The 230,686-nt window shown below is 40.3% G+C and carries 205 protein-coding genes, 3 tRNA genes, 3 pseudogenes and 1 riboswitch (2 of these 212 only partly in view); of the genes and pseudogenes, 99 read left to right on the forward strand and 112 right to left on the reverse strand.

What is annotated here, in order from left to right; genetic code table 11:
• Positions 1-771: the 3' portion of a 4-(cytidine 5'-diphospho)-2-C-methyl-D-erythritol kinase gene (gene ispE / locus CKV69_RS05025; protein WP_014326206.1), read on the forward strand. The gene continues 117 nt to the left of window position 1, outside the view; only the last 771 of its 888 coding nucleotides appear in the window; its start codon lies beyond the left edge, outside the window; the stop codon is at positions 769-771.
• A 69-nt stretch (positions 772-840) separates the two neighbouring features.
• On the forward strand, positions 841-1,788 hold the full coding sequence (locus tag CKV69_RS05030) for a ribose-phosphate pyrophosphokinase (RefSeq protein ID WP_005724296.1): 948 nt from the start codon (positions 841-843) through the stop codon (positions 1,786-1,788).
• 75 nt (positions 1,789-1,863) lie between these two features.
• Here CKV69_RS05030 and mepM read toward each other — a convergent pair whose 3' ends face one another.
• Complete coding sequence (gene mepM, locus CKV69_RS05035) at positions 1,864-3,459, reverse strand: murein DD-endopeptidase MepM (RefSeq protein ID WP_459560974.1); 1,596 nt, start codon at positions 3,457-3,459, stop codon at positions 1,864-1,866.
• 192 nt (positions 3,460-3,651) lie between these two features.
• On the opposite strand from mepM, the gene znuC reads away from it, so the two are divergent.
• Positions 3,652-4,443 (forward strand): zinc ABC transporter ATP-binding protein ZnuC, encoded by a 792-nt coding sequence (gene znuC, locus CKV69_RS05040; protein WP_010906540.1) that lies wholly within the window; start codon positions 3,652-3,654, stop codon positions 4,441-4,443.
• 8 nt (positions 4,444-4,451) lie between these two features.
• Positions 4,452-5,237, forward strand: a complete 786-nt coding sequence (gene znuB, locus CKV69_RS05045; RefSeq protein ID WP_005724066.1) for a zinc ABC transporter permease subunit ZnuB — start codon at positions 4,452-4,454, stop codon at positions 5,235-5,237.
• Positions 5,238-5,313: 76 nt separating this feature from the next.
• On the opposite strand, the gene CKV69_RS05050 is transcribed toward znuB, so the two are convergent.
• From CKV69_RS05050 to metF, 6 genes are all read right to left on the reverse strand, one after another.
• Positions 5,314-6,294: a peptide ABC transporter ATP-binding protein gene (locus tag CKV69_RS05050; RefSeq protein ID WP_005724065.1), complete on the reverse strand. Its 981-nt coding sequence runs from the start codon at positions 6,292-6,294 to the stop codon at positions 5,314-5,316.
• 16 nt (positions 6,295-6,310) lie between these two features.
• Positions 6,311-7,309, reverse strand: coding sequence for a dipeptide ABC transporter ATP-binding protein (dppD, locus tag CKV69_RS05055; protein ID WP_014326208.1), 999 nt, complete (start codon positions 7,307-7,309; stop codon positions 6,311-6,313).
• Positions 7,310-7,319: 10 nt separating this feature from the next.
• Positions 7,320-8,213 carry an ABC transporter permease subunit gene (locus CKV69_RS05060; RefSeq protein ID WP_005721070.1) on the reverse strand — a complete coding sequence of 298 codons (894 nt, stop codon included), beginning with the start codon at positions 8,211-8,213 and terminating at the stop codon, positions 7,320-7,322.
• Positions 8,214-8,235: 22 nt separating this feature from the next.
• Positions 8,236-9,240, reverse strand: coding sequence for an ABC transporter permease subunit (locus tag CKV69_RS05065; RefSeq protein WP_005721069.1), 1,005 nt, complete (start codon positions 9,238-9,240; stop codon positions 8,236-8,238).
• 187 nt (positions 9,241-9,427) lie between these two features.
• Complete coding sequence (locus CKV69_RS05070) at positions 9,428-11,026, reverse strand: ABC transporter substrate-binding protein (protein ID WP_010906537.1); 1,599 nt, start codon at positions 11,024-11,026, stop codon at positions 9,428-9,430.
• Positions 11,027-11,368: 342 nt separating this feature from the next.
• A complete protein-coding gene (metF, locus tag CKV69_RS05075) occupies positions 11,369-12,256 on the reverse strand; it encodes a methylenetetrahydrofolate reductase (protein ID WP_014326209.1) in 888 nt (295 codons plus the stop codon).
• A 202-nt stretch (positions 12,257-12,458) separates the two neighbouring features.
• Here metF and CKV69_RS05080 point away from each other — a divergent pair, with 202 nt between their 5' ends.
• Positions 12,459-14,585: a hypothetical protein gene (locus CKV69_RS05080; RefSeq protein WP_014326210.1), complete on the forward strand. Its 2,127-nt coding sequence runs from the start codon at positions 12,459-12,461 to the stop codon at positions 14,583-14,585.
• A gap of 160 nt (positions 14,586-14,745) precedes the next feature.
• Complete coding sequence (trhP, locus tag CKV69_RS05085; RefSeq protein WP_014326211.1) at positions 14,746-16,116, forward strand: prephenate-dependent tRNA uridine(34) hydroxylase TrhP; 1,371 nt, start codon at positions 14,746-14,748, stop codon at positions 16,114-16,116.
• A 268-nt stretch (positions 16,117-16,384) separates the two neighbouring features.
• Here trhP and CKV69_RS10705 read toward each other — a convergent pair whose 3' ends face one another.
• From CKV69_RS10705 to CKV69_RS05095, 3 genes are all read right to left on the reverse strand, one after another.
• The gene (locus tag CKV69_RS10705; protein WP_014326212.1) at positions 16,385-16,522 is read right to left on the reverse strand and encodes a hypothetical protein; all 138 of its coding nucleotides are present in this window, start codon (positions 16,520-16,522) and stop codon (positions 16,385-16,387) included.
• 26 nt (positions 16,523-16,548) lie between these two features.
• Positions 16,549-17,001: a hypothetical protein gene (locus CKV69_RS05090; RefSeq protein ID WP_014326213.1), complete on the reverse strand. Its 453-nt coding sequence runs from the start codon at positions 16,999-17,001 to the stop codon at positions 16,549-16,551.
• 149 nt (positions 17,002-17,150) lie between these two features.
• Complete coding sequence (locus tag CKV69_RS05095; protein WP_014326214.1) at positions 17,151-17,612, reverse strand: hypothetical protein; 462 nt, start codon at positions 17,610-17,612, stop codon at positions 17,151-17,153.
• A gap of 490 nt (positions 17,613-18,102) precedes the next feature.
• Here CKV69_RS05095 and queA point away from each other — a divergent pair, with 490 nt between their 5' ends.
• The 7 genes from queA to secF all read left to right on the forward strand — a co-directional run bounded on the left by queA (position 18,103) and on the right by secF (position 26,160).
• Entirely contained in the window at positions 18,103-19,194 is a 1,092-nt protein-coding gene (gene queA, locus CKV69_RS05100; RefSeq protein WP_014326215.1) for a tRNA preQ1(34) S-adenosylmethionine ribosyltransferase-isomerase QueA, read from the forward strand.
• The gene (locus CKV69_RS05105) at positions 19,194-19,949 is read left to right on the forward strand and encodes an HAD-IIB family hydrolase (RefSeq protein ID WP_005751174.1); all 756 of its coding nucleotides are present in this window, start codon (positions 19,194-19,196) and stop codon (positions 19,947-19,949) included. Before queA ends, CKV69_RS05105 begins: the two co-directional genes overlap by 1 nt.
• A 38-nt stretch (positions 19,950-19,987) precedes the next feature.
• Positions 19,988-21,337: an anaerobic C4-dicarboxylate transporter DcuC gene (gene dcuC, locus CKV69_RS05110; protein WP_014326216.1), complete on the forward strand. Its 1,350-nt coding sequence runs from the start codon at positions 19,988-19,990 to the stop codon at positions 21,335-21,337.
• Positions 21,338-21,551: 214 nt separating this feature from the next.
• The gene (tgt, locus tag CKV69_RS05115; protein WP_005721055.1) at positions 21,552-22,709 is read left to right on the forward strand and encodes a tRNA guanosine(34) transglycosylase Tgt; all 1,158 of its coding nucleotides are present in this window, start codon (positions 21,552-21,554) and stop codon (positions 22,707-22,709) included.
• Positions 22,710-23,005: 296 nt separating this feature from the next.
• Positions 23,006-23,302: a preprotein translocase subunit YajC gene (yajC, locus tag CKV69_RS05120; protein WP_005721053.1), complete on the forward strand. Its 297-nt coding sequence runs from the start codon at positions 23,006-23,008 to the stop codon at positions 23,300-23,302.
• A gap of 25 nt (positions 23,303-23,327) precedes the next feature.
• Complete coding sequence (gene secD / locus CKV69_RS05125) at positions 23,328-25,178, forward strand: protein translocase subunit SecD (RefSeq protein WP_005723622.1); 1,851 nt, start codon at positions 23,328-23,330, stop codon at positions 25,176-25,178.
• Positions 25,179-25,188: 10 nt separating this feature from the next.
• Positions 25,189-26,160, forward strand: a complete 972-nt coding sequence (secF, locus tag CKV69_RS05130; RefSeq protein ID WP_005721047.1) for a protein translocase subunit SecF — start codon at positions 25,189-25,191, stop codon at positions 26,158-26,160.
• Positions 26,161-26,299: 139 nt separating this feature from the next.
• Here secF and glyA read toward each other — a convergent pair whose 3' ends face one another.
• The 5 genes from glyA to CKV69_RS05155 all read right to left on the reverse strand — a co-directional run bounded on the left by glyA (position 26,300) and on the right by CKV69_RS05155 (position 34,111).
• Positions 26,300-27,562: a serine hydroxymethyltransferase gene (gene glyA / locus CKV69_RS05135; protein ID WP_014326217.1), complete on the reverse strand. Its 1,263-nt coding sequence runs from the start codon at positions 27,560-27,562 to the stop codon at positions 26,300-26,302.
• Between the two features lie 127 nt (positions 27,563-27,689).
• Positions 27,690-28,979 carry a phosphoribosylamine--glycine ligase gene (gene purD, locus CKV69_RS05140; RefSeq protein WP_014326218.1) on the reverse strand — a complete coding sequence of 430 codons (1,290 nt, stop codon included), beginning with the start codon at positions 28,977-28,979 and terminating at the stop codon, positions 27,690-27,692.
• Between the two features lie 2 nt (positions 28,980-28,981).
• Positions 28,982-30,568 carry a phosphoethanolamine transferase gene (locus tag CKV69_RS05145; protein WP_025248493.1) on the reverse strand — a complete coding sequence of 529 codons (1,587 nt, stop codon included), beginning with the start codon at positions 30,566-30,568 and terminating at the stop codon, positions 28,982-28,984.
• A 38-nt stretch (positions 30,569-30,606) separates the two neighbouring features.
• A complete protein-coding gene (gene purH / locus CKV69_RS05150) occupies positions 30,607-32,208 on the reverse strand; it encodes a bifunctional phosphoribosylaminoimidazolecarboxamide formyltransferase/IMP cyclohydrolase (protein ID WP_014326220.1) in 1,602 nt (533 codons plus the stop codon).
• Positions 32,209-32,380: 172 nt separating this feature from the next.
• Complete coding sequence (locus tag CKV69_RS05155; protein WP_014326221.1) at positions 32,381-34,111, reverse strand: protein-disulfide reductase DsbD; 1,731 nt, start codon at positions 34,109-34,111, stop codon at positions 32,381-32,383.
• A gap of 208 nt (positions 34,112-34,319) precedes the next feature.
• Between CKV69_RS05155 and CKV69_RS05160 the strand changes: the two genes are divergently transcribed.
• From CKV69_RS05160 to arcA, 3 genes are all read left to right on the forward strand, one after another.
• Positions 34,320-34,586, forward strand: coding sequence for a type B 50S ribosomal protein L31 (locus tag CKV69_RS05160; protein WP_005720999.1), 267 nt, complete (start codon positions 34,320-34,322; stop codon positions 34,584-34,586).
• Positions 34,587-34,596: 10 nt separating this feature from the next.
• Positions 34,597-34,737 carry a type B 50S ribosomal protein L36 gene (gene ykgO, locus CKV69_RS05165; RefSeq protein WP_005720998.1) on the forward strand — a complete coding sequence of 47 codons (141 nt, stop codon included), beginning with the start codon at positions 34,597-34,599 and terminating at the stop codon, positions 34,735-34,737.
• A 237-nt stretch (positions 34,738-34,974) separates the two neighbouring features.
• Positions 34,975-35,685, forward strand: a complete 711-nt coding sequence (gene arcA / locus CKV69_RS05170) for a two-component system response regulator ArcA (protein WP_005723609.1) — start codon at positions 34,975-34,977, stop codon at positions 35,683-35,685.
• Positions 35,686-35,733: 48 nt separating this feature from the next.
• On the opposite strand, the gene ubiD is transcribed toward arcA, so the two are convergent.
• Positions 35,734-37,212 (reverse strand): 4-hydroxy-3-polyprenylbenzoate decarboxylase, encoded by a 1,479-nt coding sequence (gene ubiD, locus CKV69_RS05175; RefSeq protein WP_014326223.1) that lies wholly within the window; start codon positions 37,210-37,212, stop codon positions 35,734-35,736.
• Positions 37,213-37,371: 159 nt separating this feature from the next.
• Between ubiD and smpB the strand changes: the two genes are divergently transcribed.
• Positions 37,372-37,854: an SsrA-binding protein SmpB gene (gene smpB, locus CKV69_RS05180; protein ID WP_014326224.1), complete on the forward strand. Its 483-nt coding sequence runs from the start codon at positions 37,372-37,374 to the stop codon at positions 37,852-37,854.
• A gap of 48 nt (positions 37,855-37,902) precedes the next feature.
• On the opposite strand, the gene CKV69_RS05185 is transcribed toward smpB, so the two are convergent.
• The 3 genes from CKV69_RS05185 to CKV69_RS05195 all read right to left on the reverse strand — a co-directional run bounded on the left by CKV69_RS05185 (position 37,903) and on the right by CKV69_RS05195 (position 40,231).
• The gene (locus tag CKV69_RS05185; RefSeq protein WP_005723602.1) at positions 37,903-38,112 is read right to left on the reverse strand and encodes a TOBE domain-containing protein; all 210 of its coding nucleotides are present in this window, start codon (positions 38,110-38,112) and stop codon (positions 37,903-37,905) included.
• Positions 38,113-38,199: 87 nt separating this feature from the next.
• Positions 38,200-39,573 (reverse strand): quorum sensing histidine kinase QseC, encoded by a 1,374-nt coding sequence (qseC, locus tag CKV69_RS05190; RefSeq protein WP_014326225.1) that lies wholly within the window; start codon positions 39,571-39,573, stop codon positions 38,200-38,202.
• On the reverse strand, positions 39,560-40,231 hold the full coding sequence (locus CKV69_RS05195; RefSeq protein ID WP_005723597.1) for a response regulator: 672 nt from the start codon (positions 40,229-40,231) through the stop codon (positions 39,560-39,562). Before CKV69_RS05195 ends, qseC begins: the two co-directional genes overlap by 14 nt.
• Before the next feature lie 476 nt (positions 40,232-40,707).
• Here CKV69_RS05195 and CKV69_RS05200 point away from each other — a divergent pair, with 476 nt between their 5' ends.
• From CKV69_RS05200 to CKV69_RS05215, 4 genes are all read left to right on the forward strand, one after another.
• Entirely contained in the window at positions 40,708-41,157 is a 450-nt protein-coding gene (locus CKV69_RS05200; RefSeq protein WP_005720797.1) for an HvfX family Cu-binding RiPP maturation protein, read from the forward strand.
• Between the two features lie 42 nt (positions 41,158-41,199).
• Positions 41,200-41,490: an oxazolone/thioamide-modified RiPP metallophore HvfA gene (gene hvfA, locus CKV69_RS05205; RefSeq protein ID WP_014326227.1), complete on the forward strand. Its 291-nt coding sequence runs from the start codon at positions 41,200-41,202 to the stop codon at positions 41,488-41,490.
• Positions 41,491-41,551: 61 nt separating this feature from the next.
• A complete protein-coding gene (locus tag CKV69_RS05210; protein WP_014326228.1) occupies positions 41,552-42,475 on the forward strand; it encodes an HvfB family MNIO-type RiPP peptide maturase in 924 nt (307 codons plus the stop codon).
• Complete coding sequence (locus CKV69_RS05215; protein ID WP_014326229.1) at positions 42,465-43,184, forward strand: HvfC family RiPP maturation protein; 720 nt, start codon at positions 42,465-42,467, stop codon at positions 43,182-43,184. The genes CKV69_RS05210 and CKV69_RS05215 overlap by 11 nt, the downstream gene beginning before the upstream one ends.
• A 66-nt stretch (positions 43,185-43,250) precedes the next feature.
• Here the strand turns inward: CKV69_RS05215 and CKV69_RS10760 are convergent, their stop codons facing one another.
• The 7 genes from CKV69_RS10760 to CKV69_RS05250 all read right to left on the reverse strand — a co-directional run bounded on the left by CKV69_RS10760 (position 43,251) and on the right by CKV69_RS05250 (position 47,882).
• Positions 43,251-43,451 (reverse strand): anti-sigma factor family protein, encoded by a 201-nt coding sequence (locus CKV69_RS10760; protein WP_005720712.1) that lies wholly within the window; start codon positions 43,449-43,451, stop codon positions 43,251-43,253.
• Entirely contained in the window at positions 43,452-44,003 is a 552-nt protein-coding gene (locus CKV69_RS05225) for a sigma-70 family RNA polymerase sigma factor (RefSeq protein ID WP_005720711.1), read from the reverse strand. It abuts the gene before it with no gap.
• Between the two features lie 121 nt (positions 44,004-44,124).
• Positions 44,125-44,210 (reverse strand) — tRNA-Leu (locus tag CKV69_RS05230).
• A gap of 13 nt (positions 44,211-44,223) precedes the next feature.
• Positions 44,224-44,571, reverse strand: a complete 348-nt coding sequence (gene secG / locus CKV69_RS05235; protein WP_010906527.1) for a preprotein translocase subunit SecG — start codon at positions 44,569-44,571, stop codon at positions 44,224-44,226.
• 217 nt (positions 44,572-44,788) lie between these two features.
• Positions 44,789-46,741 (reverse strand): DNA topoisomerase III, encoded by a 1,953-nt coding sequence (locus CKV69_RS05240; RefSeq protein ID WP_014326230.1) that lies wholly within the window; start codon positions 46,739-46,741, stop codon positions 44,789-44,791.
• Between the two features lie 9 nt (positions 46,742-46,750).
• A complete protein-coding gene (gene recR, locus CKV69_RS05245; protein WP_005720705.1) occupies positions 46,751-47,353 on the reverse strand; it encodes a recombination mediator RecR in 603 nt (200 codons plus the stop codon).
• 199 nt (positions 47,354-47,552) lie between these two features.
• Positions 47,553-47,882 carry a YbaB/EbfC family nucleoid-associated protein gene (locus CKV69_RS05250; RefSeq protein ID WP_005723457.1) on the reverse strand — a complete coding sequence of 110 codons (330 nt, stop codon included), beginning with the start codon at positions 47,880-47,882 and terminating at the stop codon, positions 47,553-47,555.
• Positions 47,883-48,110: 228 nt separating this feature from the next.
• On the opposite strand from CKV69_RS05250, the gene acnB reads away from it, so the two are divergent.
• Together acnB and CKV69_RS05260 are read left to right on the forward strand one after the other, a co-directional pair.
• The gene (acnB, locus tag CKV69_RS05255; RefSeq protein WP_005723455.1) at positions 48,111-50,717 is read left to right on the forward strand and encodes a bifunctional aconitate hydratase 2/2-methylisocitrate dehydratase; all 2,607 of its coding nucleotides are present in this window, start codon (positions 48,111-48,113) and stop codon (positions 50,715-50,717) included.
• Positions 50,718-50,818: 101 nt separating this feature from the next.
• On the forward strand, positions 50,819-51,847 hold the full coding sequence (locus CKV69_RS05260; protein WP_014326232.1) for an ABC transporter substrate-binding protein: 1,029 nt from the start codon (positions 50,819-50,821) through the stop codon (positions 51,845-51,847).
• 50 nt (positions 51,848-51,897) lie between these two features.
• On the opposite strand, the gene epmA is transcribed toward CKV69_RS05260, so the two are convergent.
• Entirely contained in the window at positions 51,898-52,869 is a 972-nt protein-coding gene (gene epmA, locus CKV69_RS05265; protein WP_005723452.1) for an elongation factor P--(R)-beta-lysine ligase, read from the reverse strand.
• 352 nt (positions 52,870-53,221) lie between these two features.
• Here epmA and frdA point away from each other — a divergent pair, with 352 nt between their 5' ends.
• Genes frdA through frdD form a run of 4 tightly spaced genes read left to right on the forward strand, consistent with a single transcriptional unit; the run spans position 53,222 to position 56,558 of the window.
• Positions 53,222-55,021, forward strand: coding sequence for a fumarate reductase (quinol) flavoprotein subunit (gene frdA, locus CKV69_RS05270; RefSeq protein ID WP_005723450.1), 1,800 nt, complete (start codon positions 53,222-53,224; stop codon positions 55,019-55,021).
• Positions 55,014-55,784, forward strand: coding sequence for a succinate dehydrogenase/fumarate reductase iron-sulfur subunit (locus tag CKV69_RS05275; protein WP_005723448.1), 771 nt, complete (start codon positions 55,014-55,016; stop codon positions 55,782-55,784). The genes frdA and CKV69_RS05275 overlap by 8 nt, the downstream gene beginning before the upstream one ends.
• A gap of 10 nt (positions 55,785-55,794) precedes the next feature.
• Entirely contained in the window at positions 55,795-56,193 is a 399-nt protein-coding gene (gene frdC / locus CKV69_RS05280; RefSeq protein WP_005720692.1) for a fumarate reductase subunit FrdC, read from the forward strand.
• A 14-nt stretch (positions 56,194-56,207) separates the two neighbouring features.
• The gene (gene frdD / locus CKV69_RS05285) at positions 56,208-56,558 is read left to right on the forward strand and encodes a fumarate reductase subunit FrdD (protein WP_005720690.1); all 351 of its coding nucleotides are present in this window, start codon (positions 56,208-56,210) and stop codon (positions 56,556-56,558) included.
• Positions 56,559-56,844: 286 nt separating this feature from the next.
• Here the strand turns inward: frdD and lptG are convergent, their stop codons facing one another.
• Positions 56,845-57,915, reverse strand: coding sequence for an LPS export ABC transporter permease LptG (gene lptG / locus CKV69_RS05290; RefSeq protein ID WP_005720688.1), 1,071 nt, complete (start codon positions 57,913-57,915; stop codon positions 56,845-56,847).
• Between the two features lie 6 nt (positions 57,916-57,921).
• Complete coding sequence (gene lptF / locus CKV69_RS05295) at positions 57,922-59,028, reverse strand: LPS export ABC transporter permease LptF (RefSeq protein WP_014326233.1); 1,107 nt, start codon at positions 59,026-59,028, stop codon at positions 57,922-57,924.
• A gap of 118 nt (positions 59,029-59,146) precedes the next feature.
• Between lptF and CKV69_RS05300 the strand changes: the two genes are divergently transcribed.
• Positions 59,147-60,631 carry a leucyl aminopeptidase gene (locus CKV69_RS05300; protein ID WP_014326234.1) on the forward strand — a complete coding sequence of 495 codons (1,485 nt, stop codon included), beginning with the start codon at positions 59,147-59,149 and terminating at the stop codon, positions 60,629-60,631.
• Between the two features lie 91 nt (positions 60,632-60,722).
• On the opposite strand, the gene mtnN is transcribed toward CKV69_RS05300, so the two are convergent.
• The 4 genes from mtnN to dsbC all read right to left on the reverse strand — a co-directional run bounded on the left by mtnN (position 60,723) and on the right by dsbC (position 64,555).
• Positions 60,723-61,412: a 5'-methylthioadenosine/S-adenosylhomocysteine nucleosidase gene (gene mtnN / locus CKV69_RS05305; protein ID WP_010906521.1), complete on the reverse strand. Its 690-nt coding sequence runs from the start codon at positions 61,410-61,412 to the stop codon at positions 60,723-60,725.
• Positions 61,412-62,080, reverse strand: a complete 669-nt coding sequence (locus CKV69_RS05310; RefSeq protein WP_014326235.1) for a thiol:disulfide interchange protein DsbA/DsbL — start codon at positions 62,078-62,080, stop codon at positions 61,412-61,414. The genes mtnN and CKV69_RS05310 overlap by 1 nt, the downstream gene beginning before the upstream one ends.
• A gap of 7 nt (positions 62,081-62,087) precedes the next feature.
• Entirely contained in the window at positions 62,088-63,809 is a 1,722-nt protein-coding gene (recJ, locus tag CKV69_RS05315; protein WP_016504274.1) for a single-stranded-DNA-specific exonuclease RecJ, read from the reverse strand.
• 62 nt (positions 63,810-63,871) lie between these two features.
• A complete protein-coding gene (gene dsbC, locus CKV69_RS05320; protein ID WP_005756009.1) occupies positions 63,872-64,555 on the reverse strand; it encodes a bifunctional protein-disulfide isomerase/oxidoreductase DsbC in 684 nt (227 codons plus the stop codon).
• 164 nt (positions 64,556-64,719) lie between these two features.
• Between dsbC and prfB the strand changes: the two genes are divergently transcribed.
• The 10 genes from prfB to rnb all read left to right on the forward strand — a co-directional run bounded on the left by prfB (position 64,720) and on the right by rnb (position 75,146).
• A protein-coding gene (gene prfB, locus CKV69_RS05325; RefSeq protein ID WP_099771008.1) for a peptide chain release factor 2 occupies positions 64,720-65,818 on the forward strand; the annotation gives its coding sequence in 2 pieces (ribosomal slippage) (positions 64,720-64,794 and positions 64,796-65,818; 1,098 coding nt in all).
• 51 nt (positions 65,819-65,869) lie between these two features.
• Positions 65,870-67,375: a lysine--tRNA ligase gene (gene lysS, locus CKV69_RS05330; protein WP_014326237.1), complete on the forward strand. Its 1,506-nt coding sequence runs from the start codon at positions 65,870-65,872 to the stop codon at positions 67,373-67,375.
• Positions 67,376-67,430: 55 nt separating this feature from the next.
• The gene (locus CKV69_RS05335) at positions 67,431-68,669 is read left to right on the forward strand and encodes a multifunctional sialyltransferase (protein ID WP_014326238.1); all 1,239 of its coding nucleotides are present in this window, start codon (positions 67,431-67,433) and stop codon (positions 68,667-68,669) included.
• A 19-nt stretch (positions 68,670-68,688) separates the two neighbouring features.
• The gene (locus tag CKV69_RS05340; RefSeq protein ID WP_014326239.1) at positions 68,689-69,360 is read left to right on the forward strand and encodes an acylneuraminate cytidylyltransferase family protein; all 672 of its coding nucleotides are present in this window, start codon (positions 68,689-68,691) and stop codon (positions 69,358-69,360) included.
• 146 nt (positions 69,361-69,506) lie between these two features.
• Entirely contained in the window at positions 69,507-70,193 is a 687-nt protein-coding gene (queC, locus tag CKV69_RS05345; protein ID WP_014326240.1) for a 7-cyano-7-deazaguanine synthase QueC, read from the forward strand.
• On the forward strand, positions 70,186-70,611 hold the full coding sequence (gene queD, locus CKV69_RS05350) for a 6-carboxytetrahydropterin synthase QueD (RefSeq protein WP_005723429.1): 426 nt from the start codon (positions 70,186-70,188) through the stop codon (positions 70,609-70,611). Before queC ends, queD begins: the two co-directional genes overlap by 8 nt.
• Positions 70,612-70,616: 5 nt before the next feature.
• Entirely contained in the window at positions 70,617-71,246 is a 630-nt protein-coding gene (locus CKV69_RS05355; RefSeq protein ID WP_005720566.1) for a 7-carboxy-7-deazaguanine synthase QueE, read from the forward strand.
• Between the two features lie 237 nt (positions 71,247-71,483).
• Positions 71,484-72,239, forward strand: a complete 756-nt coding sequence (locus CKV69_RS05360) for a Nif3-like dinuclear metal center hexameric protein (RefSeq protein ID WP_005720561.1) — start codon at positions 71,484-71,486, stop codon at positions 72,237-72,239.
• An 87-nt stretch (positions 72,240-72,326) separates the two neighbouring features.
• A complete protein-coding gene (gene fabI, locus CKV69_RS05365; RefSeq protein ID WP_005753491.1) occupies positions 72,327-73,109 on the forward strand; it encodes an enoyl-ACP reductase FabI in 783 nt (260 codons plus the stop codon).
• A 60-nt stretch (positions 73,110-73,169) separates the two neighbouring features.
• Positions 73,170-75,146: an exoribonuclease II gene (gene rnb / locus CKV69_RS05370; RefSeq protein ID WP_014326241.1), complete on the forward strand. Its 1,977-nt coding sequence runs from the start codon at positions 73,170-73,172 to the stop codon at positions 75,144-75,146.
• Positions 75,147-75,199: 53 nt separating this feature from the next.
• Here rnb and murA read toward each other — a convergent pair whose 3' ends face one another.
• From murA to mlaF, 7 genes are read right to left on the reverse strand one after another with little or no spacing between them, the layout of a single operon-like run.
• On the reverse strand, positions 75,200-76,477 hold the full coding sequence (murA, locus tag CKV69_RS05375) for a UDP-N-acetylglucosamine 1-carboxyvinyltransferase (RefSeq protein WP_005723419.1): 1,278 nt from the start codon (positions 76,475-76,477) through the stop codon (positions 75,200-75,202).
• A gap of 20 nt (positions 76,478-76,497) precedes the next feature.
• A complete protein-coding gene (locus CKV69_RS05380; protein ID WP_005723418.1) occupies positions 76,498-76,755 on the reverse strand; it encodes a BolA family protein in 258 nt (85 codons plus the stop codon).
• On the reverse strand, positions 76,737-77,114 hold the full coding sequence (locus CKV69_RS05385; RefSeq protein ID WP_014326243.1) for an STAS domain-containing protein: 378 nt from the start codon (positions 77,112-77,114) through the stop codon (positions 76,737-76,739). Before CKV69_RS05385 ends, CKV69_RS05380 begins: the two co-directional genes overlap by 19 nt.
• Before the next feature lie 4 nt (positions 77,115-77,118).
• Entirely contained in the window at positions 77,119-77,757 is a 639-nt protein-coding gene (gene mlaC / locus CKV69_RS05390) for a phospholipid-binding protein MlaC (RefSeq protein WP_005720552.1), read from the reverse strand.
• A gap of 44 nt (positions 77,758-77,801) precedes the next feature.
• On the reverse strand, positions 77,802-78,308 hold the full coding sequence (gene mlaD / locus CKV69_RS05395; protein WP_005720550.1) for an outer membrane lipid asymmetry maintenance protein MlaD: 507 nt from the start codon (positions 78,306-78,308) through the stop codon (positions 77,802-77,804).
• A gap of 37 nt (positions 78,309-78,345) precedes the next feature.
• On the reverse strand, positions 78,346-79,131 hold the full coding sequence (gene mlaE, locus CKV69_RS05400; RefSeq protein ID WP_005753485.1) for a lipid asymmetry maintenance ABC transporter permease subunit MlaE: 786 nt from the start codon (positions 79,129-79,131) through the stop codon (positions 78,346-78,348).
• Positions 79,128-79,922 carry a phospholipid ABC transporter ATP-binding protein MlaF gene (gene mlaF / locus CKV69_RS05405; protein WP_014326245.1) on the reverse strand — a complete coding sequence of 265 codons (795 nt, stop codon included), beginning with the start codon at positions 79,920-79,922 and terminating at the stop codon, positions 79,128-79,130. Before mlaF ends, mlaE begins: the two co-directional genes overlap by 4 nt.
• A gap of 230 nt (positions 79,923-80,152) precedes the next feature.
• Here mlaF and lptC point away from each other — a divergent pair, with 230 nt between their 5' ends.
• Genes lptC through rapZ form a run of 5 tightly spaced genes read left to right on the forward strand, consistent with a single transcriptional unit; the run spans position 80,153 to position 83,378 of the window.
• Entirely contained in the window at positions 80,153-80,731 is a 579-nt protein-coding gene (gene lptC, locus CKV69_RS05410; protein WP_005720545.1) for an LPS export ABC transporter periplasmic protein LptC, read from the forward strand.
• On the forward strand, positions 80,715-81,227 hold the full coding sequence (lptA, locus tag CKV69_RS05415) for a lipopolysaccharide transport periplasmic protein LptA (RefSeq protein WP_005720543.1): 513 nt from the start codon (positions 80,715-80,717) through the stop codon (positions 81,225-81,227). Before lptC ends, lptA begins: the two co-directional genes overlap by 17 nt.
• Before the next feature lie 8 nt (positions 81,228-81,235).
• Positions 81,236-81,961 (forward strand): LPS export ABC transporter ATP-binding protein, encoded by a 726-nt coding sequence (gene lptB, locus CKV69_RS05420; protein ID WP_005720541.1) that lies wholly within the window; start codon positions 81,236-81,238, stop codon positions 81,959-81,961.
• Between the two features lie 2 nt (positions 81,962-81,963).
• Positions 81,964-82,482 (forward strand): PTS IIA-like nitrogen regulatory protein PtsN, encoded by a 519-nt coding sequence (ptsN, locus tag CKV69_RS05425; protein WP_005751136.1) that lies wholly within the window; start codon positions 81,964-81,966, stop codon positions 82,480-82,482.
• Between the two features lie 29 nt (positions 82,483-82,511).
• Positions 82,512-83,378 (forward strand): RNase adapter RapZ, encoded by an 867-nt coding sequence (rapZ, locus tag CKV69_RS05430; protein ID WP_005753478.1) that lies wholly within the window; start codon positions 82,512-82,514, stop codon positions 83,376-83,378.
• 1 nt (position 83,379) lies between these two features.
• Here rapZ and xseA read toward each other — a convergent pair whose 3' ends face one another.
• The 4 genes from xseA to CKV69_RS05450 all read right to left on the reverse strand — a co-directional run bounded on the left by xseA (position 83,380) and on the right by CKV69_RS05450 (position 86,771).
• Complete coding sequence (xseA, locus tag CKV69_RS05435) at positions 83,380-84,717, reverse strand: exodeoxyribonuclease VII large subunit (RefSeq protein WP_016532961.1); 1,338 nt, start codon at positions 84,715-84,717, stop codon at positions 83,380-83,382.
• A gap of 80 nt (positions 84,718-84,797) precedes the next feature.
• Positions 84,798-85,991, reverse strand: coding sequence for a ribosomal protein uL16 3-hydroxylase (locus CKV69_RS05440; RefSeq protein WP_016504272.1), 1,194 nt, complete (start codon positions 85,989-85,991; stop codon positions 84,798-84,800).
• Positions 85,992-86,044: 53 nt separating this feature from the next.
• Positions 86,045-86,344, reverse strand: coding sequence for an RnfH family protein (locus CKV69_RS05445; RefSeq protein WP_005720534.1), 300 nt, complete (start codon positions 86,342-86,344; stop codon positions 86,045-86,047).
• On the reverse strand, positions 86,331-86,771 hold the full coding sequence (locus tag CKV69_RS05450) for a type II toxin-antitoxin system RatA family toxin (protein WP_005723398.1): 441 nt from the start codon (positions 86,769-86,771) through the stop codon (positions 86,331-86,333). The genes CKV69_RS05445 and CKV69_RS05450 overlap by 14 nt, the downstream gene beginning before the upstream one ends.
• A 155-nt stretch (positions 86,772-86,926) precedes the next feature.
• Here CKV69_RS05450 and pth point away from each other — a divergent pair, with 155 nt between their 5' ends.
• From pth to CKV69_RS05470, 4 genes are all read left to right on the forward strand, one after another.
• On the forward strand, positions 86,927-87,511 hold the full coding sequence (gene pth / locus CKV69_RS05455) for an aminoacyl-tRNA hydrolase (protein WP_014326248.1): 585 nt from the start codon (positions 86,927-86,929) through the stop codon (positions 87,509-87,511).
• 33 nt (positions 87,512-87,544) lie between these two features.
• Entirely contained in the window at positions 87,545-88,636 is a 1,092-nt protein-coding gene (gene ychF, locus CKV69_RS05460) for a redox-regulated ATPase YchF (RefSeq protein ID WP_005720428.1), read from the forward strand.
• A gap of 85 nt (positions 88,637-88,721) precedes the next feature.
• Positions 88,722-90,134 carry a basic amino acid/polyamine antiporter gene (locus CKV69_RS05465; RefSeq protein WP_014326249.1) on the forward strand — a complete coding sequence of 471 codons (1,413 nt, stop codon included), beginning with the start codon at positions 88,722-88,724 and terminating at the stop codon, positions 90,132-90,134.
• A 167-nt stretch (positions 90,135-90,301) separates the two neighbouring features.
• A complete protein-coding gene (locus tag CKV69_RS05470) occupies positions 90,302-91,030 on the forward strand; it encodes a nitroreductase family protein (protein WP_005723391.1) in 729 nt (242 codons plus the stop codon).
• Between the two features lie 148 nt (positions 91,031-91,178).
• On the opposite strand, the gene CKV69_RS05475 is transcribed toward CKV69_RS05470, so the two are convergent.
• Positions 91,179-92,417: a Zn-dependent hydrolase gene (locus tag CKV69_RS05475; protein WP_014326250.1), complete on the reverse strand. Its 1,239-nt coding sequence runs from the start codon at positions 92,415-92,417 to the stop codon at positions 91,179-91,181.
• A gap of 192 nt (positions 92,418-92,609) precedes the next feature.
• The gene (locus tag CKV69_RS05480; protein WP_005755968.1) at positions 92,610-93,164 is read right to left on the reverse strand and encodes a YtfJ family protein; all 555 of its coding nucleotides are present in this window, start codon (positions 93,162-93,164) and stop codon (positions 92,610-92,612) included.
• Between the two features lie 142 nt (positions 93,165-93,306).
• On the opposite strand from CKV69_RS05480, the gene CKV69_RS05485 reads away from it, so the two are divergent.
• The gene (locus CKV69_RS05485) at positions 93,307-93,639 is read left to right on the forward strand and encodes a zinc ribbon domain-containing protein YjdM (protein ID WP_005720249.1); all 333 of its coding nucleotides are present in this window, start codon (positions 93,307-93,309) and stop codon (positions 93,637-93,639) included.
• Positions 93,640-93,683: 44 nt separating this feature from the next.
• On the opposite strand, the gene CKV69_RS05490 is transcribed toward CKV69_RS05485, so the two are convergent.
• Positions 93,684-93,896, reverse strand: coding sequence for an excalibur calcium-binding domain-containing protein (locus CKV69_RS05490; protein ID WP_005720247.1), 213 nt, complete (start codon positions 93,894-93,896; stop codon positions 93,684-93,686).
• 193 nt (positions 93,897-94,089) lie between these two features.
• Between CKV69_RS05490 and rbsD the strand changes: the two genes are divergently transcribed.
• The 6 genes from rbsD to CKV69_RS05520 all read left to right on the forward strand — a co-directional run bounded on the left by rbsD (position 94,090) and on the right by CKV69_RS05520 (position 100,018).
• Positions 94,090-94,509 carry a D-ribose pyranase gene (gene rbsD / locus CKV69_RS05495; protein ID WP_014326252.1) on the forward strand — a complete coding sequence of 140 codons (420 nt, stop codon included), beginning with the start codon at positions 94,090-94,092 and terminating at the stop codon, positions 94,507-94,509.
• A gap of 11 nt (positions 94,510-94,520) precedes the next feature.
• On the forward strand, positions 94,521-96,017 hold the full coding sequence (rbsA, locus tag CKV69_RS05500; protein ID WP_005751127.1) for a ribose ABC transporter ATP-binding protein RbsA: 1,497 nt from the start codon (positions 94,521-94,523) through the stop codon (positions 96,015-96,017).
• A 16-nt stretch (positions 96,018-96,033) separates the two neighbouring features.
• A complete protein-coding gene (gene rbsC, locus CKV69_RS05505; protein WP_010906507.1) occupies positions 96,034-97,002 on the forward strand; it encodes a ribose ABC transporter permease in 969 nt (322 codons plus the stop codon).
• Between the two features lie 27 nt (positions 97,003-97,029).
• Positions 97,030-97,917 carry a ribose ABC transporter substrate-binding protein RbsB gene (gene rbsB / locus CKV69_RS05510; RefSeq protein WP_005723060.1) on the forward strand — a complete coding sequence of 296 codons (888 nt, stop codon included), beginning with the start codon at positions 97,030-97,032 and terminating at the stop codon, positions 97,915-97,917.
• 83 nt (positions 97,918-98,000) lie between these two features.
• Entirely contained in the window at positions 98,001-98,921 is a 921-nt protein-coding gene (rbsK, locus tag CKV69_RS05515; RefSeq protein ID WP_014326253.1) for a ribokinase, read from the forward strand.
• 83 nt (positions 98,922-99,004) lie between these two features.
• Positions 99,005-100,018, forward strand: coding sequence for a substrate-binding domain-containing protein (locus CKV69_RS05520; protein ID WP_005720235.1), 1,014 nt, complete (start codon positions 99,005-99,007; stop codon positions 100,016-100,018).
• A 14-nt stretch (positions 100,019-100,032) separates the two neighbouring features.
• Here the strand turns inward: CKV69_RS05520 and pheA are convergent, their stop codons facing one another.
• The 19 genes from pheA to CKV69_RS05615 form a co-directional block, all read right to left on the reverse strand.
• The gene (pheA, locus tag CKV69_RS05525) at positions 100,033-101,196 is read right to left on the reverse strand and encodes a prephenate dehydratase (RefSeq protein WP_010906505.1); all 1,164 of its coding nucleotides are present in this window, start codon (positions 101,194-101,196) and stop codon (positions 100,033-100,035) included.
• 54 nt (positions 101,197-101,250) lie between these two features.
• On the reverse strand, positions 101,251-102,402 hold the full coding sequence (locus CKV69_RS05530) for an iron-containing alcohol dehydrogenase (RefSeq protein ID WP_014326254.1): 1,152 nt from the start codon (positions 102,400-102,402) through the stop codon (positions 101,251-101,253).
• A gap of 152 nt (positions 102,403-102,554) precedes the next feature.
• The gene (gene lpxC / locus CKV69_RS05535) at positions 102,555-103,472 is read right to left on the reverse strand and encodes a UDP-3-O-acyl-N-acetylglucosamine deacetylase (protein WP_014326255.1); all 918 of its coding nucleotides are present in this window, start codon (positions 103,470-103,472) and stop codon (positions 102,555-102,557) included.
• Between the two features lie 45 nt (positions 103,473-103,517).
• On the reverse strand, positions 103,518-104,822 hold the full coding sequence (gene ftsZ, locus CKV69_RS05540; protein ID WP_005723050.1) for a cell division protein FtsZ: 1,305 nt from the start codon (positions 104,820-104,822) through the stop codon (positions 103,518-103,520).
• Between the two features lie 84 nt (positions 104,823-104,906).
• Positions 104,907-106,187, reverse strand: coding sequence for a cell division protein FtsA (gene ftsA, locus CKV69_RS05545; RefSeq protein ID WP_005723049.1), 1,281 nt, complete (start codon positions 106,185-106,187; stop codon positions 104,907-104,909).
• Between the two features lie 25 nt (positions 106,188-106,212).
• Positions 106,213-106,989, reverse strand: a complete 777-nt coding sequence (locus tag CKV69_RS05550; RefSeq protein ID WP_014326257.1) for a cell division protein FtsQ/DivIB — start codon at positions 106,987-106,989, stop codon at positions 106,213-106,215.
• Positions 106,986-107,915, reverse strand: a complete 930-nt coding sequence (locus CKV69_RS05555) for a D-alanine--D-alanine ligase (RefSeq protein ID WP_005723044.1) — start codon at positions 107,913-107,915, stop codon at positions 106,986-106,988. The genes CKV69_RS05550 and CKV69_RS05555 overlap by 4 nt, the downstream gene beginning before the upstream one ends.
• Positions 107,916-107,923: 8 nt before the next feature.
• Positions 107,924-109,372, reverse strand: coding sequence for a UDP-N-acetylmuramate--L-alanine ligase (gene murC / locus CKV69_RS05560; protein ID WP_016504220.1), 1,449 nt, complete (start codon positions 109,370-109,372; stop codon positions 107,924-107,926).
• Positions 109,373-109,382: 10 nt separating this feature from the next.
• Positions 109,383-110,447, reverse strand: coding sequence for an undecaprenyldiphospho-muramoylpentapeptide beta-N-acetylglucosaminyltransferase (gene murG, locus CKV69_RS05565; RefSeq protein ID WP_014326260.1), 1,065 nt, complete (start codon positions 110,445-110,447; stop codon positions 109,383-109,385).
• A gap of 77 nt (positions 110,448-110,524) precedes the next feature.
• Positions 110,525-111,715 carry a putative lipid II flippase FtsW gene (gene ftsW, locus CKV69_RS05570; RefSeq protein ID WP_016504219.1) on the reverse strand — a complete coding sequence of 397 codons (1,191 nt, stop codon included), beginning with the start codon at positions 111,713-111,715 and terminating at the stop codon, positions 110,525-110,527.
• 11 nt (positions 111,716-111,726) lie between these two features.
• Positions 111,727-113,031 (reverse strand): UDP-N-acetylmuramoyl-L-alanine--D-glutamate ligase, encoded by a 1,305-nt coding sequence (gene murD, locus CKV69_RS05575; RefSeq protein ID WP_010906502.1) that lies wholly within the window; start codon positions 113,029-113,031, stop codon positions 111,727-111,729.
• Between the two features lie 18 nt (positions 113,032-113,049).
• The gene (gene mraY / locus CKV69_RS05580) at positions 113,050-114,132 is read right to left on the reverse strand and encodes a phospho-N-acetylmuramoyl-pentapeptide-transferase (protein WP_005723035.1); all 1,083 of its coding nucleotides are present in this window, start codon (positions 114,130-114,132) and stop codon (positions 113,050-113,052) included.
• Complete coding sequence (gene murF, locus CKV69_RS05585; protein WP_014326263.1) at positions 114,126-115,508, reverse strand: UDP-N-acetylmuramoyl-tripeptide--D-alanyl-D-alanine ligase; 1,383 nt, start codon at positions 115,506-115,508, stop codon at positions 114,126-114,128. Before murF ends, mraY begins: the two co-directional genes overlap by 7 nt.
• A complete protein-coding gene (murE, locus tag CKV69_RS05590) occupies positions 115,501-116,985 on the reverse strand; it encodes a UDP-N-acetylmuramoyl-L-alanyl-D-glutamate--2,6-diaminopimelate ligase (protein WP_014326264.1) in 1,485 nt (494 codons plus the stop codon). Before murE ends, murF begins: the two co-directional genes overlap by 8 nt.
• A gap of 9 nt (positions 116,986-116,994) precedes the next feature.
• On the reverse strand, positions 116,995-118,800 hold the full coding sequence (gene ftsI, locus CKV69_RS05595; protein WP_005751112.1) for a peptidoglycan glycosyltransferase FtsI: 1,806 nt from the start codon (positions 118,798-118,800) through the stop codon (positions 116,995-116,997).
• 17 nt (positions 118,801-118,817) lie between these two features.
• On the reverse strand, positions 118,818-119,135 hold the full coding sequence (gene ftsL, locus CKV69_RS05600; protein WP_005720207.1) for a cell division protein FtsL: 318 nt from the start codon (positions 119,133-119,135) through the stop codon (positions 118,818-118,820).
• Positions 119,135-120,100, reverse strand: coding sequence for a 16S rRNA (cytosine(1402)-N(4))-methyltransferase RsmH (rsmH, locus tag CKV69_RS05605; protein ID WP_005755939.1), 966 nt, complete (start codon positions 120,098-120,100; stop codon positions 119,135-119,137). Before rsmH ends, ftsL begins: the two co-directional genes overlap by 1 nt.
• Before the next feature lie 121 nt (positions 120,101-120,221).
• A complete protein-coding gene (gene mraZ / locus CKV69_RS05610) occupies positions 120,222-120,680 on the reverse strand; it encodes a division/cell wall cluster transcriptional repressor MraZ (RefSeq protein WP_005720203.1) in 459 nt (152 codons plus the stop codon).
• A gap of 283 nt (positions 120,681-120,963) precedes the next feature.
• Positions 120,964-122,508 (reverse strand): carbon starvation CstA family protein, encoded by a 1,545-nt coding sequence (locus CKV69_RS05615; RefSeq protein ID WP_005720201.1) that lies wholly within the window; start codon positions 122,506-122,508, stop codon positions 120,964-120,966.
• Positions 122,509-122,810: 302 nt separating this feature from the next.
• On the opposite strand from CKV69_RS05615, the gene CKV69_RS05620 reads away from it, so the two are divergent.
• The 5 genes from CKV69_RS05620 (at position 122,811) to CKV69_RS05640 (ending at position 126,776) form a co-directional block, all read left to right on the forward strand.
• Positions 122,811-123,707 (forward strand): Fe(3+) dicitrate ABC transporter substrate-binding protein FecB, encoded by an 897-nt coding sequence (locus CKV69_RS05620; RefSeq protein ID WP_005720199.1) that lies wholly within the window; start codon positions 122,811-122,813, stop codon positions 123,705-123,707.
• A complete protein-coding gene (fecC, locus tag CKV69_RS05625; protein WP_014326266.1) occupies positions 123,707-124,690 on the forward strand; it encodes an iron-dicitrate ABC transporter permease FecC in 984 nt (327 codons plus the stop codon). Before CKV69_RS05620 ends, fecC begins: the two co-directional genes overlap by 1 nt.
• Positions 124,690-125,682, forward strand: coding sequence for a Fe(3+) dicitrate ABC transporter permease subunit FecD (gene fecD / locus CKV69_RS05630; protein ID WP_014326267.1), 993 nt, complete (start codon positions 124,690-124,692; stop codon positions 125,680-125,682). Before fecC ends, fecD begins: the two co-directional genes overlap by 1 nt.
• The gene (fecE, locus tag CKV69_RS05635) at positions 125,682-126,455 is read left to right on the forward strand and encodes a Fe(3+) dicitrate ABC transporter ATP-binding protein FecE (protein ID WP_014326268.1); all 774 of its coding nucleotides are present in this window, start codon (positions 125,682-125,684) and stop codon (positions 126,453-126,455) included. The genes fecD and fecE overlap by 1 nt, the downstream gene beginning before the upstream one ends.
• Before the next feature lie 90 nt (positions 126,456-126,545).
• Positions 126,546-126,776, forward strand: a complete 231-nt coding sequence (locus CKV69_RS05640; RefSeq protein ID WP_005720191.1) for a zinc ribbon domain-containing protein — start codon at positions 126,546-126,548, stop codon at positions 126,774-126,776.
• 58 nt (positions 126,777-126,834) lie between these two features.
• Here the strand turns inward: CKV69_RS05640 and artM are convergent, their stop codons facing one another.
• The 7 genes from artM to pmbA all read right to left on the reverse strand — a co-directional run bounded on the left by artM (position 126,835) and on the right by pmbA (position 132,588).
• A complete protein-coding gene (gene artM, locus CKV69_RS05645) occupies positions 126,835-127,518 on the reverse strand; it encodes an arginine ABC transporter permease ArtM (RefSeq protein WP_005722723.1) in 684 nt (227 codons plus the stop codon).
• Entirely contained in the window at positions 127,518-128,189 is a 672-nt protein-coding gene (gene artQ / locus CKV69_RS05650) for an arginine ABC transporter permease ArtQ (RefSeq protein ID WP_014326269.1), read from the reverse strand. Before artQ ends, artM begins: the two co-directional genes overlap by 1 nt.
• Before the next feature lie 6 nt (positions 128,190-128,195).
• The gene (locus CKV69_RS05655; RefSeq protein ID WP_005722718.1) at positions 128,196-128,918 is read right to left on the reverse strand and encodes a lysine/arginine/ornithine ABC transporter substrate-binding protein; all 723 of its coding nucleotides are present in this window, start codon (positions 128,916-128,918) and stop codon (positions 128,196-128,198) included.
• A 16-nt stretch (positions 128,919-128,934) separates the two neighbouring features.
• Positions 128,935-129,666, reverse strand: coding sequence for an arginine ABC transporter ATP-binding protein ArtP (gene artP, locus CKV69_RS05660; protein WP_005755926.1), 732 nt, complete (start codon positions 129,664-129,666; stop codon positions 128,935-128,937).
• 175 nt (positions 129,667-129,841) lie between these two features.
• Positions 129,842-130,426, reverse strand: a complete 585-nt coding sequence (lpcA, locus tag CKV69_RS05665) for a D-sedoheptulose 7-phosphate isomerase (RefSeq protein WP_005720180.1) — start codon at positions 130,424-130,426, stop codon at positions 129,842-129,844.
• Positions 130,427-130,458: 32 nt separating this feature from the next.
• Complete coding sequence (gene hpt / locus CKV69_RS05670; RefSeq protein ID WP_005722716.1) at positions 130,459-130,998, reverse strand: hypoxanthine phosphoribosyltransferase; 540 nt, start codon at positions 130,996-130,998, stop codon at positions 130,459-130,461.
• A gap of 234 nt (positions 130,999-131,232) precedes the next feature.
• A complete protein-coding gene (gene pmbA, locus CKV69_RS05675; RefSeq protein WP_014326271.1) occupies positions 131,233-132,588 on the reverse strand; it encodes a metalloprotease PmbA in 1,356 nt (451 codons plus the stop codon).
• 94 nt (positions 132,589-132,682) lie between these two features.
• On the opposite strand from pmbA, the gene yjgA reads away from it, so the two are divergent.
• Positions 132,683-133,225, forward strand: coding sequence for a ribosome biogenesis factor YjgA (gene yjgA, locus CKV69_RS05680; RefSeq protein ID WP_014326272.1), 543 nt, complete (start codon positions 132,683-132,685; stop codon positions 133,223-133,225).
• A 57-nt stretch (positions 133,226-133,282) separates the two neighbouring features.
• On the opposite strand, the gene hflC is transcribed toward yjgA, so the two are convergent.
• From hflC to thrL, 7 genes are all read right to left on the reverse strand, one after another.
• The gene (hflC, locus tag CKV69_RS05685) at positions 133,283-134,170 is read right to left on the reverse strand and encodes a protease modulator HflC (protein ID WP_005720174.1); all 888 of its coding nucleotides are present in this window, start codon (positions 134,168-134,170) and stop codon (positions 133,283-133,285) included.
• Positions 134,170-135,417 (reverse strand): FtsH protease activity modulator HflK, encoded by a 1,248-nt coding sequence (gene hflK, locus CKV69_RS05690; RefSeq protein ID WP_014326273.1) that lies wholly within the window; start codon positions 135,415-135,417, stop codon positions 134,170-134,172. Before hflK ends, hflC begins: the two co-directional genes overlap by 1 nt.
• A gap of 196 nt (positions 135,418-135,613) precedes the next feature.
• Positions 135,614-136,336 carry a 4'-phosphopantetheinyl transferase family protein gene (locus tag CKV69_RS05695; RefSeq protein ID WP_014326274.1) on the reverse strand — a complete coding sequence of 241 codons (723 nt, stop codon included), beginning with the start codon at positions 136,334-136,336 and terminating at the stop codon, positions 135,614-135,616.
• A gap of 112 nt (positions 136,337-136,448) precedes the next feature.
• On the reverse strand, positions 136,449-137,723 hold the full coding sequence (gene thrC, locus CKV69_RS05700) for a threonine synthase (protein ID WP_014326275.1): 1,275 nt from the start codon (positions 137,721-137,723) through the stop codon (positions 136,449-136,451).
• Between the two features lie 19 nt (positions 137,724-137,742).
• Positions 137,743-138,687, reverse strand: coding sequence for a homoserine kinase (gene thrB / locus CKV69_RS05705; protein WP_005720165.1), 945 nt, complete (start codon positions 138,685-138,687; stop codon positions 137,743-137,745).
• 23 nt (positions 138,688-138,710) lie between these two features.
• Positions 138,711-141,158 (reverse strand): bifunctional aspartate kinase/homoserine dehydrogenase I, encoded by a 2,448-nt coding sequence (gene thrA / locus CKV69_RS05710; RefSeq protein ID WP_014326276.1) that lies wholly within the window; start codon positions 141,156-141,158, stop codon positions 138,711-138,713.
• 106 nt (positions 141,159-141,264) lie between these two features.
• Positions 141,265-141,339, reverse strand: a complete 75-nt coding sequence (thrL, locus tag CKV69_RS10845) for a thr operon leader peptide (protein ID WP_080667568.1) — start codon at positions 141,337-141,339, stop codon at positions 141,265-141,267.
• Positions 141,340-141,513: 174 nt separating this feature from the next.
• Here thrL and CKV69_RS05720 point away from each other — a divergent pair, with 174 nt between their 5' ends.
• The 8 genes from CKV69_RS05720 to CKV69_RS05755 all read left to right on the forward strand — a co-directional run bounded on the left by CKV69_RS05720 (position 141,514) and on the right by CKV69_RS05755 (position 150,795).
• Positions 141,514-142,215, forward strand: a complete 702-nt coding sequence (locus CKV69_RS05720; RefSeq protein ID WP_038641895.1) for a YggS family pyridoxal phosphate-dependent enzyme — start codon at positions 141,514-141,516, stop codon at positions 142,213-142,215.
• 303 nt (positions 142,216-142,518) lie between these two features.
• Positions 142,519-143,616: a hypothetical protein gene (locus tag CKV69_RS05725; protein WP_014326278.1), complete on the forward strand. Its 1,098-nt coding sequence runs from the start codon at positions 142,519-142,521 to the stop codon at positions 143,614-143,616.
• The gene (locus CKV69_RS05730) at positions 143,613-144,041 is read left to right on the forward strand and encodes a three component ABC system middle component (RefSeq protein WP_014326279.1); all 429 of its coding nucleotides are present in this window, start codon (positions 143,613-143,615) and stop codon (positions 144,039-144,041) included. The genes CKV69_RS05725 and CKV69_RS05730 overlap by 4 nt, the downstream gene beginning before the upstream one ends.
• Positions 144,038-146,047, forward strand: coding sequence for a DUF3732 domain-containing protein (locus CKV69_RS05735; RefSeq protein WP_223251341.1), 2,010 nt, complete (start codon positions 144,038-144,040; stop codon positions 146,045-146,047). The genes CKV69_RS05730 and CKV69_RS05735 overlap by 4 nt, the downstream gene beginning before the upstream one ends.
• A 68-nt stretch (positions 146,048-146,115) precedes the next feature.
• The gene (locus tag CKV69_RS05740; RefSeq protein WP_014326281.1) at positions 146,116-146,676 is read left to right on the forward strand and encodes a DUF6630 family protein; all 561 of its coding nucleotides are present in this window, start codon (positions 146,116-146,118) and stop codon (positions 146,674-146,676) included.
• A gap of 143 nt (positions 146,677-146,819) precedes the next feature.
• The gene (locus tag CKV69_RS05745) at positions 146,820-148,091 is read left to right on the forward strand and encodes an SIR2 family protein (RefSeq protein WP_014326282.1); all 1,272 of its coding nucleotides are present in this window, start codon (positions 146,820-146,822) and stop codon (positions 148,089-148,091) included.
• A complete protein-coding gene (locus tag CKV69_RS05750) occupies positions 148,088-149,830 on the forward strand; it encodes an ATP-binding protein (RefSeq protein WP_014326283.1) in 1,743 nt (580 codons plus the stop codon). The genes CKV69_RS05745 and CKV69_RS05750 overlap by 4 nt, the downstream gene beginning before the upstream one ends.
• 125 nt (positions 149,831-149,955) lie before the next feature.
• Positions 149,956-150,795 (forward strand): DUF72 domain-containing protein, encoded by an 840-nt coding sequence (locus CKV69_RS05755; RefSeq protein WP_014326284.1) that lies wholly within the window; start codon positions 149,956-149,958, stop codon positions 150,793-150,795.
• Positions 150,796-150,858: 63 nt separating this feature from the next.
• Here CKV69_RS05755 and rnhA read toward each other — a convergent pair whose 3' ends face one another.
• Positions 150,859-151,323, reverse strand: a complete 465-nt coding sequence (gene rnhA / locus CKV69_RS05760; RefSeq protein ID WP_014326285.1) for a ribonuclease HI — start codon at positions 151,321-151,323, stop codon at positions 150,859-150,861.
• 68 nt (positions 151,324-151,391) lie between these two features.
• On the opposite strand from rnhA, the gene dnaQ reads away from it, so the two are divergent.
• The 5 genes from dnaQ to CKV69_RS05785 all read left to right on the forward strand — a co-directional run bounded on the left by dnaQ (position 151,392) and on the right by CKV69_RS05785 (position 154,586).
• Positions 151,392-152,153, forward strand: a complete 762-nt coding sequence (gene dnaQ / locus CKV69_RS05765; RefSeq protein ID WP_014326286.1) for a DNA polymerase III subunit epsilon — start codon at positions 151,392-151,394, stop codon at positions 152,151-152,153.
• A 93-nt stretch (positions 152,154-152,246) separates the two neighbouring features.
• Positions 152,247-152,323: transfer RNA gene (locus CKV69_RS05770), tRNA-Asp, on the forward strand.
• 15 nt (positions 152,324-152,338) lie between these two features.
• A tRNA-Asp gene (locus CKV69_RS05775) sits at positions 152,339-152,415 on the forward strand.
• Positions 152,416-152,600: 185 nt separating this feature from the next.
• Positions 152,601-154,133, forward strand: a complete 1,533-nt coding sequence (der, locus tag CKV69_RS05780) for a ribosome biogenesis GTPase Der (RefSeq protein WP_014326287.1) — start codon at positions 152,601-152,603, stop codon at positions 154,131-154,133.
• 63 nt (positions 154,134-154,196) lie between these two features.
• Positions 154,197-154,586: a hypothetical protein gene (locus CKV69_RS05785; RefSeq protein WP_014326288.1), complete on the forward strand. Its 390-nt coding sequence runs from the start codon at positions 154,197-154,199 to the stop codon at positions 154,584-154,586.
• A gap of 61 nt (positions 154,587-154,647) precedes the next feature.
• Here the strand turns inward: CKV69_RS05785 and CKV69_RS05790 are convergent, their stop codons facing one another.
• Positions 154,648-156,054 carry a multicopper oxidase domain-containing protein gene (locus tag CKV69_RS05790; protein ID WP_014326289.1) on the reverse strand — a complete coding sequence of 469 codons (1,407 nt, stop codon included), beginning with the start codon at positions 156,052-156,054 and terminating at the stop codon, positions 154,648-154,650.
• Between the two features lie 3 nt (positions 156,055-156,057).
• Positions 156,058-156,783, reverse strand: coding sequence for a 1-acylglycerol-3-phosphate O-acyltransferase (locus tag CKV69_RS05795; RefSeq protein ID WP_005722594.1), 726 nt, complete (start codon positions 156,781-156,783; stop codon positions 156,058-156,060).
• 110 nt (positions 156,784-156,893) lie between these two features.
• On the opposite strand from CKV69_RS05795, the gene lpxH reads away from it, so the two are divergent.
• A complete protein-coding gene (gene lpxH / locus CKV69_RS05800) occupies positions 156,894-157,613 on the forward strand; it encodes a UDP-2,3-diacylglucosamine diphosphatase (protein WP_014326290.1) in 720 nt (239 codons plus the stop codon).
• Positions 157,614-157,616: 3 nt separating this feature from the next.
• Complete coding sequence (locus tag CKV69_RS05805) at positions 157,617-158,123, forward strand: DUF2301 domain-containing membrane protein (protein ID WP_005753379.1); 507 nt, start codon at positions 157,617-157,619, stop codon at positions 158,121-158,123.
• Positions 158,124-158,171: 48 nt separating this feature from the next.
• On the opposite strand, the gene efp is transcribed toward CKV69_RS05805, so the two are convergent.
• Complete coding sequence (efp, locus tag CKV69_RS05810; protein ID WP_005719907.1) at positions 158,172-158,738, reverse strand: elongation factor P; 567 nt, start codon at positions 158,736-158,738, stop codon at positions 158,172-158,174.
• A 35-nt stretch (positions 158,739-158,773) separates the two neighbouring features.
• On the opposite strand from efp, the gene epmB reads away from it, so the two are divergent.
• Together epmB and oapA are read left to right on the forward strand one after the other, a co-directional pair.
• On the forward strand, positions 158,774-159,787 hold the full coding sequence (gene epmB, locus CKV69_RS05815; protein ID WP_025248501.1) for an EF-P beta-lysylation protein EpmB: 1,014 nt from the start codon (positions 158,774-158,776) through the stop codon (positions 159,785-159,787).
• Positions 159,788-159,880: 93 nt separating this feature from the next.
• The gene (gene oapA, locus CKV69_RS05820; RefSeq protein WP_014326292.1) at positions 159,881-161,047 is read left to right on the forward strand and encodes an opacity-associated protein OapA; all 1,167 of its coding nucleotides are present in this window, start codon (positions 159,881-159,883) and stop codon (positions 161,045-161,047) included.
• A gap of 65 nt (positions 161,048-161,112) precedes the next feature.
• Here the strand turns inward: oapA and CKV69_RS05825 are convergent, their stop codons facing one another.
• Positions 161,113-161,856: a cyclase family protein gene (locus CKV69_RS05825; protein WP_016504397.1), complete on the reverse strand. Its 744-nt coding sequence runs from the start codon at positions 161,854-161,856 to the stop codon at positions 161,113-161,115.
• Positions 161,857-162,008: 152 nt separating this feature from the next.
• Positions 162,009-162,917 (reverse strand): recombination-associated protein RdgC, encoded by a 909-nt coding sequence (gene rdgC, locus CKV69_RS05830; RefSeq protein ID WP_014326294.1) that lies wholly within the window; start codon positions 162,915-162,917, stop codon positions 162,009-162,011.
• A 93-nt stretch (positions 162,918-163,010) separates the two neighbouring features.
• Between rdgC and proC the strand changes: the two genes are divergently transcribed.
• Genes proC through xerD form a run of 3 tightly spaced genes read left to right on the forward strand, consistent with a single transcriptional unit; the run spans position 163,011 to position 165,891 of the window.
• The gene (gene proC / locus CKV69_RS05835; RefSeq protein WP_014326295.1) at positions 163,011-163,838 is read left to right on the forward strand and encodes a pyrroline-5-carboxylate reductase; all 828 of its coding nucleotides are present in this window, start codon (positions 163,011-163,013) and stop codon (positions 163,836-163,838) included.
• Positions 163,838-164,995: a 3-phenylpropionate MFS transporter gene (locus tag CKV69_RS05840; protein ID WP_014326296.1), complete on the forward strand. Its 1,158-nt coding sequence runs from the start codon at positions 163,838-163,840 to the stop codon at positions 164,993-164,995. Before proC ends, CKV69_RS05840 begins: the two co-directional genes overlap by 1 nt.
• Before the next feature lie 2 nt (positions 164,996-164,997).
• On the forward strand, positions 164,998-165,891 hold the full coding sequence (gene xerD, locus CKV69_RS05845) for a site-specific tyrosine recombinase XerD (protein WP_010906477.1): 894 nt from the start codon (positions 164,998-165,000) through the stop codon (positions 165,889-165,891).
• Between the two features lie 58 nt (positions 165,892-165,949).
• Here the strand turns inward: xerD and raiA are convergent, their stop codons facing one another.
• From raiA to ppdD, 9 genes are all read right to left on the reverse strand, one after another.
• Positions 165,950-166,267, reverse strand: a complete 318-nt coding sequence (raiA, locus tag CKV69_RS05850) for a ribosome-associated translation inhibitor RaiA (protein WP_005722573.1) — start codon at positions 166,265-166,267, stop codon at positions 165,950-165,952.
• Between the two features lie 244 nt (positions 166,268-166,511).
• The gene (locus tag CKV69_RS05855; RefSeq protein WP_014326297.1) at positions 166,512-167,885 is read right to left on the reverse strand and encodes an alanine/glycine:cation symporter family protein; all 1,374 of its coding nucleotides are present in this window, start codon (positions 167,883-167,885) and stop codon (positions 166,512-166,514) included.
• Between the two features lie 115 nt (positions 167,886-168,000).
• Positions 168,001-168,122: riboswitch (glycine riboswitch) on the reverse strand.
• Between the two features lie 211 nt (positions 168,123-168,333).
• Positions 168,334-168,603: a GNAT family N-acetyltransferase gene (locus tag CKV69_RS05860; protein WP_005722568.1), complete on the reverse strand. Its 270-nt coding sequence runs from the start codon at positions 168,601-168,603 to the stop codon at positions 168,334-168,336.
• A complete protein-coding gene (yacG, locus tag CKV69_RS05865) occupies positions 168,603-168,806 on the reverse strand; it encodes a DNA gyrase inhibitor YacG (RefSeq protein ID WP_005719879.1) in 204 nt (67 codons plus the stop codon). Before yacG ends, CKV69_RS05860 begins: the two co-directional genes overlap by 1 nt.
• 10 nt (positions 168,807-168,816) lie before the next feature.
• Complete coding sequence (gene coaE, locus CKV69_RS05870) at positions 168,817-169,437, reverse strand: dephospho-CoA kinase (RefSeq protein ID WP_014326298.1); 621 nt, start codon at positions 169,435-169,437, stop codon at positions 168,817-168,819.
• Between the two features lie 14 nt (positions 169,438-169,451).
• On the reverse strand, positions 169,452-170,174 hold the full coding sequence (locus CKV69_RS05875) for a prepilin peptidase (RefSeq protein WP_014326299.1): 723 nt from the start codon (positions 170,172-170,174) through the stop codon (positions 169,452-169,454).
• The gene (locus CKV69_RS05880) at positions 170,174-171,385 is read right to left on the reverse strand and encodes a type II secretion system F family protein (protein WP_014326300.1); all 1,212 of its coding nucleotides are present in this window, start codon (positions 171,383-171,385) and stop codon (positions 170,174-170,176) included. Before CKV69_RS05880 ends, CKV69_RS05875 begins: the two co-directional genes overlap by 1 nt.
• Entirely contained in the window at positions 171,385-172,770 is a 1,386-nt protein-coding gene (locus CKV69_RS05885; protein ID WP_016504529.1) for a GspE/PulE family protein, read from the reverse strand. Before CKV69_RS05885 ends, CKV69_RS05880 begins: the two co-directional genes overlap by 1 nt.
• On the reverse strand, positions 172,770-173,204 hold the full coding sequence (gene ppdD, locus CKV69_RS05890) for a prepilin peptidase-dependent pilin (protein ID WP_005741096.1): 435 nt from the start codon (positions 173,202-173,204) through the stop codon (positions 172,770-172,772). Before ppdD ends, CKV69_RS05885 begins: the two co-directional genes overlap by 1 nt.
• A 158-nt stretch (positions 173,205-173,362) precedes the next feature.
• Between ppdD and ampD the strand changes: the two genes are divergently transcribed.
• The 6 genes from ampD (at position 173,363) to tadA (ending at position 178,093) form a co-directional block, all read left to right on the forward strand.
• Entirely contained in the window at positions 173,363-173,929 is a 567-nt protein-coding gene (gene ampD / locus CKV69_RS05895) for a 1,6-anhydro-N-acetylmuramyl-L-alanine amidase AmpD (RefSeq protein WP_014326302.1), read from the forward strand.
• A 585-nt stretch (positions 173,930-174,514) separates the two neighbouring features.
• Entirely contained in the window at positions 174,515-175,111 is a 597-nt protein-coding gene (rppH, locus tag CKV69_RS05900; protein WP_005722417.1) for an RNA pyrophosphohydrolase, read from the forward strand.
• Positions 175,112-175,113: 2 nt separating this feature from the next.
• Entirely contained in the window at positions 175,114-175,908 is a 795-nt protein-coding gene (locus CKV69_RS05905; RefSeq protein WP_005722415.1) for a sulfite exporter TauE/SafE family protein, read from the forward strand.
• 9 nt (positions 175,909-175,917) lie between these two features.
• The gene (gene lgt, locus CKV69_RS05910; RefSeq protein WP_005751073.1) at positions 175,918-176,721 is read left to right on the forward strand and encodes a prolipoprotein diacylglyceryl transferase; all 804 of its coding nucleotides are present in this window, start codon (positions 175,918-175,920) and stop codon (positions 176,719-176,721) included.
• A 5-nt stretch (positions 176,722-176,726) separates the two neighbouring features.
• A complete protein-coding gene (locus CKV69_RS05915) occupies positions 176,727-177,578 on the forward strand; it encodes a thymidylate synthase (protein ID WP_005751072.1) in 852 nt (283 codons plus the stop codon).
• 14 nt (positions 177,579-177,592) lie between these two features.
• Positions 177,593-178,093 carry a tRNA adenosine(34) deaminase TadA gene (gene tadA, locus CKV69_RS05920; RefSeq protein WP_016504277.1) on the forward strand — a complete coding sequence of 167 codons (501 nt, stop codon included), beginning with the start codon at positions 177,593-177,595 and terminating at the stop codon, positions 178,091-178,093.
• A gap of 216 nt (positions 178,094-178,309) precedes the next feature.
• Here tadA and pflA read toward each other — a convergent pair whose 3' ends face one another.
• From pflA to focA, 4 genes are all read right to left on the reverse strand, one after another.
• Positions 178,310-179,050, reverse strand: coding sequence for a pyruvate formate lyase 1-activating protein (gene pflA / locus CKV69_RS05925; RefSeq protein ID WP_005751070.1), 741 nt, complete (start codon positions 179,048-179,050; stop codon positions 178,310-178,312).
• 163 nt (positions 179,051-179,213) lie between these two features.
• Positions 179,214-181,253, reverse strand: coding sequence for an autotransporter domain-containing protein (locus tag CKV69_RS05930; protein WP_014326306.1), 2,040 nt, complete (start codon positions 181,251-181,253; stop codon positions 179,214-179,216).
• A gap of 173 nt (positions 181,254-181,426) precedes the next feature.
• Positions 181,427-183,751 carry a formate C-acetyltransferase gene (gene pflB, locus CKV69_RS05935; RefSeq protein ID WP_005722327.1) on the reverse strand — a complete coding sequence of 775 codons (2,325 nt, stop codon included), beginning with the start codon at positions 183,749-183,751 and terminating at the stop codon, positions 181,427-181,429.
• An 85-nt stretch (positions 183,752-183,836) separates the two neighbouring features.
• Complete coding sequence (focA, locus tag CKV69_RS05940; protein ID WP_005755854.1) at positions 183,837-184,688, reverse strand: formate transporter FocA; 852 nt, start codon at positions 184,686-184,688, stop codon at positions 183,837-183,839.
• A 387-nt stretch (positions 184,689-185,075) separates the two neighbouring features.
• Here focA and hinT point away from each other — a divergent pair, with 387 nt between their 5' ends.
• Genes hinT through rlmC form a run of 4 tightly spaced genes read left to right on the forward strand, consistent with a single transcriptional unit; the run spans position 185,076 to position 188,037 of the window.
• The gene (gene hinT, locus CKV69_RS05945) at positions 185,076-185,426 is read left to right on the forward strand and encodes a purine nucleoside phosphoramidase (RefSeq protein WP_005727186.1); all 351 of its coding nucleotides are present in this window, start codon (positions 185,076-185,078) and stop codon (positions 185,424-185,426) included.
• Positions 185,426-185,776: a YcfL family protein gene (locus tag CKV69_RS05950; protein WP_005751066.1), complete on the forward strand. Its 351-nt coding sequence runs from the start codon at positions 185,426-185,428 to the stop codon at positions 185,774-185,776. Before hinT ends, CKV69_RS05950 begins: the two co-directional genes overlap by 1 nt.
• An 8-nt stretch (positions 185,777-185,784) precedes the next feature.
• The gene (gene nagZ, locus CKV69_RS05955; RefSeq protein ID WP_005722321.1) at positions 185,785-186,840 is read left to right on the forward strand and encodes a beta-N-acetylhexosaminidase; all 1,056 of its coding nucleotides are present in this window, start codon (positions 185,785-185,787) and stop codon (positions 186,838-186,840) included.
• A 6-nt stretch (positions 186,841-186,846) separates the two neighbouring features.
• A complete protein-coding gene (gene rlmC, locus CKV69_RS05960) occupies positions 186,847-188,037 on the forward strand; it encodes a 23S rRNA (uracil(747)-C(5))-methyltransferase RlmC (RefSeq protein ID WP_014326308.1) in 1,191 nt (396 codons plus the stop codon).
• A gap of 92 nt (positions 188,038-188,129) precedes the next feature.
• Here rlmC and pfkA read toward each other — a convergent pair whose 3' ends face one another.
• From pfkA to ung, 5 genes are all read right to left on the reverse strand, one after another.
• Positions 188,130-189,095: a 6-phosphofructokinase gene (pfkA, locus tag CKV69_RS05965; RefSeq protein WP_005751062.1), complete on the reverse strand. Its 966-nt coding sequence runs from the start codon at positions 189,093-189,095 to the stop codon at positions 188,130-188,132.
• Positions 189,096-189,189: 94 nt separating this feature from the next.
• Positions 189,190-190,104, reverse strand: coding sequence for a cation diffusion facilitator family transporter (locus CKV69_RS05970; RefSeq protein WP_005753332.1), 915 nt, complete (start codon positions 190,102-190,104; stop codon positions 189,190-189,192).
• The gene (locus CKV69_RS05975; RefSeq protein ID WP_005722317.1) at positions 190,105-190,671 is read right to left on the reverse strand and encodes a 6-phosphofructokinase; all 567 of its coding nucleotides are present in this window, start codon (positions 190,669-190,671) and stop codon (positions 190,105-190,107) included. It lies immediately after the preceding gene.
• A 1-nt stretch (position 190,672) separates the two neighbouring features.
• On the reverse strand, positions 190,673-191,449 hold the full coding sequence (gene yaaA, locus CKV69_RS05980; protein WP_014326309.1) for a peroxide stress protein YaaA: 777 nt from the start codon (positions 191,447-191,449) through the stop codon (positions 190,673-190,675).
• 27 nt (positions 191,450-191,476) lie between these two features.
• Positions 191,477-192,157: a uracil-DNA glycosylase gene (gene ung, locus CKV69_RS05985; protein ID WP_223848002.1), complete on the reverse strand. Its 681-nt coding sequence runs from the start codon at positions 192,155-192,157 to the stop codon at positions 191,477-191,479.
• Between the two features lie 263 nt (positions 192,158-192,420).
• Between ung and grcA the strand changes: the two genes are divergently transcribed.
• The 5 genes from grcA (at position 192,421) to era (ending at position 197,474) form a co-directional block, all read left to right on the forward strand.
• Complete coding sequence (gene grcA, locus CKV69_RS05990; RefSeq protein ID WP_005718923.1) at positions 192,421-192,804, forward strand: autonomous glycyl radical cofactor GrcA; 384 nt, start codon at positions 192,421-192,423, stop codon at positions 192,802-192,804.
• A gap of 231 nt (positions 192,805-193,035) precedes the next feature.
• Complete coding sequence (gene lepA / locus CKV69_RS05995) at positions 193,036-194,832, forward strand: translation elongation factor 4 (RefSeq protein ID WP_005722312.1); 1,797 nt, start codon at positions 193,036-193,038, stop codon at positions 194,830-194,832.
• Between the two features lie 18 nt (positions 194,833-194,850).
• Complete coding sequence (lepB, locus tag CKV69_RS06000; RefSeq protein WP_014326311.1) at positions 194,851-195,873, forward strand: signal peptidase I; 1,023 nt, start codon at positions 194,851-194,853, stop codon at positions 195,871-195,873.
• 6 nt (positions 195,874-195,879) lie between these two features.
• Positions 195,880-196,557 carry a ribonuclease III gene (gene rnc / locus CKV69_RS06005; protein ID WP_010906462.1) on the forward strand — a complete coding sequence of 226 codons (678 nt, stop codon included), beginning with the start codon at positions 195,880-195,882 and terminating at the stop codon, positions 196,555-196,557.
• Positions 196,554-197,474: a GTPase Era gene (era, locus tag CKV69_RS06010; protein WP_010906461.1), complete on the forward strand. Its 921-nt coding sequence runs from the start codon at positions 196,554-196,556 to the stop codon at positions 197,472-197,474. Before rnc ends, era begins: the two co-directional genes overlap by 4 nt.
• A 458-nt stretch (positions 197,475-197,932) precedes the next feature.
• Here era and CKV69_RS10850 read toward each other — a convergent pair.
• Positions 197,933-210,216, reverse strand: a pseudogene (locus CKV69_RS10850) (YopT-type cysteine protease domain-containing protein).
• A gap of 29 nt (positions 210,217-210,245) precedes the next feature.
• The gene (locus CKV69_RS06020) at positions 210,246-211,967 is read right to left on the reverse strand and encodes a ShlB/FhaC/HecB family hemolysin secretion/activation protein (protein WP_014326313.1); all 1,722 of its coding nucleotides are present in this window, start codon (positions 211,965-211,967) and stop codon (positions 210,246-210,248) included.
• Positions 211,968-212,695: 728 nt separating this feature from the next.
• Between CKV69_RS06020 and CKV69_RS06025 the strand changes: the two are divergent.
• Positions 212,696-212,806, forward strand: a pseudogene (locus tag CKV69_RS06025) (GTPase Era); the annotation flags it as partial.
• A gap of 168 nt (positions 212,807-212,974) precedes the next feature.
• Here CKV69_RS06025 and CKV69_RS06030 read toward each other — a convergent pair.
• The 6 genes and pseudogenes from CKV69_RS06030 to CKV69_RS06050 form a co-directional block, all read right to left on the reverse strand.
• The gene (locus CKV69_RS06030; RefSeq protein WP_223251343.1) at positions 212,975-218,146 is read right to left on the reverse strand and encodes a YopT-type cysteine protease domain-containing protein; all 5,172 of its coding nucleotides are present in this window, start codon (positions 218,144-218,146) and stop codon (positions 212,975-212,977) included.
• Complete coding sequence (locus CKV69_RS10780) at positions 218,112-220,817, reverse strand: two-partner secretion domain-containing protein (protein WP_016570058.1); 2,706 nt, start codon at positions 220,815-220,817, stop codon at positions 218,112-218,114. Before CKV69_RS10780 ends, CKV69_RS06030 begins: the two co-directional genes overlap by 35 nt.
• A gap of 29 nt (positions 220,818-220,846) precedes the next feature.
• Positions 220,847-222,577, reverse strand: a pseudogene (locus tag CKV69_RS06035) (ShlB/FhaC/HecB family hemolysin secretion/activation protein).
• 322 nt (positions 222,578-222,899) lie between these two features.
• A complete protein-coding gene (gene menH, locus CKV69_RS06040; protein WP_016504323.1) occupies positions 222,900-223,643 on the reverse strand; it encodes a 2-succinyl-6-hydroxy-2,4-cyclohexadiene-1-carboxylate synthase in 744 nt (247 codons plus the stop codon).
• 41 nt (positions 223,644-223,684) lie between these two features.
• Positions 223,685-225,391: a 2-succinyl-5-enolpyruvyl-6-hydroxy-3-cyclohexene-1-carboxylic-acid synthase gene (gene menD / locus CKV69_RS06045; protein WP_016504324.1), complete on the reverse strand. Its 1,707-nt coding sequence runs from the start codon at positions 225,389-225,391 to the stop codon at positions 223,685-223,687.
• Positions 225,392-225,403: 12 nt separating this feature from the next.
• Complete coding sequence (locus CKV69_RS06050) at positions 225,404-226,699, reverse strand: isochorismate synthase (protein ID WP_014326318.1); 1,296 nt, start codon at positions 226,697-226,699, stop codon at positions 225,404-225,406.
• 169 nt (positions 226,700-226,868) lie between these two features.
• Here CKV69_RS06050 and CKV69_RS06055 point away from each other — a divergent pair, with 169 nt between their 5' ends.
• The 3 genes from CKV69_RS06055 to CKV69_RS06065 form a co-directional block, all read left to right on the forward strand.
• Positions 226,869-228,083 (forward strand): pyridoxal phosphate-dependent aminotransferase, encoded by a 1,215-nt coding sequence (locus CKV69_RS06055; RefSeq protein WP_014326319.1) that lies wholly within the window; start codon positions 226,869-226,871, stop codon positions 228,081-228,083.
• 184 nt (positions 228,084-228,267) lie between these two features.
• Positions 228,268-229,281 (forward strand): Fe(3+) ABC transporter substrate-binding protein, encoded by a 1,014-nt coding sequence (locus tag CKV69_RS06060; RefSeq protein ID WP_014326320.1) that lies wholly within the window; start codon positions 228,268-228,270, stop codon positions 229,279-229,281.
• A gap of 78 nt (positions 229,282-229,359) precedes the next feature.
• Positions 229,360-230,686 carry the 5' portion of an ABC transporter permease gene (locus CKV69_RS06065; RefSeq protein ID WP_014326321.1) on the forward strand. Its footprint extends 332 nt past the window's final position, so the window shows 1,327 of its 1,659 coding nt (coding positions 1-1,327); it begins with the start codon at positions 229,360-229,362; the stop codon falls past the right edge of the window.

Here is a 230,686-nt window from a genome sequence, read left to right on the forward strand (position 1 = left end):
TATCACGAACTACAAACCCTTTTTCAATTTGTTGATTTTGGTGATTGGTTAGATATTGAGGTTCGCGAAGATAACGAAATCTGCCTAACGCCAGAACTCCCCTCACTAAAAAATGAAGATAATTTAGTCTATCGCGCAGCAAAATTACTGCAACAAAAAACCAATTGTGCTTTAGGCGCCAATCTGACACTTGATAAGATTCTACCGATGGGAAGTGGGCTCGGGGGAGGCTCGTCTAATGCGGCAACAGCATTAGTCGCATTAAATTACCTGTGGAATACGCAACTCAGCACAAAACAACTTGCTAAACTAGGATTAATGCTCGGTGCAGACGTACCAATTTTTGTCCATGGTCACGCGGCATTTGCTGAAGGAGTAGGTGAAAAAATTACTTATTGTGAGCCAAAAGAGAAATGGTATGTGGTTTTAAAGCCAAATGTGTCTATATCAACCGCGACCGTCTTTTCTGATCCAGATTTAATTCGTAATACCCCTAAGCAATCTCTGGAGCAACTCCTCAATCAAAAATATACAAACGATTGTGAAAAAGTTGTGTTAAATCATTATCCAGAGGTTGAAGAAATACTCCACAGATTGTTACAATATGCGCCATCAAGATTAACAGGCACCGGCGCTTGTGTATTTGCCGAATTTAATGACGAAGAAAGTGCACAACTCGCATTTCAAACAATACCCAAAAACTATTTTGGTTTTGTCGCACAAGGATTAAATAAATCACCTTTACATAATATGCTAGCGAAAATCAGCTAGCTCGATAATAACGAATTTACTCAACCATTTTTATTTCTTTACAATCTAAACCTCGAGGTTCAATTAACAATGCCTGATATAAAACTCTTTACTGGTAATGCAACACCAGAACTAGCAAAACGAATTTCTGAACGTTTATATCTCTCATTAGGTGATGCGACTGTTGGTCGTTTCAGTGATGGAGAAATTCAAGTTCAGATCAACGAAAACGTACGTGGTAGTGATGTGTTCATTATTCAATCTACTTGTGCCCCAACAAACGATAACCTAATGGAGTTGATTGTCATGGTTGATGCGTTACGTCGAGCATCTGCTGGTCGTATTACCGCGGTAATTCCTTATTTTGGTTATGCACGCCAAGATCGTCGTGTCCGCTCTGCTCGTGTACCGATTACAGCAAAAGTCGTGGCAGACTTCCTTTCTAGTGTAGGTGTCGATCGCGTGTTAACTTGTGATTTACACGCGGAACAAATCCAAGGTTTTTTTGATGTGCCTGTTGATAACGTCTTTGGTTCACCTGTATTAGTGCATGATATGTTAAAGAAAATCGACATGCAAAATCCGATTGTCGTTTCACCAGATATTGGAGGCGTCGTACGTGCCCGCGCTATCGCAAAATTACTGAATGATACCGATATGGCAATTATTGATAAACGTCGTCCACGTGCCAATGTAGCACAAGTCATGCATATTATCGGGGATGTTGCAGGTCGTGATTGTATTCTTGTGGATGATATGATTGATACTGGTGGGACATTATGTAAAGCGGCTGAAGCCTTAAAAGAACGCGGGGCTAAACGTGTTTTTGCCTATGCGACTCACGCAGTATTCTCTGGCTCGGCTGCGAAAAATCTTGCCAGTGATGCATTAGATGAGGTGGTAGTAACAGACACGATCCCCCTTTCACCAGAAATTAAAGCATTAAACAAAGTCCGCGTATTAACCCTTTCAGGTATGTTGGCTGAAGCTATTCGTCGTATCAGTAACGAAGAATCAATTTCTGCAATGTTCACCTAGTCAAATGACAAAAAAAGTGCGGTTAAAAATATTGAATTTTTAACCGCACTTTTTTATCTCGATAAGCGTCGTCTTTTATAGTCTGAGCTGCCGCTCAATTTCTTTCGCTTTCACTAAGAATTGTTTACGCTCAGCAGTTCCCATACCACTACTTGTTCCCGGTAATTTCACAGTCAATGGATTAACCGCGCGACCATTAATATGAAATTCATAATGTAAATGCGGTCCTGTCGAACGCCCTGTATTTCCCGAAAGAGCAATACGTTGACCACGTTTAACATTTTGCCCTGCTTTGACTAGAGCACGGCTTAAGTGCATATAAACGGTTTGATATTCACGCCCATGTCGTACCACAATATAACGTCCTGCGCCATTTGCTTGATACGCGACTTTTTCCACAATACCATCCGCCGGTGCAATGACCGGTGTACCAACGGGCATAGCAAAATCCACGCCTTTATGTGGTGCAATACGCCCAGTCACAGGGTGGCGTCGATAGGGATTAAAATGAGAAGAAACGCGAGCCTGACGTTGTAAAGGATAACGAGCAAAACCTTTGCCTAGCGTTTCGCCTTGGCGATTATAATAACGCCCATTACTCGCTTGAATCGCATAATAACTTTTGCCAGCTGAAATAATATGGATTCCATCCACATTACCTTGTCCCGTCAGCTTCCCTTCAATATATTCACGTGTCACTAATACCGCAAATTTATCGCCTTTTTTTAGCCGTTTTAAATTAATTTGCCATTGTAATGCATTCGCAAGTTGATTAATTTGGCGGATATCTAAACCTAATGTTCTTAATGCGGTATTAAAAAAACCGTCAATTCTGCCTTTTAACACCTCTTTTTTCCAAACACTTTGTTTCTTTAAAATTTCACGCTGATATTGACCATCTGCTGTTTTTTCGTAGATTTTTTCTTCTCTCTCTGAAACCAACCAATTAAGGTATTCGAGTTCGCCTTGGTTATCTAAGATCCAATAAAATTGCTGACCCGGCTTTAAGTTTTTAAATTCAGGATAGGCTTTAATTAAGCGCTCGCTTACACTGGCATCTAAGCCAGACAACTCTAAAACATCTTTTAAGGAATCCCCTTTTACCACCGTGTGGCTGAACTGATTTTTAATCCGCATTGCCTGATCCATAACATCAAACAAATCACTCAGCGCATGACGAACAGGTTCAGGAAAGGCTGCCAATTCATCTAGCATATCGGGTTTGATTTCATCAACCTCATCATCTTTTGCTTCTAAATCATCATAAAAAGACGTTGCATCTAGTGTATTTTCTGCGGGTTTTGCTGTCGTTTCTTGTGACGATGCATCTACTTGAGTGTCACTGTTTTTTTCATCCATACTGACAGCGGAAGACTCAGTATGATGTTCTGTTATCGCTTGCTTTTCTACTGATTCCGCGGATGAGGGAGGAGAAAGGGTGCTATCCGCTTGTACCGAAGAAGGCGATTCTACCGTGGCTGTAGATAAGGCAGGTTGCTTTTCAATTTGAGTTTCTGTTTGTGTTTGGCTATCTGCACTTGAATCTTGCCCTTCTTCTTTTTTTCCCAACGATACAACGAGAACGATGAATAAAATAATGCTAAAAAAAATTGCGATCTTAATCTGCAATTTTCTTCTTCGTCTATCTCTTGCTAATTTAACGTGCCGCACGCTTCTATTCCTTTGTTTCTCAATTCGTTTAATTATGACCAAGCAAACAATAAAAAATTCAACGGAATGTTAAAAAAGGCATATGAATGCCCAAATTGTATTCATCGTACTTATTTTCATTGGATAAACTTGTTAAACGAATCAAAATAAGCTATTTTTACTGCAACTTTAAGCCGTCAAGTCTAGCAAATAATGCACATTCATTCTATAAAATTACCCTTAGTTGAATTAAAAAACATCAATGTTGTTTTTGAACAGAAAAAAGCATTACAAAATATCAATTTAACCCTTTATCCCAATTCGATCATTACGATTGTCGGTCCTAATGGTGGCGGAAAATCAACCTTATTAAAGGTATTACTCAAATTGCTTCCCCCTACTTCGGGACAAGTTATTTACCATAAAAACTTACGTATTGGTTACGTGCCGCAAAAAATTCACTTAGATCATAGTCTGCCGATTACTGTTGAACGCTTTTTATCACTCAAAAAAGGGATTTCTCGCCAAGCTATCCAAGACGCTTTGTCATTATTGTCAATTAGTCACTTACATAAAAATAGCCTACAAAAATTATCTGGTGGAGAGATGCAACGGGTACTCTTAGCCCGCGCTATCTTGAATAAACCAAATTTATTGGTATTAGATGAACCAACGCAAGGCGTCGATATCAATGGGCAAGCAGAACTTTATCAGTTAATTCAACAAACACAGCAACAATTAAATTGTGCCATTCTCATGGTTTCTCACGATCTCAATATTGTGATGGCAGATACCAATGAAGTGCTCTGTATTAATCAACATATTTGCTGTGCGGGAACACCAGAAACGGTTTCAAATGATCCCACGTTTATTCATTTCTTTGGTGACCAATTTGCCAAAAATGTCGCACTATATACCCATAAACACAACCATAAACATGACATACATGGCGATATTTGCTGTACGTCAGATTTCCAATCTCAACAATGTACTCATAAAGAATAGGATAAATCATGTTTGAAATTCTTTTTCCCGCTTGGCTGACCGGTATGTTGCTTTCCCTGATTACAGCACCACTCGGTGCTTTTGTGGTCTGGCGAAAAATGGCTTACTTTGGTGATACACTTGCTCATTCCGCATTACTTGGAGTGGCATTGGGAATTTTCCTAGATATCAACCCTTACCTTTCGATTGTGCTGCTGACGTTAATCCTCGCCATCCTCATGGTATGGCTAGAAGGGAAAACACAATTTTCGGTGGATACATTACTTGGCATCATTGCGCACAGTTGTTTATCGCTGGGTGTGGTCACCGTTGGCTTATTGCAAAATGTCCGCGTGGATTTAATGGCTTATCTTTTTGGCGATCTATTAGCCATGAACTATGAGGATTTAGTGGTGATTGGTATAGGTGTTGTATTTGTGCTGGTGACATTATTGTATTTCTGGCATCCGCTCCTTTCGACCACAGTCAGTCCAGAACTTGCACAAGTTGAAGGGGTAAATGTGCAGAAAATGCGTTTTATTTTAATGATCTTAACCGCACTGACGATTGCACTTAGTATGAAATTTGTTGGTGCCTTAATTATCACCTCACTCCTGATTATTCCTTCCGCCACGGCAAGGCGGTTTGCCAAAACCCCAGAGAGTATGGTGTTCATTGCAATTCTTATAAGTATGCTTTCAATTAGTTTGGGCTTATTACTTTCCGCTTACTACGATACCGCAGCAGGTCCTTCTGTGGTCATCTGCGCTAGTTTGTTATTCTTGTTGTCATTAATGAAAAAAGAACATAATTAAACCGCTAAAGAGCGGTCCCATTTACACTTTTTTCACGAACATGAAAAAGCGAACCAAAGTTCGCTTTTTATTTGCATTAATCTAGCATAAAACAGGCAATCTTGCTGCCATCCTCATACTGTTTTAAAGCTGGTTTCTCGAGGGCACATTTTTCCATAGCAAAACGACAACGAGCATGGAAAGCACAGCCTTTAGGTGGACTTAATGGACTCGGCAACTCACCTGTCAGTTTAATTCTTTCGCGACGATGTTCAGCTTCCAAACGCGGTGTAGCTGAAAGTAAGGCTTGCGTGTAAGGATGACGAGGATGGTTAAAAATTGCCTTCGTTTCACCTTGTTCAACACAACGCCCTAAATACATAACCATCACTTCATCGGCAATGTGTTCCACCACCGAAAGATCGTGGGAAATAAACACATAAGATAATCCCATTTCTTCTTGCAGATCCATCATCAAGTTTAATACTTGGGCACGGACAGACACATCAAGCGCAGAAACCGGTTCATCCGCCACCACAATATCAGGACGCAACATTAACCCACGCGCAATCGCGATACGTTGACGTTGTCCCCCTGAGAACATGTGTGGATAGCGATCGTAAAACTCTGGTTTTAAGCCCACTTTTTCCATCATTTCCAACACTTGCTGCTTACGTTCTTTGGCATTCAAATCCGTATTGATCAACAACGGCTCTTCTAAAATCGTGCCAATTTTTTTGCGTGGATTTAAAGAAGCATAAGGATTTTGAAACACAATTTGAATTTTCTTACGACGCAATTTTTGTGTGGCCGTGTCATTTTCCAAAAAGTTTTGTCCTTTATAGAAAAGTTCACCTTCTGTTGGGGCTTCAATCATGGTTAGCATGCGACCAAGTGTAGATTTACCACAACCTGACTCCCCCACGATCGCCAATGTTTTACCGCGCTCTAAGGTAAATGAAACCCCATCTACCGCTTTCACTAACTTCGGCTTACTCAATATCCCTTTTTTAACGGGATAGTATTTTTTCAAATTCACTGCATCCAACAAAGGTGCTTGTCTCTCAAGTTCTTGCATATTGTTCTCTTTCTTATTATGACACTGCAAATTCTGTATAACTTGGCATACCTTGCGCATTCAACGGCGTATGACATTTGACGCGATGTCCATTCACCAAACGGGTTTCTGGTTCTTGCTCACGACAACGATCTGTGGCGTATGGGCAACGTGGATTTAATAAACAGCCTGTTGGGCGATCATATTTCCCCGGCACAACCCCCGGTAAAGATTGTAAACGTGATTTTCCTTCTGCAAATTCTGGTAACGCACGTAATAGCGCTTGAGTATATGGATGGCGTGGACATTTAAAAATTTCCTCCGCTCGTCCTTCTTCAACCACTTGCCCTGCATACATCACAATAATGCGGTGGGCTGCTTCCGCGACTAAGGCAAGATCATGGGTGATCAGGATTAACGCCATATTTTCTTTACGCTGTAATTCCAGCAATAAATCAATAATCTGTGCTTGAATCGTCACGTCTAACGCAGTTGTCGGTTCATCTGCAATTAATAATTTCGGATTACAGGCAATCGCCATCGCAATCATCACACGTTGACTCATACCCCCCGATAATTGATGCGGATACACATCTAAACGCGAACGCGGATCAGGAATGCCCACTAAGGTTAATAATTCGATAGCACGTTCTTTACGCCATGCTTTAGCCCCACCTTGATGAACTTTGAGTGCTTCCATAATTTGATAACCCACCGTATAACTTGGGTTTAAACTGGTCATCGCATCTTGGAAAATCATGGACACATCGGCTCCCACAATTTTCTGCTTTTGTTTTTCAGTCAAGGCAAGTAAATCACTTTGATTAAACAGCAATTGTTCCGCTTGTACACGCCCTGGATAATCAATTAGGCCCATAATCGCGAGTGAGCTCACCGATTTTCCTGAACCTGATTCGCCAACAATACCTAATACTTCACCTTCATTGACCGTGTAACTGAGGCGATCCACCGCTTTAAAAGGGGCATTTTCATCACCAAAATGCACCGAAAGATTTTCTACATTTAATAACGCCATGCTGCCCACCTTATTGTTTTAATTTTGGATCAAGTGCATCACGTAAACCATCACCCATCAAGTTAAACGCCAAGACAAGAGAAAGAATGGCTAAACCGGGAATGGTCACTAACCAGTGCGCCGTTTGCATAAAGCCTCGTGATTCCGCTAACATCGTACCCAATTCTGGTGTAGGTGGCTGCGCACCAATCCCCAAGAAACCTAACGCCGCCAGTTCAAGAATCGCGTTAGAAATCCCCATGGTCATTTGTACAATTAAAGGGGCTAAACAGTTCGGTAAAATGACAATAAACATCAAACGAAAAACACCGGCACCCGCCACGCGAGAAGCAATTACATAATCACGATTTTTCTCACTTAACACCGACGCACGGGTTAAACGCACATAACTTGGAATCGACACCACAGCAATCGCAATCGCGGCATTGGTTAATGAGGGACCTAAAATGGTGACAACCCCAATGGTTAATAATAAGCTTGGAATTGCCAACATAATATCCACAAATCGCATGATGATAATATCGACTGTTCCACCATAATAGCCGGCGAGTAAGCCTAAAATAACACCGAAAAAGCAGGACAATAACACAATGGTTAAGCCAATAAAGACCGACAGACGCGCGCCATAAATAATACGCGATAAAATATCCCTACCGATATCATCTGTACCTAATAAATAGCGACTATCGCCACCATCAAGCCAAGCTGGAGGTAACAATAAGGCACTCCGATCTTGTGCAATCGGATCAAAAGGGGCAATCACCCCAGCGAAAACACAAACCAAGAAAACAATTGCAATAAAAGTAAGTCCAATGACCGCACCATGATTTTGTTTAAAATAAAACCAGAATTCTTGTAACGGGGTTTTTGGGGCGGGTGAACTAACCGTAGTCGTACTTGACATTTTTCACTCCAATCAAATCAAATTAAGTATGGCGAATACGTGGATTGACGATGCCATAAAATACATCAACTGTTAAATTGACAATAATAATTAAGGTGGCAATAATCAGCACCGAACCTTGTAAAACAGGATAATCACGCGAGTTAATCGCATCAATAATCCACTTACCGATCCCTGGCCATGAGAAAATATTCTCCGTTAATACCGCTCCGGATAACAGTTGTCCAATAATCAAGCCAACCACGGTCACTACGGGAATCAACGCATTACGTAATGCGTGTACCACCACGATACGCGTGGTATTTAGCCCTTTCGCTTTTGCCGTCCGAATATAATCTTCGCCTAACACTTCTAACATCGAGGAACGCGTCATACGTGTAATCACCGCGAGAGGAATCGTGCCAAGCACAATAGAGGGCAAAATGAGTGATTTAATCGCAGCTAAGAAGGCCCCTGGTTCATCAGAATTCCAAGTATCAATCAGCATAAAACCGGTATCCGCTTCAATCCAATATTCAGCGGGTAAGCGTCCTGAAGCGGGTAAACCGAGCGGAGTGGAAAAATAAAGAATTAAAATCAATCCCCACCAGAAAATCGGCATCGAATACCCCGTCAGCGACAAAGATGTCACCGTGTGTGAAATCCAAGACTCTTTTTTGACTGCCGCAATAACACCTAAAAATATCCCTAAAATTAAAGACCACAATAACGCAAAAAAAGCTAACTCAACGGTTGCAGGGAAAAGAGTAAAAAACTCTTTTAAAACAGGTTCATTATTACGAAATGAGGTGCCTAAATCCCCCTGTAAGACCCCTTTAACATAGCTAAAGTATTGTTCCGGCAAAGGACGATCCAAGCCTAATTTTTGCATCATTTCGGCATGCACTTCTGGTGTTAAACCGCGTTCCCCCATACGAATTTCAATCGGATCACCGGGGATCATATGCACTAAAGCAAAAGTAATTAAGGTTATTGCAATAAACGTTGGAATAACCATGAAAAGACGTTTAAGAATAAATTGAAACATTGAAGACTCGCTGTATTTATAATTGTGAATCTATAGCTTTGAATCCCTTATTCCTCTTCACAAAGGAAAAGCATAAGCGGTCAAAAAGATAGCAAATAAGATCTAAAGTAGGATAGCACAAGCCTTTCTGCTCGTCCTATCCTATTCTTAAGAAATGCGAAAAAACTTGACCGCACTTAAGGCGACATTACTTCTCTAACTCAACCGCATAGAAGTTATGTAAACCAAATGGATCGATGACATAGCCTTTAACTTCTTTACGCACTGGGAAATAGGTTGTGGAGTGTGCAATCGTAATCCAAGGTGCTTGTTCTTTGAAGACCAACTGAGCTTGTTGATAAAGTGCAGTACGCTCTGCTGGATCAGTGACTTGGGCAGCTTTTGTCACTAAATCGTTAAATTCTTTGTGACAGAAATTCGCATAGTTAGACCCTGACTCAACAGCCGCACAACTTAATAAGGTATTCAAGAAGTTATCTGGATCACCATTGTCACCCGTCCACCCCATCATACCAGTTTGGTGATCGCCGGCACGCATACGTTTGAGGTATTCTCCCCATTCATAGCTCACAATTTTTGCTTTCACACCGACTTTTTCCCAGTCAGCTTGCACCAATTCCGCCATACGACGGGCATTTGGGTTATAGGGACGTGAAACAGGCATTGCCCATAAATCCGTTTCAAAGCCATTTTCAAACCCGGCTTCTTTTAATAAGGCTTTAGCTTTTTCTGGATCATAGGCGTAATCTTTCACTTCATCATTATATGACCACATTGTTGGTGGAATTGGGTTTTTCGCTACTTGACCCGCACCTTGATACACTGATTCAATGATCGCGTCTTTGTTGACTGCATAGTTCAATGCTTGGCGCACTTTCACATTATCAAACGGGGCTTTTTGTACATTAAAGTTTAAATAACCCACATTTAATCCCGGTTTAGTTAACAAAGTGATATTGCTATCTGCTTTTAATTTAGCAATATCCGCTGGATTTGGATAAGGCGCTGCATGGCATTCACCCTTTTGTAATTTGGCATAACGCACTGAAGCATCTGGCGTGATCGAAAACACTAAGCGATCAATTTTTGCTTTGCCTTGCCAATAGTTTTCAAAGGCTTTATAGCGTACAGCAGAGTCTTTTTGGTAAGAAACAAATTCAAATGGTCCCGTACCAATTGGTGCACTATCCAATTTTTCTGGTGTTTTGGCTTTTGCCATGGCATCGGCATACTGTGCTGAATAAATCGAAGCAAAATCCATCGCTAAGTTCGCTAAAAATGGCGCATTTGGCACTTTTAAGCTGATTTTGACGGTATAGTCATCGACTTTTTCAACCTTATCAATGATATTTTGCATATCCATACCGATAAAATATTCATAGCTACCACCTGACACTTTGTGATAAGGATGATTTGGGTCTAATTGACGATTGAAAGAGAACACCACATCATCGGCATTAAAATCACGTGTTGGTTTAAAATCTTTATTGCTATGGAATTTCACGCCTTTACGTAAATGGAAGACATAGGTTTTCCCATCTTCAGATACATCCCATTTTTCAGCTAAGGCAGGAATGACATTCGTGGTACCACGTTCAAACGTAGTTAGCCCATTAAACATTGCTTGACCTGAGGCATCAATAGTTGCCCCATCGGTGCCTAACACAGGGCTTAAATAAGACGGGGAGGCTTCCGAACAATACACAAAGGTTTTCGGTGCAGCCGCAAACGCAGCTGTGGACGTCATCGCTAAAACGGCAAGAGAGAGTTTTGTTAATTTTTTCATTTTTCACTCCGGGATGTTGTTAGTTGAGTGCAAAACATGCACCTTTTGTTTGCATAAGCACCTATGAATATGTCAAGTTTTAAATAAAATAGCAATCCTTTATGTGAATAAAATGTAAAATAAATCACCAAATTGTTAAATTATTCTAAAAAAATAGCCATATTTTTGGATAAAACTGCGTATTTATCACTAAATATGGCACATAACTTCGCGATGATTTTCTACTCTCTGCTTTGAGTACAGGATGATTCTCTCTTTTTCGCAAATTTCACAGCATACTATACGAAATCATCCGTTTTTTTGTGTTGTATCTGCTTTTTTACTATTGACGAGTTCAGTTGGCTATTCACTACTTGGACGAATACCTAAAGTATGGCAAATGGCATAAGTCAACTCACTCCGATTTAAAGTATAAAAATGGAAGTCATTAACACCTTCGCGAGAAAGAACTCTGACCATATCCATCGCCACACTCGCCGCCACTAAATTACGAGTGGTAGGATCATCATCTAATCCCTCATAATTCTTCGCTAACCAAGCGGGAATTTTAACATTGGTAATTGCTGCCATTTTGACCAATTGCTTAAAATTCGTCACGGGTAAAATGCCCGGCACAATTTCTGCGTCAATCCCAATCGAAGCACAGCGATCACGGAAACGCAGATAACTGTCAATATCAAAAAAGAATTGGGTAATTACATGGTTAGCACCTGCATCAATTTTACGCTTTAAATTGATCAAATCCGCTTGTGCTGATTTGGCTTCGGGATGGACTTCTGGATAAGCCGCCACAGAGATATCAAAATCCGCCACTGAGCGTAACAGCGCAACAAGATCTGAGGCGTAAAAGGGCTTTTTCGCATAGCCTTTTGGCTCATCACCACGTAATGCCACAATACGACGAATCCCACTGTTCCAATAATCTTTCGCAATTTCAATGAGTTCTTCCGGTGTGGCATCAATCCCCGTTAAATGTGGTGCGGCTTCTAACCCCGTTTGCTGTTTAATATTTTTTACTACGGAATGAGTGCGATCGCGCTCACCAGAATTTGCGCCATATGTCACGGAGACAAACTTGGGTTTCAGCACTTTTAAACGATGAATCGAATCCCATAAAATACTTTCCATTTTTTCATTTTTCGGCGGGAAAAATTCAAAGGACACATTTATCTTACCGTTCAAATCTGCAATATGTTGATTGAGTGTATCAATCTCTTTTGCGTAACTCATGACTTACCTCATATACAAAACTGATTTAGATGTCTATATGGCTAAAGTAATGAGAAACGGTATATGTGTCAATTTCAAAAATTTCATTACAAAAATGAATTCAATTCATAATCAAAATAACCATGCGATTTGTAGTTAGCCTATGAATTCGCTATACTGCCGAGTTATGATCGCCAAGTTCACTGACTCACATGGGAAGAATATGAAGAGAAAAGCTAAAATCACACTGATTTTATCCAGTATTACACTTATCTTAGCGAGCGCTGCACAATTTTATACCAATCATAAAATTGACCGCAGTTTACAAAGTTTCCCCTATCATCTAAAAGATCAGCTTACTTTACATGTAACTGAAAAAAGTCGCAGTTTCTTTCAGCGCGAATTACTCTTTACTCTTGAAGACGCCCAACAACAAAAAAACGATATTATTTCCACTCAGTTGACCGCACTTCCTTTTACGATTATTGCAGAATCCCAACTCCCCGATCCGTTGATTCGTGAGCTCAATAAAAAACTGAATATCACTATCGATAAAAATAGCATTAATAGTAAATTTTCTGTGGTCGGAGATTATTTACAATCGGATATTTCCACCCAATTTAGGGATCTCGCCAATAAGCCACAAGATTTACAAATCAATATTAATTTTGCGACCAAGAGCAAATTCATGGAAATCCAAAGCCAGCTGTCTGGCTTTAACTACGATGCCAAAACTAAAATCGAAGGATTACGTAGCCAATCCGTGCTGATTCCAGTTGGTGATCACCATTACGATTTAGCCGAATTAGATCTAGAAATTAAACATGCCGATATTTATTTATTAAATGGCGAAAACACACATATCAAATTAGAGAAAGCGCGCTATAACTTAAATAAGGCGATTGATGAATCGTTTTATGACTTAGCCACACGTTTTAAAAGTGAAGTCATAAAAATTTCGAATAAAAACAAAACGACAGAAAAAGATGCGCTAGACATACTAGGCTTAGACATAAGTAACAAGCAAAGCAAAGTACCTAATCAAGTAAGTTTCTATAAAACCTTTGAAAATTTAGTCGAAGAAAATAAAGCTTTACCAGATGCGTTGTATTTACTCACGGAGCTCTTCTTTAGTAATGAGGCGAACGAAACTAAAATCAACATCAAAGCTTTATCTTTCCCCAATAATGCCAGTCTGAACCAATTTTTTAACGCTAATGATATCAACCTGGCTTTCGCTTCTGACAACAAAGACAAACAAAATATCAACACACAATTTGAAGTTAACATTGGACAAATCGCGCTCGACGGTGCACCTAAAGACCAGTTTAGTATGAAAGGGCTCGCCTTATCACAAAAAACCAGTCAAATGAATTTGACAGAACAGCTCAATTTACTGCATTTTTATACGGATCTCTTAAACGATCTCTCAACCCGTGTTCCTTTCCCAGAAAAAGATCAGCCCGACTTCGTGGCTAAACTTAAGCAAAGAGCACAACCCTTTAAGGAACAACGTGAATTTCGTTTACAAGTTGAGGCACTGAATTACGCGAATCCAACATTTAATGTCGATGTAGCATTAGAACATCTGGATCTCAATCATCAGGAAAATCAACAGGCAAATTATGGTTACCATTCAGCACTCACCATCAAAAAACTGATCCATAAACCGCTTGCTTTACAAATTAATGACTTTACCTACCAGATTCCATTGCATTTAAATAAACGGGTCAACCCTTCTCCATTTGACATATGCTATAACCAAACTTACCGACTCTTGTGTCCAATGTATCTTTCTAAAAAAACCTACCAAACATGGCAGGAAAGTTTTGCGAAAGAAACTAATCCAAGTATCACTGATGCGGAATTCCGTTTTGCTTTAGATACCTTCCCTAGCACACAAGCTTATCCGGTTAGTGTCAAACTAGCATTTGACTTCAATCCGGAGAAAACTAAAGCGTTTTCTTTCGACACCTTAGAAACTATCATGCATTGGGAAAACATGAATATTGATCTCCAATTAGCGTTAGCGAAAGGTCTAGTGAATAATGAAAAACACGCCTCTTTACCACAAAAACAAGAAGTTTGGCAGACACTATCGCAATGGGTTAAACCACAAGATCAATTAGCCCCTTACTTTCTTGAAAATGAAGAAAACTATCTACTTCATTATGTGCAAAAAAATGGAAAAAGAACCATTAATGCTCAGCCTTTTGAAGAGGTCATGGCAAAATTAGATCAACAACATGAGGTGCAAGCTGACGAAAGTCAATCTCAGGGAGAACAACCTGAAATTCCAGCCTTGAATGATTCTCCCCCTGATGCACGAGATGAGGCGAAAGCCCCATAATACAGCGCAAAGTGCGGTCGAGAAAATGTAAAAAAACGACCGCACTTTTTACTTCAGCCCCTTTTTCCTTTACAAAATCACAAATCCCCCTACAATATTCCCCTTTGAATTGCTCACCTTAAGTGAGTAACTGACTTGTAATCAGACTAACGGATAATTTATGACAACTTTCACTCCAGAACTGCTCTCTCCAGCCGGTTCACTCAAAAACATGCGCTATGCCTTTGCTTATGGTGCTGATGCGGTGTATGCCGGACAACCACGTTATAGCTTGCGTGTACGCAACAATGAATTTAATCATGCTAATTTAAAAATCGGGATTGATGAAGCCCACGCCTTAGGCAAAAAATTCTATGTCGTGGTCAATATTGCGCCACATAACTCCAAGCTGAAAACCTTTATTCGCGATTTAGAGCCAGTCATTGCCATGGGGCCAGATGCGTTAATTATGTCCGATCCAGGCTTAATTATGTTAGTGCGTGAACATTTCCCAGATATGGCGATTCACCTTTCGGTACAAGCCAATGCGGTCAACTGGGCTTCGGTAAAATTCTGGAAACAAATGGGCTTAACCCGCGTGATCTTATCCCGTGAGCTTTCGCTTGATGAAATTGCCGAAATTCGTCAGCAAGTGCCAGAAATGGAAATTGAAGTGTTCGTGCATGGGGCATTATGCATGGCGTATTCTGGACGTTGTTTATTATCAGGCTATATTAATAAACGTGATCCAAATCAAGGCACCTGTACCAATGCGTGCCGTTGGGAATACAGTGTAACCGAAGCCAAAGAAGATGAGATCGGCAACATTGTGAATGTGGGTGAAGAAATTCCAGTGAAAAATGTAGCACCGACACTTGGCGAAGGCGACACCACCAGTAAAGTATTTTTATTAGCAGAAAGTCAACGCCCTGAAGAACAAATGTCTGCCTTTGAAGATGAGCATGGTACTTACATCATGAACTCGAAAGATCTACGAGCGGTACAACATGTGGAAAAACTCACCGCTCTTGGCGTACATTCGTTAAAAATCGAAGGGCGTACCAAATCCTTCTATTATTGTGCGAGAACCGCACAAGTTTACCGTAAAGCAATTGATGATGCGGTAGCAGGCAAACCGTTTGATGAAAGTTTGATGGATACCTTAGAATCTCTTGCACACCGTGGTTATACCGAAGGGTTCTTACGTCGTCATACTCACGATGAATACCAAAACTACGATTACGGCTACTCTATTTCTGAACGTCAACAATTTGTCGGTGAATTCACGGGTAAACGTAATGAGCAAGGCATGGCAGAAGTGGCAGTCAAAAATAAATTCTTACTCGGTGATGAAGTGGAAATGATGACCCCGAAAGGGAACATTGTGTTCAAGATTGAACGGATGCTCAACCGTAAAAATGAAAATGTGGAAGCCGGTTTAGGCGATGGACATTTTGTATTTTTAGACGTGCCAGAAGATGTCCAATTAGACTACGCGCTACTAATGCGTAATTTGGTGAATACTAACACACGTCAACCACACAAAGTTTAGTCTTTTCTACATAGTCTCAAACAGGATCTGTATCCCAGCGAATTTAGAGCGTAGCATATTGCCGGAATACAGATCCCTGTTGAGAACGTAATCAAAGCAACAGTATATTTATTATACGACATATTATTCTCCTTAATATTATTTTGTGGTTTTTAATGGGCTAAATAAGTAATCTAATACACTGCGTTTACCTGTTTTAATTTCCGCAGAAACTGCCATACCTGCCATTAATTCCACTGTTTTTCCTTCAATCAATAGAGTACTTTGATCAATTAAAATTTACTTCGAAATGTTCATCTCCTTTTTCAAGAATTTGTATTGAATCTACTCTTTCCTCCGCTTTAGGAGTTAATTTATTTTTATATAAATATGCATTTGTGATTTCTGTTGCTGTTGGTAATGCCATTTCTTCACCTCACTATTATTTATTTTTTAAAAAGAAACCTCTTCCCTTAATTCTCCACAAGGCGTATATTCGAGATAAAGCACTCTATGATCAGGTTTAAAATTCCCAACATAATGTCTTAAATATTCAATTCTTATATAACCATATCCATCATCATCTGGATAGCCATCTATTCCTTCATTAATAAATCTTGTTAATTTACAACAATCAGGGTTCATCTGTTTAAACTCCTCAACACTAGCATAACGTTTTATTTCGGTTGTTGTGCCATCTGGTTCAAAAACACCTGACGGCATGGTGGATACCACATATTCAACCCCTCTATCGATCAACTCTTGCTCGGTATAAAGGTTATGGATATATTCCCATTTGTCAAAACAATAACCTCGTCTTTCTTGTATGGTAATAAATAAATAGATTGAAAGGATAAACAATATGAACCATAAAAAATATCTCTTTCCTTTATTTTCTTCTGCCATCTTCCACCTCAGTACCCATGATCCATATTACTGCATGCTTGAAATAGGGAATCTACGCATTCCATCCCTTTCAGAGTGAATTGATTTTTAGATAAAGATAAATTCCTCATTATTGTTGCTGTTGGTAATGCCATTTCTTCACCTCACTCTTAATTTTTTGAAAAAGCCGCCTCTTCCCTTAACTCTCCACAGGGCGTATATTCAAGATAAATCACTCTATGATAAGGTTTTAGATTCTCAACATAATGTCTTAAATATTCAATTCTGACATAACCATATCCATCATCATCTGGATAGCCATCGCCTCCTTCATCAATAAAGGTGGTTAATGTACAACAAGCTGGGTTCATCTGTTTAAACTCCTCGACACTCGTGTAACGCTTTACTTCTTTTATTGTGCCATCTGGTTTAATAACACCTGACGGCATGGTGGATACCACATATTCAATCCCCCGATCAATTAACTCTTGCTCAGTATAAAGCTCATGAATATATGCACGTTTGTCAAAACAATAACCTCGTCTTTCTTGTATGGTAATAAATAAATAGATTGAAAGGATAAACAATATGAACCATAAAAAATATCTCTTTCCTTTATTTTCTTCTGTCATCTTCCACCTCTTGGTTATTTAACGGGTTTAAACTTTAGCATATGATTCATCATATACTTAAAAACTACTACTTGGTATTTCACAAACTTTGTTTAATTTGTGATCCTATTCAAAACTTTTCTAAAACCCACCGCACTTTTATTACCGCTCTCGCAAACTCTCATCTCATGTGTTTTTTTAATAGGCTAAATAAATCATCCTTTAGAATGCGTTCATTTTTACGCTCGTTCTCACACAATACGCTTACATATGATTGTTAAAAAAATGTTGCATTTGTTATTTTTGTGTGTATAATCCGACACATACCCTAAAAAGTATGACTCCAAATATATTTTCGCCCTTTCGTCTTTCTTGAAAGGGCTTTTTTTTTGTCCAAAATCATCTCAATTCGATACTAAACAACAAAATCTGGATTTTTCCTTGTGCAAGAGCGGAATTCACACTAGACTTACGCCCACGATTTTTTAGATAACTTTTTATAACCCTATTTATGCGTGTTTCTGACTTTTATTTTGATTTACCCGATGAGCTGATTGCTCGTTACCCAAAACCGGATCGCACCGCTAGTCGCTTATTACAACTTAACGGCGAAAATGGTGAGATTACCCACCGCACTTTTGCTGATATCCTTGATCAAATTCATGAAGGCGACTTATTAATTTTTAATAACACGCGCGTGATTCCTGCAAGGATGTTTGGACGTAAAGCCAGTGGCGGTAAGGTGGAAGTGTTGGTCGAGCGGATTTTATCCGACACACGCTTTTTAGCCCATGTGCGCTCCTCAAAAGCACCGAAAGAAGGGGCAGAACTGTGGTTAGGCGAAGATAAGTTAGGTGAACATCATGGTGTCAAAATGATCATGGTTGCGCGCCATGATACCTTATTTGAATTAGAAATCGCGCAAAAACAGACCGCACTTTTAGACGTGTTACAGCAAATTGGGCATATGCCATTGCCCCCTTATATTGATCGCCCTGACGAAGAAGCGGATAAAGAACGTTATCAAACCGTTTATAACAAAGTCCCTGGCGCGGTTGCGGCACCAACTGCCGGCTTGCATTTTGACGATGCTTTATTAGCACAACTCAAAGCCAAAGGGGTTAACTTTGCTTTTGTGACTTTACATGTTGGCGCAGGCACATTTCAACCGGTGCGCGTCGAGCAGATTGAAGATCACAAAATGCACGCAGAATATGTGGAAGTACCACAAGAAGTGTGTGACGCGATTATTGCCACGAAACAAGCAGGCAAACGTGTGATTGCTGTGGGCACCACTTCAGTTCGTTCCGTCGAGAGTGCAGCATTAGCGACGGAAGAAAAAGGCGAACATGCCTTAATTACGCCTTATTTTTCCGATACGTCAATTTTTATTTATCCAAGCAAAAGCTTCCGCGTGGTGGATTGTTTAATTACGAACTTCCACTTACCAGAAAGTACACTGATTATGCTGGTTTCCGCTTTTGCTGGCTATCGCCATACTATGCATGCGTACCAAAGTGCGGTCGAAAATCGCTATCGTTTTTTTAGTTATGGCGACGCGATGTTTATCAGCAAAAATCCTCACGTTAATGGGCTTGACTGATGATCTTTGTGTTTGATTTAGACGGCACGATTTGCTTTGACGGCAAACAGATTCCACTCGACATTCAACACGCTCTTGAACAGCTGATGCAAAAAGATCATCAGCTGATTTTTGCCTCGGCACGCCCTATTCGCGATCTTCTCCCCTTACTTAACCCCAAACTCCAACAGGCTATGTTGATTGGGGGGAATGGTGCGATTACCCAAGTCAATAAACAAATTACCGCCCAACAACCAATTTCTAGTGCTGTTTTTACACAAATCAAGCAATGGATTGAGGAATTTGATTTAGATTATTTGGCTGATGACCTCTGGGATTACAGTAAACGTCTTCGCCAACCGCATAGTATCGAACATAAAATAGATCCTGCGAAATTGGCTCAAAATCGACCGCTCTCGGCAATACAACATCCGATCAAAACCATTTTACTTAACCTGACTCAGACACAATTTCTTTTCCTCAAACAACAGTTGACACACTTAGAGGTCAATCTCATTGAGCATAGCGAAGAAAATGGGCGATTTAATCTGGATATTACTGCTAAACACATCAATAAATACTATACCCTCACCACTTATATCGGGCAGGCTAAATACGTTGCTTTTGGCAACGATATGAATGACATCGAATTATTACAACATGCTGATTATTCAGTCTGTGTCGGTGACTTCGCGCCCTTACGCAAACTTGCAAACACACATCTTTTTGCTAACCCCGCTGACATTGCGCAAAAAATTAAACAATTAATCGGATAGCGCAATATTCGACTTATCTTATTAAATGGAGATTAATTATGGATTTAATTATTGGCTTAATTGCCGTTATTCTCGTTGGTTATTACATTGTCAAAGGCTATTCTGCCACTGGCGTGTTAATGACCGTCGGTTTATTGTTATTGCTTTGTAGTGTGTTATTAGACAAAGCCATTCTGCCGAACAGTGTCAAATCAACGGGTAGTCTCTACCTCGATGTGTTTGAATATGTCAAATACCTTTTAATGAATCGTGGGGGCAACCTTGGTATGCTGATTATGGTGTTGTGTGGTTTTGCGGCTTACATGACTCATATAGGGGCAAACGACATGGTAGTAAAACTCGCCTCCCAACCGCTCAAATACATCAAATCCCCTTATCTCTTAATGATTGTTGCTTATTTTCTTGCCTGTTTAATGTCATTAGCCGTTCCTTCTGCAACGGGATTAGGGGTCTTATTAATGGCAACACTGTTTCCTATCATGGTCAATGTGGGTATTTCACGCGGTGCCGCCGCCTCTATTTGTGCCTCCCCTGCCGCCATTATTCTGTCGCCCACTTCTGGTGATGTCGTACTTGCGGCAGAAGTATCAAAAATGCCATTGTTAGATTTTGCTTTTCATCTCACCTTACCAATTTCCATTCTGACAATTATCTCTATCGCGATTGCCCATTTCTTTTGGCAGCGTTACCTCGATCGTAAAGAGGGACATCGTGCAGAAATGTTAGCAGTGAGTGAAATCCAAACTTCAGCACCGCGTTTTTATGCGATTTTACCCTTCACCCCCATTGTTGGCGTACTGGTCTTTGATGGTAAAATAGCACCAGAACTTCATATCATTACGATTATTGTCATTTGTTTACTCTTGGTCGCCCTGATCGATTTTTTAAGAACCTTTAGTGCGAAAAAAGTCTATGAAAACTTAAATGTTGCTTATCAAGGTATGGCGGATGCTTTCTCTGGCGTGGTGATTTTGCTTGTAGCCGCGGGGATTTTTGCACAAGGATTGAGTACTATAGGCTTTATCCATGCCTTAATTGATTCCGTCCAATCAGTCAGTAGTGGTGGTTTTCTCATGATGCTCGCGCTAGCACTTATCACTGCACTAGCCGCAATTACCACTGGTTCAGGCAATGCCCCTTTCTATGCGTTTGTTGAATTAATTCCCAAATTAGCCGCCCATATGGGAATTAACCCGGCTTACTTAACCATTCCAATGTTACAAGCCTCCAATATTGGTCGCAGCCTCTCACCAGTATCTGGTGTGGTTGTGGCAGTATCGGGCATGGCAAAAATCTCCCCATTTGAAGTGGTAAAACGGATTTCAGTACCGATGTTAGTCGGACTCATTGTCGTGATTGTTGCGACAGAAATTATGGTGGTTGCCTAATACTGTCGTTTGACTTATGTCAGTTGTACACATACAATAAAACGTATTTGGTACGCTTTAAACAGCCAATCGGCACAACTGAACAGATTGTTAGCCGTACCATTTCTGTTCGATAAAGAATATTGAACAACCTTATCTCAAAAGCCTGTTTCTTGATACAGGCTTTTTTATTCACCACATGCTTCGAACTGTTTATTCGTTGAAAGGAAAGGAAATGAAATACGAACTTGATAAAACCGATGGCAACGCACGACGTGGTCGTCTTGTGTTTGAACGTCCACAAGGTACCTTTACGGTAGAAACCCCTGCTTTTATGCCGGTAGGTACCTACGGTACGGTAAAAGGCATGACGCCGGAAGAAGTCCGTGCTACGGGGGCAGACATTCTATTAGGTAACACGTTCCATTTATGGTTACGTCCCGGACAAGAGGTAATGCGTAAGCACGGTGATTTACATGACTTTATGCAATGGCATCGTCCAATTCTCACAGACTCGGGCGGTTTCCAAGTGTTCAGCTTAGGCAAATTGCGTAAAATTACGGAAGAAGGGGTAAAATTCCAAAACCCAATTAATGGGGAACGTATTTTCTTGTCACCAGAAAAATCAATGGAAATTCAATATGATCTAGGGTCAGATATCGTGATGATTTTCGACGAATGTACCCCATACCCTGCCACCTTTGATTATGCGAAGAAATCCATGGAAATGTCGTTGCGTTGGGCAAAACGTAGCCGTGATCGTTTTGATGAGCTTGGTAATAAAAATGCATTATTTGGTATCATTCAAGGTGGCGTTTACGAAGAATTACGTAAAGTGTCGGTTGAAGGATTAGTCAACATTGGCTTTGATGGTTATGCGGTCGGCGGTTTAGCCGTCGGTGAACCGAAAGAAGATATGCACCGTATTTTAGAATACGTCTGTCCACAAATTCCCGCTGATAAACCACGTTATTTAATGGGTGTGGGTAAACCAGAAGATTTAGTCGAAGGGGTGCGCCGTGGTATCGATATGTTCGATTGTGTGATGCCAACCCGTAATGCACGTAATGGGCATTTATTTGTCAGCGATGGTATTGTAAAAATCCGTAATGCCAAATACCGTGAGGATACTAGCCCATTAGATCCAGAATGTGACTGTTATACCTGTAAACATTACACTAAGGCGTACTTGTATCACTTAGATAAATGCGGTGAAATTTTAGGCGCAAGATTAAACACAATTCATAACTTACGCTATTATCAGCGCTTAATGGCGCAAATTCGCCAAGCTATTGAAGAAGATCGCTTTGAGGCATTTGTACAGGAATTCTATGCCAAAATGGGCAAACCTGTCCCACCTATGCAGTCTGAAATAAAATCAGATGAAGGCTAAGCCTGAATCCAATCGGATTAAAACATGGGGTAATGAGATAAATTTACCCTATTTTTATACTTGGTTGGCTTTCTTTTGTTCCTTCCCACGTTGATTTTCCAGATTACGCCACATTGTCTAAAAGATAAAAAAGCAAGGATTATCTTTAATTAAATCACCGCCTCATAACTACATTGACATAGATACCAAAAATATCCCCAATTCCTTTCACTTACTTGGATTTTATGGTATTTTTAGCAAGCGATTTTTTCGTCAAATTTATGTTTTAATTTTACTTTTAAGAAGGGAAATAACAAATGGAAGCTCAACAAGGTAGTCCAATGTCAATGTTATTTATTTTCGTGATCTTCGGATTGATTTTCTATTTCATGATCTATCGTCCGCAAGCGAAACGTAATAAAGAACACAAAAAATTAATGTCTGAATTAGCAAAAGGCACGGAAGTCTTAATCGCAGGTGGTTTAATTGGTCGTATTACGAAAGTATCACCAGATAGTGACAGCATTATCATCGCATTAAATGAGACAACCGAAGTCACCATCAACCGTAACTACGTTGTGGCTGTGTTACCAAAAGGCTCATTAAAATCTTAATTTTTCATTCCTAAAAGGGAAAACTATGTTAAATCGTTACCCTCTTTGGAAGAACCTAATGGTGATCCTCGTGATCGCCATTGGCGTTTTATACTCTCTTCCAAATCTTTATGGTGAAGATCCCGCAGTGCAAATTTCTGGCACCCGAGGACAAGAAGCCAATGCTCAAATATTTAGTGAAGTCCAAACTTTATTAAATCAAAACAACTTAGAAACTAAATCGATTATTCTAGAAAATGGCTCTATTCTTGCTCGTTTTCATAATACCGATGATCAATTACTTGCCAAAGATAAACTGTCTGAAAAATTAGGTAATGGCTATTCTGTTGCCTTAAACCTTGCGCCGGCAACACCGAAGTGGCTCACTTCAGTTGGCGCTTATCCGATGAAATGGGGATTAGACTTACGTGGTGGTGTCCGCTTCTTAATGGAAGTGGATATGAAATCGGCTTTACATAAACGTCAAGAACAATTACAAGACAACCTGCGTACCCAATTACGTAAAGAAAAATATCAGTATACGGGGATTAAATCTGCTGAAAATTTCAGTACGCTCGTCACCTTATTAAAACCAGAACAACTGGATGAGGTACAACGTTTTTTACGTAAACAGCATCATAATTTAGAGATTAAAAGCGTTTCAGACAATACCTTAGCGTTAACCCTTTCTGAAGCCGCACTCAATGAATCTCGTGAAAGTGCTATTGAGCAAAACTTGACGATTTTACGTAAACGTGTGTCTGAATTGGGTGTGTCTGAAGCAGTGATTCAACGTCAAGGCGCTGAACGTATTGTGGTTGAGTTACCTGGTGTACAAGATACCGCGCGTGCGAAAGAAATCCTAGGCGCAACCGCGACGTTGGAATTCCGTTTAGTCAATGAAAATGTCAATCTTGATTCGGCAACACGCGGCTTTGTACCAAATGATTCAGAAGTAAAATTGGATCGCAATGGTCGCCCAGTTGTCCTGTATAAACGTGCCGTACTCGGTGGTGAACATATTACTAACGCCAGTTCAGGGCTAGATCAACAAACTTCCCGTCCGCAAGTCAGCGTGACCTTAGACAGTGAAGGTGGCGAGATCATGTCACAAGCTACCCGTTTGAATCTGAAAAAACCGATGGCGACGTTATATGTTGAATATAAAGACAGCGGTAAGAAAGATGAAAATGGCAAAGCGATCTTAGAAAAACACGAGGAAGTCATTAACGTCGCGACGATTCAAGGCCGTTTTGGTAGCCAATTCCAAATTACCGGCATTGATAGCCCTGCAGAAGCGTTAAATCTTGCAGTGTTACTCCGTTCTGGTGCCTTAATTGCCCCCATTCAAATTGTCGAAGAACGCACGATTGGACCCTCACTGGGGGCTGAAAACGTACGCCAAGGTTTAGAGGCCAGTTTCTGGGGCTTACTCGCCGTCATTATTTTCATGACACTTTACTATCGTAAATTTGGTTTGATCGCTAATATTGCGTTGATTGCGAATATTGTTTTAGTGGTTGGTTTAATGTCATTACTGCCGGGCGCCACCTTGTCAATGCCAGGAATTGCTGGGATCGTACTATCCGTTGGGATGTCCATTGATGCTAACGTACTGATCTTTGAACGTATTAAAGAAGAAATCCGTAATGGTAGACCTATTCAGCAAGCCATTCACGAAGGCTATTCTGGCGCATTCACCAGTATTTTTGATGCAAACTTAACCACTATTCTCACCTCCGTGATTCTTTATGCCGTGGGTGCAGGTCCGGTGAAAGGCTTTGCAATTACACTTGCCCTTGGGGTAGGGATTTCCATGTTTACCGCCATTGTCGGCACACGTGCAATCGTCAACTTCTTGTACGGCGGTAAACGTATAAACAAATTGTCAATTTAGCGAGGATATTGTGAGTTTATTTACAGATAAAAAAGATGCGCCTGAATTGAGCAATATTAAACTACCCTATCGCTTAATTCACTTTATGGCTCACCGTAAATGGGGCTATCTACTTTCGATTTTAGTCATTGTTGCGTCACTCTTTTTCATCGTGACCAAAGGCTTTAACTGGGGGCTCGACTTTACCGGTGGAACAGTCATTGACATGAGCTTTTCTCAGCCTGCCGAATTAGATAAAGTTCGCCTCACTCTTGAGCAAAAAGGTATTCAAGGGGCGATTGTACAAAACTCAGGTAGTGTGCGCGATATTATTATTCGTTTACCTGCCGCGATCAGTGATGCCAATATTGGTAACAATATTAAAGAACTGTTTGCTGCGACGGTAGATAAAAATGTCACTGTACACAGTATTGAGTTTGTGGGACCAAACGTAGGTGAAGAATTAACCCAATCTGCGATTTATGCGACCTTAGCGACCTTATTGATGTTATTAGTTTATATCGGTATGCGCTTTGAATGGCGTCTAGCATTAGGGGCGGTTGCTTCATTAGCGCATGATGTGTTGGTAACGCTTGGACTCTTTTCTTTACTGCAAATTGAAATGAACCTCACCTTTGTGGCAGCGATTCTCACTGTGGTAGGTTATTCACTCAATGACAGTATTGTCGTCTTTGACCGTGTACGAGAAAACATCCGTAAAATTAGACGAACAGATGTTTTAGATATTATCAATATATCGCTGTCGCAAACGTTATCAAGAACTTTAATGACCTCCGCGACAACCATTATCGTCGTGGTTTCCTTGTTATTATTCGGTGGACCGAGTATTCACAGTTTTTCCGTTGCGTTATTAATTGGGATTGGTTTTGGTACCTACTCCTCTATTTTCGTGGCAATTGCGCTTGCTTATGACTTAGGCTTGAAACGCGAACACATGTTGCCACCGAAAGTGGATAACGATGCTCTTGATGAACTCCCTTAAGCGAACTTAACTAAGTGCGGTCTGAAATTGAAAAATTTCAGACCGTTTTTTTATTTTGTCTATTTACGGCTATCAAAAGATTAAGGCAAAAAATAAGCGGTGATAAACACCGCTTATGTCGTTCTCAAGTAAAAGTCAATTAAGCATAAACAGGAAGACGTTTACAAATTGCTAAGACTTTCTCTTTTGTCTGTGCAACCACTTGTGCTTCGTTGTCTTTACCCATCGCATCCAACACATCACACATCCAACCGGCTAATTCTGCCGATTCAGCTTCTTTAAAGCCACGACGGGTGATAGATGGTGTGCCGACACGGATACCTGAGGTCACAAATGGTTTTTGTGGATCGTTTGGTACCGCATTTTTGTTGACGGTAATGTTTGCACTGCCTAACGCAGCATCTGCTGCTTTACCGGTTAAACCGTGGCTAACTAAATCTACTAAGAATAAATGGTTTTCTGTGCCATTGGATACCACGTTATAACCACGTTGTTTAAACACGTCCACCATGGCTTTCGCATTTTTCACCACTTGTTGTTGATACACTTTGTATTCAGGCTCAAGCGCTTCTTTAAAACAGACCGCTTTTGCGGCGATCACATGCACTAACGGACCACCTTGGTTGGCAGGGAAAACAGAACTTTGTAATTTTTTATAAAGATCTTCATCTTTCGCAGCCGATAGAATTAAACCACCACGAGGTCCCCCTAAGGTTTTGTGTGTGGTAGTAGTCACAACATGTGCATGTGGTAACGGACTTGGGTAAACACCTGCTGCAATCAGCCCTGCCACGTGCGCCATATCCACGAAAAGATACGCCCCCACTTCATCAGCGATTTCACGCATTTTCGCCCAATCCACTACTTGCGAATAGGCAGAGAAACCCGCCACGATCATTTTTGGCTTGCACTCTAAGGCTTTTTGACGCACATCTTCATAATCAATTAAACCTTCGGCAGTAATTCCATATTGTACTGCATTATAGATTTTACCCGAAAAGCTCACTGATGCACCGTGCGTTAAGTGTCCCCCGTGTGCAAGGCTCATACCAAGAATAGTGTCATGTGGCTGTAATAAGGCACCATACACTGCCGCGTTAGCTTGCGAACCCGAGTGGGGTTGTACGTTCACATAATCCGCATGAAATAACTCTTTTGCACGATCAATCGCTAATTGCTCAACGATATCTGCATATTCACAACCACCATAATAACGTTTACCCGGGTAACCTTCCGCATATTTATTGGTAAATTGAGAACCCTGTGCTTCCATCACGCGTGGGCTGGCATAGTTTTCTGATGCAATTAATTCAATGTGTTCTTCTTGACGGCGATTTTCGTCTTGAATTGCCTGCCATAAAACCGGATCGTAATCAGCGATGTTCATACTTCTTTTTAACATTATGATGTCCTCTTTTAAGTAAAGATGATGGTGAATTTGTTTAGTGTACTCGTTTACACGCTATTTTTTAATGAAAATGTTGTGGGAATTTTTTCATTTTTATAATGAAAAAAATTCATCATGCCAATTAAGCGTTATTTTTCTCTCTTGCCACCGCACGATAACCAATATCACGGCGATAAAAACGTCCTGTCCATTTCACTTGTTCAGCCAGTGCCAGTGCTTGTTGTTGCGCATCGTAAACGGTGTCGCCTAATGCCGTCACGCACACAACACGTCCCCCATTGGTGACTAATTTGCCGTCTTTATTTTCCACGCCGGCTAAAAAAACTTTTTGATTTTCGACCGCACTTTCAATGCCCGTGATTTCATCACCTTTGCGATAATCGCCTGGGTAACTTTCCGCTGCAAGCACGATACCCAGTGACGCTTGCTCACACCATTGCGATTTTTTCTGATCTAATTTACCGTCACATGCCGCAAGACAAAGTTCCACTAAATCAGATTCTAAACGTAGCATAATTGGTTGAGTTTCAGGATCACCAAAACGGCAGTTAAATTCGATAACCTTTGGTTGACCATTTGGCATAATCATCAAGCCAGCATAAAGGAATCCGGTATAAATATTCCCTTCGGCTGCCATACCATTTACCGTTGGATAAATCACTTGCTGCATAATACGCTCATGAATCTCTGGCGTCACAACTGGTGCAGGCGAATACGCGCCCATGCCACCTGTATTTAAACCCGTGTCATTCTCGCCAACACGTTTATGGTCTTGACTGGTTGCCATCGGCTCCACATTTTTACCGTCCACCATCACGATGAAACTGGCTTCTTCGCCGTCTAAAAATTCTTCAATGACTACTCGGCTACCCGCCTCACCAAAGGCATTGCCTGAAAGCATCTCTTTCACTGCGGCTTCTGCTTCGTCTAAGGTCATTGCCACAATCACCCCTTTCCCTGCAGCAAGTCCATCGGCTTTCACCACAATTGGTGCACCTTTTTCACGTAAATAGGCAAGCGCAGGTTCCACTTCTGTAAAGTTTTGGTATTCCGCCGTTGGAATGTGATGACGAGCTAAGAAATCTTTCGTAAAAGCTTTTGAACCTTCTAATTGTGCGGCTGCTTTGGTTGGTCCGAAAATTTTCAACCCTGCCGCACGGAATGCATCAACTACACCAATGACCAATGGGGCTTCCGGTCCAACAATGGTTAAGCCAATATGGTTTGCTTGTGCAAATGCCACTAATTTTTCCACATCGGTAGCGGAAATCGCAACATTTTCCACTTTCTCTTCTAATGCAGTTCCTGCATTGCCCGGTGCAACAAACACTTTCTCTGCCATTGGTGACTGCGCGACTTTCCAAGCCAAAGCATGTTCACGACCGCCATTTCCAATAATCAAAATATTCATATTTATTCCTTTTTGAAACGATTTTTAGGTATAAAAAATGCAGGTGGCTGATTGGCTTGTACTTCTAAATAACCTGAATCACCCGTTAAAATCAATGAATTAATTACCCCATGTTGACAATCTGAAATCGGCATATCATATCCCAACATCTTGATAATGAATGTCGATAATTGTTGATGAAACAGTCTGTCGCAGGCTAAAAACGGTCGTTGTAGCTGCTGCAACGCTGTATTTTCGGTATAAGTCATTATCGGCACTAAGTAATTTGCTTCTTTTGCTGTACCTTGGTTATACACTTGGTTTGACACAAACTGCCCATGATCCGATGTGTAAATTAATACCCAGTCATCATGATGTTGTTTGAGCTGCTTAAAAACTTTTTCAATAAACTGATCCGTATTGTAAAGCGTGCTGTCATAATTATCTAATGGCGTGTTTTCTTTAAATGCTTTTTCTTCTTCCGATAAATAATATGCATAGGGTGCGTGAGACCCTCTTTGATGTAACACGATAAAATGATTCCCTTCACTCAAATCTATTTGTTCAAATAAAGGGAGAAGGGCATGATCATGCATTCCCTCTGAACGTTTATAGCCGATATCACTCGGGAAAAGTAAATGATCAACCCAGGTTTTCCCCATGATACTCATGATCATCATTTGGTTTTCAGGCTGCGCTGAATAAAAATAGGTCTGATAGCCTCGTTCTTTCGCTAAACGGAACAAGTTTGTTCTGCCACTAACAATTTGTTCTAGACCATTTGGACGAGGAATCGCATTAAAAAAAGCAGGCAATGAAATAGCCGTACCTAACCCAGCAGAATAGGCTGGTTTCAATAGCGTTTCTGCCGGTGCATTTTTGACTAACTGATCCAAAAATGGCATGGTTTGCCTTTCGTAGCCAAACGTCCCTACATTGCTCGCACTCAAACTTTCCCCCATAATTAGGACAATATTTTTTGCCATGGTAGGCTGTGTCATATTAGGTTTATCTCGATAATACACAGACACATTACTCAAATTAAAGAGATCATAAGGCAGTGTTTTACCAATAAAGTAACCAAAGGCGAAAAAGTTGGCTTTAATTCTCGAATATCCAGGATTAGAGGTGATCCCTAACTCTTGATTGGTATAAAAAGAACGCACAAAGATATAGCCCATCACCAAGATAAACGAAATATCAGCCACCCAATGCGTTTTTTGCCTAAAACGCGATATGGAAATAAAAATCAGGATATCTAGCGCCCCCCAAATAATGCCACCGGCAAGTTTGTCTAACATATGTAAACCGGCATGGGTGACTTCCCAATATTCTTTAAACATTAGTAGATAATTCGTGCCATTAATCCAGTTTTGATAAACCTCATAATGCACGTTATTAATCAACGTACTACAAGAAAAGAATAAAGCGATAAAAAAGCGTGATACCCTATATTTAGAAAAATAAAATAATGAAAGGACAACAAAGATAATCAGAAAACTTTCACTAATACGGTATAAGCTATTAATCTTGAAAAAATAACGATAAAGTATTTCGCTCAATAGCAAAACGGCGGAATAGCCCAATAAAATAAAAAGACTTTTTTTCATCCTGATTTACCTTAATGTCAAAAATGACATTGCACATCCTAGTGTCTAAAGTGACGCATTCCGGTCAATACCATCACCATATTATGTTCATCGGCGGCGTCGATCACTTCTTGATCACGCATTGAACCACCTGGATGAATCACGCATTGAATCCCTACTTTGGCAGCAGCATCAATTCCATCACGGAATGGGAAGAACGCATCAGACGCCATCACACAACCTGCCACATCCAGTCCTTCATCTTGCGCTTTAATGCCCGCAATTTTAGCCGAATAGACACGGCTCATTTGCCCCGCACCAATACCAATAGTTTGGTTATCTTTGGCATATACGATGGCATTCGATTTAACAAATTTCGCCACTTTCCAGCAGAATAACAAATCTTTTAATTCTTGCTCTGTCGGCTGACGTTTGCTCACCACTTTTAAGTCAGCTAAATCGACCATGCCTAAATCAGCTTCTTGAACCAATAAACCGCCATTGACACGCTTTACATCTAGGCGTTGTTGCGTACCTGACCACTCACCACATTCTAACACTCGCACATTTTTCTTTGCTTTCAATAAAGCTTTTGCCTCTTCAGCAACCATTGGTGCAATAATCACTTCCACGAATTGACGATCAATAATCGTTTGCGCAGTGGTGGCATCTAACTCACGGTTAAAGGCAATAATGCCACCGAAAGCGGAAGTCGGGTCAGTCTGATAAGCCCGGTTATAAGCCGCCAAAATGTCTGCGCCTAATGCCACACCACAAGGATTGGCGTGTTTCACAATGACACAAGCCGGCTCATCAAAGCTTTTCACACATTCAAGCGCAGCATCGGTATCAGCGATATTGTTATAAGAAAGGGCTTTACCTTGTAATTGTTTTGCGGTGGATACAGAAGCTTCTTTTACGTCTTGCTCCACATAAAAAGCGGCTTTTTGATGCCCATTCTCACCATAACGCATGGTTTGTTTACGGATAAAGTTTAAATTTAAAGTACGTGGAAACTGACCGCACTTCGCCTCGGCATCTTCTTCCTCTGCAACAAAATAAGGTTTGACTAATTGACCAAAATAGTTCGCAATCATGGCATCATATTGTGCCGTATGTTCAAACGCTTTAATCGCAAGATCAAAGCGAGTTTCCAACGTTAGGCTATTTTGGTGTTGATCCATTTCAGCCAGAATCGCGTTGAAATCGCTATTATTAACGACAATTGCAACATCTTGATGATTTTTCGCGGCTGAGCGCACCATTGTTGGTCCGCCAATATCAATATTTTCCACGGCATCTTCTAAACTGCAATTTGGTTTCGCAACCGTTGCAGCAAAAGGGTATAAATTCACCACCACCATATCGATACCTTCGATACCCTGTTGGCTCATCACCTCATCATCTGTACCACGACGCCCTAAAATACCACCATGTACTTTGGGATGTAATGTCTTCACGCGTCCATCCATCATTTCTGGAAAGCCTGTGTAATCTGAGACTTCTGTTACCGCTAAGCCGTGGTCAGCTAATAATTTGGCAGTACCACCTGTTGAAAGTAATTTCACACCACGTTGAACAAGAGCTTGAGCGAACTCAACAATACCTGTTTTATCAGAAACACTCAGTAATGCTTGGCGAATAGGACGATTAGGTTGCATGGAAAATCCTTAAAATTAAGCGTTGAAAATAAGTCATAAAAGAAAGGTCGCATTATAACGCAAACGTTTGCGCTTGTGTAACGATTTTCAATAAAAAAACAGCTTATTTCTCTCATCATAAAAATAAGCTGTATTGTTTTAGCGCTCACAAAGATAAGAAGAAGCCTCTTCCTTATTGGCTAATTGGCTGAATAGACTTCATTTTTTGTAACCAATCCACAAAAGGGCTGGCTTGCATAAAACCTGTTATTCTTGAGCCTTCAATTTCCTGACCTTGTTGATTAAAGAAAATCAAGGTAGGCAAACCAATGACGTGAAGCTTTTGCATAAGTTCCCGATTCGCCTCACTGTTCTTCGTCATATCAACTTGTAAAAGTAAAACATCGGCAAATGCTTTCTGTACAGCAACATCGCTAAAGGTATGCGTTTCAAACTCTTTACAGGCAACACACCAATCCGCATATAAATCTAACATCGCCAGAGAGTTAGGATTCTTGCTTAACACTTGTTGTAATTGGGCATAACTGGTAATGCGTTCAAATTGAGACAGAGAAGTCGTTTGATGTGCTGGCGTATATCGGTTCATTGCATAGCTATAATATAAATACCCCATTACACCAAGGATAAAAGTGAATACCCATACCCCTTTATTATTTCTGAATTGATACAACAACCATAGCGAGAACGCAAACGCTAAACTGAACCATAATGGCATTTCGATTTCAGGAAACACACGCGAAATTAAAAAGATCGGCAAGGCTAACAACACAAAACCAAACGCATTTTTCACTTGAATCATCCAATTACCTGATTTTGGCAAGATATTATTACCAAAGACAGTAATAAAAATGAGTGGTAAGCCCATCCCTAAGGCTAATAAATATAAGGTGATCGCACCGGTGAATAAATCACCACTTTGCGCCACATAAAGTAATGCGCCGGATAATGGTGCAGAAGTGCAAGGTGACGCGACTAAGCCTGCAATCATTCCCATCACAAACACCCCACCAAATACCCCTGATTTCTGCTGCTGGCTATATTGGGTTAATTTGGTTTGCAAGCTAACAGGTAATTGCAAAGTGAATAGCCCAAACATAGATAAAGCGAGCAACACAAAAATCGCGGATAACGTTAATAAGACATAAGGGCTTTGTAATGCCACTTGAAAAGGTAAACCAATCGCTGCCACAATTAAACCAAGCAAAGTATAAGTCAACGCCATCCCTTGTACATACACAACGCTTAATCCGAACGCTTTGGCTGTACTCGGACGCTGTTCACGACCAATGACAATAGCTGATAATAAAGGCAGCATCGGCAAAACACAGGGAGTAAAAGCGAGTCCCAGACCAAACAAGAAAAACCAAAAGACCGCATATTTACTCTCGATCAACTTTGCAGCTAAACGATCTTGCTCTGCTAATGGTAGTTCAGAAAGTACACTCTCTTCTTTCAATACCGCGCTTGAAATTTGCCCAGATTCCCTCTCTAACGAGGTTAACGCAATCACTCGGGTTTCAGGTGGATAGCAAAAACCTTCTGTGCAGCCTTGATAAGTAATTTCAACTTGTTTCGTCGCAGATAACTGAGTAAAAGGCAAAGAAAAGGTCAATTGATGACGATAAATCTCAACGTCACCAAAAAAATCATCTTGATGTATTTCCGCTAACGGCAGTTGAGGGATAAACAGTTGCCCATTCTCTCCTTTTATTTCAAGACTTTTTTTATACAGATAATAACCAGAAGCAATATCCCAATTTAAAGATAGCCTGTCATTCTGCTGCCTTTCTGTGAAGACAAATGCTTGCTCCGCTTTCAAAAAGGCGTTTTTTTTATCAAACACGCCCGCATTGACGGATAAACTTGTCCAAATTAAAAAGAAAATAAAAAATATTTTTTTCATAAGCAAAACCATGTCATTCCACGACAACATAAAATAATAAAAACGACTTATTTTTCATATTATTACAAACATTACAATCCGTTTATCTCTGTGACGGATTCTGAGATCACTTATTTTCCCATAAAAAATAAGTTTTGATAATTATTTCTATTTCATGTAGGATAGCCCCATTCGTTATTTTTCAGAAAAAAATAAGAGGCACGCCAATATGAAAAAAGGTATTCATCCAGAAAATTACCGTACTGTACTATTTTATGACTCAAATGCAAAGCAAGGTTTTTTAATTCGCTCTTGCGCCAGAACCACAACGACCATGAAATGGGAAGATGGTCATGAATATCCTGTCTTTATGTGTGATACCTCCTCAGCATCACACCCGTACTATACAGGTAAAACACGTCAAATTGCGAATGAAGGTCGTGCAAGCGACTTTGTCAATCGCTACGGCAAATTTGGCACATTAAAATCAAAATAAGGACACGCCCATGCAAGTATTAAGTTCATTAAAGAGTGCGAAAACACGCCATCCCGGCTGTAAGATTGTACGCCGCCATGGGGTTGTGTATGTTATTTGCAAAGAAAATCCGCGTTTTAAAGCACGCCAAGGCGGTAAAAAGAAGCGCTAGAAGGCTCTCGTTTTTGTATGTAAGTAAAATGAGCTATTGCTCAACTTTTCCCCCAATAACCTCACTCTATTGGGGGATTTTTTTATGATCTATATCATGAAATCACCATCTAATTTAACAAAACGCCTTTTTCTTATTGTTACAATTATGTTGCAACTATAGAATGGGCAAGTTAATTTTATCCTTAATATTCTTAACAGAATGATTAACATTGAAAACTTGTAATAGGATGTATAAATGGGAACGCCACAAATTTTAATTGTTGAAGACGAAGCAATCACCAGAAATACCTTAAAAAGTATTTTTGAGGCGGAAGGTTATGAAGTATTTGAGGCGGCAGACGGCGCACAGATGCACCGTATTCTGTCTAATAAAGTGATTAATCTTGTCATTATGGATATCAACTTACCCGGTAAGAATGGACTCATGCTCGCCCGCGAACTACGAGAAACGACCAATACCGCATTAATGTTTTTAACTGGTCGCGATAATGAAGTGGATAAAATTCTTGGTCTAGAAATCGGTGCGGATGATTACATCACAAAACCATTCAATCCAAGAGAATTAACCATTCGTGCACGAAATTTATTACAACGCACGATGCAAGAAAATAGTAAAGATAGCCATCATCCTATTGAGCAATATCGCTTTAATGGCTGGACACTAGACTTAAATAGCCGCACGTTAATTAATCCAGAAGGGGAAGAATATAAACTTCCACGCAGTGAATTCCGTGCGATGTTACATTTCTGTGAAAACCCAGGCAAAATTCAAACCCGTGAAGAATTATTGAAGAAAATGACGGGACGTGAATTAAAGCCACAAGATCGGACAGTAGATGTCACTATTCGTCGTATTCGCAAACATTTTGAAGATCATCCAGAAACCCCAGAAATTATCGCCACGATCCATGGTGAAGGTTATCGTTTCTGTGGTGAATTAGAATAAACTGAATAATTCAAAAAGCCTGTAATACATATTACAGGCTTTTTTATGCTATGGCTCATTTTCAAAGATAGCTAAACTGTCCCAAATCTCATCCACTCTTTTCACAACATCGGGATCTTTTTTAATCGGTACCCCCCATTCACGTTGAGTTTCTCCCGGCCATTTATTGGTTGCATCAATTCCCATTTTGGAGCCTAAACCGGCAACAGGTGAAGCAAAATCAAGGTAATCAATCGGTGTATTTTCCACTAAAGTTAAATCACGAGCCGGATCACATCTTGTGGTCATCGCCCAGATCACATCTTTCCAATCTCGTGCATTGACATCATCATCACAAACAATCACAAACTTTGTGTACATAAACTGACGTAAGAAAGACCAAACGCCCATCATCACGCGTTTAGCATGACCAGCATACTGTTTCTTAATCGTAACCACCGCTAAACGATAAGAACAGCCTTCAGGTGGTAAATAAAAATCCACAATTTCGGGAAACTGCTTTTGCAGAATCGGAATAAACACTTCATTTAGTGCTTCACCCAAAACAGCAGGCTCATCGGGCGGACGCCCCGTGTAAGTAGAATGATAAATCGGATCTTTACGCATAGTAATATGGGTAACCGTAAACACAGGGAAATATTCTTGTTCATTATAATACCCCGTATGATCACCATATGGACCTTCCAAGGCGGTTTCATTCGGATCAATATAGCCTTCTAGCACAATTTCTGCACTGCCAGGTACTTCCAGATCATTGCTGACGGATTTCACCACAGACGTCTTGGTCCCACGTAATAATCCCGCAAAGGCATACTCTGACAAGGTATCTGGTACCGGCGTAACGGCGCCTAAAATCGTCGCAGGATCGGCACCCAGTGCCACAGAAACAGGAAATGGCTCGCTAGGGTGTGTTTCTTTCCACTCTTGGAAATCTAATGCGCCACCACGGTGAGATAGCCAACGCATAATCAATTTATTTTTAGCCACTAATTGTTGGCGATAAATGCCTAAATTTTGCCGTTTTTTCAATGGTCCTTTTGTGATCGTCAAGCCCCATGTCACTAAGGGCGCGACATCTTCTTTCCAGCATTGCATAATAGGCAGCTTATACAGATCAACATCCTCGTCCTTTAAAACGACTTGTTGGCAATCAGCTTTACCCAATACTTTAGTGGGCATATTCAACACCTGCTTAAATTGCGGAATACTCGAAAGAAAATCTTTAAACCCTTTCGGTGGCTCAGGCTCTTTTAAAAAAGCCAATAATTTCCCGACGTCACGTAACGCGGAGACCTGCTCTTGCCCCATCCCCATTGCTACTCTTTTCGGTGTCCCAAATAAATTACACAGTACGGGGATATCAAATCCTTTCGGATTTTCAAACAACAACGCAGGACCGCCCGCACGCAATGTGCGGTCTGCAATTTCGGTCATTTCTAAATGTGGATCAATTTCTTGCTTGATCCGCTTTAGCTCACCACGCTGTTCCAATAAAGTAAGAAAATCACGCAAATCTTTATATTTCATAGTCAGTACCATTTGAATGTTATTTTCGATGCCAATTTCTACTCGCACCTTAGACAGTAAAATATGTTATAGACAACAAGCTTGATTGCAAGCAATTTTGCTATCTCAAGCAACTTTCTGTAAAATCAAGCAAATTAAAATTTGATGACGCGGATTATTATGACAAAGAAAAAAGTAAAAGTTGGCACAAATACGATAGCCTTAAATAAACGTGCACGACACGATTATTTTATTGAAGACGAAATGGAAGCGGGTCTGGAATTGCAAGGCTGGGAAGTGAAGTCGATGCGTGCTGGAAAAGCCAACATTAGTGACAGTTATATTATCTTTAAACAAGGCGAAGCTTATTTATTTGGTGCAACAATTCAGCCACTTAATGTCGTTTCAACGCATATTGTGTGTGATCCCACACGGACACGCAAGCTGTTACTCAAGCAAAAAGAACTGGCATCATTATTTGGGAAAGCCAATCGTGATGGCTATACTATCGTTGCTCTCTCACTCTATTGGAAAGGCGCTTGGGCTAAACTGAAAATTGGTCTTGCCAAAGGGAAAAAACAGCACGACAAACGTGAAGATATCAAAGAACGCGAGTGGAAAGTCACGAAAGATCGTATTATGAAAAATGCACGCCTTGGCTAAAAAAAAGCCTTGTGAGCATCATCACAAGGCTTTTTTAAACTAGCGAGATTATTCTACACCGACCATCACAGAAGTCGCTTTAATAATAGCGTAAGCGTCTTTACCAACTTCCAATTTCAATTCTTCTACTGCAGCCATTGAAATGGTTGACGTAATCACATTCCCGGCGCCAATATCAATACTTACTACGGCATTGACAGCACCTTTTTCTAAAGCGACCACTTTCCCTTTAAATTGATTTCTTGCACTAATTTTCATGTTTTTTCCTCTTAATAAAATGGATAAAATTCACTACGAATTCGTCGCAATTATATCCAAGATGCAAAATAAAACAAGTTAAAAAAATTAAATTTTATTTAATAAAATCAATGATCTAAATCCTTTTATATAACCCTTATCATCTTTCACATTTTCTAACCGGAATTGATAATGATGTAGGGTGGCAATGCGCTGAACAATCGATAAACCCAATCCACTTCCCTTTTCATTTTGCCCTGCAGGACGATAAAAACGCTGTCCTAACTTCGCTAAATCGGCATCATTCACCCCATTACCATTATCTTCAATCACAATACGATCGGCATAAAGCTTAATCGTTATGGTACTTCCTTCTGGGCAATAGCGAAGCGCATTATCAATCAAATTACGTAACATTAATGATAATAAAAGGGGTTGCCCTTGTTGCACTGGTGGCGCGGCAATTAATTCAAATTGGAGATCCATTTGCCGTTTTTGCGCAGAAAAATAAAGTTCACTCACTAAAGACGCAATTAACGGCTCCCAATGAATCGCTTCCATTTCATCTAACTCAGCTAAATTATCCAAACGAGAGAGCGTGAGTAAACGTTCAATTAATTGACTAGCACGATCAATCCCTAACGTTAAGTTTTGCAAGGCTTGCTCGCGCATCAAAGCATCATCTCCTGCCATTTGTGCAACTTCAGTTTGAATGCGCAATGCCGCCAATGGACTACGTAATTCATGTGCGGCATCTGAAGTAAAACGTCTCTCACGCAATAACATCGTGGCAGTTCGCTCAAAGAAATGATTTAAATTGTGGATTAACGGTAAAATTTCTGTCGGTAAATTTTCGCTCGGTAAAAGTGAAGTATCATCTGGACGGCGTTGCATTAACTGCGCATTCACTTGTTTTAGCGGTCGCAGCTCACGGCTAATCACCCAAACCAAAATCCCTAATAAAAAAGGTAAACTCGCGAACCAAATCCACATTTGCCCAAACACCATTTGGTTAATCAGATCTTCGCGATAGTCCATTTCTTGCCCTACGGCAATAATCCATTTTCCTTGATTGACTGGCAACCAAAAAATCCGCCAACGATCGTCATCTTCACGGATAGCACTGACTGAAAAACCACTGTGCGGTGCAAAAATGAAATTTTCCCCATTATTCCCATCGCTTAAAAGAAGATCACCGCGATGATTAAAAATTGCAAAAGCAAGAGCATCGTCATCATAGTGCCGAACTTTCTTGAGCTGTTTATTCACATTATGAGGGGCACGAGCAATCAGCATATTATGTAAATTCGCTGAGGCCAAACGCTGAGCTAATAGAATCTGTTGCGCATCAAAAACATCATTCACTTCTTTTCTTACTTGAAACCACGCCACCGCGGTTGAAGCTAACCAAATCACTAATGCGGTCAACGATAACGTGAAAATTAAACGAACTCGTAAACTTGTTTGCTTAAGCCATTTCATCATTTTTTCCTAGCGCATACCCTACACCATGCACAGTACGAATAAATTGTTTCCCTAATTTTTGGCGTAAATTATAAATATGGACCTCCAAGGCATTACTACTGACTTCATCGTCCCAGTTATAAAGTTTCTCTTCAATCATACGGCGAGAAAGCACGCGATCTTTATTCAACATAAATAACTCTAATAATTTATATTCTCTCGTCGTTAACGCCACCTCTTCCTGTCTTAAAAACACTTTGCGCTGATTCGGGTCAAAACAGACCAAGCTATGTTCAATCACTGGGCTAGCTTGCCCATAACGACGACGAATGAGTGCCTGCAAACGTGCAATCACTTCGACTAATGCAAAAGGTTTACATAAATAATCATCAGCTCCTTTTTGCAATCCCATCACTCGTTCATCTAGCGTATCGCGCGCGGTTAGAATTAATACGGGTACATCGTATTTTTCTTTACGCCAACGCTGCAGGATGTCTAATCCATCCATTTTAGGTAAGGTTAAATCTAACACAACCGCATCATAAGGCGCACTTTTTACCGCCTCTAATCCTGTTTTGCCATCCTGAAACCAATCAACTAAAAAACCCGATTTAGTTAGCCCAATCTGTAAGCCATTGCCAATTAAGGCATCATCTTCTATTAATAAAATTCGCATTTTTTTGACCGCACTTTTTTCAAAACTTGTTCTTATTTTACACAAAAATAAAGAAAATCCCCATTCTCCATGACCTTAATCTAGCAGACAAAGATTAAGGAAGTCTTAATCTCAACCTACTTTTCAAAAAACTGACGGCACTTTTATCAGTCAATCACAAAAAAAGTAAAAAAATCTTGTAAGAAATGGATTTCCTGTTTCGACTAATCCCAGCATAACGCCATGATTAAGGAAAACCAGTGCGCTATATGTCGAATGATCATAGGGATAGGGACTGGCTTCTGTGTGAGAGAGGAGGTTCCACATTAAGTAGCCAAAATGATGTTCTCTTCGGCGCATTTAAGCAGAGAAAAGAAAGGAGAGCCATTCCTGCTTAAAAGGGAATTTTTCCCGACACCATTGAAAACTGGCATATGGAAAATGTCATCAATGGGCTTACAAGGTATGGATAACTTGTAATAACAATGAGGTAAATAATGTATAAGACAAATTCCAATATCCAATGGATTGGCACTGGCATCGGCCTACTTGGTTTACGTCTTTTTCTCGCTTGGGAATTTTTTGAATCGGGTAAAGAAAAATGGAAGGGCGAAAACTGGTTTATGGAAATACAAGAAAGTTTTCCTTTCCCATTCAATGTCATCCCAAGCGATCTTAATTGGACATTGGCAATGGGGGCAGAACTCTTATTACCGTTCTTCCTCATTCTCGGCTTTTTCACTCGTTGTAGTGCATTAAGCCTGACCATCTTAACCGCTGTTGCTTGGTACAGCGTACATGCAGGGGCGGGTTATAACGTGTGTAATAATGGTTACAAAATGGCCTTAATTTATATCGTCACCTTGTTACCATTAATCACTCAAGGGGCAGGAATATTCTCTGTAGATCACTTACTACAGCGAAAATCCCCGACCTTAAATCAATAAAAAAATGCGAAAGTATTTCATACATCATAGAGGAGATTAAAGATGAAAAAATTGGCAACTTTAGCCGCATTAGCCGGTGCATTAACCATGGCAGCAACAGCGCCTGCACAAGCAGAAATGAAATCAGCAGGGAAGGCTGAGCAATGTGTCGAAGGTAAATGCCTAAAAACCAAAGCGGCTGAAGGTAAATGTGGTGAAGGTAAATGTGGTGCACATGACCACAAAGCAAAAGCGGCAGAAGGTAAATGCGGTGAAGGCAAATGTGGTACACATGATCACAAAGCAAAAGCCGCTGAAGGTAAATGTGGCGAAGGAAAATGCGGTTCTAAATAAAGCACAACGATTGCTGGTGTAATGTTTACACCAGCGCTTTAATTAAAATAATGGAGTCAATATGATGTTACAAGGTGCAGGCTTAGGGTATCGTCGTGATCTCGCTGAAGATTTTTTATTACTGCCCGACAACAGCGTTGTCAACTTTATGGAAGTGGCACCAGAAAATTGGATCAAAATGAGAGGGGCGGCGCGCTATAAATTTGATCAAGCGGCAGAACGATTTCCACTCGCCGTCCATGGCCTTTCACTCTCTTTAGGTGGACAGGCGCCTTTAGATAAAGCCTTATTACAGGGCATTAAAGCATTAATGACACAATATCAAGCTGTCTTTTTTTCTGAGCATTTAAGCTATTGTGAATGTGACGGACATCTTTATGATTTGCTCCCGATGCCATTTACAGAAGAAGCCGTAAAACATGTGGCACAGCGTATTCGTGAAGTACAAGATTTTCTGGGTATGCAAATTTCCTTAGAAAATACGTCCTATTATTTGCATTCACCAACCAGTACCATGAACGAAGTCGAATTTCTAAACGCCATAGCCCAAGAGGCTAACTGTGGTATTCACTTAGATGTCAATAATATTTATGTGAATGGTGTGAACCATGGCTTGCTCAATCCTTATGTTTTTTTAGATCATGTTGATGTTAGCCGTGTAAACTATATTCATATTGCAGGACACGATGAGGAACATGGCGCCGCAAATCCGATTTCCCCTTCTGATGAAGCCTTTAATAAAATAAAAGGAGAATATCGTCATCTCCCCCAATTATTAGTGGACACACATGGTGAGGCGGTAAAAGGTAATGTCTGGGATTTATTAGAATATGCTTATCAACGTTTACCGCATATTCCACCAACATTACTTGAACGTGATTTTAATTTCCCTCCGTTTGCCGAGCTTTATGCTGAAGTCGAACATATTGCGCAACTGCAACAAAAACACGCTAAACTGACAGTGGAAAATCGCCATGCAGCCTAAATCATCGAATCTTAAAGCAACCCAAGCTGCTCTAGCTAAAGCCGTACGTCTAGGGCATGCTGACCCTTTAAATGGTTATGCACCACAGCGTTTAGCCGTTTATGCTCGCTTAGTACGTAATAACACATTTGGGTTTATTGATCGCTGTTTTGTTGAAGCCCCAAATCATCTTTCAGCAACAAGGTGGGCAGAAACGAAAGAACGTTTTATCCAAGAAGGGAAAGCAACATCCCCCTATTTCCAAGATATCGCGGGAGAATTTCTTACCTTTTGTCAGACACAAACTGATTTCTCGGCAGACATTTTAGCTTTAATGGATTTTGAATATACTCAACTGCTTGCCGAGGTAGAAAAAACGAATCTTACTGATCCGATAGCGTGGGATGAGAGAACAGAGATGCAATTATCTCCTGCTGCTTTCCTCAAAAGTTATGATGTGGACTTTTTATCAAGTCACTTTAGTCAGCTTGAAAAAGCTGCATCGCATATCATTGTTTGGCGTAACCGACATTTTCAGGTAAAACAGCAAAAACTGTCCGAATTAGATTTTTGGTTACTGACTTACCTTACTGAGCAACCGACATCACTCTTACATCTCTCACAGGCATTAGCGGATCTCATCGCTGATCACGCTAGCTTACAGCCGATTTTGGCACAAGCGTGGACAAATTGGTTTGAAGCAGATGTCATCTGTCCAGTTACAGACTAAAAAACCGCAATCCATTTGTCTTAATACAAAAACGGTGAAAATGTTTTGCATTTTCACCGCACTTTTTTATTCAGGCTTACTCTCGTCTTTATCATGCTGCTGTGCAAATTGTTTCATCATTTGACTTAAACTTTCACAGTTTTTACCGAAATTATCACATCTTAGGCACATTAAACGATGTAACCTAACCCCCACGCTTTCGACTAAGGATAATGGTCTTTCATGAGATTCTGAGATGAGTTTCGTCACTTTAAAACAATATTTCATTTATCTCTCCCCCATTTTTGTCGTCAAACAATGCTGTAGCTGTAAACGAGCGCGGTAAAGTAATACATGCAAATTCGAGGTCGTTATTTGTTCTGTTGAACAAATATCCTCTGATGTCAGCTCTAAATACTCACGCATCATAAAGACTTTCGCTTGCAATGCCGGTAAGCGCGTCAAACACACTTCAAACAGAACCCAAAATTGCTCAGAATACACCGTATTTTCATTCTCTTGTAAACGAGAAGGTGCATATTCTTTACGCCAACGTCCACCATCAAAAAAGCTATTTTCATCCTCATCAGTGATAAGTTCGCTTTCTACCACAAAACGATGATTAACGCGCAAGTAGTCAATAATTTTGTTCTTTAAAATCGCAAAGATCCATGTTTTTAATGCGGATTGTCGTTTAAAACTCTCTATATTTTTTAATGCGCTAACAAAGGCTTCTTGTACCACATCCTCTGCCAAAATAGGATCTTTAAGTTGCAACGTTGCAAATTTCAACATTTGCCCACGAATTGTTTCTAATTCTTCTGATGAAATATTGTGCATAACCTATTTTAATCCATTAAATATTCAAAATTTGAAAACCTAAAGGCTGTAAATAATCTAGCAATCACATTGACAAAAAAGGCTAGAATTTTAATTTCTAGCCTTTTTGCTCTCTTTTAAATGGTGCTCTGGGCGAGACTTGAACTCGCACGTCCGATGGACACTACCCCCTCAAGATAGCGTGTCTACCAATTCCACCACCAGAGCTTAATCTTTTTAATTATTGAGGAATATCGCTATTTTTTGTCTCAACCGCTGGCGCATCTATTTTTTGCTGTTGTTGAATTTGCTCAGCTGTTGCAGATAAATCATCAAATTTGCCTTGCTTGACGTTATTACGGTGAGAGTTAACATTGCCAATCACAATACTCATCACAAAAAACGCTGTCGCTAAAAGCGCTGTCATTTTAGATAAAAAGTTACCTGACCCAACAGAACCAAAAATTGTACCAGAGGCACCACCGCCAAAAGACGCACCAGCATCCGCACCTTTACCTTGTTGAATCAAGATCAGAAAGACGATGACAATTGCAATGATTGCATAACCCAATAATAGTGTTTGATACATTATACTCTTCTCTAAAGTGCAAATTTGCATTTAAATTAACGTGCGGATATTATCGAATATCGTCATGAAGCGCAAGTAATTTTCTTCATTCCCATGTCACTTGTTGGTATTTTATTCAACAGTACTTAATTCCTCACTCATTCAGCCTCAATTAGCCCCCGCTTACCTGAGCAAAGTCCAAAAGATGTAACTTTTATCTAACTGGCATTTTACCTTGCTAAGTAGGACGCTTTTTAGACTTCGCGCTCGTCTTTTTCGAAAAAGACGGAGGTTTCTCCACTTGACTTAATTGGCGTAACGCGGCGAAGTTCACATAACGCATCAACTCAGGTAAAAAGTTCGTCAACGTTGACATAAATTGCTGATAACTCATTTCTTTCTGACTAATACTGGTCAATTGTGATTCCCAATGCGCAGTCATATCAGGCTGTGTTGCCACATCGGGTAAGGCTTGAATTAAAATACGCCCAGTTTCAGTACTGTGAATATTGCGTCCTTTTTTATATAAAAAACCCCGCTTAAATAAGAGTTCAATAATGCCAGCCCTTGTTGCTTCTGTCCCTAACCCATCTGTTTCCCGCAGAATTTTTTTCAATTCTTTGTCTTGTACAAAACGCGCAATTCCGGTCATTGCAGAAAGCAATGTCGCATCAGTAAAGGGTTTAGGGGGTTGTGTTTTTTTACTAACAATTTCCCCTTTCTCGCAAAATAAAATCTGCCCTTTTTTCACGACAGGTAATAAAGGTTCTTGCTGCTCATCACTGTCTTCTTTCCCCAAAAGTTGTTTCCAGCCCGCAACTTGTAAATTCCGCGCTTGCGCAATAAAGGAGCCCCCCGCAATATTTAAGGTTATTTTACTTTTCCGATATTCTGCATCCGGACAAAATTGCATTAAATACTGCCGTGCGATTAAATGATAAATTTGCCATTCACGCTGATTCAGGTTAACGGGGGTATTTTTCGCTGTTGGAATAATGGCGTGGTGTGCCTCTACTTTTTTATCATTCCAGCAACGATTTTTTTGCTCTGGATTTAAAATATCAGGCAAAGGCTGATAGTCTGAAATATGGCGAGAAATCGCCTGAAAGACTTTTGTGCGTTCCGCGAAATGCTCTTCTGGTAAATAACGGCAATCCGAACGCGGATATGTAATCAAACGGTGCGTTTCATACAAACGTTGACAAATATCCAATACTTCTTGTGCCGATAAGCCATAACGTTTCGCCGCATCAATTTGTAACGCGGACAAAGAATAAGGCAACGGCGCACTTTCATGTTCGCGTTTATCCACATACTCCACCACCTCTGCAGGTTGTTGCGCAATCCGTTTGACTACATTTTCCACTAACCCTAACGAAAGCACACGTCCTTCTTCGTCCTGATAATCTTCGCACGCCTTACTTGGCAGCCATAAGGCTTTAAATTGTGGAATGTCCGCTTTCTCTTGCGCAGAAAGTGCGGTGATTTTTTCTGGTGTTTCCGCTTGAATATGGGCAAGTACTTCAAAAAAATCCTTTGGTTTGAAGTTTTCGATCTCTAAATCTCGACGCACAATCAAGCCCAACACAGGGGTTTGTACACGTCCCACTGACAACACACCTTGATAACCAGCTTGCCGACCTCGCAAGGTATAAGCGCGTGTCATGTTAATACCATACAGCCAATCTGCCCTAGCTCGTGCTAAAGCGGAAGTAGCAAGAGGGATAAAATTGCGATTTGATTGTAGTTTGTTCACGGCTTTTTCAACCGCACTTGGATTCAGATCACTAATTAAACAACGCTGAATCTGATTCAGTTTATCGACACTTAAATTAGCATAGCTAAACACTTCATCCACCAATAACTGCCCTTCACGATCGGGGTCGCCTGCGTTAATCAAAATATCCGCTTGATGAATCAATTTTTCAACGATAGTTAATTGTTTGTGTACATCTTTACGGGGAATGAGTTGCCATTTTTCAGGAATGATCGGCAGATGTTCTAAGCGCCATTGCTTAAATTTGGGATCATAGGCATCGGGTTCGGCTTGTTCGAGTAAATGCCCTATGCACCATGTCACATAATCATCGGCACCACACTTAATAAAGCCGTCACCTCGCTGGTGAGGTTTAGGTAACACATCCGCAATGGCTCTTGCAAGGCTGGGTTTCTCCGCTATAAATAATCGCATTATCGAATTTTACCCGAGTTGGCGACGTCCTAAAAAGGAATGAGTCAAGGTTGTACCATCCACCATTTCTAATTCCCCCCCCACTGGAATCCCATGCGCAATACGGGTGACTTTGATATTTTGTTGCATACAAAGCTCTGCGATGTAATTCGCTGTGGCATCACCTTCGACGGTTGGGTTAGTAGCCAAAATCACTTCATGAAAGCTTTCTTCTTGCAAGCGTTTTTGTAATAAATGCAAACCAATTTCTTTAGGACCAATTCCATCTAATGGTGATAAATGCCCCATTAACACAAAATAACGCCCTGAAAACTGTCCTGTTTGTTCAATGGCTTGAATATCAGACGGCTGCTCAACCACACAAAGTAGACCTGAATGCTGACGGCGAGGGTTGTTACAAATCGTGCACACCTCTTCTTCCGTAAAAGTACGACAATGGCTGCAATGTCCGATTTTTGACATCGCTTCCGTTAAAGCGCGGGCAAGTTCCATGCCTCCATTACGATTACGTTGTAATAAGTGATATGCCATACGTTGAGCAGATTTTGGTCCAACACCGGGTAAACAACGTAAACTTTCGATCAAATGTTCGAGTAATGGGCTGGTCTGCATGATGTATTTCTCTTTTGTCCTAAATGTGTATGAGTGAAAAATGACCGTTTTTTCTTTTTCTATGCAAAATAAATTTCATAAAAAACAGACCGCACTTTGAGCTATTTTTCAAAAGTGCGGTCATTTTAAAAAGTTTTATTGTCTCACTTAATCAAGATGCTTTTGTTTACGTTCTTTGACAACACAAAGAAAACAAAGATTAAAACGGCATTTTAAAGCCTGGTGGTAACGCCATACCGGCAGTAACTGACGCCATTTTCTCTTTTTGTAATTCTTCCGCACGACGTACTGCATCATTAAATGCTGCGGCAATTAAGTCCTCAAGCATATCTTTATCGTCTTCCATTAAACTAGGATCGATTTCTACGCGACGACAATTATGCGCACCATTGATAGTAATTTTAACCAAGCCCGCACCAGATTCCCCAGTAACTTCTAGCTGCGCAATCTCTTCTTGCATTTTTTGCATACGATCTTGCATCTGTTGCGCTTGTTTCATTAAATTGCCTAAACCGCCTTTTCCAAACATAATTTTTTCCATCTGTTAATTTAAAAATTGGTTGGCATTTTAGCGAAAAATTTCAAAGTTGGAAATAAAGAAACGTGATCTAGTCTAAAAATTCGGCTTTTTCCTGTTGAGAGGATAAATTTTCCGTATTATAGTATGTTTTAACAATTTCGTAACGAAACCTTACCGCACTTGATACGAATGCGGTTTTCCCTAACAGAAATAAAAGCAAACCCCATGAGGTAACCTATGTCTGACTTTCTACAATCTTATCAACAACATGTTGATGAACGTGCGGCATTAGGCATTGTGCCGAAACCTTTAGATGCAGAACAAACCGCCCAATTAATTGAACTCCTAAAAAACCCACCTGCTGATAAAGCTGACTTTCTTTTAAATTTATTCGAAACGCGTATCCCTGCTGGTGTTGATGAAGCCGCCTATGTGAAAGCCTCGTTTCTCGCCGCCGTCGCAAAACGTGATGTACAGTCTCCGCTCATTTCCGCAGAAAAAGCCGTGCAACTATTAGGAACGATGCAAGGTGGCTATAATATTGAGCCACTTCTTCATGCGCTTGATGATGAAACACTCGCCCCAATTGCGGTTGAAGCACTTTCTACCACACTTTTAATGTTTGATAACTTCCACGATGTAGCTGAGCGAGCGAAGAAAGGCAATCTATTTGCCAAACAAGTTTTGACTTCGTGGGCAAATGCAGATTGGTTTTTATCTCGTCCGAAATTAGCGGAAAAACTCACTGTTACCGTATTTAAAGTAACAGGGGAAACCAATACTGACGATCTGTCACCTGCCCAAGATGCCTGGTCACGTCCAGATATTCCATTACATGCATTGGCGATGTTAAAAAATACCCGTGATGGCATTGAGCCTGACGATGCTGGCAATGTCGGACCAATTAAACAATTAGAACAATTAAAACAAAAAGGTTTTCCATTGGCTTATGTCGGCGATGTTGTCGGGACAGGCTCTTCACGTAAATCCGCCACCAACTCTGTGCTTTGGTTTATGGGGGAAGATATTCCTTATATTCCAAATAAACGTGCTGGCGGTGTGGTACTGGGTGGCAAAATTGCGCCGATTTTCTTCAACACAATGGAAGATGCCGGTTCATTACCAATTGAAGTGGATGTCAGTGAACTCAACATGGGGGATGTGATTGATATTTATCCATACCAAGGCAAAATTTGTCGTCATGATACTGACGAGGTTTTAGCTGAATTTAGTTTAAAAACCAATGTGCTGTTAGATGAAGTGCGTGCAGGTGGTCGTATTCCATTAATCATTGGACGTGGTCTAACCCATAAAGCACGTTGTGAATTAGGTCTGCCTGAAAGTGATATTTTTGCCAAACCACAATGCAGTACAGAAAGCCAAAAAGGTTTTACTCTTGCCCAAAAAATGGTGGGGCGCGCTTGTGGTGTAGACGGTATTCGTCCAGGACAATACTGTGAACCACGCATGACCTCTGTCGGTTCACAAGATACCACTGGACCAATGACTCGTGATGAGTTAAAAGACCTTGCTTGTTTGGGTTTCTCCGCTGATTTAGTGATGCAATCTTTCTGTCATACGGCGGCTTATCCAAAACCGGTTGACGTAGTCACACATCACACACTCCCTGATTTCATTATGAATCGTGGCGGGGTTTCATTACGTCCTGGTGATGGTGTCATTCACTCTTGGCTAAACCGTATGTTATTACCTGATACAGTTGGTACAGGTGGTGACTCGCATACGCGTTTCCCGATTGGAATTTCCTTCCCTGCGGGTTCTGGCTTAGTGGCATTTGCAGCAGCCACAGGTGTCATGCCATTAGATATGCCGGAGTCAGTATTAGTGCGCTTTAAAGGCGAAATGCAACCGGGAATTACCTTGCGCGATTTGGTGCATGCGATCCCTTATTATGCGATTAAACAAGGTTTGCTCACCGTAGAGAAAAAAGGCAAGAAAAACATTTTCTCTGGACGTATTTTAGAAATTGAAGGCTTAGAGAACTTAAAAGTCGAACAGGCGTTTGAGCTTTCTGATGCATCAGCAGAACGTTCTGCCGCAGCTTGTACAATTAAACTGGCGAAAGAACCCATTATTGAATATTTAAATTCAAATATCGTGTTATTGAAATATATGATTGCCGAAGGCTATGGCGATGCGCGCACACTTGAGCGCCGGATTAAAGGCATGGAGCAATGGCTGGCTGATCCACAACTAATGGAAGCCGATCCTGATGCTGAATATGCGGCAGTGATTGAAATTGACCTCGCTGAAATCAAAGAACCGATTTTATGTGCACCAAATGATCCCGATGACGCGCGTTTATTGTCCGAAGTCCAAGGCGATAAAATTGATGAAGTCTTTATCGGATCTTGCATGACAAATATAGGTCACTTCCGTGCAGCAGGAAAATTATTAGCCAAGTTCAAAGGCATGATTCCAACTCGCCTCTGGATTGCCCCACCAACTAAAATGGATGCGGCATTATTAAGTGAAGAAGGTTATTACAGTATTTATGGTAAAAGTGGCGCACGGATTGAGATTCCAGGTTGTTCATTATGCATGGGTAACCAAGCGCGTGTTGCTGATAATGCCACGGTGGTTTCTACTTCAACGCGTAACTTCCCGAACCGTTTAGGACAAGGCGCAAATGTTTATCTTGCATCTGCCGAGCTAGCCGCGGTTTCGGCGATTTTAGGTAAATTACCAACGCCAGAAGAATACCTCACCTTTGCAGCAGACTTACAACAAGACAAGGACGACACTTATCGTTATATGAACTTTGACCAAATCAACAGCTATACTAAAAAAGCAGATAACGTGATTTTTCAAAGTGCGGTATAATTTTCAAGAATTTTAACACCACAAACGGGGAACATCAGTTCCCCGTTCGCTATGAATGATCACCGTTTTCTCTGACGAGAAAATAAAAGGAATTAAACATCATGAAATTAAAGTCAACCGTCTCTCAACTGTGCTTAGCGTTACCTTTTGTGTTGACAGGACAAGCCTTGGCTGAAGGAAAACTTACTGTCTATTGCAGTGTACAAAATACTACCTGCGAAAAAATGGTACAAACCTTCAGTAAAAAATACGACATTGAAACAAAGTTTATTCGTAATAGCACCGGCGCAACACTGGCAAAATTAATTGCAGAGAAAAATAATCCACAAGCCGATGTATGGTATGGCGGGACGATTGAACACCATTTTCAAGCTGGTGACTTAGCCTTACTGGAACCTTACCGCTCACCTTATCAAGCTGACATTATGCCACAATTTAGAGCTCTCACTGAAAAGCGCGGTGATTTGACCTCTATCGTTTATATGTTGGTACTGGGATTTGGTATTAATACCGAGAAATTCAAACAACTAGGAATCGATACCTATCCAAAATGTTGGTCAGATTTACTCGATCCGCGTTTACAAGGCTATGTACAAATGCCTGATCCGCAAATCTCCGGCACCACCTATACCGCTATCGCTACGCTAATTGAATTATGGGGTGAAGAAAAAGCATTTGATTATCTTAAAAAACTCAATGCCAATGTTTCAGAGTATGTGAAAAGTGCGTTGGTTACCACCAACTTATCACGTGGCGAATCTGCTGTTGCGGTTGGTTTTGTCCACAGTTATGCCACAGAAAAAGAAAATGGCGCACCAGTTGAAAGCATCCAACCTTGTGAGGGCGATGGCTATTCTTTAGGAGGCATGAGTATTGTCAAAAATGCCCGTAATCTTGAGAATGCCAAACGCTTTGTTGACTGGGCATTAACCAAAGAAGCGCAAGAATTGGTTTGGCGAGAAACCAAAGTCTATCAAATTCCAACTAATATCCATGCGGAAGCCTCGCCACAATCTGTCGATCCGAAGCAATTAAAACTGATCAATTATGATTTTGACCGTTTTGGTTCAAGTGCAGAAGGCAAACGTCTCACAGACAAATGGGTCAAAGAAGTGAAAATGGCAAAATAAGCTAAAAAAATAGGCAGATACTGTTCTGCCTATTTTTATTCTCGTCGTGCTTAAGCGTTTTCGATACCAAATGCCATGACTTCATGAATTGCATTTGCGCCTAAGGCAATCATCAATAAGCGATCCACACCTAATGCAATACCAGAACAATTCGGCACTCCCGCTTGTAATGCCCCTAATAAGCGTTTATCAATTTGACGTTGTGGCAAACCCATTTTTTGTCGTTGTACATTATCTTGCTCAAAGCGATGCAATTGTTCATTCACATCTGTTAACTCATGGAAACCATTCGCCAATTCAAGCCCCTTGTAATAAAACTCAAAACGTTCTGCAACACGATGATCTTCAGAGCTGATTTGTGCAAGTGCGGCTTGTGTTGCTGGGAAATGATAAACTGCGACCGGATTTTCTTTACCAATATTCGGCTCAACAACAGTGCTAAATAAAAATTGCAATAAAGTATCACGATCTTCTTGCTCAGCCTGCTGTAAATGATATTGCTTTGCCTTTGCCACTAATTCCGCTTTTTCCGCAGAAAGTGGATCTAAGCCCACATATTCTTGGAAAACAAATTGATAACTTAAACTTTCTGTTGGTTTACAATCCAAAATTTGCTGCAATAGATCATCCACTTCATTAATTAAACGATACATATCAAAATGAGGACGATACCATTCCAACATCGTAAATTCAGGATTGTGACGTTGCCCAGCTTCTTCGTTACGAAACACGTGACATAACTGAAAAATAGGACCACTACCAGCAGCAAGTAAACGCTTCATATGATATTCAGGGCTAGTTGATAACCACAATGCTTTCGATTTTTCAGCTGTAGGTGAAATAAATGTAGTGTTAAACGTCGATAAATGCACATCCGTGACCCCAAATTCACTGAGTACAGGGGTTTCTACTTCTAATAAACCACGATCAGTAAAAAAGCGACGAATTTCAGCAATAATCTTGGCTCGTGCTAGCAAATTCTCAATAGAGGCTGAAGGCTGCCAATTTTCTTGTTCAAACATAAACTTGTCCGTTTTATAAATAAGATGGCGCTATTCTAACTATCCCCTTAGGTTATTTCAAATTCTGCCTCACACTTGTACAGAAAATAATCTACGCATTCTATTTAAGTCGGCGAAATCCCCGTTTAAAAATCTGATTTATCCCTAGAGAAAAAAAGGGTTTCAGCAAAAAAAGCGATCTAGGATAAACGTTCTAAAAAAAACCCGTTTTAACTTTTTTGAGGTAGATCACGAAACTGGTTTTTTCTTGTAAAAAAAGGTTATTAATATCCCAAAATAGTGGCAAAATGAAACTACCCTAATGAACCAATTCCGGTTCCTTTTTACTTTATATTCTGATTGGAGGAATATCGTGCAAACTGTTAATGTCGATATTGCAATTGTAGGTGCTGGTGGCGGTGGTTTACGCGCAGCGATTGCAGCAGCGGAAGCAAACCCTAACTTAAAAATTGCATTAGTATCAAAAGTTTACCCTATGCGCAGTCATACCGTGGCCGCAGAAGGCGGTGCAGCTGCCGTTATCAAAGAGGAAGACTCTTATGATAAACACTTCCATGATACTGTGGCGGGTGGCGACTGGTTATGTGAACAAGATGTGGTTGAATATTTTGTGCAACATTCACCGGTGGAAATGACTCAACTTGAACGCTGGGGCTGTCCTTGGAGCCGTAAACAAGATGGTGATGTCAACGTTCGCCGTTTCGGTGGAATGAAAATTGAGCGTACTTGGTTCGCGGCAGATAAAACCGGTTTCCACTTATTACACACGTTATTCCAAACGTCCATTCAATATCCGCAAATCGTTCGTTTTGATGAGCACTTCGTCTTAGATATTCTCGTTGATGATGGTCATGCGCGTGGTATGGTTGCCATGAACATGATGGAAGGGACCTTAGTACAAATTAATGCCAATGCGGTGGTGATTGCAACGGGTGGTGGTTGCCGTGCATTCCGTTTCAATACCAATGGCGGTATCGTAACAGGGGATGGTCTTTCAATGGCTTACCGTCACGGTGTACCGTTACGTGATATGGAATTCGTTCAATATCACCCAACAGGTTTACCAAATACCGGTATTTTAATGACTGAAGGTTGCCGTGGTGAAGGTGGTATTTTGGTCAACAAAGACGGTTACCGTTATCTCCAAGACTATGGTCTAGGACCTGAAACACCAATCGGCAAACCTGAAAATAAATATATGGAATTGGGTCCTCGTGATAAAGTTTCACAAGCCTTCTGGCAAGAATTACAAAAAGGCAACACCTTAAAAACCGCTAAAGGGGTAGATGTTGTACACCTCGATTTACGTCACTTAGGTGAAAAATACTTACATGAACGCTTACCATTTATTTGTGAATTAGCACAAGCATACGAAGGCGTTGATCCTGCTAAAGCACCAATCCCAGTACGTCCAGTTGTACACTACACGATGGGCGGGATTGAAGTGGACTTCAACAGTGAAACCCGTATCAAAGGCTTATTCGCTGTTGGTGAATGTGCTTCTTCAGGTTTACATGGAGCAAACCGTTTAGGCTCTAACTCTTTGGCTGAATTAGTGGTTCTTGGTCGCGTAGCTGGTGAATACGCCGCACAACGTGCTGTTGAAGCGCCTGCTGTTAACCAAACAGCAGTAGATGCACAAGCGCGTGATATTGTTCAACGTTTAGAAGACTTATATCACCAAGAAGGTAATGAGTCTTGGTCTGAAATCCGCGATGAAATGGGTGATGCCATGGAAGAAGGTTGTGGTATTTACCGTACTCAAGAAAGTATGCAAAAAGCCGTGGATAAAATTGCAGAACTGAAAGAACGTTACAAACGTATTCGCATCACCGACCGTTCTAGCGTGTTTAACACCAATGTCTTATATACGGTTGAATTAGGTTACATCTTAGATGTTGCACAATCTATTGCTAACTCAGCGATTGAGCGTAAGGAATCTCGTGGTGCACACCAACGTTTAGACTACACTGAACGTGACGATGTGAATTACTTGAAACATACCCTTGCTTTCTACAATGGAGATGACGCACCGCGTATTGAATATAGCGATGTAAAAATCACGAAATCTCAACCTGCCAAACGTGTTTATGGTGCAGAAGCCGAAGCACAAGAAGCGGCAAAAGCCAATAAGGAGAACGCAAATGGTTAATCAAGCAATCATGAATATCGAAGTATTGCGTTACAATCCTGAACAGGACAAAGAACCATACTTACGGACTTATCAAGTGCCTTACGATAATCAAACGTCATTGCTTGATGCGTTAGGCTATATTAAAGACAAATTAGAGCCTGAACTTTCTTATCGTTGGTCTTGTCGTATGGCGATCTGTGGTTCATGCGGGATGATGGTTAACAACAAGCCAAAATTAGCCTGTAAAACGTTCTTACGTGACTATAGTGGTCATATGCGTATTGAGCCATTGGCGAATTTCCCAATTGAGCGTGATTTGGTCGTTGATTTAAGCCACTTTATTGAAAGCTTAGAAGCCATTAAGCCTTATATTATCGGCAACCAAGCACCTGCATTAGACGGTAAACCGCATCCATCTTCAGAGTTAGCCAAAAGCCGTACGAAACAAACACCAGCACAACTTGAGAAGTATCGTACTTTCTCAATGTGTATCAACTGTGGTTTATGCTATGCCGCTTGCCCACAATTTGGTTTAAATCCTGAGTTTGTTGGACCTGCTGCATTAACGCTTGCACATCGTTACAACCTTGATAATCGTGACCACGGTAAAGAAGAACGAATGAAGATTATTAATGGTAAAAATGGGGTGTGGAGCTGTACATTTGTTGGCTATTGTTCGGAAGTCTGTCCAAAACACGTCGATCCAGCTTCCGCGGTAAACCAAGGTAAAGTCGAAAGTGCAAAAGACTTTGTAATTGCAATGCTTAAACCGCAAAAGTAAGGAGTGTAAAATGACAGCAACAACCAGTAAACGCAAAAAATACGTGCGTGAAATGAAACCAACTTGGTGGAAAAAGTTAGATTTTTACAAACTTTATATTGCGCGTGAAGCCACTGCAATTCCAACACTTTGGTTCTGTTTAGTCTTACTTTATGGAGTGATTAGCCTAGGTAGTTTAGACAGTTTTGGCAATTTCATTTCATTCTTGAAAAACCCGATTGTGATTATTTTAAATATCATCACACTCGGTGCAATGTTATTAAATACGGTGACTTACTATGTAATGACACCTAAAGTATTAAATATCATTGTTAAGAATGAACGAATTAATCCTAACATCATTACGATGGCATTGTGGGCGGTAACAGCCTTTATCAGCCTCGTCATTTTAGTCTTTATGTATGTATAAGCGAGGAGAGAAAGATGAAAGATACACCAAAACGTTCTAATGAACCTGTTGTATGGTTATTATTTGGCGCAGGAACAACTGTCAGTGCCATGTTCTATCCTGTGTTAGTATTAATTCTTGGCTTCTTGCTACCATTTGGTTTAATTGATCCTAAAAATATCATTGAACTTATAGGCTTCTTACACAGTCCATTAGGTAAATTACTGTTACTTGTGTTATTAATTTTCCCAATGTGGGGAGCAATGCACCGTATCCATCATGGTATGCATGACTTCAAAATCCACATTCCGGCAAGTGGTGTCATTTTCTATGGTTTATCTGTGCTTTATACGGTATTAGTTTGCTTCGCTGTATTTAGCTTATAATTCATCCCTAAATCACAAAAGGCGGATATGTTATCCGCCTTTCTTATATTATATTCCCTCTCTCCTTTCCTCATTCTTAGCAAGCAAGTTTTCTTCCTTCTATTTTCAAAAGGGCGTGCCTTATGATCATATTGAATCAATACGGGACGATTTCCCCAATGGATTTTGCTGAAATCTGTCGTGTATCGTGAACGAAATAGGCGATGTGTATGACAAGCATTGAATGAAAGTGCAAACAGAACAAAAATCTAACCGCAAAGTGCGGTCAGATTTCAGCATTTTTTGATTAGGTACGTTTACGGCTTAACAACCACCAAGTAATTAATAAAAATAAGACACTTGGCATTAAGGCGCCGGCTAATGGCGTTACATTGTACACTAAACTAAGAGGTCCAAAAATTTCATTGACCACATAGAACAGGAAGCCAAAACAAATTCCTGTCACAATGCGCGCTCCCGCGGTTACACTGCGCAAAGGACCAAAAATAAAGGATAGCGCTAACATCATCATCACGCCAACAGAGAGAGGCTGAAATAATTTACGCCAATAAGTTAATTCAAATTTCTTTGATTCCTGTCCTGTTTCACGTAAAAACGTAATATAGTTAGATAAGCCAGAAATGGATAAGGAGGTTGGTCTTAGTGAGGCAATACCAAGTTTATCCGGCGTTAAATTGGTTTGCCATTCAGCATTTACACGATTTACTGTCGTAATTTCATTTTCCGAAATTGCGGATTCTGTGAGGCGATGTAAAATCCATTTCCCTTCTTGATAAGTCGCTGTGTTAGCATGCTTAACTTGTTGTAATTGGCGATTTTCAGCAAAACGATAAATATACACATCACTTAACGCAATATCATCGGTAATCCGCTTAATATAAATAAATTCATTGCCATCTTTTGCCCAAATCCCATTTTTCACTGAGAGTAACGAGCCACCAGAAATGGCTTTGGAACGCATATCACGAGCAAATTGTTCGGTTTGAGGAATCCCCCATTCACCGATTAACATCGTAAGAATGACGAGGGGTAACGCAGTTTTCATCACAGCAAAACCGATCTTTAAACGCGAAAAACCAGATGCCTGCATCACAACCAATTCACTACGGCTGGCTAAGTTGCCTAACGCAATTAACGCGCCCAATAAAGCAGCCATCGGGAAAAAGGTTTCAATGTCTTTTGGGATCGTCAACACCGTATAAAGAATCGCTTGCCAAATATCGTAGGTACCTTTACCGACACTACGAAACTGCTCAACAAACTTAATAATGCCGGAAAGCCCTACTAGCATAATTAAGGTAGCAAAAATTGCGCCTAAAATACTTTTACCTAAATAACGGTCTAAGGTGCTCATCATTTTTGCTTATCCTTTTATCGCCAGATTCTTATTCAACCAATACCGCACTTTATACATCGAAGCGCTTCCCCAGCTATTCAACAAAAGCCCCAATAGGAAAAAGAGTATATTCACTAACGGCATTAATACGCTTCCATCCAATTTACCCGCAGCCCAAGCAGACTTCAGTGAACTTTGTAGCAGAAAATAAATTAAATACAGTAACAACGCGGGTAATACTTTTGCGAAACGACCTTGGCGAGGGTTCACTCGGCTTAATGGCACCGCTATCAGCGCCATTAAAGGCACCGCCAAGATCAGACTTAAACGCCAATTCAATTCTGCTTTAGCTGCCGGGGTATGAGTTTTCATCAAATCCCAAAAACCTAACTCTTCCGTTTCCTGTTCATCATTGTTTTTATCTTGATAACCTAAATAAGCTTGATACTCTTCAAAATGCGTAATACGGAAATCAGGAAAAGCACTGCTGCCTTCTACACGTTGGCTATTTTCAAGTTTGAGAATTTGATCCCCATTAGGCAGGGCTTTTAGCTCACCTTTCTCCGCTACCAGTACTGACGGTTTTAAATTGCCTCTCTCACGCGTTTGAAAAACATAAACATCATGAATGGTATTGTCTTTAATGCTGTCAATAAATAAGACAAATTCATTATTATTGGTGTTAATAAACTGCCCCGAAGCAAGCGCTCCCATTGTAGGATTGGCTTTTGCACCTTCCAAAATTTCACTTTGTTTTTGAATCGCCCAAGGTGTCAACCAAAACACATTATACGCGGCAATTGATGCGGTAAATAAAGAAAGAATAAGTACAACACGTACTAAGATTTTCTGTCCCACACCACAAGCACGCATCACCGTGATTTCACTCTCAGCATATAAACGACCAAAAGTTAATAAAATCGCAATAAATAAACATAGTGGCAACATCAATTGCGCCATGGTAGGCATACCAAGCCCTAATAAGGACATCACCAAATCTGCTGGTACTTTACCACTGGCTGCCGAGCCTAATACACGCACTAATTGCTGGCAGAAGAAAATAAGAAGTAAAATGAATAAGATCGCCAACTGGCTCTTCAACACTTCCTTTGTTAAATATCGAGTTAAAATCACATTATTGCCTATATTTTTCTTGCAATTTATATAGAATAGTTTAGTTTCAAGACTGCTTAATTTTCGTATGATAACGTATTTTTAAGGTGAAAACAGTAAAAATCTTTGTGAGGACAACATGGAATATCGCGTAAAATCAACCGCACTTTTAGACATAAAAAGTAATATTATTATTGGCTTATATGAGAATGGTGAACTATCACCATCCGCACAAAAAATCGATGAAATTTCTCAAGGCTATTTAAGCAAATTGATTCAATCTGGCGAAATCAAAGGTAAACTTGGACAAGTTTTGGTGTTACGTCATGTTCCTAACTACAGCGCAGAACGTGTTTTCGTGGTAGGCGCTGGTAAAAAAGGTGAGATTAACGAGAAACAATTTAAACAACTTATTCAAGACACTATCAACGCCGTTAAGGCCACCAGTGCAAAAGAGGTTATCAGCTACTTGTCTGATATCAAGATTAAAGATCGTGATCTCTACTGGAATATCCGTTTTAGCGTTGAAACCCTCGAAACCAGCGTCTATCAGTTCGAACAATTTAAAAGTAAAAAAAGCGAACAAGATGTGGCATTAACAGATGTCATTTTTAGCGTGGAAGGCGATGTTGCACAACAAGCTGTTAATCATGCCAAAGCAATTGCTTTAGGTGTACGCGCCGCCAAAGATGTAGCGAACTGTCCACCTAATGTTTGCAATCCTGTTTATTTAGCCGAACAAGCAAACGCGTTAGCCACACGATCTGACCTGATTAAAACCACTGTACTCGGTGAAAAAGACATGGCTGACTTAGGCATGAACGCTTACTTAGCGGTTTCACAAGGTTCTGTCAATGAAGCACAACTCTCCCTTATCGAATATCGTAATCATCCTAATCCAGATGCCAAGCCCATTGTGTTAGTCGGCAAAGGACTGACTTTTGATGCCGGTGGTATCTCGTTAAAGCCAGCTGAAAGCATGGATGAAATGAAATATGATATGGGCGGTGCCGCTTCTGTCTATGGGGTCATGAATGCCATTGCTGAATTAAAACTGCCATTAAACGTGATTGGCGTGTTAGCAGGTTGTGAAAACTTACCAGACGGTAATGCCTATCGACCGGGTGATATTTTAACCACAATGAAAGGCTTAACGGTTGAAGTGCTCAATACCGACGCGGAAGGGCGCTTAGTGTTATGTGATACGCTCACTTATGTAGAACGCTTTGAACCTGAACTGGTGATTGATGTGGCGACCTTAACTGGCGCTTGCGTAGTAGCACTGGGTGCACATAACAGCGGTTTAATCTCTACTGATGATAAATTAGCCAAAGATCTCGAACTCGCCGCGGCTCAAAGTACCGATAAAGCTTGGCGTTTGCCACTTGGTGAAGAATATCAAGAACAGCTGAAATCTAACTTTGCCGATTTAGCGAATATTGGTGGTCGTTGGGGCGGTGCCATTACTGCTGGCGCATTTTTATCCAACTTCACCGATAAATATCGCTGGGCGCATTTAGATATCGCAGGTACTGCTTGGTTACAAGGCGCAAACAAAGGAGCTACGGGTCGCCCTGTTCCTTTACTGGTACAATTCTTAATTAACCAAGCGACAGGTGAATAATCCCCCTAGCCACGACTAAAATCAAAAAGTGCGGTCAAAAATATCTCTATTTTTACCGCACTTTTACGATGATGTTTGATTCATCACTGCACTATAAATTATCAATCATCTCCAAAACCATTGCTGAAGATTGTTTCGCCGCCAGTGGCAAAAATTCCTCAAAAGACATACTCGCCTCACCGTCACCACTGTCTGAAATTGCCCTGACAACCACAAAAGGCACATTGAAGGCATGACATACTTGAGCAATTGCTGTCGCTTCCATTTCTACGGCCATAACCGTAGGGAAATCTGCTTTAATCTGCGCTAACGGTGTCCCACCTTGAATAAAACTGTCCCCAGAACAAATCAAACCACGTTTAACTTGTTGCTGTTGTTGAACAGCGATCTTTTCTGCCAGTTGTACTAACTTCTCGTCAGATTGGAATCGTGCTGGGCAAGCGGGCAACTGTCCTTTAGCATAACCAAATGCCGTCACATCAGCATCGTGGTAAACCGTTTCATCAGAAATCACAATATCCCCGACGTTAAGCCCTGTCGCCACACCGCCTGCCGAACCGGTATTAATGACCAAATCAGGTTTGCACATCTCTAACAATAAAGTGGCACCGATTGCAGCGGCGACTTTGCCAATGCCAGATTGTAATAAGGCAACTGCTTTACCATGAATCATGCCTTCATAAATTGTGCAACTGGCGACTTGGGTAACGCGTTTATCTTGCATTAAATCTGCCAACATTTGAACTTCTTGTGCCATCGCACCCACAATACCAATTTTCATTATTTTTGTTTTTCCTTCATTAATTTACTTACTAAAAAATCTAACACCGCAAAGCTGTAATCATCACTATATAAGGTGCTAGCAGTTAAGACATAACGTCCATCAATCACCACATAAGGAAAAGTAAATACCCCATATTCTTCGGTCAATTTTTCTGCCTGTTCAACGGCTTTTGCGACCTTAACCGAATACAGCGCTTTGGTAAAATCATCCGTATTGACCCCTTGCCCATCTAGCCATAAGCGCAAATCATGAAAACGCGAAAGCTGTCCATAACGGTGTTTATCTGCGGTTTCAAATAACAACAACGCTGAAATATCCTCTGCTTGAATTTCTTTTAAGGCATAAAAAATCAGCGCAGAATAATGCGCTTTTTCTGCAGCAATCGGTAATTCTTTTAACACTACTTTATCAAAATTAATTTGCGAATACAGTTCTAAGATATCAAGTGCCGAAGAACATACACGACAGTCATAATCAAAAAAAAACTGAATTAAAATGGGGTCGGAGGGGTTCGCCTGATAAACCGGTTCTTGATAAGAAAAGTAATCACGCCCTTCAAGAAAAAGTGGGGATTTATCGGAATGCAACGAAACCGAGATCGGCGTTGCCAGCGCACACTGTGCAACACTCCATACGAAAAGAAAGAGAAAACCGATCCGCCACATAGTCAAGTTAAGTCCCTATCGGTACAATATAATCCACTAATAACTGAAGATGACGATTGCCCCGAAACTCATTAATGTCTAATTTATATGCCAATTTTGCTAATTTTATCGACAAGTCAGGATAATAACGAGTATCGACGTTAAAGGCAATGGCGTCGAGCAATGGTCCACCCTGTTTTGGTTCGACCATCATTTTAAGATGTTTTTCGCCAACTAAACGTTGCTGTAAAATTTTAAACTCGCCGTCAAATACGGGTTCTGGAAACGCTTGCCCCCAAGGTCCCGCCTCTTTCAAGCATTCCGCGGTTGTTAAACTTAATTGAACACTATCAAGCTCACCATCCGTCCACACAATACCTTGTCGCTGACCTTCATCAAGCCAATCACCAACAATTTGATTAAATGCCTGCTGAAAATCAGCAAAACGGCTTTCTTGAATGGTTAAGCCTGCCGCCATCGCATGCCCACCAAACTTTAAAATCATGTCAGGATACAAACAATGAATGCGCTCTAACGCATCACGTAAATGTAATCCCTCAACGGAACGGGCTGAGCCTTTTAGAATACCGGCTTGCTCTTGCGCAAATGCAACCACAGGACGATGAAAATGATCTTTAATACGTGAAGCCACAATCCCTAACACCCCTTGGTGCCAGTCCGCTTGATACAGCGCAATGCCGAACGGAAGGGTTTGTTGAAGTGCGGTCAATTGACGGCAAATTTCTAATGCCTCAAGTTTCATGCCTTGCTCAATTTCTTTACGCGTTTGATTCAAACCATCTAATTCAAGTGCCAATGCTCGCGCGCTTGCCATATCTTCAGCCAATAAAAGCTCAACACCGACTGACATATTATCTAAACGCCCTGCCGCATTTAAACGTGGTGCAAGAGAAAAACCTAAATCCGAAGTAGATAACTGACGCATATCTCGATTAGCCACTTCTGCTAACGCACGAATACCGCAACGACAACGTTCTGCGCGAATACGTGCTAAACCTTGATAGGCTAAAATACGATTATTTTGATCTAAGGGCACCACATCGGCAATAGTACCTAAGGCGACGAGATCCAATAAGTCGGTGAAATTCGGTTGCGTTTGCTGATTAAATATCCCCAACTCACGAAATTTCGCGCGCAATGCTAACATTAAATAGAAAGTAACTCCGACACCGGCTAAGGCTTTTGACGGAAAAGCACAGCTTGATAAATTAGGATTGACAATGGCATCCGCGTCGGGCAATTGTGTAGGTGGCAAATGATGATCAGTAATTAAGACCTTGACCCCTTGCGCTTTTAAAAAACCCACCCCCTCGACTGAGGATACCCCGTTATCGACGGTCATTAATAGCTGTACATCTTTTTCTAAAGCTTGCTCTGCTACCGCGATGCTCAAACCATAACCTTGTTCAAAACGATTAGGAATTAAAAACGCCACTTGTGTAAAGCCTAATTGACGTAATGCGAGTACAGCTAAGGCGGTGCTAGTGGCACCATCTGCATCAAAATCGCCCACAATTACAATCTTTTCTTGTTGCTTATAGGCTTGTACGAAGAGAGTGACCGCCGCTTCAATTCCATCCAGTTGTTGCGGATGTAAAAGGGCAGCTAAAGTGCGGTCTAATTGTTGAGGATGTTGAATCTGCCGTGCACGATAGAGGCGATCAAGTAAGGGATCAGAAGACACCGCCTCACCTAAAGGAACAGCACGACGTTGGATTAATTTATTCACTAAAGACATTCCTAAGACAAGAATAAATGAGGACGCAGAAAGCGTCCTTATTTAATAGCCGATTACTGGGCTAACTCCGACAATAAATCAGCGGGTTTTAAATACCCTCCAATCAATTCGCCTTTCTCGGTCACAATACTTGGGGTACCATTCACACCAAATTGTAAGCCTAACTGGTAATGTTTTTTGGTGATATTAGCGTCTTTCAACGTTTTTGGTGGATTACCATTAATCGCTTCAGTTAATGCAAACTGAGGATCTTGTGCAGTAAAGATCGCTTCCATTTCACGTGCTGTTTTCGATTGCACGCCACCACGCGGGAAAGCAAGGTAACGTACTGTAATGCCGAGATCATTATATTCTTTAATTTGTTTATGTAACACTTTGCAGTAATGGCACGAAGTATCCATGAACACGGTAATCACATGTTTTTCATCTTTTGCGGGATAAACGACCATTTCATTTTTATAAGCCGTTAATTTATCTAGTAATAAGCTTGATGACACATCGCGTAATCCTTTCTCTGACAGTGCATATAACTTACCATCAAGAATATATTTCGCGTCCTCTGTGATGTAAAAAATACCATTGTCCGTCACTGCGGTTTTGATGCCTTTCACAGGCGAATCGCTCACTTCTACACCAGATAAGCCCATTTTTTGCAACTGTTCTACCACTTGCTGTGAATTGGCAAACGTCAAACTCGACATCCCCAACATCAAAAGTGTGCTCAAGATCTTTTTCATTTTGGTCCCATTGTTAACAATAAAAATACAAATAGCGAATTGAGCAATTATAAAGAGATCCAATATTTGTGCAAGTAGCGCCTAAAAAATTGCCTACCATAAGCCACTAAAATAGCTTATAATTGCTATTTGTTTTCTCTTTAAAATCTGAACGTATTTGAATTATGTTTGAAATCAATCCTATCAGAAATAAAATCTCAGACCTCACCGAACGCACGCAAGTGTTGAGGGGGTATCTTTGACTTCGATGCGAAAGTTGAACGTTTAGAAGAAGTCAATGCCGAACTCGAACAACCTGATGTGTGGAACGAACCAGAAAAAGCACAAGCATTAGGTAAAGAACGGGTTGCCTTAGAAGGGGTCGTCAATACAATCCATACACTTGATCAAGGCTTAGAAGATGTCGAAGGGCTACTCGAACTGGCAATTGAAGCCGAAGATGAAGCGACTTTCCATGAAGCCGTCGCAGAGCTCGAAGAATTAGAACAACAGTTGGCAAAATTAGAATTTCGCCGTATGTTTAGTGGTCAACATGATGCAGCAGACTGCTATGTTGACTTACAAGCGGGCTCTGGTGGTACCGAAGCACAAGATTGGACTGAAATGTTACTGCGTATGTATTTACGCTGGGCTGAAAGTAAAGGCTTTAAAACCGAATTAATGGAAGTGTCCGATGGGGATGTTGCCGGAATTAAATCCGCCACAATTAAAGTTTCTGGTGAATATGCTTTTGGTTGGCTACGCACAGAAACCGGCATTCACCGTTTAGTACGCAAAAGTCCATTTGACTCCAACAATCGTCGTCATACCTCATTTAGTGCGGCATTCGTTTATCCTGAAATTGATGACGATATTGATATCGACATTAATCCTGCAGATCTGCGTATTGATGTTTATCGTGCTTCAGGTGCCGGTGGTCAGCACGTCAATAAAACCGAAAGTGCGGTGCGTATTACCCATATTCCAAGTGGCATTGTGGTGCAATGCCAAAATGATCGCTCTCAACATAAAAACAAAGATCAATGTATGAAACAGTTGAAAGCGAAACTGTATGAAATGGAATTGCAAAAGAAGAATGCCGATAAACAAGCCATGGAAGACAACAAATCCGATATTGGTTGGGGCAGTCAAATCCGTTCCTATGTGTTAGACGATTCACGCATTAAAGATTTACGCACGGGTGTGGAAAATCGCAATACTCAAGCAGTGCTCGATGGCGACTTAGATCGCTTTATTGAGGCCAGTTTAAAAGCCGGATTATAAATCCTCTGGGGGCTTCCCCCGACTAAAAATACTAAAAATTAGGTAACCAAAATGTCAGAACAAACTCAAGAACTTGATCTTAATGGCGAGATGTTAGTCCGCCGTGAAAAATTAGCCGCGTTGCGCGCTAAAGGTAACCCATTTCCAAATACATTTCGTCGTGATGCGCTTGCACAAGATTTACACGCAAACTACGATGCACTTGAAGGCGAAGCATTAAAAGCACAAGAAGTCGAAGTAAAAGTCGCTGGACGTATTATGACGCGTCGTGCAATGGGTAAGGCGACTTTTATCACCTTGCAAGATATGTCTGGTCGTATTCAACTCTATATCGCACGTGATAATTTGCCAGAAGGTGTTTATGCTGACGATGTGGGACAGTGGGATTTAGGCGATATCATTGGCGTAAAAGGCACCTTATTTAAAACCAAAACCAATGAATTAACCGTACGTTGTACTGAAGTGCAGTTATTAACCAAAGCATTACGCCCATTACCAGATAAATTCCATGGTCTAAGCGATCAAGAAACACGCTATCGTCAACGTTATTTAGATTTAATTGCAAACGAAGACTCACGTCGTACTTTCATTATTCGTTCTAAAGTGATTGCGGGTATTCGTGAATATTTTCTGTCAAAAGGCTTTATGGAAGTAGAAACCCCGATGTTACAAATTATTCCGGGTGGGGCTTCTGCACGTCCATTTGTAACACATCATAATGCATTAGATGTGGATATGTATTTACGTATTGCGCCTGAGCTTTATTTAAAACGCTTAGTGGTTGGTGGCTTTGAACGTGTCTTTGAATTAAACCGCAACTTCCGTAACGAAGGGGTGTCTGTTCGCCATAACCCAGAATTTACCATGCTCGAATACTACCAAGCCTATGCGGATTACCATGATTTAATGGATAATACTGAAGAATTGTTACGTAAACTGGCAATGGACATTTTAGGCACGACGATTGTCCCTTATGGTGAGCTTGAATTTGATTTTGGCAAACCATTTGAACGTATCACGATGCATGATGCCATTTTGAAATACGGCGCAGAAAAAGGTATCGTCAAAGAGGATTTATATGACTTTGATCGTGCTGTTGCCGTTGCGAAAAAATTAGGTATTGAAGTACAAAAATCGTGGGGTTTAGGCAGTCTAGTCAATGTAATTTTTGAAGAGGTGGCGGAGCATCACTTAATTCAGCCAACGTTCTTAATGGCACACCCTGCCGAAATTTCGCCATTAGCGCGTCGTAATGATGAAAATCCAGAGGTCACTGACCGTTTTGAATTATTCATCGGTGGACGTGAAATTGGTAACGGTTTCTCTGAGTTAAACGATGCCGAAGATCAAAACGAACGCTTTGACGCACAAGTTGCGGCGAAAGAAGCAGGGGATGATGAAGCGATGTTTAAAGACGAAGATTTCGTGACCGCTCTTGAACATGGCTTACCACCAACAGCAGGCGAAGGGTTAGGTATCGACCGCTTAGCGATGCTATTCGCGAATGCGGCCTCCATTCGAGATGTGATACTCTTCCCAGCAATGAAGCAGAAATAATTCTCTCTATCCCCAGCATCCTGCTGGGGATAACCTCTCTCACAGGATCTTTAATATGAAAAATCGTCGACTCAATTTCAAACTGTTTTTCCTCATCATTTTTTCATTATTCAGCACACTGAGTTGGTCAAAAACAATCACGCTGTATTTAGATCCTGCCTCCTTACCGGCATTAAATCAGCTGATGGACTTTACGCAAAATAATGAAGATAAAACACATCCACGTATTTTTGGTCTTTCTCGCTTTAAAATCCCTGACAACATTATTACACAGTATCAAAATATCCATTTCGTCGAACTCAAAGATAATCGTCCTACTGAAGCACTTTTTACGATTTTAGATCAATACCCTGGTAACATTGAGTTAGATATACACTTAAATATTGCTCATTCCGTTCAATTAATTCGTCCGATTTTGGCATATCGTTTTAAACATTTAGATCGTGTATCAATTCAGCGATTAAATCTTTATGACGATGGCTCAATGGAATATGTTGATTTAGAAAAAGAAGAAAATAAAGATATTTCCGCAGAAATTAAGCAAGCAGAAAAACAACTTTCTCACTATTTGCTTACCGGTAAAATAAAATTTGATAACCCAACTATTGCTCGTTATGTCTGGCAATCTGCGTTCCCAGTAAAATATCATTTTTTAAGTACAGACTATTTTGAAAAAGCCGAATTTTTACAACCACTAAAAGAATATTTAGCGGAAAATTATCAAAAAATGGACTGGACCGCTTACCAACAGCTGACTCCAGAACAGCAAGCATTCTACTTAACATTGGTAGGCTTCAATGACGAAGTCAAGCAGTCGTTAGAAGTGCAACAAGCCAAATTTATCTTTACCGGCACGACAACTTGGGAAGGAAATACCGATGTGCGAGAATACTACGCACAGCAACAACTTAATTTACTTAATCACTTTACCCAAGCTGAGGGCGATTTATTTATTGGTGATCATTATAAAATCTACTTTAAAGGGCATCCTAGAGGTGGTGAAATTAATGACTACATTCTGAACAATGCTAAAAATATCACCAATATCCCTGCCAATATTTCCTTTGAAGTATTGATGATGACAGGCTTATTACCTGATAAAGTGGGTGGTGTTGCAAGTTCACTGTATTTCTCCTTACCAAAAGAAAAAATTAGCCATATTATTTTCACATCGAATAAACAAGTGAAAAGCAAAGAAGATGCGCTAAATAATCCGTATGTTAAGGTCATGCGTCGTTTAGGTATAATTGACGAATCACAAGTCATCTTTTGGGACAGTTTAAAACAGTTGTAATCCAAGATAGGAGCTTATTATGACAAATATTGCGATCATTCCTGCACGAGCCGGCTCAAAAGGGATTCCAGATAAAAACCTGCAGCCCGTGGGTGGGCATTCTCTGATTGGACGTGCTATTTTAGCGGCAAAAAATGCTGACGTTTTCGATATGATTGTCGTAACCTCTGATGGTGATAATATCTTACGTGAAGCAGAAAAATATGGGGCATTAGCGCTGAAAAGACCCGCTGAGTTGGCCCAAGACAATTCAAGAACCATTGATGCTATTTTACATGCACTAGAGAGCTTAAATATTCGCGAAGGCACTTGTACCCTATTACAACCGACTAGCCCATTACGTGATCATTTAGATATCAAAAATGCGATGGATATGTATGCCAATGGCGGAGTACACTCTGTGGTGTCGGCGTGCGAGTGTGAACATCATCCCTATAAAGCTTTTGCGTTAAGCAAAGATCATGAAGTTTTGCCTGTACGTGAAATTGCTGATTTTGAAGCCGCACGCCAAACTTTACCGAAAATGTATCGTGCAAATGGTGCCATTTATATTAATGACATTGCACAATTGCTAAAAGAAAAATATTTCTTCATTCCGCCTCTCAAATTCTACTTAATGCCAACTTATCGTTCTGTGGATATTGATGTGAAGCAGGATTTAGAACTCGCGGAAATTTTATCCAATAAATGACCGCACTTTTGTCGTCAGTAGGTCTTGGTTAAGCCAGTTAGCAGTAAAACGACGTTTAAACAAGCCTACTGTTTCTTTTCATAGTGGTTCGTAACCCTCCCACTTGAACAACCAACAATTGTTCGAAACAAAACTAGGAAAATAGTATGCAGTTAACCAACCCAAACCGCGATCGTAAAGCGGTCGTTATCTTTTCGGGTGGACAAGATTCCACCACTTGTCTCTTTCAAGCAATACAAGATTATGGCATAGAAAATGTGGAAGTTGTAACGTTCCAATACGGTCAACGCCACGCGATTGAATTAGAGAAAGCTAAATGGATTGCCCAAGATCTTGGCGTCAAACAAACGTTAATTGACACTTCCGTCATTAAAGCGATTACGCAAAATGCCTTAATGGACGAACAGGCAAGAATTGAGCAACATGGCAGTACACCGAATACTTTCGTTGACGGTCGCAATGCCCTGTTTTTACTTTATACCGCCATCTATGCCAAAGGTCAGGATATTCAAGACATTATCACAGGCGTCTGTGAAACGGATTTTAGTGGCTATCCAGATTGTCGTGATGTGTTTATTAAATCCATGAATGTCACGCTTAATCTGGCAATGGATTACCAATTCCATCTTAAAACCCCTTTAATGTATCTCACAAAAGCACAAACTTGGCAATTAGCGGACGAACTCGGTGTGTTAGATTATATTCGTCAACATACCCATACTTGTTATATGGGAGTGGAACAAGGTTGCGGTGAATGCCCGAGTTGTGTATTACGCGAGAAAGGATTGCGTGAATATTTATCTAGTAAAAGTGAGGGGGAAATTGATGTTTAAAATTGCAAAAGAATTTAGTTTTGATATGGCACATATGCTCGATGGGCATGATGGCAAATGCAAAAATTTACATGGGCATACTTACAAATTACAAGTAGAGCTCTGTGGTGAATTACATCAAACCGGTCCGAAAAAAGGCATGGTGATTGATTTTTCCGATTTAAAAGATATCGTTAAACAGCACATTTTAGATCCCATGGATCATGCGTTTATTTATGATTGCAGCAGTGAAAAAGAATCGAAAGTGGCTCATTTATTGCAATCACTGGATTCAAAAACGTTTGCACTACCCACGCGTACTACCGCCGAAGAAATGGCGCGCTTTATGTTTAATTGTTTGAAATATGAGGCACATTTACCGGTATCGGCGATCCGCTTATGGGAAACCCCCACTTCATTTTGTGAATATAAGGAATAAGTGCGGTGCAAATTCAAGAAATTTTCGAGCCTGAATACGCTATTGTGGAGATCTTTGAAAGCTTACAAGGGGAAGGCTTTAATACAGGGATGCCAAGCATTTTTGTGCGTTTTGGTAAATGTAATTTAGCCTGTCCTTGGTGCGATACGCCTTACAATCAATATACGACTTGGACACTCAGCAAAATTGTACAAAAAGTGCGGTCGTTTTCAGCAAAAAATATTATTATCACTGGCGGTGAACCTACTATCGTGCCCAAAATTGGCGTGTTACTTGATGCGCTAAAAGCCGAAGGCTACTTTTTAGCAATCGAAACCAATGGGTTAAAAAGTATTCCAAACCAAATTGATTACATTGCTACCAGTCCAAAACGTTTGTATCAACATAAATATCAACAGAAATGTATTCCTTTTGCCCATGAGGTACGCATTGTGGCAGATGAAAATGTCATCGCATTTTGTGAGCAAATTGAACAACAGATCCGAGCAGATCATTATTACCTCTCGCCTTGTGAAGTAAATGGTGAAATGAATTTGCTTGAAACAATCACACAAATAGGGCGCTTAAATCAGCGTGTTAACAAGCCTAAATGGCAGCTTAGCATTCAAACCCATAAACTCATTGGGATTGAATAATTGTCAATTTATTTACTTTATTTGCATTTACCTCTTTTTAGTAGTTGACCATTATATAATAAAGTATACAATGGGCTTGTTTTTAATTTGAAGTAGTAAATACGCTTGGCTAATGCGATTCTTCCCCCACAATCTTGAAAAAGATGTTCGCATTAGCCATTTTTTTCTTCTTATTCTCGCCTAAATCCTTTACCATGATCCGCATTCAATTTCCCTTATTCATCATGAGAAAGACCTATGAACGCCCTTGAACTTGAACAGATTTTAAATCACAAACTCAACTCCCAAGCCATCTCTGATTACGCCCCAAATGGTCTACAAGTGGAAGGAAAAAAGGACATCAAAAAAATCATTACAGGGGTTACCGCAAGTCAAGCTTTAATTGAGTATGCCGTTAGTCAAAACGCCGATGCGATTTTGGTTCATCATGGCTATTTTTGGAAAAGTGAAAACCCTTGTATTCGTGGTATGAAAGGGAAACGTATCAAAACACTCTTAGTCAATGACATCAATTTATATGGTTATCACTTACCATTAGATGTTCACCCTGAATTAGGTAACAACGCTCGTCTTGCTGCCCTACTAGAGATTGAGGATTTACAGCCCTTAGAACAAGGTACGGTAAGTATTCCCGTTTATGGTACCTTAAAAACACCGTTAACCAGCGATGCCTTTGCTGCCCGAATTGAGCAAGTGCTAAAACGTAAACCTCTAGTATGCAGCGACAATGCGCCGCACCTTATTCGTACAGTGGGTATTTGTACGGGAGGAGGACAGAGTTATATTGATTTAGCAGCCAACCAAGGTGTTGATGCCTTCATTAGTGGTGAAGTGTCGGAGCAAACTATCCACTCTGCCCGTGAACAAGGTATTCATTTTTTTGCAGCAGGTCACCATGCCACAGAACGCTATGGCATAAAAGCCTTAGGCGAATGGCTCAGTCAGCACTATGATCTTGAGGTGGAATTTAAAGATATTGATAATCCTGCTTAAGAAAATAGGATATAAGGTCCGCTTTGTATTTATTCACATTTTCCCTTATACTAGCCAGAATTTTTAACATACGAAAAGGTATTGATTATGGGTTTCTTAACAAACAAACGTATTTTAATTGCCGGTGTGGCAAGTAATCGTTCTATTGCTTACGGTATCGCACAAGCAATGAAACGTGAAGGGGCAGAACTCGCTTTCACGTATCAAAATGATAAATTAAAAGGGCGTGTAGAAGAATTTGCTAAAGAATTAGGTTCTGATATTGTGATTCCTTGTGATGTGGGCACGGATGAAAGTATCGAACAATGCTTTGCTGAATTAGCTAAACACTGGGAAAAATTTGATGGTTTTGTTCATTCTATCGCTTTTGCGCCGGGCGACCAATTAGACGGTGATTATGTGGATGCAGTAAACCGCGAAGGTTTCCGTATTGCACACGATGTGAGTTCATATAGCTTTGTTGCGATGGCAAAAGCCGCGCGTGGCATGTTGAATCCGAACTCAGCCCTTTTAACACTTTCCTACTTAGGGGCAGAACGTGCAATTCCTAACTATAACGTGATGGGCCTAGCCAAAGCCTCATTAGAAGCTAATACGCGTTTTATGGCAGCAGCATTAGGTAAAGACGGTATCCGCGTAAATGCAATCTCTGCAGGACCAATTCGTACACTTGCCGCCTCTGGTATTAAAAACTTCAAGAAAATGCTCGCAAACTTCGAACAAACCGCACCATTACGCCGTACTGTGACGATTGAAGATGTCGGTAACTCTGCAGCTTTCTTATGCTCAGATTTAAGTGCCGGTATCACAGGTGAAGTGGTCCATGTTGATGCCGGTTTCAGCATCGTAGCTATGGGTGAACTCGAATAAGTTTTACATGTTATATAAGAGCGGACATCAGTCCGCTTTCATTTTTTATGGATAGCCTCAATGTTCCAAAATAATCCCCTCCTTTCACAATTAAAACAACAAATCCGAGACAGCAAACAACAGGTCGAAGGTATCGTAAAAGGTTCAGATAAAGCCTTTGGTTTTCTTGAGTGTGATAAAAAAAGTTACTTTATTCCCCCTGCTGCAATGAAGAAAGTCATGCATGGTGACAAAATCAAAGCCCTAATTGAAGTCGTTGGTGAAAAAGAACAAGCCGAACCCGATGCCTTAATTGAGCCAATGCTCACACGCTTTATCGCGCGTGTGCGTTTCAATAAAGATAAAAAATTACAAGTGCTCGTCGATCATCCACAAATCAATCAAGCCATTGGTGCCGCCCAAGATAAATCAATAACAGAAACGTTACAAGAAGGGGATTGGGTCGTTGCTACTTTAAAAACACACCCATTACGTGATGACAGATTCTTTTTCGCTCAAATTCAGCAATTTATTTGCCGTGCAGAAGATGAACTCGCGCCTTGGTGGGTCACGCTAGCACGTCATGGACAATCGCGTTATCCTGTGCAAGGTTGTGCAGATTATCCAATGATAGATCAACATACACGTGAAGATTTGACCGCATTGCATTTTATCACCATTGATGCGGAAACGACGTTGGACATGGATGATGCGCTTTACCTTGAGCCTATTCATCAAGCGGAGGAACAGATTGGTTGGCGTTTAGTGGTCGCCGTTGCCGATCCAACTGCTTATATCCCGCTTGATTCACAAATTGAACAAGAAGCCAGACAACGGTGTTTTACCAATTATCTACCGGGCTTCAACATTCCAATGTTACCACCGGAATTGTCTGATGAACGTTGTTCTTTAATGCAAGACGAAATTCGTCCGGCGTTGGTCTGCTATATCGAAACCGATTTAACCGGTAATATCACTGAAAAACCGCGCTTTGTTTCCGCTTATGTACAATCCAAAGCGAAATTAGCCTATGATCACGTCTCTGATTATTTAGAAAATTGTCTTGATGCATGGCAGCCTGAAAATCCACAAATCGCACAACAAATCCAATGGCTTCATCAATTTAGTCAAGCACGCATCGAGTGGCGTAAACAACATGCTTTGTTATTTAAAGAAAAGCCAGACTATTCGTTTATCTTAGCGGAGAATGGCAGCGTACAAGCCATTCAAGCACAATATCGTCGCATTGCGAATCAAATGGTAGAGGAATGTATGATCCTCGCCAACATTTGTGCTGCACACTATCTCGATGAACATGCTAAGTGTGGTATTTTTAATACGCATTCTGGTTTTGATAAAAAATACCTAGAGAGTGCACATCAATTTTTATTAAATCAGTTAAGTGATGAAACAAACCAAGCCGTCTTAGCAACACGTTATTCTGTAGCGAATTTAACAACATTAGCGGGCTATTGCCAAATGCGCCATGATATTGAGTTATTAAATAGTGACTATCTCGAATTGCGTTTACGTCGTTTCTTAACATTTGCTGAATTTAAATCTGAAATCGCACCGCACTTTGGTTTAGGCTTATCGGGTTATGCGACCTGGACATCCCCGATTCGTAAATATTCCGATATAGTCAATCATCGCTTAATTAAAGCTGTGTTAACCCAACAAACTTGTGAGAAACCGCAAGATGACCTGTTCGTACGTTTGCAAGAAGCGCGTCGTCAAAACCGTTTAGTAGAGCGTGATATTGCAGATTGGCTTTATTGTCGTTATCTGGCAACACAAGTGGAACAAAAACCAACATTCCAAGCGGAAATTCAAGATGTGATGCGAGGGGGATTACGTGTGCAACTGCTTGCTAATGGTGCACCGATGTTTATCCCTGCCTCCTTAATTCACGACAATAAGGAAGCGATTCAAGTCAATACGGATACGCTTACTCTGTCTATTCAAGGTGAAGTGAAATATAAATTAGGAGATATCATTCAGGTGCAACTCTTGGACGTGAAAGAAGAAACGCGTAGTATTGTCGGCACTCTTTGTTAAATGTAAAAAGGGAAATCACTGATTTCCCTTTCTTTTTCTTATTAAGCCATGGCTTAACTTTCTTCACTTTGTGCTGAAAAACGTTCGATACGTGCGCCTAAGCCACGCAGTTTTTCTTCGATTCGCTCGTAGCCACGATCAATGTGATAAATACGATCGACAATGGTTTCACCGGTAGCAATACATCCAGCCAGAACTAAACTGATAGAAGCCCGTAAATCCGTTGCCATCACTTCAGCGCCACTTAAATGATCAACACCATGGCAAATCGCTGTATTGCCTTCAATTTCAGCTTTGCCCCCCATACGAATAAGCTCTGGGATATGCATAAAGCGATTTTCAAAAATGGTTTCAGTAATGATACTGGTACCACATGCCACCATGTTTAATAAAGTAAATTGTGCTTGCATATCCGTTGGAAAACCGGGATAAGGTGCAGTACGAATATTGACAGCTCGTGGTCGATTACCCAGCATATCCAAAGTAATGCTGTTTTCTGTCACATCCACTTGGGCTCCTGCCTCACGTAATTTATCAATTACCGCATCCAAAGTATCTGCTTTGGTATTTTTACATTCAATGCGTCCACCTGAAATGGCGGCAGCCACTAAGAAAGTCCCTGTTTCAATGCGATCAGGCACAATGCTATGCTCACAACCACCTAAACGCTCAACGCCTTCCACGGTAATAGTATCAGTACCAGCCCCTACAATTTTAGCCCCCATTTTATTCAAAAACAGTGCTGTATCCGTAATTTCCGGTTCACGTGCAGCATTCTCAATGATGGTTTTCCCTTTGGCCAGTGTTGCCGCCATCATAATAGATAACGTTGCGCCCACACTCACTTTTTCCATCACAATACGAGTACCGACTAAACAGTGATCAACATAGGCTTTTACATAGCCATCTTCTAAAATGATGCTTGCCCCTAAACGTTCTAAACCACTGATATGTAGATCCACTGGACGAGCACCAATAGAACAGCCTCCCGGTAAAGACACTTGACCACGATGAAAACGCGCCACTAACGGGGCTAATGCCCAAATTGACGCACGCATGGTTTTAACCAGTTCATAAGGTGCAACGAAGTGATCAATTTTTGACGCATCTAAGTGCACCGCCCCTTCAGCATCACGTTCAACAACGACACCGAGTTTGCGCAGAATTTTTAAGGTGGTTTCAATATCTTTTAATTCTGGTACATTGGTCAATTTAACTGGCTCTTGCGCTAAAATCGCTGCAAATAAAATAGGCAACGCGGCATTCTTTGCCCCTGAAATATTCACAGAACCTCTTAAACGTGACTGACCGTACACACGAAATTTTTGCATAAAATATCCTATCTTTTATTTCAAGACGGCTGATTGAGTAAGCGTTCACGCTTCCATTTTTCAACTGTATAGGTTTTAATTGTTAATGCATGAATTGCATTACTTGAAATATGTGCCATTAATGGGGCATAAATTAATTGTTGTTGCTTTACTCTCGATAAACCCGCAAATTCATCGCTCACAGCAATTACACCATAGTGTGCATTTTCGCCTTGTACATACACTTCATCTAGCTTTAAGGCGTCTTTTAAAATTCGTTCTATTTCTTGCGTTTCCATTTATCATTTCCGTCGGATTGAACAAATGTTGCTATCCAGTCAGATAGCCCAAATAAATCCGCCAATGTCAATAATTGGCGCGGTGCATTATGTAAAATAATACTTGTCTCTTGCTTCATCACTTTCTGGCAATGCCTAATAAAATCACACAATAAAGCAAATCCTGCCGAATCGACTCTCGCGACATCTGTCAAATCCCAGTATAAGGTTTGTACCTGGCTCTTTTCTTCAGGCAAAAAAGAAGCACGCTGCGACCATAGCGGTAGCAACGTGTCACGAGATAACTCTCCGGCTAATCGGAGCGTTATCTTATCATTATTTTGTTCGCTTGCCCAAGTTAAACTTTTATCCATTTTCATGCGATTACTTATTTAAGCTGACTGGTGTTTTAGCCGCTTTTTCCACTTGTTCTGTCAGTGCATCAAGACCACTTTTTACAATCGTTGGCGACCATTCTTTTTCTTTGGTTTCTACCATACTCACGCCTTCTGCACTCATATCAAAGACTTGCCATTTGCCTGTTTTACTGTTTTTGTACCAGTAGAACGTTAAATTTACTGGCGGCTGATTACCTGTTTGAATCACTTTCACACGAATACTGGCGGTTTTCTCTGTTGCATCCGTTTTCGGTTTTTCAATTTCTAATTTTTGATCAGAATACAGGGTAAGGACTTGAGCATAAGTTTGCTCGATATATTGCTCAAACGCCGTAAAGAATTTTTCTCTTTGTTCTGGTGTAGTGGTTTTAAAATTTTTCCCTAACACTTTTGAACCGGCATATTTCACATGTACATAAGGCATCAGTTCTGCACGTACAATCGTTTTTAAATAATTCGGATCTTGCTTAATTTTCGCTTGATTGCTAGTGATATTTTTAAATAATTTATCCGACACTTCGACCGTTAAATCATAGGGGGTATCCGCAGCAAAGGCATGCATAGAAACAAGTGCGGTCGCTATCACGACCATTTTTGCTAGCATTTTTTTCAACATGGTTAACATAACATTCTCCTACTCAATTACATTCCTAAATTTCTTATCATACGCTACTGCGCTTTTGGTTCACCCTCTTCTTGGCGATCGTTTTTATTACGATCACCATATAAGAATTGACCGACTAAATCCTCAAGCACTAAGGCTGATTTTGTGTCAACAACCTTGTCACCCTCTTTCCACATCGCGACTTCACCATCGTCAAAACCGATACTTAAGGCAATATATTGTTCACCTAATAAACCTGAGGTTTTAATTGATAATGAACTTGTTTCTGGAATTTCATTATAACGTTCATCAATCGCGACCGTCACAATGGGTAAATAACTTTTTGCATCCAGAGTAATATCTGCCACGCGTCCAATGACAACACCACCGACTTTTAAAGGTGCACGGACTTTTAGTCCACCAATATTGTCAAAAGTTGCATGAATTTTATAAGATTTTGTTTCGCTAAAGCCCTGTATATTTGCCACCTTCAAACCTAAAAAGACTAAAGCTGCCATGCCCAATAATAAAAACAAACCTACCCAAAATTCATAAATTCTTGTTTGTCGCATAAAATTTCCTTTACATCCAACGCATTCAAGCGCTCACCTATACACTCGCACCAAACATCAGTGCCGTTAATACAAAATCTAATCCCAACACAACCAATGAGGCATGGACCACCGTTCTTGTGGTCGCTTTACTAATCCCTTCCGAAGTCGGAATACAGTCATAACCGTTAAATAACGCAATCCATACTACAGCGATAGCGAAACACAGGCTCTTGATAAAGCCATTAAGCAAATCTTTTTCCCATGTCACCGCATTTTGCATCACCGACCAAAAACTCCCCGCGTCAACACCTTTCCAGTCAACCCCGACTAATGAACCACCCCAAATGCCAATAGCGGTAAAAATAATCGCTAAAATCGGCATCGCGATCACGCCCGCCCAAAAGCGCGGAGCAATAACACGACGGAGGGGATCCACCGCCATCATCTCTAAACTGGATAATTGTTCTGTCGCTTTCATTAAGCCAATTTCTGCCGTCAGTGCAGAACCGGCACGCCCCGCAAAAAGAAGAGCCGTGACTACTGGTCCTAATTCACGTAGTAAGGATAACGCGACGAGTTGACCTAAACTGGTTTCCGCGGAAAAATCCACTAACACAACATATCCTTGTAATCCCAATACCATGCCAATGAAAAGCCCTGACAACATGATAATCAATAATGATTGCACGCCGAGCACATGCAGTTGCTTAATTAATAACGGAGTATGCTTGCGCCATTGCGGTTTACCAATTAAAGCCCCAAATAACATAAAGCCCGCACGCCCAATGGCACGACATGAACTGATCGCGTGATGACCTAACTCTGAAATAAACTGGATCATTTAAAAAGCGCCTCCACATAATCTTCCGCGGGGAAATGAAAACGTACCGGCCCATCGGCTTCGCCGTCTAAGAATTGACGTACTTGCGGATCTTGACTTTGTAACAATTGAGAGGATATCCCTTCTGCAATCACGCGTTTATCCGCAATAATATAAGCATAATCAGCAATACTTAATACTTCCTGAACATCATGGGAAACCACAATAGAGGTCAAATTGAGTGCTTCATTCAAGCGTTTAATTAAACTTAAAATCACCCCCATGCTAATTGGATCTTGCCCAGCAAACGGTTCATCAAACATGATTAACTCAGGATCCAGTGCAATAGCACGTGCTAACGCCGCACGTCTTGCCATCCCACCAGATAATTCAGAAGGCATTAACTCAGCCGCGCCGCGCAAGCCGACAGATTCAAGTTTCATAAGTACGATTTTACGGATAAGGCTTTCAGGTAAACGGGTATGTTCACGAATGGGGAATGCGACATTATCAAATGTGGAGATATCAGTAAAAAGGGCGCCTGATTGAAAGAGCATGCCCATTTTCTGACGCACTTGATAAAGTTCAGCATTCGATAATTGACAAATATCTTTTCCATCAAACCAAATTTCACCTTTTTCAGGTTGTAGCTGTCCCCCAATTAGCTTTAACAAGGTTGTTTTGCCAATCCCGGAGGGGCCCATAATGGCCGTAATTTTCCCTTTTTCAACCCGCAAATTCAGGTTGTCATAAATCGTTCGCTCGCCTCGTTTAAAAGTGAGATGCTTCACTTCAATTAAGGGATTATTCATAAGATATTTTCCTAAAAGTAGGCTCTCAAAAACAAAGTGGGATATTCTATCAATTCTATCTGAATGTCAAATGTTGCCGAGAGAAAAGTTATCTATCTGTGACTCTAACATAAAAGCAATCTCCCTTAAGGAAAAATTTTCTGAAATCCTACCGCACTTTTATTGGTTTTATTAAAATTATGCTATGATTGCCATTTAATAACTCACTTTAATGACTTGAAATAGGTTTTATGAATATTCGTTGGAATATAATTTTAGCAGGGCTTGCATTGGCTTTACTGGCTTGGTTTTATTCACTTAATCAAGGTGAACCGAGTCTAAATACCTTAATCAAAAAGCCTGATAGTCCCGAATATGTCGGACAAAAAATGAAAACCACGGTATTCTCACCAACAGGGAAAAAGCACTATGTTGCGATGTCGGATTCCGTTGAACATTTTGCCCTTTCAGGTCAAACGCACTTTCAAAAGCCAGAAGTGTATTTATTTGAATTAGAAACAGAAAATCAACTTTCCAATAAAGAAAATTGGAAAGCCAGTGCGAACAAAGCCATATTAACGAAAGAAAATATGCTGTATTTAGAAGGGAATGTTGTTGTGGAAAGCCTGTTAAGCCCTTCTCGTTTACAGCGCGTTGAAACAGAAAGTGCGGTCATCAATTTATCTACGCAAGATATTAGCTCGGAACACGCCGTGAAAATTTATGGTCAACATTTTCATTCTACGGGTTTAAAACTCACCGGTAACTTACAACAACAAATCGCGACTTTAAAAGAGCAGGTAAATACATACTATGAAATCAATAAATAACATTGTCATTTTCACGACATTATTCGCCACCGCATTACCTGCTTTCGCTTTGAAAAGCGATACAAAGCAACCGATTAATGTGGTTTCCGATAACCAATCTTTAGACATGGACAACAGCGTGGTAACCTTCACGGATAATGTGGTTATTACACAAGGCTCTATCCTCATTAAAGCCAGTAAAGTGATCATCACTCGCCCCCCTGAAAATTCTGGTAAAAAAGACACCATCGAAGCCTTTGGTAAGCCGGTGACGTTTTACCAAAAACTTGATGATGGGAAACCTGTAGAAGGGCATGCCAATCAGGTCCATTATGATCTCACTCAGGAATTTTTAACCTTAACCGGTAATGCAGAACTCAAGCAATTAGACAGTAAAATCAACAGTGACGTGATTACTTATGATGTCAATAAACAACAATTAAACGCTAACAGCACGCAGGGTTCTCGAGTCAGAACGGTTTTAATTCCTACTCAATTAAACGAGAAAAAGAAATAAGGTTTTCTATGTCAATTCTTTATGCTGAACATTTAGCAAAAAGCTACAAAAGTCGCCAAGTCGTTTCTGATGTGAGTCTCACCGTTAACTCCAATGAAATCGTGGGCTTACTCGGTCCGAACGGCGCGGGAAAAACAACGACATTCTATATGGTGGTCGGTTTAGTCCAGCACGATCAAGGTAAAATTCGCATTGATGATGAAGATATTAGTCTATTACCTATGCATAATCGGGCACAACGTGGTATCGGTTATTTACCTCAAGAAGCCTCCATTTTTCGTCGTTTAAGTGTCTATGATAATTTAATGGCGGTGTTAGAAATACGTAAAGATTTGACGCCAGAACAACGTCGAGAAAGAGCGGATGAACTGATTAATGAATTTAACATTGATCATATTCGCCATAACTTAGGTCAATCCCTCTCCGGCGGAGAACGTCGCCGTGTTGAGATTGCACGTGCTCTAGCCGCCAATCCCAAATTTATCCTACTTGATGAACCTTTTGCTGGTGTTGATCCGATTTCCGTGATCGATATTAAAAAGATCATCATGGATTTACGCGATCGTGGCTTAGGCGTTTTAATTACCGATCACAATGTCAGAGAAACCTTAGATGTTTGTGAACGTGCTTATATCGTGAGCGCGGGAAAAATGATTGCCACTGGCACACCTGAGCAAATTCTAAATAATGAACAAGTGAAACGTGTTTACTTAGGTGAAGAATTTAAACTCTAGTTATGATTAAATTTACAGAATTACTCAAACCTGAAAATATTCGTCAAGGGCTGATTTGCTCAAGTAAAAAACGTTTATTTGAAATCATCACACAAGTGATCGCAGATCAAATTCAATTAGAAAACGCAGAACAACTTTGTTTTGAGTGTTTATTAAGCCGTGAAAAGATGGGGAACTCAGGCTTAGGCAACGGGATTGCCATGCCTAAAGCGAGAATCCCAGAAGGCAATCAACCACTGGCGGTGTTTATTCATTTAGATTCACCCGTGGACTACGAGTCTGCCGATCATCGTGATGTGGATTTAATCTTGGCGATTTTAGTACCCGAACAACTGTGTGAACGCTATATCAGCGCATTACCAGAAATTGCCGAAAAGTTTTCAGATAAAACCTTGTGTAAACAATTACGTAATGCACAAAATGTGGATGAAATCTGGCAAATTTTTGAAAATGTGGATCAATTGAATACACAGGAAAACGTAACAAAAGCCTCAGCAGAAACAACAAAAGAAACAGAATAATCTGTTTCCGCTTAAAGGGGGAAAAGCGTATGGAAATTATCATTATTAGTGGGCACTCTGGTGCGGGCAAGTCCGTTGCTCTCCGTTGTTTAGAGGACATTGGCTATTATTGTGTTGATAATTTGCCCTTAGACTTACTCCCCCAATTAGCCTCGATTCTTTCGACGAATCAGCAATCCGTTGCGATTAGTCTAGATATTCGTAATTTACCTCACTCCTCAAAAACGTTAGAAAATCTCCTTACCGAAGTACAACAGCAACACCAAATCAAATTGATTTTTTTGGATGCTGACAGAGGCACGCTTATTCGTCGCTACAGTGACTCGCGGCGTTTACATCCGTTGTCCACTCAAGATCTTTCCTTGGAAGCTGCGATTGATGCAGAAAGAAAATATTTAGACCCGCTCACACAACATGCGGATTTAATTATTGACACCACTCGTCTTTCCACCCATGAATTAGCCGAGCGATTACGTGATTTTTTATGTGAAAAATCAGATAAAGCCTTAAAAATTATTTTTCAATCTTTCGGCTTTAAATATGGTTTACCCTTAGATGCCGATTATGTCTTCGATGTACGTTTTTTGCCTAATCCACATTGGATTCCCGAATTACGCCCACTCACTGGCTTAGATGCGCCTGTTGCCGAGTTCTTAAATAAACAAAATGAAGTCAATCACTTTATTTATTTAACACGCAATTATATTGAAACCTGGTTACCTATGTTAGAACAAAATAACCGTAGCTATCTGACAATTGCGATTGGCTGTACAGGAGGGAAACACCGTTCTGTCTATATCACCGAACAGTTAGGGGAATATTTCCAAGCTAAGGGGAAAAACGTGCAAATTCAGCATAAATCCTTAGCAAAACATAAAAAAGCGAATACACAATAAGCTAACTTCGCGGTCTTAAATCCGTTACTTGGCTAACAATTTCGCCGTCCGTCAAGCGCGTGATCACAGGTTCCCCCACACTAACCTGCTTAAGTTGTGTAATTGCCATACCTTGCGCATTTTGTGCAATCGAATAGCCTCTTGCGAAGACTTTGAGTGGGCTTATGCTATCTAATTTCGTACATAAAGCGGCGAATTGATGGTGTTTGAAGGTGAGCTCTCGTTTCCAAGCTACATCTAAACGGACTTTAAGTTGTGCCAAATCCTGTTTTTGTTTCTGCAACGTAAATGGTAAGGGATTTTTCTCAACCCTTGCCCACAATACACGAAGTTGCGCCTGTTTTTGTTGTAATACTGCATGCATTGACCAATCTAAACGATGTGTCAGTTGTTGCATTAACTGTTTCTGAGCCGAAAGTTGTCTTTGTGGATGCTGGTTATGCAAGCGCAAGCGTAAACGCTGTAATCTATCGTCTTTTTGTTTAAATAAACGATCTAACGCCATCTCTAGACGTTGACGTTGATAAACAAGTTGCTGTAATAAGGCCTGCTGATCTCGGCTAACGAGTTCGGCTGCCGCTGACGGCGTAGGGGCACGTAAATCAGCCACAAAATCCGCAATCGTCACATCGGTTTCATGCCCTACCGCACTAATAATCGGGAGTTGAGAATGGAAAATTGCCCTGGCCACCATTTCTTCATTAAAACACCACAAATCTTCTAATGAGCCACCACCACGCCCCACAATCAAGACATCTACTTCCTGACGACGATTTGCCAGTTCAATCATTTGTACAATTTCCGCACTCGCCTCTTTACCTTGTACAGCTGTAGGATAAATCACGACCTGTAAGCTCGGATCACGACGACGCAAAATCTGCAAAATATCCTGTAATGCGGCCCCGGTTTGTGATGTCACAATACCGACACTTTTACAAAATGGTGGTAAGCTTTTTTTCAAATGTTGAGCAAATAAACCTTCTGCTGCTAGCTGCATTTTCAATGCTTCAAATTGCTGCTGCAATAAGCCTTCACCTGCTGGGTGCATGCTTTCGATAATCAACTGATAATCGCCACGAGGTTCATATAAACTGACACTGGCGCGCACCAGCACTTGCATGCCATTTTGTGGACGGAAACTCACGCGCATATTTTTCATACGAAACATCGCGCAACGCACCTGTGCATTTTCATCTTTTAAGGTTAAGTACCAATGCCCCGAAACAGGTTGTGTGAAATTAGAAATTTCACCCGTCAACCAAACTTGTCCTAGCTGATTTTCTAGCATAACCCGTACAGTTTGATTTAATTGTGAAACTGAGTAAATGTGTTCAGACATGGTGATAGCCTTTGTAATGATTTGTGATCGGTTATCTTGCCCAACCGCGAACAAGATCCCCTAAAATGAAAAATACGCGGTTATTCCAGCAATACCCAGCCATCATCCAGCCAGTTACATAAGGAATCAAGCAATAAATCCAAAGTGCTATCGGGATCGTCAGCTTGCGCACATAACTGAGTTAAAAAAGCAAAATCGAGTTGTTGACCGTCTGCTAGTGCTTTTAACACCTGTGCTTCAATCTCATTCAGTTCATCAAGCCATTCACCGTTCGCATAAACGCGCAATGGATTTTCAAGATAAAGTAATTTGCAGTTATTATCCTGCACAATTGTGCCATTTTCTGCTAAAATCGACCGCACTTCATCTAAATCACAATAGCCTTCTGTTTCAAGTAACTCATAACGTCTGCTGCTCACAGTGGTAGCAACGGCGTGTTGGAATAAACGATCAAATTGTGCAGAATTTGCTAATTTGGCGAAAAACTGCTGTTTCATATTTTCCACCATCACAGGATCCAGCTTACCTGTCGCTTGCGTTGCTGGACTTAAACGCAGTGGAATATTCAATTCCGTCAAATCAATCTCTGGCAACGCTTGGCACATGCCTTTATTGATGTTGTCGAATAAATCGGCAACATTCGGATAACGCAAACCAAAAGAAAAGGTTAAACAATCATCTTGTGCGACACCATAATGAGATAAGCGAGAAGGGACATACAAAATATCGCCTGGTGCCATCACTTCATCTAAAATGAGCTCACCCATATCATCAAAAATACGAATTGGCTGATTGGTTTTAAATTCGGTGCTTGGATCGCACCATTTACCTAATTGCCAACGGCGATGTCCATAGCCTTGCACCAAAAACACATCATATTCATCATAATGTCGACCGACTGAACCGCCTGCTGGTGCATAAGACACCATAATGTCATCCCGTTGCCATTGAGGAATAAAACCAAAGGCGTGCCATAATTGCCCTAATTCTGGCGACCATTGTTCTAAATTTTGTACTAATACAGACCATTGTGCTGGCAAATTTTTAAAATCTTTTGCTGTTAATGGACTGCGTGCTAATTGCCAATTGTCTTCGGAAAATTGTTTAATTAAACGAGAGGTCACGTCTTCTTGTTGAGCGAGCTCAATAATATCATCCGGTTCAAACATCCCGACAATTTCAGGTAAGCCATTGCGAATCAATAACGGTTGTTTTTGCCAATAATCACGTAAAAAAATCTCGGGGGTAATGTGTTCAGGTAAACAAAATTTCATCATGCTCTCTTTCTGTTCGGTATGATCTTTGCGGTAAAACCCAAAGGATCGGTTTATTTTTTCTTGGCTTGTGCCGCTTGCTGCTCTGCACGTTTACGGCGAATTTCTTTTGGATCAGCTAACAACGGGCGGTAAATCTCGATACGATCGCCATCTTTGAGTTGATCGGTTAATTTTGCTGGGCGACTAAAAATACCCACCTTGTTTTCCCGCAAATCAATTTCGGTAAATTGTTGCAAAATGCCCGATTGCAAAATCGCGGTTTGAATCATCGTCCCTTCTTCTACCGTGAGTTTTTTTAAATAGTAACGTTCAGGATAAGCATACGCGATTTCAATCTTAATTTGCGCCATGATATACCTCTCTTGCGCGTTGCTTGAATGCGTCAATCATCTTGCTGGTTAAATGGGTAAAGATCTGCCCAAATGCCATCGCGATCAAGGGATTAGAAAACTCAAATTCTAATTTCAAGGCAATCTTACAGCAACACTCGTCTAATTCATCAAATTGCCATTCCCCTTGCAAAAAACGAAAGGGACCTTCCACCAATTGCATTTTGATCGAACGGTTCTCAACCATTTGATTGCGAGTCGTAAATTGCTGGCGAATGCCCGCTTTTGAAATCACCAGTTCCGCCGTTAATTCATGACCATTTTGGGTCAAGGTACGCCCATTCACACAGCCCGGTACAAATTCAGGATAACGTTCATAATTATTCACTAATTGATACATTTGTGCAGCACTATAAGGCACTAATGCACTTTGATTAATTGTTGGCATGAGGTTTTATTCTTGATTGAAAAAAATTCTACATATTATAGCGGAAAAGTGCGGTCAAAATAAGGCAAGAATGGAGAAAATCTGTGTTTCAAAATTGAGAGTTGCGCTATTTTCCGCTACAATAGCGCACTATTTTGACTGTTGGAAGAAGATCAATGTCTGAAATAAAGTTAATTGTTGGTTTGGGTAATCCGGGCGATAAATATGCCGATACCCGCCACAATGCGGGAGAATGGTTAATCAATCGTTTAGCGCGCCAATTTCATTTTAGTTTAACGCCCGAGAGCAAATTTTCAGGCAAAACGGCACGCACCATCATCAACGGCAATGAAATCCGCTTTCTCGTACCAACGACCTTTATGAATTTGAGTGGTAAAGCCATCAGTAGCTTGGCAAATTTCTATCGCATCAAACCAGAAGAGATTTTAGTCATTCATGATGAATTAGATTTACCACCGGGTGTAGCAAAAATTAAACAAGGTGGCGGACATGGTGGACACAACGGTTTGCGTGATACTATCGCGCAATTAGGCAACAATAAAAACTTCTATCGCTTAAGAGTTGGCATTGGACATCCTGGTGATAAAAATTTGGTTTCAGCGTATGTGTTAAATAAACCGTCACCTACCGATTGGCAACTGATTGACAAAGCTTTAGATGAAGCCACAAGTTGTGTAGATATTCTGATTAAAGATGGCATTACTAAAGCCACCAACCGTTTAAATGCGTTTAAAGCATAAAAAAGATTAATAGTTAAAAAGTAAGGAAAAACTATGGGATTTAAATGTGGCATCGTGGGTTTACCTAACGTCGGTAAATCAACCCTATTTAATGCATTAACCAAAGCGGGGATTGAAGCCGCCAACTACCCGTTTTGTACCATTGAACCTAACACGGGGGTTGTACCAATGCCCGATCCACGTTTGGACGCCTTAGCGGAAATCGTCAAACCTGAGCGAGTGTTACCGACTACGATGGAATTTGTGGATATTGCCGGATTAGTCGCAGGCGCCAGCAAAGGCGAAGGCTTAGGCAATAAATTCTTAGCCAACATCCGTGAAACTGACGCGATTGGGCATGTGGTTCGTTGTTTTGAAAATGATGACATCGTTCATGTCGCAGGACAAATTAATCCTGCAGAAGATATCGACACGATCAATACCGAATTGGCATTAGCAGATTTAGACAGTTGCGAACGTGCCATTCAACGTTTACAAAAACGGGCCAAAGGCGGCGATAAAGACGCCAAATTTGAATTGTCTATTATGGAAAAAATCCTGCCTGTGCTGGAAAACGCCGGCATGATTCGTTCCATCGATTTAGACAAAGACGAACTACAAGCGATCAAAGGTTATAACTTCTTAACCTTAAAACCGACAATGTACATCGCCAACGTCAATGAAGACGGCTTTGAAAATAATCCATATCTTGATCGTGTCCGTGAAATTGCGGAAAAAGAAGGTGCGGTAGTGGTGCCAGTGTGTGCAGCGATTGAATCGGAAATTGCCGAATTAGACGATGACGAAAAAATCGAGTTTTTACAAGATTTAGGTATTGAAGAGCCGGGCTTAAACCGCGTGATTCGTGCGGGTTATAAATTACTTAACCTACAAACTTACTTTACAGCGGGTGTCAAAGAAGTGCGTGCGTGGACAATTCCAATTGGTGCAACTGCGCCCAAATCAGCGGCTGTGATTCACACTGATTTTGAAAAAGGCTTTATTCGCGCTGAAGTGATCGCCTATGATGACTTTATCCAATACAAAGGCGAAGCGGGTGCAAAAGAAGCCGGTAAATGGCGCTTAGAGGGCAAAGATTACATCGTACAAGATGGCGATGTAATGCATTTCCGCTTTAACGTCTAAAATTTTATAAAAAAGCACCGCACTTTATCGCAATAAGTGCGGTGTTTTTTTGTTTAGTTTCATAATAAAAATAAGAGAAGACAGTATGTCGAATAAAAAAATCGGTTTATTATCCCTCACCGCCTTAGTGTTAAGCTCGATGATTGGCTCGGGGATTTTTAGTTTGCCACAAAACATGGCGGAAGTGGCAGGTGCACAAGCACTCGTTATTGGTTGGATCATTACTGGTATTGGGATCATCTTTTTAGGTCTTTCCTTTTTCTTTATTTCCCGTTTACGTCCTGAGTTAGACGGCGGCATCTACACTTATGCTCGAGAAGGTTTTGGCGATTTAGTCGGTTTTCTCTCTGCTTGGGGTTATTGGTTGTGTGCTACCATTGGTAGCGTTGGCTATTTAGTGGTCGCCTTTGAGGGAATCGGTTTATTTACCGATAATCCTAATCGTATCATTTTCGCTCAAGGCAATACGATTTTCGCCTTTCTAGGCTCTTCTTTAGTGGTTTGGTTAGTGCATTGGCTGATTACACGAGGAGTCAAAGAAGCAGCATTTCTAAATCTCTTAGCGACTTTTGTCAAAGCTTTTCCGTTAGTGTTGTTTATTGTATTAGCCGCTTGGTTTTTCTCACCAGAAACCTTTAACCATGATATTCAAGCCACAAATTTAAATCATTCCATTACTGATCAAGTGAAAAACACCATGTTGATCACGCTCTGGGTATTCGTTGGGGTTGAAGGGGCAGCAGTGTTATCCGCTCACGCCAAAAAACGCAGTGATGTGGGGTTAGCCACGGTGTTGGGGATTGTGATTGCCTTAATTTTATATGTGGCGATTACCGTATTATCTCTGGGGATCTTACCACGTGAAATGATCGCCAATATGCCCAATCCGTCGATGGCTGGTCTGCTAGAACATATGATTGGCAGTAGCGGTAAAATCATTATCACCGCCTGTTTAATTGTCTCTGTGTTAGCGTCTTACATTAGTTGGACTATGTATTCTGCCGAAGTCCCTTATCGTGGCGCGCAAAACGGGGCGTTCCCGAAAATCTTAAATAAGATCAACGAAAACGACACGCCAATTAACTCTCTGTGGTTCACTAACCTCGTGGTGCAATTCTGTCTCGTGTTGGTATTAATGACAGGTAAAAGCTATAACGCACTGTTGTTAATTTCCACCTCTATGATCTTAGTGCCGTATTTCCTGATTGGTGCCTACTTATTGAAATTGTCTATTCAACAAAACAGTGCTTGGTATATCAAGCTTACTGGGTTACTTGCCTCGATTTACGGAGTCTGGATTTTATATGCCGCCGGACTAGATCATTTATTGTTATCGATCTTGCTGTATGTCCCGGGGATTGGAATCTACTTATATTCTCGCTATCAGCACCAAGGCAAACTTCATTTTAATCAAAAAGAGAAAGCACTATTGCTCTTTATTGCTATCGCGTTTATGTTAGCTATTTACAATAGTGCTGTTAATGTCAATTGGAATTAACTCGTTAATCTTCAATCAAACAGAAAAGTGCGGTCAGTTTTTAACAATTTTTTGAAAAACTGACCGCACTTTTTCTCTCCCAGTCCTACCTCTGCCTCGCCCTTGTGGTCAGAGCAAAACTTTGCGACAATCGGACAGAACGTTTGTTTTTTGTTAGGAATCGCCCTATGACATTATCTGAGCTACTTCATCACCGCCGCGCCGTACGTTATTTTGATCCCGACAAACCGCTTGATAGTGAAAAAGTGACACAATGCTTGCAGTTGGCAACTTTGGCACCAAGCAGTTCTAATATGCAACTGTATGAGTTCTACCACATCACTGATAAAGCCCTTCTTGCACAATTAGCCACTGCCTGTTTAGGACAACAAACAGCAACCACAGCACAACAAATGGTGGTGTTTGTGACTCGCCAAGATTTGTATAAACAACGCGCTCAAGCAGTTTTAGCCTTTGAGAGCGAAAACATTAAGCGCCATAGTCCACCTGACCGTTGGGAAAATCGCCTAAAGGGCAAAACGCTCTATTATGCAAAACTGATGCCCTTTATTTATGCACGCTGTTTTGGTTTATTAGGTTTGTTTCGCAAGGGATTAGCTTATGCTATCCGTTTATTTCGTCCTGTCAGCACTGAAGTATCGGAAGCGGATGTGCGTGTGGTGGTGCATAAAAGTTGTGGGTTGGCGGCACAAACCTTTATGCTGTTAATGGCGGAACAAGGCTATGATACATGCCCAATTGAGGGATTAGATGGTGGTAAAGTGAAAAAGCTTCTTTCGCTCCCACAGGGTGCTGAAATCAATATGATTGTGTCATGTGGGGTACGTAAAGCTGGACGAGGCATTTGGGGTGATCGCTTTCGTGTGCCTTTTGATGAAGTGTATCATAGAAAATAAATCAAAGAGATAAGGAAAAAGGACACGAAAAAGTAGTTAAAAATGTACCGCACTTTTAACCACTTCGCTCAAATCTAAGGTCGTAGTCTGTCGCCTTGCCAAAAGTTGTAATACATACCGCACGTTATTGTGCGGTATGCGTATTGACTTAACCCACCACCTCTGCCTGTGTTAATACGACCTTTTGCAAGACTTTAATCCCTGCGTCAATATCTTGCCATTCGGTAAACTCCAACGGATTATGACTAATACCCAGATGTGAAGGTACAAAAATCATTCCCGTTGGGCAAAGTGTTGCCATATGCATCGCATCGTGCCCCGCCCCACTTGGCATCACTTCGTAACTATAACCGAGAGTTTCAGCGCTTTGCCTAATTTGCTCAACCATCTCTTGCGGCAATAATACAGGGTTATCTTTCGAAATCAGCTGTAATTCAATCTGCAAGCCTCGTTTTTGTGCGACTTGTTCAATCTGCTGTTGTAACGCCGTAAAGACTGACTCTCTGGCTTCCACATGAATACCACGAATATCAACTAACAGTTCGCAATAGCCCGGTACCACATTCATTACACCGGGTTTTGCCGTCAAATTCCCCACGGTTGCTACCGTAGCATGCCCCGCATCAATCGCAGCTTGCTCAACAGCGAGCGCCAGTTCTGCACCACCCAATAACGCATCATGACGATAATGCATCGCCGTGGCACCAGAATGATCCGCTTGACCTTGAATTTTCACCACGCAACGAATTGGTGCGGCAATACCGGTCACCACACCAATGGTTTTGTTTTCATTTTCTAAACGAGGACCTTGCTCAATGTGCAATTCTACAAAACATTTAAATTCTTCACTGGTACGTTTTGCATGGTGAATTGTCGAGAAATCCAACCCAATATCGGCTAACGCTTGCGCAAACGCCGTGCCTTGTTTATCACGCAAGTGGCTTAAGCCCGCCTGCTCCACCACACCACACATCACTTTACTGCCTAAGGTAGCGTAGTTAAAACGACTTGATTCTTCACAGGTAAAAATAATCAGTTCTAAGGGATAACGGGTTTTAATGCCTTGCTCACAAAGTTGAAATAAAATTTCCAACCCTGCTACCGATCCCAATGGACCATCCAATTTCCCCGCATTGACCACGGTATCAATATGCGAGCCAAAGGCGACGACTGGCAGATGATCTTCAATACCTGCTTTACGAATAAAAAGATTGCCGATTTCGTCACGGCGAATCGCAAGATCATAAGTTTGACATAAATCGACGATATATTTATGCGCTTTTTCATCTTCTCGGCTAAATGCCAAACGGGTTAATTCGCCTTCGACAGAAGACATTGAGGCGAGCGTGTCAATAATAGATTGCACGCGAGCTAAATTGATCGACATAAAGACTCCTTAGTTGATAACAAAAAAGCAGTGCTCAACACACTGCTTTTGCAGGATAACGCCACTTATCCTTGTACAACATTCATACTGGCTTGACAACCCATTACAGCACAGATACTTGAATTAGATCATATAATCTTTTATAAATCGATGATTTTAACGTGCAATGCTTTTTTAAAAAGTTTTCCTGTTCTATTTCACTAATTCACCAATTAATCCAATCACTTCTTGCACTTGCGCAGTCGATAGCGCTCCTTCATGGACAAATTTGACTTTGCCCGCTTTATCTAACACGACAACCAAGCTTTCTTTTTCCTTTAATTGCCAAGCTGCTTTTACCGCACCGCGTTGATCTAACACCACTTGGCTATGCGCATTGGCTTTTTTGCCTTTTTCTGCACCACTTTTTACAAAACTGCCCGTGCCGAAGGTTGCGTCATCAGCATTAATAATCGTGGTTGTCTGATATTTGGCACGATCAAATTGTGCCCCTTTAATCGCCTCAATTAATGCTTGATTACGTTCTTTCACATCACGTCGTCCTGCAATGTGGTTCACGACACGTACTTTTCCCACTAATTGTGCCGAATGCCAAGCATGATACTGCACTGCCTCACCTTTTACACTCAATTCTCCATCTTCAGCAACATTAACAGATGCTAAAGGTTGATTTAACTGGATATTATGGGCATGCGCTGAAAATGCGCAAAATGTGGCTAACCCTAAAACAAATGTCATTTTTTTCATTTTCTTTACCTTGTTAACTCAAAGAGGATGCATTCTACCGAAAAACAAAAAATAAACAAATCAGAGCTGTTATTCACATAATTTTGGCAAAATTGCGCTTTTTTGCTATAATTTCGCGTCATTTTTATTGAGAGGAAAATTTATGGAACAAATGCCAACTTGTCCAAAATGTCAAAGTGAATACGTTTATCATGATTCAATCCATTTTGTTTGCCCTGATTGCAGCTATGAATGGTCAGGTCAAGAACCTGTAGAAAGTGATGAGAAAGTGGTGAAAGACAGCAACGGTAATCTTCTACAAGATGGTGATTCGGTTATCTTAATTAAAGATCTCAAAGTAAAAGGCTCGTCTATCGTGTTAAAGAAAGGCACCAAAGCCAAAAACATTCGTTTAGTCGATGCCGATCATGATGTTGATTGCAAAATTGATGGGCAAAGTTTTTCATTAAAATCAGCGTTTCTGAAAAAAGCCTAATCTCACGACGTACTGTTTTTTTACGTGATAAACAGTACGTTGACTTATCGCCGACAGCGTGCCAAACCATGACTACTGCCACCGGGTAAACACTCACAGGCTTCTCCATCATGATCACCATCTAAATGATAAGCCTTATATTTTTCCATGTACGCTTGTGCTTCAGCTTGCGTAGCGAAATGCTTACAAGTTACTCGCTTAGCGTGCGCTGAACAGGCTGTTATAGCAATCATTAAACTTACCCATATTCTCTTCATCACGTCTTTCCCTGCTTTGTTGTTCTCTTATAGTTCTCATTTTAACCAACTATTCTCGCTATCAGAAACGAAATTATTTGATCCAGTTCACAGATCAGACAAAAGCTTTTTGCACTTTTTCAATTTCCTCTTAGACTAATCACTAAGCCATCGAAACGTTTCGATGAGAAAGAAAAATCTATTGAGGTACGTCATGAAAAAAACTGCCCTATTAAACGCCCCGTTATCCCAAGTAATCGCGACATTAGGTCATACCGATAGCCTCACGATTTGTGATGCGGGACTGCCGATCCCTAAGCAGGTAGAACGTGTTGATTTGGCTTTAAGTGCAGGGGTGCCAAGTTTTCTTCAAACTTTTCATGCTGTAGTCACAGAAATGTTTGTAGAAAGAGCCATCATTGCCGAAGAAATCAAAGAAAAAAATCCGAAAATACTGATCGCACTTTTAAACAGTTTGGCTCAACTTGAGCAACAACAAGGCAACCAAATTGAGGTGCAATATGTCAGTCATGACATGTTCAAAACGTACACGCATGCAAGCAAAGCAATTGTACGTAGTGGCGAATGTAGTCCTTATGCCAATATTATTTTGTATTCTGGCGTTCCATTTTAAAGGCGGCGAATATGCAACACGAAACCTTACTCCACATCCAAGGAATTGATAAGTCTTTTCCCGGTGTCAAAGCGCTCAGTAATGCTTGCTTATCCGTTTATGCAGGACGTGCCATGGCATTAATGGGGGAAAATGGTGCGGGTAAATCGACCTTAATGAAAGTACTCACTGGCATTTACAGCAAAGACGCAGGCACAATTGAATATTTAGGTAAACAAGTCACCTTCAAAGGACCAAAAGAGTCGCAAGAAGCCGGCATCAGCATCATTCACCAAGAATTGAATTTAGTTGGCAACCTAACAATCGCAGAAAATATTTTCTTAGGTCGTGAATTTGTGACGCCTTGGGGAAGTATTGATTGGAAAAAAATGCACCAAGAAGCGGACAAATTACTTAAACGTTTAGGTGTTAGCCATAGTAGCCATCAATTGTGTTCCGAATTATCAATTGGTGAACAACAAATGGTTGAAATTGCCAAAGCACTCAGCTTTGAATCTAAAGTCATTATTATGGATGAACCCACCGATGCACTAACCGATACGGAAACAGCCGCTTTATTTAAGGTGATTCGGGAACTCAAAGCTGAAAAACGTGGCATTGTCTATATCTCGCATCGTATCAAAGAGATTTTTGAAATTTGCGATGATGTGACGGTATTACGTGATGGTGAGTTTATTGGTGAAAAAGCTGTCAATGTATTAGATGAAGATCAGCTGATTGAAATGATGGTTGGACGCCGTTTAGATGAACAATATCCACATTTAGATAAACCTCGTGGCGAATTATTGCTTGAAGTCGAAAATCTCAGTGGCAGTGGTGTACATGATGTCAGTTTCACATTACATCGAGGAGAAATTCTAGGGGTTTCTGGTCTGATGGGAGCGGGACGAACAGAGCTTATGAAAGTGTTATATGGCGCGCTACCCCGTTCAAGTGGCAAAGTGCGGTTAGCTCAGCAAGAAATTCACAATACTTGCCCACAAGATGGCTTAAATCATGGCATTGTGTACATTTCCGAAGATCGCAAAGGTGATGGCTTAATTTTAGGCATGTCAGTGAAAGAAAATATGTCACTCACCGCTTTAGCCTATTTTTCTAAATCTATTCAAATTGATCACAAAGCAGAACAATTGGCAGTGGGTGACTTCATCACCATGTTTAATATCAAAACACCAAGCCAAGAACAGCAAATTGGGCTCTTATCTGGCGGCAATCAGCAAAAAGTGGCGATTGCTAAAGGCTTAATGACACGTCCCAACGTGTTGATTTTAGATGAGCCAACACGTGGCGTGGATGTGGGGGCGAAAAAAGAAATTTATCAACTCATTAATGAATTCAAAAAAGAGGGCTTAAGTATCATTTTAGTGTCCTCTGAAATGCCAGAAGTGCTTGGCATGAGTGATCGTATTTTGGTCATGCATGAAGGGCGAATTAGTGCAGAATTCCAACGTGGTGAAGCCACGCAAGAAAAATTATTAGCCGCAGCCATTGGCAAAAGTGCGCTCTAAACCTGAAGGATTTATTATGACAACTCAAGCAAAACCATTCCAATTCGGTAAATTCTTAATTGAACAACGTTCCATCATTGCCTTACTGGTGCTGATTGCGATCGTATCCATGATCAATCCTGACTTTTTCAGTGTGGATAATATTCTCAATATTTTACGCCAAACTTCAGTCAACGCAATTATTGCCGTCGGGATGACATTTGTGATCTTGATTGCCGGGATCGATCTTTCGGTCGGTTCGGTACTTGCATTAACGGGGGCTATTGCCGCCTCGATGGTCAGTACCGAGTTACCAATACTGCTCGTCATTCCAGTCACACTCTTGATTGGTACATTACTGGGCGGGATCAGCGGTGTTATTGTCGCGAAAGGGAAAGTACAAGCCTTCATTGCTACTCTCGTAACCATGACCTTATTACGTGGTGTGACCATGGTTTATACCGATGGACGCCCAATTAGTACAGGCTTTTCGGAAGGTGCGGATACGTTTTCGCTGTTAGGCACGGGTTATGTATTCGGTATCCCTGTCCCAATTTGGATTATGGCATTTGTCTTTGCTGCCTCTTGGTATGTATTAAAACATACACGTATTGGGCGTTATATTTATGCACTTGGGGGGAATGAAGCCGCTACCCAATTATCTGGCATTAACGTCAATAAAATTAAAATCTTTGTTTTTGCCGTCAGTGGCTTCTTATCTGCCCTTGCCGGTCTGATTGTCACTTCACGTTTATCCTCTGCTCAACCGACTGCCGGTGTGTCATATGAGCTTGATGCGATTGCCGCGGTTGTGGTCGGCGGAACGAGCTTAATGGGCGGAAAAGGACGCGTCATGGGCACTTTAATTGGCGCATTGATTATTGGTTTCTTAAATAACGCGCTGAATTTACTGGATATTTCCTCTTACTATCAAATGATTGCAAAAGCATTAGTTATCTTAGTCGCGGTTTTAGCGGATAACTATTTAGGCACCAAAAAAGTTTAACCCACTCACTCTGTAAGGAGAATGCAAATGAAAAAACTTCAAAAACTCACAACGTTAGCCTCAGCATTGATGTTAAGTTTGGCAGTCAGTGGTACTGCACTGGCTAAAGAAACCATTGCTTTGGCTGTTTCAACGCTCGATAACCCTTTCTTTGTGACACTCAAAGACGGTGCACAGAAAAAAGCCGATGAACTGGGCTATAAATTGGTTGTTTTAGATTCACAAAACGATCCAGCAAAAGAATTAGCGAACGTAGAAGATTTAACGGTTCGTGGAGTGAAAGTCCTTTTAATCAACCCAACTGATTCTGAAGCCGTGGTCAATGCCGTAAAAATGGCAAATCGCAATAAAATTCCGGTCATCACTTTAGACCGTGGTGCAGTTGCGGGAGACGTCGTCAGCCATATTGCGTCTGATAACGTCGCTGGAGGAAAAATGGCGGGCGATTTTATCGCTGAAAAACTTGGCGCAGGGGCAAAAGTCATTCAACTTGAAGGCATCGCGGGAACCTCAGCAGCACGTGAACGCGGAGAAGGCTTTAAACAAGCGATTGACGCGCATAAATTTGATGTGCTTGCAAGCCAACCCGCCGACTTTGACCGTACCAAAGGGCTTAACGTAATGGAAAACTTGTTAGCCAGCAAAGGGGATGTTAAAGCCGTCTTTGCTCAAAATGACGAGATGGCATTAGGGGCATTACGTGCTATCAACGCAGCCAATAAAAAGGTGTTAGTCGTTGGCTTTGACGGTACCGATGATGGTGTAAAAGCAGTACAAACAGGTAAAATGGCCGCGACCATTGCTCAACAACCTGATTTAATTGGTGCATTAGGCGTGGTAACCGCAGATAAAGTCTTGAAAGGTGAAAAAGTGGAAGCCAAAATTCCTGTTGATTTAAAAGTGATCCATAAATAAGATCATCATCAAGCTTCGATGGGGGCAAGCTTAGGGCTTGCCCTATATCACCTCAACATGAAACACAAAATAGCGAAGAACATATGAAAAAATTAACGGTACTTGGCAGTGTAAATGCCGATCATGTCATTTCTGTCCCACACTTTGCTAAACCCGGTGAAACCCTCACAGGCAATCATTACCATATTGCGTATGGAGGAAAAGGTGCAAACCAAGCTGTTGCGGCTGCTCGCTTAGGTGCCAATATTGATTTTATTGCTTGTATTGGTGATGATGCGATTGGACAAGCAATGAAAAAGGCTTTCCAACAAGATGGCATTAATACACAAGCCGTTGTAGAAATTGCCGATCAAATGACAGGAATCGCCATGATTCAAGTCAACGCACACGGGGAAAACAGTATTGTCATTGCCGCCGGAGCAAATGCTTATTTAACGGAAACTGTCGTTGAACAATTCGCGAATAAAATTACGCAAGCGGATACTTTATTAATGCAACTTGAAACCCCTTTAAGTGCGGTCATTTTCGCGGCAAAATTGGCTAAATCAGCCAATACTAAAGTGGTATTAAATCCGGCACCGGCCCAGCCACTTCCCGATGAGTTACTCATGCAATTGGACATGATTACCCCTAATGAAACAGAAACTGAAATCTTGACTGGGGTGAAGGTTGTTGACGAACATTCTGCTTCGCAAGCGGCGGCTCTCTTTCATCAAAAAGGCATTGAAACGGTGCTCATCACTTTAGGCTCAAAAGGGGTTTATGCAAGTCAGAAAGGTACGCCGGGCAAAATGGTCGCAGGCTTTCGTGTCGATGCGAAAGACACAACTGCCGCAGGTGATACGTTTAATGGCGCTTTAATGACTGCATTGTTGGAAGATAAACCGCTTGCTGATGCCATCCGTTTTGCCCATGCTGCCGCAGCAATTAGCGTCACCAGAGCGGGCGCACAACCCTCAATTCCGACTAGACAAGAAACCCTCAACTTTTTACAATCACATTAAAACCATGTAGGGGAAACTTACCCCTACTTTTTTCACGTTTTCAATGACCTAGCAACATTCGCTACACGATAAGAGAAACCACAATGGCAACTATGAAAGACATCGCAAGGATAGCGAAAGTATCCACGTCAACCGTTTCCCATGTCATTAATAACTCTCGATTTGTTAGCGATGAAATTCGCGATAAAGTGATGCATGTTGTTAAGGAACTGAATTACACACCTTCCGCCCTCGCACGCAGTCTAAAAGTCAAAGAAACCAAAACAATCGGCTTATTAGTCACCGCCACTAATAACCCTTTCTTTACTGAAGTCGTCAGTGGCGTAGAACAATATTGTCACCAGCATCACTATAATTTAATTCTCTCGAACACAGAGGGCGATACGGAGCGCCTGCGCCATAATTTACAAACCCTCATTCAAAAGCAAGTAGATGGTTTGTTACTGATGTGTTCCGATGCCCGTATTCAAATTGGTAAAGATTTGAATGTCAATTTACCCTTTGTGGTAATGGACTGGTGGCCTACAGAAGAAAAAGCGGACAAAATTTACGAAAACTCCGAGTATGGTGGTTACTTAGCCACTAAGCAGCTGATTGAAAAAGGGCACCAACACATTGCGATTATTACCGGTAATTTAAAAAAGTCACTTGCACAGAATCGACTAGATGGTTACAAAAAAGCCCTAAAAGAAGCCAATATTCCCTTACGCGAAGACTGTATCATTGAAAGCCATTTTGATTTTGAAGGCGGCAAACGCGGTATGGAGAAAGTGCTCGCGTTACAGCCACGTCCAACTGCCGTCTTTGCTTGTAGTGATAGTATTGCCTTTGGTGCGTATCAAACGGTTTGGCATCAAGGTCTCCATATTCCACAAGACATTTCTATCATCGGCTACGATAATATTACTTTAGCCGAATATATGTCGCCCCCCCTAACCACGATCAATCAACCTAAAGCGGAATTAGGTAAATTAGCCGTAGAAACCTTACTCCAGCGGATCAAAAATCCAACAGCAAAACACCGTACATTATTACTTGAACCTCAATTAGTTTGGCGAGAATCTGTTAGACAGCTGTATCAAGAAAAACGTGGGTAAATCCCACGTTTTATTTAAGGTGTGAGCTCAACAGGCTTAATAATTTCACTTGGATAACAGCCCAATACTTTTAAATAATGACTATATTGTTTCAGCTCGTCTAAAGCTTGCTGTGTCTCCGGATTATGAATATTCGCCTCAATTTCAAGATAAAACATTTCTTCCCATGGCTTACCATAAATTGGACGCGATTCCAGTTTGGTCATATTAATTTGATGCTTTTTAAACACGAATAAAGCATCAACTAATGCCCCCGCTTGTTGCGATGTGGTCATCAACAATAGCGTTTTCGTGTGAATCTGTGGTGACACTTGCAATGGTTTCTTCGCTACCACAATGAAACGAGTAATATTGTTAGGTTGGTTGGCTATATCTGATTTCAATACCGTTAAACCGTATAACGCTCCGCCATCCGCATTTCCTAACGCCGCAATATTCGGCTTATTTAAGCTTGCCACTAACTGCATCGCATGAGAGCTGCTTTCACAATATTCAATGTGAACACGTTCTAAGCCTTTAATAAATTGGCTACATTGTTGGATAACTTGTGGATGACTATATAATGTTTCAATTTGATTCAAATCATCCTGTCCATTCACTAAGACACAATGCCGAATCGGATACGCCAACTCACCTACTAAAGAAAGATCGGTATGTTGCAATAAATCATACACTTCATTAATAGCACCCGACGTGGTATTTTCCAGTGGTAACACACCGTAATCTGCTTCGCCTGCGCTGACTTTCTCAAAAATCTCATCAAATGAGCGACAGCTCAGTTCCACAAAGGTTTCTTGATAACGCGTTGCATAACTTCTCGCCGCCAAATGTGAATAAGAGCCACGTTTGCCTAAAAACGCAATATGGATATTCTGTTCACGTTGCGCATTCAGTTTTTTTTGCAAATAAACTTGTTGTGTGGCAACGGAATCTTCAATAATACGCTGAAAAATATCGGTAATATATTGTGCTTCTAATTGGTAGTTTTGATTTTCAGCAAATTGAATGAGTTCTTGCAACAATTGTTGTTCACGCTCAAGATCACGAAGGGGTTTCTGCGTGATTTCTTTACTGCGCGCCACATCAAAGGCTAAGCGATGACGCTCTGACAATAATTTCAATAAATTTCGATCAAGTTGTGTGATCTGTTGACGAATCTCACTTAAATCCAAAGACATATCCTTTCCTGTAGGCTGAAAATTTAGCAAAAACGGACCGCACTTTACTGCCTCTTAAAGTGCGGCATATAGAATTTCGTTAACGGCTTGGCGATCTAAATGTTGATGTTCACCTAAGTTATACGCCTGATGTTCGGCTAATTTGTCTAAAATAACAGAAAATTGGCTATCATCAATAGCATAATCAGAAAAACGTGTTTTTACCCCCATTTGTTCAAAAAATTGGCGTGTTTTTTCAATCGAAACCTGTATAGCCTGTTCTTCATCACCTTGATAATTCCAAACACGTTGCGCAAATTGAATCAGTTTTTCTCGTTTATTGGCTTTTTGATGCTGTATCAAGGCTGGCACAATAATCGCGAGCGTTTGAGCATGATCCAAACCATAAAGAGCAGTAAGTTCGTGTCCAATCGCGTGTGATGCCCAATCTTGTACCACACCCACGCCTAAAATCTCATTCAATGCCATGGTCGCTGCCCACATGATATTCGCTCTTGCATCATAATCTGTTGGATTAGCTAACACTTTCGGTCCTTCCTCAATTAAGGTCTGAAAAACACCTTCAGCGAAGCGATCTTGAATTTTTGCTTGCTGAGGATAGGTCATATACTGCTCAAACGTATGCACAAAGGCATCGACCACCCCATTGGCAGTTTGTTTTTCGGGTAGAGAATAGGTCGTTGTCGGATCTAATACCGCAAAGACAGGTCGGACTAAAGGGGAAGCAAAGGACAATTTATCCCCAGTTTGTTGACGACTTATCACCGCATAACCATTCATTTCCGATCCTGTTGCAGGCAATGTCATAATGCATCCAAGGGGTAACGCATATTGTACGGGGTGGTGTTTGGCTAAAATATCCCAAGGTTCGCCTACGAACTTCACCGCACTGGCAATAAATTTACTGCCATCGAGCACCGAACCACCGCCTACGGCTAAAATAAAATCTAAGTTTTCTTGTTTCACAACCTCAACGGCTTTCATTAACGTTTCATAACGCGGGTTAGGTTCGATCCCCGAAAACTCGCGCCAATAGAACCCCGCCAAAGCATTTTCCACTTGGGCAAACACGCCATTTTTCTTTACACTGCCACCGCCTGTCGTGACTAAAATCCGCGCATCTTGAGGAATATGCTCACGAATCGCCTGAATTTGTCCTTCACCAAAAAGTGCTAAGGTAGGTAATTGAAATGTAAAGTTAAGCATAATTGTTCTCCTCTGTTCTTTCATTGCGTTCTCGCTTAAACACACAATGAGATAAAATAACACGGATATTGGGAAATCAATCTCCACAATATCAAAAAGAAAAAAGCTATACTTCGTGAGAAATATAGCTTTTTCATGCAAAATGAATAACGTTAAATCAGCACTTGTGTTGGCGCTTCATAACCATGTGGAATGGCTTGTTTGTCATCAAATGTCACAAACTCCCACGCTTCTTGATTAGCTAAAACCGCACGCAATAATTTGTTATTTAGCCCATGACCGGATTTATAGGCTTTAAAGTCACCGATAATGTTATAACCCGCCATGTATAAATCACCAATGGCATCTAACATTTTATGACGCACAAGTTCATCTTTAAAACGTAAGCCGTCTTCGTTCAAAATACGATAATCGTCTAACACAATCGCATTATCTAAACTGCCACCTAGCGCTAAACCTTGCGATTGAAGATATTCAATATCTTTCATAAAGCCAAAAGTTCTTGCACGGCTAATTTGTTGAACAAAGGCTTGTGCGGAGAAATCCATCACATAATTACGCACATCTTTACCAATCGCAGGGTGCTCAAAGTCAATGGTAAAGTCTAAGCGGAATCCATTATATGGCGTGAACTCTGCCCATTTATCGCCATCCTCAACACGAACTTTTTGTTTGATGCGAATAAATTTTTTCGCTGCGTTTTGCTCTTCAATACCCGCATCAAGTAAAAGGTAAATAAACGGACTGGCGCTACCATCCATAATTGGAATTTCCGGCGCATCCACTTCAATAATCACGTTATCAATACCTAATCCAGCTAACGCGGCATTCAAATGTTCAACCGTTGAAATACGCACGCCTTCTTCATTCACTAAACAAGTACACAGCATTGTATCACGTACAGCATTGGCATTTGCCGGGAACGTCACTGGCGGATTTAAATCCGTACGACAGTAGATGACACCCGTATTTGCCATAGCGGGACGTAACGTCAAGGTTACTTTATTACCACTATGTAAGCCTACGCCGGTGACTTTAATGCTCTGTTTTAATGTTCTTTGCTTAATCATATCTTTCTCTTAACTTATTGTGATAACAACAAGGTTAATTTCAATTTATTTATCTGTATTGCGGATGAAATTTTGCACATTAAACAAATTTTCATCTTTTTGCAAGTTATTTGAGGTACGCGCTGTGATTGGCGTATCCAAAATACTGGTTTTGGTTAAATCTGTTGGTCGTGGTGGCACATGCCCTTGCTGAGCACCATAACCAGAACTTGGGGTCGGATGACCACTCAAATTCGCAGGTTGTAACGGTCTTGACTCACCGACCGTGTGTTGAATAGGCTGTTGTTGACGATGTGGCATCGGCATCTCTGGCGCTTCAATATCGCCAATACCTGTTGCAACAATGGTCACACGAATTTCATCAACCATTTCAGGCACTAGCGTGGTACCAATTACAACAGTGGCTTCTTCTGAGGCAAACTCAGCGACAGTCTTACCAACTACATTAAATTCATCAAGCCCGAGATCCATACCCGATGTGATATTAACTAATACCCCTTTAGCGCCGGATAAATCAACACGTTCTAATAAATCACTTTTCACTGCAATGCGTGTCGCTTCTTCAGCACGACCTTCGCCAGCCGTACCTTTACAAGAACCAAAGCCAATCATCGCTTGTCCCATTTCTGACATCACCGTACGCACGTCAGCAAAGTCCACGTTGATTAACCCTGGAGAGGTAATCATATCCGAAATCCCAGTCACAGAATTACGTAACACATCATTAGCCGCAGAGAAAGCTTGAAGCAACGTCGCATTTTTAGGTAACGCTTTAGCCAGTTGCTCATTTGGAATAATAATCAGAGAATCGACGTGTTTAGAAAGTTCTTTAATCCCCATTTCAGCAAATAACATCCGTTTTTTGCCTTCAAAAGAGAACGGTTTTGTGACGACAGCAACAGTTAAAATACCCAGTTCTTTAGCAATTTGTGCAACGATTGGCGCGGCACCTGTTCCTGTACCACCGCCCATGCCCGCTGCGATAAAGACCATATCTGCCCCTTCAAGCATCGCCCGAATAGCTTCTTGGTCATCTTCTGCCGCTTTACGTCCAACATTCGGATTGGCACCTGCACCTAAACCTTTTGTTGTTGAACCACCAATTTGGACGGTTTGCTGAACTTGGCTTTTACGTAAAGCTTGTGCATCCGTGTTCACAGCATAAAAAATAATTTTGCCATGTTCATCTGAATTCATGACTGCTTCATCTAAAAGTGTTCCACCAATATCATTTTTAATCATATTGGCTACCATGTGGTTAACAGCGTTACCGCCACCACCACCGACGCCCACAACTTTAATGAGAGCTCCGTCCATTTCACCAAGATCATAATCTACTGGTTCAAACATATTCATTCTCCGTCAATGCTAATTCTCTGCTAGCACATTATTAAAACCTAAATATTTCTTATTGTAGATGAAAAATAGGAATTCTCAAAACTCTGAACCTACTTTCTTTGCAATTTTTTTCATTCCAGACCAAAGGGAACCAAAAAAACCACTTTCATTACTATAAGCATCATTAATTGGGCTTTCATCATTGCTACTATATTCATACTGTAATAAGCCAAGTACTGTAGAATATTGCGGTTTTTTCTCTACGAGATGAGTAACCCCAGTAATATTGAGTGGATTACCAATACGTACATGCAAACCAAATACATCCGTTGCACATTCTTTCAAGTCTTTAATTTGCGCGCCACCGCCGGTGATAACAATACCCGCGATTAACTCAAATTTCATTTGTTTACTTTCTAAATCATATTTAAGCTGAATGAGTTCTTCTTTGACTAATTCAAGAATCTCACGATAACGCCCCGCGGTAACATTAGATAAACGTGTTTTTGAACAACGCTCAATCACACTGCCATCAATACTCATGACATCAAATTGTTCTTCTGGGTTTTGTCTTGGTGGTGTCACCGCACTACCGTATTTGACTTTAATATTCTCAGCTTCAACACGAGAGGTTGTTAAATCATATGCAATATCATCAGTCACACGATTGCCAGCATAAGGGATGACTTTACTAAAACGTAATGCGCCATTGGTATACACCATCACTTCCATAGTACCTGCACCAAAATCAATCAAGCACACCCCTAAATCTTTCTCATCTTCAGTTAACACCGAATGGCTTGTTGCAATTCCAGAGAAAATCACTTTGTCAATTTTCAGTTTACAGCGTTCAACCGCTTGACGTAAGTTATTTAGCCAATCCTGGTGGCAAGCAATTAAATGCACATTAGAAGTTAAACGACCACCTTGAAAACCCAGTGGATTTTTAATATTTTTTTGCTGATCAACGGCATATTCTTGTGGCAAACGATGCAACACCACTAATCCTTCTGGCATTTTGATTGAACTCGCTGTATGCAAGGCCGCATCAATATCTTCTTGTGTCACTTCTGTATCTGCAATCGGCGCAGCACCACTGTCATTCCAACTTTGGATATGTTGACCAGTTATCGCTAACGTAACACTAATAATTTCACAATCTGCCACCGACTCTGCTAATTCAATCGCTCTTTGTACTGAAGTCACAACCGCATTTAAATCGGTAATATTGCCCTTATCAATGCCTTTAGCAGGACAACTGCCTACTCCTAGAATATTCACTACGCCATCAGGTAAAAGTTCACCGACTAAAGCCACGACTTTAGATGTCCCCACCTCTAATCCAACAATAATTTTTGATTCCACAATTTTTGCCATTTTTATCACTTTACATCGTCTAAAACTAATTTATGTCAGCCTCTGAAAATCCTACTGCTGCCCCAACACTATATCGCAAATCGACATAAGATAATTTTTTATTTTCAGGTATCTCAATTTGTGGGTAAATGGTCACAAAACGATCTAATTTTGCTTTCCATTCCCCTCTGCCTAATTTTAATACAAGATTATTATCAAGTACAATTTGCCATGCGCCGCGATCATCAATGGCGATTGCCTTTAGCGCTAACCCTTTCTCTTTTAAATTGAGATACACTTGATTCCACGCTTGTAATACTTTCGCACTTTGATAATCGGGTCCTGACAAGTGCGGTAAATTTTTTTCTTTTAATTTATCAAAAGGTAATTGGAAAATCGCCCCATCGCTTGAGAGAAATTCAGCGTCATTCCAAATCGCAATTGGCGTATGTTCCGCTAAAGCAATACTGAGTTTATCTGGCCATATTTTGCGTACCACCGCCCCTTTTATCCAAGGCATGGTTTCAATTTGTTCGCGTACGGCATCAATGTCTTGACCAAAAAAACCTTTTAAATCGCCCATTTTCAATACTACATCACGAATATCATCGTAAGTGGTAAACGTCGGTGTTCCCGTTAAAATAAAGGCACTAATGGGTTTACTATCAAGTTTATCCATAAGCTGCTGCCAGTTTGCATAAGCATAAAAAAACACGGCAATACAACATAGCAAAAAGGTCAATTTAAGGTTCTTTATCATCCCTATCTTGGTCTCATTGCTTTTTTTCACGCCCTGTGTTGTTTTACGTTTTAAGCCTTTCATTCAGCACTCAACTCCAAAATCTTCACAACCAGTTGCTCAAATGAATAGCCGACTGTTGCGGCGGATTTAGGAAATAAACTATGACTTGTCATGCCCGGGTTCGTATTCACTTCCACTAAACGGAACGCATCATTGCCATCTAACATCACATCAATACGGCTCCAACCACGACATCCCACCACATCATAAGCTTGTTTCACCAATTGTTTTAATTCATCTTCACGTTCAGCACTTAAGCCAGATGGACAAAAATATTGGGTATTATCTGAAATGTACTTCGCCTCATAATCATAAAATTCACCTTCTGGCACAATACGAATAGAAGGTAGCACTTCATTATCTAATACAGGAACCGTAAATTCGGCACCGGATAACCACTCTTCAATTAAGACCGTATCATCGTATTTTAAGGCAAAATCGACCGCACTTTTCAGATCTTCCACCCGTTTTACTTTGGTTAACCCTACACTAGAGCCTTCTAATGAAGGTTTCACCATTACAGGTAAGCCTAACTTTTCGACAACAGCACTAGGATTAAGTTCTCCCACATTGGCTTTTGTCACAATTTCCATCTCTGCAACGGGTAAACCAAAGGCTTTCCACAGCATTTTTGTTCGCATCTTATCCATTGTCAGTGCTGAGGTCATGACGCCACACCCCGTATAGGGAATACCAATCTGTTCTAATAATCCCTGCATGGTGCCATCTTCACCGCCACGACCATGTAAAATATTAAAAACACGATCAAAACCCTGTTCTTTTAAAGTCGCTACAGGAAAAGTTTTCGGATCGATAGGGTGAGCATCAAAGCCAGCACTCAGTAACGCATTGAGCACCGCCTGACCTGAATCCAAAGAAACCTCACGCTCTGCTGAAGTGCCCCCTAATAACACGGCAATTTTTTCTTGTTTTAATGTTTTTTTCATTGTACCACCTATTCTTTGGTCCAAGTTTCTGCTAATTGACGCGCAATTTTACTCACATTACCCGCACCCTGTGCCAAAATTAAATCCCCATCTTGTAAAACTTGATCTAGAATCTCTCCTAACTGACGATGATCAGAGACAAAAATAGGATCGACCTTACCTAAGTTACGAATAGAACGACACAAAGAACGGCTATCTGCGCCGGCAATCGGTGTTTCACCAGCCGCATACACATCTAACATAATTAAGACATCCACTTGCGAAAGCACTTGGACAAAATCATCAAATAAGTCACGTGTTCTTGAATAACGATGCGGTTGAAAAATCATCGCAATACGCTTATTTTCCCAACCTTGGCGTGCGGCTTGAATGGTCACGCCCACTTCCGTTGGATGATGACCATAATCATCAACTAACATCACTTTGCCATTTGGACGAATAAATTGACCAAGTTGATCAAATCGACGTCCTGCTCCTTGGAAATCGGCTAAGGCAGCAAGAATCGCTTCATTACCAATACCTTCTTCTTTCGCTACCACTAGCGCCGCCGTGGCATTCAATGCATTATGGCGACCCGGTACATTCAACAACACATCAATGCGCTCACCACTTGGTGTGATGACAGTGTAATGCCCTTGGAATCCTGTTTGCTGATAATCTTCAATGCGATAATCCGCTTTTTCACTGAAGCCATAGGTAATCACTTGGCGTCCAACTTTGGGTGTCAGTTCAGTTAATACATCATCATCCGCGCACAACACCGCCAGTCCATAAAATGGCAAATTATGTAAGAAATTCACATAGGTGTGTTTCATCTCTTCAAAACTGCCCTGATACGTTTCCATATGATCGGGTTCAATGTTAGTCACGACAGACACCATCGGCTGCAAATGTAAAAATGAAGCATCACTTTCATCCGCTTCGGCAATTAAGTAGCGACTACAACCTAAATGGGCATTAGTTCCCGCAGACTTCACTAATCCACCATTTACGAAAGTCGGATCCAAGCCCGCTTCAGCATAAATCATTGAAATCATTGCTGTAGTCGTCGTCTTACCATGTGTACCCGCCACCGCAATACCATGACGGAAACGCATAATTTCAGCCAACATTTGTGCACGCTGAATAACCGGAATACGTCTTTCTTGTGCCGCGACGACTTCAACATTATCTGCTCTTATCGCACTTGACACCACAACCACACTTGCCCCATCGATATTCTCTGCCGCATGCGAGAAAGCAATCTTGGCACCTAAGGACGTTAAGCGTGCCGTGACCGCACTTTCCATAATATCCGAGCCAGTGACAAAATAACCTTCATTTAATAACACTTCTGCAATCCCGCCCATACCAGCGCCGCCAATACCAACAAAATGGATCTGACGAACACGGCGCATTTCCGGGATCATATCTCTTACCCGTTGCTGAAAAGCTTTACCACATTTTGAATTCATCATTTACACGTTCCTAATTTTGATTCGCTTCTTCGATAATCACTTCCGCGACACGTTGTGCGGCGAGTGGGGTTGCCATGGCTTTTGCTTTAATTGCCATTTGTTGCAAGGTTTCACGATCGAATTGCGTTAATACACTCACTAATTTCTCCGCAGTCAATTCTGCTTGTGGAATAATGGTTGCCGCACCGGCATCCGCTAAATATTTCGCATTTAAATACTGTTGTTGATCTTTATGCTGAAATGGCACAAAAATCGCTGCTGCGCCTACTGCAGCAAGTTCACTTACGGTTAAAGCACCTGAACGACAAATGACGATATCTGCCCAAGCATAGGCGTCTGCCATATTATCAATAAATTCCGTGATGGTGACTGAAGCATGTTCTGGATACAATGTCGTGACTTGCTCAACGGCACCTTGCCCAACTTGATGACGAACTTCAAGTTTGTCGGATAATTGTGCAATAACATTGGGCAACGTTTGATTAAGGACTCTTGCGCCCTGACTACCGCCTACCACGAGTACACGTAATTTCCCTTCTCGCCCTGCAAAACGTTGTTCTGGCGTAGGTTGAGAAAACAATGTTTGTCGTACGGGATTACCAACTACTTCCGCATTGGGAAACGCAGTTGGAAAGGCTTGTAAAACTCGTCTGGCAATTTTTGCTAACCAACTATTGGTTAAGCCTGCTACCGCATTTTGCTCATGTAAAATCACAGGGATGCCACATAATTTTGCCGCAATGCCACCCGGACCAGACACATAGCCCCCCATGCCTAATACAGCATGTGGTTGATAGGCTTTAATAATTTTACGTGCCTGTAATATTGCTCTAAAAATACTAAAAGGCGCACTCAGTAAAGCTTTTATCCCTTTACCGCGTAAGCCTGAAATTTGGATAAATTGAATAGGGATATGATGTTTTGGCACTAATTGCGCTTCCATACGATCCGCCGTCCCTAACCAACAAATATCCCACCCTTGTTGTTGTAAATATTGTGCCACCGCAATTGCAGGGAAGACATGCCCCCCGGTCCCGCCTGCCATGACTAATAATCTTTTCTTTTGTTCGCTCACATCCCGTCCCTTTGCTTTATGCACCCACAAAAACCACGTGATTTTTGCCTTCAAAGTGCGGTCGTTTTTTGTAAATTTTAATCATCCCGTAAACGTGCTTGCCCAATTCGCATTAATCGATTTTCATGATCAATTCGCAGTAACAAGCCAATGGTCATAGACATAATAATTAAACTGGAGCCACCATAACTGATGAGCGGAAAGGTTAAACCTTTGGTAGGTAACAAGCCGAGAGACATCCCTAAATTGACAAAACCTTGGAAGAAAATCCAAAAGCTGATACCAAAGGCAAAGAAACCTTTAAAGCGTTGTTCTAATAATAAGGATTCCCGCCCAATTTTCATGGCACGGAAAATTAACAGCCCGAGTAATATCACAATCACTAAAATGCCTAAAAAACCGAACTCCTCGCCCACTACTGCCATCACGAAGTCAGTATGCGCTTCAGGTAAATATTCTAATTTTTGAATGGAATTCCCGAGTCCTTCTCCTATCCATTCACCGCGCCCAAATGCCATTAAAGAGTTAGAGAGTTGGAAACCGGTACCGTAGGGATCTTTAAAAGGATCAAGAAAACCTGTGAAACGTTTTAAACGATAAGCGGAAGATAAAACTAACCACACAAACAAAAGTCCGCCAAACGCCATTAAGCCAACAAACTGCCAAAAGTTAGCCCCAACAATAAATAATAGTCCGAAAGTAATCACAAAAAGAACGACGGTACTGCCGAGATCAGGCTGTGATAATAAAAAGAGTCCCATCAATCCCATCAACGCAAAGGGCTTAAATGCACTGAGTTTACGACTTCTCACCTCATCATATTTACGCGTAAAATAGCTGGCTAAAAAACACGTCAGCGCCAATTTCGCAAATTCTGCTGGCTGGAAGTTAAATAACACCATCGGAATCCAACGACGCGCCCCATTTACGGATAAGCCAATGCCAGGAATAAGTACTAGAATCAACAGAAAAATAGCAAACGCAAATAAGCGGACATGCCATTGTTCCCATTTCTCCATTGGCACTTGCACACACAGATAACAGGTCACACAGGAAAGAAATACATAAATCGCATCACGCTTGGCGAAGTAAAACGGATCTTTAAATAAGCGGGTTCCCACTGGAATAGACGCAGAAGAAACGGCCAATAAGCCAATTAAAAGTAAAACAAAAAAGAGCAACAGCAAGGCACGATCGTATAACAAATTACTCGGTGTAATACGCGTCCAATCCTCATATTGCTGCTTTACTTTATCTAAAAATGGCATACTGCTTTCACCTAACTTAATTTTGCTAAACGTGTAAATTCATCACCACGTTGTTCGAAACTGCTAAACTGATCTAAACTGGCACAAGCAGGAGAAAGTAAAACCATATCACCTGCTGACAAGGTTGGGCGTAAGGCGTTGATCGCTTCTTCCATTGTGCTAAAACGTTGACTTCTTGGCGAGAGTGCTGCAAGTTGTTCGCCATCTTGACCAAAACAATAGCAAATAATATTCGGTTGATTAATTAAACTGGCTAATTCCGAAAAGTCCGCACCTTTACCATCACCACCGAGTAACAAATGCAATGTCCCGTTTAACTGTAAGCCAGTTAATGCGGCAACAGTACTGCCCACATTGGTGGCTTTTGAATCATTCACCCAGCGTACACCATGGGCAAAATGAGCTAATTGGAAACGGTGATCTAGCCCGTTAAACTCACGCAATGCACGACGAATACTCTCTAATGGAATACCGGCAGCCTGTGCTAATGCGATGGCCGCCAGTGCATTCATATAGTTATGACGTCCAACTAATTTCATCTCATCACAAGCCAACACCCGTTCGTCTTTCGCCATCAAATATGACCGCCCTTTTTCGGTTTTTAACCAATAATCAGCATTGTCTTCGCCAAAGCTTACTCCATTTTTTAATCCGTCCATTGCGGTTAGTGCATCTTCCGCATTAATCACCGCAGTTTGGGCATGATGATAGATTTTTAATTTTGCTTGGCGATAGTCTTCTAAGTCCACATAGCGATTCATGTGATCTTCACTAATATTTAACACCGTTGCAGAAGTGGCTTTTAAGCTGTATGTCGTTTCTAGTTGGAAACTGGATAATTCCAATACATACATATCATGTGCTTGTTCTAATAACGACAGTGCAGGAATACCAATATTACCGCCCATGCCAACCTTCAAGCCCGCCGCATTTACCATGTGCGCAACAAGTGATGTCACAGTGCTTTTGCCATTTGAGCCCGTAATCGCAATAATCGGCTTTTTCGCTTCACGGCAGAACAGCTCAATATCGCCAATCACCTCAATACCTGCTGCAAGTGCGGTCTGAATTTCTGGTGTTTTAACCGCTAATCCTGGACTAATAATAATCAGATCACTCTCGAGTAACCATTGTTGGTTTAAACTGCCAGTATGCAACGGTACATTTTTTGCCAATTGTTCCGCCCCTGCCGGCTGCGTTCTCGTATCAATCACACGCACATCCGCTTGTTTTGCCAGTAGGAAATCAACACAAGATAGCCCTGTTTTCCCCAAACCAATCACGGTAACTTTTTTATTTTTATAAGACGTTTGCATAAGATATCGTTTTGTGTTTTAGCGAAGTTTTAAAGTAACGAGCCCAACAAGGACCAGCATTAAGGAAATAATCCAAAAGCGGACGATCACGCGTGGTTCTGGCCAGCCTTTTAACTCAAAATGATGATGAATGGGTGCCATACGAAAAATACGCTGTTTACGTAATTTATAAGACCCCACCTGTAAGATAACGGAGAGTGTCTCGACCACAAATACCCCGCCCATAATGACTAATAAGAATTCTTGGCGGACTAACACCGCAACCACTCCCAAGGCGCCTCCTAAGGCTAATGAGCCAACATCGCCCATGAAAACTTGCGCCGGATAAGTATTAAACCAGAGAAAACCAAGCCCTGCGCCCACAATCGCCGTACAGAACACCACTAATTCAGCACTAAATTTGATATAAGGAATGTGTAAATATTCTGCAAAATTCACGTTACCGGTTGCCCACGCAATCAACGCAAATGCTCCCGCGACTAAGACCGTCGGCATAATTGCTAATCCATCTAAACCGTCAGTGAGGTTGACGGCGTTGCTGGTTCCCACAATCACAAAGTAAGTCAGAATAATATAGAATAAACCTAATTGTGGCATGATTTCTTTAAAGAAAGGCACGACTAAACGGGTTGCATCCGTATCTTTCCCAATCGCATACATACCAAAGGCGGCAACAAGCGCAATCACAGATAACCAGAAATATTTCCAGCGTGCAATTAAGCCATCGGTATTTTTACGGGTAATCTTACGGTAATCATCCACGAACCCAATTGCCCCATAACCTAATAACACAAACAAGCTAAACCAGACGTAAGGATTCGCCAAATTCGCCCATAATAAAGTACTTACAGTAATCGCAAATAAAATCATGACACCGCCCATAGTTGGTGTGCCACGTTTACTAAAATGACTTTCCGGTCCATCATGACGAACTTCTTGACCAAATTTGAGTAGCTGTAAACGACGAATGACTTTCGGACCAATCCACAACGAGACCAAAAGTGCGGTTAATAACGCTAAAATGGCACGTACTGTGATATAAGAGATCACATTAAATCCGCTGTAATATTGTTGTAAAAACTCACCGAGCCAAACTAACATACAAAGTTTTCCCTTAAAGTATTAATCACATCCTCCATTTGCATTCGACGTGATCCTTTTGCTAATAAAACGATTTTTTGATTTTCTTTTAATTTTTCACTCAACAGTTGCGTTAGTTCACGGCACAACAACGCTTTATCCGTAAAATGTTTACCTAAACATGCTTGAGAAATCACCGCACTTTCGCTGCCAAACGAGTACACCCTCTCTAATTGCGCCGCTTTCGCACATTCCGCCACCTGTTGATGACAAATTTGGCTATTTTCGCCTAATTCTGCCATATCTCCAACAACTAAAATTCGAAATGCGTCATATTTTTGTAGAACACGAATCGCTGATTGTAATGAATCCACATTGGCATTATAAGTATCATCGAGTAATAAGAGATTGTCACAAGGTTGTACTGGATATAACCGCCCTTTCACTTGTGTGCGAACTTCTAAACCTTGTTTGATTTGCGCTAATGTCGCCCCCACATTCATGGTTAACGCAGAGGCAGCTAAAGCATTTTTGACATTATGTTCCCCCAAATAAGGGAGATGAATCGTGGTTTTCCCTTGTGGTGTACATAAATCAAAAGTCGATCCCGCTTCATGAAATATAACATTATCGGCATAAAAATCGGCTGTGTTATCTTGATAAGCGAAATATTGTACCGTGTGAACAGCAATATCCTGCGCCCACTTACTGCGATAATCATGCTCTTTATTGATAATCGCCACACCATCCGGCTGTAAACCACGATAAATTTCACCTTTGGCTGTTGCCACACCTTCAAGACTGCCAAAGCCTTCTAGATGAGCAGCAGCCACATTATTCACTAATGCCACATTCGGTTGTACTAACCCCGTGGTATAAGCGATTTCACCTTGATGATTTGCGCCTAATTCAATCACCGCAAATTGATGTTGCTCGGTTAAACGCAATAAGGTTAAAGGCACACCAATATCATTATTAAAATTACCTTGTGTAAATAAAACCTGCTCAACACCGACCGCACTTTGTAGAATGCTAGCGGTCATTTCTTTTACTGTGGTTTTGCCGGATGATCCTGTCATCGCTAGCGTGCGTGGATTCACTTGCTGTTTCACCCATTTAGCAAGTTCTCCAAGTGCAATGCGTGTATCCTTAACGATCAACTGCGGTACTGAAATTTGCGTATCCGCACGCTCAACCACAAGGGCGTTTGCCCCTTGTGCGACGGCTTTATCTAAATAATTATGCGCATCAAAATGTTCACCTTTTAAGGCAAAAAAGAGTGAACTGGCAACACGCTGACGCGTATCTGTACTGATATTCTCTACAACAACATTTGCCTCGCCCACCAATTCGGCTTGTAAAATCGTTGCCAGTTGTTTTGTTGTTAATTTAAGCATGGTGATGATTTACCTTAAAATACTGTTGTACGGTTTCTTGATCAGAGAAATGCTGTTTCTGTGTGCCGATAATTTGATAGTCTTCATGCCCTTTTCCCGCAATCAGCACGACATCATCACTATCTGCTTTTTGTAATGCCTGAATAATCGCTTGATCTCGAGCGTGGCAGACCTCAACGTGTTGCGGATGTTCAAATCCAGCCAGAATATCTTGCACAATTTGCGCCGCGGATTCAGTTCGCGGATTATCATCTGTCACAATCACGTGATCAGCAAATTGCTCCGCAATTTTCGCCATGAGAGGACGTTTACCACGATCACGATCACCACCACAACCAAACACACACCACAATTTCCCCTGACAATGTAATCGCGCTGCTTGCAAAGCTTTCTCTAACGCATCTGGCGTATGTGCATAATCCACAATCGCGGTAGGTTGGTTTGATGCACTTAATCTTTCCATCCGACCACACACCCCCGTTAATTGAGGCACCGTCTTCATGAGTGTTTCGATGTCATAGCCCAATGAAAGTAAAGTAGCAAACACCAACAGCAAATTACTAACATTAAACTGCCCTATCAACGCACTATGTAATTCGCCTTTTCCCCAACTTGATTCAAATTGAATTCGTGCACCTTTCTGACTAAACTGAATCGCAGTTGCTTTCAACCAATGAGCTTGATGAGGTTGGAAATCTGTCTGACAGCTGACGGCTACTGCATTGGGTTGTTCCTGTAACCAAATTTGTCCGACGCTATCGTCTGCATTAATAATTTGGTGTCGGGAATTCAATTCAGTAAATAAGCGTTTTTTGGCCAACGCATAATTTTCCATACTTTGATGATAATCCAAATGATCACGGCTGAGATTAGTAAAAATAGCAATATCAAAGGCTAACGCTTCAACGCGGTGCTGCACTAGTCCATGTGATGAAACCTCAATCGCGGCGAAATCTGCACCTCGCGTAACAAAATCCGCTAAAGAAGCTTGAACTTCCACCGCAGATCCAGTGGTATTGGTTGCTTCTTTCACCTGCCCCAACAACCCATTACCAATTGTTCCCATCACAGCACTGCGATGCCCCAGTAATGTTGTCCATTGCGCTAACAATTGCGAAATAGTAGTTTTGCCATTCGTGCCCGTCACCCCAACCAAGGTCAATTTGTGCGACGGATTATCATAAAAAAGCCCCGCTAACGCAGAAAGGTGAGAGCCTAATTGATAAAACGAAATGATCGGCACCCCTTGTTCTATTTTCGTACTCAAATGTTGCTGTGCATCCTCTGTTTCAGCCAACACCGCACTTGCCCCCTTAGCGATGGCTTGCGGAATATACTGACGTCCATCAACTTGGTGCCCCTGTAATGCAACAAAAAGACAGCCTTGCTTTACAGCCCGACTGTCTAGAATCATTTCCGTCAATTCAATATTTGGGGCAAGTTCAACTTGCCCCAAAAGTGCGGTTAATCTTCGCATAATTTCTTCTTAGTTTGTCGTTGTTCCATTATCACTATTCAAACGCACAACGCGTCTTGCCATTTTATCTTGTGGCATCGCATCTGGTGGAATATTATTCACACGTAACGCATAGCCCATAATACTGGAGAACACCGGTGCTGAAATAGCGCCCCCATAATATTGTCCCGCTTTTGGATCATTAATTAAGACAATTAACGCATAACGTGGATCAGAAATAGGTGCGACGCCGGCAGTATAAGCGATATATTTATCCACATAACGCCCATTTTCTAATTTTTTCGCCGTCCCCGTTTTAATGCCGACACGGTAACCTTCCACCATGGCTTTCTTATTTTTAATCGCCACTTTTTCCATCATATTGACCACTTCACGGGTAATCTTTTCTGGATACACGCGTTGACCAATTACGGGAGGATCCACTTTGGTAATCGAAAGTGGACGATAAATACCAAAACTACCAAGTGTCACATAAGCTCGTGCAATTTGTAATGGTGTCGCATTAATCCCGTAACCATAAGCCACGTTAGCACGTTCAATATCAGACCAACGTTTACGGTTCGCATTAAGTAAGCCAGATTGTTCACCAATTAACCCAAGATCCGTTGGTTTACCAAGTCCCGCATGCATGTAAGTTTCCATTAACGCGCTGGGTGGCATACGTAATGCTAAACGGCTCACCCCTCGGTTACTGGAATGCTCTAAAATACCATCTAATGTTAATTGATCACGAGGTGCCACATCGCGAATTTCATGTCCATTCAACACTAAAGGTCCAGTATTAATCACTTCATTACGTTTGGCTGCACCACGTTGAAGGGCGGCAAGCACCACAAACGGTTTGACAGTAGATCCTGGTTCAAAAGTATCTGTAATCGCTCGGTTACGCATGAAATCAGCTTTGACTCCGACACGATTATTTGGGTTATAAGACGGGGCATTCGCCATCGCTAATACCTCACCTGTTCTTACATCTACTAATACTGCCGTACCTGATTCGGCTTTATTTTCCGCCACTGCTTTTTTAATTTCGCGATAAACCATGGATTGTAATTTTTCATCAATACTTAACGTCACATCCTGTGCATCGTATTTTTTCACATCCGCGATATTTTCAACGATATTACCAAATTTATCTTTACGATACGTACGCGAACCCGATTTACCGATCAACATTGAATTAAAGCTTTTTTCAATGCCTTCAATCCCATCCCCATCAATATTGGTATACCCAATTAAATGTGCGACTTCTTCGACACGAGGATAAAAACGGCGTGCTTCATTTTTAAGCACCACACCTTTTAATTTTAACTCTCTGACATAATCAGCCACAGTTGGAGAAACTTGACGTGATAAATAAACGAAACGTGATTTCGGATTTTTTTCAATCCGTTTAATCATGTCATGATATGAAATGCCGAGCACCTCAGCCAAGGCTTTCCAACGCTCTTTATCAAGGAAAGAATTTTTGTCAAAAATATCTTTAGGATCCGCAACGATGGAATACATTGGTACACTCACAGAGAGTAATTGACCATGCCGATCGAGAATCGAACCACGAACTGATTGAATTTCTTGAATACGTAAGGAACGCTTATCCGCCTCATCAGTTAAAGTATCTGAATTGATGATTTGCACGCTGGCAGCCTTTCCAATTAATACCACCAAGCAACCAATAATGATGAGCAATGACGAAAAATAACGCCATTTTAAAAAGCTATTTTCATAAACCATTTTGGGTTTATTGAGCTTAATTGCGTCATTTTTAGCGAATCTGACTTTTTTGATTTTCTTCGTCGTATTAAATTTAACCATCTTGTTATCCCCAAATGCTACTCTAGGATCAACACTTCTTGTTCTGGCTCAACGCGCTTCATCCCTAATTGGCGCGCAATGGCTTCAATGCGGGTATTATCACTTTGCGTGGCTTCTTCTAATTTCAAATTTAAATATTCATTCTCAAGCGCTTGATGCTCAAGCACGAGCTGACCATTTTCTGCCACTAAAATTCGGGTCTGATGCGTAATCCAAATAGTGCCCAATGCAGTCATAACAATCAAAAACAATAAAGCAATGAGGGTTTTATTAGCACTAAACAAATCATCTAAAATAATATTTTGTAATGGATAACGATCTTGACTCTCTAACATCACAACTTCTCCGCTACACGTAATACTGCACTTCTAGAACGCGGATTTTGTTGTTGTTCTTGCTCTGTTGGCATAATCGCTTTACCAATCACTTTTAAAGTTTGTGTCCGCTGAATCTGATCGTCACGTAAAGGCAAACCTTTAGGAATATCTTCTCCCTTACTTTGCTTACGCATAAAGTGTTTCACCATGCGATCTTCTAACGAATGAAAGCTGATAATTGCTAATCGCCCTTGTGGCGCGAGCACTTGTACAGCTGATTTCAACACGCTCTCGAGTTCATCTAATTCTGCATTAATAAAAATCCGAATCGCCTGAAAACTTCGTGTCGCAGGATGCTTATGTTTATCTTTAAAAGGCACCGCATTGGCAATCAGCTCTGCTAATTGCAAGGTTCTACTCAATGGTTCCGTGCCATGTTGTAACGCCTGTTTGTTATAATTCACAATCGCTTGTGCAATGCGTTTGGCAAACCGTTCTTCCCCAAAGGTTTTTAACACCCAAGCTAAATCTTGTTCTGATACCTGTTGCAGCCACTCACTTGCCGATAAACCTTGTGTGGTATCCATACGCATATCAAGCGGACCATCTTTCATAAAGCTAAAGCCGCGTTCTGCTTCATCTAACTGGGGAGAAGAAACACCTAAATCCAATAAAATCCCGTCGACTTTACCGACAAGATTTAATCGTTCACAAATGCGAGGAATGTCAGAAAAACTGCGATGTTCAATATGAAAACGGGGATCTTGAATCGTCTTGGCTTCAGCAATAGCACGTGGATCGCGATCAATCGCAATCAAACGCCCATTATCGGCTAAACGGGAAAGGATTAAACGAGAATGTCCACCTCGTCCAAATGTACCATCGATATAGATACCTTTTTCTTTCAAGGCTAAACCCGCTACTGCCTCATTGAGTAAGACAGTAATATGCGCAGGTGATGAAAAATGATCTTTATCGTTCATAACTATTTACCAACGGTACAAATAAAAGGAAATTAAAATAATTAAGAGAAGATAAGGCGGTGCCTAGCACCGCTTACCTTTTGCTAGTGCTGCTGTTCTATTGTGTGAAAGTTGACTTTCTTTATAATGACAGCATTTTTAATTCTTCAGATAGTGCAAACTGACCACTTGCACCCAACGCCATATCTTGTTCAATTTGAGCATGCCATTCCGCATCGCTCCAAATTTCAAATTTATTGAGTTGCCCAACAAGCATCAGGCTTTTTTCTAATTTAGCGTGAAGGCGTAAAGGTCCGCTAATTAATATCCGTCCGGCACTATCCAGTTCACATTCAGTGGCATACCCAAGCATAACGCGCTGAAGGCTACGGTGTGTGAGATCAAAATTTGCTAGTGCTGAAAGTTTTTGTTCAACCAATTCCCATTCTTTTAACGGATAAAGTAGCAAACAAGGTTGGCGAATATCGACTGTGCAGACCATTTGCCCTGCATTTTGTTCAATAATTTCAGCACGATAACGAGTCGGGATCGCAATACGTCCCTTTGAATCCAAGTTAATTGCTGATGCGCCACGAAACATAAGTTGTTTCCCTTTTTATGATTGCGACAAATGAATTTTGGGAATTTTTCCAACTTTTTTACCACAAAACTCCACTTATTACCACTTTTATTCAAGTTTATTATTAGTTCGCTTAACTTGCAAGCAATTTAACGCGTTCTAATGCAAAGTTTTGTCTATTTTTTTATAGCATTAAAAAGAAAAACTGAGTTTCATCATAAAAAACGAAAAGACTAAACAGCAGAAACAAAAATGCCCTATCAATCAACGATCAACAGGGCATCGGATGAGATAAAAAACGAGATTATTGTTTGACTAAATCGTCAACCAAGGCATCAGGATCACCTTTAGCAATTGGTTTTAATAACGTAAAGAACAAGACAGTACAGAACACGGTTAAACCAATACCAATATAAACAGAAAGTTGATAGTCTAAATTGAAACCGATCTTGTTATACGCTAAGTAAGTGAAACAAACGGTACTGATGAACATTGCTGGAAGCGTACAAACCCAGTGGAATTTACCGTAACGGAATAAATACGCTGCGGCAGTCCATAACATCACCATTGCTGTCGTTTGGTTTGCCCAGCTGAAATAACGCCACAATACGCTGAAGTCAATTTTCGATACAATGAACCCTAACACAAACAATGGAACAGCAATCACTAAACGTTTCACCAATGTTTTTTGCTCAAATTTAAAGAACTCAGCAATGATTAAACGTGCTGCACGGAATGCGGTATCGCCAGAGGTAATTGGTAATACCACCACACCAAGAATTGCAAATACACCACCCACAGCACCGAGGAAGTAGATTGAAGAATCATATACAACTTTTGACGGTGAACCGGCTGCAATCGCAGCTTGTAATTCTGTTGGGTCTTGATAGAAACTTAATCCTACTGCACACCAAACTAAGGCAATCACCCCTTCAGCAATCATCGCACCATAGAAAATGAAACGACCTTCTTTTTCATTTTGTGCACAACGTGCCATTAATGGCGATTGCGTCGCATGGAAACCAGATAATGCACCACAAGAGATAGTTAAGAATAATAATGGCCAAATTGGTAAATCACCTTTTGGTTGTAAATTCTCAAAGAATTTCCCCACTTCTAATCCACCTACTGTACGGAAAAACTCGATTGGCTCATTACTATTTAAATGACTGCTGACTAAGCCAAACATCATACCGAATGTCATGAACAGTAATAAAGCACCGAATAGCGGATAGATACGACCGATAATTTTATCAATCGGTAATAAAGTTGCGATGATGTAGTAAACAAAAATAATGGTTGTCCAAATCACTAAGACGGTAGCAGCATCATAACCAAATACGGTTGCAGCCGCCCCTGCGCTCTCTACGACACCCAAATTATCCATAGTAATAGTGCTTAATAATTTTGCTGGACTAGCAACGAAAACCACACCAACGAGAAGTAATAACACTACCGCAAGCATATTAATAAAGGCTTTCACTGGTGCGCCTAAATAACGACCTGCTAATGTTGGCATTGACGCGCCCCCATTACGCACACTTAACATACCACAGAAGTAATCATGCACTGCACCGGCAAAAATACAACCGATCACAATCCATAACATTGCGACTGGTCCATATAAAGCACCGAGAATTGGTCCAAAGATTGGTCCTGTTCCTGCAATGTTTAATAATTGAATCAACCAAATCTTTTTAGTTGACATTGGCATGTAGTCAACACCATCGTTCATTGTATAAGCGGGTGTTGCTTTTTTGGGGTTGATCACAAAGATCTTTTCAATAAATTTGCCGTATACAAAATAGCCCAAAACTAATATTGCAACGCAAAAGAAGAACCATAACATAATAGAGTACCTATCTTAGTAGATTAAATATTTAGACAACTTTTTCATGCAAAAGCCGTGCGTATTTTATTGCAGTTGTAATTATTAAGTAAACAAGCAAGCCTGCTCGCATTGCAAAATAGTTACAACTTTGTGATAAATATCACGCTTTCACGCGACTTTCCTCACACTCAGTGTGGTATATCCTCCTTTTCTCCGCACTTGTCATACCAGATATAACTAAAAATAATAATTACTTTCATTTGCGCATAATGGTATAATTAGCCAAATTTTTATTTTTCACTCCAACAAGGAAAGCCAACATGAAAACTGTCTTAACCTCCACTCTTGCCGTGACTTTATTGATGGCAAGCCAATTCGTTTCTGCTGTTACCGTCAAAGATCAAAAAGGGGAATTTACCTTAGATAGCGTACCTAAACGTGTTGTTGCCTTAGAATATTCTTATGTGGATGCACTTGCACAAATTGGTGTCAGCCCTGTTGGTGTCGCAGATGACAATGATAAAACCCGTATTCTGCAAAAAGTACGCGATAAAGTGCAGCCATGGGAATCAGTGGGGACGCGTTCTCAACCGAGTTTAGAAGCGATCTCTGCACTTAAACCAGATTTGATCATTGCCGATGATAATCGCCATTCTGCCGTCTATGAAGAACTCAAAAAAATCGCGCCGACAGTCGTCTTTAATTCTCGCCATGAGAACTATCAAGAAAACCTTGAAACCGCACAAAAAATCGGTGATTTATTAGGTAAATCAAAAGAAATGCAAGCGCGTATTGCAAAACATAAGCAGGATATTGCGGACATCGCCAAAACGTTACCAAAAGGGAAAAAAGCGATTATCGGTGTTTCACGTGAAACCCAATTTAATTTATATAATAGCGAATCCTATGCCGGTGGCTTAGTGGAAGTGCTAGGTTATCAAATGCCAAAAGCCCGTGCCGATAACCAACCTAATGCTTCGGTTGGCTTAGAACAAGTGGCGGCAGAAAAGCCTGATCTGATGATCTTAATCCATTATCGTGATGAGAGTATTGCAAGAAAATGGGAAAATGAAGCCTTATGGAAAATTATCCCTGCGGTGAAAAATGGTCAAGTCATCTTAGCTAATGATAATTTATGGGCAAGAGCACGTGGTATTGATGCCGCTGAAGTAATGGCTAAAGAAGTCCAAGACTTTGTAACGAAATCCGCCAAATAATGAAAACCTTTCTACGTTGGAGCTTCCCCACCGGCATCTTATTTGGGCTTTTGTGGGGAAGCTTATTTTTATACTACCCAACCCCGATTTCAGCGTGGGAAACCCTTCAGGCATTCATCGGACACGACGATGAATTAGTCCAAATCACTATCCTCGATTTACGCTTACCTCGTTCTTTAGTTGCCATAGCGATGGGCGCTAATTTGGCCGTCGCAGGCGCATTGTTACAAACTATCACGCGTAATCCTTTAGCCTCGCCTTCGTTATTAAGTGTCAATGCAGGTGCAAGCTTAGCGATGGTAACAGCAACAGCGGTCATGCCTAGTTTTTTCTCAGGTTATAGCATTGCTTTCATTTCCAGTATTGGTGGAGGATTAAGCTGGTTATTAGTGATGCTGATTAGTGGCGGATGGCATGCACGTGCAGAACGCAACCGCGTAATTCTGGCAGGGATTGCCGTGTCTTTATTTTGTGCTGCATTAACAAAATTAGTGATTATTATTGCCGAAGATCATGCTGCGAATATCATGAATTGGCTTGCTGGTGGAATTGCCCATGCGCGTTGGGGAGAATGGTGGATCATTTTACCGTTTTTCGTGTTAAGCCTACTTTTTTGTACTTTCTTTGCTAGCCAACTGAATTTACTCAATCTGAGTGATGAATCTGCACAATCACTTGGGGTTAATCTGTTTAAGCTACGTTGGATGACAAATATTGTGGCACTCCTGATCATTGGCTCTAGTGTCAGTGTCGCCGGTCCGGTGGCCTTTATTGGTCTATTAATTCCTCATTTAGCGCGTTATTGGATCAGTTACGATTTACGCAAAATGCTCCCAATGTCAATGTTATTGGGTGGTTGTCTGATGCTTATCGCAGACATGTTAGCCCGAGCAGTCACGTTTCCAAATGAAATCCCTGCGGGCGCGATCCTCGCTTTAGTCGGCGCACCTGTTTTTGTCTTATTTGCGCGAGGAAAACGATAATGGCAGCCAATAGCAAACTACTTACACGCTTTAAAATACCTTTTTATCCAACCGCACTTTTGCTGTTGTTGATACTCTTTTGTTTAAGTTTACAGCTAGGCACCTATCATCTCTCTATCAGTGAAATTTGGCAGATTTTACATCACCCTGAAGACGCAAATCACTTTACGTTAATGGAATATCGTTTGCCACGTGCCTTGCTCGCGATCTTAATGGGCAGTGCCTTAGCAGTTTCTGGCGTGTTAGTGCAAAGTGTGGTGAGAAATCCCCTCGCCTCGCCAGATATTCTCGGTATCAACAACGCGGCAGGGCTAGTCGCAGTGATTAGCTTGATTTATTTCCCGGGACTTGCTTTTTACTGGTTACCTATTTTTGCCTTTATTGGTGGCATTTTGTCTTTTCTGTTACTTTGGCTTATTTGTGGTTTACATTTTCGTCCCCTGAAAATGGCGATTATTGGGGTCGCGCTGTCTGCCTTATGGGCTGCAGCAAGCCACTATCTAATGCTATCCAATCCAGTTGATATTAACTCCGCGATGTTATGGTTAACCGGCAGCCTATGGGGACGGAGTTGGTCTTACTTATTGGTGGTGTTACCTTGGTTGCTTGTGCTACTGCCTTTGGCTTTTCTGTTCTGTCGTGATCTGGATACCTTAGCATTAGGCGAAAACAAAGCCGCCACTTTAGGGGTATCCCTTCACAAAATGCAGATCATCGTGTTGCTACTTTCTGTAGCGCTTGCCACCACCGCGGTTGCGATTTGTGGTCCAATCGCATTTCTCGGCTTAGTCGCACCGCACTTTGCTCGCCATTTAGTCGGCGGTCGTCATCGAACCTTATTGCCAGCGGCATTACTGTTAGGAGCAATTTTACTGCTGATTTCAGATATTTTAGCCCGTATTATTGCCCCCCCAGTGGAGATTCCCGCAGGGGTTCTCACCGCAATTTTAGGGGCACCGTATTTTTTCTATTTATTAATGAGAACGAAATAATGAGCTTAACCGTAGAACATTTACAACTGGCGTATCAAGATAAAACCATTGTCTCTAATCTCAATTTGCGCTTGCCGAGTAACAAAGTCATTGCGTTAATTGGACCGAATGGCTGCGGAAAATCCACGTTATTAAAAGCGCTTGCGCGTTTGCTGAACCCCAAGTCAGGTCAAGTGAAACATCAAGAGCAAGATATTTGGCAGATCACGGCCAAGTCTTACGCTAAAACCTTGGCGTTTCTACCACAACAACACCTGGTACCAGAAGGTATTAAAGTGCGTGAGTTAGTAGCTTATGGGCGTTCACCGTATTTAAATCTTTGGGGAAAACTCAGTGAAAAAGATGAGAAGATAGTAACACAAGCAATGCAGATAACCCAGACAGACGCATTCGCAGAACGACTCGCTACTGATTTATCCGGAGGACAACAGCAACGCGTTTTTTTAGCGATGACATTAGCACAAGATGCCAATATTGTCTTATTAGATGAACCTACAACTTATCTCGATCTCAACCATCAAGCTGAACTGATGTCAATGATGCGACGCCTACAGCAACAAGGTAAAACGGTCATTACGGTCTTGCATGATCTGAACCAAGCTTGTCGCTATTGTGATTATTTAGTTGTACTTAAACAAGGGGAATTAATTGCCCAAGGCACGCCACACGAGGTGATGACCGAACACTTATTAAAACAGGTGTTTGATCTCAATGTAGAGATTCATCAAGATCCGATCAGTTTCACCCCAATGTTTATTTTGAAAGCGCATTAAAATAAAACAAAAAATGCTTAAAAAACTGACCGCACTTTTACGTTTATGTTAATATCGCGTCGTCATAATAACGAAACTGATGAGGAGAACATGGCATTACACCGTTGCCCTGAATGTCGGCATAAAGTCAGCGAAAGCGCACTCAGTTGCCCAAATTGTGGCTTTTCATTTAAAGAGGAAGATTTGGCCGTTTACCGTCAAAAATTAGAAGAACGACGGTTACATAACCAAGAAATTAATAAACAAAGTGCGAAATTGCATCTTGTTTGGTTTCTGATCTTTGCACTGGTTATTGGGATTGCAAGTTGGATCGTCAATTAAAAAGAAAGCGAATTTTTTACACAAAAATTCGCTTTTTTCTGACCGCACTTTTGGCTAATTAGGCTTTTTCTACTTCAAGACGCTCAAAAGAGAGGACTTTACTTTCCAATTTACGTAATAGTAGGGTCGCAATAGCGGTAATGATTAAATAAATCATGCCGGCAATCCCGTAAATTGTTAACGCATCATATTCTGTTCCATATAGCTGTCTGGCATACCCCATAATATCCATAATGGTGATCGTCGAGGCTAATGCTGTACCTTTAAACACGAGAATGATTTCATTGCTATAAGAAGGCAATGCTCTTTTTAGCGCATAAGGAATTAAAATTTTTAATGTTTCCATTCGCGTTAAACCCAATGCGGCACAACTTTCCCATTGTCCTTTGCTAATCGCTTTCACTGCACCATGAAACAGTAACGTCGAATAGGCTGCACTATTTAACGCCAATGTTAGCATCGCACAAAACCACGCATTCGATAACAATGGCCACAATGCACTGTCAACTAACCATTCAAACTGACCAGGACCGGCATAAATTAAGAAAAATTGCACTAATAATGGGGTGCCCGTAAACAAGGTTAAATAAGTGTGAATACCGCACTTGACTAGTTTATTGCCGATAGACAAGCCAAATGTCAGTAATAAAGCTAAAAAGAAAGCAACAACAAGCGAAACAAAGGTTAATAACAAACTGGTGGGAATACCTTGTGCAATCACCATAAAATAGTCTTGAAACATTATTCCACGCCTCTTTCAAAACGAGTAAAACGGAACTCTAACTTGCGAATAATAAATTGGCTGATTAAGGTGATTGTCAAATACAATAACGCTGCAATGCCATACCAAGTGAAAGGCTGATGAGTCACCGTATTCACTAACTCGGCTTGACGCATTAAATCTTCCACACCAATTAACGAAACCAATGCCGTATCTTTCAATAAGACTAACCATTGATTACTCAATCCGGGCAAAGCATGGCGCCACACTTGCGGCATAATAATCTGTACAAAGGTATAACCACGACTCAACCCTAAAGCCGCCCCCGACTCCCATTGTCCCAACGGAATGGCTTGAATGGCTCCCCGCAAAGACTGTGAGGCATAGGCTGCAAAAATAATTGACAGGGCAAACACACCACAACTAAAGGCACTAAATTGAATAAATTCACCGGTGAGCATTTCCACGACTTCGGTCGAACCAAAGTAAATCAGTAAAACCACTAAAATTTCCGGTAAGCCACGTAGAAGGGTAACAAACACGGAGGTTGGTTTACGAATCCATTGCCACTTGCTGGTTTCTAATACCACAAAGATAATGGATAACATTAAACCAACAATTAACGAACAAACCGCTAACCCTAAGGTCATTAGGGTTGCGGTGTACATTAAAGAAAGATAATCAAAAAACATAATCGATTATTTCGTCATCCATTTATCATAAATTTTTTGGTATTCACCATTTGCTTTAATGGTGGCTAATCCTTTATTTAGGTCATCTAACAAGTCTTTACTCGCTTTATTGACTGCAATACCAAAACCGTTACCAAAGTATTTTTTATTCGTCACTTTGTCACCGACGAAAGCTAAACTTTGTTCTTTAGCAAGCATATCGACTAACACTGCAGTATCACCAAAAATCACATCAATACGTCCATTTTTTAAGTCAAGAATCGCATTTTGTAAACTGGCATAAGGTACAGGTTGATACTGTTTCGCTTCTGCGACGATATATTGCTGATAAGTAGTACCATTTTGCACACCCACTTTTTTCGCTTGGGCTAAATCGTCCACTTTCCCTTTCACTGAAATAAAGCTAGAAGAGCTGTCATAGTAAGGATCGCTAAAACTCACTTGTTTCGCACGCGCTTCGGTAATATCAATCGCAGAGATTGCCGCATCAAAATGTTTAGAACGTAAACCGGTAATTAAACTATCAAAGGCTTGTCCTTTAAAATGACAAGTCGCTTGGATCTCTTTACAGATCGCATTCGCAATATCCACATCAAAACCAATAATCTCCCCTTTTTCATTCGTTAACTCAAAAGGTGGGTAACTTGGTTCCATCGCAAAGGTGATCTCTTTTGCATTGGCAGCTAATGCCGTGCTGGCTAAAAGTGCGGTTAACAGTAGTTTTTTCATGTTGTGTCCTTATTTTTTAGTGTGATAAATATTGTTTAAATTGTTCTGTTTTTGGGTTGGTAAAACAGCTCGCATCACCCATTTCAATAATATGACCTTGTTCCATGTACACCACTTTTGTGGCGACTTTTTTCGCAACGCCCACTTCATGCGTCACAATCACTTGCGTAATGCCCGTTTGCTGCAATTCTTTAATAATATCCACGACTTGTGCGGTAATTTCTGGATCTAAGGCAGCCGTTGGTTCATCAAACAGTAACACTTGCGGTTTCATCATTAAAGCACGAGCAATTGCGACACGTTGTTGTTGACCGCCTGACAAATGAAGCGGAAAACGATCGGCAAATTGTGCTAAACGTAACCGTTTTAATAATTCTAACGCCTCAGATCTGGCTTGTTCGTCACTTAACTTAAGCACTTTCTTCGGGGCTTCAATTAAATTTTCAATTACCGTTAAATGTGGCCAAAGGTGATATTGCTGAAAAACCATACCGACATCTTGACGTAAACGGCAAATTTGTTTTGGATTGGTCTTCGCTTCAGACAAATCAAATTGACTGTTTGCGATAATCAGTTCACCCGATGCAGGCACTTCGAGTAAATTTAGGGTACGAATCAAAGTGCTTTTTCCAGCACCACTTGGTCCCAATAATACGACAGTGTCGCCTTCTTCTGCACTTAAATTAATGTCAAACAACGCTTGGGAAGAACCATAAAAAAAATTTAAATTTTTAACACGAATTGCCATGGTTGAAAAAATCTCTTTTTTGCGAAAACTGAAATAATATTAATATTTATTGCATAATTATGCAAATGTATTTTGATAAAAAATACTTGCATGAAAAAAGCCCTCGACCATCACTGATCAAGGACTTCATAAAAAAAGAAAAAACTGACCGCACTTTCATGCGAGCCAACCTCGTTTATTCTGTTTTTGCCATTTCAAATTCAATTAACATCATCAAAATATGAATAACTTTAATATGGATTTCTTGGATACGATCCGCATAACCGAAATGTGGCACACGAATTTCAATATCCGCAATGCCCGCCATTTGTCCACCGTCTTTCCCAGTCATCGCAATCACTTTCATGCCTTTTTCTTTAGCCGCTTTAATGGCATTTAAGATATTTTTTGAATTACCCGACGTTGATAAGCCAAATAACACATCGCCTTTTTGACCGACAGCTTCCACGTAACGTGAAAAGACATATTCATAACCAAAATCATTACTGACACAACTTAAATGACTTACATCAGAAATCGCAATCGCAGGATAGCCCGGTCGATTTTCACGATAACGCCCCGTTAATTCTTCCGCAAAATGCATGGCGTCACAATGTGACCCCCCATTTCCGCAAGAAAGCACTTTCCCGCCTTGTTTAAAGCTGTCTGAAATTAATAAAGCGGCTTGCTGAATTAATTTCATATTATTTTCATCGTTAATAAACTTATTTAATACTGTCGCAGCTTCATTTAACTCTGCTTTAATCTGTTCTAGATACATTTGTTCTCCTTTTAAGCCATCAAGCATATTGGTTATTCTTCTAAGACCACATGGCCAATATACCCTAAATTACGATAACGTTGTGCATAATCAATGCCATAACCCACCACAAATTCATCAGGGATACTAAATCCTACCCATTCCACCGGCACTTCCACTTCTCTACGTGACGGCTTATCTAACAAGGTACAAATGCGCAGCGAGGCAGGTTCACGTAATTTCAGAATCTCACGCACTTTTTGTAAGGTGTAACCTGTATCGATAATATCTTCGATAATTAAAACATGCTCACCTTTAATGTCACCATCCAGATCTTTACTGATTTTTACATCGTGATTGGTCGTCATGCCTGAACCATAACTAGAGGTGGTCATAAATTCGATTTCTACCGGTAAATTCAGCTCACGCACTAAATCTGCCATAAACATAAACGAACCACGTAAGAGCCCAACAACAATGACTTTCTCGACTGCTTTTTGTTGGTAATATTGCGTAATTTCACGACCAAGCGTTTGAATACGTGCACGTACGTCTTGTTCCGAGATTAAAATACCAACATGATGTTTTTTCATTCTAATTTACCTTTTATATCGGGTTATAAAAGCGTATTCTACAAAAAAAAGGCTGAAGTTTAAACCTTCAGCCCATAAATACCCTAACGAATTTACTTTCTACTCTACCTGTTTGGAGTATGACTCAGACTGAAAACGATCTACTCTATCATTCCCACCTTTATCTCTAACAGATGTGGCTATCTTAGCAAATTATCACCTCATGTCAATAGTAATTATTATCATTTGCAAAAATTAATTTCCAGACACTTTGAGATGCTCTAATAAAATTGATCCTGTTTGGATATTCGAGCGATGTTCAATATCATCACCAACGGCAACGATATTGCGTAACATCTCTTTCAATTGACCCGCAATAGTAATTTCTGCCACAGGATATTGAATTTCGCCATTTTCTACCCAGAAACCAGCTGCACCACGTGAATAATCACCAGTAACTAAATTTACCCCTTGCCCCATTAAATCGGTTACCAGCAATCCGGTTCCCATCTGGCGTAATAAGGTGGTCAATCCGCCCGTGGTATTTGGCTTCACTAACCAGTTATGAATGCCCCCAGCATGTCCCGTGCTTCGCATGCCTAATTTTTTCCCACTATAACTGGTCAACAAATAAGTTTGTAAAGTGCCTTGCTTAATAATTTCACGACATTGAGTGCGCACGCCTTCACTATCAAAAGGCGAAGAGGCGAGTTGTCCGATTAAATGAGGTTGTTCACTAATGTGGAACCAATCGGGTAGCACTTGCTTCCCTAAATGATCTAACAGAAAACTTGATTTACGGTATAAGTTCCCCCCACTAATCGCGGCGGTTAAATGACTAATAAGCCCCGTTGCTACATCATTCAAAAAAATGACTGGAACTTGCTGGGTTGCCATTTTTTGTGGTTGTAAACGAGACAGGGTTTTCTTCGCACAATGCTCTCCTACCCAACTCGCACTTTCTAACTGATTCAAGTCACGAGAAATCGTATATTCATAATCTCGTTCTAGCTGATCTTCTACACCAGCAATGACAGAACAAGATAACGAATAGCGACTGGATAAATAACTTTGTAACATCCCGTGTGTATTTCCATAAACACGCACTCCAGTATGTGAATTAAACGCAGCACCTTCACTGTTGACAATACGTTTATCATAATTTAACGCCGCCTGCTCAGTTTCCAATGCTAATGCCGTCGCCTTTTCCACATCAATATCCGCTGCATGATAAAGGGCTAAATCAGGCGCATCAAATGCCATTAAGTCATAATCCGCCAATCCCGCACACTCATCTGGCGACGTATATTTGGCAATGGATATTGCCGCTTCGACAGTGTTTTTGATCGCCTCAGGGCTTAAATCCGACGTCGAAGCATTGCCTTTTTGATTTCCTAAATAAACCGAAATCCCTAACGCACCATCGTTAGTAAATTCGACATTTTCAATCTCTTGTAAACGGGTAGAAACGGACAATCCACTGACCTTTGTGACCGCCACTTCTGCAGTCGCTCCTGCTTTTTGTGCCATATCCACAGCATAATGCACTGCTTCACGCAATGTTTGCTCTTGTTGTTTCAAAAGTGCGGTCGATTTTTCTGTATTTTGCATATTGATTCCTTCAAACAAATTTTGGGCATTTTATCCTATTTTAGATTTTCATGCTAAAATGTTCGCTTGTTTTTATGAGATGAAAGGAAAGAGTATGGCAAAACGCGGCAAAAATAAAATTGAGTGGGACAATACTGACTGGGAACAAGAAGAAGAGGAAATCATTTGGGTCAGTAAAAGCGAAATTAAGCGCGATGCCGAAGCATTAAAAAAACTCGGTGAGAAACTGGTTGACCTCACCAAAGCAAAATTAGAAAAGATTCCGCTTGAAGAGAAGTTACTTGAGGCAATTGAACTTGCACAACGTTTACAAAAAGAAGCAAGACGTCGCCAATTACAATATATCGGCAAATTACTTCGCAATATCGATGTTGAGCCGATCCAAGATGCCTTAGAAAAACTGGAAAATAAACATCAACAGCAACAAGCGATGTTACATAAGCTCGAAATGTTACGTGATACCTTGATTGACACCCCTGAAGCAATCACGCAATTTCTTGAACAACATCCCGATGCGGATCGCCAACATTTACGTAATCTAGTTCGGGCAGCGCAAAAAGAAAAAGCACAAAATAAACCGCCTAAAGCTTACCGTGAAATTTTCCAATACTTAAAAGACTTCATGCTTGAAGACTAAATCTCCTCCACATGAAAAAAGGCGTGAGTTGAAACTCACGCCTTTTTCTTTGCCCGCTTATTTCGTCGGTGCTTGCATGAAACGGAAGAAATCACTGTCCGGTTTCAAAATCATCATATTATCTGAATTCGCGAAACTGCTTTCATAGGCTTTTAAACTTCTTAAAAAACTATAGAACTGCGGCTCTTGTGAAAAGGCATCAGAAAATACTTTTGCGGCGGTCGCATCACCTGAACCTCGCAATTCTTGTGCAGTACGATTGGCATTTGCCAGAATAAGGGTCACTTTACGATCCACATCGGCTTGAATAAAGGCAGCTTTTTCACGACCTTGTGAACGATGTTCACGCGCGACCGCATCACGTTCTGCACGCATACGTTGATAAATCGATGAAGACACTTCATCAGGCAGGTTGATTTGTTTGACACGCACATCCACTACTTCAATGCCTAATTCTGCTGTACTGTCCGGTCCCGTATTTAATGCTTTACGCGCACCCTCCATCAATTCACCACGTGTGCCTGATACAATGTCTTTAATGGTTCTCGACCCCGTTTCAGAACGTAAACGGTCATTGACTTTACGGCGTAATAAATTGGACGCTTGGGCATAATCGCCACCACCTGTCGCCGTATAAAAACGACCAAAATCACTAATACGCCATTTGACATAAGAATCCACAAGTAGATCTTTCTTCTCAACGGTCACAAAACGATCCGCTTGACCATCAAGCGTACGAATACGTGCATCTAAAATTTTGATCGAATCAATAAATGGAATTTTAAAATGTAAACCCGGATTATACACCACCACTTTATTATCAGCATCACGATGGACTTTACTAAAACGCAACATAATGCCACGGGTCCCTTCTGAGACAATCACAATGCTGGAATATAAAATTGCAGCAATCACAACGATGACAGGGGTTAAAAATTTACGCATTAGTTAAATCTCCCTTGGCGAGTATTTTCTTGTCGTGTTGACGATGTTGATGTTTGTGTAGGCATCACGTTTGGTGTCTCGGCACGGAACACTGGACGCACTTCCTCTGAGGTCGCATTTGTTGACTTCCCTTTCGTTTGTTGTCCCTTCAAAATTTGCTCTAATGGCAACACCGTCAAATTGTTTCCACTATTGCCATCCAACATCACTTTTGGTGTATTCGCCATCACTTTTTCCATGGTTTGAATATACAAACGTTCACGTAATAACTCCGGTGCCGCTTTAAACTCTGGCAGCAAACGTTCGAAACGTTCCACTTCCCCTTTGGCATCTAACACCACACGATCTTTATAGGCAGTCGCTTCTTCTAGAATACGCTGTGCATCACCTCGCGCAATTGGCTCACGCTCACGTGCATAGGCTTCCGCCTCACGAATATAACGCTGTTCATCTTCTTGCGCTTTAATCGCATCATCGAACGCATCTTTCACTTCTTCTGGTGGGCGCGCAGATTGGAAGTTCACGTCCACCACTTCGAGTCCCATATTATAAGGCTCAATAATTGTGTTTAAAGTTTTCCACGTGTTTTCACGCACCACTGAACGCCCCGTGGTTAAAATATCATCCATTGACATATGACCAATCACATAACGTAATGCACTGTCTGTGGCTTGATTTAAACTATCATCCGCATTAGTCACACTGAATAAATACTTGGCTGGATCATGAACACGATACTGCACCGTCATTTCTACCTTCACCATGTTTTCATCTTGCGTTAACATTGAACCCTGTGTTCTTAACTCTTTCACTTGCTCAACGTTCACCGGAATCACGCGGTCAATAAAAGTCGGTTTCCAGTTTAAACCCGGTTGAACAATAGCGTGTAATTCACCAAAACGCATCACCACGCCACGTTCTGCTTCTTTGACAGTATAAAAACCGCTAACGCCCCAGACAATTGCACCAATCACCGCTGCAATTGGCAATAATTTACCAAGATTTAACGATCCACCAGAATGCGAGTTATTGCGTTTACCGCCATTCCCTGAACCGCCTAATTTTTTCAGCAGATTATTAAAAATCTCTTCAATATCAGGTGGTGATTGCTCTTGATTGTTTTGCTTACGACCTGACTGGTTATCATTCCAATTCGGCTGACCGCCTTCATTATCAGGACGCTGACTCTCAGGTTTTTTCTGTCCGGGTTTGCCCCAAGGATCTTGATCTGAACCGTTCAATGACATTACGTTCTCCATTTGTCAAAAAATTGTTACTTGTTTAAACAAATTCCCACAGTCTAAACAAAATGTTGGATTAAGTCTAACGAAACTCGTTACTAAATGGGGATATTTTTTATGATTTAAAGTGCCGCCAATAAAAACGCACAATGGTCTCATTTTTACGGCTTACTACCTGACTTTTGTCCTATCGCTTTGTCGGTCATGTTTTTTCATTCACCTTATAATAAATGGCGTCGTGTAAGGTGGTTTCCGCTAATATTCCCCTCTGCCAAGTAAAATAGTGCACATCTAAGCACTGTGTTTGGTTAATAAAAAAAGCCAAGTAAAACGGCAAGCGGTGACTAAAGAGGAGTTGACCCGCAGGACAGTGTTGTGACTGAATTTGGCGTAACAAGGGATCATGTTGGACAGACGATAACTTTACAATCCCGACCCCTTGTGATTTCAGCACAGCTTCACGTAAGCACCAAGACAAATAAAAACTCTTTTCTTTCTCTTGCTGTTGAGCAAACCACGCTTGCTCTGAAGGTGAGGCAAAATAAGCCAACAACGCTGGATAATCGCGTTCTTTCTGCGGTGATTCAATATCAATCCCGACAATACTGTTTCCTTGCGTATTGACACGCAAAATGACGGCAACCCAATCGCCCGAATGGCTAATATTAAAATCGACATCGTGCACAGGTAACTGAGGGCGACCACTCTGGCTATAATCAATGTGCTTTAAAAGTGCGGTCGGTTTTTGTGAAATTTTCAGTAATTGCCATAACAAAAAATGCGCCACCCAACGACAACGATGCCGTTTCTGCACACGTTGATTGCTAGATTGTGGTTGGCGCAATTTCTCAATCAGTAATTCACGGGGAATGCTATCGAGAGGATAAGTGTCATTGATATTGCCGTAAGCAATGAAGGTTGTCATGTCGAGCTTTCCCTTGTGCTACGAAGCCCACTCGTACTGGCGTGAAATAAATGATGCATCATCTGATGTTGGATATGCTATGCCCTCTCTAAATCAGAGAGGGCGAAGGACGTTAAGCTAACAAATACGCACGTAATTTCGCAAAATCATTTTCCATGATATCCGAAAGCAACGGTAAAGCCGCGTGTTTTGCTAATGCATCGGGTAAAGGTAATTCAAGCGCTAAAATACGTTCAACACTTTCTTTAAATTTCGCAGGATGTGCCGTACAGAGGAATAAGCCGGTTTCACCTGGCTGTAAATCTTGTTTTAACACACGATAAGCCACCGCACCATGTGGTTCACACAAGTACCCTTTGGCATACATGGCTTTTAAGGTTTGTTCCGTTTCATTGTCATTTACGGCATCAGAATGCAAATCTGATAGCGCCCAACCATTGCGTTTAAATAACTCTTCAACCCGTGGCCAGTTATTTGGACGACTCACATCCATTGCATTGGATAACGTCGCCACCGTGTCATGCGGTTGCCAATTACCACTGCGTAAATAACGCGGTACGGTATCATTCACATTGGTTGACGCCACAAAACGTTTAATTGGCAAGCCTAAAGACTTGGCGATTAAGCCTGCGGTCAGGTTACCAAAGTTACCACTTGGTACCGATACCACAAGATTATCGCGTGCCGCTTTTGGTAATTGCGCAACCGCCTCAAAATAATAACAAACCTGCGCTAATAAACGGCTGATATTGATCGAATTTGCTGAGTTTAAGCCAATCGCTTGACGCAACTCTGCATCATCAAACGCTTGTTTCACTAATGCCTGACAATCATCAAAATCCCCGTTGATTGCAATCGTACGAATATTGCCACCAAGCGTACAGAATAACTTTTCTTGTAGCGGGCTGATTTTGCCTTGTGGATATAAAATCACCACATCAATGTTTTCTAAACCATAAAAAGCGTGAGCAACCGCCGCTCCAGTATCCCCTGACGTTGCCGTTAAAATCGTAATTTTACCCTCACCACGTACTGTGGCTAAGGCTTGTGCCATGAAGCGACCACCAAAATCTTTGAAGGCTAAGGTTGGACCATGAAATAATTCGAGTGCATAAACACCTTCTTCCACTTTTGCTACAGGTGCTGGGAAAGTAAAGGCATTTTCTACCATTTTTGCTAACTGGGTTGGCGAAATTTCCTCACCAATTAACGCAGATAAAATCTTCTGGCTACGCTCCACCAATGGTAACGCTAACAGCGCATCTATATCCTCAAAGTGCGGTAGGGTTTCTGGAAAAAACAACCCTTGGTTTTTGCCTAATCCTTGACGTACCGCTTGTGCAAAATTGACTTGTTCTTCTGGATGTTTAATGTTGTATAAATTCATATGCTTTTCCGTTATTCATTTAATCGAGCGCTCTCGCACCTTGGTTATCAACTTTACAAATATGCACAAACCCTTCATTGTTTTGTAAATAATGGTTTTCTAAATAAGTGGATAACTTCATCGCTGTGCCTAAATCAGGCGCAATCGCGAATATTGTTGGTCCTGAACCCGAGATCCCCGTTGCCAGTGCCCCTAAATCTCGTGTGGCTTGTTTCACGTCGGCAAAATTAGGTAACAAGGCTTCACGATAAGGTTCCGCAATCACGTCCTTCATCATTAACGCAGCAAGCTGCGCTTGTCGAGTATGACACGCATGTACAAAACTGCCTAAATGACGCGCTTGTGAAATCACATCTTGACGCGTATAGCTTTTCGGTAAAATCGCACGGGCTTCTGCCGTGGAGACTTCTATACCGGGATAAGCCAACACCCAATACCACTCATCAAAAAAAGGCAATTGTTGGCAAATATTACCTAAAGATTGCACCATCAATTGTACCCCACCTAAATAACAAGGTGCGACATTATCATAATGGATTGAGCCCGAAATGCGTCCTTCTAGTTCGCCCATCATTTCTAACAGTTCCATTTTAGAAAAAGGTTCAGCATGAAACTTATTGAGTGCAACCAACGCCGCCACGATAGAACACGCACTCGACCCCAAGCCAGAACCAATTGGCATATTTTTTTCTAACGTTAATCGCAATGGGCGTACAGCTATGTTACGCAATTTTAAGCGTTCACTAAATAACACATAAGCTTGATAGACAATATTTTTCTGCGCTTCTTTTGGCAATTTACGCACAAAATATCCCGCACTTTCTAGTTCAAATCCGCTAGGCAGTGCCTCAATTTGCACCACATCTCCCAGCAAAGAACCATCAATCGGGGACACCGCGGTCCCCAAGGTATCAAACCCAACACTTAAATTTGCACTGGATGCTGGTGCATAAATTCTGAGCATATTATTTTCCATGTCATTTCCAATTAATGTTGTAGCGTTCTCAATATATCGGCAAAAATCCCCGCTGCAGTTACGGAATTTCCCGCGCCATAACCACGTAAAAGTAACGGAATCGGTTGATAATAACGAGTATAGAAGGCTAAAGCATTTTCACCATTTTTTACTTTATATAATGGATCATCTGCATCGACTTCCAACACAGAGACTTTACAACTGTTGTTTTCAATTTGTCCCACATAACGCAATACTTTCCCTTCTGCTTTCGCGTTAGCAACACGTTGGCTAAATTCTGCGTCTAATTGTGGCAACATCGCCATAAATTCCTGTGTAGTCTTCCCTTCAGCAAATCCCGCTGGGAGCACACTTTCTACCTCAATATCTGTTAATTCCAATTGTGCACCTGTTTCACGCGCTAAAATCAACAGTTTCCTGGCAACATCTTGTCCAGAAAGATCATCTCTTGGATCAGGTTCAGTAAACCCTTTTTCACGCGCAAGAGCAGTCGCTTCAGATAACGTGAGTCCGTTTTCTAACTCGCCAAAGATAAAGGACAACGACCCCGAGAGTACGCCACTAAACTTGACGACTTCATCACCCGCAGCCAATAAATTCTGCAAGTTTTCAATGACGGGTAACCCTGCGCCAACGTTTGTATCATACAAGAATTTACGTTGGTTATTACGGGCACTTTCACGCAGTGCATTATAATACGCAAGTTCACGCGTATTGGCTTTTTTATTTGGTGTCACAACATGGAATCCTTCTCCCAGTGCACGCACATATAAACCAGCTACAGAATCCGCTGACGTACAATCCACAAATACCGGATTCACGACATGGTGCAATTTAATAAAGGACAGTAACACATCAAAATCAGAAGGCTGAGTCGCGGTTTCCAAATCTGCTTGCCAATTTTCTAAATTTAAGCCATCTGCTTTTAATAACATTTTGTTTGAATTGGCAATCGCACACACCCGAATTTCAATATCTTTCTTGGCTAGATAACTTTTCTGATGTTTAATTTGCTCAATCAACTCACCACCGACACCCCCTACCCCAACTAAAAAAACATCAACGACCTTTTTATTATTAAAGAGAGCTTGGTGTGTGGCTTTCACGGCTTCAATTGCTTTATTCAGTGCAACCACGGCAGAAATTGAACGCTCAGAGGAACCCTGTGCAATAGCAACAATACTGATGTTCGCTTGGGCAAGTGCAGAGAAGAAACGTGCGGCAATCCCTTTGGCTTGCTTCATGCCATCACCCACCACCGAAATAATGGATAAGTCACGAATCACATCAATTGGCTCAAGATCATTGGCTTTTAGTTCTTGCTCAAATTCTTTCTCTAACGCCTGTTTTGCCACCTCAACTGATTTGGCTGGTACACAGAAACTTATACTGTATTCTGAGGAAGATTGCGTAATTAAAATCACTGAAACGCCTGCATTTGACATGGCAGAGAAAACACGTGACGCCATACCTACCATACCTTGCATCCCAGGACCAGACACGTTAAACATCGCCACATTATCTAGATTAGTAATCCCTTTTACTTGCAACTGTTCAGATTGAATGTTGCCATCAATAATCGAACCCGGTGCAGAAGGATTGCCCGTATTTTTAATTAAGCAAGGAATGTTAGTTTGCACTAATGGTCCAATCGTGCGTGGATGAATCACTTTTGCACCGAAATAAGACAATTCCATCGCTTCGCGATAAGACAAGCTTGGCAATAAGCGAGCATCTGGTACCAAACGCGGATCACAGGTAAAGACCCCATCTACATCGGTCCAAATTTCACAAGCACTTGCGCCCAAACAAGCGGCTAAACAAGCAGCAGAATAATCGGAACCATTACGCCCGAGTAAAACGAGCTCACCTTTTTCATTGCCTGCGGTAAAGCCTGCCATTAACACCACATTTTTGGTTGGAATTGACTTGGCATCAACGCGTTTTGTCGATTCTTCAATATCCACTGAAGACTCTAAATAGCTCCCGTGTGCTAATAATTTTTCGACAGGATCAATCACAGTCACGTCATAACCGCGAGCTTCAAACCATGCCTTCATCATCGCAATAGACAGTTTTTCACCACGACAATCAATCGTGGCTTTAACCGCATCCGACACAAAACCTTGTTGACGAATTTCTTCCAACAACTGGCTGATTTGTGCAAACTCGGTATCAATTAAAGCTTTTGTCCCTTCTAGATCAAAACGATTATTTTCTGCGTGTAAACCATGAATAATGTGATAAAAAATCTCAATGGCTTCATTGAAATTGGCATCGGTAGGTTGATTTAAACTGGCTTTTTCAGAAAGGGCGACAAGATGGTTGGTAATTTTTGCAGGGGCTGATAACACGCCAGCGGCTTGTTCTTCAAAATGGGCTTTTTCGATAAGCTGTGCCGCCTGCGAAAAACGCGCTGGATTGGCTAAAGACGTCCCCCCGAATTTTAATACACGCATAATAAAATCTCCTCGATGTTGTGAATTTTAAAAATAGAATAAAAATTTTCATAAAAAAACCCGCACTTTTTATTCAGTACGGGTTTTGTGGAATTCGATCTTTTTGTTACGCACTAACCCGCACACTATTGGTAATAATAGTGGTGGTCATAATCATAGTAATCACAGTGCGTTTATTCATCTTTTCAATCAAAATTAAAAAACAGTGTGTAAGAAATACCGAAATTTATTTAGGTTGTCAAACAGAAAATGAAAAAACGGGATAAATTTTTAAAAAGCACTAACATCTTGTAATATATCGCCACAAAATTTTATTTTGCCTCAATTTTCCCTATTAAGATGCAGGATGCGCCCGATGACAATCGAACAAAATTTAGCACAAATTCAACAAAATATTCAGCACGCGGTCCAACAAGCCAAGCGCCCAGAAAGTGCGGTCAAATTACTCGCTGTTTTAAAAACCAAACCCGTTGAAGATATCTATCAAGCCTATCAAGCCGGACAAACCGCGTTTGGCGAAAACTATGTACAAGAAGGCGTGGAAAAAATCCAGTATTTTGCCCAAAAAAATATCCCTCTTGAATGGCATTTCATCGGTCCGCTTCAATCAAATAAAACCAAATTAGTGGCAGAACATTTTGACTGGATGCAAACGCTCGACCGCAAAAAAATCGCCGACCGCCTCAACGAGCAGCGCCCACATTATAAAAAACCACTGAATGTATTAATCCAAATTAACATCAGCGATGAAGACAGCAAATCTGGCATTCAACCCAACGAAATGCTTGATCTAGCAAAACAGATCCAAAACCTACCGCACTTATGCCTCCGCGGCTTAATGGCTATCCCCGCCCCCACCGACGATCTTGCCACACAAGAACAAGCATTCACCCAAATGCACAGCTTATTTGAACAACTCAAACAAGCTTTACCCAATGCAAAAATTGATACGCTTTCAATGGGGATGACTGATGATATGGCGAGCGCCATTCAATGTGGTTCAACAATGGTAAGAATTGGGACAGCAATTTTTGGGGCAAGGGATTATTCGAAATAATCTCTTTTTCTTGATTTATAAATAAAGATACTGTTCAAAATTTGACAAATTAATAATGGCTTTTTATTATTGATTGTATTAAAAATATACAAAAAAACATTATTAATAGAAATACAATCTCTGATAACTATACTGATATAACCTAAATTATTCTTACCGTCAGATAGAGGAAAACTGTCTACATAACTCATAAAAGAAGAATCTCTATCAGGACTCATAAAATAACATTGTTACTCTATGATATTTAATAATATTAAGGTGTATATCTACCAAATTTAAGATTCTCTAAAAATGGTATTTATTATGTGTGGAAAAACAAAAAACTCAGCCTTGATTACAGCTCTAGCCTTCCACTATCAAGTATTGGTTGGCTTAGATAAATGTTTTAAATTAAAAGAAGGAGAGAGTATCTTTTTTGAAAAAGATGGCGATGTAAGTTTAGTTGGACAAAATGATTCATCATCACTACAAATGGAGATAAAAAATTACTCAGATAGTTTAACTGATAATCATCTAAACTTCTGGAAAACATTAAAAAATTGGCTACAACCCGAGTTTAACCAAGCTAAATATGGCTACTTAATATTACACACAACACAACCTTTTGGTGTTTCATCTACCCTCAAAAATTGGAATACTATAGATATTGAAGAAAGACTCGAGCTGATCCGTAAAATCTGTTCTAAAAATGAATCGAGTACATCAGAAGTAGCAAATATACAAAAAGAAATTATTTCTTCTGACGAGCAATTACTAAGAAAAATACTCGGAAAAATTTATTTGTATACAATCGCAGATAATGGATATGAATTAATAGAAAAAATTAAACGCGAATTAAAAGGAATACCTGACAATAATTTATCTTGTTATTTAAATGCGTTGGTTGGCTACCTATATGGAGAGTCAAAAAGTGCTTGTTGGGAAATAAAATACGAAAGATTCAAGGAGATTCTTATCCATCTTACATCTACCTATGCTCAAAAAACATTTACTTTCCCTAATTTTACTGGTCAATCTGCATCAGAAGATGAAATTGATAAAAATAAAACTAAATTATTTGTAACAAAAATCCTAGATATCGACTATGAAGATGTATTGCCAGAAGCTATTGGTAATTGGTTAGAAGTTGTCAATTCATTAATGCTTGATTTAGATAACTCTCCTATATACCAAAATATGACTAATGATTATCAAAGACAATTAATATCTATGTTCAAAAGTCGATTCTCTACTGCGAGTCGTAATAAACACAACCCAAAAGATTTATACGATAAGGTAATAGGAACTCCCCCTTCTAGTATGAAAGATCAAGGTACCCCGCATCTAGCGTATAAAAATGGATTGCTACACCATGCAATGGATGATAGTTTACAAGGACTAAAATGGGATTGCTTAAAATGAATACTATCAATGCCTTATATTTCATAAAATATAATCCTTTTAAATATGCTAAATATATTTATAGTTTTTATAAAAGCTTAGAGCCTTACAATAATAACTTACTATTATCTCCTTTAATTATTCCACTTTGCACCCATCCTACTTATTCTAAAAAGAAGATAACATCTAGAAGTACTTTATATACTATCTTTCAAGATAAGAAAGAGCTTTATGATCTACAAGAACGGGTTAATTATTTCAGAGAGTTAACATCAGAAAGCATTCAGTTTTGCCTAGCTAATGATTGGCTATACTTTGATTCAGAAAAACTATCTTTATATACTAATGAAGTAGATATTGAAATTGAGCCTTTCCCTAAAAAATTAGGCGACTTATTAAAAGATTATTCCGTAGGAGAAATCTATTTTAATTTAGGAGTAAAATGATGAAAACATTAATTCATGAAATTGGAATTGTAGATATTAGAGATTATTTACATAGAGTAAAATTAAAAGAAGGATTAAATGTAATAACAGGAAAATCATCAACAGGGAAAAGTGCACTAATTGAAATTTTTGATTATTGTTTCGCCAGTTCTAAAAGTAACATACCTAAAGGAGTTATAACAGAGTCAGCAACATTATATTATCTTGTCTTACAAATTAATCAGTTATTTTTTGTGTTAGGTAGAGAAGCCAACTCTAGTAAGTGCTTTTTTAAGATTGAAAATAGCAATCCTTCCGATAAGTTAGGATCTAATTACTTTGATAATAATCATTTCTTATCACTTAATAATTATAAGAATAAACTCAATGAAATATTTATTGATATTAATGATGTTGATGAGTCTGCTATCACTGTAGAATACAGAGGAAAAAAATCGCCCACCCCATCTATTCGTAGCTTTATGTCATTAATTTTACAACATCAAAATTTAATAGCTAATAAGCATGCTATTTTTTATAGATTTGATGAAAAGGAGAAAAGAGAACAGGTCATATCCCACATGAAAATATTTCTTGGATTTGTTGATCAAGAATTTTATATTCTATCGCAACGTAAAGAAAAAATCGAAATGGAAATAAGAAGGATAATTAGAGAAAATAATATACTCAGTAAAAACCTAGAAGGAAAAAAGTATGAATTAAAAGAAAGATTAAAGATTTTTTATTCAGTTATTGGAGTTGATGAAAAAATATTATCTATTGATGAGGTTATTTCAGATCCAATTAATTCAAAAATAAAATTAGACAATACCATTCTAGCTCAGAATATAAACCACACATCAGATAATTTAAATATACATTATAATAAATTAATAAAAGAAAGAGATAGCGAAATTTCAAAACTTAGAGAACTACAAAGAAGAAAAACAGCTATAGAAAAAACCCTAGAGGACAGGGAAGAGTTTTCTAAAAACATTGAACGTTCTTATTTCCCAGAAAGTATAACTATTGCTAAAACAGTTTGTCCGCTCTGTTACTCCGACAATAATAAGCTAACAGAAAGAGCTAAACAGCTTGAACAAGCAATTAAAATTTTATCAGAAGATTTTCAGTTTAGTAATGGGATTACTTCTGAATTAGAAATATCATTAAATAAAACAAAAGAGGAAATAACAAATAAAAGTAACATTATAAAAAAATTAAATCGTGAGATATTAGATATAAGAACAAAAAACAAAGAACTATCTGATAAGATTAGCTTTAATGAACAAGTATTAATGAAAAAAATAGAAATATTTTTCTTATTAGATATGTTATCATCCTTCAAAAAGATAGATACAAGTGAAAAAGAAACATATCAAAATGAGCTTGAAGATATAAAGCAAAAATTAAAATTATACAATATTGAAAATAGAGTTATTGAAGCAAATAGCAGAATTAATATAATCATGAAGGAAATTGGTTCAAAATTTGATTTCGAAACGAGCTACCAACCAATAAATCTAAAATTTTCTCTAGATAGCTTTGATTTATTTCATCAAGACAATAAAAAAGGAAATATTTATTTAAGAACCATGGGGAGTGGTGCCAACTGGTTATATTGTCATATTACACTATTTCTTGCTCTACATCGATATTTTATAGAACTAGACCATAAAGGAATAAATTGTTCAATTCCCTCTCTTCTATTTTTAGATCAACCAACTCAAGTATATTTTCCTAACTTTAAATTTGATAAGAGTCAAGAATTTAATCAAAATATGATTAAAGAATTGGAACACAATCCTGAAACTTTTGATGAAGATATTAAATCCGTAGAGAATTTATTTAAGCAACTAGCCATATACTGTGATGAATTAAAAAATGAATTTGGTTTTTCTCCTCAAATTATTGTGACAGATCATGCTGATAATCTGAACTTAGGAAATAAGTTTAATTTTGAGGATTTTGTTAACGGAAATAGATGGAGAACTAGAGGATTAATAGAGCCTATACCTAATATTTAATAAACTAAATATAAACACTTTCACAGTATAATGCTTTAATAGCTCATTTATTTTCACTAAAACACAAAATGAACTCAGAATTAAAACAAGATCTCACGGAATTTTTACGCCTATCATTAGTCGATGATGAATTTATCGATCAATATATCGACGATATTACATCCCTTTTTGAAGAGCAGGGGGAATGGGCTGATGAGTATGTGTATTGGCAAGAAAAAGGGATTTTGCCAGAAGATCCTGAACACCAATATTATGATGAGTATTTCGACTGGGATGAAAATGCATTTGTTGTGGATGGGAAAAGTTACCCAAGCCTGAGTTTGGCAGATATTCTCGAACAACAAGCCCTTTCTAAATTGACTGATTGGAAATTCGATGCGGAAGAATTGGAATATGCGGTCAATAGTATGCTGACCAATAAAATCAAGATCCAATGCCCCGAAGAAACCTATAATGATGCACTCTACCCTTACGTTCAACAAGCACTTGCCCCACAAAATTATACCCTTTGTAATTATTGGAACGGCAATGACAGCTGTTTATTTATGATTTTCTCTTTTGAGGAAGAGTGTATTCGAGAGATTGCTGGCAAGTGCAATATTTCAATTTGTGCGGTTGATGAAGTATAGTGTAGTTTAGTATTGCATCTATAGCACTCGCCATCAATGAGATCGACAGTGTAAAGAATTGGAAGGCTATTTTTCGCGCGAGGAATTATGCCAAATAAATATAAAATAAACATTATATTAATAAAAAAATAAGGAGAAATAATATGCAACCAGAACAAAAAGAAACCGAAGAATCTATAAAAATCACATTTCTTTCTACAGATATTCCAAATAAGGCTCCTATCAATTTAAGTACTATAAAAGATCCAGACAAACTCCAAGAATATAAAAACGTACTTCAAATATCACTTAATAAAATTTTAGACGCTGAAAATATTATTGTTTTAGCTGGTTCAGGCACTTCTTTGACATTCAATACTTCACAAAATCACCCCGCTCCAAGTATGGCTGACCTGTGGGATTATTGCAAAGAGAAAAATGCTAGAGTTTTTAATGAGATTGAGACATATACAAATTACAATGATTTTGCTGAAAAATGGACTGATAAACAAGGGCAAGAACATATTTCAAAGGATATTGAGCTTTTGCTGTCACGCTGTGATACTTTTTTGTCTTTACAAAATTTATCTACTCATCGATTACAGCAACTAAAAAAATTTATTAAAGACGCGAAGTTAGAAATACTAAAACAAACTAACTTCACAGGAAAAATCTCAGACCCCAAAAACTGGGAACATCATAACAAACTACTAAGGGTCTTAGGAAAAAGGCAACCTAAACAAAAGCGCTTAAAACTATTCACTACTAACTATGATTTAGCATTTGAAACCGCAGCATCTAACACTGGAATGATTGTAATCGATGGTTTTGAATACGGTAGACCATATCGCTTTAACCCCGCATGGTTTCATTATGATATTGTGCATAAAACTCAAGCTTCAGATAAAGCAAATTCTTATCTTCCCAATGTCTTCCATCTTTATAAAATCCATGGTTCTGTAGATTGGTTGAGAACAGAGCAAGGTATTCAAAAAAGAATTTCGGATTCTCAAGAAGGAGAACCAGTCATTATTTATCCAAGTAGTACTAAATATCAAACCTCTTATGAATCTCCCTACCTAGATATGATGTCCAGCTTTTTAGAAGCAGTCCAAAAACCTAAAACAGCAATTTTATGTCTTGGATTTGGTTTTAATGATAAACATATAAATAATGCGATTACAATGGCACTGCGTACAAATCCAGAATTACTACTCATGGTGAGTACTCGTTCGTTTTTTGATGAAAAAGGCTCTTTTAATAAAGATATTCGAGAATTACTGAAAAAAGCAGTTGCAGCTGGCGATTCAAGAATCACATTAATAGACTGTGATTTTGCTACATTCGTAGAACAATTACCAGAAAGAAATAAACCTACGCCAGAAGAACAAATTCTTCAGTTCTTCCAAAAATTTAATACGGGAGAAAATAAATGAGTAATGAATGGTTTTCACCATATGATTTAAAAAGACGCATAGGAAGTTTAATTGAAATATCTGCAACTGAAGCAAAAATAAACCTTACTAAAGCCGGAACGGGAGAACAAGTATGGCTATTGGGAAACCGTATTCCCATTGGAGAGGTTAATGAGTTTATTTTTATTGATTGTGGGCAAACATCTATTTTAGGAAGAATGATTCGAGTATGGTTAGAAAATGGTGAACGTCTTAGCGTTGATAATTTAGATGAAAATTATGCTAATAATAACCCTATTGGCTTAGTTCAACTATTGGTTAGTGTTGATGTAGAAACAGGATTTAATCATAGAGGAATTAGACAATACCCTAAATTAGGCGCTCAAATTTATTCTGCTCATCCAAATTTAGTTTCTCTTTTAGCAGAAGGGAAATTAGCTAGTGATAATAATGAATTACAACTACCAATTGCTGAAATTCCTAATGATTCATCTATTACAATTCATCTTACTCCCGAAAAATTATTTGCTCGCCATTGTGCTATTTTAGGTTCTACTGGCGGAGGGAAAAGCTATACGATGGCAAATATAATTAATAATGTAAAAGAAAATAGAGGAAAAATATTATTATTAGATGCAACAGGAGAATATGAAAATTTACTTTGTGAAAGCTATTATGTGGGAGAACATCCTCAAACTAAAGAGGATGACAAAAATAAAGTGACATACCCGCATTGGATGTTTACTGATTCAGATATAAGAGCTTTATTAAGACCATCTGCTGGAAGCCAAGCACCAAAATTAGAAGAAGCTATTAGAAGTTTGAAAATAGTGCACTACCTCAACAGAAATCCAGAAATGAAAACTAAATATGCTCTGTCTATACAAAATCAAGTGAATTTAGAGAAATTGGAGAAACTTAAAAAGCCATTCGAAGATATAATACAATCAATAACGTCCCCTTTTTCAGATATTCCATGGACATTCCATGCATTGGCAGAGCAGATCATTCAAGAATGTGTATATCCAACAGGAGGGACATATCAAACTCCAGATCCCACTAAATGGGGAAAAAGAGCGGATAATGATATTGGATATTGTCTAAATCTAATTTCTCGCATTAAGGCTATGCAAAATAATCCTCACTTAAAATGGATGTTAGATAGCGATCCGAAGCTGACTAAGATACCTGATATCATAGATAATCTATGCAAAAATCAAACAGATCCAATAATACGGTTTGATCTATCTTTTGTTCCATTTGAAGAAAATGCAAGGGAAATATTAGTTAATACCATCGGTCGTAAATTATTAGATTGTGCTCGCAAAGGTGATATTAGCTATGAAAATCCATTGCTTGTTTTTATTGATGAATCTCATCAATTTTTAAATAAATCTATTGGTGATGACATCAGCAAAATGAATCTTACCGCTTTTGGAGATATTGCAAAAGAAGGGAGAAAATATGGTTTAAATCTAGTGATGGCAACACAGCGACCAAGAGATATTCCAGAAGATGTTTTAAGTCAAATTGGGACATTGATTGTTCATCGATTAACTAATGAGAAAGATCAGGAAATTGTAAAGAAAGCAGTTGGCTCCATCGATAATCGCTCAGCTGCTTTTTTACCTGTACTCGGGCAAGGAGAGGCCCTTTTACTTGGGGTTGATTTTCCTTTTCCGATGAAAGTAAAAATCAAAGTGCCTCAAGTCGCCCCTTTATCTAGAAGTGCTTCATTTTCTAAAGTGTGGTCTTCCTGATCCGATGACGCTCGTCAAAGGCGAGCGCCATCCATTTCTATTAATAGATTACTCACAAACTCTTCCCTTGCCTTTTCCCCAATTCCCTCTAAACTAACCCCATTTTTCACTTTCAACAAAAAGCAATGCACACACCCCATATTTACCTCGGCACAGGCGGTTATAGCGACACAGATTTAATCGGGACGCTGTATCCTTTTGGCACAGATAAAAGCGAGTTTTTGGCAGTTTATAGCCAACACTATGATGCGATTGAAATCAACAGCACCTTTCATGCGCCGATTGGTGCGAAATCGTTGCTAGGGATGGTGGAAAAGGCGCAAGGGCGGTTGCAGTTTTCGGTGAAATTGCATCAAGATTTTAGTCATAAACGTACCGCCACAAAAGAAGATGCAAGAGCCTTTTTAGCCGCATTACAACCGTTAAAAGATCAGGATTGCTTAGCGAATTTATTTATTCAGTTTCCGATAAACTTTGAACGAACACCTGCCAATCGTTATTATCTTGCTGAACTCGTTTCTTGGTTTCAAGAGGAAGTGTTAGCCATTGAATTTCGCCATCCGAGTTGGCATAACCAATCTGTGTTGGACTATTTTCGAGGTAAAGAAAAGCTGATTTGGTGCAATGTGGATTATCCGCAAAATATTGGTTTGCCTGCTTTTCAATTTTATGCGAATCAACGTACGGCATATTTACGCTTGCACGGTCGCAATCCGAATTGGTGGCAAGCGCAATCGGCACAGGAACGACACGATTACCGTTACAATGACACGGAATTGCAAAATTTAGCCAATCTGCTAAATCAGTATAGAAACGAATTTGACCAGTTGTATATCTATTTTCAAAATACCACGAAAAGCCACTCTTTCTACAACATTGAGCAATTGAAAGCCTATTTGGCAGAATATGGTTTTGAAGTGAAACCCAAGCCCGAGTTTTTAACCGAGCGGCAGAGTTTGTTTTAGTGGGGAACGTGCGTTTTTTGACAAGAAAAATAACCGAAAAGTGCGGTCATTTTTGAAAACGTTTTATTCAGGTTGATAGCCCACATCCTCTAAAGTGGGATTTTCTGCGCCCGCTTTAGCGAGTTGATCGCAGATTTCATTTTCAATGTGTCCAGAATGCCCTTTGACCCATTGCCAATTGATGTGGTGACGTTGGATAGCTTGATCGAGCTGTATCCATAAATCTTGGTTCTTAACGGGCTTGCCGGTGCTGGCTTTCCAGTTATTTTTTTTCCAATTAAAGATCCATTTGGTGATGCCATTTTTCATATATTGGCTATCACTGTGTAACGTCACTGAGCAAGGCTCTTTGAGAGTATTTAAGGCTTCAATCACCGCACGCAATTCCATACGGTTATTAGTTGTTAAAAAATAACCTGCTGAAATCTGTTTTTCATGTTGCTTATAACGTAACAATACGCCGATCCCACCCGGTCCGGGATTGCCTAAACAGGAACCATCCGTAAAAATTTCAATTTGTTTTTGCATAATCTTTGTTACAATTCTTCACTAAACCAAGATCATAACCGAAATTAACTGAAAGAGATAGAAAGAAAATGACCCCAGTGAATCAACCGACTCGCCAAATTGTACTGGATACCGAAACTACGGGGATGAACCAATTTGGTGCACATTATGAAGGGCATTGTATTATTGAAATCGGGGCTGTTGAGATGATCAATCGACGCCTCACGGGCAATAATTTCCATATTTATATCAAACCAAATCGCCCCGTCGATCCCGATGCGATCAAAGTACACGGTATCACCGATGAAATGTTGGCGGATAAACCCATGTTTAATGAGGTCGCACAGCAATTTATTGATTATATTCAAGGGGCTGAATTGCTGATCCATAATGCGCCCTTCGACGTGGGCTTTATGGATTATGAATTTAAAAAGCTAAACTTAAACATCAATACTGATGAAATTTGTATGGTAACGGATACCTTACAAATGGCACGCCAAATGTACCCCGGTAAACGTAATAGCTTAGATGCACTTTGTGATCGTTTAGGTATTGATAACAGCAAGCGAACCCTACACGGTGCGTTACTGGATGCGGAGATCTTAGCGGATGTGTACCTCACGATGACAGGGGGACAAACCAGCCTATTTGATGAAAATGAACCAGAAATTGCTGTTGTCGCCGTCCAAGAACAAATCCAAAGTGCGGTGGCTTTTTCACAAGACTTAAAACGCCTGCAACCCAATGCCGATGAACTACAAGCCCATCTCGATTACCTCCTCTTACTTAATAAAAAGAGCAAAGGCAATTGCTTATGGGAAAAGCGTTTAGCGGAATTGAAAACACATTAATAAATTCGTTCATTGATTGAGCAGCTGAGGGCAAATATGAAAAAAAAAGTTGACGAAAAGCGGCTTGATCATTAATATACGCCTCACCTGTGCGGAGTGGTAGTTCAGCTGGTTAGAATACCTGCCTGTCACGCAGGGGGTCGCGGGTTCGAGTCCCGTCCATTCCGCCAATTTTATTCTACTACGGAGCGGTAGTTCAGCTGGTTAGAATACCTGCCTGTCACGCAGGGGGTCGCGGGTTCGAGTCCCGTCCGTTCCGCCAACGAATTTCAACAAAAAGCCACTTTTAAAAAGTGGCTTTTTGTTTCTCAGGCATCAGCTTGCTCAAGTTGGCTATTTAAGCCGATTTCTTGTACATTTCTCATCTTTGACAAAATCCGCTATAATGATGCCATTTTTGACTGCGCTATGAACCCATAGGCAGAAATACTGAATAAGAGGTTTTTTATGACAACGCCTGTAGTGGCTCTTGTTGGTCGCCCAAATGTGGGAAAATCAACATTATTTAATCGTCTAACCCGTACGCGTGATGCGTTGGTGGCGGATTTTCCCGGCTTAACGCGCGACCGTAAATATGGTCAAGCCAATATCGCAGGTTATGATTTTATTGTGATCGATACTGGTGGTATTGATGGTACAGAAGAAGGCGTGGAAGAAAAAATGGCGGAGCAATCCTTGCTTGCCATTGAAGAAGCCGATGTGGTGCTGTTTTTAGTGGATGCGCGTGCAGGCTTAACCTCTGCGGATATTGGTATCGCAAACTATTTACGCCAACGCCAAAACAAAATCACGGTAGTCGTTGCCAATAAAACCGATGGCATTGATGCGGACTCCCATTGCGCCGAGTTCTATCAATTAGGTTTAGGTGAAGTCGAACAAATTGCTGCCTCGCAAGGTCGTGGCGTTTCTGCCTTAATGGAACAAGTACTGGCACCGATTGCGGAAAAAATGAATGCCGAAAGTCCTGAACAAAGTGCGGTAGAAAATACCGATGTTTCTGAAACCGGCGAACAAGACGAGTGGGATCACGACTTCGACTTTGCTAATGAAGAAGATACCGCCTTGTTAGATGACGCCATTGCGGAAGAACTGGAAGCACAAGATAAAAATATCAAAATCGCCATTGTTGGGCGTCCAAATGTGGGTAAATCGACCTTAACAAATCGCATTTTAGGTGAAGATCGCGTGGTCGTGTATGACTTACCGGGGACAACGCGTGACAGTATTTATATCCCGATGGAACGCGATGGTCAGCATTACACCATCATTGACACCGCAGGGGTACGTAAACGGGGTAAAGTCCATTTAGCAGTGGAAAAATTTTCGGTCATCAAAACCTTACAAGCGATTCAAGATGCCAATGTGGTGTTATTAACTATTGATGCGCGTGAAGGCGTGTCAGATCAAGACTTATCTTTACTGGGTTTTATACTCAATGCAGGGCGTTCATTGGTCATCGTAGTGAATAAATGGGATGGTTTAAATCAAGACATTAAAGATCAAGTCAAATCTGAACTGGATCGCCGTTTAGATTTCATTGATTTCGCTCGAGTGCATTTTATTTCTGCTCTACACGGTAGCGGCGTCGGCAACCTGTTTGATTCGATTAAAGAAGCCTATGCCTGTGCGACACAAAAAATGACCACATCCATGTTAACCCGTATTTTACAAATGGCAACGGATGAGCATCAGCCGCCGATGATGGGTGGTCGTCGAATTAAATTAAAATACGCACACCCGGGCGGTTATAATCCACCCATTATTGTGGTGCATGGTAACCAAATGGATAAATTACCCGATTCATATAAACGTTATTTATCCAATTACTATCGTCGTAGTTTGAAAATTATTGGTTCGCCAATCCGCTTATTATTCCAAGAAGGAAATAACCCATTTGCAGGTAAACGGAATAAATTGACACCAAATCAATTACGCAAACGCAAACGCTTAATGAAGTTTATTAAAAAATCGAAGCGTTAATCAATCTACATGGCGCCCTGTCGATCGGCGCCATATTCTCTGTGTTTTTAAAGGACAACTAGCATGGCGAATAAAAAAACCTTACTCCTTTTTCCACTCATTACGCAGTGTATTTTTTCACTCTTTTTGCCTTTTTTTAATGCCTTCCATCTCAAAGGTCTAACGGATGTTTTTATTCTAACCACGGTGCCAGCTTTTTTATTTTCTTTGGTTTGTGTGTATTATCAGTTTCATCAACGTAATCTGCTTCAGATCGCGTTTTTCTCAGGTACAATCAGCTTCTTTTATACTCTAACTATGTTATCTTGCTTCCTGTTCAATGAGACATTCCGCGAGCCTATGTCATTATGGGAACAGAGTTTAGCGCTGCTGTTTTATGCGTTAATGTTTGCCTTACCGAGTATGATGTATGCCATGGTAGTACTACGTCTTTTTTTAAGAAAAGCCCCTTAATACACAAACAAAAAGGCGCGGATGATGATACCGCGCCTTTTTGTTATACCTGTTATACCTGTTATTGCACAACCAATAGCCTGATACAGCCTTTATCTGCCAACATTAAATTAGCGGAGCCAAACAGGAAAGGATGATTATTCGATGACATATGTTCAAATTTTACTAAAATTTGGACTTTGCCGTTAATCAGCACACTGTCCTTCCATGCAACTTCACTTTGTTCTACTAGGGTGTCATTGATACTCTCGATAAGAAATTTCGCCCCTTGAATACGAAAGCCCATGATGCCATTTGCGGTTAACGTCCAACGCTCCGTTGTATTTAATTTAGCATTAGTCACCCGTTTCGGATCAAAGTGTTTATCATTCACCATGCCCGTATTCACATCAAAATGAAATTGGCGTTCTTGTACTACTTTATTACTCAAATTCGCCACAGCATCTGTGTTAAATTGTGGCTCAGCTTGTTTAGAAAAAACCGAGGCAAGTCCTTCAGGACGAAGCTCTAACACGGTATTGTCGACTAATTCATTTTCATCAGCGAAAAGTGAAGTAAAAACATGTAAGAAATCCCGTTTTTCACCGGCAATCAAACGCACACTCTCACCTTCATTTAAATCAATTAACAATTCACTTCGTTCACTTGGCGCCAACACTATGGATTTCAAGACCTTAGCTTGTGGTAAGAAACCTTGATCTGAGGCGATCAAACGCATTTCGCGCTCATCATCTAAACGCAGTTCATAGTGGCGTGACAATGAGGCATTCACTAAACGTAATCGCACCCAACCTCGTGGCACATTCACATAAGGCGCCTCTTGCCCATTCACAAATAAACGATTACCAAAAAGTGCGGTCTGATTTGGTTGAAATAATTGCAATCCCTGATTATTTAAACGCATATCTTGCAAAATCAAAGGAATATCATTCACACCATATTTATGCGGTAAGCCGGATTTCAAACTCTGTTCGTCTTCAATAATCCACATCCCCGCTAAGCCGCGATAGGTTTGATAAGCTGAATTAGCGAGAGATACTGAATGATACCAACAGGTAGATGCCGCTTGAGTAATTGGAATAATCGGTGACCAAGTTTCTTTAGGTTGCAAAACGCGTCCCACACCGCCAAGTAATTCGCCACTCGCCTGCAAACCTTGAATCGACATGGATACGCCTTGTGGTAAATTATTGCGATAATTTAACTTAGCAAAGTCACCTTTACGAATTTTAATCGTTGGTCCTAAATAATGTCCATTAAATCCCCACACCTCGACAGTTTTACCCATCTCTAATGGATACTGAACACTATCCAGACTTAAAAAAATTGGCTTACCACGTCGGGTTTCCAATAAGGGAGGAATACGTAAGGCTTGGCGTGTTGCAGCCAATAGAGAGGATGGCAAGGCTGAAAGTGCCGTGGCAATTAAACTGGTTTTGAAAAACTGTCGACGCGCCGGATTATCCATTCTTTATTTACTCTGTTGTGCTATTTCAGCATCAAGTTCAGCAATACGTTGTGCCATGAGCTGATGGCAATGTGCTGCTAGTTCACGCACATTTTCTTTATCATAAGCAGAAACATCTATCGGTTCTAACATTTCACAAATCACTTTGCCATTATCCCAACGATTTAAATCGATCTTGCCTTGTGTCGTTGAGCATACTACTGGAACAATCGGTACACCTGCCGCAATCGCCGCATAAAATGCCCCCGTTTTAAAAGGCAATAAGCCACGTCCTCGACTACGCGTCCCTTCTGGGAACATCCACACCGATAGGTCATCATCATGAATACGGCGAGCAACTTCGTTCATCGTGCCGTGCGCTTTAGTACGATTTTCACGATCAATCAGAATATTGCCAGTAACCCAATACAACAGTCCAAAAAAAGGTATCCAAATTAAACTTTTCTTACCCACACTCACTGTTCTTGGTTGCACCATATAAGAAATCGTGACCATGTCATAATTATTCTGGTGATTACCAATATAAATACAGCGCCCGAATTTATCGACATTTTTAGGGAAACGATGCTCTACGGTTAAGCCAAAGAGAGGATGAAGACGCCCAAACCAACGCGCCATAATGCCCACATTGCTTGGATTACGAAAGCGGATAAAGGAGTAAATTGACCCCAACACACAAATTAAGAGACAACAAAAAACAATAACGATTGTACGTAATAATTTTAACATAATGCTATTCCTTGAAATATTTGGCTAAGTATAGCGAAATTGCCGGAATATGTGTATAAATCAACATAAAAAATGTGCTACTCTAAATAAAAAAGACATGTATAAAACAGATGAAAAAGACCTATTTTATTGCTGATTTACATCTCAGTGAAAATCGCCCTCATTTAACTCACCTCTTTTGTGATTTTATGCAACAGCTTGCCCCACAGGCTGAGGCACTTTACATTTTGGGCGATTTATTTGATTTTTGGATCGGTGATGATGAAGAATCTGCGTTAATTCACACCGTCCAGCAACAGATTCACGCCCTGAGTGCACAAGGCGTAAAATGTTACTTCCAACATGGTAATCGTGATTTTCTGATTGGCAAACGCTTTGCCGCAGCCTGTGGTATGACATTATTACCCACTTATCAACGGATTACATTATATGGTGAGTCTGTTTTACTTTGTCATGGCGATACACTGTGTATTGATGATGTTGCCTATCAACAATACCGAAAAAAAGTACATCAAAAATGGCGTCAGTGGCTATTTCTACATCTTCCACTAAAAGTGCGGTTAAAGATCGCAGAGAAAATTCGAACACGCAGTAAAGCCGATAAAAAAAGGAAGTCTGAGGAAATAATGGATGTCAATCCTGACTTTGTGTTACAGACTTTTGCCCAATTTGGCGTTAAAAAAATCATTCACGGGCACACGCATCGTCAACATATTCATCATATTCCACCGCACTTTACCCGCATTGTGCTCGGCGATTGGGGCGATACTGCGTCTATTCTCGAAGTCAATGAGCAGCAACAGGTGCGTTTTTTAACAGGAAAGGAGTAACTTATGGCTGATCCACATATTCAATCGCCGATGGATATTTGGGATTATCTCACGGTGATTTTATACCGTTCAGGCTTTGTTTTAGCAGGCATCATGACACTATTGTTACCTTACAAAGCGGACATCGCTCATCTGGGTTTACTCATTGCTGCAACACTTTGTGCATCAAGCTTGCATATTTATATGAAATCGTTTCGCCTTATCTTACAACTGGCAACTTGGGTGGCATTGATTTGCCAAGCGCTCGGTTTTGAGGCGCTGGCGCTAGGCGGGGCGTTGGTCACCTTAGGCGGATTATGTTACAAAGAATATTTTTGTTTCCGTGTATTTTTATTGAATGCACAACCCTTTTTTGTCGCACTACTTTGGGGTGCAGTTCAGCTCAATAGTCCGCTTTTCACTCAAGTGATGTCGCTAATTGTCGCACTGCTTTTTTTTGTATTAGCATTCAAAAAGTGGCAAATGCCACTGCATTTTGATATCGGTGATAAAAGTAAATATCAAGTTTAAAAATGAAAGGCGAACACAAGGTTCGCCTTTTTCAACACAATTTTGTGATTATTTCACACGTGAAACATATTCACCTGAGCGAGTATCGACTTTGATCACTTCACCAATTTGTACGAATAATGGCACTTTTACTACTGCACCGGTGCTTAATGTCGCTGGTTTACCACCTGTACCCGCAGTATCCCCTTTTAAGCCTGGATCTGTATCGATGATTTCTAACTCGACAAAGTTTGGTGGGGTAACGCTGATTGGTGCACCATTCCATAATGTCACGATACAATCAGCTTGGTCTAATAACCATTTTTCTGCATCACCAATAGCTTTTGCATCCGCGGAGTATTGTTCAAATGTTTCTGGGTGCATAAAATACCAGAAGGCATCATCTTTGTAGGAGTAAGTTAAGTTTAAGTCCATAACATCCGCCGCTTCAACAGAGGTACCAGATTTAAAGTTAACATCTAATACTTTGCCAGAAATTAATTTACGAATACGCGTACGAGTGAATGCTTGACCTTTGCCGGGTTTCACAAATTCATTTTCAACGATCACACAAGGCTCGCCGTCCTGCATAAATTTTAGACCTGGTTTGAAATCACTGGTAGTATATGTAGCCATATTATCCTCAAGTTATAAAGAGATTGTTTTCAAAAGTGCATATTTTAACTCAAAACATAGCCATTAGAGAAGAACAAAGTTGGACAGATCACTTAGCCAATGCCATATCCGACCCAAAAATCTTATTGGAAACCCTCAATTTACCGACTGAAAATGTTGAACAAGACTTAGAGGCACGCCGTTTATTTCCGCTCAGAGTTCCCCTGCCTTTCATTGAAAAAATGCAAAAAGGCAACCCACAAGATCCGCTTTTTTTACAAGTCATGAGTTTTCGTGATGAGTTTTTACAGGTTGAAGGCTTCAGTAAAGATCCACTGGAAGAGCAAGATGCTGTCGTGCCAAGCGTGTTACATAAATACCATAATCGTTTATTACTCATGGTCAAAGGTGGTTGCGCGGTAAATTGCCGTTATTGTTTTCGTCGCCATTTTCCTTATGCAGATAACAAAGGAAATAAAGCGAATTGGCAAAAAGCGCTTGACTACATTGCAAATCATCCAGAAATAGAAGAAGTGATTTTTTCTGGTGGGGATCCTTTAATGGCAAAAGATCATGAGCTAGATTGGTTGATAAAAAATCTAGAAAACATACCGCACTTACAGCGCTTACGTATTCATACGCGCTTACCGGTAGTGATCCCGCAACGCATTACTGCCGATCTTTGCCAAACCCTCGCAGAAAGTCGTTTTCAAACCGTACTTGTGACGCATATCAATCATCCCAACGAAATTGATGCCTTTTTTGCACAAGCCATAAACAAACTAAGAGAGGTTGGCGTGTTACTCTTAAATCAAGCAGTTCTGCTCAAAGGGATCAATGACAATGCACATATCCTAAAGCAATTAGGTGATAAATTATTTGCCACCAATATTCTTCCTTATTACCTGCATTTGTTAGATAAAGTCGAAGGCGCAAGCCATTTCTATCTGGACGATAACCGCGCCTTAAATATTTACAAAGAATTACAAAGCCTCACATCGGGTTATTTAGTACCGAAACTTGCACGAGAAATTGCCAAAGAACCGAATAAAACCCTATATACAGCATAGGAAAATCAACAAATATCCTTTAGAATAACCTAAATTTTGACCGCACTTTCAGTGTATATCAGTAAGCTAGCTATTTAGAATCGAGGTACTATCGTGGATTCAGAAAAACACACTCCAGAAAATCAACATAATCCAGAACAAAGCGAACTGGATTTAGAATTTAGCCAAGTTGAGCCAATTACGCCCAAAAAAATGGCTAAACCGACGCCCTCTTTTTTTGATAGCGTAAAAGGTGTTTTTGCTAAAAAAACATCACATGACGCGTCATTAAAGACAACGCGTCAAGCCCCTGCATTTAATGAAGCCACCTCTTCATCAAATACACAAACTGATTTAAATGCCGATGAACTGACTAGCGAACAGCCAACCTCAGAAGATATGGGCGCTGCTGTTGTTGCGCCAGCAGTAAACTGGAAAAACCCAGAAACTTGGCCGTTCCTACAAATTCTGCCACAACGTCATCGCCGTTTATTTGTCGCGTTATTTGGTCTGATTTTATTATTAATTATTTTCTTTGCCCTCAAACCAAGTTCACAAACGGTCCAATCGTTTGAGCAACAAAACAGTCAAGCCGTGCCTATTCAATTTCAGCCGTTAGAAAAAGGTCAAACTGTTGAAAATACGATTTTAGATAACTTAAATCAGCCTGCAGACAACAGCGCAAGTGCAACACAAGATAATACCGTGACAAGCGCGGTCAACTCAGAAACTCAACCCACATCCTCTGCCAGTGGGACAGAGAGCACGCCAACGGCAATAGCACCTACAAAAGTGGAACAACCGGTGGCACCTAAAATGGGGGCGGCTGACGCAGACAAACCAAGCGCTGTAGAAAAAGTCGCGAATGAAAAAGTCACGAATGAAAAAGTAGTGACTGAAAAACCTAAAACAGTAGAAAAACCTAAAGTGGTAGAAAAAGCCAAAGTCCCAGAGAAACCAACGCATACTGAAAAAGCGAAGGTGGAGAAAAAGGTTGCTCCCGTTGTAGACGCTAATCCAGCGAAAGTAAGTAATAGCAAAACCTTAACGATTCCACAGGGTGTCAGCTTAATGCAAGTATTCCGTAACCATAATTTAAATATTGCGGATGTCAATGCGATGACAAAAGCGTCGGGGGCAGGTAATGCACTGAGTAACTTCAAAGCTGGCGATAAAGTGCAAATTTCCGTGAATAGTCAAGGGCGAGTTAACGAGCTCCGATTAGAAAATGGTGCTAAATTCATTCGCCAAGCCGATGGCAGTTATATTTATAAAAAATAACAAGACCAAATAAAGCAAAGCCCGTGATGAGAAAATCAACACGGGCTTTTTGTTCATATTGGTATCTATTCGCTTGCTATCACAGCAAATACTCTGGCATTAAAACCCGGCGCATGCTGGATTTTCGGTACACCAATAAAAATAGCCGCGCCAGTTGCAGGTAACTCTGCTAAATTGGTTAACACTTCCACTTGAAATTTATTTTGTGATAACCAATAGCGCTCGCCCACTAAATCATTATTTTTAGCAAAATCTAGCGCGCTGTCCGTATCTAAGGTTTCGTGCCCAATCGCAGTCACATTCCGCTGTTCATGCAAAAATTTCAATGCCTCCAACGACCAACCCGGTGTATGAGCCTGCCCTGTTTCATCACGATTATAGAAGGCTGTATGATCATGCCATCTGGACGACCAGCCACTAGCAAATGCCACAAAACTGCCTTCTGCGATTTTGCCATGTTCGGCTTCAAACGCCAAAATATCCTCAACCGACAACCTGTAATCCGGGTTTTCACTCACGGCTTGCTCTTTATGAATCACATATAAAGGCAATACCAATTCCGCCACAGGAATGTCCTCTAAATAGCGTGTATTTGGTGCAAAATGAATAGGCGCGTCAAGATGCGTACCGTATTGACTGACTAAAGTATATTGGTTAGAGAAAAATCCATCATTTTCAACCGTGAACAAAGTTTTTGTTTCAAGCGGTTTAAAAGCAGGAAAATAAGGGATCGCAGGATTCACTGGATGTGATAAATCCACCCATTTTTGCGTTTTTAGAAAAGCAATGGCTTGTGACACGGTATTCATCATTCACTCCTTCATCTTCTGTTTACGACAAATTCACTTATAAACACATTGACTGATGCAACGCATCATCAGCGCTAAATTAGCACAAAAAACATTCTCTAACAGCCTAATTTTGATCATCAAACAAGGCGTTTGCCGCAAGAGGCATCATGCTATAAACGCGCTTTTTCTCCACCAAATTCCTCTAATAAATTTGCTGTTAATTGAGTTAATACGCCTGTCATTAACACAAAATCTGCATCAAAACGTTGCGCATAATCTTCTTTTAAAATATCGTCATTTTTTTCACGCAGTTGATCCGCAAATTTCAAGCGTTTTAACGTGCAATCTTCATTGAGAATAAAAGACAAACGTTCTTCCCATGCTAAAGATAACTTCGTAATAAACTTTCCAGCATTGAGTAAGGTTTGAATTTCATCCGATTCTAAATTTTGTTGCTTGCAACGAATAATGCCACTGTCTTGACTGCCGGTTAATTCTGCCTCTTCCAATGGCATCAACCAAGCGGGTGTCTGATCTTTATTAATCCAATCAGTCATGATAACGCTCGGTTCGTTAGCAAAACTTAATGGCACCACTGGCAAAGATCCTAAAGACTTTCGCAATAACGCCAAAGCATCTTCCGCCCGTTTAGATGAGGCAGCATCCACATAAATGAGCTGATTTTCAGTATCAATCCATAATGCTGTTTGTTGATTTTTGCTAAAAGCACGAGGTAACAACATCGATACTACATCATCTTTTAATGCTTGCTTTTCGACTTTCTTTAACTTGCGATTTTCTTTTTGCTCAAGCTGTTCAATACGTTGCTCCAATTCTGCTTTTACGACGTGGGCAGGCAAGATCTTTTCTTCTTTATGTGCCAATAATAAAATCTGTTTTCCCACCGAAAAATGTAACATCTCAGTGCCACGCAGGGGATTTGTCCACCCAAATTTACTCATGTCTGATTGTTGACAAGGATGATACTCACATTGTTGTAATGCAGTTTGTAGGCTATCTGCCGTCCAATCCAATGCTTTTGTGAGACGATAAATCATGAGGTTTTTAAACCAAACCATAGTTTGTTCCTTCTTTTTTAAGGTAGAATAAGCAACTTATGTCGTATTTACGACAAAATAATTCAGTATTGTAACGTAGTTCGAGAGAAAAATATGCAAGCGAAATCAATTTGCTTTATCGGTGGCGGGAATATGGCACAAGCCATTATTTTTGGTTTACTCAAACAAGGCTACCCGGCTAATCAAATCACTGTCAGCGACCCAAATGCGGCAAAACGTCAATGTTTCGCTGAAAAAGGGGTAAATACTGTTGAAACAAGTCAGACAGATACACAAGATGCGGTGGAAAAATCAGAGGTTTTACTGCTCGCCGTCAAACCGCAAATGATTGCCGCAGTTTGCCAAGGATTAAGTGCGGTCGATTTTAGCCAAAAATTAGTGATTTCAATTGCAGCAGGGGTTTCAGTAACAAAATTACAATCACGTTTGCCCACCGCAAAGCAAATTGTACGCGTGATGCCTAATACGCCTGCGTTAGTGGCAGAAGGTATGTCAGGCCTATTCGCACAGGACAGCTTGAAAGCTGAATACAAACAATTCACACAAGATTTGCTCAATGCGGTGGGAAAAACCTGTTGGGTAACTCAAGAAGCAGATATGCACACCATTACCGCAGGCTCAGGCAGTAGTCCGGCGTATTTTTTCTTATTTATGGAGGCAATGCAACAGGCATTGTGTCAAATGAATATGGATGAAGACACCGCTCGCTTATTAGTGCAACAATCCGCTTTAGGCGCGGCAAAAATGGTGATGGAAAATCCTGACTTACCGATTGCAACATTGCGTGAAAATGTCACGTCAAAAGGTGGTACAACGGCGGCAGCATTGCAGGTATTGAATCAACAACAGTTACAACATATCGTCCAGCAGGCGATGCAAGCTTGTGTCGAACGTTCTCAACAAATGGAAAAATTGTTTTAATGAAAATTTCAGCATTTAACTGGCTTGCTTTAAGCTTCTTTGGGTATTTTTGTGCTTATGGCGTGTTCGTGCCTTTCTTTCCTGTCTGGCTAAAATCACAAGCCTATGGGGAAGAGTTAATAGGTTTAGTGATTGCCAGTTCTTATGTCTTTCGCTTTATCGGTGGTATCTTCTTTTCCAGTTTAGTGAAAAAAGCCTCACAATTAATTTATGCCCTACGTTATCTGGCTTGGATAAGCTGTTTGATTGTCTTCAGCATGAGTTTGATGACCCAAAACTTTTGGTTACTATTTATTGCCATTGCCTTGTTTGCAATGGTCAATGCGGCAGGTATGCCAATCAGTGATACGTTAGCCAGCATCTGGCAACAACAAATCAATCTCGATTATGGCAAAGCACGCTTAATTGGTTCCTTTGCTTTTGTCGTCGGCGTAGTCGTATTTGGTTATGTAATTGGTTTCATTGGCGAACACAATATTGTTTGGATTTTAACCGCACTTTTAGCCCTCTATGCAGTGCTACAAATGACAACACCTATGCCTGCGCCGACAGATCAACAAAGTGCGGTTGAAAATAACATTACATTTAAAGCGTTACTAAAAAATCAAACAACTTTACGTTTGATTATCGCGATCTCCTTAATTCAAGGTTCTCATGCCACTTACTATGCTTACAGTGTCCTCTATTGGACGAGCTTGGGGATTTCAGTGCAAACAACCAGTTTACTGTGGGGCTTAAGTGTGATCGCGGAAATGTTGCTCTTTTTCTTTTCAACAAAGCTCTTCCGCACATGGAAAGTCAGTGCGTTATTTTACCTCTCTGCGATTGCAACGGTAATTCGTTGGGCGGCGTTGAGCATCGCGACAGAAGTTTGGAGCTTAACCTTAATTCAAACCTTACACAGTTTGACTTATGCGGTCAGTCACTATGCCATTATTCGTTATTTTACGACCCAGCCTATTCAGCATATTGCTAAATTACAAGGGCTGTATAATGGGATTTCAGGTTGTGCCGCAGTCGCATTATTAACAGCCTTATCTGGCTTGTTATACCCTGTTTCTCCCACAATTACGTTCCTTGCGATGACAAGTGTCGCAGCTTTGGCATTCGTCGTGATTCCACGTAAAGTCGATGCCTTTTTACTTAAACGGTGCTAAACATGAAAGATTCCGCGTTAATTGAGCTTTTTCTAAATGAAATTTGGATCGAAAAGCAACTCTCGCAAAATACGATTGCCTCTTATCGCTTAGATTTGACTGCACTCATTCAATGGCTAGAAAAACAACAATTAACGCTTATCAATCTGGATGCCATCGACTTACAAACATTTCTAGGTGAACGCTTAAACCAAGGCTACAAAGCCACCAGCACAGCTCGCCTACTCAGTGCAATGCGAAAATTATTTCAATACTTATACCGCGAAAAATACCGCACAGATGATCCCAGTGCGGTATTAAGTTCTCCCAAATTACCTAGCCGCTTGCCTAAATACCTAACGGAACAACAAGTTACTGATTTACTGAACTCCCCTGATGTCGATATCCCCTTAGAATTACGCGATAAAGCCATGATGGAATTGCTTTATGCAACAGGATTACGGGTCACTGAATTAGTGTCATTGACTATTGAAAACATAAATATTAATCAGGGGATTGTACGGGTTGTTGGTAAAGGAAACAAAGAACGGATTGTTCCCATTGGGGAAGAAGCAACTTATTGGATTCGTCAATTTATGCTATATGGGCGTCCTTTTTTATTGCATGGACAAAGCTCAGATGTCGTCTTCCCAAGTAAAAGAGCGCTACAAATGACACGCCAAACCTTTTGGCACCGTATTAAACATTATGCACTTTTGAGTGACATTGATATCAATAGCTTATCGCCCCATGTACTGCGTCACGCTTTTGCTACACATTTAGTAAATCATGGTGCGGATTTGCGTGTAGTACAAATGTTACTCGGACACAGCGATTTATCCACAACACAAATTTATACTCACGTTGCTAAAGAGCGTTTAAAACATTTACATGAACGCTACCATCCAAGGGGCTAACATCAAGCATAAAAAAAACTGCATCACAAGGATGCAGTTTTAACGTTGGATAACAGGATTAGAAAGAATCTTTTAAGCGTTCATCGGCACGACGCGCTTCGCCTTTATGTTGTAATTTATTTAACTGACGCTCTAATTTTTCTTCTACTTCGTTGACGGCTTTATACATATCTTCTGACTCTGCTTTTGCAAACAAATCGCCAAGCGGGGTACCAATCGATGCCTCAACCGAAAAACCTTTTGGTATTTTGTTTAAAATAAAGTGGGGATTAATTAATTGAGTTTGCCATTTACCTAATTTAGCAAGTCTATCTTCGACGTGAGCACGGATTGCAGGAGTGATTTCCATTTGTTTGCTTGTGATGTTTAGAGTCATAGCATTTACCTCTCTGTTGAAAAGGGGACTTTTTTGTCCCTTGTGTTAAATAATCCTTATCTACAACATAGTCGCCTTACACGCAGTTTTCAAGTCTTTTTATCGATTTTTTACGGAAAAATTAAAAAGTATGATCTAAGTAGAAAAATTGTGATTTAGTACTGGATTATTCACTCAAAGTTGATATGATTGAGGGGATTCCATCGTCTCCCTTCTCATCATTTTATACTTATATTTCAACAAATTAAGCAGTTTCATCTGCATCTGTTTGCTGCAATTTCAAACGCAAAAAATACGCTTCCGTTTCACTCACAATGACATGACGTAAACCAATTAACGCCACTAAATTTGGCAGTGCCATCAAACCATTAACAATATCAGCAAGAATCCAAATGACATCTAAATGAATAAATGCGCCACATCCAACTAACACAATGAATATAAAACGATACGCTTTAAGTTTACTCGTACCAACCAGATACACAAAACAACGTTCACCGTAATAACACCAACCTAAAATTGTGGTAAATGCAAAGAACAACAACCCTACGGTGACAATCGTACCGCCTAAATTAGAGCCCAATCCCGTTGAAAAGGCATGATTGGTTAATGCTGCACCTGCTATCTCTGTCGATTGCCATGCGCCTGTGATCACTAACACAATACCAGTCATAGAACACACAACAATTGTGTCTAAAAACGTCCCTGTCATCGAAATCAGCCCTTGTCGCACGGGTTCCTTGGTTTGTGCGGCAGCCGCGGCAATAGGTGCACTTCCTAACCCCGATTCATTCGAGAAGATACCACGTGCTACACCTGATTGAATGGCTTTCATCACGGTATAACCTAGCGCACCGCCTAACGCAGCAGTGGGATTAAAAGCACTATAAATAATCAGTCCAATCGCTTGTGGTACCACTTGCCAGTTTATCGCTAAAATAATTAACGAGGTCAACACATAAAGAACTGCCATGAAAGGCACGACATAAGAAGAAACAATCGCGATACGTCTTACGCCCCCCAGGATGATCAGTGCAACTAATGCCGTAATAATGGAGGCAGTTAACGGGATTGGCACGCTAAAGGTATCCTGCATGGCATGAGTAATCGCATTAATTTGTGGGAAGGTTCCAATGCCAAAAAATGCAACTAAAATACCAAATAGCGCAAAAAGTTTCGCTAACCATTTGATCCCAAGACCACGCTCAATGTAGTACATTGGACCACCTGCCATAAAACCTTGCTTATCACGAACACGATATTTTACTGCCAACAAACATTCTGCATATTTTGTCGCCATCCCTAATAACGCAACAATCCACATCCAAAAAACCGCACCCGGTCCACCAGCTTGTACCGCGGTTGCCACCCCAACAATATTCCCTGTACCAATCGTCGCCGCTAATGCTGTACAAAGTGCCGCAAAAGAAGACACATCACCTTTTTTAGCGGCGCCCTTTTCTTTTCTAAAAAGATAAGATAATGCACGAGGCAACTGGATAAACTGGATAAAACCTAAACGGAATGTTAAATAAAGCCCTGTACCAGAAAGCAAAAGCAGTAGAGGTGGGCCCCAAATAAAACTATTAATTGATGATAAAGTTGATTCTAATGACATGATAAGATCCTCGTAAAAAATCACAGATTACAAGGAGGCAAAAGCATTTTGCGGAAGAGTTAAAAAAGAGAAAAGCACGCATGTAGTCCATGCATGTAAACATCAAACCGAATATCTTGTTGCCCCTGTCCTTTTGCCTGAGCGTTTGAAAAAACGGAAAAATTAACCGCTCTTTTTGCGCCTTCGGCGGCCGTTTTATCTCTTTTTAATATAACGGCTCTCTCCAAGGGTTCGTCCAGTAACAGTCCCTGCTTATAATCAGCGCCTGAAAGAGTTTACCTCGTCGGCGTAGGGTCAATTCCCTACTCTCCAGCTACCTTCATCCGAACTTACTTTTGTTGAATTTTTCAAAAAAGCACAGCAAATTTTAACAGATAAATAGTAAAAAACAAGAAATTGATAGGTGTGATTTAAGATAAAAAAGCAGGTGTTATCCTGCTTAGAGGATTTATTTTCGCTGCTCTCGTTTCCATTTGAGTGCAATATAACCACAACTTGGGATCAAATTTAATTGCTTATCATGGACGAAATCTGACAATGCTTGATAAAGTTTATCCGCAATACCTTGTCCTCTCAACACCTCTGAAACATAAGTATGGTTCGCATTAATCGTCTTTTCATCCACAAAATAATAGGTTAACTCTGCTATTTTGTTACCCTCATGGTCTAAACAAAAAAAGACACCCTGTTGCTCTGTTTGTTGATGTTGAATAAGCATTAATGTGCTCTCCAGTCTTCTTGCTCGTCGTTCATCGCAAAATCTGCACTCTCACAAGGAATCGCTTTCTCCTCGGCTGCCCATTCCCCCAAATCAATTAACTGGCAACGTTTGCAACAAAAAGGGCGGAATGGACTTTTATCTGACCACTCCACCTGTTTTTGACAAATCGGACAAGGCACACTGAAAATATCGTCTGTCATAAATTTCTCATTACGCATTTTGCGCGTTGGCTAACTGTAAATATTGATGGTGTAATTCTAGCACTTTTTGTTTTAAAACAGGTAAATTTCCCTTTAAATCCGCATCATTCTGGATCACGTCATCCGCAAATTGTAATCGTGTTTGTCGATCAACTTGTGAAGCCATAATATGTTGAATAAGCTCAATCGAATTATTATCCCGTTGCATCGCACGCTGTATCTGCGTTTCCGGTTCTACATCAACCACGAGTACGCGCTGACAAAAAGCAGTTAAGTTATTCTCGATTAATAAAGGCACCACCCATAATACATAAGGATACGTTTGTATCTGTAATTGGCGCACCATCTCTTCACGAATGGCAGGATGTAATAACTGATTAAGCCAGACTTTATCCTCTGGATGACGAAAAATACGCTCACGTAATTTCGCACGGTTAAGCTCGCCATTTTCGCATAAGATATGCTCACCAAAATGATCGACTATTTTGGCAAGCAGTTCAGATCCTTTTGTAACGATATCTCTCGCCACGACATCTGCATCAATAACAGGTACGCCAAGTGCCATGAATAAATGGGCAATAGTACTTTTACCACTGCCTATACCACCCGTGAGTCCCACAATATATGTCATTGATTTCCCTCTTATTAGATCCAAAGCTTGCTCATCATACTTGGACTATACCAATTAGGCAAGATAACACATAACGCACTGAGTATCAGGAAAGGTGCAAAAGGAAGTTGTTTTATTTTCTGTCCTTTAATCCTTAACCCACAGACATAACCCAACCCCATCACACAAGCGAGAAACAGCCACAGAGGCAACCAAGCAAAGTGTGACATACTCCCTAAACCAAGCATCAGCCAATAATCGCCTTTACCAAGGAGCTCTTTACGATAAATCCCTTTACTCAAATGATAGAGACAATAAAAAGCGAAAAAACCTGTTAATGCACTCTGTAAACTTTGTTCAAGATGAAGAGGACTCACTTCAACATAAGCAGCCACAACGCCGATCCAGAAAAGACAATAGCATAACTGCACTGAAATCAGTTGATATCGCCAATCAATGACAGCAATACAAATAGCAATAGACACATAGCTGGCGATGAATACACCTTGATAAGGGATCTCAAATAACCAGTCCATCATCACAAATAAGCAAGCAAAGGCTATAAAAAAGAGCCAATGAGATGCGCAGTGCAAAGGTGCCAAATGACTGTTTTCCTTACTAAAATCAGGTAAATTAGTATCAAACAATGCCTGATATTCCACATAAACATCTTTAGCGACCCAATCACGAAAATGCAGAAGATAATAACGACACCATACTCCCATCAAACCACCAGCTACTATCAGAAATAATCTCATTACACCAATGCCCCCATATTAAACATCGGTAAATACATACCCAATAAAATGACACCAATAATCGAACCAATCACTAACATTAAACAGGGTTCCAATAATTGTGAAAGTAAATCAAGTTGGTGCTCTAACTTTTGTTGATAACTTTCTGCTATATACTGCAACATTTCGCTTAATCGCCCTGTCTGTTCACCAACATGTAACATCTGTTGTGCCATCTCCGGAAATAAGTTGGAGCCGATAACCTCAGAAAACGTATAACCTTGAGCAATCCCCTTTAACATTAACTGTACTTCTTCAGCCAATCGCATCTCGGTAAGCTCGTGTTTTGCTATACCACTTTTCTGTGTAGGTAAAAAAATCTGTAATGCCTGTTGCAAAGGCATGCCCGAGCTAAGCATAAGATGTAAATGACGACAAAAATGAATAAGCTCGTGATGTTGCGCAATTTTCTTAAAGATTGGAAGGAAATGAAGCAGACAATTTTTTAATCGATATAGTCCAACTCGCTGTCTCGCATTTAACATCAAAAAAATAAAGCCGAAAATTAATAGGAGACTCAATTGAAAAGCATAACCACGTAACCCTGCCGATACATTCAATAACAACACAGTAAACGCAGGTAAAGGTTGATTTGCATAAATCTCAGCAAACTGTGGCACAATAAACAGCAGTAACAACGACGTTAAGATCAATGTCACAACAAGCACTAACATTGGATAAAACAACATTTTCTGAACTTTGCGTCGTAACCCCAGTGATTGTTGACGTTGTTTCGCTAATTGTGCACAAACAAGCGGTAGTTTCCCAGTCGATTCACCAACAGAAATTAATTGGTATTCCTGTTTTGTTAAGTAACGATCTTGTGTAGCTAGCGCGGTTGAAAAAGAAAATCCACTTTCGAGTGAACAGAGTAACTGACGTAACCATTGCGTTAACTCAATATTGCTAGCATGTCGCTGTAATAGCTGTAAACTTTCCTTCAAGGGAACCGATGCTTGTAATAGCATCGCTAATTGCATTAACAGATCACAAATCTCTGTATATTTAGGTTGTATAGAAAGCTGCCAATTTCGTTGTAAATGCAGTTGGTGAACGCCCTGAAGTAATAAAGATTGCTGTGCTATCTCTTTACTTTCCGCCACAATAACTCCTTTTTGTATTTGCTGTAATCGATTTATTCCTTTCCAACGAAACATTTTTAATTTTTTCATCATTCACCTAATACACGTTGTACTTCATTGTCATCGGTCATGCCTAAACGAACTTTTTCCTTCGCACTCTCGCGTAAACTACTAAAATCCGTGACAAAACACCCTGTTTTATCTTTTTGTAAAAATTGATATACCCCAATCCTCCCTTTATACCCCTGATAGCAACGACACGCCGATTGTGTCTCTACACGGCAATCACAACGACGACGCAATAAACGCTGCGCCACAACAAGTAATAGGCTTTGTTCAATTTCATGCAAAGGCACCCCTAATTGCTGTAAGCGAGTAAGGGCAGAGGGGGCATCATTCGTATGCAAGGTAGAGAGGACTAAATGCCCTGTTTGAGCCGCACGTAATGCGATTAACGCGCTTTCTTCATCACGAATTTCCCCTAACATAATAATGTCTGGATCTTGACGTAAAAAAGTGCGTAATAAGCGCTTGAAATCCAGTCCTATTTGCGTATTTACTTGCGTTTGGATTATCCCAGTCAACACAATTTCAATCGGATCTTCTGCTGTTAAAATATGCTTTTCTATGCTGTTGAGCCAAGCTAGCGCACTATAAAGCGAAATGCTTTTTCCACTCCCTGTTGGTCCCGTTACTAAAATCAGTCCTTGAGGTTGACTTAACGCGTGTTGGAACCTGTGTTGTTGGTCTGCGGTCATCCCCAACTCAGCAAAACTGAGATGAATAGGCTTATTTCGCTGCAAACGTAATACCGCTTTTTCGCCTAAATGCGTCGGCAACGTAGAAAGTCGAAAATCTAATGTATCAGAAAATGTCGTTTTAAATTGGAAACAACCGTCCTGAGGCAAGCGTGTTTCACTAATATCTAATTTTGCTAATAATTTAAGACGAGAAATCAGGCGATTAGCCAATATCCCTGAAAAGGAAGGCTGGACTTGTAATACACCATCGATTCTAAAACGCACTTGTAAGCTATGCTGTTGTGGTTCAAAATGAATGTCAGAAGCCTGTAGCTGTAATGCACGTTCAAAAACCTGATCAAGTAATTGAATCAAAGGTTCATCCGTCGCGGAATCAGAATCTAATTGCGCGACTTGATAAACCGTGGGTATGTTTTCTTCCACCTGTAATTTTGGTGGGGAAAGTTGCTGCAATGCCCGTTTCAGTTCATTTGTTGATAATAAAACAGGCTCAATGTGTTTATTCGTTAAAAAAGAAAAGGCATCACATGCTGATAAATTCGCTAACGAATCCACACCAAGCCACAACTGTTTTTCATCTTCTTGTAAAGGCAAGGCAAAATAACGTAATAAAAAACGTTGTTGTTGCTGATTTTTTTGCCATAGCGCCTGTTGGATTTCAAATACCTCTCCTGTCATTGCGCTAACAGTACACAAAGGATTCTCATGAAACATTATGCGCAAAATCCTGCTGGGAAAATGTCAGATTGAGCACCACAATTAACTGTCCAAGAAACACCTTGAGCTGCGTTACCACTCGCTGTCAGCGTATAGCTAATTCCTTCCAAGCTCCCTTGTCCAGTGACAGTAATTACCCCAGCTTTAACCGTGATGGCTTTTAAATATTTTTTACTTGCTGCAGCATCAGCACGAATACCATGACTTCCTGCATTACAATTCGTTGTACTATTTGTATTATAGATACAAAGCTCTACCTCAGCACGATAAGGAGCTGCGGCTTGCAATAATTCAGAGATTGCCGCTTTTTTTGTATAATTTTGATAAGATGGCACGGCAATCGTGGCTAAAATCGCAATAATGGCAATGACAATCATTAATTCAATTAGCGTAAACCCTTTTTTAATCGAAAAGAAAATGGCTTTTTTCATATAAAACTCCTTTTGTCACATAAACGAAGACACACTAAAATGCTGAATGCCACAACGAGTGGACTGGCATTTTCTCGCCAACGAAGTATGTAATAAAAAGGTTTACTCAGAAAAAACACAAATTACTTTTTCGATCTTTATCGCAAAACGGATCACTTATGACCAAAAAAACAAAGCAACATATTCAGCAAGGGTGGCTAAAGGGGGCCAAAAGAGTCCTTTCTCCACATTATGATCAACGTCCAGATCTACATGACATTTCTCTACTTATTATCCACTATATTAGCCTCCCACCAGAGCAATTTGGCGGACACTATATTGATGATTTTTTCCAAGGCAAACTAAACCCTACACAACATCCTTATTTTAAAGAAATTGCAACATTACGTGTTTCTGCACATTGTTTAATCAACCGACAAGGTGAAATTACACAATATGTCAATTTTAATGATAGGGCTTGGCATGCTGGTGTCTCGCAATTCGAAGGAAGAGAAAAATGCAATGATTTTTCTATTGGTATTGAATTAGAAGGAAGTAATACTCAGCCTTTCACTGTCGCGCAATATCAATCATTAATCACTCTCACAAAAGCGATTATGGCAAGTTATCCAGACATTACATTACAACGGATCGTGGGGCATTGCGATGTTGCGCCAGGTCGCAAAATCGATCCGGGTCAATATTTTGACTGGCAGACTTATCTAGAAGCGCTACAAAACCAGTGACCAAAAAACAAACACAAGAAATGACTAATTCATCACAACTAACAAAAAAGCAACATAAAACATTATCTATTTGATTTATAAGACAATAAACACATATCACATTGAGCATTAATTAACCAAAATAAGTTACTAAAATGAATTCCTCTATTCAACCACAATTTTATCCACAGAAAACGTGAATAACTTATTTTTCTGACAACAGCACGACTACACGTTGTCAAAGTGGAAGAAAATACCGATTTTACTCATCAGTCATGTCAAAAAATCATAAAGAACGCACGATCTTGTATGTCTCTGTGTAAAAAAGAGAAGCCAAACTGAAATACACCTAACCTATTGATTAATAAAATATTTTACTTATTAACTAACGGTTAACTGTTGTTTATGTGCGGGTTATAAACAACGTTATCCACATTTTGTGAAGACAAGTCATCATAATTTCAAATACATAAAAGAAGAGATTTTGCCAAAAAGCATAAGAAACCTTGTGCTTAATTGGATTATCAGTTGAGAAAATCATGATTATATGAAACAATCGACAGATTATTTTATGATGAATTAAATAGATAGATTAAAGGAGCGCTAGTGATCGATTTCGATGGCTACCGTCCGAATGTAGGTATTGTCATTTGCAATAGTAAAGGACAAGTACTTTGGGCTAAAAGATACGGACAAAATTCTTGGCAATTTCCTCAAGGCGGCATTAATGACAATGAAAGCGCCGAGCAAGCCATGTATCGGGAATTGTTTGAAGAAGTTGGCTTATCGCCTAAAGATGTCAAAATATTATATATTTCAAAACATTGGTTACGTTATAAATTACCAAAACGTTTGTTACGTTACGACAGCAAACCCGTGTGTATCGGTCAAAAACAACGTTGGTTTCTATTGCAGCTGGTTTCCGATGAAAAAAATATCAACATGCAATCCAGTAAATCACCTGAATTTGATGGTTGGCGCTGGGTCAGCTTCTGGTATCCTGTCCGCCAAGTCGTGTCTTTTAAAAAAGAAGTGTATCGTAAAGCAATGAAAGAATTTGCTTCAGTCCTCTTTGATGGGGCGAAAGAAAATCTTTTATCGAGCAAAAGCAATGAAAGTGATTTAAAGACACATCACACAACAAAAAAATCCACATTTTTAACCAAGCACTCAAAAAAACATTTTCATAAATCAAGGGGTTGAGTATGTTCACCTTTTTTCTTATATGCCTGGCGGTTGGTGCATTTGCAGGCTTTTTAGCCGGTCTTTTTGGCATCGGTGGCGGTCTTGTCATTGTACCTGTACTCGTTTATTTAATGCCTAAATACGTTGGTGTGCCGGAAGCGATGGTGATGGCTTGTGCGCTTGGCACGTCTTTTGCCACCATTGTGATTACCGGTTTTTCTTCTGCTCAACGCCATCATAAACTCGGTAATGTTGTGTGGGATGTGGTCAAAGTGCTTGCCCCTGTTATCATGATCACAACTTTTATTTCGGGTTTCTTCATCAGCTATTTACCCAAAGACATTTCAGCAAGACTCTTTGCTTGTTTAGTGATCTATCTTGCTATCAAGATGTTTCTTTCCGTTAAACCTAAACCAGTCACTAAAGCGTTAACCAAAGCCTCAACCATCATAGCTGGTATCCTTATTGGTATGGCATCTAGCGCGGCTGGAATTGGTGGCGGTGGTTTTATTGTTCCCTTCCTCAATTCAAGAGGCATTGATATGAAAAAAGCAATTGGTTCTTCTGCAGTGTGCGGGAGCTTATTGGCAATTGCGGGTATGCTAAGCTTTATGATTGCGGGTTGGAAAGTAGAAGGGCTGCCAGAATATTCTATGGGCTATGTTTATTTACCTGCGTTAGTCGGCATTACGTTAACTTCTATTTTTACTTCAAAAATTGGTGCAACAGTCACTTCCATATTACCCGTGCCTATTCTTAAGAAAGCTTTTGCGCTTATGCTGCTTATCCTGGCTATCAACATGATTCTAAAATAAAGGAATTTTATGCAATCGAGTTATTTTTCATTTCCACAATTTGATCCCGTCATTTTTGAAATCGGTCCTATCGGTTTACGTTGGTATGGCTTAATGTATCTGCTGGGGTTTCTCTTTGCCCGTTGGCTTGCGGTGAAACGTGCTAACCAAACAGGCAGTGGCTGGACAACAGACCAAGTGGATAGCCTGTTATTTAACGGTTTTATGGGCGTTTTTTTAGGTGGGCGCATTGGTTACGTGTTGTTTTATCAATTCGATTATTTCTTACAAGATCCTGCGTATTTATTCCGTGTTTGGGAAGGCGGTATGTCTTTCCATGGCGGCTTAATTGGTGTGATTTTAGCCATGTTAATCACGGCTAAAATACAAAAACGGGGTTTCTGGCAAACGGCGGATTTTGTGGCACCGTTGATTCCATTTGGCTTAGGTATGGGACGCATCGGCAACTTTATCAATGACGAATTGTGGGGGCGTGTCACGGATGTGCCATGGGCAGTCTTATTCCCATCAGGCGGATATTTACCACGCCATCCATCACAGCTATACGAAGCGGTATTAGAAGGCATTGTGCTATTCTTTATTCTGAATTGGTATATCAAAAAACCTCGACCAATCGGTGCAACCGCTGGTTTATTCTTACTCGGTTACGGTATTTTCCGTTTTATCGTTGAGTTTTTCCGTGAGCCTGATGCCCAATTAGGCTTATATTTTGGTCAACACATCTCTATGGGACAAATTCTCTCCACACCAATGATTCTCATTGGTGCGGTAATCATGTTAGTGGCATATCAAAGTGCGGGTAAAAAAAGGTAAATTTTATGAAACACTATTTAGAACTTTGCCAACGTATCGTTGATGAAGGTGTTTGGGTTGAAAATGAACGAACTGGAAAACGTTGTTTGACCGTGATTGATGCAGATCTCACCTACGATGTTGCCAATAACCAATTTCCGTTGATCACCACACGCAAAAGCTATTGGAAAGCGGCAATTGCAGAATTTTTAGGTTATATCCGTGGCTATGACAATGCGGCAGATTTCCGCAAACTCGGCACCAAAACCTGGGATGCCAATGCTAATGAAAACAGTGCATGGCTCAATAATCCGCACCGCAAAGGCACCGATGATATGGGACGTGTTTATGGCGTACAAGGGCGTGCATGGCGCAAACCGAACGGTGAAACCGTCGATCAATTGCGCAAAATCGTCAATAATCTGCGCAACGGCATTGATGACCGTGGTGAAATCATGACCTTCTTCAACCCCGGTGAATTTGAACTGGGTTGCCTACGTCCTTGCATGCACACCCACACCTTCTCATTACTCGGTGATACCCTCTATCTCACCAGTTATCAGCGTTCTTGTGATGTGCCGCTTGGCTTGAATTTCAACCAAATTCAAGTGTTCACCTTTCTTGCCTTGATGGCACAAATTACGGGCAAAAAAGCGGGTAAGGCGTACCACAAAATCATCAATGCACACATTTATGAAGATCAACTTGATCTCATGAAAAATGTGCAATTAAAACGTGAACCCTTCCCGTTGCCACAATTGCACATTAACCCCGAGATTAAAACCCTCGAAGATTTAGAAACTTGGGTGACAATGGACGATTTTAAGGTCACGGGCTATCAATGCCACGATGCCATTAAATATCCTTTCTCTGTGTAAGAGGTCGCGTCAAGATGCAATCTGACATGGATGAAAAATGGATGCGTCATGCATTACGCTTGGCTGATAAAGCAGAGCAATTAGGCGAGATTCCAGTGGGTGCTGTGTTAGTCGATGAGCAGGGGAATCTATTAGGTGAAGGGTGGAATTTATCCATCAGTGAATCCGACCCCACTGCACATGCTGAAATTGTCGCATTACGTCAAGGCGGGCAACGCTTACAAAACTACCGCCTGCTCAACACCACGTTGTATGTCACCCTGGAACCCTGCACCATGTGTGCAGGGGCAATTTTACATAGCCGTATTAAACGTCTGGTGTTTGGTGCGACCGATTACAAAACAGGCGCCGTCGGTTCACGTTTTCATTTTTTTGATGACTATAAAATGAATCATGTGATAGAAATTACCGCTGGTGTATTGCAAGAAGAATGTAGCCAAAAAATCAGTGCCTTTTTCCAAAAACGCCGAGAACAACAAAAAATCGCTAAACAAAAAAGCCAGCTTGAAACATAAGGTGGCGAGTTTTGTTGAAAAGCATCAGCATATCATGCCTTCTTTTGGGTTTATTTCGCTGTCTTGCAAAACTTTTTTAAAATGTACCGCACTTGCCGAGAATAAAGTCCTTCGCTGTAATTGGGCAAAGTGTATTCGTTTCAGATGAAATTGTGTGTAAATAAAAAAGAGCAGAAATATTCTGCTCCTCTTTCTTACATCGCCTAACAAGCTAAATTAATATTTTACAATATGCCCATAACTTTCCAGAATCGATTTAATATGTTCTAAGGATTCTTTTGTTGGAGGATTGACCTCTTCCAGTTCATATTTTTCACCCATTGCTTCCCATTTGTGTGCGCCCAAACGGTGATAAGGCAATAATTCGACTTTCTCAATGTTTTTCATGTCTTTAATAAAGTGACCCAATAAATGAATATCTTCATCGGCATCGGTATAACCCGGTACGACAACATAACGAATCCAAACAGGCTGATTACGTTTGGCTAGATATTGAGCAAACTCTAAAGTGCGCTTATTTGGTACACCGATTAAGTTTTGGTGAATTTTATCATTCAGTTGTTTGAGATCGAGTAATACAAGATCCGTCACATCTAACAGCTCATCAATCACGTGATCATAATTACGCACAAAACCGTTGGTATCTAAACAGGTATGAATCCCCTCTTTTTTACAAGCGCTAAACCAATCACGTACAAACTCTGCTTGCAATACCGCTTCGCCACCAGAGGCGGTAACGCCTCCACCAGATGCGTTCATAAAGTGGCGATAAGTCACCACTTCTTTCATTAATTCCTCAACAGTAATTTCCTTGCCGGCGTGCAAATCCCACGTATCTCGATTGTGACAGTATTGGCAACGCATTAAGCAACCTTGCATAAATAAAATAAAACGAATACCGGGCCCATCAACAGTGCCACAGGATTCGTAAGAATGAATTCTTCCCACAACAGCCATAATCAATCCTTAAACATTTTTTGCTTATTATAATCGAAATTTAGCCGTATTGTTGCGAATTATTCGACTATATTACATTGTCCTCACAACAAAAAAATACTCGGCATTCGCTTAAATAAATGCCGAGTGAGATACGGACTGCAGAAAAGTGTGCTGGCTTTTTTTAGAAGGTAAAACCAATGCCCGCTTGGAGTGTCGTGTTTGAAAGCGCATTTTTACGTCCTAGATCACGACGAAAAGCAAGATTTGCATGGAACCCACTGCTTATCGGTTTAAAGTGTAAACCCGCAACAATATTTACCCACTGGTTATCTTGCGATGGCAAGACAGTCATAAAAGAACTCCCATTCAAACTCGCTTGGATGGTAGGTAAATCATTGTTCCATTCTTTTACCCAACGTGTCGTGACATAAGGTTGCCAGCTTGCCGCCTGATAACGTAAATCAAAGCCAACACCACTTCTTACACTTTTTTCAGTACGTGCGGCAAATTGCATTTGTGTGATGCCACGGTTTTGCTCACCAAATCCAGCCACATCCGTTTTGGTTTTATTGAGATCCGCAATCAAAGCAATACCTAACGCCTTGAATTTCCATTCATAGCCGGCAAATAACCCCATGCTGAAACTTTCAGCCTCGGTTTCGGCTGACTGTTGGTGAGTCGAATGTCCAATATACGCCACTCTATCTGTTGTCAATGTTGTATTATTCACTTGGAGTGCACTTCCCAACCACCAATTATCTGCATCATAACGAAGTGCGGTGCTTAATACGCGATTTTGCGTATTGATATTAATCAGCCCCTGTTGCACATCTTGTTTCTGCTGACTCGCAACAAGCGCTAATTGCCACTGAGGGTTAAATTGGACTTTAGCACCAACATGTAAACTATGCCCCCCTTTTTGTTTCTGATAAGCGGCTAATGTATCAATACTCTGTGCGCTTTGTTGCTGTAAACGATGACGATTACTTTCAGTACGAATAAAATCCAATGCCAGCTCCGTTTGCTGCTGAACGATCTGAGTCAGAATCCCCATGTCCTTTGGCGTCTGTAATACATTAAGAATATAATCTGACATCGCTTTATGTGCAGTTGGTCCTGGGTGGAAACTGTCTGCAAATAAGCGTTGACTGGCAGCTGTTTGATCCTCAGGCTTACATGCCGGTTTAGCTGGGTCTGCGGTGCTCTCTTTACAAACGACGGTTGTCGTATTCGTTAAACCATATTCTGCTGGACGGGTCATCATATCTTTTAATAATCCATCAGTGTCAATACGTACAATATTTCCACCCACTTGGTTTAACGCTGACGTAATACTGGCATTTAAGAATGCGGTGGCTTGTGCCGCCTGTTCAACAATGGTTTTGTATTCTTTAATTAATGTCTCTGCAATACCTTTGGCATTATAACCTGCAGCAGACAATGTCCACTGTGTAATAGTCCAACGACTGTTATAAAAATCTTCCGCTGCTTTTTCTAATGTTTGTACACGGTGTTTTTCAAATTCTTCCAAATTCTTGGTTGGTTGGACTAAAAGTTGTTCAGCCGCCGCTTTAAAATTGGCGACAAAATCCGATTGTTTGATTAAACCATAGGATTTTGCTTGGATTTGTGCGCCGGCTGCTTCACCCAATTTATCGAAAAATTCAGGCGTATAAGTCACGTTTGGGATCGTAGGCGCGATGATCTGATTAACACCAGCCTGTTGTAATGCTCCCCATTGCTGTGCCATCGTTTGTGCCATGGTTTTAATACTGGCTAACACGTAGGCTTGTTTCTCTTCAGGTGTTGTCTTCGTTACTGCTGTTGCTAATACTGTCGCCAAATCATTACCACCTGCCCATAGAATATGTAAAGCTTCTTTTTTGACTGGCGCATGTAAATACTCGTTGATCTGCTTTTCTAGTGCTAAATGAGGTTGTTCTGCTGTTCTAGTATTATGTGCACCAACAATCACCCCACCGCTGTACGCGTAGTTCAAACCACCTTGTGTAGAAGGTATTAATTTTTTCCCAAATGCTTGAGCTAAATATTCATCATAAAGGTGATGATAGTTTCCATCAGCCTTTAAATAAGAGGCTTTCTTATTCCAACCTGTTTGCCCCATATCACTTAAACTATCACCAAACACGACAACATCTTGTGCCAGAGCAGCCGAACTTAGTGAACAAAATAATGCGAATGAAAGTGTATTAATTTTCACAATAATGTCCTTCAATTATTCATCGTCAGTCAAAAATTTGCGTCATCATACGTTGATTATAGGAAGATACCTAGCCAGACCACTACTGGTATGAACAGAAGTCAATGTTTAATCACATAAAAAAGCCTCTGTGCTTTCACACAGAGGCTTTTATGTCCATTCACCTACTCAAATTACATCGCTTGAGTAAAGGTACGCGTAATCACGTCTTGTTGTTGTTCTTTGGTTAACGAGTTAAAGCGTACTGCATAACCCGAAACACGAATGGTTAATTGTGGATATTTCTCCGGATTTTCCATTGCATCTAACAACATTTCACGGTTCATGACGTTCACGTTTAAGTGTTGTCCGCCTTCAATCGTTGCTTCATGGTGGAAGTAACCGTCCATTAGACCTGCAAGGTTACGTTTTTGTGCTTCGTAATCTTTACCTAAGGCATTTGGTACGATTGAGAAGGTATAAGAAATACCATCTTTCGCATAAGCAAATGGCAATTTCGCAACAGAAGTTAACGATGCTACTGCACCTTTTTGGTCACGACCGTGCATTGGGTTCGCACCCGGTCCAAATGGTGCACCAGAACGACGACCATCTGGGGTGTTACCTGTTTTCTTACCATAAACCACGTTAGATGTAATAGTAAGTACAGATTGTGTCGGTGTCGCATTACGATAAGTACCCAATTTTTGGATTTTCTTCATAAAGCGTTCAACTAAATCACAAGCGATTTCATCAACACGGTTATCGTTGTTACCGAATTGTGGATATTCGCCTTCAATTTCAAAGTCGATTGCCACATCTTTTGCAATACCAACCACTTCACCCGCTTTATTTTTGATTTCGATATCACCACGAACTGGTTTCACTTTCGCATATTTAATGGCAGATAAAGAGTCCGCTGCGACAGAAAGCCCTGCGATACCACAAGCCATAGTACGGAATACATCACGATCATGAAGTGCCATTAGTGCGGCTTCATACGCGTATTTATCGTGCATAAAGTGAATGATGTTCAATGCAGTAACATATTGTTTCGCTAACCAATCCATAAAGCTGTCTAAGCGCGTCATGACATCATCATAATCTAAGTATTCGCTGGTAATTGGATCGGTTTTCGGTCCTACTTGGTCACCTGATTTCTCATCCACACCGCCATTGATTGCGTATAACAAGGTTTTCGCTAAGTTGGCACGTGCACCGAAGAATTGCATCATTTTACCCACGATCATTGGCGATACACAGCATGCAATCGCATAGTCATCGTTTTGGAAGTCAGGACGCATTAAGTCATCGTTTTCATACTGAACAGAAGACGTATCGATAGACACTTTTGCCGCATAACGTTTGAAACCTTCTGGTAATTTTTCAGACCAAAGAATCGTTAAGTTTGGCTCTGGTGACGGTCCCATCGTATAAAGGGTGTGTAAGATACGGAAGCTGTTTTTGGTTACTAAAGTACGACCATCTAAGCCCATACCCGCTAAGGTTTCCGTTGCCCACATTGGGTCGCCCGAGAATAATTGATCGTACTCTGGGGTACGTAAGAAACGCACCATACGTAATTTCATGACTAAGTGGTCAATTAATTCTTGTGCTTCTTGTTCTGTAATTTTGCCTGCTTTTAAATCACGCTCAATATAAATATCTAAGAAAGTCGATACACGACCAAATGACATGGCAGCACCGTTTTGTGATTTCACTGCAGCAAGATAAGCAAAGTAAGTCCATTGTACCGCTTCATGTGCGTTAGTCGCTGGACCCGAAATATCGTAACCGTAAGAGGCCGCCATTTCTTTCATTTTGCCTAAAGCACGGTGTTGTTCCGCAATTTCTTCACGTAATTGAATCGTTGCTTGGATATCTTCGCCACGCTCTAGTTTGTCTTGTAATGACGTAAATTGGTTAAATTTATCTTTCATTAAGAAGTCTGCACCATACAGAGCCATACGACGATAGTCACCAATAATACGACCACGACCATAAGCATCCGGAAGCCCTGTGATTACCCCAGATTTACGGCAACGTAAAATATCGGGTGTATAAACATCAAATACACCTTGGTTGTGGGTTTTACGGTATTCAGTAAAGATTTGCTCGACTTCTGGTTTTAGTTCACGGCGATAAACTTTACAAGAACCTTTCACCATGTTGATACCACCAAACGGCATAATCGCACGTTTTAAAGGTGCATCTGTTTGCAAGCCAACAATTTTCTCTAAGCTTTTATCAATATAACCCGGCGCATGTGAAGTGATTGTTGACGGCGTATCGCAATCAATGTCATACGGCTCGTGGGTTTTATTTTCCACTTTGATTTTTTCCATCACATCATTCCACAATTTTGTTGTGGCTTCTGTGGCATCGGCTAAGAAAGACTCATCCCCTTCATAAGGTGTATAGTTTTTTTGAATAAAATCGCGTACATTCACTTCTGTTTGCCAGTCGCCACCGGTAAACCCTTCCCAAGCCTTTTGTTGAGTTTCATTTAATTGACTCATACTCAATACCTTCTATTAATTAATGAAAATAAATCTTGTCATCGCTTACATAAAAGTAACATTGTTACTTTTACACCTAAACTGCTTAATGTGGGCGGTTAATGTACCACTGTGTTAATGCGACACAGAGGGCGCCACCAACAATATTCCCTAAGGTCACGGGAATTAAATTTTTTACTACAAAATGATACATATCTAAATCAGCAAATTGCGCGGGATTTAAACTCACAGCTTGCCAAAATTCAGGGGAAGCAAAATGCGCGATCATCATCCCCATTGGGATCATAAACATATTTGCCACACTATGCTCAAAGCCTGATGCCACAAACATCGAAATCGGCAAAATCATGATCACCGCTTTATCTAATAAGGTTTTGCCGGCATAAGTCATCCATACCGCAATACACACCATAATGTTACAAAAAATACCCAATGCAAAGGCTTCTGTCCAAGTGTGATGAATTTTATGTTGGGCTGTTTTTAAAATGGTTAATCCCCATTGCCCGTTGGCAGCCATAATTTGCCCTGCAAACCAAGTAAGCAACACAATGAAAAGTGCGCCGACAAAGTTGCCTCCGTACACCACGAGCCAGTTGCGCAACATTTGGAAAGTAGAGATTCGACCACTGACTCGCGCAACTGCAGTCATCGTTGATGAAGTAAAGAGTTCAGAACCGCACACCACCACCATAATCACCCCAAGGGAGAAAACAATACCACCGACTAATTTTGTGAGTCCCCATGGTGCATCACCATTACCGGTTTGTGTGGTTGCGTAGAAAACGAATGCAATGGCAATAAATGCCCCTGCTGGAATAGCAGAAAAGAAAGAGTAGATTTGTTTTTTTGTGGCTTTATAAACACCGACATCTTCGCCAATCTGTGCCATCTTTGTGGGTGACACCATACAGGTTGACGTTGATTCTTCTGATTTCATCCTTAAATCCCCTTACATGAATATCGTATAATGCCTAATGACGATGAGTCACATAAATCAATAATTTAAAAAAATTTTATTTTTTATAATTTTTGTTAATTATAGGGAGTTTTCGTGCAAAATAAAAGCGCTTTTTTGTTCAAAAAATACCCAAAGCCATTTTTTCTTACGCCAGATCAATTTATTGTTAAAATATTTTAATTTTCAACAAATTAACATTAATTTAAATAACTTATAACAAGATTTTAACAGCTATTTTTTAATCAGCAATAGTTCATTTTTAAAACAGCAAAAAGCTACACTCTAGTGTCCTGAAAAAATTGCCATTTTAGCCATTTTCTGTTAAAACGTGCGTAGATTTTCACATAATGAAAAAGGATAAGTAACATGGCTGAAGAAACGATTTTCAGTAAAATCATTCGTCAAGAAATTCCAGCGAATATTGTTTACCAAGATGAATTGGTCACGGCCTTTCGTGATATTTCACCACAAGCAAAAACTCACATTCTGATTATTCCAAACAAGCTCATTCCTACGGTTAACGACGTTACCGCGCAAGATGAAATCAGTTTAGGTCGCCTTTTTACTGTGGCGGCGAAGCTTGCCAAAGACGAAGGCATTGCAGAAGACGGCTACCGCTTAATTGTGAACTGTAATAAACATGGTGGACAAGAAGTCTTTCATTTGCACATGCACCTCGTGGGTGGTGAACCACTTGGTAGAATGTTGGCAAAATAATGAAAAAACTGACCGCTCTTTTCATCTCAAGCTATCTGCTGGCGGGTTGTGGTTCTCACCAATCCGTGAATCTGCTACATACACATCAGCCTATCTTGAATATTGAGGCGGATGCGCATCAGTTAGTTGAAGCACATGTTTCGCCAACACTCGCTTGGGTTAAAAATAAATATGCTACGCCTATACAATTAACTTACCAAGTATTTTGGTATGACAAACAGGGCGTCAGTCAAGCGACCACCCTGTCAGATAACCCATTAGGCTTGCAAGGGCATGAAAAATACATTATTCCGTTAAATAAACCCACTGCAGAAAGCCAAAACTACCGTTTATATCTGCGCTTAAAATAAGGTCTTTTATGTCAACACTATTGATCGATTTACAAGGTCAAGAACTTAGCCAAGAAGAAGTCGAACTGTTATCACATCCTTTAGTAGCAGGGCTCATTTTATTTACACGGAATTTCCATGATCGCGCCCAAATGCAAGCGCTGATCCAATCGATTCGTCAACGCGTCAAGAAGCCGTTGTTGATTACGGTGGATCAAGAAGGTGGACGGGTTCAGCGTTTTCGTGAAGGTTTCACCCAACTTCCTGCTATGCAAGCCTTTGCCTGTTTAATCGATGATCCTGTACAACAAACAAACATGGCACAGCAAGCTGGGTGGCAAATGGCAGCAGAAATGACCGCACTTGGTATTGATCTCAGCTTTGCGCCTGTTTTAGATTTAGGACATCAATGTCAAGCCATTGGCGACCGCAGTTTTCATTCACAAGCAGAAATGACACTCAACCTTGCCAGCGCCTTTATTGACGGTATGCATCAAGTGGGAATGGCCGCCACGGGTAAGCATTTTCCGGGTCATGGTCATGTGATTGCAGATTCACATTTAGAAACGCCTTATGATGAACGTCCAAAACAACAGATCTTTGCGCAAGATATTCAGCCATTCCAGCAGTTGATTCAACAAAATATGCTCGATGCCATCATGCCTGCACATGTGATTTATAGCCAATGCGATCCTCAACCTGCGAGTGGTTCTGCATATTGGTTAAAACAGGTACTACGCCAACAACTTGGCTTTAACGGTGCTATTTTCTCTGATGATCTCGGTATGAAAGGCGCCGGCTTTATGGGGGATTTTGTGCAACGTTGTGAGCAATCTTTGCAGGCGGGTTGTGATTTACTGTTACTGTGTAATGAAAGAGAAGGCGTTATCCAAGTGTTAGATAATTTAAAACTTTCTGAAACAGAGCCGCACTTTGCCCTACGTCAACAACGTTTACAGCAGCTTTTCAAACGTAAAACTATTCGTTGGTCTGAATTGGAAGCCACTTCACGTTGGTTAGAAAATCGCAAAATATTGACCGCACTTCAACAACGCTGGCTTGATAACAAAGCCAACAAACATTAATTAATTATGTCATCTCCTTCTACTTCTTTTGCGTTGCCTTGTCAGCATTATCAACGTGGCGATTGTCGTTCTTGTCAATGGCTGGCGACGCCTTACTCAACACAGCTTGCGAAAAAACAGCAACATCTGCAACAGCAACTCCGAAAGCTGGATTGTACACAAATTCAATGGCAAGCACCTTATACTTCAATACTGCAAGGATTTCGTAATAAAGCCAAAATGGCAGTCAGTGGGATGGTAGAACGACCGATATTAAGTCACCCACAAAGTGAGGCGGACTTAACCGATTGCCCACTCTACCCAGCTCATTTTACAAACATCTTTACGATTTTAAGAGATTTCATTGCACGAGCAGGCTTAGTCCCCTATAACATTCAAAAACAAAAAGGGGAACTGAAATATATTTTGTTAACAGAAAGCCAACTTGATGGCGGTTTAATGTTACGCTTCGTGCTCCGTTCAGAAAAAAAATTGCCTTTAGTTCAGCGCGAACTGCCTGGGTTATTAGCCAAATTGCCACAATTAAAAGTGGTCAGTTTAAATATTCAACCGCAACATGCCGCCATTTTAGAAGGGGAAAAAGAGATTTTTCTCACGGAACAACACACGCTAGAAGAGTGTTTTAATCAGATTCCGTTATTCATTCGCCCACAAGGCTTTTTCCAAACCAATCCACAAGTAGCACAAGGGCTATATGGCACTGCGCAACATTGGGTACAAGAGCTACCCGTTCACAGGCTATGGGATTTATTTTGTGGTGTTGGAGGTTTTGGCTTACATTGTGCACAAGCCTTACAAGCCCAATACCCTGATCGCATAATTCAATTAACCGGTATTGAGATTTCCGCCTCAGCCATTGAAGCCGCAACACTCTCGGCACAAAAATTAGGCTTAAAGCAGGTAAAGTTTCAATCTTTAGATGCTAAACATTTCGCCTTAGCACAATCTCCCGCGGCACAAGACGACACACCCGAACTTGTGATCGTTAACCCTCCTCGTCGTGGCATTGGTATAGAACTGGCACAATTTCTCAATCAACTCGCACCGCACTTTATTTTGTATTCCAGTTGTAATGCAGAAACCATGGGAAAAGATGTCCTCCACTTGAGCGATTATCAACTGAAAAAAGTACAGTTATTTGATATGTTCCCACATACTTCTCATTATGAAGTGCTGTGTTTACTGGAACGAAAATAAATGTGTTTATCTGTCTTACAAGACCGATTTTTTAAGGACATAAAAAAACGGTGGAGTCTTCCACCGTTTTTCCTTCAATATCATTCAACAGATTAGTCTAAACGTTTTGATAATGCTAACCAATCCGCTTTAAATTCACGGCGCATATTGTTGATTGCATCAATAATATCGTGGTGAACTAATTGTTCATTTTGAATACCAACGCAATAGCCACCTTTACCTTGCATTAATAAATCAACCGCATAAACGCCCATACGTGAACCTAAAATACGGTCAAATGCGCAAGGCGTACCGCCACGTTGAATATGACCTAAAATGGTAGCACGAGTTTCATGTTTCACACGCGATTCAATTTCACGGGCTAATTCATTCACATCACAAATTAACTCAGTAATTGCAATAATGGCATGACGTTTACCTTTGATAATACTGCGCTCAATCTGTTGAATTAACTCTTCACGGTTAAATTCTACTTCCGATGCCACAATATACTCACAACCACCAGCAATACCCGCTGAAATAGCTAAATCACTACAATGACGTCCCATGATTTCAACAATCGAAATACGTTGGTGCGAGCTTGAGGTATCGCGTAAACGGTCAATGGCTTCGACGGCTGTCTGTAACGCGGTTTGATAACCGATAGTGTAGTCTGTCCCTGCCACATCGTTATCAATCGTACCCGGGATACCGACACAAGGGAAACCATGTTCTTCCGTCAGTAATTTTGCCCCCATGTAAGAACCGTCCCCACCAATCACCACAAGTGCATCAATACCATGGGAACGTAAAATTTCAGCACATTTAGCGCGAACCGCAGGATCTTTAAATTCAGGAAAACGCGCCGATCCTAAAAAAGTACCGCCGCGGTTAATAATGTCGGAAACACTATAACGGGTCATTTGTTTCACTTTATTATGATATAACCCATAATAGCCTTCATAAATACCGTATACTTCTAATCCTGCCGCAAGTGCTGAACGAACCACGCCGCGAATGGCGGCATTCATGCCCGGTGCGTCACCACCACTGGTTAATACTGCTATTTTTTTTATCATATATTAAACCTTCTAAATAAAAATGAATCCAAAATCGTCGCTAAGATTACACTATTCATACAAACTGCTCTAGCAAAATTTATGAAAAATCCTACTACATTTGATCTAGCTTAGCATTTTCTAATTTTTCGGCTTGTACTACGCTTGTTGGCTCATGATGAATCACGATATCGACTCGTGCAAACGCCTGACGAAGTCGTTGTTCAAGTTGTTCGGTAATATCGTGTGCTTCTAAAAAAGACAAATGATCATCGAGCTCTAAATCAAACTGGACAAAGCGAATGGCGCCTGACTGACGAGTACGCAAATCATGAAACCCTAAAATACGTTTATCTGACAAAATGATTTGTTCGATTTGACGAATTTCTGCTTCAGGTAACGCTCGATCCAACAGTAATTGTACCGCTTCAAATAACATTTTTAGTGCACTGACCAAAATATAAACCGCAATGATAATTGCCCCAATTGCATCCGCCAGAATAAAATCAAACGCAGTGAACACGAGAGAAATCAAAATCGCTACATTCATGTAGATATCAGTTTGGTAATGTAAACGATCCGCTTTAATCGCCGGACTACCCGTTTTATGAATAATGCGACTTTGGTAATACACTAACGCGGAAGTGATCACAATCGAAAACCAAATGACGGCAATCCCTAGAGTTTGATTGGTTAACGGTTGAGGATCATTAAAACGATGAATCCCTTGCAGGAGGAGAAAAACCGCGGAGCCAGAGATAAAGGCGCTTTGAATTAATGAAGCAAGAGATTCCGCCTTACCATGACCAAATGAGTGATTATCATCTGCTGGCATTAAGGCAAAACGTAAAATCAGCATATTTAAAAAGGAAGCCGCTAAATCCAAGGTGGAATCAACAATAGATGCCAACATGCTCACAGAGCCTGTTTCCCACCATGCAAATCCCTTCACCAGAATCAACATTAAAGCAGTATAGACCGCACAATTTGCCGCTTTTTTCACTTGTGAAGAATAGCTTTTTTCTTCCATCTATGCACACATCCATTGCCAAGCCACTTGTTTAATGTGCTTCATTTCTTTCTCTACTACATACTTTTTCAAATAACGAATCACTTTTTCATTTTTCATGTGGCGCAATTTTTTGCTTTTCGGAATTTTTAATGAATATTGGTATTGCACAAATCCACAGCCCGCAATGCCTTTTCCTTTTGCTACATCGACTTGCCAATCATTATTTTTCACTGTCGGTTCATAGATGACAAAAGAATACAGGGTTTCCTGTTGTTGCTGTAATTTAAAATGTTTGACCCCAGTATTTTTATAGACACGTTGACGCAATGCGATACGATCATCTAAGCTGACTTGCATGGGATTACGATCAAATAACAATTCCACCGCACTTTTCCAATTTTCTACACTTTCCCCTTCTTCTAAATAAAAGAAACGGGCAAGATTCCCCAAATCTTGTTGCGTGGCTAAAGTATAGGTGTGTTGATTATGGGTAATCTGCTGCGGTGCCACTAATTGCGGTTTGCTGGCACAGCCTGAAAGTAACAGCCCAATCAGTGCAGTTAATATGAAGAGAATTTTTTGCATACTATTCCGCCACATCACGTTTAAATACGAACTCGGTTTCACTTGAACTCGTTGGATCAAACCAATACCCGCCTAAATCAAACCCTTTTAATTGTTCCACCTCGCTTAAACGATTTTGAATAATATAGCGACACATTAAACCGCGTGCTTTTTTGGCATAGAAACTGATGACTTTGTATTTGCCATTTTTATTATCTAAAAACACAGGCTTAATGATCCTTGCATTCAATTGGCTTTCTTTTACTGATTTATAATATTCATCCGAGGCTAAATTCACTAAAACATTATCGCCCTGTGCCTCGATCGCTTGCTGTAAAGTATCGGTAATCACATTTCCCCAAAAAGCATAAAGATCTTTCCCTTTGCTATTCACCAGTTTTGTCCCCATTTCCAAACGGTAAGGTTGCATGAGATCAAGTGGCTTTAATAAACCATACAAGCCGGACAACATACGTAAATGTTGTTGGGCAAATAACACATCCTGCTGCGATAAACTTTCAACGTCTAATCCGGTATATACATCGCCTTTAAACACATAAATTGCCGCGCGAGAGTTTTGTTCCGTATGCGCTTTTTGCCACTCTGCAAAGCGGGCAAAATTTAAGCCAGCTAACTTGTCGCTAATCGACATCAACGAGCCGATCTCCGCAGGCGAAAGCTGACGGCAGACATCAATTAATTGGGCACTATACTCTGTTAACTGCGGTTGAGAAAATTCAAATTTTGGTACCGCACTTTCAAAATCTAAGGTTTTGGCTGGAGAAATAATGGCTAACATAATGTTCTTTCCTGAATAACGTTGAGATTAAAGCGAAGCTAATTGCCATTGAATTGGCGATAGCCCTTGCGCCATTAGATAGGCATTGGTTTTGGAAAAATGACGACAACCTAAAAAACCACGATGGGCAGAGAGTGGCGAAGGATGTGGCGCAGTGAAGACGCAATGTTTTTGCCGATCAATAAATTGCCCTTTTTTCTGTGCATGACTCCCCCAAAGCAAAAACACCAACTTCTCACGTTGTGCATTTAAGGCTGCTATCACACGATCAGTAAAGGTTTCCCAACCAAAACTAGCATGCGAATGCGCCTTACCTTGTTCTACCGTTAACACAGTATTTAACAGCAAAACTCCTTGTTCCGCCCAAGGCACTAAGTAGCCATGATTGGGGATCTGAAAGCCTTCAATATCTTGTGTTAATTCTTTATACATATTCATCAAGGAAGGCGGTGGTACCACACCTGGTTTAACAGAAAACGCCAACCCATGTGCTTGATTGGGACCATGATAAGGATCTTGACCAATAATCACCACTTTTACAGCTTCAAATTCAGTCAACTGAAAAGCACTAAACACCTCTTGCGGGGGAGGATAGACAATTTTACCTGATGCTCTAGCCTGATGAACCTGATCTAAAATATGTTTAAAATAAGGTTGTGTTTTCTCAGTACCAATCACATCTTTCCACGTCTTCATTTTTTCCTCCAATTGTTGAGTTTCCGATTATAAAGAACTTCCTATAAAATTGACAGTTATTGCATGCAGATTGTTAAATAAATGTTTATTTATTGTTAAATAAAAGATGTTTAAAATCATAACGTTACAACATTTATTGATCTAAATCAAAATTTGAAAATTAACCTATAAAAACCCTTTGTTCTAGGTCAAAACGATTTGAAATCATCAAAAATTTTGATAAAATTCTGACCAATTTACACTGATTAACAAATCGCCAACTTAGGAGGCAGACAATGATTAAAGGTATTCAAATTACCCAAGCGGCTAATGACAATTTATTAAACTCATTTTGGTTATTAGATAGCGAAAAAGGTGAAGCGCGTTGTTTATGTGCTAAAGGTGACTTCGTTGAAGATCAAATCGTTGCAGTAAGTGAATTAGGTCAAATCGAATATCGCGAATTACCAGTTGATATCGCCCCAACAGTCAAAGTAGAAGGTGGTCAACACTTAAACGTTAACGTATTACGCCGCGAAACCTTAGAAGATGCGGTCAATAACCCAGAAAAATACCCACAATTAACAATCCGTGTTTCAGGTTACGCTGTACGTTTCAACTCATTAACACCTGAACAACAACGTGATGTGATTACTCGTACATTCACACAAAGTCTATAATTGACATCCATTTGCCCCTTGAAAAAACACCTCGAGATAAAAACGAGGTGTTTTTGTTTTTGTACAGCTATTTCTGTGCCCTCACTTGACTTCATAAAGAACAGTGCTTGAGATAAAAAATTTACACCAATTTCAGTGCGTGTTTACGCTATTGCTAGCGAATTCATCAATATTCAGGTAAAATCTGGCAGTTTAACTTTATCCAATTTTTATACATAAATTGATTTTCATATGAAGAATATACGTAACTTTTCTATTATTGCACACATTGACCACGGTAAATCGACACTCTCTGACCGCCTTATTCAAACTTGCGGTGGCTTATCTGATCGTGAAATGGAAGCCCAAGTGTTGGATTCCATGGATCTTGAACGTGAACGTGGGATCACGATCAAAGCACAAAGTGTGACCTTAAACTACAAAGCGAAAGATGGCGAAACCTATCAATTAAATTTCATCGATACGCCAGGTCACGTTGACTTCTCTTATGAAGTATCGCGTTCTTTAGCCGCTTGTGAAGGCGCATTATTAGTGGTGGATGCGGGACAAGGTGTCGAGGCACAAACTTTAGCTAACTGCTATACCGCAATTGAAATGAATTTAGAGGTGGTGCCGATTTTAAACAAAATCGACTTGCCCGCAGCAGATCCTGAACGCGTTGCAGAAGAAATTGAAGACATTGTCGGTATTGACGCGATGGAAGCGGTGCGCTGTTCAGCAAAAACCGGTGTGGGTATTGAAGATGTGTTGGAAGAAATTGTGCATAAAATCCCTGCACCCGAAGGGGATCCGAATGCACCATTACAAGCCTTGATTATCGACTCGTGGTTTGATAACTACTTAGGCGTAGTATCTTTAGTGCGCATTAAAAACGGCACATTACGCAAAGGCGATAAAATCAAAGTGATGTCTACAGGACAATCTTACAATGTGGATCGTCTTGGTATTTTCACCCCAAAACAAGTCGATACCACCATTTTAAATTGTGGTGAAGTGGGTTGGGTGGTGTGCGCCATTAAAGATATTTTAGGGGCACCCGTGGGTGATACGCTTACTTCGCACAACAATCCAGCTTCTTCTGTCCTGCCGGGTTTTAAGAAAGTTAAGCCACAGGTGTATGCCGGTTTATTCCCAATTAGCTCTGATGATTATGAAGCATTCCGTGATGCGCTCGGTAAACTTAGTCTAAACGATGCGTCATTATTCTATGAACCTGAAAACTCCACCGCACTTGGTTTCGGTTTCCGTTGTGGTTTCTTAGGACTTCTCCACATGGAGATTATTCAAGAGCGTTTAGAGCGCGAATACGATCTTGATCTGATTACCACAGCACCGACAGTAGTGTATGAAGTGGAAAAAACCGACGGTGAAGTGATTTATGTGGATAGCCCATCAAAATTACCGCCACTCAACAACATTACGGAGATTCGTGAACCGATTGCAGAATGTAACATGCTGTTACCACAAACCTACTTAGGTAACGTCATTACGCTCTGTGTAGAAAAACGCGGTGTACAAACCAATATGGTTTACCATGGTAACCAAGTGGCATTGACCTATGAAATCCCAATGGGCGAAGTGGTACTGGATTTCTTCGACCGCTTAAAATCGACTTCTCGTGGTTATGCTTCCTTAGATTATGGTTTCAAACGTTTCCAAGCCGCCGATATGGTACGTGTCGACATTATGATCAATGGTGAGCGTGTCGATGCGTTAGCGTTAATCGTGCATAAAGATAATGCACCTTATCGTGGTCGTGAATTAGTGGAGAAAATGCGTGAACTCATTCCACGTCAACAATTTGATATTGCGATTCAAGCGGCGATTGGTAACCACATTATTGCCCGTTCTACCGTCAAACAATTACGTAAAAACGTATTAGCAAAATGTTATGGTGGTGACGTTAGCCGTAAGAAAAAACTCTTACAGAAACAAAAAGAAGGTAAAAAACGCATGAAGTCTTTGGGTAACGTCGAAGTACCACAAGAAGCCTTCTTAGCGATTTTACATGTCGGAAAAGACAAATAAGGAACATCAGGAAATACTATGTCTAACTTCTTCCTCATTCTATTGTTAGTAGCAGGGTTCGGTGTCTGGAAAGTATTAGATTATTTTGCCTTACCTAACACGTTTTCCATCTTGCTTATTCTCTTGACCGTCATTTCTGGCGCCTTGTGGTGCTATTACCGTTTTACGGTCCAACCACGGCGCGCAAGACAAATTGCGCGTGCAGAACAACGTTCTGGCAAAGCACTCAGCGATGAAGAAAAGGCTAAAATTGAACCCATCTCAGAAGGCGGAGAGTTTTTATCTTCACTGTTTCCGGTTCTCGCCTTTGTGTTAATTTTACGTTCCTTTTTGTTTGAACCCTTTCAAATTCCATCTTCATCAATGGAACCAACATTGCGTATTGGTGACTTTTTGGTAGTAAAAAAATACACATACGGGATTAAAGATCCTGTGTTCCAAAACACGATAATTGAAACTGGCAAACCTGAACGTGGCGATATTATTGTGTTTAAAGCCCCGTTACAACCTAGCGTAGATTATATTAAACGTGTTGTCGGCGCACCGGGCGATAAAGTGCAATACAACGAATACACGCGTCAATTAACTTTAACCTATGCGAAAGACGGTCAAGAATGTCACAGTGACTGTGAAACAAAAATCTTTAGCTATACTGAGCCTAAAGAAAATCCCGACTTTCAGTTTCTGATTGGACGTGATCATAAAGGTGAATATCTATATGGTCCTTCGCCGTTAGAAACCACCGAAACAGGCGATGTGTCTCACCAAATTCACTGGTATCCTGAACCAATTTCAGAAGGTTTTCGTTATAAAGCCTACCGTTCACAAAGCAATTATGTGACAGAATGGGTCGTACCAGAAGGGCATTATTTTGTGATGGGCGACAATCGTAATAACAGTGAAGACAGCCGTTTTTGGGGCTTTGTCCCAGAGAAAAACATTGTGGGGAAAGCCACATATATTTGGTTGAGTTTAGATAAAAAACAAGATCAATGGCCAACAGGCGTCCGTTTTGAACGCTTTTTTACAGAAATTAAGTAATAAGTAATGACTCAAAATTTAGAACGTTTACAACGCCAGATTGGTTATCAATTTAACCAACCGGCGTTGCTTAAACAAGCATTAACACACCGCAGTGCCGCGGTTAAGCACAACGAGCGTCTTGAGTTTCTCGGCGATGCCATTTTAAATTTCATCATTGCTGAAGCACTCTATCACCAGTTTCCCAAATGTAATGAAGGGGAATTAAGTCGTATGCGAGCCACGCTAGTACGTGAGCCGACGCTCGCGTCATTAGCTCGCCAATTTGAATTGGGGGATTATTTATCGCTCGGACCGGGCGAATTAAAAAGCGGCGGTTTTCGTCGCGAGTCGATTCTAGCTGACTGTGTGGAAGCCATTATTGGCGCTATCTCTTTAGATAGTGACTTAGCCACTACCACGAAAATCGTACAACATTGGTACCAAGCACAGCTCAAACAAATCCAACCGGGTGACAATCAAAAAGACCCCAAAACACGCTTACAGGAATATTTACAGGGTAAACGTCTTCCTCTCCCAACTTACAATGTGGTTGAAATCAAAGGTGAAGCCCATTGCCAAACGTTTACTGTCGAATGTTACGTGAAAAATATTGACCGCACTTTTATGGGAAGCGGTGCAAGTCGCCGTAAAGCTGAACAAGCGGCAGCAGAAAAAATTTTACAATTATTGGAAATGAAATGAACGAAATAAAGACGGCGGATAACGCCAAAACTTACTGTGGCTTTATTGCTATTGTAGGTCGTCCTAATGTAGGGAAATCCACCCTTTTGAATAAAATCTTGGGGCAAAAAATTTCAATTACCTCACGCAAAGCGCAGACAACCCGTCATCGCATTGTAGGTATTCACACTGACGGTCCTTATCAAGCAGTGTATGTTGATACACCGGGCTTACATATTGAAGAAAAACGCGCGATTAATCGTTTAATGAACCGTGCAGCAAGCAGTGCAATTGGTGATGTGGATCTGATTATCTTTGTGGTAGATGGTACGCATTGGAATGAAGATGATGAAATGGTGCTCAATAAATTGCGTGCGGCGAAAGCCCCCGTGGTGCTCGCAATTAATAAAATTGACAACATCAAAAACAAAGAAGAGATGCTACCATTTATTACCGAGCTGACCAGTAAATTTGACTTTGCCCACGTAGTCCCAATTTCGGCACAAGGGGGCAAAAATATCGCAGAATTAGAAAAAATTGTGCGTGAATCTTTACATGAAGGTACGCATCATTTCCCTGAAGAATACGTGACTGATCGTTCACAACGCTTTATGGCCTCCGAAATCATCCGTGAAAAACTCATGCGTTTTACCGGTGATGAATTACCTTATTCTGTTACCGTAGAAATTGAACAATTTAAATTGAACGAACGCGGCACTTACGAAATCAATGGATTAATTCTAGTTGAACGTGAAGGTCAGAAAAAAATGGTGATCGGCAATAAAGGGCAAAAAATCAAACAAATTGGTATAGAAGCCCGCGCCGACATGGAACGTTTGTTTGATAACAAAGTCCATCTTGAACTATGGGTGAAAGTCAAATCAGGTTGGGCGGATGATGAACGTGCCTTACGTAGCTTAGGTTACATGGACGAATAATTGCTAAGCCTAATACCCCTGTTATACCTCCCTCTCTTCAACAAAGAGAGGGATTTTTCTGGACGTTTAACAATGCCTATCATGCCTACCCTATAATCTATTGGTAAAACTCTTTAAAAAAACACCGCACTTTTGGGAACAGTTACCTAAAAACATAGAAGTATGTGTTACCCTAACTTGGTTCTTCGAATTTTAGCAATGTGTACTAAAGCACATTAAATTTGAGCACACAAGCCCACCTTAGTAGAGCATCTCCTCGTCGTAGACAAATATCTACTTAACGATCTTTTTTGAAATCTAGTGTGCTTTTGAGAATAAACTAAAGTGTGGTGCTTTTTTAAGAAAGTTTTTGCTTTCAAAGTCTAGCAAGCTCCATAATCCTTTGCCTCGTGGCAAAAATATAAGGGGATCATCATGAGCCCCTTATATTTTATATGATTTACTTATTTAGCAAGATACTATTTATTGTTTACGCTTTTTCTAATCACGTTTTGATAAATAGGCTCTTCTTGTGGTTTCTTACCTACCTCCTCATAAATAGTTTCTTGCTGAGAAGAAATCACGCGTTGAGTTTTACCTGTCACTGGGAATTGTAAATCCGCATAAACAGGCTCAGTGGTCGGCGTCTGGCTTGTCTGCTCGACTATTTTATCACTTCTGGTTTTCAGTTGTGATTCAGGATAGAAACCCTCTACTGTATCTACTGATTTCGTTTTCTTTTTATTCACCTGTGCATAAATCGCATTTGGATCTGCCATTTGCTCCGCTTTTACTTTTAAGTTAGGTGATTGTACTCTTTTTTTATCTACTGCAAGAGGCGATTGTTGTCCAACAGATTCTTTACTTACCGTCGCCTTAGTTGGTAACGTTGGTAAAGGTTTAGCTTTCTTCACTACCGCAGGTGCTGTGACATGATACTTCTGGATATAGTCTTGTAAATCTTGTGATTTGAATGGGTTTTCAATCACTTGGTTTCCAATAACAAATCGAGTAGAAGACATCGTTGGATCTTGTTCATACAGTGCTCTTAAGCTTTTCGCCTCTGCGCTATTGTAATGCTTGTCTTTCGGATTGAAGGCTTTTTTAATATTCTCCAGATTTACTTTCATATCCTTCGAAATACCACGATCCTTCGTCACAATTTTATCTAATGGAAAATAGAAGGAATCCTTATCCGGACTGCTACCAAGATGTTCAATTTTTGGTCCCTCAGATTTCTCTTTACGTTTAAATTGTTTGAATACATTCGGCAATAATTTCTTGTTATAAACCGGCGTATTTTCAGCCGACAATGCTATATTTTCTGCTGTTGGAATCTCTAAGGTTTTTAGTGGGTTCTCAATCACCTGATTTTTGATGGTAAACTTCAAGTTTGGATGATCTTTGTAGTTCTCATACAAGAATCTCAACTCTCTTGAGGTCACCGAATCATAGAACGGATTGCTTGGATCAAATACTTCTTTTAGGCGATTCAAATCAATCTTTGTGTTTTCTCTGAATGTTGGTGTATCTGTCGCCATACCGTCTAAAGCAAAATAAAGCTGACCACCACGTTCTAAGGTTTCTTTTGCAATAAATTTAGTTTTTTCTGTAAAGAAATCCACTCTCGCTTCATTTAATGCAGTTTGTGTTTCTTTATAGGCACGAATTGCAGCGTTTTCTTCAGCCGAATAACTTGCCGACTCGTTTAATTCTTCCATATCAAATTTTTCATTTTTTCTCAATGCATTGTACATCTCTTGTTCTTGATCACTTAGTGTTGCGATACGTTTTAAGGCATCTACTGCAATTTCATTTTGAATCAATTCACGAATAATGCGTTGATTATCTTCAACATTGGCATCATTAATACGATGTTTTGAATCATCTTTACGAGCATTTTTTAACGTTGCATCATTAAATGAGGCGAGCTCTTGGATATCTTGCTCAGACACCTTGCCAGCTTTTACTTGTTTTGCAAATGCACTTAATTGCCCGAATTCAAAGCCAAGGTTTAATTTACCCACATAACTATCTGCTAAAATAGCATTTTTACCTTCAGCATCTGCGGCATTAGCTGCTGCAATTAACTCTTTTCTGCCATATTTTAAGCCATAGATTAACGCATTATCACCTAACTCAGATTGTGCTGCTCTTGGTGATTCAAGGTTATTCAGTTTATTTGGTAAATGCTCAATAGTTTGAATATTTTGCACTTTCCCGCCCATATAACCACGCTCTACAAGCTTACTTAATTTGTCACTTAGCTCTTGTCCAGAACTATACGCTTCTCGTTCTAAAGGCTGTTTTTTATATGCAGAGAAACTTTGTTCTGAATCAATGTAATGATCCTTATTTAAATCAAGTAGCTTCGCATCAAGCTTAATTGCGTCAGAAATATTGCCATTCTTATTCTTCGCAATCTGCATTTGGTCATGATGCGTCAACTCATGGACAATCGTATCAAGAATTTCCTTATTGTTTTGTTTCTTATTTTTTAAGAAACTCAGGATTGGCTTTGTGTTTAAATGCACTTTATCGTCAACATAGTATCCTTGCGTTGTGGATAACGGACTACTTTCTATATCTAACGCTAATGTCGCCTTTTTACCACTAATGCCTGTTACTTCTTGTAGCGATTCTCTTTTCGCTGATTCAACGATCTCAAACAGTTTGCGAATCCCCGCTTCATTACCCGAAAGTTTGCTATTCATCAAATCATGAAATTCTTTGTTCACTTCAAGCTTCTCTACGAGTTTGTCATTAATTTGTTTTCTGGTTTCAACATAACTTTCATCAAATTGGATATTTTTGAAAATTTTACCCGCATTTTTTGCATTCTCACCTTCAAAGCTATCAATTGATGAGCCTTTCACAAAAGGCTTACCCTCTTTCTGCGATTGCTTGATTAAAGCCACAACATTTTCTGCACTTGGACCATTCAGAAGTTCATCTGTCGCATTTAATAAATGCGCTTTTGGCAGATTTTTTGCCTCTTTTGCAATCAAGGCTAATTTTTTCTCAGCCTCTTTTGTACGATCTGTTGACTTGGCTTTTTTTCTGACTTTCTCAAACTGTGCATCAACATCTGTTACTGGTTTTGGAATATAGTCAGTATTCGTGATCGCAGTTACTACATTGTTTTTTGTTACATAATTTTCACCACGTGCATCATCACGTTTAATTTGAATATTGTCATTCGCCTCAAACGCAGATGATACTTTTCTGTTGAAGTTAACATCATTCGCTTCTGTTGCAAATTTCGCACTACCCGACTTTTTCTCGGCGTTGGCTGGTAATTCATAGTTCACCACATTGAAGAAACGTTTTCCGTCATTTTTACCTGCATAACCACTCTTATTCCAAAAAGCTTCTTTTAACCAGGTTTCAAATTTTTGATGACTTGGGAATGTCATTTCACCGAAGTTTGGATCGAAGAACACCACCTTTTGCCCTTGAACTGCCGCAGACACTGTGTGTGAGCCTCCCTCAAGATTAATCGATATTTTCTTCACGCCGGAAATATCACTACCAGTATCTAAAATCGCTTTTGTTAAAGCGGAAATATCACTTTTCGATACAGTACCTGCCACTTCATCACGGCGGCTTGCACTCCCAACTTTCTTCTCTTTCGGCACGACTCCTTGCTCTTGTAACCAACTATCGGTTAACTTGAATTGTTGTGTCGCACTGCCACTATTCATAAACTCAGTTTGAAGTTTCTTAATAGAGTCAATAGTTTCTTGCTTTAAGTGACCTTTCTTACCCCCTTCATACATCGTATTCCAAAAGTCTTCACTTTGACTAGTGACTTTGTTAACAATCCAATGTGCACAAGTGGATTCACAAACACCGTTTTGCGTTTCAATATGTTTCACGATCTCTTTATATACTTCGCCTTTAGATTGAGCATATTTAAAGCTGACCTCACCACCATATTCTTCCACTGAAGCACGAACCGCATCAATTTTGTGTTTCACTTTCAATGGTTGGAATTGATCCTGAGCCTTTTTCAACACGCCTCGAGATTGTTCAACTAATTCTTTTTGTTGAACACGTTCACTCACTGGTTTTGTTTTATTTGCTTCCACAGTGTCTTGAGCATTATCTTTTATTACTATTTTTTCTGTTTGTTTAGCAGAATTACTACCTGAGAAGAAACTTTTAATTTTCTGCGATACAGTTGTACCCTCTGTTTCACTTGATTTCACATCTCCATTTTTCGCTTTAAACCTCTTATTCATACTAGCCGCATCTTTCAATTCAGGTCGAATCGGTAATGTAGGAGGTATGTCATCTTCAACTTCAGCTTTCACAATTGGATATTTCACTAAGGCTTCATCTGCTTTAGCGTTCGCTTTCGCACGTGCTTCCGGACTCTTGTTGATCGTTGCATAAATGTCCTCAGTCACTGGTATTCTGCTACTTACTTCAGCATCTGAATTAACCGCGATGTTAACCTTGTTGTTGATTTCTATATCTTTGCTTAAAGTCGCTGAATGTTTTGATAAAGTCGGTGTAACCTCTTCTGCCACTGTCGATTTTAATACTTCAGCGCGTCTAGTGCTTATGCTACCAAGATTTTGTACTGCTAAATCATCAAATGGAATAGATTCATAAGCTAACTCATTTACTTGTCTTTTTGCTCTTGGTTGTATATGTGTCACTACATCTACATCTTCCGTATGACGTGCTACTGGTCCACTACCGATTGTGGCATAATCACTATCAGTCTCACTCTCCACAATTTTCGTTTGGTTATCAGGAATAGCTGGTAAAGAGCGCTTCGCTTTGTTAGAAACATCACTAATTTCAGCATAAAGATTCTCTGCAACATCGCTTACCATTCTTGCTTTATCCTGATTCGGTAATGCTGGTAATTCATCCGTTGCACGTCTTACTTTTCTACTTCTTGGCTCAGTAACTGTTGCATACTCACTTTCTACAGCTTTTGCTCTCGGCATGTCTACTGTGGCATAAGTCGTTTCCACCGTTTTCACTTTTGGCGCCTCTACTGTTGCATAAGTACTGTCAACCGCATTCGCTTTCGGCACACCTACTGTTGCATAAGTACTATCAATAGCTTTAGTTTGAATGCCCACGTCGCGAATATCAGCATAAATATGCTCTGAACCGTCGTTCACTGTTCTTACTTTGCTTTCGTTTGGTAATGCGGGTAACTCATCCGTAACGTTTCTTACTTTTCTGTGTTTTGGCTCAGCAACCGTTGCATACTCACTTTCTACAGCTTTAGCTCTTGGCATGTCTACTGTGGCATAAGTCGTTTCCACCGCTTTCACTTTTGGAGTCTCTACTGTTGCATAAGTGCTGTCAACGGCATTCGCTTTCGGCATGCCTACTGTTGCATAAGTACTATCAATAGCTTTAGTTTGAGTGCCCACGTCGCTAATATCAGTATAAATATGCTCTGAACCGTCGTTTACCGTTCTTGCTTTACCCTGATTCGGTAATGCTGGTAGTGGATCATCTGCCTTTCTTGTATGTGCTTGCACGACATCGGCATAGTCTGTTGTACCTGCCGCGTTATGACGTCTCATATCTGCATTTTTATCACCAACACGGCTATATGTTGGTTCATTAATCTCTGCATAAAGATGCTCATCACTAGTTGCCGTTTTATGACGAACAAGATCAGCATTGTTATCACCGACTTTGCTATAAACGGCTGGAATTTCTTCATAATCATGGATGTTTGCTTTTGTAGTGGCACTAGCATACAGTGGATTGTCCACAAGATCGGTACTGTCCACATTTCTACTACGTGGTGTTGGTACAACAGCATCTGCACTTTCATAAATCGGATTTTTCACGGATACAGAATCCGCCTCATCCGTTACACGCGATCTTGTTGTTGGTACATCTGCTTCTTCTGTAGTAGAACGCGAGCGTAATGTGGAGCCTGACGCCATATCGGTGTCATTGTTTGGTGCTGACAGCTTGTTTTTCGCTCTCTGTCCTAATTCCACAATATCTGCCACTTCAAAACTAAATTGCGTACTTGCGTAAGTATCATCACGTGTGACAGCTTTTGCCTTGGTTAAATCTGTATTCACTTGACCTGATACATTCGCTTGAGAGGTATCCACGCCAGAAAGAGTGGATTTCTGCGTTGCATTATAGTGTTTCTGTTCAGCTCGCCCACCTCGTACATTAAAGGCGGTAGTACCACGTTCACTGATACCCACAGATAAACCAAATGTTCCACCATCTTTATCATGTTGATCGTGAAGGGCTTTAGTTGTGACATCGCCGGTAACTTTCAGCTGATTATCCTTATCGTTGCTGACAAGATATCCCCCCTCAAGATTTAAGTCATGCGTTTGCCCTGTAATTTTATTCGCTTTAATCCCTGCTTGTTGATTAACCGTCCGCTTGCTTTCGGTCTCATTGGTATAACCGAAACCAACATTACCGGTTGGGGTAGCAATTGTTGCACTAGAAAGTGCAACGCCAGCGGAAAGATTATAGTCAACTCCATGCGTCACTTTTTGTAACGTATCTTGTTTGGATACCACATTCGTTTTTCCTTTAACGTGGAGATCGAGCTTATCTGCATCAATATTCGAACTGACAACATTAAAATCGCGACCTGCTTCAACTTTCATGTTGCGTGCTTTTAAGAAACTGTTATTTTGAGCCGTTTCACGTTCTGACGTATAGCTTTCATTTCCTTCAAGTGATGTGCTAACACCGGCAGTACAGGCGCCACTCATCATACTGCAACCTGCGTTCACACCATGAGAAAGTTTCTGTCTTGATACTGTTTCTGTGGTTTCTCGTGTTTTTTCACCAGACAGCACATTCACATCTTCTTTTGCTCTTAAGGTCAAATTAGCTTGTTCATCACTTTGTACATTTTTAAGGTTCACACTACCACTGCGTGCTGACAGTGTGACATTGCCACCAATCTTAGTAACAATATCCCCCGTTTCTGTCGTTCGTTTTGTCTCATGTGTTCTTTCAACAGACAATTTAGCTGAACTCCCCGCTAAATCCCCCGTCACAATATTTAAGACATCACTAGCATGTTGTAATGCTACTGTACCGTCTTGTTTAGTCCCATTTTGTGCATCTCTATATTCTTTCACTAAATGGCTCACCATATCGGCAACCGCAGAATGAGCCTCCGCTTCAGGTCCAACTTTAAAAGTCGTCCGTTCAGACTCATGATCATATTGGTCTTTTTGTTTGCTCGACTTAATTTCTTTCGCAGACAATTCAAATCGATTGTTTTCAGGTGCTTTTTTCGCTTGCTCTGCAAAATCATCAAAATACGCTTTTGATTTTTCTGACATGAGATCCGCGATTTCAGCCTCTGATAATTCTTTTATTTCTGGGGCTTTATTTTCCTTATCCTTATTGGCATTTGATTGAGCTTGAGCCACATCCTGTGCAGATTGCTCGGTCTTCTCTGGCTTGCTAGCCGCTATCTCTTTCTGTGCTTTGCTTTGTGCATCTTCTGGTAGTTTAGTATTAATATCTACTCCACCAATATCGGCATAACCAAGCACATGTAATTTCCCATGTTTGACTTGTAATTCACTATTGGTGTGAGTGAGCAGTGTTTCTTTGTCTTTGGTATGGGTGAATGACATTCCTGCCTCTGCCCCAACTCCAGTATGGTTTGTCGGAACACCAACAGAGGCATTGCCACCATCTTGGCTGTTATAGTCATAACGAACTGAGGTGCCACCACCACTCGCGTGTGCTGAAGCAAATAGCTGTGAACTATATTCTTCTTTTTCGACATGTTTAATATTCTTGCCCGCTTCAGTATTAAAGTTCCCTTTCACAACACCAGTGGTATACTTAGCCTTAATTTTACTCCCCGCTTGGTTCACATCTCTGTCTACCGCAAGATGTAAGTGCCCTACTTCGAAGATTGATCCCTCTGAAGTTGCCTCACTAGTATGCTCTGAATAACTGGATGGAGACGACACGCCTAAAAGTGGGACTTTAAGCCCTGCCACATCAAGTTCTGCAACTTGTAGTGCACTCGGCGAGAATTTCTCACGGTAGGCATGTTTAGTATTGTATGTATTTTTGAGATTCACATCACCAGTCTTCACAAAGCTTGTTTTTGCTTTAATATCCGATGCTTGTACATCAATAGTTGAATCCTTATCTGTTTCAAGATGTAAATGACCTTCCGTTTTGATTTCTGAGCGTTGTGCAGTGACTCCTAATTCATCATTTGCAAATGAACGAGATACGTTTTCAATACCTTTACGCCCGACTAAACGTGTTTCTTGAGTACTTAAAATACTCCCTTGATTTTATTACTCGCTTCAACATTGAGTTTTCTCCCAGCTAATGTCCCGGTATTCACCACATCTTTGGCTTTAATCTTAGCTTCACCAACTCTGATAGTCCCAGTGCCTAAACCTTGTAATTTTTGGGCTTCTACGAGCGTTTCAGAAGCGAAATAAACCTTTGGAACAAACACATCTTTGCCCTTTACCTTCGTTTTGACATACCAAACGATATCTTGGGTCAAGTTAGCTTGTTGTTCTTTAGTTAATGCCGCACCTAGTTTCAAATCCAACTCCTGCGCTTGTGTTGTGGAATTGTCCATCAGCTGTTTAACTAATTCCACATCGCTGAGATTGTATTTTTGGTTAAGGTGGTTATCTACTTTTTTCTCAATCGAGCGAGTAATCACTTGATGATCAAAATAGTTATCCCCTAACACATTTACTTTTTGATGACCTTTTGTATTTAAACCAACTTTATTGAAGAAATAATTTGCACCAGCATAGTCATCTTGATTGATATATTTCAATTTTGTACGGAAAAGTGGATCAGTTTCCACTTTTGGACGTTCTTCATCAATCGCTTTCAATAAAACATTTTTTGATGCCTCTGCCTCTCGCTTCGCCATTTCTTCATACGCTTTCTGTTGTTCAATGTCTAATCTTTCTTGTGCAACTTTCTCCTCAGCTTTTTGTTTCTGTTCAGCTTGTTTTTTCTCCTCGGATAAATGTTTTTCTTCTTGTTGTTTCTTCTCTTCTTCTTGCAGTTGGATCGCAAGTTGTTTTTCTCTCTGGCGAATTTCTTCTACCCGTTGCATTTCTTTTGCAATTTCTACTTGCTTAGCAATTTTATCTTGCGCTTGACGTTTTTCCTCTTGCTTACGTTCTTCAACACGTTTTTCTTGTTGTTCTGATTTTTGTAGAAGTGCTTTTTCTATTCTTGCTTTCTGTTCTGCTTCGTGTTTTTGTTTTCTTTTTTCGAATAACTCCTGCAGTTTCATATCTAATGTACCAGGCAGATCAAAATACCCCTCTTTTTCTCTCTTTTCTCTATTTTGCCTATCTCTCTCGCCTAGACGGACTAGATTGGTAGAACGTTTAAAATGATCTTCCCCTTCTTTTAGTAACGGCTCTTCTCCAAGCTCCTGTAGTAGCTCATTCAAGAGATAACCATTTTCAAAGAATTCATCAGGGTTAAGATAATCAACTGTAGGATCAGTACGAGGTGGTTTATTTCCACGATCATCACGACTTATACCCAGCTTATCATCGGGCATCTCTTTCTCATCATTGCCCATACTCCACTTGCTATCGTCTGTATCAGACTCATCATCATTCATGCTAAGCACGTCATCCGATGAATTAGAATGGCTTTCTTCTATATCCAGATTTTTACGTGGTTCTTCATCTAGATCCTCAATAGGAGACAACTTTTTCTTTTCTAATTGGATACTATTATCAATAAATAAGTTTGGCATTTCTAAGAGTTCGGCGATCGAGGATAAATCTACCCCGTCCTCTTCCAAACGTTCTTTATCACTAAACTCCGCTTTAAGCTATACTGATGGTAGCGATAATTGGTGTTTACCAATTTGGATACTCTCATCAAACTTACCACGTTCGGCATATTCACCATTTTGTAGCGTTGTAAGCTTACCTTCTAGTTTTCCCGCTAGGATTTTTGCTTTTTCTGATGGGTAATAAATGAAATCTGTTGGATTTTCTTTAAAGCTTTTCCATTTGTTTCGCATCTCATCATAGGATTTACTATGCCACTCTGCACCAAACACTTGTGCCATCGCTTTTTGGTACATTGGTGAATGCTGAATATGAGATAGAAGCTGATAAGCACTAAAATTTTCCGTACTATAGAAACTTGATTTTAAGATTGTTGTTGAGCCAAACAAGGCATCGAGGAAAGACTCTAAATTGTTAAATTCACGCGATGCATTACCCGATAATGGTGTCCAAATATAACGAGTAAGTGGTTGATAGTACATCGTGATTTTCGCTGGATTCTTAAACACGCTTGCTAATGCATTTTGGTTAAACGCTTTCATTTGGTTCACCACTTGATCAGCTTCCGCATTAAATGTTCCTTTGACATTAATTAATCCATGATTAATTAACTGCGGTTTTGATTCTGATGATGTCGCCTTTATTCCCTTAAAGTCAAAATCACCATCAGAACGGATAGCCCCCATTTTCACAACTTTAATATCGGTTTTATCTTGTTCTTGCAGATTTAAGTTGAGCTTATAAACATTATTGTGCCAACCATGTACCGCAACACGACTGATATCATAATCACGACTTGAACCGATAGGCTTATAACTCACATTGCCAGATAAACGCACATCATTAATCAAATTATGAGTATGAACTGTTAATTTTTTACTCGCATAAATATCGCCAATATTATAAACAGAACGCTCTGCTTCTAACATCATATTACCGAGTGTATGGAATAAACCGTTTTCTTGGTTAACAATATTTCCCATACCTTCTTCCGTTGATTTAGCAGTCAGTTTTAATGATTTTCCAGCACCTAATGTCCCACCAAGATTGTAAATACTGCCACTTTCGGTATTAATTGTCAGTGTTTTACCAGTTGCCAGTGTTCCTGCACGATTAACAAAGTTTTCTTCCACATTCAACGTTATATTAGCACCCAATTGAATATCTTGATTTTTATCAATTTCAATATTTTGGGCGTTAATAGTTAACGCATCTTTAGCTCTAATAAAATTATTGCCCTCTGTTAAAAAACTGGTTTTTTCTTTAAAAGTTAATTCTGCACTCCCCGCACTTTCAATGAGTCCCTTATTCACAAAACCAGGCTTAAACTGTGCACTAAGGCTTGCGAGCATCGACGGAGATATTGAGAAAAACGGAGAGCCTAAAAAGCGGACACTACTTTTTACGCGCATCAGTGGAGACAAATATCTATCTTGAATAATTTCAAGATCTTTTCCTTTCGTCAAAATACTCAATTTCCGTTCAGCATAAATTTCTTTATCATTAATCAAATTATTAGTGTCAAGCTTAACCTCTCGACCATAAATACGCCCAGCATTAGTTAGAGTTTCTGTTGCCACATCTATCTTTTTAGCGACGAGCTTCGCATTTTGCTCAATAGACAGGGCACCCTTTGCTACGATTTTGGCTTGTGTCGTACTCCTAATCTCTGCGTTTTTTCTGATTTTAACTTGTTTCGCCTCTAACGAAATTTCATCTGATTTCGTTTGACTACCAACAAAAACACGATTAGCGTTTTTCACTTCAATTTTTTTCTTGGCTCGAATATTTCGGTCTTTTTTTACCACTGTTTGCTGAATCGTATTGCCAAGTTCTAAGTCACCTTCATTCATTTCAATCTGAATATCATTTTCAGACAAAATAATTCCATCATGTTTTACGCCTGCACCTTTATCTGTCACAATCAACTTAATATTTTTACCATGCATTGCGCCTGTACTAGATCCCGTGATAGCAATAACATCATTAGATACATTTTCACCGCTCGTTTTTTTCAGCTCATGTTTGCTTAAATCATATTCACTGGAACCCGCAATAAGAGTGACATCTGTTTTTGCTTCTGAATTATCCCCTGATGTAATTGATTGCTTTTGTTCAATTTTTTTAGCAATAATATCTAAATACTTTAATCCATCTGTCGAAAAACCATCAATATCAATGATCACATTTCCTTTTGTAACCTTTAACATCATCTGATTCGGATCTATAAGCTCACTCGTAGTGGCAACAAAACGATCTGAATTTATTGTTCTTACACCATTTAAGGTAATACCATTTTGGTTTGCAATGACGATATCAGCTTTTTTACCTAATACTTCAAGCGCGCCAACAATTTTACTTTCTTGAGGACCTGTCACTTGATTTAATATAACATCAGCTTCTTTCCCTCCCCTTAAATTTTGATTTTGCGGAATGTAACCAATTAATGTTGATCTTGCCTGCGCTTCAGTCCCATTATTATTAAACACCGCGCTATTTGGAATATTAAATTTTTCAAAACGGTTATCTGAAATCCCTTTCCCATTTGGTTTAGCAATATCAATAACCAGAACTTTATTTTCTGCTTGATAGATTTTTGTTTTATCATTACCAGCAAGATTAGATGCATCTAATTTAATATGATCGCTATTATCAATCACTGTTAATTGATTTCTTTCATCCCCTTTTCCCTCAGCCAAAACAGGAACAGAAATCACAGTTAAAAATAAAATAGAAAGCTGTTTCCAAGTCAATTGCATTGCATACGAAACAGGATTGAACGTGCTTTTTACTAATAAAGACACGGAGGAAAGTGAATATTGTTCTAGAAGGAAAGGTTCCTCTTCAACTTGTTCTGATGTGGATGTTGAATCAGATGAACCATTGCTAATAGCTGAGTTAATACATTCTGCCACAGGAACGAGACAACCTTTGACTTGACTAAAAATGAGTTTGTAACGATTTTTGTTCATATTAAGTTAATCCTTAAACTTAAAAGAGATTAAAAAGAAAGTGATCCTGAGAAATAATAAATCGGTTTTTGACGATGTTGCGTAACACCACTCACACCATTCATTGGTTGTGCATAGGTTAATGATAATGAAAATAACTTTATTTGCGTTTTCAAGCCTAGGGCAAAACCGACTAAAGTGGTTGTTTTATGCTTTGATTTAATATGTACTTTACCCATATCAAATCCAATAAAAGGGGATACCTGAGATAAATATGCTTTTTGTGGATAAAAAGGAACCGTCAGTGTTTGTGATAAATACGCACCACTATCACCAGAAACCGCACCACCTTTAAATCCTCTTACTGTATATTCATCACCAATTGAAAATTGATTTTCAGAATACAAACTATCAAAACCATATTGGGCACCAATACGTAATTGATAATTCATCGCACGTTCAAACAGGGATATTGGACGCTGCCAATTAATACTTCCTGACAATAATTTTAAGGTTTTTTCACGATTTGCATCATATGCTGAATAATTCGCCCCAAACCATCTCAACCCATTCGCGTAAGCAATGTCGCTGTAAAGCTTCCCGTAAGCAAAATTAGTCATGTAAGATAACCCTACGCTCACTTTATTATTGTGATATTTCCCAATCAAAATATCAGAAAAATAACTAATCCGTTTTTTAAACTCGAACTCGGTATATGTAGATAAAATACTCTCCTTATTACGCAATAACACATGCATCAGCTTGACAGCTAAGCTTTGGGTTTTCCCATGAGAAGAATGAGTATTTATACCGCGAAGTTCTTTTTCATACGTAGATTCCGATGCTTTAATTTCTACTGTAGAAAAGCCTATAGGCTGACTGTAAGACAAAGTATAATTGCGTTGCTGGTTAGCATGATGATTTTTATATAAACGGTAACTACTCGAGAAACTCCAACGATCATTCGTGCCTAATAGATCACTCCAAGCAATATTCAATGTAGCTTGATTACGCCCATTGGCATTATTGCCAGCACCTGAATTATTGAATCCGACACTCACTTGCGGAAAAACATCATATTGTCTTTCAATATTTAGATTTGAGCTGCCTTTTTCTTCACTTGCAACCACATTCACTGTGGCTTTTTTATTCGTAGTATTTAAGATTTCGATCAACTGGTCAATGTCGTGAATACTTAAGCGATTTCCGATTAAATTGGGTAGGACTGATAACATTGTTTTATCTCTAAAACGGGTTGGTTTCTCCCCATTCACAAACAGATCGCGAGTTCTTCCCCACAGTACAATAAATTCAAGATCGCCATTGCTGATTTTTGAATTTTTTAAACCAATTGCACTTGTCACGTAGCCAGAACGGTATAAAACTTCCGTCAAATCTTTCACTAATTGAAAAACAACTTTTGTTGATAGGGGCTGGTTTTGGTAAGCATGAATGATATCGCCAAAATTTAGAGATACCTTTTCACCCGCAAGGTCGACCGATATGCTGGTGATTTTATGTTTACTCGTGGATTCGGAATCAGGAAAAGAGAATGTTTTTTCTGTACTCGATTGTTGATCTTCTAAAAATTGCTGCGCTTTTTTGAGGTTTTCATTTACATTTTCAAACTGTTGCTTATTTTTTAAATGCAGTAATTCTTGAGTGAGCGGATTTGCTTCCTGACTATAGGCAAGCGTTGATTGGCATAAAAGAAAAGTAGCAGAAGAACATAATAATAATTTCCCTAATCTTTTAATTTGATATTTTTCCATAAAATCTCCATACTTATTGAGGGATGGAAATTCTACTACAAAAAAATAAAAATTATTAACAAATCTAGCTATACCAGCGATTTAATAATAAACAAAAAGAAAAAATATTTTCAATCTAAATAAATAATAAACCAATTTAGATTATATTAATAGCAAACAAAATACACATAAAAAGACAACACTTCAATATATTAATAAATAAAAACACAATGTTCTAACATAAATCAAAATAGACAAACCACTTAACAATAGAACATAGAACAATCTCACTCAAACAACGATTATAGCGTCATATCTAACTTTTCAAGTTGCACAAAAAAAATAACCATCATAAAAAACAGATATTTAAAACACTATTTTTCATTGTCACAATATTTATTGCAATAAATAATAGTCATTATTTAAACAATTAACCAAAAAATGATAGATAGCATTATACATAAGATAAGAAAACGATAATTTATTAGCAATAGAATATAAATAATCCATTCCCCATAATAATATAGTAAAACAATCATTAAAATTAGCATTAAATATTATTATGAACGGGATATACTTTGTTCGAGAATGTAACCTATGCGTTTTTATGGACGCCGAATCAAAAAAGGTGGAATCTCCTATCAAGCTGATTGTGTAGCAAAAGAGGCTAACGAGTTATCTCCTCGGTATAAATCCATAGAAAAAGATGATCGTATTCAATCCACTAATGATGAAGAGTCTATTACTTTATGAAACGTTTATTTGATAATAAAGTGCATCTTAAACTGTGGGTAAAAGTTAAATCAAGTTGGGCGGATGATGAACGCGCCTTACGTAGCTTAGGTTATATGGACGAATAACTAAGTTTCCGACCTTGTGTAAAAGAGTGGTAAAGCCACTCTTTTTTATTGTTTCTACACGATAAAAAAACCGCGAATGCCTTTGCACTCACGGTATATATTACAAATTGAAGTGATAAGTGCGGTCAAAATCAAAATTTTTTCTGATTTAACCGCACTTTAGCGCACTTACTTGGTTTCTGCGTGATAATTCACTACATTAAAGAAGCGTTTACCTTCTTTTTTACCCGCATAACCACTCTTCTCCCAAAATGCTTCTTTGAGCCAACTTTCAAATTTTTGATGGCTTGGGAACGTCATTTCGCCGAAGTTTGGATCGAAAAATACGACTTTTTCGCCTTGAACAAGCGCCGACACAGTATGTGAACCGCCTTCAAGATTAATCGAGATTTTCTTCGCGCCAGCAGTATCGCTACCCGTATCTAAAATCGCTTTGGTCAATGCGGAAATATCACTTTTCGATACCGTACCCGCCACTTCATCACGACGGCTCAAATCGCCGACTTTTTTCTCTTTCGGTACTACGCCTTGCTCTTGTAACCAATTATCAGTCAATTTGAATTGCTGCGTCGCACTGCCACTTTGCATAAACTCTGTTTGCAGTTTCTTAATCGAGTCAATCGCCTCTTGCTTCAAGTGACCTTTCTTACCGCCTTCGTACATCGTATTCCAGAAGTCTTCACCTTGGCTACGGACTTTGTTCGCAATCCAGTGGGCACACGTGGATTCACACACACCATGTTGCGTATCAACGTGTTTCACAATTTCGTTGTAAACTTCACCTTTAGATTGTGCATATTTAAAGCTGACTTCACCACCAAATTCTTCCACTGAAGAACGCACTGCATCAATTTTATGTTTCACTTTCAATGGCTGAAGTTGATCAGAGAGTTTCTGTAAAAAGCTTCTTGGTTGCTCCACTAACGCACGTTGTTGGACACGCTCTGTCACTGGTTTACTCACAATTTCTGTCTCAGTATTGACCGCACTTTCGCGCTGTTCTGCTTCCTTTTCTCCCTGTTTTACAATTAGTGTAGGAGATTCAAAAGGAATCGTTTCATACTCAGATTCAGTAGAAGAAGCTTTTACTCTTGGTTGAAGAGTCGCCCCTTCAGATGTGGATCCGCTTGCTGGTGCCTGTTGGCTTGACGAATCCGCATTAGCATCATTTCCTCCCTCTGGTTGCGTTGCTGGAATTGGTGGTAAAGGGCGTTTCGCATGAGATGTACTTTCCCCAATTTCTGCATAAATCGGATCACCAGCTATCTCTACTGCTTTTGCTTTACCTTGATTTGGTAATTCTGGTAAAGGATCTGTCGCTTGTCTCCCTCGAGGCAAGGTCACTTCGGCGTATTCAGACCCGATTTCAACCTTATTACGTTTAAAGTCTGCATTACTGTCACCAACGCGATTGTATGGATTATTCGCAATTTCCTCATACACATGGTTTTCGGCTTCGGCTTTATGACGAGCGATATCAGAATTGCTGTCGCCTAACTTACTATAAAGGTCTGGGATTTCTTCATATATATGAGTACTGCTGTCGTCAGCGGCATCGGTTGTCGCGTTATCTTCTTTAGCTGGAGACAATTTCTCTTTCGCCTTCTTACCCAGTTCCACAATATCAAGCGTTTCAAAGCTAAAATGTGTGCTCGCATAATTATCATCACGTGTAACTTCTTTTGCGAGGCTAAGATCTTTTTCTACTTGTCCAACAATCTTACTTTGATCTGGATTCACACCTGCTAACGTGGATTTCTGTGTCGCTGCATAATGTTTTTGTTCTGCACGTCTACCACGCAAATTCAAGGCAGAAACGCCATTTTCATTTGCACCGATTGAAACACCTGCTGACCCACCATCTTTATCATGGCGGTCATGTAGAACGGTACTGTTGACTTGCCCTTTCACATTAAAATCACGAGGTTCACCTTTATTAACAATATAACCTGCTTGTAAATTCAGATCCTGAATTTCACCTGAGATCTGGTTAGCACGAATACCCGCTTGTTTATTTACAGTACCTCGCGTTTCCGTTTCATGGCTATAACCTAATCCTACATTACCCGTCGGTTTAACAATGGTTGAGGTTGAAAGGGAGGCGCCCACTGAAGCACTATAGTCAACACTATGCTGCGTTCTGTGTAACGTATCTTGCTTCGAAATGATGTTCGTTTTCCCTTTGACATGCAAGTCAAGCTTGTCCGCATGAATATTCGAACTTTCTAAGTTAAGATCGCCACCAGCTTCAATTTTCAAATGTTGGGCTTGTAATAAACTGTTATTAAATGATTTTTTACGTTCATGACTAATACTTTCATTACCTTCAATGCCAACGGATACACCTGCCGTACATCCCGCATTAATGGCACTACAGCCCGCATTTGCTCCACCATAAATTTTCATTCTAGACAGTCTTTCGTCTGATTGGCTGTCTTTCTCACCGGCTTGGATATTCACATCTTGTTTCGCTTTTAGGGTTAAATTGGTTTTTTCTGCACTCTCTACATTTTTCAGATGAATGCTGCCTTCACGCGCAGAAAGCACCAAATTCCCTCCTAACTTCGTACGAATATCGCTAGATTCGGTTAGGTGTTTTATTTCTTTCGTGCGTTCAAATGCGCCTTTCACTGATCCACCAACTAAATCCCCCGTGATCACATTCAAGACATCACTTGCCTGCTGTAACACGACCGTACCATCTTGTTTAATCCCATTCTGCGCATCAATAAACTGTTTGGCTAAATGACTTACCGCATCGGCAATCGCAGAATGAGCTTCTGCCTCTGGACCAATTTTTAATGTGGTACTTTCAATGTGACGGTCGTATTCATCTTTTTGTTTCGTCGAGGTAATGTCGCGAGCAGATAGCTCAAACCCTTGCTTCTGTGTTGGTTTTTCTTGCGCAAAAAACTCGGCACTCTTTTCTGACATTAACGCATTGATATCAGATGCAGATAAAACTGGCGAAACGGTTTTATCTGTTTTTGCTGTTTTCGCTGTAACATTAGCATTCGTTGCTGGCGTGTCAGTCTGACCTTTTGTGTTACTCTGCGTTGGTAAGTTGCTATTAATGTTAACACCACCAATGTCCGCATTCCCTAACACATGTAATGTGCCACTTTCAGCTTGTAACTCACTATTAGTATGGGTTAACAACGTTTCCTGTGTTTTCGTATGACGAATCGCCAAACCTAACTCAGCTCCCACACCCGTGTTAGTGGTTGGTACATTGCTAGAAGCTTTGCCACCCTCTTTACTGTTGTAGTCATAACGCGCAGAACGTCCTCCTCCACTTGCATGGGCTGAACCATACAGATGTGAAGTATATTCTTCCGTTTCAAGATTAGTGACATTTTTACCCGCTTGCGTTTTATAGTCACCTTTCACAATCCCGCTTAATTGCTGAGTTTTTAGCGTACTTCCTACTTGATTCACATCCTTTTCAACCGCCAAATGTAAACGATCGACCTCTAGGTTTGACCCCACTGACGTCGCTTTTGAACGTCGCTCTGTATAACTTTCAGCAGGTGAAAAGGTCAACGGACCCGCCTCATAAACATCATAAGATTGTTCCGTCTTATGCGCATCTTTTAAATTCAGATCACCCGTTTTGATAAAGCCAGTTTTTCCTTTCACATCTGAGGCTTGTAGCGTAATACTCGCATTCTTATCTGTTTCTAAATGCAAATGCCCCTCGCTTCTAATCTCAGCACCTTGTACATCACTACCACCAGTTTTGCTTGCATGGGAGCGCGCAAGATTTTCAATCCCTTGCTGTCCAACTAAACGTGTTTCTGTACGGCTTAAGATACTGCCTTTATTTTGGATTTTGCCTTCTGCTTCAATCTTCACGCGGTCACCTGCTAACGTACCACTGTTACTCACATGACCCGCCTTAATCTCAACATCACGAGCATGAATCACGGCATGACCGCGTCCTTGTGATTTTTGCGCTTCAGCTAAGGTTGATTGTGCAAGATAGACTTGTGGCACAAAGACGTCTTTACCTTTTACCTGCGTTTTGACATACCATACAATATCTTGTTTTAATTTTGCTTGTTGTTCTTGGGTTAAGCTTTCCCCTATTTTCAAACCAAGATCTTTCGCTTCAACAGAAGAGTTGTCGATCAATCTTTTGACTAAATCGACATTGCTTAGGTTATATTTTTTCGCCAGCTGATTATCAACTTTTTTCTCAATACTGCGCGTAATCAATTGGTGATCAAAATAGTTATCCCCTAAGACATTGACTTTCTGCTCTGTTTGACTATCAGATGCCACTTGGTTAAAAAAGTAGTCAGCACCTTTATAATCATCTTGGTTAATGTATTTCAATTGCGTACGATAAAGCGGATCAGTTTGTACTTTAGGGCGCGCTTCATCTACCGCTTTAAACAAGCTTTGTTTCGCGATTTCTGTCGCTTTTTTTGCTTCTTCCTCTAAAACTTTCAGTTCTTCTTTGAGTTGTTGCTCCGCTATTTCCTCGGCTTTCTGCTTTTCTGCTTTTTCACGTTGTGCTTTTTCCTCTGCGGCACGTTTTGCCTCTTCAGCCTGTTGTGCCTGTCTAGCAATTTCCGCTTGACGTGCCTCTTCCATTTCACGGGCTAATGCTTCTTGCTGAGCACGCTCCAACGTTTCTTGCGCTTTCGCAACACCGTCTTCTTCTTGACGTTTTTCCTCTTCTTTGAATTTTTCAGTACGTTCTTTTTGTGCCTTCTCTTTATTTAAACGTGCTTTTTCTAATAATTCTTGACGCTTGCGATCTTCGGCTAAACGCTTTTCTTCAAACAAGTGGTGTAATCGCTCTTGCAACGCTCTTGGTAAACTCTCAAAACGTTGATTATTTAAACGTCTTTCCTCATAAAATGCTTCTTCATCAATGTATTGCTCCTCATTCAGTTCTTTCAAATAACTGTTCAGTAAACGACCATTTTTCGCGATTTCATCAGGATCAAGATAGTTAGGTTGCTCGCCCTCAATGATCTTTAATTCATCTTCATCAATTTCTCTTGTTTTCTTGTCTAACTGTACACTGTTATCAATAAATAAATTAGGTATATCAAGAAGCTCTGATAAAGCCGATAAATCAACGCCTGTATCATTAATTTCTTTATCTGCGACTTCAGGGATAAACTCACTTTGTGGCAAAGTTAAAGTATGCTTACCGATCTGCAATTGACCATCAAATCCGCCTTGAATAGAACGCTCGCCATTTTGTAAGCTGTTTGTTTTGAGTGCTAAGCTGCCCGCCAAAATTTTGGCTTTTTGCTCAGGGTAATACACAAAACTGGTCGGATTTTGTTTAAAGGCTTTCCAACGTTGTGTCATTTTGTTCATGAGAAAGTTGATGCCAGTTTTCCCCAAAGGCAGCCACCATCCCTTTCTGTAACATTGGAGAATGTCTTACTTGTTGTAATAACTTATACGCACTGAAGTTCTCTGCTGAATAGAGATTCGCTTTAATAATTGGCGATGGCGATAATAACGCATCGAGAAAATCACCAAAGGTTTTAAAATTTCTTTCCGTATTCCCTAATCGAAAGAAAATATGACGAGTATAAGGTTTGTAGTGAATAGTCACATCCGCTTCTTGCTGGAAGAAATGTGATAATGCGTCAAATTTAAGCAGTTTCATTTCATTGACAATTTCATCTGCATCAGAACGGAAAGTGCCTTTCACATTAATCACACCATGATTCGTAATACTGGAGAAACCTCTTTCATTATCTCTTTTCGAGTTAAAGATCAAATTACTGTCTGTACGAAGCGAACCAAGTTGTTGCACCTCAACAACAGGCTTGTCGATTTCTTTTACGTTGACGTTTAATTCATAGAAGTTATTATGCCAACCATGTTTTGCCGTTTCATTGATACGATAATAACGCGTATAATCTTTTTTCAGATCTTGATACTCAAGACGACCTGTGAGAGTAACATCATTAATTAACGCGTTTGCATTGATCGTCGCGTCACCTTTAGCAAAAATATTCCCTAAATTGTACACCGTGCGATCCGCTGTGAGGTTCATGGCGCCTTCAGAATGGAGTAGACTCTTACCTTGATTAATAAGATATCCTCCTTGGTTTTCTCCTCTTTTCGCGCTCAGATTCAAACTTTTACCCGCCCCCAAGATACCGCCTATGTTATAAATGCTGCCTTGTTCGGTATTAATCGTTAAATTTTGAGCACTTGCTAAGGTACCGTAATTCACAAAACCAGACTTGGTATTGATCGTGATATTCGCGTTTAATTGAATATTTTTCGCTTGATCAATTTGAACATTTTTTGCCGTGATTTCTAAGTTGTCTTTTGCTGTGATAAAGTTATTTCCTTCAGTCACAAAACTGGTGTCATCTTTAAAAGTGAGCTTGGCATTACCGTTACTGTGAATTAGCCCAGTGTTGACAAACCCCGGCGCTAACAATGAAGCGCCTTTTAAGAAACTCAGTGGTTGATTAACCCCATCCTCAAGTAAAAGATCACGACCTTTGGTTTGAATATCAAGTTCGCTAGACGCATAGATTTCTTTACTATTGACTAAATTATCAGCATCTAGCGTCACTTTCTTGCCGTAAATGCTACCTTTATTGGTTAATTTATTGGTTGTTGTGCTCAGCTCATTAGCAATAAGTTTCGCGTTATCTTCAAGATTCACACTCTTACTTGCTGTAATTTTGGCACTCGTTTTGGCAGTTAATTTCGCATTTTGTCTTACTGTTGTTTCTTGTGCTTGAATATCGACCGCTTTGTTGGCTTTAACTTCCTTACCAATAATAACGTGCTTACCGCCTTTAACCGTAAAATTCCCTTCCGCATGAGCTTTGGCATAATTCTCATTCTGATTATTTTTTGTATTGCCTAATTCAACATCGCCCTCATGGGTTTCAATTTGAATATCCGCCTCAGATAAAATAATGCCATCATGTTTTACCCCAGCGCCTTTATCCGTTACGATTAATTTGATATTTTTACCGTACATTGCACCGGTACTCGCACCGCTAATCGCAATTTCACCTTGTGCCTCAGCGGTATGCTTTTCTGTCACTTGATGTGTCTTTAAATCATATTTACTGTTACCTGCGACAAAAGTGATATCGGTTTCGGAATTTCCTGTTCTTTCTTTTGTAATCGCTTGTTTTTGTTCAATCTTTTTGGCAATGATATCCAAATAAGGTAAGCCATCTGTGGCAAATCCATCCACCCCAATTGTCACTGTACCTTGCGTGACATTTAACTGCATTTGCTCAGGATCAATGGTACTACTGGTTGTTGCCACAAAACGATTGGCATTAATGGTTTTTACCCCATTAAGCACAATGCCATTTTGGTTCGCAATCACCAAATCGGCTTTTTGCCCTAAAATTTCAAGGGCGCCTTCAATTTTACTGGCATCCGGTCCAGTCACCTGATTTAAGATCGCTTTTGCTTCACTACCTTCCGTTAAATTCTGGTTACCTGGCAAATACCCCACTAACTGTGAGCGTTTTTCCTTGGCGCTATTGTTAAATACCGCCCCATTTGGGATGTTGAAGTGTTTAAAACGGTTATCTGAAATGCCCTTTTGGTTTGGTTTTGCAATATCAACAATGATGACATTATTCTCAGTATGTTTGATTTTTGTTTGATGCTCCCCTTTATGATGCTCTCTATCTAATTCCACATGATAGCTGTTGCTATTCGTCACATCAGTTAATTCAGGTTTTCTTTGTACCACTGAATCTGTATCAGAGGCTTGTGCCATAAGAGGAAAAGACACCACACTTAATAATAAAACGGCGTATTCTTTCCAAGTCAACGACATCAATGTTGAAACCGGATTAAATGCGGTTTTGACTAATACAGAAAGGGTCGAAAGCGGCGAGTTGAGCGCTGGTTGAGAAGCACTTATCTCGGTGTCAGAAACGTCTTTTGATGAGGCATTTCCTACTGCAGAATTAATCGTTTCAGCAACAGGTACAAGACAGCCTTTAGTTTTACTAAAAATGAGTTTATAGCGATTTTTATTCATACTAAGTTAATCCTTCAACTTAAAAAACATTAAAAAGAAACAGAACCACTGACGTAATAAACCGGTTTTTTATCCTGAGGTTTCACTTTTCTTACCGTGTTGAGTGGTTGAGCATAAGTGAATGAGAAATTGAATAATCTCACTTGTCCCTTCACCCCTAGCGCAAAACCTGCAAGGGTATCTGTTTGATGAGATTGTTTGACATGTACCTTACCAATATCTACCCCGACGAAAGGTGATATTTGAGAAAGGTAAGCTTTTTGTGGATAAAACGGGATGCTAAGGGTTTGTGAAAAATACGCACCACTGTCGCCTGAAGCAGCTCCACCTTTAAATCCTCTGACAGTATATTCATCACCAATAGAAAATTGATTTTCCGAATACAAACTATCAAAGCCATATTGAGCACCAATACGCGCTTGGTAAGTCAGCGATCGATCAAACATGACTATTGGACGGAGCCAGTTAACACTTCCTGACAATAATTTTAAAGTTTTTTCACGTTTTGTGTCATAGGCTGAATAATCCGCACCAAACCATCTCAACCCATTCGCATAAGCAATATCACTGTAGAGCTTGCCATAGCCTAAATTCGTCACATAAGACAAGCCAATATTCAGCTTATTATTGTGATAGTCACCTATCTCAATATCTGAGAAATAACTCAAGCGTTTTTTAAATTCTAATTCACCGTACACAGACAAAATTGTCTCTTTATTACGCAATAAAACGTGGGATAACTTCAGTGTTGCTGTCTGTGTTTTTCCCGAAGAGGTGTAAACGTCATTCTCCCCTTGAAGGCTTTTCTTATATTCCGATTCAGCTAACTTCAGTTCTAAAGTCGAGAAAGACAGAGGTTGAACATAAGACAACGCATAATTACGTTGTTGGTTTGCTTTACTGTGCTTATAAAAACGGTAACCTGTCGAAAAAGACCATCGATCATTGGTGCCGAGTAAGTCACTCCACGCAACATTGAGACTGGCTTGATTACGTCCATTGGCATTATTTTCTGTCCCTGAATTATTGATACTCAAGGTTACCTCAGGCCAATCGTTTCGGACTCGTTCAATATTAAGATTAGATGCGCCTTTTTCCTTACTTGCTACGACACTGACTTTGGCACTTTTGTTAGTCGTGTTCAAAATTTCTACCATCTGATCAATATCATAAACATTGAGTAATTTGTTTTTCAGATTTGGCAACACAGCTAACATGGCTTTATCTCTAAAATGCGTCGCTTTCTCACCCGCCACGAGAATATCGTTAACTGTTCCCCACAAAACCACAAATTCGAGATCACCATTCTTGATCTTCGGATTTTTTAAACCTATGGCACTGGTCACATAGCCGGAACGATACAGCAAATCAGTAAGATCTTTGACGAGTTGAAAAACGACCTTGGTTGACAAGGGTTTATTGAGATAGCGCTGGCTCACTTCATCGAAATTTAAAGCGCCGCCCTTTCCACCTAAATCAATGGTTATACGCGTGATTTTTTTCGATGTTTCATCTACGCTATCTGTCGCAAGGGTTGACTTTGCCTCTTCTTCAACGGCTTGTTTATCTTCTAAAAACTGCTGCGCTTTTTTGAAATTTTCATTCACATTTTCAAATTGTTGTTTGTTTTTTAAATGGAATAATTCCTGTGTGAGCAGATTTGTTTCCTGACTATAAGCAAGAGTTGATTGTCATAAAAGAAAGGTTGCTGAGCAACTTAAAAATAAGTACTTTAACCTGTTAAATTGATATTTTCCCATAAAATCTCCGTATTTTTGAGAACAAAAATGCTACTACAAAAAAATCAAAATTATTAATCAATCTGGTTGTACCAGTATTTATATTACGAAGGGAGTACAAAATAAAATAATAATGTGCAAATATCAACCCAACAAAGATTAAAATTTAACTCATTTGTATAAATATTGATAAAAATCATATTATCAATAAGTTAGGCTATTTTTAATACATTGAATAATGTTAATGGAATGAAGTGCTTAGGAAAACATTGAAGTGAATAAAATATAATCAAAAAAAAAGAAAGCGGACAGGGAATAAACAAAGCACAAACAAAAAAAGATATTAAACACCAAATGAAAAATGTGTTTTGATGTTATTTGCGAAGACGGTTGGCTGCTCCACATGAGCATTATGTCCTGCCTCCTGAATAACAACCAATGGTAATTTTGTCTGCTCTGCCATTTGTTTAAATTTATAGTCTTTTTCGCCACAAAAATAGTAAATCGGAAACGTGGATGCAATCAGGTAAGGACGAAAATCAGGTTGTTTGGCTAAACTGGTGGCGAGCAACATATTCGCGATATGTTCACCACAATGTATAGCACGTTTTTGAATCAAATCTTGGCGGGCCTGTGGCGTGAGATGTGAGAAAACCGGTTGTTGATACCAATCTTCAAGAACGGACGCCATCGGTTCTGTTCTAAAACGTGTTGCCCAAGCAAGATCTTGTTGCCAACGTATTTTTCTCTCTTCATTGTGCTGTAAACCTAAATTCGCCCCTTCTAAGATCAATCCATGTAAGTGGTGTTTTGCATTCGTCTTAGACAAATAGGCAAAAGCGTAATACAACGCAATACGCCCTCCTAAAGAATAGCCGACCAAATAATAAGGTTGATCACCTAGCTGTTGTAGTTGTTGCTCTACATAAGCACAAGTTTGTTCAAAATCTGTTACACATACGGTTTTCGCGTTATCGTGAAAAGGTAAATCTAAAGCAAGACAGGAAAAGTGCGGTAAATTTTCAATCACTTTTTGCCAATCGTGCTTGCTCCCTAATAAGCCATGTAAAAAAACAAAAACAGGCATTCTGACTCCTTAAAAAATGCCCGCCAAGCGAGCATTTATTTTTATTCACCGATCACCGCATAGCTAATTTGCTCAATCAGGCGCTTATAAATCGTACTGGCATCACTCGCCCCCACTTTAATCTCAATTAATGTGGTTTCACGGCGTGAATAGGCAACTTTTAATACCGCGCCTAAATCTGCCCAAGTATAAGGACGTGCATATTTTAAATCAAAGGTTTGCGCGAGCTGTGAAAACTCTAAATGATGTGGCATGCGATAATACTTTTCTTTCACATCCGCCTCAACAGGCAACATATCAAAAATCGCACCACCATTATTATTGATCACAAAAATGATGGTCGGTTGAGTGACTTTTTTAAACAACGCAAGGGAATTAATGTCGTAAAGGGCAGACACATCCCCGATCATCGAGACTAAAGGTTGATTTGCACCAATCCCAATGCCTGCGGCGGTGGCTAAAAGACCATCAATACCACTTGCTCCACGGTTCGTATAAACAGGATAACCTTCTGGTAATTTCGCTAACGCATCGACTAAACGAACAAATAAACTGTTGCCTAAAAATAAAATGCCGTTGTTGGATAAAATACGGTCTAAATGGTGAGCTAATGATGCCTCATTTAAATTACCACCGACTTGTTTCTCAATAAAACTGGCGCAGAATTTAGACAGCGCAAGGGGTTCAAGTAACCACGGTTTTTGGCGCAATGGCGGATGTGCACGTAACCAATGATGCACTTTCGCATTAAAGCGTGTATGTGCATGATGATTTGGGTCGATTAAGCCCGTACTTTGTTCAACAATCCAATATTCTTGTTTAAAGGCTGCTAAGAATTGATTCACACGTTTACTAATAAACCCAGAGCCAAATTGAATAACAATATCCGCTTGTAATAATTTTTGCTTAACTGTTTGATTCGCTAACCAAATATCTGCATAAGGTAAACTGGCTTCAACACTCGATTGAACATCTGTTAAAGCAATCCAGCCCATAGTATTTGCCCAAGCCATAATGCCCATAGTTTGTTCCACGGGTAATCGCCCAACAACAATGACTCCTCGCATCGTCCGCCAATGATCCCAATTGGCGTGCATCAAAACTTCTTTCTGATCTGTTTGTTGTTGTATCCAAGGTTTATGTTGGTTTAACCAACGTTGAATAGGCACCAGCCAACTATGTGCCTCGATATCTGTTTCACTGGCTTCATAAAGGGGCTCAGCAAAAGGCACATTAACATGAACAACACCGGGTTGACGGGCTTGTTGATAACAGGCTTGCTCTAAACGAGAAATTAACCAATCGGCGCTGTAATCTTGACTTGGGCGCGGTAAATTAACACTTGCAACAGGATAATCCGCATACATATGCGGTTGTACAATCGCTTGATTTGCCCCGCATTCGATCAATTCTGGAGGACGATCAGCAGTAAGAACAATCAGATTTACTCCCGTTTGACGCGCTTCAATAATAGCAGGATATAGATTCGCCGCTGCCGTGCCAGAGGTGACGATTACGGCAACAGGCTTTTTGCTGACTTTTGCCAATCCTAACGCAAAAAAACCAAGTCCACGTTCATCAAAGTGAGTGTGGCAAGTCACACGATGACTATCTTGCAAACGTATCGCTTCCAAAGTCAGAGGAGTAGAACGAGATCCTGGTGCAATACAAAAATGCGCAACACCTTGGCGAACCAGGGTTTCCAAAATCACTTTTGACCAACAACGATTAAATACGCTTATTGACATATCTGTTCCCTTTTATAATTGATTCTGTTGCAATAACGATACTAAGCCCATAGCTTTACGCTCAATCTCTCGCCATTCTAACAATGGAATAGAGCCTTCAACAATCCCAGCCCCAGCAAAAACACATAATTGACTGTCATTTTCTGCCTGTTCAATAAAAGCAGAGCGTATCGTGACACAAAAATCCGCATACGCGGGTCCCATAACGCCCAATGTCCCCGCATACCAAGTGCGGTCGAAATTTTCTAATTTTCGTAACGCCTGTTTAGCTTCCAATTGAGGTAACCCCGCCACCGCTGCAGTCGGGTGCATCGCAAGTAAGATGTCTTTATCCCCACAACCTGCTTTTAGTTGTGCCGAAATTCGGCGTCGTAAATGTTGTACTTTACGGAGTTTTTTAAGTTCGACCTTTTCTATCGTAATTTGTTGCACAAAGGGCTGTAAATTTTGGCAAATGCCATCCACAACCAATTGATTTTCATATTCGTTTTTCTTGTCGTGCAACAACCAATCACTTTGCTGTTGATTTTGTTGTTCATCTTCCCCCATAAACGCGGTGCCCGCTAAGGCTTCCGTTTTTAATTGTAAACCGTGACGACGATACAATAATTCTGGGCTAGAACCAATAAAGGCACGCTGTTCACTTTCTGCTAACATAAAGTGATAACAACCTAGATTATATTTCTCACTTTCCGCTAACAAATCCGTTGCGGCTAACGGCGCCGCTGTTTTAAAGCAACGCTCATTCGCTAAAACAATTTTACTTAACTCGCCTTGTTTAATTTTTTGCAAGCCTTGTTCAACCCAACGGCACCATTCTGCCTGATCGGCTTTTTGCGAAATGAGGCTTATCTCTTGCTTCACCGTTTGAAGTGCGGTTTGTTTTTCAAATTTGCTTAAACAAGCGAGCGCTACAAGCTTATCTTGCTCGAATTGCTTTCCATCAATGAATAACGTTATCGTCATGCCGTCTTGACGTTGCTGTAATAAAAGACGCGGTAGCACAAACAACGCGTCACCATAAAACTGTAATCCACCGAGCAAAGCCAACTGCTGTTCTTGGATAAAGTGTGCCGCTGCACTGACATCAGAGAACTGACGAACCTGACCAATCGACGCCCATTTTGTCGCACCATCTCGCCCATGCAAATAAAACTGAGGATAATATTGCTGTGCTTTCAGCCAAGCTAACAAAGAAAAGGTTGTTTCAGTATTGCACTGAAATACCACAATATCGCGATCTTTCTCCGGTTGATAAGCATTGATTTGTGCAATAAATTGTGCTTTGATTGACTGCAAATTATCCATATTGAAAAAGCATTGTTTTCGATAAAAAAATAAGTTAAAAATAAGCGTTAATTCTACCGCACTTTAATAGAAATTTTTACAAAATCTTTTCTCCCGCCTTAAATAAGCGTAAAGTGTCGTTATTTTATCCAATATCAATCGTTTCCGTTTACAAGCATAAGGTCTATCTATGGCGCATTTTCCTAAATCAGATAAATTAGAACACGTTTGTTACGATATTCGCGGACCTGTTCATAAAGAAGCACTTCGTTTAGAAGAAGAAGGACATAAAATTCTCAAGCTTAATATTGGTAATCCCGCCCCTTTTGGTTTTGAAGCACCAGATGAAATCTTAGTTGATGTCATTCGCAACTTACCCACCGCACAAGGCTATTGTGACTCGAAAGGCTTGTATTCTGCACGTAAAGCTATTGTGCAATATTACCAATCAAAAGGCATTCACGGGGCGACGGTGAATGATGTGTACATTGGTAACGGGGTGTCTGAATTAATCACCATGTCATTACAAGCGTTGCTCAATGACGGTGATGAAGTGCTGATTCCGATGCCAGACTATCCGCTTTGGACTGCCGCAGCGACTTTAGCCGGTGGTAAACCAGTGCACTATTTATGTGATGAAGAAGCGAATTGGTTTCCTGATGTGAATGATATCAAAAGCAAAATCACAAAGCGTACTAAAGCGATTGTGGTAATTAATCCTAATAACCCAACGGGTGCAGTATACAGTAAAGATTTGCTGTTAGAGATCATTGAAGTGGCGCGCCAACATAAATTGATTATTTTTGCCGACGAGATCTACGATAAAATTTTATATGATGATGCAGTGCACCACCATATTGCCGCCCTCGCGCCAGATATTTTAACCGTCACTTTTAATGGGTTGTCGAAAGCCTACCGTGTCGCGGGTTTCCGCCAAGGTTGGATGATCTTAAACGGACCGAAAAAAGCCGCTACGGGTTATATTGAAGGGCTCGATATGTTGGCGTCTATGCGACTTTGCGCCAATGTGCCAATGCAACATGCGATTCAAACTGCGCTAGGTGGCTATCAAAGTATTAATGAATTTATCCTTCCCGGTGGGCGTTTGCTTGAGCAGCGCAATAAAGCCTATGAGTTAATTAATCAAATCCCTGGGGTAAGTTGCGTCAAACCGCAAGGTGCGATGTATATGTTCCCGAAAATCGACATCAAAAAATTTAATATCTATGATGATGAAAAGATGGTGTTTGATTTGTTAGCACAAGAAAAAGTGTTATTAGTACATGGACGTGGTTTCAACTGGCATTCCCCTGATCATTTCCGGATTGTCACTTTACCTCATGTTCATCAAATTGAAGAGGCGCTCACGAAACTTGCTCGTTTCTTAGCCCACTATCATCAATAATTCTTGCTACTTACGGCAAACCGTTTCCCTGATGTTTCGGTTTGCCTTTTTATTTTCTGCCTTCTCGACCATTTCGCTTTCCTCGCATTATTACAAGTAAGAATAATTATCATTGACTTAAATCAATTTATTGGTTAAATTGACCGCACTTTTAACCGTAAACACTCATCTGAGGAATGTGATTATGAAAAAAATCTCAACACTTGCATTGGCTTTATCTGCAGTGATTTCAACATCCGCTATGGCGGCAAATGAAGTTAACGTTTATTCTTACCGCCAACCTTACCTAATCGAACCTATGTTAAAAGACTTCGAAAAAGACACTGGCGTAAAAGTCAACGTGATTTTTGCGGATAAAGGCTTAGTGGATCGTGTAAAACGTGAAGGCGAGTTAAGTCCAGCAGACGTATTATTAACAGTTGATATCAGTCGTGTGATGGAAATTGTAAAAGAAGGTTTAGCGCAACCAATCCACAGTGAAACCCTTGAGAAAAATATTCCAGCGCAATTCCGTGATTCCAAAGACGAATGGTTTGCTTTAACAACGCGTGCACGTGCCATTTACACTGCAAAAGATCGTGTGGGTAAATTACCAGCTGACTTCACTTACTACGATTTAGCAAAACCTGAATACAAAGGCAAAGTCTGTGTGCGTTCGGGTAAAAATGCCTATAACGTTTCTTTAGTTGCCTCTATGATCGCACATGATGGCGAAGCGAAAGCAAAAGCGTTCTTAGAAGGCTTAAAAGCGAACCTCGCACAAAAACCACAAGGTGGTGACCGTGATCAAGTGAAAGCGATTAAAGAAGGTATCTGTGATTACGCGTTAGGTAACAGCTATTACTTCGGTAAAATGTTAGACGATGAAAAACAACGTAGCTGGGCAGAAGCGGTTTACATTAACTTCCCGAACCAAAAAGCGCAAGGTACACACGTTAATATCAGTGGTGTAGCCATTGCGAAACACGCGCCAAACAAAGCCAATGCGGTGAAATTTGTGGAATATTTAAGCGGTGATAAAGCTCAACATTTATACGCTGAGTTGAACCATGAGTACCCAGTAAAACCAGGAGTTGAGCGCTCTAAACTGGTTGCATCTTGGGGTGAATTCAAAGCTGATGATATCGCTTTAGAGAAAATCGCAGAAAATTATGATAAAGCATTAAAATTAATTGACGAAGTGAAATTCGATCTTTAATTTAGTGACCTGATTTATCTCAACTGGCAAGGGCGACGTTAATGTCGCCCTTTAAATATTATTATAGACGACGCTAAGATGTATTCACTCAAAAAAATCAGCTGGAATTTCACCGCACTTTTTATTGTGTTGTTCTTTCTCTTGCCTTTAATTTCTATTCTTTATCAATCTTGGCAAGCCGATTGGGACAATATTCAACATCTTTGGCAAACCGTTCTCACCGACTACAGTATCAATTCGCTCATTTTGGTTTTAGGCACGGTGTTTTTAAGTTTAGTGTTCGCCATTCCCGCCGCGTGGATTATCTCAACTTACCAATTTGTCGGACAAAAAACATTGCAATGGGTGCTTTGTTTGCCTTTAGCGATGCCAGCTTATTTAGTCGGCTATCTATACACTGATTTATTAGATTATCCCGGTCCGGTACAATCACTTTTACGGGAATACTTTGCTTGGCATAGTCCACAAGATTACTGGTTCCCGCCAATTCGTTCACTTGGCGGCGCCTGTTTCGTATTAGCACTGGTCTTGTATCCTTATGTATTTTTACTTGTTCGTGTTGCTTTATTGGAACAATCAGAAAATTTAATTCATAGTGCCAAAACCTTAGGTGCTAGCCGTTTTTACTTATTTAAAAAAGTCACGTTACCTTTGATTCGCCCTGCTATTGCAGTCGGTGCATCCTTAGTTGCCATGGAAACCCTTGGCGATTTTGGTACGGTCTACTATTTCGCTGTACCAACACTGACAACAGCGGTATATGATACTTGGCTTGGATATGGTGATTTAGGTTCTGCTAGCCAAATTTCTTTGTTAATGCTGTTTATGATCTTCAGCTTATTATGGTTAGAACGTTATAGTCGTCGTAAACAAAAAACCTATCAACGAGGTTATGAGAAAAAGCGCCGTTTAACGCCTCTTTCTGGTTTCAAACTTGTCCTTGCTCAATTGTATTGTTGGGGCTTAGTCAGTATCGCCTTCATTATTCCTTTTGCGAAGCTGATTTATTGGGCTCTGTCTTATTTTGATATCAGCCAAGCGGATAACTTTTTCCATTATGCTTATCATAGCTTATCCAGTTCGGTGATCGCTTCTGTTGTATGTGTACTGTTAGCCCTCTTTTTACACTTTTTTAATCGCCTCGCGTTGCAAAAAAGTCCGATACAGCAGCGTGTTGCACATTATGGCTTACAACTTTCCTCCCTCGGCTACGCCATACCCGGTACCGTCTTAGCTATTGGGATTCTGATCCCTTATACTCGCGCAGATCATTTACTCAATGATCTGCTAAAATCCTTTGGCTTTTCCCCTGTTGGTTTAATTTTCTCAGGATCGATGTTTGCTCTCATTTGTGCTTATACCGTACGTTTTTCTGCCATGGCAATTGGTGGTATCGATGCCTCGT

Origin of the sequence: Pasteurella multocida (assembly GCF_900187275.1) — a bacterium.
In the GTDB taxonomy this organism is placed as follows: Bacteria; Pseudomonadota; Gammaproteobacteria; order Enterobacterales; family Pasteurellaceae; genus Pasteurella; species Pasteurella multocida.

Bases quoted from the DNA above. Each gene is read 5' to 3' on its own strand.
- CKV69_RS05030 (WP_005724296.1), top strand. From the start codon at position 841: ATGCCTGATATAAAACTCTTTACTGGTAATGCAACACCAGAACTAGCA.
- znuC (WP_010906540.1), top strand. From the start codon at position 3,652: ATGCACATTCATTCTATAAAATTACCCTTAGTTGAATTAAAAAACATC.
- znuB (WP_005724066.1), top strand. From the start codon at position 4,452: ATGTTTGAAATTCTTTTTCCCGCTTGGCTGACCGGTATGTTGCTTTCC.
- CKV69_RS05050 (WP_005724065.1), bottom strand. From the start codon at position 6,294: ATGCAAGAACTTGAGAGACAAGCACCTTTGTTGGATGCAGTGAATTTG.
- dppD (WP_014326208.1), bottom strand. From the start codon at position 7,309: ATGGCGTTATTAAATGTAGAAAATCTTTCGGTGCATTTTGGTGATGAA.
- CKV69_RS05060 (WP_005721070.1), bottom strand. From the start codon at position 8,213: ATGTCAAGTACGACTACGGTTAGTTCACCCGCCCCAAAAACCCCGTTA.
- CKV69_RS05065 (WP_005721069.1), bottom strand. From the start codon at position 9,240: ATGTTTCAATTTATTCTTAAACGTCTTTTCATGGTTATTCCAACGTTT.
- CKV69_RS05070 (WP_010906537.1), bottom strand. From the start codon at position 11,026: ATGAAAAAATTAACAAAACTCTCTCTTGCCGTTTTAGCGATGACGTCC.
- metF (WP_014326209.1), bottom strand. From the start codon at position 12,256: ATGAGTTACGCAAAAGAGATTGATACACTCAATCAACATATTGCAGAT.
- CKV69_RS05080 (WP_014326210.1), top strand. From the start codon at position 12,459: ATGAAGAGAAAAGCTAAAATCACACTGATTTTATCCAGTATTACACTT.
- trhP (WP_014326211.1), top strand. From the start codon at position 14,746: ATGACAACTTTCACTCCAGAACTGCTCTCTCCAGCCGGTTCACTCAAA.
- CKV69_RS10705 (WP_014326212.1), bottom strand. From the start codon at position 16,522: ATGGCATTACCAACAGCAACAGAAATCACAAATGCATATTTATATAAA.
- CKV69_RS05090 (WP_014326213.1), bottom strand. From the start codon at position 17,001: ATGGCAGAAGAAAATAAAGGAAAGAGATATTTTTTATGGTTCATATTG.
- CKV69_RS05095 (WP_014326214.1), bottom strand. From the start codon at position 17,612: ATGACAGAAGAAAATAAAGGAAAGAGATATTTTTTATGGTTCATATTG.
- queA (WP_014326215.1), top strand. From the start codon at position 18,103: ATGCGTGTTTCTGACTTTTATTTTGATTTACCCGATGAGCTGATTGCT.
- CKV69_RS05105 (WP_005751174.1), top strand. From the start codon at position 19,194: ATGATCTTTGTGTTTGATTTAGACGGCACGATTTGCTTTGACGGCAAA.
- dcuC (WP_014326216.1), top strand. From the start codon at position 19,988: ATGGATTTAATTATTGGCTTAATTGCCGTTATTCTCGTTGGTTATTAC.
- tgt (WP_005721055.1), top strand. From the start codon at position 21,552: ATGAAATACGAACTTGATAAAACCGATGGCAACGCACGACGTGGTCGT.
- yajC (WP_005721053.1), top strand. From the start codon at position 23,006: ATGGAAGCTCAACAAGGTAGTCCAATGTCAATGTTATTTATTTTCGTG.
- secD (WP_005723622.1), top strand. From the start codon at position 23,328: ATGTTAAATCGTTACCCTCTTTGGAAGAACCTAATGGTGATCCTCGTG.
- glyA (WP_014326217.1), bottom strand. From the start codon at position 27,562: ATGTTAAAAAGAAGTATGAACATCGCTGATTACGATCCGGTTTTATGG.
- purD (WP_014326218.1), bottom strand. From the start codon at position 28,979: ATGAATATTTTGATTATTGGAAATGGCGGTCGTGAACATGCTTTGGCT.
- CKV69_RS05145 (WP_025248493.1), bottom strand. From the start codon at position 30,568: ATGAAAAAAAGTCTTTTTATTTTATTGGGCTATTCCGCCGTTTTGCTA.
- purH (WP_014326220.1), bottom strand. From the start codon at position 32,208: ATGCAACCTAATCGTCCTATTCGCCAAGCATTACTGAGTGTTTCTGAT.
- CKV69_RS05155 (WP_014326221.1), bottom strand. From the start codon at position 34,111: ATGAAAAAAATATTTTTTATTTTCTTTTTAATTTGGACAAGTTTATCC.
- CKV69_RS05160 (WP_005720999.1), top strand. From the start codon at position 34,320: ATGAAAAAAGGTATTCATCCAGAAAATTACCGTACTGTACTATTTTAT.
- ykgO (WP_005720998.1), top strand. From the start codon at position 34,597: ATGCAAGTATTAAGTTCATTAAAGAGTGCGAAAACACGCCATCCCGGC.
- arcA (WP_005723609.1), top strand. From the start codon at position 34,975: ATGGGAACGCCACAAATTTTAATTGTTGAAGACGAAGCAATCACCAGA.
- ubiD (WP_014326223.1), bottom strand. From the start codon at position 37,212: ATGAAATATAAAGATTTGCGTGATTTTCTTACTTTATTGGAACAGCGT.
- smpB (WP_014326224.1), top strand. From the start codon at position 37,372: ATGACAAAGAAAAAAGTAAAAGTTGGCACAAATACGATAGCCTTAAAT.
- CKV69_RS05185 (WP_005723602.1), bottom strand. From the start codon at position 38,112: ATGAAAATTAGTGCAAGAAATCAATTTAAAGGGAAAGTGGTCGCTTTA.
- qseC (WP_014326225.1), bottom strand. From the start codon at position 39,573: ATGAAATGGCTTAAGCAAACAAGTTTACGAGTTCGTTTAATTTTCACG.
- CKV69_RS05195 (WP_005723597.1), bottom strand. From the start codon at position 40,231: ATGCGAATTTTATTAATAGAAGATGATGCCTTAATTGGCAATGGCTTA.
- CKV69_RS05200 (WP_005720797.1), top strand. From the start codon at position 40,708: ATGTATAAGACAAATTCCAATATCCAATGGATTGGCACTGGCATCGGC.
- hvfA (WP_014326227.1), top strand. From the start codon at position 41,200: ATGAAAAAATTGGCAACTTTAGCCGCATTAGCCGGTGCATTAACCATG.
- CKV69_RS05210 (WP_014326228.1), top strand. From the start codon at position 41,552: ATGATGTTACAAGGTGCAGGCTTAGGGTATCGTCGTGATCTCGCTGAA.
- CKV69_RS05215 (WP_014326229.1), top strand. From the start codon at position 42,465: ATGCAGCCTAAATCATCGAATCTTAAAGCAACCCAAGCTGCTCTAGCT.
- CKV69_RS10760 (WP_005720712.1), bottom strand. From the start codon at position 43,451: ATGAAATATTGTTTTAAAGTGACGAAACTCATCTCAGAATCTCATGAA.
- CKV69_RS05225 (WP_005720711.1), bottom strand. From the start codon at position 44,003: ATGCACAATATTTCATCAGAAGAATTAGAAACAATTCGTGGGCAAATG.
- secG (WP_010906527.1), bottom strand. From the start codon at position 44,571: ATGTATCAAACACTATTATTGGGTTATGCAATCATTGCAATTGTCATC.
- CKV69_RS05240 (WP_014326230.1), bottom strand. From the start codon at position 46,741: ATGCGATTATTTATAGCGGAGAAACCCAGCCTTGCAAGAGCCATTGCG.
- recR (WP_005720705.1), bottom strand. From the start codon at position 47,353: ATGCAGACCAGCCCATTACTCGAACATTTGATCGAAAGTTTACGTTGT.
- CKV69_RS05250 (WP_005723457.1), bottom strand. From the start codon at position 47,882: ATGTTTGGAAAAGGCGGTTTAGGCAATTTAATGAAACAAGCGCAACAG.
- acnB (WP_005723455.1), top strand. From the start codon at position 48,111: ATGTCTGACTTTCTACAATCTTATCAACAACATGTTGATGAACGTGCG.
- CKV69_RS05260 (WP_014326232.1), top strand. From the start codon at position 50,819: ATGAAATTAAAGTCAACCGTCTCTCAACTGTGCTTAGCGTTACCTTTT.
- epmA (WP_005723452.1), bottom strand. From the start codon at position 52,869: ATGTTTGAACAAGAAAATTGGCAGCCTTCAGCCTCTATTGAGAATTTG.
- CKV69_RS05275 (WP_005723448.1), top strand. From the start codon at position 55,014: ATGGTTAATCAAGCAATCATGAATATCGAAGTATTGCGTTACAATCCT.
- frdC (WP_005720692.1), top strand. From the start codon at position 55,795: ATGACAGCAACAACCAGTAAACGCAAAAAATACGTGCGTGAAATGAAA.
- frdD (WP_005720690.1), top strand. From the start codon at position 56,208: ATGAAAGATACACCAAAACGTTCTAATGAACCTGTTGTATGGTTATTA.
- lptG (WP_005720688.1), bottom strand. From the start codon at position 57,915: ATGATGAGCACCTTAGACCGTTATTTAGGTAAAAGTATTTTAGGCGCA.
- CKV69_RS05300 (WP_014326234.1), top strand. From the start codon at position 59,147: ATGGAATATCGCGTAAAATCAACCGCACTTTTAGACATAAAAAGTAAT.
- mtnN (WP_010906521.1), bottom strand. From the start codon at position 61,412: ATGAAAATTGGTATTGTGGGTGCGATGGCACAAGAAGTTCAAATGTTG.
- CKV69_RS05310 (WP_014326235.1), bottom strand. From the start codon at position 62,080: ATGTGGCGGATCGGTTTTCTCTTTCTTTTCGTATGGAGTGTTGCACAG.
- dsbC (WP_005756009.1), bottom strand. From the start codon at position 64,555: ATGAAAAAGATCTTGAGCACACTTTTGATGTTGGGGATGTCGAGTTTG.
- lysS (WP_014326237.1), top strand. From the start codon at position 65,870: ATGTCAGAACAAACTCAAGAACTTGATCTTAATGGCGAGATGTTAGTC.
- CKV69_RS05335 (WP_014326238.1), top strand. From the start codon at position 67,431: ATGAAAAATCGTCGACTCAATTTCAAACTGTTTTTCCTCATCATTTTT.
- CKV69_RS05340 (WP_014326239.1), top strand. From the start codon at position 68,689: ATGACAAATATTGCGATCATTCCTGCACGAGCCGGCTCAAAAGGGATT.
- queC (WP_014326240.1), top strand. From the start codon at position 69,507: ATGCAGTTAACCAACCCAAACCGCGATCGTAAAGCGGTCGTTATCTTT.
- queD (WP_005723429.1), top strand. From the start codon at position 70,186: ATGTTTAAAATTGCAAAAGAATTTAGTTTTGATATGGCACATATGCTC.
- CKV69_RS05360 (WP_005720561.1), top strand. From the start codon at position 71,484: ATGAACGCCCTTGAACTTGAACAGATTTTAAATCACAAACTCAACTCC.
- fabI (WP_005753491.1), top strand. From the start codon at position 72,327: ATGGGTTTCTTAACAAACAAACGTATTTTAATTGCCGGTGTGGCAAGT.
- rnb (WP_014326241.1), top strand. From the start codon at position 73,170: ATGTTCCAAAATAATCCCCTCCTTTCACAATTAAAACAACAAATCCGA.
- murA (WP_005723419.1), bottom strand. From the start codon at position 76,477: ATGCAAAAATTTCGTGTGTACGGTCAGTCACGTTTAAGAGGTTCTGTG.
- CKV69_RS05380 (WP_005723418.1), bottom strand. From the start codon at position 76,755: ATGGAAACGCAAGAAATAGAACGAATTTTAAAAGACGCCTTAAAGCTA.
- CKV69_RS05385 (WP_014326243.1), bottom strand. From the start codon at position 77,114: ATGAAAATGGATAAAAGTTTAACTTGGGCAAGCGAACAAAATAATGAT.
- mlaC (WP_005720552.1), bottom strand. From the start codon at position 77,757: ATGTTAACCATGTTGAAAAAAATGCTAGCAAAAATGGTCGTGATAGCG.
- mlaD (WP_005720550.1), bottom strand. From the start codon at position 78,308: ATGCGACAAACAAGAATTTATGAATTTTGGGTAGGTTTGTTTTTATTA.
- mlaE (WP_005753485.1), bottom strand. From the start codon at position 79,131: ATGATCCAGTTTATTTCAGAGTTAGGTCATCACGCGATCAGTTCATGT.
- mlaF (WP_014326245.1), bottom strand. From the start codon at position 79,922: ATGAATAATCCCTTAATTGAAGTGAAGCATCTCACTTTTAAACGAGGC.
- lptC (WP_005720545.1), top strand. From the start codon at position 80,153: ATGAATATTCGTTGGAATATAATTTTAGCAGGGCTTGCATTGGCTTTA.
- lptA (WP_005720543.1), top strand. From the start codon at position 80,715: ATGAAATCAATAAATAACATTGTCATTTTCACGACATTATTCGCCACC.
- lptB (WP_005720541.1), top strand. From the start codon at position 81,236: ATGTCAATTCTTTATGCTGAACATTTAGCAAAAAGCTACAAAAGTCGC.
- ptsN (WP_005751136.1), top strand. From the start codon at position 81,964: ATGATTAAATTTACAGAATTACTCAAACCTGAAAATATTCGTCAAGGG.
- rapZ (WP_005753478.1), top strand. From the start codon at position 82,512: ATGGAAATTATCATTATTAGTGGGCACTCTGGTGCGGGCAAGTCCGTT.
- xseA (WP_016532961.1), bottom strand. From the start codon at position 84,717: ATGTCTGAACACATTTACTCAGTTTCACAATTAAATCAAACTGTACGG.
- CKV69_RS05440 (WP_016504272.1), bottom strand. From the start codon at position 85,991: ATGAAATTTTGTTTACCTGAACACATTACCCCCGAGATTTTTTTACGT.
- CKV69_RS05445 (WP_005720534.1), bottom strand. From the start codon at position 86,344: ATGGCGCAAATTAAGATTGAAATCGCGTATGCTTATCCTGAACGTTAC.
- CKV69_RS05450 (WP_005723398.1), bottom strand. From the start codon at position 86,771: ATGCCAACAATTAATCAAAGTGCATTAGTGCCTTATAGTGCTGCACAA.
- pth (WP_014326248.1), top strand. From the start codon at position 86,927: ATGTCTGAAATAAAGTTAATTGTTGGTTTGGGTAATCCGGGCGATAAA.
- ychF (WP_005720428.1), top strand. From the start codon at position 87,545: ATGGGATTTAAATGTGGCATCGTGGGTTTACCTAACGTCGGTAAATCA.
- CKV69_RS05465 (WP_014326249.1), top strand. From the start codon at position 88,722: ATGTCGAATAAAAAAATCGGTTTATTATCCCTCACCGCCTTAGTGTTA.
- CKV69_RS05470 (WP_005723391.1), top strand. From the start codon at position 90,302: ATGACATTATCTGAGCTACTTCATCACCGCCGCGCCGTACGTTATTTT.
- CKV69_RS05475 (WP_014326250.1), bottom strand. From the start codon at position 92,417: ATGTCGATCAATTTAGCTCGCGTGCAATCTATTATTGACACGCTCGCC.
- CKV69_RS05480 (WP_005755968.1), bottom strand. From the start codon at position 93,164: ATGAAAAAAATGACATTTGTTTTAGGGTTAGCCACATTTTGCGCATTT.
- CKV69_RS05485 (WP_005720249.1), top strand. From the start codon at position 93,307: ATGGAACAAATGCCAACTTGTCCAAAATGTCAAAGTGAATACGTTTAT.
- CKV69_RS05490 (WP_005720247.1), bottom strand. From the start codon at position 93,896: ATGAAGAGAATATGGGTAAGTTTAATGATTGCTATAACAGCCTGTTCA.
- rbsD (WP_014326252.1), top strand. From the start codon at position 94,090: ATGAAAAAAACTGCCCTATTAAACGCCCCGTTATCCCAAGTAATCGCG.
- rbsA (WP_005751127.1), top strand. From the start codon at position 94,521: ATGCAACACGAAACCTTACTCCACATCCAAGGAATTGATAAGTCTTTT.
- rbsC (WP_010906507.1), top strand. From the start codon at position 96,034: ATGACAACTCAAGCAAAACCATTCCAATTCGGTAAATTCTTAATTGAA.
- rbsB (WP_005723060.1), top strand. From the start codon at position 97,030: ATGAAAAAACTTCAAAAACTCACAACGTTAGCCTCAGCATTGATGTTA.
- rbsK (WP_014326253.1), top strand. From the start codon at position 98,001: ATGAAAAAATTAACGGTACTTGGCAGTGTAAATGCCGATCATGTCATT.
- CKV69_RS05520 (WP_005720235.1), top strand. From the start codon at position 99,005: ATGGCAACTATGAAAGACATCGCAAGGATAGCGAAAGTATCCACGTCA.
- pheA (WP_010906505.1), bottom strand. From the start codon at position 101,196: ATGTCTTTGGATTTAAGTGAGATTCGTCAACAGATCACACAACTTGAT.
- CKV69_RS05530 (WP_014326254.1), bottom strand. From the start codon at position 102,402: ATGCTTAACTTTACATTTCAATTACCTACCTTAGCACTTTTTGGTGAA.
- lpxC (WP_014326255.1), bottom strand. From the start codon at position 103,472: ATGATTAAGCAAAGAACATTAAAACAGAGCATTAAAGTCACCGGCGTA.
- ftsZ (WP_005723050.1), bottom strand. From the start codon at position 104,822: ATGTTTGAACCAGTAGATTATGATCTTGGTGAAATGGACGGAGCTCTC.
- ftsA (WP_005723049.1), bottom strand. From the start codon at position 106,187: ATGGCAAAAATTGTGGAATCAAAAATTATTGTTGGATTAGAGGTGGGG.
- CKV69_RS05550 (WP_014326257.1), bottom strand. From the start codon at position 106,989: ATGAAAGGCTTAAAACGTAAAACAACACAGGGCGTGAAAAAAAGCAAT.
- CKV69_RS05555 (WP_005723044.1), bottom strand. From the start codon at position 107,915: ATGAAAAAAACATTAAAACAAGAAAAAATTGCCGTGTTATTAGGGGGC.
- murC (WP_016504220.1), bottom strand. From the start codon at position 109,372: ATGATGAATTCAAAATGTGGTAAAGCTTTTCAGCAACGGGTAAGAGAT.
- ftsW (WP_016504219.1), bottom strand. From the start codon at position 111,715: ATGCCATTTTTAGATAAAGTAAAGCAGCAATATGAGGATTGGACGCGT.
- murD (WP_010906502.1), bottom strand. From the start codon at position 113,031: ATGCAAACGTCTTATAAAAATAAAAAAGTTACCGTGATTGGTTTGGGG.
- mraY (WP_005723035.1), bottom strand. From the start codon at position 114,132: ATGTTAGTTTGGCTCGGTGAGTTTTTACAACAATATTACAGCGGATTT.
- murF (WP_014326263.1), bottom strand. From the start codon at position 115,508: ATGCTTAAATTAACAACAAAACAACTGGCAACGATTTTACAAGCCGAA.
- murE (WP_014326264.1), bottom strand. From the start codon at position 116,985: ATGCGAAGATTAACCGCACTTTTGGGGCAAGTTGAACTTGCCCCAAAT.
- ftsI (WP_005751112.1), bottom strand. From the start codon at position 118,800: ATGGTTAAATTTAATACGACGAAGAAAATCAAAAAAGTCAGATTCGCT.
- ftsL (WP_005720207.1), bottom strand. From the start codon at position 119,135: ATGTTAGAGAGTCAAGATCGTTATCCATTACAAAATATTATTTTAGAT.
- rsmH (WP_005755939.1), bottom strand. From the start codon at position 120,100: ATGAACGATAAAGATCATTTTTCATCACCTGCGCATATTACTGTCTTA.
- mraZ (WP_005720203.1), bottom strand. From the start codon at position 120,680: ATGTTTCGTGGCGCATCAGCAATTAACTTGGATTCAAAGGGACGTATT.
- CKV69_RS05615 (WP_005720201.1), bottom strand. From the start codon at position 122,508: ATGTTATGGTTCTTCTTTTGCGTTGCAATATTAGTTTTGGGCTATTTT.
- CKV69_RS05620 (WP_005720199.1), top strand. From the start codon at position 122,811: ATGAAAACTGTCTTAACCTCCACTCTTGCCGTGACTTTATTGATGGCA.
- fecC (WP_014326266.1), top strand. From the start codon at position 123,707: ATGAAAACCTTTCTACGTTGGAGCTTCCCCACCGGCATCTTATTTGGG.
- fecD (WP_014326267.1), top strand. From the start codon at position 124,690: ATGGCAGCCAATAGCAAACTACTTACACGCTTTAAAATACCTTTTTAT.
- fecE (WP_014326268.1), top strand. From the start codon at position 125,682: ATGAGCTTAACCGTAGAACATTTACAACTGGCGTATCAAGATAAAACC.
- CKV69_RS05640 (WP_005720191.1), top strand. From the start codon at position 126,546: ATGGCATTACACCGTTGCCCTGAATGTCGGCATAAAGTCAGCGAAAGC.
- artM (WP_005722723.1), bottom strand. From the start codon at position 127,518: ATGTTTCAAGACTATTTTATGGTGATTGCACAAGGTATTCCCACCAGT.
- artQ (WP_014326269.1), bottom strand. From the start codon at position 128,189: ATGTTTTTTGATTATCTTTCTTTAATGTACACCGCAACCCTAATGACC.
- CKV69_RS05655 (WP_005722718.1), bottom strand. From the start codon at position 128,918: ATGAAAAAACTACTGTTAACCGCACTTTTAGCCAGCACGGCATTAGCT.
- artP (WP_005755926.1), bottom strand. From the start codon at position 129,666: ATGGCAATTCGTGTTAAAAATTTAAATTTTTTTTATGGTTCTTCCCAA.
- lpcA (WP_005720180.1), bottom strand. From the start codon at position 130,426: ATGTATCTAGAACAGATTAAAGCAGAGTTAAATGAAGCTGCGACAGTA.
- hpt (WP_005722716.1), bottom strand. From the start codon at position 130,998: ATGAAAAAACATCATGTTGGTATTTTAATCTCGGAACAAGACGTACGT.
- pmbA (WP_014326271.1), bottom strand. From the start codon at position 132,588: ATGCAAAATACAGAAAAATCGACCGCACTTTTGAAACAACAAGAGCAA.
- yjgA (WP_014326272.1), top strand. From the start codon at position 132,683: ATGGCAAAACGCGGCAAAAATAAAATTGAGTGGGACAATACTGACTGG.
- hflC (WP_005720174.1), bottom strand. From the start codon at position 134,170: ATGCGTAAATTTTTAACCCCTGTCATCGTTGTGATTGCTGCAATTTTA.
- hflK (WP_014326273.1), bottom strand. From the start codon at position 135,417: ATGTCATTGAACGGTTCAGATCAAGATCCTTGGGGCAAACCCGGACAG.
- CKV69_RS05695 (WP_014326274.1), bottom strand. From the start codon at position 136,336: ATGACAACCTTCATTGCTTACGGCAATATCAATGACACTTATCCTCTC.
- thrC (WP_014326275.1), bottom strand. From the start codon at position 137,723: ATGAATTTATACAACATTAAACATCCAGAAGAACAAGTCAATTTTGCA.
- thrB (WP_005720165.1), bottom strand. From the start codon at position 138,687: ATGCTCAGAATTTATGCACCAGCATCCAGTGCAAATTTAAGTGTTGGG.
- thrA (WP_014326276.1), bottom strand. From the start codon at position 141,158: ATGCGTGTATTAAAATTCGGGGGGACGTCTTTAGCCAATCCAGCGCGT.
- CKV69_RS05720 (WP_038641895.1), top strand. From the start codon at position 141,514: ATGACAATCGAACAAAATTTAGCACAAATTCAACAAAATATTCAGCAC.
- CKV69_RS05725 (WP_014326278.1), top strand. From the start codon at position 142,519: ATGTGTGGAAAAACAAAAAACTCAGCCTTGATTACAGCTCTAGCCTTC.
- CKV69_RS05730 (WP_014326279.1), top strand. From the start codon at position 143,613: ATGAATACTATCAATGCCTTATATTTCATAAAATATAATCCTTTTAAA.
- CKV69_RS05735 (WP_223251341.1), top strand. From the start codon at position 144,038: ATGATGAAAACATTAATTCATGAAATTGGAATTGTAGATATTAGAGAT.
- CKV69_RS05740 (WP_014326281.1), top strand. From the start codon at position 146,116: ATGAACTCAGAATTAAAACAAGATCTCACGGAATTTTTACGCCTATCA.
- CKV69_RS05745 (WP_014326282.1), top strand. From the start codon at position 146,820: ATGCAACCAGAACAAAAAGAAACCGAAGAATCTATAAAAATCACATTT.
- CKV69_RS05750 (WP_014326283.1), top strand. From the start codon at position 148,088: ATGAGTAATGAATGGTTTTCACCATATGATTTAAAAAGACGCATAGGA.
- CKV69_RS05755 (WP_014326284.1), top strand. From the start codon at position 149,956: ATGCACACACCCCATATTTACCTCGGCACAGGCGGTTATAGCGACACA.
- rnhA (WP_014326285.1), bottom strand. From the start codon at position 151,323: ATGCAAAAACAAATTGAAATTTTTACGGATGGTTCCTGTTTAGGCAAT.
- dnaQ (WP_014326286.1), top strand. From the start codon at position 151,392: ATGACCCCAGTGAATCAACCGACTCGCCAAATTGTACTGGATACCGAA.
- der (WP_014326287.1), top strand. From the start codon at position 152,601: ATGACAACGCCTGTAGTGGCTCTTGTTGGTCGCCCAAATGTGGGAAAA.
- CKV69_RS05785 (WP_014326288.1), top strand. From the start codon at position 154,197: ATGGCGAATAAAAAAACCTTACTCCTTTTTCCACTCATTACGCAGTGT.
- CKV69_RS05790 (WP_014326289.1), bottom strand. From the start codon at position 156,054: ATGGATAATCCGGCGCGTCGACAGTTTTTCAAAACCAGTTTAATTGCC.
- CKV69_RS05795 (WP_005722594.1), bottom strand. From the start codon at position 156,783: ATGTTAAAATTATTACGTACAATCGTTATTGTTTTTTGTTGTCTCTTA.
- lpxH (WP_014326290.1), top strand. From the start codon at position 156,894: ATGAAAAAGACCTATTTTATTGCTGATTTACATCTCAGTGAAAATCGC.
- CKV69_RS05805 (WP_005753379.1), top strand. From the start codon at position 157,617: ATGGCTGATCCACATATTCAATCGCCGATGGATATTTGGGATTATCTC.
- efp (WP_005719907.1), bottom strand. From the start codon at position 158,738: ATGGCTACATATACTACCAGTGATTTCAAACCAGGTCTAAAATTTATG.
- CKV69_RS05825 (WP_016504397.1), bottom strand. From the start codon at position 161,856: ATGAATACCGTGTCACAAGCCATTGCTTTTCTAAAAACGCAAAAATGG.
- rdgC (WP_014326294.1), bottom strand. From the start codon at position 162,917: ATGGTTTGGTTTAAAAACCTCATGATTTATCGTCTCACAAAAGCATTG.
- proC (WP_014326295.1), top strand. From the start codon at position 163,011: ATGCAAGCGAAATCAATTTGCTTTATCGGTGGCGGGAATATGGCACAA.
- CKV69_RS05840 (WP_014326296.1), top strand. From the start codon at position 163,838: ATGAAAATTTCAGCATTTAACTGGCTTGCTTTAAGCTTCTTTGGGTAT.
- xerD (WP_010906477.1), top strand. From the start codon at position 164,998: ATGAAAGATTCCGCGTTAATTGAGCTTTTTCTAAATGAAATTTGGATC.
- raiA (WP_005722573.1), bottom strand. From the start codon at position 166,267: ATGACTCTAAACATCACAAGCAAACAAATGGAAATCACTCCTGCAATC.
- CKV69_RS05855 (WP_014326297.1), bottom strand. From the start codon at position 167,885: ATGTCATTAGAATCAACTTTATCATCAATTAATAGTTTTATTTGGGGC.
- CKV69_RS05860 (WP_005722568.1), bottom strand. From the start codon at position 168,603: ATGCTTATTCAACATCAACAAACAGAGCAACAGGGTGTCTTTTTTTGT.
- yacG (WP_005719879.1), bottom strand. From the start codon at position 168,806: ATGACAGACGATATTTTCAGTGTGCCTTGTCCGATTTGTCAAAAACAG.
- coaE (WP_014326298.1), bottom strand. From the start codon at position 169,437: ATGACATATATTGTGGGACTCACGGGTGGTATAGGCAGTGGTAAAAGT.
- CKV69_RS05875 (WP_014326299.1), bottom strand. From the start codon at position 170,174: ATGAGATTATTTCTGATAGTAGCTGGTGGTTTGATGGGAGTATGGTGT.
- CKV69_RS05880 (WP_014326300.1), bottom strand. From the start codon at position 171,385: ATGAAAAAATTAAAAATGTTTCGTTGGAAAGGAATAAATCGATTACAG.
- CKV69_RS05885 (WP_016504529.1), bottom strand. From the start codon at position 172,770: ATGTTTCATGAGAATCCTTTGTGTACTGTTAGCGCAATGACAGGAGAG.
- ppdD (WP_005741096.1), bottom strand. From the start codon at position 173,204: ATGAAAAAAGCCATTTTCTTTTCGATTAAAAAAGGGTTTACGCTAATT.
- ampD (WP_014326302.1), top strand. From the start codon at position 173,363: ATGACCAAAAAAACAAAGCAACATATTCAGCAAGGGTGGCTAAAGGGG.
- CKV69_RS05905 (WP_005722415.1), top strand. From the start codon at position 175,114: ATGTTCACCTTTTTTCTTATATGCCTGGCGGTTGGTGCATTTGCAGGC.
- lgt (WP_005751073.1), top strand. From the start codon at position 175,918: ATGCAATCGAGTTATTTTTCATTTCCACAATTTGATCCCGTCATTTTT.
- CKV69_RS05915 (WP_005751072.1), top strand. From the start codon at position 176,727: ATGAAACACTATTTAGAACTTTGCCAACGTATCGTTGATGAAGGTGTT.
- tadA (WP_016504277.1), top strand. From the start codon at position 177,593: ATGCAATCTGACATGGATGAAAAATGGATGCGTCATGCATTACGCTTG.
- pflA (WP_005751070.1), bottom strand. From the start codon at position 179,050: ATGGCTGTTGTGGGAAGAATTCATTCTTACGAATCCTGTGGCACTGTT.
- pflB (WP_005722327.1), bottom strand. From the start codon at position 183,751: ATGAGTCAATTAAATGAAACTCAACAAAAGGCTTGGGAAGGGTTTACC.
- focA (WP_005755854.1), bottom strand. From the start codon at position 184,688: ATGAAATCAGAAGAATCAACGTCAACCTGTATGGTGTCACCCACAAAG.
- hinT (WP_005727186.1), top strand. From the start codon at position 185,076: ATGGCTGAAGAAACGATTTTCAGTAAAATCATTCGTCAAGAAATTCCA.
- CKV69_RS05950 (WP_005751066.1), top strand. From the start codon at position 185,426: ATGAAAAAACTGACCGCTCTTTTCATCTCAAGCTATCTGCTGGCGGGT.
- nagZ (WP_005722321.1), top strand. From the start codon at position 185,785: ATGTCAACACTATTGATCGATTTACAAGGTCAAGAACTTAGCCAAGAA.
- rlmC (WP_014326308.1), top strand. From the start codon at position 186,847: ATGTCATCTCCTTCTACTTCTTTTGCGTTGCCTTGTCAGCATTATCAA.
- pfkA (WP_005751062.1), bottom strand. From the start codon at position 189,095: ATGATAAAAAAAATAGCAGTATTAACCAGTGGTGGTGACGCACCGGGC.
- CKV69_RS05970 (WP_005753332.1), bottom strand. From the start codon at position 190,104: ATGGAAGAAAAAAGCTATTCTTCACAAGTGAAAAAAGCGGCAAATTGT.
- CKV69_RS05975 (WP_005722317.1), bottom strand. From the start codon at position 190,671: ATGCAAAAAATTCTCTTCATATTAACTGCACTGATTGGGCTGTTACTT.
- yaaA (WP_014326309.1), bottom strand. From the start codon at position 191,449: ATGTTAGCCATTATTTCTCCAGCCAAAACCTTAGATTTTGAAAGTGCG.
- grcA (WP_005718923.1), top strand. From the start codon at position 192,421: ATGATTAAAGGTATTCAAATTACCCAAGCGGCTAATGACAATTTATTA.
- lepA (WP_005722312.1), top strand. From the start codon at position 193,036: ATGAAGAATATACGTAACTTTTCTATTATTGCACACATTGACCACGGT.
- lepB (WP_014326311.1), top strand. From the start codon at position 194,851: ATGTCTAACTTCTTCCTCATTCTATTGTTAGTAGCAGGGTTCGGTGTC.
- rnc (WP_010906462.1), top strand. From the start codon at position 195,880: ATGACTCAAAATTTAGAACGTTTACAACGCCAGATTGGTTATCAATTT.
- era (WP_010906461.1), top strand. From the start codon at position 196,554: ATGAACGAAATAAAGACGGCGGATAACGCCAAAACTTACTGTGGCTTT.
- CKV69_RS06020 (WP_014326313.1), bottom strand. From the start codon at position 211,967: ATGGAAAAATATCAAATTAAAAGATTAGGGAAATTATTATTATGTTCT.
- CKV69_RS06030 (WP_223251343.1), bottom strand. From the start codon at position 218,146: ATGAACAAAATGACACAACGTTGGAAAGCCTTTAAACAAAATCCGACC.
- CKV69_RS10780 (WP_016570058.1), bottom strand. From the start codon at position 220,817: ATGAATAAAAATCGCTATAAACTCATTTTTAGTAAAACTAAAGGCTGT.
- menH (WP_016504323.1), bottom strand. From the start codon at position 223,643: ATGCCTGTTTTTGTTTTTTTACATGGCTTATTAGGGAGCAAGCACGAT.
- menD (WP_016504324.1), bottom strand. From the start codon at position 225,391: ATGTCAATAAGCGTATTTAATCGTTGTTGGTCAAAAGTGATTTTGGAA.
- CKV69_RS06050 (WP_014326318.1), bottom strand. From the start codon at position 226,699: ATGGATAATTTGCAGTCAATCAAAGCACAATTTATTGCACAAATCAAT.
- CKV69_RS06055 (WP_014326319.1), top strand. From the start codon at position 226,869: ATGGCGCATTTTCCTAAATCAGATAAATTAGAACACGTTTGTTACGAT.
- CKV69_RS06060 (WP_014326320.1), top strand. From the start codon at position 228,268: ATGAAAAAAATCTCAACACTTGCATTGGCTTTATCTGCAGTGATTTCA.